This window comes from Bacteroidota bacterium, from assembly GCA_008933805.1.
Lineage (GTDB): Bacteria > Bacteroidota > Bacteroidia > UBA8524 > UBA8524 > SB11.
On record WBUH01000010.1, the window covers coordinates 1 to 175990 of the forward strand.

Consider the following 175990-nt stretch of genomic DNA (forward strand, 5'->3'; position numbering starts at 1 on the left):
GTCTATAGGTTATTTAGTAAAAAATCAAATATAAATAAATTGTTAACTTAACCAAGAAAAGGTCGTTGACGAGGGTTTAAAAAATTAGTAACTTCGCACGCTCACTGCGGTCATGGTGAAATTGGTAGACACGCCATCTTGAGGGGGTGGTGCCTTCGGGTGTGGGGGTTCAAATCCCCCTGACCGCACTCTTCTTATTTTGTCTATGTCAACTGAAACATCCCCCGATTTTATCGCTTCAATAAATTATTTAACTGCCGATAAAGGTGGATTAAAAACTCCGTTATCCTCAGGATTTAGGTGCAGGATTGCATTTGATTACATTGATAAGCAAGGCATTTGTGAGCAGGTTTTTGAACACCAAGAATGGATATTTCCGGGCGACACTGTGGAGGCAACCGTTAAATTATCCGACACTGATTTATTCGCTAATAAACTTGGAGCAGGCACTTCGTTTGAATTACAATTAAATGAAAACACCGTGGGAACGGGTGTTATATTGCAATTACTAAATGACGAATTAGTGAAAAAATAACAAAAATTTATCGTCATTGCGAGGTCTCCCGAAGCAATCCCTCCGAACTGTACAAACGGATTGCTTCGTCAGCCGAGGACGGCTTTCTCGCAATGACGAGCATCCGTATACATTTTTTGTTAAAAAGATATAAATAGAACGGGCATTGCCTAATAACAATGCCCGTTCTATAAACAAACTAAAAATCAATTATTTAACTAATAAGGTTAAGTTTTTATTAAAATCAATCCCTGTTATTTTAACTATATAAGTTCCTTGCGCCATGTTAATACCTGAAATATTAATTGGCAAACGATTGTCGCCGCTGCTAAGATGTTGCATACCGCTGTAGTATTGCTTGCCCAACATATCATAAATGGCCACCTCAACATCCACAGGCACTTCGGTGTTCACTTCTAACAACAATGCCGATGCACCTTGTGGTACAGGGTTTGGACTCATTTTGGCCTCACGGTCGGCTTTCTCCTCTAAAGGTGCTACTTTGGCGTTGCTTCCCCCAGGAATGCTTGTATTGAAGCACATTGGTACTACTGTTGGGAATGGTGTTGGTGTTACATTTAAGCTTCCGCCAACTGCAATAACATTTGGTATGGGGTTAGTCGGAACAGGAATAAAAAGCGGAGGAGGTATCAACTGTAGTATGGGTAACTGTAAATCTTCATTACAGCCTGATTGACCATTAAAATACGACTTAACATGATGAAAGTCCATATTTGTTGACATGGCAGTGGGGGTCAAATTTGCAAAGGTGCTCAATCCATCGCTACCTGTTCCATCGTAGCCATCCAAATCCACCCCTACACCCGGAAATGGGTTTCCGTATGTAAACTGTCCTACAGGGTTTAAGTTAACATCTAACTTATAAACCATGGCATCCGTTCTGAGCATATTACCATCTGTGGCAGTTCCTGCTACATAAAATTCAGCCATGCCGGGGGGCGTTACGGAAGTTCGTGTGTATATATCTGAAGGTTCAACATTTGTGGGATTTCCCAAAGTATTATTATACTGCATTACCGTACCCCAAACAGGTGGAGCAGGAGGCGGTATAATTAACATTGTTAGCACATCCCTTTGACCAAAAAAATCGAAATTACCACAGGTAGCAAATAAGCCCGTAGCTGTTGAAAAGTGAATTGCTTTTAAGTCTTCGTTAAATCCCCAATCATATATCAAGCTTGGCCCCAACCATCCGCCTGTGGTTATATCAAGCAACATATAAAAGCCATCATCGCCAATAGTAAATCCTGGCGCTGTTGATTTCCCAACCACACCCAGCCATCCCGAAGCCGGCAACAATGCACAATCGTGTGCCCGAACATTAATGGCAGGAGTAAATCCTGTTGCATGGTCATAATAGGTTGACCAATTAATAGTGCCGGTGGCTATATCAAAACTATAAGCGAATGGGTATTCTTGAGCGATAGTAAAGTTATTATCAATAATGGTACCCACAACAATAGCATCCATATTGGTTAAATCATTAACTACCACATGGGCTATCAGAGCCGTTTGACCCGCAGTAGTTGGAGCGTGCAATGCAATAAAGGTTGGATTACCCATAGGATCTAAATTAAGATAGGCTAATCCGTTGGTGTTACCGCTCACTTCAACAACAATACCAAAGCCTGTTGCCCCGGGGATTTCGAAAGAACGTGCCCTTCCTGCCAGCAGGTTAAAACTGCCGTCGTCAATTAAGTAATTGTTTGCAAAGTTTGGAGCAAAAAAGGGTGCCCCGTTTACATCGGTTCTTACTGCTGTTAGCGGCATCGTTCCCGAGCTTGTCAACGAATTTCCCACCATAAAATGGCCAAAACCCAGCACATTGGTATTAAACCCGTGCGTAAGCTGATCATGGTCGTTAGGAATACCGTAGTTACGCTGGAAGAATTGAGCGTTAGTGCTTACATACAGTAGCACTGCTGCAATTAGTAGAAGTTTTTTCATAAAAACGCAATTTGGTTAGTACAATAAAGATACTAATTGATTGATAAAAAACAAGATACCAACCAAAACGTTTATCGAAAAAAAATTAAACAATCATTGTATCTAACCCCTCTTACGATTATTATAGAAGTATGAAAGTACCAGCCTTGTTTTTTGCCCTTTTTCTTTCCACCACGGCTTTGTTGGCACAGCAATCAACCATTAAGACAAGTATTTATTTTGAGGTTGATACGTTTACCCTCAGCAAGGAGCATCAAAAGCGCCTCGACAAAGTTACCGATACACTAAAAAAACTGAACATACAGGAAATTGTATTGCGGGGTAATACTGATGCTGATGCAGACAGTATATACAACATTCGTCTTTCGGTTAAAAGGGTAACCTCAGTCAAAAACTATTTGGTAGCAAAAGGAATTGACATATCAAAAATTAAGGCGGACTACTATGGTGAAAACAAACCTATATCGGATAATGAAACTGAGACCGGTAAACAGAAAAACAGACGAGTAGATATAATTGCCAGTACACTAAATAATAAAGTAATAGAAATCACTACAATTGTTCAAGATTCAATTTCGGCAATCACAGAAATAAGGGATACCTGCGGTTTTGATACTACCTTCACGCTTCCGAACGGAACCATTGTGATAATGAATCGTTGTGAACTGTTAGAACAATTGCAATGTGGAGGGATTAAAATAACTGAATTTATACAGCCTCAAACTCTTCGTGATTCAGCAATATACACCATGGATGTTAATGGTAATACTCTTATCTCTGGAGGAATGCTTGAATTTAAAACATGTAATGGTTTATGCTTACAACACCCTATAACATTTCTCATTAAAGTTAAGGAAGATTGTGAACCTCCTTGCACAATGAGCCTTTGGGAAGAAACTACAGCTTGGAAACCCTTAAAGAACACTTCCGTCAAAACAGTATTTCATAATGGAAAAAAATATCTTGAATTCAAAATTACTTGTCCAGGCTTTTTCAACCTAGATTGTAGCTACAGTATGCAGAACTTAACAATAAAGATACCAAGGAAATATCAGCTATTAGAGGTAAGAGTTACCAATGATTGTCCAATGTGGTCATATAAAACAACAATAAACACCAACGAGAAAACACATAAAGTAAAAATCTGCATTATTTGTCAACCAACGGACAGTATAAAAAATAATTATATTTATGTAAAAGCAATTTCTCCTAAAGGAGACACAGTAATAGTAAATCATAAAAGAGTACACAACCTCTCTTTCAGATATAAACTGTTTCCTGGACATAAATGTCGAGGACCAAAACAAAAAGAACCTTGTCCCAACATCTTATATTATTTTGGAAGAGGAAAATCAAAGATTAAAATCCGAGAAAAGGATTTTGACATTATCATACCCAGAAAAAAACAAAACTAAAGCCCCATAGAGCTACAACGTAACAAAACCAAACTCTCTGATAAAGGTATCCCCCTCGATACTTTGGTTTTTAATAGCGTTTTGCGGGGCATCTTTATCGGTAATGGATAATGTACCCAACCCATCAAAAGTGCCCGTGTAAGTTCCAAAATCAGTAGTTGCAAAGCTATCAGCCAATGTGGTGTTTGATTTTTTTTCTCTTCCAACAGCCGGTTGTTTAATAAATATTGTATCGTACACTTTTACTTCTTTGGCAGGCAGTTGATTTTCGATATACACGGTATCACGTTGCAACACCGTTTGTGTACCTTTGTTTGTGGGTGGGTTATTAACCAATAAAAATCCCATATAACCTACAGCTAACAATAAAATTGCCGCAGCAGCTTGCCACAGGCGTAGTGGTAAAAGTATCGGCATATTCTTTTTTCCGTATTTTTCATCAAACCTATCCGTTAGAGCCACAAAAACATTGGTAATTTTTGCTTCAGGCTGGGTCGCAAAAAACTGTCTCGCTTCCGCAGCCGCCAAATGCAACTGTGTATATTCAACCTTATCTAAATGCTGCAATACTTCCTGCTTTTGTTCAGCAGTGAGAACTTCATAAGGAATATGCTCTATCCAATCATATATATGAGCGGGAATATTTTCCATAATTTTAACTATTAGGGTTAAAGTGGGGTATTTTTTTAGCTATTCGCTTTAGGAGATAATAAATGCCTGATTTAACAGTTCCCTCAGGGCAATCCATTATTTCAGCTATTTCTTTTATTGATAACTCTTGTTGAAACCGTAACGTAATTATCAATTGTTCTTTCTCACTAAGCTCGGTATATATTTTATTTAATTCTGTTGCAAAAAGCGAAGCATCCATTTTTGCAACGTAGGCAGGGTTGTACATTGTTTCCTGTTGTTTACCTGCATCTGTTGCCAAACGAGCTCTGTTAGCACTGTTTCGCAATTCGTTTAAACACATATTTTTAGCCAATGTATACACCCAAGTGCTAAACTTTTTGGTGGTATCAAACCGTTCGGGTTTTTCAATTATCTGTACAAAAATATCGTGTAAAAAATCGCTGGCTTTCTCGGCATCGTACTGCAATATTTTAAGCATAAAATAGTGCAGCTTTTTATCATACCTGTTGTATAACTCATTAAAAGCCGCTTTAACGCCTTTACCGACAAGGCCCATAAGTTCCTCATCGGTAAAATTGTTGTATGTTTTATTAAATAAACCCAAGGCTTATTTCTTAAAATATTTTTTCACCTCATTTTCTTCGTCAGTGCCTTCAACAATTTTCAGCACTCTTTGTTTCACTCCATCAGCCAGTTGCACCTGTCCTGCAAGCATATAATGGTCGTAAAGTTTCACCATCGGCACCACATAATTGGTATTTATATGCTTTACAAAATCTATAGAAATATCGGCTACAAAGTATCTATCAAGGTAATCAAGTGCATAGTTTTGCTCAAAGTTTTTCTTTAGTAAGGCTGTATTATCAAGTGCTGTTTTACTATACTCGTAAGCAAGTCCTGTAAGATAAAGGTTGGCCGCATTTGTCTCCAGCATTTTACCTTCACACTCATTGCTGGCAGTTAATGCCAAATACACGGGGCGGTTTGTTTCGTTAGCTGTCAGTATTTCCAATAATTCATTTCTGAATTTTGCTCCCAATTCGCCCGACGCAGAAGGATCGTATGTTAGCGGCGCAACTCCCAACTCTTTAAATAACTTATCCCTGTATTCTTTAATCATTATCAGGCTGGTATTAATTACTGCAATATCTTTTCTAAAACCTTTCTCTGCCTGCAAAATCCATATCGGGTAAGTATCATTATCTCCGGTAGTTATTAAAATTGCATTTTCTTTTAAACCGGCCATCACATTGTAATTATAATTAAGCATACCTGCCGATGTTTCACCTGATGTAAACCAAAGCTTTGCATACTTGTCCCGCTTTGCAATATCGCGGCTTATCTCGCCCCAATTTATCATATCAGAACATAACATAGGGTTATCAGGTTGTAGCTCCGCTGCTTTTTGCAAGTAGTTAACTTTACTCATATCTCCTAAGCCTACTGATATCCAGCGCGCCAAATTATATTCAAAGCTACTGGGCACAGCCTTTTCCATATCATTTACGATACCGTGTAAATAGCTGCCCTTTTCTTCATTCGTACGTTTGTCTGTAGTATCAAGTCGTACCAGCACCCTACAAACTCTAAAGTAGTTAAGCCACGCATTTGCATTGGTTTGGCTTTTATCTATTTCACCCTTCCATAGTTTCTGTTGTTGCCTGTACCAATCAATTGATTTACGCACCTTTGCATAGCTATGTATAGTTTCAGGGGTTTGTGCAATAACTGTGCTATGCAGCACTGCTAATAAAAAAATTACTTTTAATACTGTTTTCATTTGTTACGGTTTTGTAGATTATACCCGCAAGTGCTATCACAGGTTCAAAAAAAATTTACGCTGGTTTTAAATATATTTGGAGAAAACAACCCTTTTTATGCACGCAGGTCGCCATTATAGCATCAAAGAAGTTTTATACTGGACCCGTAGGGATATTATTGTAATAATAATATTATCGGCCATACCCGCTACATTGTACGATGTGTTCGACATTAAATGGCTGAATATACCGTGGCTGCCTATTGCACTTATTGGTACCGCCGTGGCCTTTATCATCGGTTTTAAAAACAATGCTACGTATGGCCGCACCTGGGAGGCACGACAAATATGGGGAGCTATTGTAAATAGCAGCCGCACTTGGGGTATTATGGCTAAGGATTTTGTCACAAATAATCATGCAAAATCACCGGTAAGCGGAGAGGAACTAAAGCAAATACAACAATGGTTAATATACAGACACATTGCCTGGCTTACAGCCCTGAGATTTCAATTGAGACAACCCAGAAAGTGGGAAAACCTGAATGTAAACTACAATGCTGAATACCGCAGTAATTACAGCATCCCTGAGCTTGAGAACAACTTGGAAGACGAGCTGGCTAAAGTATTACCGCCGGAAGAGATTCAACTGATTCTTAGCAAACAAAATCCAGCAGCGCAACTAATTACACTACAATCGGAAGTATTGGGCAAATTAAATACAGCAGGACTAGTAGATGATTTGCGCCATGTGGAAATGCAGAACATGCTGAAAGACTTTTTTGACCAACAAGGTAAGTGCGAGCGCATAAAAAACTTCCCTTATCCACGCCAGTTTGCTACACTCAACTTATACTTTGTTCGTTTGTTCATCATTCTTGTTCCGTTTGGAATGCTAAAAGAGTTTGAGAAAATAGGCGAGAACTATATCTGGCTTACTGTTCCATTCAGCGCGTTGGTTTGCTGGGTGTTTAATACCATGGAGAAGATAGGAGAAGTAACCGAAAATCCTTTTGAGGGAACACCCAACGATGTTCCCATATCAGCACTTAGCCGCACCATAGAAATTGACCTTAGGGAAATGCTTGGAGAGACGGATTTGCCTCCAAAAATTGAGCCTATGCACAATATCTTGATGTAATGAAGTGCGGGGTAACAGCATTATTTCTTTTACTGGTTTTTACGGCCTGCAAAAACAACACTGAAGTAAAAACCTTAGGTAACGACAGCTTTTTAGCCGCCTTATCCGATTCGTTGACTGAACTCCCCCTTTTGACTGAAACAGACACGGCAGATGAACTTGAAGAATCTATTACAAGTCCATTATTAACCGACGACGCTTTTACATTGTTTGAGAAACAACTTACAAAAGCTTACGGGGACACAATTTACAAGGCATTTATACCCTACGAAAGAGCCCTCGACAGTTGCGGATGGCTGGCTGATACTAGTGGCAAAGCATATCTGGCTTTGCTTGAAAGCATAATTAAAACCAATAATCTTAGATTAACTGACAGTTGCAGCAATTACATGACGGATGAAGAGATTTTTGCTTTTAGTAACTTGGTTTCAGCCTTTGTGAATACTGTAAATGATGTTTCATCAGAACGAGATAAGCACTCGGTAGGATTTGCTTTAGGAAACAGTATTAAACGGGTAGTGAGGAATAAAAACTTTAGCACAAAGCTGTTGATTGACGAAATCACCGACACGCTGGGCAAACCCCATTTCAACAAAAAGATTTGCAGGATAGCAGCTGTTTGTTATTTGGTGAGCATGGTCATATAAATTGATTATTCATCCTCATTACATTTAATACCTTTAAAAAATAATTCAAGAATAAAACAGCTTAAAGGGCTCATTACTAAACTTAAACCATTGTTTATTCGAAATCAAATAATCCCTATTTTCATTACCCTAATTTTTCGACAAACAAATAATTAATATTTGTATTAACGCCATTAATATTCAATCTTTGTACATATCATATATTCAATTTCTTAATACATGAAAATAAAACTACTTTTAGCTTTACTTTTTACTTCTGCTTCAATTTTTTTAACGGCTCAAGTAAACCTAACCAATGGTTTGGTTGCATTTTATCCTCTAAACGGAGATGCATCAGACTCTAGTTCGAATGGATTAGACGGCACTCTAATCGGAACCTCATCAACTTCTAATCGATTCGGAAACTCAAACTCTGCTATATCATTTAATGGCTCAAGCGATGCCATTACAGTTGCCCACAATTCATTACTAAATCTTACTAGCGACAAAACCATTTCAGTATGGTATAAAATCATTGACAGCAGTAGCTTTAACCCATACCCTACTCTTATCTACAAAAAGGGTTCTACTGATTACCCAACTTTTGGTTTATATTTTCGTGAGGAGATCGCCTATGGATCATCACGTTTTAGGCCATGTTTTATTCAGGGCTCTACTATCAACAAAGAAGTATACACTAAAGAACGATACAGAGACTATATAAACCAATGGGTTCATCTTTTGGTTTCATATTCTTCATCTGATGGGTATATGCGCATATATTTCAACGGAGTTCTTTCAGATTCTTTGTCGACACCTTCTTTTGTATCAAATACTTCAACTGAAAGCCTTCAAATTGGTCGTGGTAATTCAATTAATTTCTCTGCCAATTACTTTAAAGGGTCACTAGATGACATTAGGATTTACAATAGGGTGCTTAATAATGCTGAAATCAATGCTGTTTTTACGGAAACATTTTCAACAAGCATAGGTGATGTATACTCTGATGCAAAGACCTTTATAGTTTACCCCAACTCATTTTCTACAACCGTAACGATATATTCACCTAATGCTGCGGATAATGAAGTAGTAGTTAAAATATTTGATTTACAAGGAAAACTTGTAGGAGAGACGATGTTTGTTAACGGCGATGTTGTAGACTTAACACATCTTAAACAAGGTAACTACATCTTCCAGATTGAAAACAACAATATTATTGAAAGACATAGGGTTGTTAAACAATAAACCCATCTAAGTCAACATAAAAAAAGCCCCAAATCAAATGATTTGGGGCTTTTTTTTATTTTATCGCTGCTTCAACCTTTGCGATAAGATCATCTGCTTTAGCATGGTTCACCGCCAATAGTTGTTGAGCTCGGTCTTTTATATCATCGGCAAAAGCACGGTCTTTTAAACCCTGTGCATTCACAAGCACATTAAAGTATGCCCCGCGAACGGCTGTTTTCACGCATAGTACTCCCACACCTGCATCAGTGATACTATTGGGGTTACCCTTTTCAATCATTTGTCCTAGCAATACCAATCCGCTGTAAGCAGTTTCCATTACTTTATACGGAACTTGGCAAGCATATTTCGTGGCTTCTTCAATAGCCAATGAACGGGCTTTTTTCTCCTCGTCGTTAGACTTAGGCAACCCAAATGCTTCCATAATGCGATTAAATGCGCGGGTGTCTTCATCCACATCAGCAATCAATGCCTTTTTAAGTTCTTGGCCGTTTTTAGCCCATTCTGAAAAGAACTCGCGTTTGTCTTCCCATCCGCGTTTATCTGCGCTTAAATTGGCTACCATTGCGCCTAATGACACGCCCAATGCTCCAACATAGGCAGCTATTGAACCACCACCCGGTGCCGGGCTATCGCTGGCCGTTTCATTGGCAAACTCTTTTAAAGTCATGTTTACCAATCTTTCATCGGCTATGCTGCGCAGTTTGTATTCAATAATTTTCTCGTTAGGATTAAACGGACCTAACTCGTCCAGTCCCATTGATTTAATCGCAATAAAGATTAGTTCTTCTTCGCTCACCCCTTCACTGCGGCCTTGCTTGTTCAAAAAGTAGCGTCCGGCCTCTAACATTGCTTGTAAGGGTATCAATCCTACCAATTCTGAACCTGTAACTCTCACTCCCCTTGCAGTAGCTTTGTTGCACACCTCATCAAAAGCCATGTGCACCGAGGTTACATTCATATTGGTAAGGTTCATGCTTATTTGCGCCACACCGTATTCTTCAATGTACCAACCAATGGCTTTTACCGCCTTTAATGTACCCGGAATACGGACAGGCTCGCCGTTTTCATCCAACACCAATTCGCCTAATACAGGGTGGCCGATGCGTTTGTTACGACCTGCTTCGCGCACATCAAACGCTATTGCGTTGGCTATACGGGTTGATTTTGTATTTAGGTTAACATTATAGGCAATTAGAAAATCGCGTGCCCCAATTACTGTAGCACCGCGTTTTGCATCAAACACCGCAGGCCCGAAATCAGGCTTCCATTCAGGTAATTTGATTTTATCAAAGAAGCCTTCGTATTCACCGGCACGTATTACCGAAAGATTGCTGCGGTTTTTGTCTGCTTGAGCCTCTTCGTATAAATAGATGGGCAGGTTCAGTTCTTCTCCTACCCTTTTTGCCAATTTTTGAGCATACTTGGCAGTTTCTTCCATACTGATGCCTGCAACGGGTATCAACGGGCACACATCTGTAGCACCCATACGTGGATGCTCACCGGTGTGTTTGCTCATATCTATTACTTCACCGGCCTTTTTTATTGCTTGGTAAGCCGCTTCTATCACAGCATCAGGTTCACCCACAAAAGTTACTACGGTGCGGTTAGTAGCTTTGCCGGGGTCTACATCTAACAACCTTACCCCCTCAACGGCTTCAATTACATCTGTAATCTGCTTTATTACCGCCATATCGCGGCCTTCACTAAAATTAGGCACACACTCTATAATTCTTTGCATAACACGTTCAGTTTGCGGCAAAAATAGTGGGTATTACCACAATATGAAAGCAGACGGTGCCTAATAATATATCGTTAAATGCGGATTAGTTTATTTGGTTCCCTTCGCAATCTTCATTGCTTATTTCAATGGGCAGCTCTACCCCATCTAATATTCTCGCACGGTGTTGTGAGCCCCATTCGTGCAAAGCACGTATTACTTTCCCAAGTGTTTTTCCGTACTCCGTCATTTCATATTCAACAGTAACGGGGGTTGTTGCGTAAACTTTGCGTGCAACTAATTGGTTCACCTCCAAATCCTTCAACTCTTTAGAGAGCATTTTTGCAGTCACACTTCCAATTTGTCGTTGCAACTCCATAAAGCGCAAAGGTGTTCCTTGGTGCAGCAACTCAAACAATATAGGCAGTTTCCACTTACCACCTACAATTTCAAGCGTATCAGTTATTGGCCTCATGTGGGCCTTACATTCTACCTTGGTTCTCACCTGTCCATCCATAACTACTGTCGTTTCCATAAATATACTCTTGTAAACTACTATACAAAAGTAAACCAATATATTTTATATACCAACATCATCCATCTTTGTTCCAACATTAATTTTTTTAACAATGAAAAAAGCAACAACGATAGCCCGCATTCTGTTGGGCGCAATCTTTACATTATTCTCTCTGATGTACTTCTTTAATATGATGCCTGCACAAGAAATGCACGGTGCAACAGCAACCTTCATGACGGGCCTGTTCAGCTCTGGCTATATGATGACTCTGGTAAAAGCGATTGAACTTATTTGCGGAATTGCATTAATCACGGGGCAATTTGTACCACTAACCACTGTTGTAATCTTCCCGATTACCCTTAACATTTTCTTATTTCACGCTTTTCTTGAGCCTGCTTCAGTAGCCATGTCGATAGTGTTGCTGGCATTAAACCTGTTTCTCGCCTACACACAAAAAGAGCGTTACCAACTAATACTTGCGCGTAAATAAGCCCTGTACAAGAATTCAATAAAGCAAAAAAGGAGCAACCAAGGTTGCTCCTTTTTTATTATCAGCTTCGCAAAATCTATCTAACCGTGTAAGAAATATCAGGCATTGTATTAGCACCCAAAGGGCCTGTTCCCTTTATCTCGCTAAATATGATAACATCGCCCTTTTTAAGCGTGTTAATTTGGTCTTTAATATTTTGAGGAACAGCACTGCCTATTATGGATATAGGCCCTATAAAATCATTCTTACGGCGGATAAGACAACTGTAGGAGGTTACCTTATAAGAGACCCCTGCAAAACCTATATCGTAAGCAGGCACAGCAAACAAGTTGTTTTGTGCTAAAATAACCCCTTTTGATTCAGTAGATGGTTTTAAACCGCCCAATTGCGCACTTGGGGGAGGCGGAGTTTTAGCTCTAAACACATATTGCCCGAAACTTTTAATTGAGCCGTCATCATTACGTACAGAAATATTTATCGTAACATTTCCTTTGGCGTTTACCCTCGCGATGTATTGATTGTCGCGGACTTTTGCCAAAGACCCGTTACTGATAGTGGCGATAACCCTATCGGTTGGCACACCGGGCACTGAAATTGAAATAGGGTTTTCTAATCCCATATACAGTACTTTCATTGCATCGGCAGATACTGCTGCAAACCCGCTAAAAACATTGTAGGTAGTGCTAAACGGATATTCTTTCAAACCGTCGCGTCCTTTCACCTTTATCACCCCTTTTACGGTTTGTTCCCCTTGAGTTGTTGCCTGTTTTGAATAGTTAAACATCCCATTTGGAGCAGCATAAGTTTGCCCGTCAAGCACTATCTCTGCTGCCTGCTTACTATCCGATGCAGCAAGAAAAATATCGGCTTCAAACTTATCACCGGCCATCACAAAAGGTTTTTTCGGAACAATATGAGCCTCAAGCACATCAATGGTAACAGGCCCAACGCCGGTTTTACTGTAAAGCACATTCAAAACATCGGCATAGGTATTTTTGCAATCGTTCTGAAGCTTTGTCATAGTTGCCATTACCGCGGCAATGGGAACCCCCTCAAAGTTTATCACCTCCCATGTTTTACCGTTTTCATCAAGGGTATATAAATCAGTACGGATATTCTTGCGGTCTTCTTGGGGCACTAAGGCAATCATGCGGTCGCGTGCTTCATTAATTCGTCGTTTCAATTCGGCTGCTTTACCTTTATTCAGTAAAATATTGGCATGTTTCTCTGTATTGTCACTGTTTTTTAATTCAGCTTCTTTACCTGAGTCATCAACAACTCTGCCGCCGCTTTCATCTGCCAATTCTTTCTTTAATTGCTCAATGTACTTTACAAAGTCTTCAGAAATCACTCTCCCCTGCTGTGCTTTCGCTTCCCATTCTTTGGTACGTTCGGGCTGGTTTTTCATCAAATCGGCAAAACTTTGTAACACGAAGTTGTTTTTTGCATCGATATTCTCACCCGTTTTGCGCATGCTTACCTCCATCATATAAAAGGCTTTCAGCACTTCCGCACTCACATTTAAGGCCAAAATGGCCAATAGCACCAGATACATCATGTTGATCATCTTTTGGCGCAAGCTTAGTTTTCCTGTTGCCATAGGTTTAGTTATTAGTTAAGGTTATTGGTTTGTATATGAAATAAGGGAGCCGTTCGGGCTGCTTACACAACCCGTTACCAGCATTTATATGAAAAAAGTTATTTGATTAGTATTCCCACAAATCGTGTTCGGTTTCCATCAGCTTTAATCTGATTTGCTCCGATTGATAAAGGGCGGCCAGTGAATTATCCGCAAACTCTTCCATTTGGCTTATTGGTAAATCAAATGCATTGGGGTATTTGGTTACATAACTGCTAAACAGCCGACCTTGAAAGAAATGGTCGAAGGAAACGCTAGCACGTTCATTGTGTACATTCAACATCTTATTTTGCACCAGTTGCGGGCGCAAATCATCATACTTCACCCAAAACAAAGGCATCTCAGGCAATTCAACACCGGCTACAATAGGTTTATACATTAGTGCCATGCCCACAATGCGGGGTATCATTCTACTTTGCTCGCTGTCAAAAATCCATTCTTCAACAATCTTCCATTTGGTCATTTTCTCCAAATCAGGCTCTTCACAAATCGTTTGTTCACATAAATCCTCAGGGTCAACAGCGTCGGGACAAAGAGTATATACAATGTGGCAATAGCGTCCTAATGTAGGAATTGTTGTATCTACATAAATTTCTGTAAACTCATTGTTTTTATAGGCGGGAACCTGTCCCGTTAAAACAGCTTGATAAACCAACGCACTTAAACTGTTTTGCGGCCAGTTAAGGGCAATATTCTGCTTCTCACGTGTATCAATAATACGTTCAAGCGTCCATTGGAATGCTGCATCTGCTTCGCGTAAAGGCTCATAAGGGACGGCAGTAGCAGTAATATCTCGGGTAGGTTCTGGCAGGGGTTGAGCATTGCCAAAAGTACATAGCATTGTCACCACACCCCATAAGGTGTATTTCAAAAATTCAGGCATAACAAATTGGTTTAAAGTGGAGTAGCTATATTTTCATAGCGGCGATTTAATGTATAACGCCCTCCTTAAACACCTTATTGTTATACTAAAGAATTTGTTCAGGCTTTTCGATGAATGGAAACCAAACTACCAGAATCAAATAAAACAAAAAAGCCATCCCGTTTGGGATGGCTTTAAATATTATGTGGGGTATTAATACTCCCAAAGGTCATGCTCCATTTCGAAAAGCTTTTGTTTCATACGCTCACCTTCAAGCAAGGCAGCCATACTATTGTCTTTAAACTCTTCGTAATCACGGATCATGTAATCGTATGCGTTGCTCCACTTAATGATGTAGCTGCTAAACATTCTTTTTTCAAAGAAATGAGCCATTGAAATACGGGCAGCATCATTAAAGGGGTTAAACATCTCTTGGTTTGTAAGTACTTTCTCACGAGTTTCATCCCAACGAACCCAAAACAAAGGAGTTTCCGGTAATTCTAAACCGGCAGCGATAGGCTTAAACAAAGGAGCAATTGCAATAATACGTACAATCATTACGCTATGTTTAGTATCGAAAATCCAGTCTTCCATTACCCTCCACTTTTGAATTTTTTCAGCATCAAACTCAGTGGTAATAACAGTATCAATCAAATCGTAGATATCGTCTGGGTTATTGGGGTTTGGTATTTGCTTTTGCTCTTTAATCGCACCGCGGTCAATAACTTCCTCAGCAGTAAATACTGATGAAAGAGAATCATTACGGTAGGCAACCAAAGTACCATCCAACACCTTGCCGAAAACTATTTTACCCATGTGATTCCTTGGCCATGTAAGGCAAAGGTTTTGTTTCTCGCGGGTGTCAATTACCCTTTCAACCCTTTTTTGGTAAGCCACATCGGCTTCACGCAAACCTGGGTAAGGGATTGCTTTGCGTTCTTTTACAGCATCGTGAGAAAACGTGAAGTCTTCAAAATTTTGCTGAGCATTGGCAAACCCTGCAACAAAAAGCAGGATAAAAATTCCGAAATATTTTTTAATACTGTTCATAATACTTTTTATCGGGCTGTAATAACCACAGGGGCCAAACCACGTGTACCATCAGGACCTGTAGCTCTAATCTGGTCGATGATAATCCTATCGCCTGATTTCAAGCTGCTGATTAATGATGAAGCAGCGTTAAGTGTAGCACCTGTACCTTGTACCTGACGTATTTCACCACGTTTTGGTACTAAAAGGAAGGTATAGCTAATGATATTGTAACTAACACCTTCGTATGCAAAACCTTCTCCAAGAGAACCAATCATACGTACAGCGTTAGCTTTAATAGTACCTGTTGTTTCAGTAGCACCGTTTTGCAAGGTACCCAATTGGGCAACCGGCATAGGGATTTTACGAACACGGAACTTAGCTGAACCCATTGGGCGTGAACCACCTTTATCGTCTTTAACAGTTACGCTAATGGTAACTTCTCCCCTGGTAGTAACATTAGCTATATAGCTTGTGCTACCGGTTTTCTTAAGAGTACCGCCACCACTTAGGCTAGCAGTAACACTTTCAGGAGGGAAACCAGGAACTGAAATCGAAATAGGGTTATCCAAACCTATGTACAACACATTCATTTTGTCTGCAGAAATTGTAGCAGCACCTTTAAATACTGTGTACTGGGTTTCAAACTCAAGTTTTTGAGCACCATCTTTACCTTGGAAATCGATATAACCTTTAACTGTCTGTGTACCTTCGGCACTAGTAGGAGTTTCGTACTTAGCAACACCGTCAACAGGCTTGATAGTACTTCCGTTGATGATTACATCATTGCTTTGTTTTGAATCGTAAGCAACTAGTAAAACATCAGCTTCAAACTTACCGCCTGAAATAACAAAACCAGATTTTGGGATAATTTTAGCAACTACCTTGTCAAAAGTTTGGCTTGATTTATCAATAGCTTTAGCTAGAGTTTCCAAAACTTGAGCTTCAGTATTTTTAGCGTCGTTTTTGATTTTTTCGAACAAGGTAACAACCGCAGCAGCAGGAGAGTGTTCAAACAACTCCGATTCCCATGTTTGGGGGGCTTTCTTGGGGTCATCAATTGCCATCAAATCAGATTTGATACGCTTTTGGTCTTCTTTGTCTAGCAGTCCTAAAAGCTTATCACGGGTTTCGTTAATTTTAGCTTTTAGTTTCTTGCCTTCACCTTCATTGATAAGCATGTTAGCATGCATTTCAATGTTATCGTTCATTGCAAGTTCTGCTTCGGGGCTGTTATTTTCTTTACGGCCGCCGGCACCAGTTTCAACCTTTTTCTTTAACTCGTCAACGTATTTAATAAAGTCAGAAGCGATTTTATCGGCTTCTTGAGCTTTCTTATAGTAAGGACCTACTTTTTCAGGTCTCTTAGCATTATCAGCAGCAAAAGCAGCTAATATGTCTTTGTTTTTTCCGTCAATATTTACACCTGACTTACTCATGGATAACTCCACCAGGTGAAATGCATGCAGGATGTCTTTTGATACGTTTAGCGCCAACAAAGCTGTTAACACCAAATACATCATGTTGATCATCTTCTGCCTTACTGTGGTTTTACCTCCAGCCATTTTACTCCTTAGTTTTAAATGTTAAACTTCAAATTACAAAAAGGCTTAGGCACCTTGTTTACCCATAGCTGAAAGCATGCTACCATAAATAGTATTAAGGCTAGAAAGGTTTTGAGTAAGCCTGTTCATTTCGGTAGTAATATGCTCAACTTGGCTTTGGTATTCTTTAGTACCTTGTGAAATTGCAGCCAAAGTATTCATGGCGTCAGCAGCACGGTGGTATGAAGAGTTAACTTCTTCCAAAGATTTTGAAGCTTTTTGAACGTTATCAGTATATTCTGAAGTAGCCACAGAAGCATTTGTAAGATTGCTCATGCTTGAAACGTTATCGCTCAATGATTTCAAACCTGAACCTAGGCTGTTAATCAAATCAGGAGTAACTTTTGCTTCTTCTAGCATTTTATCCAACTGCTGTGAAATAGTACCTTTATTGGTCTCAACCTTTTTGGTGTTCTCGCTGGGTTCCATACCTGCTAATTCAGGATAAACAAGAGTCCAATCTGGTTCTTGGTGAGGAGGTTCAAATGCAGATACAAAGAAGATAAGAGCTTCAGTGCCCAAACCTACAATCAACATCACGTCGGCACCCGGCCAGTGCATGATCTTAAAAAGTGCGCCTATGATTACCACGGCGGCTCCAATACCATACATCTTAGCCATTATGTTCTTGCCGGCTTTGCTTTCGAAGAAATTTTTGCTCATTTTTTGGTGTTTGTTAAAGGTTAAAACTTGGTTTTTTAAGGTGTTTTTTGGTTTAACGCTGTCACGCAAAACCTTAGTATAAAGTTAAGTTAATTTTTGCTTAATTATATTATTCTTTATCCCTGTTTGAACGGCCTATGTAGCTCATCACACAACGGAAACCGATGTATGATTTTGCAGTATCCTGGAACTCGAATGCACGGCTACCGGTTTGTATGAAGAATGACACATCCTTCCATGAGCCACCACGGATAACTTTACGTTTAAGCGAAGCAGGCTCATCATTTTTGGCATCGTATTGCAAATCTGAGTTCAAATCGTGAGTAACAATATGTGATTCATCAGCATATGCGCTCACAGTCCATTCTGATACGTTACCAGACATACCGTATAATCCATAATCATTGGGGAAGTATGAGTAACCCCTTACCGGATATACACCACCATCGGCTTGGTAATCACCACGACCGGGTTTAAAGTTGGCTAAGAAACAGCCTTTTGAGTTACGAGTGTAAGGACCACCCCAAGGATACATGCTACCATCACGTCCACCGCGTGCTGCAAATTCCCATTCGTATTCTGTTGGAAGACGGAAAGGAGTTACAATAGGCTCACCCAAAGACACATAATAGTCATTTAGGTAACCGGTACGCCAGTGGCTGAATGCACGAGCTTGGTGCCAATCAACGCCTACTACAGGATAGTCATCGTATTTTGGATGCCAGTAGTACATCTGGGTCATTGGTTCGTTAAACGAGTATGTGAAATCACGTACCCAAACCAATGTATCAGGATAAATTCCAACGGTTTCTTTACGAATAAACTCGTTACGTTTGGCACCCTCAGCAGCATGTGCAGCAGCTCTTAGGTCAATCCATTCGTAGTAGTAAAGAAGTTTACGAGAATCTACACCTGCTTGTCCGTAGTATCTCTCGCTTTCAGGCACGTACATATCGGCTTCTAATTGCTCCACTATTTCCTGGTCGTTCCAATCAATAACCTCATCGCGGTTAATACGTTGGTTGCCATTATCATCTTCTGAAACATAAGGGTCTCCTAAGATGTAGCGAGCCATAGAGTCGATAACGTACTCTACAAATTGCCTGTACTCGTTGTTGGTAATTTCGGTGTCATCCATGTAAAAAGCAGTTACAGTAATCTGCTTGTTAGGTGCCCTATGGGTAAAGAAAACGTCCATATCGGCCTGACCCGCATGAAATGTACCTGTGGGCACGTAGATGGTTCCGTACGGTTGAGGATGGAACCAAGGCTTACGGCCCTGAACGCCAATCAGTTCCCCTTCCATATTATTGGCACAGCCAGATAATACAAGGGTTGCTACGATCAGCAGTTGAGTGAGGTTTTTCATCACAAAGTTTTTTTTCAATTTGGCAATATTAAAAATTTCCACAATATGTTCCAACATCTTCTTCATATTTCACCTATAATCCTTCTAACGGTAGTGGTTTTTATTTTATTGTACAGTATGTGAATAAATTGTTGATTAGCGGTAACCTCCCAGTCGGCGTTGGTCTATCAGCCATTTTGGTACTGGGGCTGGGGTTGTAATATTAAAGCAATAGCTTGCAAAAATTTCATGGGTACCTCCTCCTGCTAATCCGCGGGTAATGGGTACATCGTAAGCATAGCCTAGGTAAAATTGAGGCTTAACATAGTATCCCAATTGCAAGCTAAACGCATCTAAGTATGAACTTTTACCACCATCACGGTATGATAAACCGGCAACGTATTGTTGGTTAAACAAAGCGCGGCAGTTTAAATCAACCTGTGTGGTTGCAAAAATTGTTTTTACCCAAATGTTTGGCTGTAATATTATTCCATTTGCTAATGGGTGTGTTGTACTTGCTACAACGTATATGTTACGTGCAATAGCAACATTTTGTGTTTGACCTAGAACGTCGTAAGAAACCGAACCACCTAATAAGTGGGTAGCAGAAACACCAACCTCTAAATTTTCAAGAGCTTCATTATTATAGAACAAGCCGGCACCTAAATCCATTTTGCGGCCTGAAGTAACTCCATTAGGAATCAAGGGGTCGTTAGGGTCGCGAGGGTTGTAATAGCTACCGTCAAATTCTTTTTGAAGCATGCCTACATCCAAGCCCATTTGAAGACGTTGTCCTCTGCTAAGTTTTAGATGGTATGCATAGCTGAATTTAACGTTAATGGTACGCTCATAACCAACAGCGTCACTCATAAACACTAAGCCTACACCGCTGTTGATTTTTTTGATTGGCATGGTAACGTTACCAAAATAGGTTTGCGGACCTACGGCACGTCTTTCTAAAGACTGTCCCGTCGGAGCTTTGTACTCCAAACTACCGTCTTTATATCCAACCCATTGCCTGTGGGCAAGTACGTTGGCACAAATAGCATCTTTAAAACCTGCTGCACCGGGATTATACGCAATCCGGTTTAGCATAAAATGGCTATAATAAGGATCTTGCTGGGCTTTTGCCGCGTATGCTACCACTACAAGAAATAATACAATGGTAAATCTTTTAATCATCTGTTATAGGTTAGTGTGTTATAGCGCAATATGCAAATATTAGTGATTGCAAGCAATAATACAAGCGTCACGTATAATTAAAACGACAAACGCAGTTAAAAAATTTTACGAGTGTTGAAAATTTTTATTTATTCACCTCAATAACATACTTTTCAATAGCCATAACCATTGACGGAGTTTCGGGTGTAGGGGCAGGAATATTAACAACCAGGCCTGCATCTTCGATAGCTTTTTGGGTTGCTGCACCAAAGCCTGCAATGCGTGTATTGTTTTGTTTAAAGTTGGGGAAATTTTCGAATAACGACTTTATATCCGATGGGCTAAAGAATACAATTACGTCGTAGTTTACGTGCGTAAGGTCTGATAAATCACTTGCCACAGTGCGGTATAATATGGTTTCCCTGAACTTTATCTTGCTCTTTTTTAGAAAATCAGGGATTTGAGGTGCCCTAACGTCAGAACAAGGATATAGATAGTTTTCGTTTGAATGTGACTTTATAAGGTCTAACAGTTCTTTTGTGCTGCCTTTGCCATAAAATACCTTGCGCTTGCGCAGCACAATGTATTTTTGAAGGTAATAGGCCATGCCTTCATTTACACAAAAGTATTTCATCTCCGGCGGCATCTCAACCTTCAATTCGGTGGCCACCCTAAAGAAATTATCGACTGCGTTGCGAGAGTTAAAGATAACTGCAGTGTAGTTAAGCTCGTTAATCTTCTCCTTACGCAATTCCTTTACAGGTATCGGCTCAACTTGAATAAACGGGCGGAAATCAATCTTAAGGTGATGTTTATCAGCCAAATCAAAAAATGGCGAACGTTCACCCTCAGGGCGTGGTTGTGAAACCAATATGCTCTTTACTTTCAAAGTTTTATAAGCCGGTTTGTTTTAGTACTACCTTAAAAATAGCAAGATATGGAGCTATTTCAAGGGCGCAAAGATATAAAATTAAATAAATAATTGAGTGCGGAAATGACGGTGCCGCTTGTATAATAACTCTTACCTGCTTCACTATCAGAAAAATAAGCAGCATTGCAGCTAAGTATAACTGTGGCGATGTGGCATTGAAATGAATGAAGGCGGCATTAAGCAACCCCATCAAAGGCATTAGTATTATTGCCAGCCACATATTGCCCGATACCGTTACCTGCACCAAAACGCCATAGGTGTATTCTGCTTCTAATATTGCTGCTGCAAACATTATAAAGGTGTAGCGCAACAGATAAAACACCGAAATGGCTACAAACACCAATAAAAACGATACGGTTAAGTTGTTGTGTAAAGTTATCCAGCCGGTTTTGATTACAGTAAACCAAATAAACAGGGCATAGATGAGGGCACAAATAAGCGTGGCGGCAAGGTTATAGATGTTTACAGGGGTATCGTGTTCTCGAAGGGCTTCCTCGCAATACCGAGGACTGGCAAACGACAAGAATAGCAAGTTAAACAGCCGAAGGTTGGCATACTTTAAGAATACTAAACCTAACAACACCAACAATACTATCCAGAAAACCCACTGGGGTATGGGCTTCTTCATTAAAACACCTGCATCAGCAGGGGGGTAATTTGAGTACGGTTGTAATACGACTGTAGTATCAAATCGACCAAAAAACATTCGGTCTTTCAACATACTGTCGCCCATTACAGAATCAAGAAACCGCTGATTGTCTAACACATAAAACAACGAGTCTTTGGTCCAACGCTCAGGATATAAGGCCTGATACTCAAGCACCAGCGAATCGGATAACGACTCCCAATCGTAGTAGGGTTTATACCCTTCGGGTAGGCGCAACGTATCCTGTCCCGAGGAAAACGCGGGAAAAAAGACAAGTAGTAAAAAGAGGATTCGAAGACGTTTCAAATGTTGGTGCAACATTACAAAAATAGCCAATACGCCTTTACTTACATTTGCAAAAAAAATGCAAGGGCTGTACATCCATATTCCGTTTTGTAAAAAGGCATGCCATTACTGTGATTTTCATTTCAGTACTTCGCTGGCACACAAAGCCCCATTAGTAGAGGCCCTTGCCGCTGAAATAAGGCTTCAAAAAAGCTACCTGCCCTCCCCTACGCTTGATACCATTTACTTTGGCGGCGGTACCCCATCATTACTTGAGCAGGAGGATTTAAAAAAGATATTGGAGGCTGTTTATCAAAACTTTGAATTAAGCAAGACGGCTGAAATTACGTTGGAGGCAAACCCCGACGATGTAAACAAAGAAACTGTTTCGATGTGGAAAGGTTCGGGCATTAACCGTTTGAGTATAGGGATTCAAAGTTTTTTTGAGGAAGACCTTGCTTGGATGAATCGTGCCCATAATGCTGAACAAGCTGCAAACTGCATTGATATTGCCCTGCAAAGCGGCATTGAAAACATAACTGCCGATCTTATTTATGGCTACCCCCAACTAAGTGATACTAAATGGACAAAAAACATTGAAACGATGCTGAGCACGGGCATAAACCACCTATCGGCATACAGCCTAACTGTTGAGCCCAAAACGGCTTTGGCACATAAAATAAAAAAGGGTGAGCCTGCCCCGCAAAGCAACCAAGCTGCACGTCATTTTGAAATGTTAATGGATGCTATTGCCGCAGCCGGCTGGGAGCATTATGAAATATCAAACTATTGCAAGCCGGGCAACTATGCCAAACACAACACCAACTACTGGAAAAACCAACCCTATTTAGGTATCGGTCCCTCAGCCCATTCTTATGACACCCGTAAACGTACTTGGAATGTGAGTAATAACGCATCATACATTACAAGTATTAATGCTGGCACTATACCCAATGAAGAAGAGCTGCTAAGCACTGATGACTTATTTAACGAATATGTGATGACAGGCTTGAGAACCCAATGGGGAATAAACACCCAATATGTTGAAGAAAAATGGGGCGGCAGCTATGTAAAGCACATTGTAAGCGAAGCCGAATCTTACATTAAAAACGGCCAATTGATTTACAGCTCCAACAATCTGACTTTGAGCCGGGAAGGAAAATTACTTGCCGATTATATAGCTTCCGAACTGTTTATTTAAAAACCCATTACCCCCTAATTTCAAATCATTTTTTATCCCTAACTTGCTTAGCAAACAATACACTGTTGTTACTACACTCTTTATAAAAAAGGGCAAAATCTTTTAGTTTTTTAACAGTTTGTTTATATTGCGCTAGAAGGTATCCCTGTAAACTAACTTTCACACACACGGGTAAATAAATGGAATACAAACTCTGGGGAATAAGTAGGTTAAACATTAGTTCCATTACAACTGGGCACAATTACTTCTTGTTGCCGCAAATTCTTAATGCCCGCAGATTTTCTTTCTTCACTTTGTTTAGTAATACACTTTTCTTGCTTAAATAATGCTGAACAAACTACTGCAACGTCAAATAAACCGCTACTTAGCCAACGGGAAAGAACTTCCGGAAGGGTTTAACGAGTTGCTTGCAAGTATCAGCGCACAATACGATTCTTACGATGAAGAAAAGCGGATGCTTGAACGTATTGTTGATGTTAGCTCCGAAGAAATGCAACGGCTGCACAAAAGACTGCAAGCCGATATTGAGGTCAGAAAAAAGACAGAAGATGAACTACTATTAAGCCAGCAACGCTATCAATCGTTTATAAATAATAGCCACGAAGGAATTTGGAGGGTTGAGTTTTTACAACCTATCCCCATTAACCTGCCGATTGAAAAACAAGTGGATATGTTTTATGATAGTACCCTTGCTGAATGCAATACTGAATGGGCCATGATGTATGGCCTTGACAGTATCGAAAACCTGATAGGGTCACACGTAACCAGTTTTTTTCCAAAATCACCTATTAACAACGAATACATTGCCAACTTTATAAAAAGTAATTACCAGCTACAGCGTCAAGAAACGGATGAAGTAGATTTGAAAGGCAACAGTAAAACATTCATTAACTCGTTATCAGGAATTATTGAAAACGGTTTCTTGGTTCGCTGTTGGGGAATAAAAATTGACATTACAGACTGGAGTACATACCGCAAAAAAATTGAAAAAAGCGAGACCCACTTGAAGGCTTCGCAGCAAATTGCAAAAGTGGGTAGTTGGGAAATAAGCATTGATATAAATGCCACACCAAGAGTAACCCATTTTTGGCTCTCAGAAGAAGCCTACAGTATTTATGAAATTGTACCTAACGAAGGGATACTTACCTCTGAATTCTTAACAACGTTCGTTCATCCTGCCGATAAAGAAAAACTTCTACAAGCATTTAAGCACACCATAGACACTGGCGAAATGCTTAATATAGAGCACCGTGTTGTACTTAAAAGCGGGGTTGAAAAAATAGTATTGCAAAAGGGCCAAATGGATTACCATCCAACAACAGGTCTCCCTTCAAAACTTGTAGGGGTATTGCAAGACATCAGCGAAGAAAGAATGGCTGATGCGGCATTAAAAACAGCGGAAGCCAACCTTAGAAACCTGCTTGAACATAGTGACACCGCCTACACTTTGCTGGATACTGATGGCAGGATTGTATCGTATAACGGGCTGGCCGATGAAATAGCAAAAACATACGCAAACAGAAGTTTTGTAATTGGTGAACGATACATTGACTTTATGCCTGAAAACAGGCGGGCTGATGTAGACAAATCGCTTAAAAACATAATTAAGACTAAAACAGGGGTTGAGTATGAGGTAAACTACAAAATGCCGAATGCCCCTGAAAGTTGGTTGCTGGTTAAGATAAACCCCATCATTAATGCCGACGACACTCTTATAGGGATTAACGTAGGAGCATCAAACATTACTAAACGCAAGAAAACTGAGCAGTTGCTTGAGGAAAGCAATGAGCGCTACATAATGGCCACTAAGGCTACCAATGATATTGTGTGGGACTGGGACATTGTGAACAAGAGGTTTTACCGCTCTGCCAACTACGGAAGTGTATTTGGCTTCCCCACAACCGATAACAACATTTATTACGACAATTGGGTATCGAACATACACCCTGACGATAGAGAGAGAGTTGAGAAAAGTGTTGCTGAAAAAATTAACGATCCAAAGGCTACTAAGTGGGAAGATGAATATCGGTATTACAGGCAAAACGGCGAAATAGCTTATATATCAGACAAAGGATATATACTGCACGATGACAATAAAAAAGCGGTGCGGATGGTAGGTGCCATGCAGGACATTACTGAAAAGTATCTGGCCGAAATGGAACGCAAAAAACTAACCGACGAATTGCTGCAGCGTAATAAAGACCTTGAGCAGTTTGCTTATATCGTATCGCACAACTTGCGGGCACCGGTTGCCAATATTTTAGGCTTTGTAAATATGCTTAAAGTGGGGGCTTTGGAAGAACAGGACCAAAAGGAATACATTAATGCTTTATCACTATCTATATCAAAGTTAGACGAAGTAATACTTGACCTTAACACCATTTTGCAGGTGAAGCGGGAACTGAATGAAATGAAGAAGCCCGTAACATTCTCAGAATTGGTAAGTGACATTACAAACAGTATCAGCAACTCAATTAAAAATGAAAATGTGCTGATAAAAACCGACTTTAGTCAAATAAACCAGTTCACCACTTTAAAGACCTACTTGTACAGTATTTTTTACAATTTAATATCTAACAGTATCAAGTATCGCAGGCAAAACGAACGACCTGTAATCGAAATAAAAAGTGCTAAAGAAGGTAATGTATTAAAACTTACTTTTAAAGATAACGGAATGGGGATAGATTTGCACAAAAAAGGGAAACACGTTTTCGGACTATATAAAAGATTTCACTCACAAATTGAAGGTAAAGGAATGGGGTTATACATGGTAAAAACACAGGTTGAGACACTTGGCGGGAAGATAGAGATACGAAGCGAAGTAAATGTGGGCACTGAATTTGTTATTGAGTTTGCCCTATGACGAACGAACTTGACTTTATTGTTATTGACGACGACCCCTTTAACAATAAAATATGCACTCTTTTCTTGCGCAAGTACTTTGGCGATATTGCGGTTAAAACATTTACTGAACCCGAAGCAGCCCTTAGTTTCCTTGCAGGTCATACACCGGGTACCAAGCAATCGATAGTGCTGTTGGATATAAATATGCCTACTATGTCGGGTTGGGAGTTCTTGGATGAATACGAACACGTTGATTCTACCATTAAAAACTCACTTAAAATTTACATCTTATCATCATCTGTAGATGAAAGGGATAAAGAACGTGCCGAACAAAACAAAAATGTGGTTGACTATCTAATAAAACCACTGACAACAGATGCTGTAGCCAAGTTGCTAAAAAACTGATTACGTTCAAAATCTGTCATATTTTTCTTTACACTTTTATCATACAATATGTATGAGCCTAAGGCGTTTATAATGCAACCTATAACCATTTATGAAAAAAGTTGCGTTTGCTGCACTATGTGCCGCTTTTGGGATTCTTCATACCCTGTTGTTTTATAAGCAACAGTGGGGTATTAACCTCTTACTTTTTGAAACTCCGCTTTTTTTGTTGTTGTATGCATACAACAAACCTTTGTTTAGCAACCGCACTCCCCTATTGTTATTAGCAGGCTGTTTTTTATCCATGCTTGCCGTGTTGGTAACCCACAGCTCCCTATCCTGCTTTGTTCACACCCTGTTTTTTGTTCTGCTTAGCGGAGCCACATTGCAGCCTATCAGTAATCCTGCTGCCTACTTTGTAAGCGCTTTAGAAAAAATCCCGGAAATTTTGCTCCTCCCCTTTAGCAAACAAAAAACAACAACTGTTGCTGATAAAAGCTACCGAACAACTTTTGTACTTAGGGCTACCATTGTCCCGCTGCTAATCATCGTTGTGTTTGTTTACTTTTACTCGCTGGCTGTACCCCGTTTTGACAGGCTGTTGGGCGATTTCTTTCAGCTGTTTCCCCAACTGAATTTTACCACCGTTTGGTTGTTCATTTCAGGCACAGTGCTCACTGTTTTTGTTCTTCGTGTCTCAAAATCAAATACCGTTTCAAATTTTGATGCCGTTCAACCTGACACTTTGCAGCGCACAAAAGGTTTCAACAAGTTTAGAACCCTAACATTGGGATTAAAGAAAGAACACCTTTCTATGCTGATACTACTTGTTGGGCTAAACCTGCTTATAGCAATTATAAACGGCCTTGACATAGCCTCGTATTGGTTTTCATACTCCCCTGTTTCTTATGAAGACATGAAGATATTGGTACACGAAGGAACCTACCTGCTTATTTTCTGCATCATGCTTTCGGTGGGTGTTGTACTGTATGCGTTTAGAAAGAACCTTAACTTTTATCCCAACAACAAAACAATAAGGTATTTGGGTATAGCTTGGATGGTACAAAACGGCATTATGGTGTTATCAGTTGCCTGGCGCAACTACTGGTATATACAAAGTTATAATCTTGCCTACAAACGCATTGCCGTGTTGGTATTTTTAGCAGCCACCTTGTTTGGTATAGCTACGGTTATTTTTAAGATACAGCAGCGCAAAACCGGCTACCACTTACTTAAACTCAACAGTTTTTTTGTGCTGGTATTGCTTGCCGCTCTTGCCTTTGTTAACTGGGATTTACTTATAACCCGCTATAATCTTACCCATAAAGACACCGCTTACATACACAAAAATTACCTTGCCGATATGAGCAATGCCGCCCTACCCGTGTTGTTGGAGTATCAGGATGTTTTTGATTCGCCGATTGAAAAACAAATGAGCTACAACCATTTATACAGGCAGTATGGGGATAGCGGCACTTATAAACGAATTATAGACGCAAAGGCTCAGAAATTTATGGAGCAGTATGAAAACAGGCATTGGCTGAGTTATAACATAAGCGATGCGCGAACCGCTGAATATTTAAAACAGCAGGGATACTGATGCAACAATTGCTGAATAAGCAATATATTGGCAATAGTATAAGCCACCTTATATGCGAACAAAAATTGCCGAAAGCAGCCGAAAAAATAAAGAACTGATTGTTTGGCGGGGAAAAGAAACCCAGCGAATTGAAGCGTTTAGCGACTCAGTATTTGCGTTTGCCCTTACGCTGTTAATTGTATCATTAGAGGTACCCAAAAGTTTTAGCCAACTTAGCGATGTGCTAAGCGGCTTCTTCATATTCGGGCTTTGCTTTATTCTGCTGTTTCAGGTTTGGTACTGCCAAAACCTATTTTTCAGACGATACGGACTGCACGACATTAAAACCATTGTACTAAACGGGGCTTTACTGTTTACGGTGTTGTTTTACGTATATCCCCTAAAGTTTTTGTTTTCACTGTTCGCAGTGGGCACAAAGTTGTCAGTCTCAATATTGCCGCAAGAAGTACCTACTTTAATGCTCGTTTACGGATTGGGCTTTTGCGCCATTTTTTTGCTGTTTGCTTACATGTATGCCCACGCTGCAAAATGTGCCGATGAGCTAAACCTTACAGAACTTGAAGTGTTTGAAACTAACACCCACAAGTTCATATTTTTAACGTTTGTGGTAGTGGGAATCATTGCAATAATAGTTGCCTTTATTGTGCCCCCGCAATGGGCAGGGCCAACAGGAGCATTGTACAGCCTAACGGGTTTAGGGGTTAGTATGGTAACTTCGCGAAGGGAAAAAATCAGGAAAAAGAGATTTCCTTCATAGGCTACAATGTTAACAAAACCATTTCCCACAGCGGATTGAATTTCAGTTTTTTACAAGTTTCATTTGCTATACAAAATATATTTGTTAACTTTGCGTTAACATTAAGATAACATTTGAATAACAATGAAACAAGAAACTAAACAAAGGCTTGATTATAAGCTGGATAGAGTGGTAATCATCATAATGATTGCAACTGTTATCGGGTTTGCGGCTATCCGCATATCAGCCACTCTGTTTGGTATCAGTGCATTATGGTCGTTACTGGCCCTGGTTGTTGGGCTAAGCGCTTTAATAGCAGCAATGTTGCTAAAAGGCGCGTTGACAGGAAAAAGATATATGCAAGGTGCCAAACACAGGCGCGAAAAATGGTTTCCGTTCTTCTTCAGGAAAAACGAAAGCCTTGCTGACGAAGCTTTTAAAAGCTGGGAAGGCAAAAATTAATCAAATTCTCATCTAATTAAATACACCCCGCTTTAGTAATACGCCCCAGTGGCGATTGCCAAAGCGGGGTTTTTGTTTGTATAAACTACTGATTGTTGTTGTTTCCACTTATCTAAAAATACATCCCACTTATGGGTATAATCGGTCACTTGTAAAGCGGCCCTATGTAAATACAAATAACAATTGCTACTTGTATGAATACTAACAACATCAATGAAAAAAAATACCCAACTGGTAATTGCATTAGCTTTACTATGGACAACCGGTAAAAGCCAAAATGCAAACACGCAACTACTACAGCAAGCTGAATTACTAACTGCAAGTGCCCAAGAAAATCACTGGGCAGCTTATGAAGTTTATAATACACTAAGCAATAATGGAGTGCAACGCAAAAGCACACGCTACCGCATAACAGGTTCAAGCGCCACCGAACTAAATGCCATTACAGATACGGCACGTATTAAATATACGGGCAACCGCGAATCGGTAGGACTTGTAAATAATTCGTACTTGGCATACCAAGTCGCTTATCCCTACGAAAGCAGCCCGTATGACGAACTGATTAACTATAAAAAGGTGGGAAGCAATTTCAGCCCCAATACAAAGTACATAAGGAAATACAATGCTGATGGCACCGTATCGCAAACTTCCGACTCACTTTTTGGCCAAGTTACACGCTATTCATACACCTATAACTCAAATAAGAAAGTTGAAACTGCCCTTGGGGAAGTGAATTATGGCAGCGGTTATCAAAACTTAGCCAAACATGAATACACCTACGCAACCGGGTTACAAACAAAAAAGGTGTTTAGCTGGTCTTCCGGAGCATGGAATTTAACGGCTACCGAATATACTTATGGCACAACAAAAGCCGACTCTATCATTTATGGTTCATCAAAAAAGTACTACACGTATGATGGAAGCGGAAACATTTTAACCTACACTGAACATAATATTAACGGTCCTCTTAAGAGAGAAGAATGGACTTATAACTCATCAGGCAAAGTAACTGAAGTTTTAACGCTTACTTGGAGCCAATCGACATGGGTGAACCAATCTAAGAAAAGATACACTTATAACTCAGGCGGCCACCTTGACAGCTTTATGAATTTATCATGGAACACCTCGGTGTTTACTAACGTTTTGCTAACCGTTTATAGTTACCAAAGCGGAAAATTGAGTGAGTACACCAACTACAACTGGGGCGGCACATGGCAAACTACCAACAGGTTTGAGTTTAAACTTAATGCCCAGCAAAACCTAAGTCAAGTACATCTTTATACCAACCAAGGTGGTAACCTTACATTTACACGCCGCTACCGCTACTATTACGAGTCGTACAACAATACTACCGGTATTGAGACTGATGTGCAACAATCCAATAAAATGGTGGTTTACCCCAACCCTGCTTCGTTTGAATTAACTTTTGAAGCAGAAATACCTCAAGAAGATGCGGTTACGCTTCGCATTTATGATTTGGCAGGGAAACAGATTACGGAAAAACTTACTTTGCCTGAAATGGGTTTAGTAAAAACCACTTTGAACTTACGTGAGTTTAACTTACAAAACGGTGTGTATTTATATACACTGGGCACTGCAAAAGGCACGCAAACAGGCAAATTTATGATAGCTCGCTAAGCCAACCGAGAGCACCAACATACACCTGCATTTAATTAAAAAAGGCTCCCGCAAGCGGGAGCCTTTTTAGGATATGCAAACTGATAGCTAAACTCTACTTACCGAGACGTTGACAAGAACCACTATGTTGCGCCGCATTTGAGGAAAATTTATTCCCACACCTTCAATTAAGTCCAAAAATCAAGAAATTATTTTGCTATAAACTAAGAATTAACCACTTAGAAAAACTGTCAAATTCTAACATTATCTAATCATTAAAAATTTTGTTGTTTATACCCCACCAATAGCATTTGAGTATGATTGCGCTGCCAAGTGGCAACGGTTTTAGCAGCCCGGGCACTATCAAACTGCATTTTATGAACTATTTTGTTGGCATTGTAAGAACCCTAAAGGGGAAACAAAAACTATTGTTACTTAAACGGATAAGAAGCCAGCCGCTAAAACTCAAACTGTTTAATTATGTGGTTGAAAATGATGAAACCGATAACGAGTCATTAAACAGTTTTTTGGGGCAGGGCAAAAACTTCAGCAGCCTGTACACACTTAAAAACCGCTTACTGGATGATATAATAGCAGTGAAGCAAGAGTTTATCACTCACGAGGTGGTGAAGGTGAAAGAACAAGTACAGCACTTAACCTTGCTGCTTGCAAGCGGAGAAAACGAGATACTGCAACGCGAACTAAAGAAGCTTGAAAGAAGTGCGCTGAGATATGAATTAACCACAGAGTTAACAACGATATATTACTGCTACTATCTTATCAGCGATGCAAAAAAGCGTGATAAGTACCTAAAGCAGCTTGAAAACCTGAACAAAAAGACGGAGGTGGCTTTTGAGCTTGATAAACTTTTTTACACCAGAATCTTACATGCACAGGAGCTTTTTTATTTTTCAAACAAACGACTACTTGATGAGTTAAGAACCATTCGCGAAAAGGTAAATTACTACCACAGCCAACTGCAAAGCCAAACATCACGGTTTTACCTGTTGTTTACTGATGTTGTACTCTCCCTATCCGGCAATGAGCTGTTCACTGAACAAGCTGCGCAAGCCTTTAAGCAGTTGCAACAGTTAAGCAAGTTGTATTTGTACTCGTTTTTAAAGCGTACCATGCCTATGGGGCAAATGGCCATAGATTGCCTTTACTTGCGCTTTTACTACCTCACCAATAACAATACACAATTTAACATATTGCAACGCGGCCTGTATCCCGACATTATGAAGCTTCAAAAACACTATTTGTTTGATTGTTGCTTCACAGTTTTTGCAATGCACATTGTTTACGACAGCGCCAAACAAGGTAAAGCACACAGCATTATTGCACAGCTAAGTAAGATTATCAAAGAAGAGAGTATAACCCAGCTGCCCAATAACTACAATGCACACGCCTACTACCTGCTGGCGCTAAAAGAGTATCACCTTGAAAATTATGCGGGTTGCAGCAGTTTATTAATTAAGGGTAGAAGTTGTCCCATAAACCCCGCCTCTGCATGGATATTGTTTGAAATTACATTGCTAAGCCTGCTAACCATGCTACACAGGCACGAATACCTGTACATTGAACATGAAATCAACCTTTTGCGCAGGTATTTTGTAAAATATAAAATCGAAGCGGCACATATTAAAGCACTTAATCCCTTGTTTAAAACATTAAGGGAATTTGAAAAAACACAGGATATGTGCCGAGTTAAAAATGCTGTAAACAGGGTGTGTGAAGAAACGGGATTAATGAAACTGATTGCAACGGCAACAGTACCGGAATCAATATCACACTGATTATTAAACACCTACACCTTACTTAATGTAAGCCAAGGGTAGTTCATCAACGCTTAACTCTACACTGAAACGAACTAATCATTTGATTTCCAACACAAACCGAATTTCTCATTCCACAAAGCCGGTTTGTAAACTCCCGTTTTTTCCCAAATTAACTATTTATTGAGGGTGTTTCATGCAAACCCAAACTTAGTATATGGATGATAGTTTACAGCAAAAACCAGTGTTCTGTTTGTTTTTGGTTCAAACAGAAACCCAGAAAGAAGTAACGCTCCATTAATGTAAACCCAGCAGGGGGTTAACTGTAGGATAACGGTTTTGCTACACAGCGCATGTTTAAGCACCTCTACCTTTGTCGCTGCCTAGGCCTTGCATTTAACTATCAAAAACCAAAAACAATGAAAAAACTTATCTTACAAACTAAGATGCTGTTTTTAACAGCCATTTCGTTATTCTCCCTAGCCGCCACGGCTCAAGCTGAAAAAGGTGTACTTTTATTGAATGAATTCTCAAACGGTGCCAACGGAAACAAAGAATGGGCGGAGCTTGTTGTAGCCAACAACTCAACCGGTTTAACTGTAAACGTTGACATTACCGGCTGGTTGTTTGATGATAACAACGGCGTATTTAACGGTTCAACCGTTTCAGGTGCAGGTATCTCTCCCGGACACTTGCGTTTTGCTGACAGCAGCATTTGGAAAAACGTTGAGATTGGTACTTACATCGTACTTTTTAACGGTGCCGATACTTCTGAGTTTGACCAAACAAACCCTGCTTTTGTAAATGCATTTACCGACCCTAACGGTGTTTATGCGTATGATAACGGTACTGACAGCGTATTTATATTTGTTGCAGTAGGTGTTAGCCCATACATCGTTTACAAAACAACTACTCCAATTGTAGGTACAGTTAACAAAAGCGGCTATTGCAGCCAAGATGCTTACACGTTGAACAACAACGCTTGGAACGGTGTTTCGCTACGTAACGGCGACTCAGTTTTGGGTGATGGTTTCCAAGTGAGGTGCCCCGGTTGTATTGACAACCCTAATTTTTCTGACGACCCTGCGTTTTACCACGGTGTATCATACAGCGCACAAAACAGCCACGTGTCTATCACTGTAGGTGAGCAAGGCCCACACATTGTTGTTGACTCTAACGGTGGTACCGGAAGGGCATTTGAGTTTTTCCAAGGTACTGCTACCAGCTCTATAGGTGCTGATGCTAACTGGCGTGCTATCAGCTACTCTGCTGCAACCCCGGGTACTGCTAACTCTACAGACAACCTTGATTTTAGAAACTACATTATCGACCTTGTAAACACCTACCCTATTTGCTATGAATTTGAACCTGACACTACCCCTGTAAGAGGTGTATTGGTTGTTACAGAATGGTCTAACGGCCCCAGCGGTAACTGTGAGTACATTGAACTTTTAGTAGCTACTTGCGGTGCTGATGCAGTAACAACAGAAGTAGATATCCGCGGCTGGGTTGTTGATGACAACAACGGCGTATTCGGTTCAGGAACCGGTAAAGGTATCACCAACGGACACGTTAAATTTGCCAACCTTGATACCTTGAAAAAAGTTCCCGTAGGTACTGTTATTGTATTGTACAACGGTGCTGACAATTGCTACAACTTTACTGTTGACCAAGACTATTCTGACAGTACATTGGTATTGCAAATAGGCGGAACAGGTCCTACTTCATTTATTGTTAGCAATAAATCAGCTTCAGGTGTTAGTGTAAAACCAACTACAACTGATAGCACCTATTGTTTAGCTGCTTACGAAACTACAGCCACTGATTGGAACGGAAGAATCAGCTTTGGAAATACTGCTGACGGTGTACAAGTACGTTGCCCAGAGTGTGAACCTGTATTCTACCACGGTGCTAGCTACGGAACAGCTTTAGTAGCCCGTGCACAAACACCAAGCGATTTGGGAGGCCCTAAACTTGCTACAGGTAGCCAAGGTGGCAAAACCTTTATACTAAGCCAAGGAGGTTGCAACGTTGGTACAGCAGGTAACTGGACTATTGCTACTGCTGCTACTGCGGGTTCTGCTCCTGCAACTGCCGGTGTTGTTGATACTGCTGTTTACAACCCTATCATCACTAACAGGTCTTGTAACTTCCCATGCTGCGAGGCTCCCGGCGGAAGCAAAACAGGTAGCTTTGAAAGCGGAGAAATTAACGCTGAAGAACTAGGCTTTGTAGTAGGTGATGCTTACCCTAACCCTGCTTCAACTGCATTGAGCATCGATGTAAACTCTACCGAAGACTTCACTCTTACTTTTGTTGACATTACCGGTCGTGTTGTTTACACAAACAACTACAGTGCTACTAAAGACCTTTCAACAATAACTGTAAACCTTTCTGATTTCGCTGCCGGCACATACTTCTTCAACGTGGTTAGCAACTCAAACAACCACACAGGCCGTGTAGTAATCAGCCGCTAATTAAAATTTAGCTTACATTCTTCCATAGCCTTCCAAGCCACCCCAAAAGGGTGGCTTTTTTGTTTTATACCGCTGCTATTTAAACCTGCGTAATGTGAGAACTGCATATATATACACTGAAAAAACAAAGGAAAATACAGCAAAACAAAGCCCTACTTAACCAAAATTTAAAAGATAGAGGCATTAGAAAAGCTGCATTTTTCGCCATTGGGTTTTACTATTCAATAATGCTACTGCTACTTATTGCTGATGGAAATTTCTAAACCACTATCATCATGAAAAAAATCCGCATTTTATTTTTACTGTTCAATTTGCTTTGGGTACACATTGCCCTTATTGCACAAACCAATCCAACGGCAGTATCACTGCCCTTCTCACTCACCGGCCAAAGCTCTGCCACCTTACCAACGGGGGTTGCCGTGCATAGGTTTACCAGCATCCCTACTACCCGCACCCTTTCAGCCGCTACGGGCGATTTGCCCAATCAAGGCAGTTCACCAACATTGGCCACAGGCGGCTGGTATCATTTAGGTACAGATGGAATAGGCATACTTTCATCGGGCACCAATCCTGCGGGGGCTGTTGTTGTTGCTATTAACACCACAGGTCTTACCAACATACAAGTTTCATGGTTGTGTAAAACCATTAAGAATCAAAGCTCACGCGACAACAGCATTGCATTGCAATACCGTGTAGGTACCTCGGGCAGCTTTATTAATGTGGGAACCACCACTACTTACAGCAGTACGGGTATGATCGACGGACACAGTTCATCGACCTTAACAGAAACATTGCCCGTAGGTGCCGAAAATCAATCAGTAGTTCAAGTACGCTGGATTTACTGGGAATCAGTAAGTACCAGCGGCTCACGTGATAAAATCTCTGTAGATGACATCTCTATCACAGGCTCAAGCTCTTCATCGTGTGCTACACCAACAGGTATTTCAGCATCAGGTATCACTACAACATCTGCTACTATTAGCTGGAATACAGTATCAGGTGCTTCATCGTATGAATATGCCGTTACTACTTCGTCAACAGCACCTTCATCGGGCACTAACACTACATCCACATCGGCAGCGGTAGGTAGTTTAACACCTAACACCCTTTATTATGCGCACGTTCGCGCCAATTGCGGCGGAAGTACATTTTCAAGCTGGGGCACTAACACGTTTACCACCAACGACTCAACCGGAGGCGATACCGGCAACTTTGTAATAATGACGTATAACCTGCTTAACTACCCCGGCAGCACTGGCTCGTCTCGCGAGCCAAGTTACCGCACTATTATTGATGCTGTGAACCCCGATATTGTGGTTTGCCAAGAGGTATTACAATCTACAGGAGCTACTAATTTTTTGAGTAACGTGCTAAACTACAGTGCCAGCAACTACAACATGGCCACGTTTATTGACGGCTATGACACTGACAATTCATTGTACTACAAAAGTGCTAAATTCCAATTCATCAGTAACACAGCCATTTCAACATCGTTAAGGGATATTAACCAATTCCTGCTTAAGCACATTGCTTCGGGCGACTCACTATACATATACTCTGTGCATTTAAAAGCCGGCAATACCAGTAGCGATGAAACCCAACGCGAAGGTGAAGTAGATGACCTTAGAGCTGTAACTGACGCTTTCCCCGCAGGAAAGTATTTCTTAGTATGCGGTGATTTTAACATTTATAGCGGTAGCGAAACTGCGTATCAAAAAATGGTAACCAACGGCAGCAATGCTAATGGTAAATTTAACGACTTATTAAGCCTGTCAGGTAGTTGGAATAACTCATCGTATGCCATCCACCATACACAATCGCCCCGCACAACTTCATTCGGTGGCGGAGCCACGGGAGGGCTTGACGACCGTTTTGATATGTTGCTGTTTTCAACCGCTATTACCCAAACAGGGGGTTTTGACATTGTGCCTAACACTTACAAAGCATTTGGTAACGACGGACAACACTATAACCAGGCCCTTAACACACCTCCTTATACCATGTATTCGTCAACCATTGCTTCTGCCCTGCACGATGCCTCTGATCACCTTCCTGTAGTGGTAACATTTACACATACATCAGGGTCGCCTATGTTGGCACCAGTGCAAAGCTCGGCGTCAAATACATCGGCAACCGATAATACTGTGTTTACTTACTCATCTGTAACTACAGGTGCAACCACTCCTTCTGTAACCATTTACCCAAACCCTGCAACACAAAGCTTTACGTTACAAGTAAATGTAGGTGACGCTTTAAATACCCCGCTAAAGCTATACGATGCCACAGGAAAACTAGTATATCAAGTTGAGTTAGCTGCCGCAAACAGTGAAACTGTGAAAGTAGACGTAAGTCACTTAAACCTTGCCAAAGGAATATACTTTATCCATACACAAGTTTCATCGCCTGTGAAATTGATTATTGAGTAATTGAATGCGTTGCGCATGGGGTTTTAACCCGTTTTAATGCAATCCCCAAAGGACTTAGCTCTTTTGGGGATTTTTCATTAACACCAAAACCGACGGGCATAAAGCCCGCCTTTCTTATATAATTTCGTATCGAATGGTTTAAAACCATTAGATACGCTACTCGCAAAAGCCCTGAATTTTATATTCAGGGTAACGAGAGGAAATTTCTCATACAGATACTAAGCCGCAATAATTCTATGAAAAGCCAACTTAGCGCCTTAGTGGCACCAATTTACTTCATAACAAATAAAAAAGCCGGCATTGCTGCCGGCTTCACAAAAGAAAACCTATTAAAAATGCATTATGCTATTCTAAGAAACGGGGAGTAAGAATTATCTTATTCAAAACAGGTTTGGGTTTACGAGTGGTTTTCAACACAAAATTCAATACCAACTCGTGTGTACCGCTACTCACATTGCTAATATCAGTAAGCGTATAATCATAGCTATATCCCAAATGCCATTGCGGGGTGATGTAATACCCTAACAATACCGACATAGCGTCGCCTGAGCGGTAAGCAAAACCGCCACGTAATTTTTGCTTGTACAACAAGTCAGCATTCACATCAAACTGGGTGGTTGCACCATCGTTTTTCATCAACACATTAGGGCGTAATGCTAATACAGGTGAAAGCTCAAATTGCATGCCTGCTGTTAAGTAATAGTGCCTGCGGCCGTTGTATTTAACCATTGCTCCGGCAGCGGCATCGTAGTTAAAATCTTCCTCTGAAAGGTGGGTGGCCGAAAGCCCTACGTACAAATTGTTTACGCTTTCGTTTTGATAGAAAAATCCAAACCCGTAATCAGGTTTCAAACTCGATACGTTTGTAGTAGGGATTTTAAGGTCGTTGGCTTGCTCAGGGCTAAGTTTGCTGCCGTTTAACGATTTCTGCAAAAACCCGATAGAAGGCCCTACGCCCAAAGTTCCACTACCGATATTGAAACGGTAGTTATAAGACAATGAAAGGTTTACCGATTTTTCATAGCCCAATTTATCGTTTACCAATTGCAAGCCAAAACCGTGGCTACGGAAGGGAAGATTAATACCTAATGACTGGGTACTGGGAGCCAACCCCTCTTTGTAGCCAGCCCATTGGCTGTGGTGCAGCAAAGTAGCCTCTAAACCACCTTGTGAGCCTGAATAAGCAGGGTTGTATGCCTGCCTGTTAAACATAAAATGAGTATAGTAAGGGTCTTGCTGGCCAAAAACGGCTGCACAAATAAGCAACAAGCCCAACACTGCTATTATCTTTTTCATTGTTTTAATTTTTTCTTCTTTTACAACTTACTTTGATACAATCCTGAAGGTTGTACGACGGTTTAACTGATGTTCCTCTTCGCTGCAATTGCGTTTCACTTCCGTGCCCTCGCAAGCACAATCGTTTACCAGTTTGGTTTCACCATAGCCTTTTGCTTCCAAACGGGCAGAAGCAATGCCTTTGCTTATCAGGTAATCTACCACTGATTGTGCCCTGCGTTGAGACAATTGCTCGTTATATTCTTTTGAAGAGCGGCAATCGGTGTGTGAACCTATTTCGATACGGATTTTAGGATATTTGTTCAAAAGGGTGATTAATGAATCTATCACGGGTAGTGATTCTGGACGCAAATCAGCCTTGTCTAAATCGTAGTAAATACCTTTCAGGGTAAACTCGTCTTCAACGTTCATTTGATTCAAAAGCAGCTCTTGCACAAAGTTTTCGGACAGTTCTTTACCAACGGTAGATACCTGTTTGGCCTCACTGTCAAAGTAGTAATCTTCGGCTTTTGAAGCGAAGAAACCGTATGAGGTGTTCATCATCAAAGGAGACTCAAGCACACCTTCACCGTTTGCAGTAAACGATGCGGCACTGTCTTTATTAATTGTAAACTTAACAGTAGCATTAGGAATGGTTTTGCCTGTTTTGGCATCTCTCACCACAATTTTCAGCTTAAACTCAAGCGGTTTAAGGTAAAAACCGTAAATATCATCCTTGCCCCTGCCGCCTTCGCGGTTTGATGACAAGTATCCGTTTTGCTTATCATCAGAAACAGTGAACGAAAAATCATCTGCACCTGAGTTAATAGGCCACTTCATGTTCACGGGTTCTTCCCACGTGCCGCCGTTATTTTTGGCTGAGAAAACATCTAAACCGCCCATACCTACGTGACCGTTTGACGAGAAGTACAAAGTACCGTCGGCATGGATAAAGGGAAACATATCGTCTTTGTTGGTATTAATCACTGAACCTGCATTTACAGGAGCACTCCAGCTTTTACCACGCTTATCAAAAGTAGTAGCGTAAATATCCTTACCACCAAAACCACCGGGCAAATCGGCAGAGAAATACAAGGTTAAACCGTCTTGAGACACCGAAGGATGGCCGTAGTTAGTTAACGAATCATCGCAAAACGAAAGAGCCGAAACATCTTTAAACGCTTTGCCCGAAAGTGTAGCCTCGTATATTTTACAAGAATTTTCTGTACCCTCTACCCCGTTGCAAAGGGTAAAGTATATTTTAGAACCTGAGAACGCGCCTGTGGCTTCGTTGTAATCAAACACCAACCCTTCGGCGGGGTTTACTTTACCTATCGAGGGCAGTTGTTCCCCACGTTTAGCCCTTTTAAGTTCGGCACGGTAAATATCAACAAACTTATCTCCGGTACGGCCGTACACTCTTCTATTATCAGGGTTTTCACGGTCCGAAGAGAAAAACAAAGCATCGCCCCTATAGGCCACCACACCAAAATCAGAATTTTTAGTGTTTAAGCCCTTCATGTTTTCAACTACGTAGCGGGTTTGCTCCTTTTTCCATTCCATGCCTTTTACACAGCCCTCAATCTCGTGGTCGGCTTGGTCGCCAATACCTCCTTTTGCTTTGTACTCCTCAAATTTGGCTTTGGCTTCTTCGTAACGCTCGGCATTCTTCATTTCCATCGCCACAAACCAAAGCGCCTCTTTATTATCGGGGTCGTTTTTCAAGGTTTGGTTATACCAATATTCGGCATTTTTGTAGTCGTTTATCTTACGAAAACTCTCGGCAGCACCAAAAGCAGCTTCGGCTTTCAGCTCTTTATCTGTCAAACCAGCATACGCCTGCTTATACATGGATGAGCTAAGAAAGTACTCGCGGCTTTCAAAGGCTTTGTTAGCATCAGTAATGGTGGCTTTTCTGCTACAGCCGGCCATAACAGCCGCGCTCAGCGCAAAAACCAATAAAGGTTTTGTAATTAGTCTTATATTTTTCATAACCGTTTTTATCTAATCAGTGTAATGTTGCCTCTGGCAGTAACAATCTGGCCTGATGGCTTGTGGGCAAAAAACATATATACATACACGCCGTCAGGCAAGGGTTTGCCTTTGAAACTACCGTCCCATAAGGTGTTTTGGTCTTTGGCTTCAAACACCAACTCGCCCCAGCGGTCGTAAATCATAAAGTGTACTTCAGCCAGCTCATAAGGAGCAAAGTATTTGTACCAATCGTTCAAGAAATCACCACTTGGAGTAAATGCCGTGGGGAAATAGATGAAATCGGGCACTACAATTACTGTGCGGGCAGTGCTGTCTAGACAACCGGTAGCTGATTGTGCTGTGAGGCGTAGTTGGTACTCTCCCTCGTTACGGTATGTAATTTTGGGTAACGAATCGGTATAAGTGCGTCCGTCGGTGTTCCAAGAATATTTTACAGCACCGAAACTATTATTGGTAATGCCGATAAGTTCACCTGCATAAAAAGTATCTTTTTGCAGCGTAAAATCAGCATCAAACACTGAGTTATCTACCTCAACATCAATAGTATCTTCCCCACCCGGGCAACCCAACAAAGTAGATTTCACCCAAAACGATTCGTTTTTAGTCATTACCACATTAATGCTTGCGGTAGTTGCACCTGTGTTCCATAAAAAAGCATCTCCGCCGTTAGCGGTTAACGTAGTTTGCGAACCGAAACAAACCTTTGCAGGGCCTGCAATCTGTGGGTCGGGCGCAATTACTGATTCTACTTGCACACTATCGTAAAAAGTGCAGCCGTTTGCATCTGTACCGTACACCTTAAAGTATGCTGTAGCAGGCGGATAAGCGAGTGTTGAAGCCGACGAGGTATCGCTTAAAAAGGGCGAATATTCCCAAGTGTAGTTAATAGCTCCCGTGGCGGTTAGTGCAGTAGTATCTCCCTCGCAAATGGTTTTCTTCACTCCCGCATCAACAGAAGGCAAAGGCAGTATCGTAACCGTAACATTTTTAGTTACATCTGGGCATCCTGCACCTGCTTTTGCCACTACACTATACATAGTAGTGTTGATGGGCTGTGCAGTGGGTGATGCCAAGGTATCGTTATTAAGGCTGCCGGATGGCGACCATTTGTAGCTTTCACCACCGCTTACATTTAACTGCGTGCTGTTACCAAAACAAATGGATGTATCAGGGCTGATGGTAATAACAGGCTGTGCTTTCACCGCCACCACTACACTACTGTCTGTTTGGCAACCCAAAGTATCGTTTACAACCAGTTTTACATTGAATTTACCCGTATCAACAAATTGACGTTGGAAGTTACCACCCGAACCTTTAAGAGTATCGTTTATATGCCAGTTGCGTTGGGTAATAGCCCCTGCGGGCGAGCTGTTATCAGTAAAGGTTACCGTTCCGCCGGCACAAATTGTAAGGTTACTGGTGGTAAAGACTACTGCGGCACCGTTGATAATAGTAATGGAATCATCGGTAAAATAGGTAAGCGAGCAATTATTGCTATCGGTCAATATCAGCTTGGGTCTGAAAATACCGTTCACTTTATACACGTGCGTGGCAGTGTCTGTATTCAGGTAATCCAATTGTCCGTCGCCGTAATCCCAAGTGTATAGTACCGCATCGGTGCTACCGTTGGCTTTCAAATTAACCTTCAAAGGCTTGCAACCATCATTTGGTGTAAAACTAAATGTCCCGGTAGGTCCGCCTACAGTAATAAAATCTTGTTTAATAATGCTGTCGTAGCAACCGCCTATACTCTTCACCCGCACCGATACAGTGTATTTACCGGGCTTGTTATAGGTATGTGTCGGATTTTTTACTGCTGAGTAACTACTATCGCCAAAATCCCAATAGTATTCATTTACATCGTCGGTTTGGCTGATGGTAAACACCACGGCAAACGGAGGACAAAGTCCCTTGCTTTGATTTACGGAGAAATCAACCTGTGGTTTTACCACATTGATTGCTTTTTTAACTGTGATAGAATCCTCACAGCCGTCGTTCCTCCTCACTCGCAAAAACACATCGTATTTACCAGTATCGTTGTACACGTGCGAAGGATTGATAACATTAGAGGTATCTCCGTCGCCAAAACGCCAGTGATAACGGTTGTTCAACCCGCCAACGGTATAGTTTTGAAAACTTGCCGTAGTGCCCGCACACAACACATCGGGAACTACCATAAATACCGGTTTAGGAGGGGCGTACTCAATAACACGGGTAAGGCTGTGCGAACAACCTATTTTGTCTGACACGGTAAGAGTTACTAAGTAAGTACCCAATGCTGAAAATTTGTATTTTGGGTGACGAAGATTGCTGGTATCAGCGGGAGCTTTGCCTTTATCACCAAATTTCCACGTCCACTTTGAAAGACTATCGGTTTTGGTGGAAATATCAAAAAACGCCACCGAATCGGGAGGACATATCCTACCTACGGTTTTAAAATTAGCCCGAGGCCCTTTCACGTATATTTTCCGCGTTGCCGAAGCTGTACAACCGTCTTTATCGGTAGCGGTCAGTTTAGCATCGTACACCGCCGGAATGGTGTATTTATAAGAAGGTTTTTGAATGATGGCCGTGTCGCCGTCAAGGGCAGGGTCGCCAAAATCCCAAAACCATTTGCGGCTGCGGGTGGTGGTATCGTCAAAGTTTACGGTAAGAGGGGCACATCCTGTAGTATCAGAGAGTTTAAAGTTTGCTCTGAATTTTGGCCGCACCCGCACATCGTAAATCATTGAGTCTCTGCAACCCGTACGTACACTAAACAACCACAACTTCACAGGGTAATCACCGATTGCCGTGTAGGTATGTGTAGGTAATGAATCTACCGAGTAGTTACAATTTTTACCCACGTTCAACCCGTTTTTGGTATCGGTGGTACACTGCTGGTTACTGATTTTAAAAGCTTTGGGGTCGTTAAAAAACCACACCCTAACCACGGTATCACGAGGGTTTTTGTAGCGCGAAACATCAAAAAACCGAACTTGAGCAGGTGTATCACAATACAGCCCTTCCATATTGTCGGTTTGTATCCACGCCAACGGCGGGTCGATGTTGATGTATTGGGTAATGGTGGTGTCTTTTTGGCAAGTGCCGTTCCACAGGGTAAGTTTAATATCAAACGAATCGGGCAATTCAAGAATTTTAGCCCAATTGCTGTACAGATGTTGAGGGTTTACCTGCAATGTATCTTTAATACCGTCACCAAAATCCCACTCAAACTTGGTATAGTTTTGCGATTTATTGGTAAAGGTGATGCGCTTCTTCACGCACTCGTCCTGCTTATCAGCCTTAAAATCAGGAATGGGTTTGGTAAAAATACTTACCGTGTCCTGCCCTGTAGCTTTGCAACCATCGGGATAGGTAACCGTAAGCTTCACGATGTACTCTCCCTGATTAAAGAATTGCGAAGGTTTAGACTGTGTTGATGTATTACCGTCGGCAAAATCCCACGAAAAAGCCGTTGCCCCTGCGGGGTCGGTGGTATAATCAAATTTCACCGTTGCCGAATCGGCACATACCTGCCTTGGAGTAGGCTTTACCAATACTTCGGGTTTAAAATCAATGGTATCTGTTTGCGTAGCCCTGCAACCACCGGGAGTAATGGTGGTAAACTTGATTATAAAAGGGCCGTGTGAAGTATAGGCATGAATAATATTGCGTTGCGATGAAGTATCGCCGTCGCCAAACTCCCAAAACGAACCGTAACCCGCTGTATTGTTAGTAAACGTAACGTTAAACGGAGTTTTACAGTTCCGGCGGGGATTCATGGTGTAGTCCGTAACGGGCACATCATCAATCATTAGTTGCTTTTTAACTGTGTCGGCACAGCCGCCTGCAAAAGTTACTATCAGTTTCACAGTGCGCATTCCCGCGCTTGTGTAAGTATTTTGTGCGGGGCTACTGTTTGACGCGTTGCCATCACCAAAATCCCACAACACACTTTGCGGAGTGCCGCTGCCTGTAATAGTAAACGTTAGCGGAATATCTTTACACCCTTGCGCCGTTGAAGGGCTAAAATCAACCACATTATTACCGGCAGTAACAAAATTGCTTTTGGTTAGTGAGTCTTTACACCCTGTTACAGTATTAACAGCCACCAGCTTTACTGTATAATTGCCTGCGGCGGTATAACTTGCCGAAGGATCTGTTGCTGTAGAGGTGGTGTTATTGCCCAAATCCCAGCTATAGGCAAGGTTACTGCCTGTGGTTTGGTTGGTAAAGTTTACTTGTGCTGGTGTGATACACGAAGCGGGTTTATCCGCCGTGAAAGCCACCACAGGAGTCGGGTCTACCTGTATCGCTTTCTGAATTTCTTTGAATGACTCGCAGCCGTTGGCATCTTTAATGCGCAGGCTCACAGTCATTGCCCCTGCTACATGATAGGCATGCGAAGGGTCTTTTGTGGTACTTGTATTACCATCTCCTAAATCCCAAAAGTAATTGGTAATTGCAGCTCCATTACCACTCAAAGTGGATGTATTGGTTAGCGAAAACTGAGAATGCTGGCATCCAACGGCAGTATTCACCGTAAAATCGGCTTTGGGATTATCAAAAACAGTAATGTAAGCTGTTTTTGTAAGTGTGTTTGTACCACCGGGACCACTTACCGTAAGGCTCACGGTGTAAGTTCCGGGTGATGTATAGATAATAACGGGGTTTTGAAGTGTAGATGTGGCACTGTTGCCAAAGCTCCATTGCCAAGATGTGATATTACCCGTTGAGTTATCGGTAAATTTTATCAGTTTTGGAGAACAACCCGATGTAGCATCGGCAGTAAAAGCAGCAGTTACCTGCCCTTGCAGCTTTGTAGCTGCAAGGGTAAGCAATCCGCTTATCAGAACAATATATCTTAAAATTCCTATTTTCATTACGCGCTCAAAATCTCCCTCACTGTTGTTTTTTATTGTTTATCAATTTTCACCGTTTGGTTATAGCCATTGGTGCTAATGTTTACAAAGTAGATTCCGGCAGCCCAACCGCTCACATTTACAGCAGTTTCGCGGGCGTTTGTTTCACCTTTCCAAACCAATCTTCCTGTTGCATCGGTTACACTGATTACCGCTTGCTCTTCAGCAGGCAAGCTGATATTCAGTTCTCCTTGGCTAATAGGGTTAGGATACACTACTATCTGCGCACCGTTTACACTTTCGATACCTAAACCGGGGCCAACGGCTACGGTTTTTTGTACCTCAGTAGAGCAGGCCACGGCAGTATTACCGTTCCATACCTTCATGGTGATGGTTTTGGTACCTTGGCTTGCCCATTTAACATTGTGAGGACCAACACCTGATGCAGTTTGAGGTGTTGCATCGGTTCCAAAATCCCAGGTGTAATACTGAGCGGTTGTAGCGGTTTGTATCACAGTGGGCTGATTGGTCGCAACATACGATGCCGCTGTAAACGCAGCATTAACAGGAATTGTATAAACTGTTACCACCGCTGAAGCCTTAGGACTGTAGCACTTACCGTCGAACACGTTTGCATAGTAAGTACGGCTGGTGTTAAGTGCGGGTGTAGTGAATACTACACCGCTATCGGCTGATATGGTGGCAGTATTATCGTTGAACCAATATACTTTACCACTGCCGGTAGCATTTACCTGTGCCGAAGAACCTTCGCAAACGGCAGGTTGGGTAAGCGTTGGGGCAGCAGGCAAGGCAAGCACATCAACGGTAACGGGTACACGCTGGCTTTTGCAAGCTCCTTCAAAAGCTTCTAAGAAGTATGTAGTGGTAGCAAACAGGTTGGCGGTATTAAATCGCTCACCGGTAAAGAAAGGTATCGTTGTAGTACCGTCGATAAACCAACGGATGTCTTCGTTAGCTGTAGCTTTTACAACCGCAGGAGTGCCTGCACATACCTCAGCACCTACGCTGAAAGGATTTTGTATTTGTGCTCTTACAGCCACATCAACACGGGTGCGGGTACTTGGGCAACCGATTACTACTTTTTCTACATAGAAAGAAGTGTCTTTAGTAAGCGAGCTGCTTGTTAATACATCGCCGGTGAATAGTGCGGTGGTTGCATTTACATCGTTATACCAATTGTGTGTTCCGTTAGTATCGGCTGCTAATTGCACCGATTGGTTGTAGCACAATTGGGTAGTACCGCTTACAAAAGGAGCAACCGGTATTGCATTTATTTTAACCGGATAAGCCACGCGGTTGCTTATACAACCGATGTTTTTCACCTCAGCATAAAACACAGTATCAATAAAAATTACACCCGCATTAACGGTATTGCCAATGGCAAAAGGCTTTTCATCGTTCATAGCTGCAAACCATCGGATAGAACCGTTTCCGGTGGCAGTAAGGTTTGCGGTATTGCCATTACATACGTTTAACGTAGTAAATGCAGGAGCAGCAGGAATGGTACAAGCAGAATCCACACCAATGGTAAATACGATATAGTTATTCAACACGTCGGATTGAACACCGTTGGTATTTGCAGTCCTGCGCACAGGGCCTTCACTTACCCAACGGGTGCCGTTCCAGCTTACTACACGAATGTTCAACGCATCAACACCTGTAATGGCCGAGTTTGTTGTGAAAGGCACTTCAACACGACCTTCAACTGTATTTGAAGTGCTTATTTTCCAGTATTCGTTGGCTTTCACCGCAGCTAGGCCTTCGCCACGCTTAGCCGTATCAAAACCGTTGTTGTTTGGTGTATTGCCTACATACTCCAGCGTTACCCAAGTATTTGCATTATCAGCAGTATAATTTACAGGAGCATAAATTGCTTTACCTACGGGCAATTGCACTGTTTCAGCGCTATCCACCCAAACTTTCACAGGGCCGTTAATGTAGCTTGCGGCTGAATAACCATCAATCACACCATTGCCGTTAATAGTAAGTAAGTTGCTTGGGCTTGTGGTAATATTACCTGCCCCAATAAATAATGTATCGGCAATAGTTAGGTTATCGGTCAACACCAAGCCACTGTTGTTGCTCACTTTTACTGTGCGGGCAACGTTGCCGTTAAGGCTACCGCTGTTTTGCACAGCAGTACCATTAAATACATAATTGGCAGGCTGAATGGTTTTAGCACCTGTATTGGCAAACAAACCACTTACACCTTGCGAGTGTGCAGTGATAATTGTTGCGTTACTTTCAATAATAGTAGCGGCATTGCCTGTGAAACCGTTAGCGAAACCGTTTAATTGGCCGGCCACACGAATACCATTATTAGCAGTAGTTGTGATGGCTTTGTTATTTAACAATTCGGTTTGACTTGAAGCAGCTATTTGGAATATAGCTGCGGCACTGTTCACCTGTATCGAACCTGTACCGCTCAGTTGAGCCACATCCGTAATACGAGTTTTAGCAGAATTAACTATAACAAGGTCTCCTGCGCCGGTAATACCGTTACGCAAACCTCTCTCGCCGTTACCACCAATGGTTAATGTTGTATTGTTATCTATTGCAAGCAAGCCGTTTATTACCAACGGGCTGTTTGCATTCATGGCTGAACCGGGGAATGTGTTGTTTTGTGCTATCCTAAAAATGGCTACTTCGTTAGCAGCCGAATTAGGGAACATCACAGCAGGACTGATGGTGTTTGCAATAGTGGTATTGTGTACATATAATGCGCTGTCTTCAAACCTGATATTGGTGTTTCCTGCCCAATCGGCAGCATCACCAAATGAGGCAAGCTCAATTACACCGCCCTTTTTCACTGCAATGCTTGCAGGCGCAGCAATATCTATACCGCCAATTGATTGGCCGTTGTTGTGCAACAAGGTTCCTTCAACAGTTATATCATCACCAAAAGCATCATTAACAGCAAGTTTGAACGGCGCTACCGATGGGGTTACCAATACAGCACCCTTTTCAATAGTAAGTTCATCCACCGTATTTGCAGCGGCCGAAATGCCGTTCATTTTCACGGTATCGCCGTTGCTGATGGTTACAAAACCGTGTTCGCTGCAGTTGGGAGTATCCGTAGCGGCAACCCAATTAGTACCGAAGTCGGTGGTTTGTTCCCATACCGAAATATCCGACCAGTTACCTGATTTTACTGAACGGAACCACACAGGCAACAACACATTAAAAGGATTACTGATGACACTGTCTAAACCTGCCGAGCGGGCAATAAGTGTAGCACCCGTGGTGGGTACGTCAAATATCAGTTTGGTAAACTCTGCTACCGCTTTGGTAGGTATCACACCCACCGCATTCAGGGCAGAAAAATTAAAGGCCGTACCGTTTGCTTCCAGTGTTATACCACGTCCTGCATTATCTATATTACCTTCCGCATCAAGGGTTTGCACAGTTACAAAAGGATACATAATGCTACCACGCGCAACGTTTACAGGTTGTTTCACAAACGCCAAACGGCTGGCAGTAATATCAATTTTGTTATCGTTATACAGCGTTGAGCTGGTAGCACCGCCAGCATTTGTAGCCGCAAGCAATGAACCAGTAGCACCTACAGTGGCCGAAGTAATAGTAAATGTTACACGATGTCCGTCGGTTACTGTACCTTTAAACGTTACGTGCAATGAAAAACGAACCGAATCATTATCATTGGCAACCAGGTTTATATTGGTAAACTGTATGATTGAACCTACTGTGGTTACCTCGGCAATTTTGACACCGTTGGCTACCAACGCAGCTTTTCCAATGGCGTATGAGTTGCCCACGCTAAAGGTAAGTGCTGAAAGTGTAGTAGGCTCAAAATCGTTATCAGGGCTTCCGCCGCCATCACGTAAACGAAGGCTGAATACCTCTAGTGAATTTGTAGCAGTAATAACACCGGTATCTTTATACGTAAGGTGCTGAATATTTTGCGGGTAAATGAATGAACCGTCAACAGCTATATCTGAGCGTTTAGAGTTTTCAACCACATACCTGCTGCTTTTACCATTTATCATGCCGGAAGCCATTGCTATAAGGGTATCGGTTGGCATAGCCTTAAAGAACCTTACGGTATCAAAAGCAGCCAAACCGCTCACAGCATTTACAACGCGTGGCGAAGCAATAAGTGCATTACCGATAGATGAAACTGAAATAGCACCGGTATAATCAATATCACGGCTACCGAAAGTATCTAAAGCTACTACCTGCTGCTGAGTAATGAATGCACCCGCCTCAATTGGTGTAGGCATGGTGGTTAAGAAACTTAGCTTGGTAGCAAGTACTTCAATGCTGTTTTTAAGCGTATCCGAAAGAGTGCTGAAATTATAGGTTTGTGAACTTTCTATCACCCCTTTTACAACCACATCGGCAGAATCTATTTTGAAATGGAAACGGCTGTTATCAGTCAATACGGTTTTACGTAGCGATAACCTTACCGACATTGGCCTGTAGTTGTTGTCTTGAGCAACCACATTTATCGAGTTGAAAGTAATCGTGTTAGTACCTATTAAACCTTGCCTGATAAGAGCACCTGTGCTGTCATCAAATAATCCTACCGATTGTATTGCGGTAGACCAGCTTGCAACGGTATTTTTTGCACCGGGTCTTACCACTAATGAGGTAATCTGGGTAGGCAAATCATCCATATCATTAAGGGTTGAGCCCCCGTCTTTCAATTGTATTCTCCATGCCAAAACACCTTTGGTAGTATCGCTTACCGTGGCATCATTCATCAAACTTGATATAGTTACCACACCCGTGCCTGCAACACCCTCAACAGCTGAACTGTACGACGGTGGATATCCCCATGTACTATCCGTAGCAGTAGGCACAGGAGTCGCAGTTTTGTAATTGCGGGTTTCGTTATTGGTAAGATTATAGTTGTAAGGAAATAATGTGTAATAGTAACGGGTACCTTGCACCAACCCTGTAATGGTAGTAGTGATAGTGGCGTTGCTTGTAAACACCCCTACTACTTGCCCATCACCAATAAATTGTCCGTTGGTATAAGCAGTAGCATCGTTGGGAATTCCCGTAGGAGCCAAACGGGCACGTTGCAAAATTATGTAGCCTTTAGCATCGGGCACTTGTGTCCAATCTAACTTAATGCTGTTCTTAGATTGAGTTGTAGCCGTAAATGTTAAAGGATAGGCTGAAGGTTCAGCTGAGAGGGTAAAAAAAGAAGTCTCGGTAGTGTAAACCGTTTTGCTGGCATCAGTAACAAACCCCTTGTAATAAATCCTTGTGCCTGTAGGCAAACCTGTAACTGTGGTATCAAACACACCGTCGGTTCCCGATACGTTTACTTGGGTTACACCTGAACCGCCTTTAAGCGGGTTAGCGGTTAACGACCAAACAATGCCACGTTCAAGAACAGTTGCTGGGCCGGCCAATACTACCTCGGCACCTAAATCGGCTTTGGCAGTATCAATATTTTTAACAGTAGGATTGGTAATGTATATGCTTTTTGTACCCTTTACCGACATGCTGTAGATAGCATACAAAGCCGCTTGACCTGTACCGTTTCCTGTAGAGGTATATTGAAAAGCGATATATCCTTTTCCGGTTTGGCTACCAATATTTATGGTATAATTAGAACCGGCTGTGTAGCTGGCCAAAGTTGACCAAGTGGCTGAATAGGGGCTTCCTGAACCTGAATAGTTGGTTGAAAGTCTAACGTTTAATGAACCACCGCTATAGTTTGAGCCCATTGATAATGAGATATACTCATTTAAGAACTCATCAAAATTCAATTCGGGGGTTATCAACCAATCATCGGCTGCACCGCTGCAACTTTGCGATGAGTGGTTATTTTGCAAAATACCACCACCGCAACGCCAAGTACAACCACCGTCAACGTTTTGGATAGACCATCCCGCAGGAGGTGCAGCACAACTTGTATTGAAGTCGTACGAAATCATTACATCGTTTTGTGCTTTTACCAATGCAGGCAGCAACAATACTATTGCAGCTACACAAAGGTTAAAGGCACTTTGAAACAATTTATTTTTCATTTTTAATCCGTTGTTACTACTTATTGAACTATTACTTTATGTACCGAAACTCCGTTTTCGGTAGCCACCTTCAGCATATACAAGCCTTTAGCAAAGCCTGTCACATCCAATTGTTTATTTATGCCTGATACATTTTCAAAAGCAGTTTGATAAACTGTTTTTCCGGTAGCATCTGTAATCAACACACTGCCCGATTGTGCAGCTTCAAACACCACATCAAGGGTCAAAGCTGATGAAGCAGGGTTAGGATATACAGCTATGCTTGCACCTGCAATCTCTTGCACGCCAACCCCTGCACCTACTTGTACAAAGTTTTGCACCTCGGTAGAGCAGGCTACGGCACTGTTTCCGTTCCACAGTTTCAACTTCACTGTTTTAGAACCTTGGGTTGACCATTTTACATTGTGAGGGCCTGCACCTGTAGCTGTTTGAGGAGTAGCATCCGTACCGAAATCCCACACATAATTTTGGGCAACGGCTGTAGTTTGTATTGCTACTGTTTGATTTGTTGGCGCATTGGCGGGTGCATTTATGGTAGCACTGCCGGGTATTGCAAACGCCTCAGCAAGTGCGGCCACTTTTGGACTGAAACACTTACCGTCAAATATGGCTGCATAATAAGTGCGGGTAGCTGTAAGCGGAGCGGTAGTAAAACTGTTTCCGCTGCTGATAGCTGCCGATGTGGTATCGTTGTACCAATACACCGTACCGGGGCCGTTAGCCGCAATCTGTGCTGTATTACCTACGCAAACCGCACCGGGAGTAATTGCAGGAGCGGCAGGTAAAGCAAGTACTTTAGCTAATACGGGTATGCGCGGGCTGGCGCAAGCACCGTCAAAAGCTTCTACATAAAAAGTAGAATCTGCGGTTAAAACACCGGTTGTATAACGTGTTCCGCTATAAAACGGGGTGCTTGCAGTTGTATTCTCATACCAACGGATTGTATAGTTTGCAGCAGCATTTACTACTGCTTTTGCACCTGAACAAACTTCCGCACCATTGCTAACGGGTGAAAGTATTCCGGGCTTCACGCTCACATCTATCCTTGTACGGGTAGTGCTTGCGCAGCCATTTTGTATTTTTTCTACGTAGAAAGAAGTATCGTTAGTTAGGTTTCCGGTTGCAAACGCATCGCCGGTAAATATTGGCAGCGTAGCATTTACATCGGCATACCAGTTGTTAGTACCTAATGTATCAGCATTTAGTACGGTTGCCGTTGCGTTACACAATTGTGTTGTGCCGCTTAACGAAGGGGCCGCGGGAGGGGTGTTAATAGTGACTGAATAAGCAACACGATTGCTATAGCAACCAATGTTTTTCACTTCAGCATAAAAAACACTGTCGGTAAACAATGTGCCAACATTTACGGATGTACCTTGTGCAAACGGCTGAACGTCGTTGGCATTGATAAACCAACGTACAACTCCGTTTCCGCTGGCGGCAAGTGTTACCACATTGCCTGCACCGCAAACATTGTTGGCAGCAAAGACAGGAACCGCAGGGATAGCACACGTTGAATCAACACCTACTGTAAATACTGTATAATTGGTTAATCCATCGGCAACCACACGGGTAGAAGTTGCAGTGCGTGCCACAGGACCTTCGCTTACCCAACGGGTTCCGTTCCAGCTTACTACGCGGATGTTAAGAATATCAACACCGGTTATTGCTGAGTTTGAAGTATAAGGTAATTCAATGTTTCCTGTTGTTTTGGCCGATGAGTGGATTTTCCAGTATTCGTTAGCTTTTATTGCGGCAAGCCCTGCCCCTCTTTTAGCTGTATCAAACCCGTTTGCATTGGGGTTGTTGTTAACGTACTCTAGGGTAATCCAAGAAGGCGTGCCTGTTGATGTATAGGTTACAGGTCCATAAGTGGTTTTACCCACAGGATAGTACACTGCTGCATTATCTACCCACAAATTCAATGGTCCGTTTATAAAGCTGGTAGCTGAATAACCGTCAATCACACCGCTTACGGCAATAGTCAATACCGCGTTGGTTGATGAAGTAACATTGCTTTGGCCGATATACAGGGTATCAGTAACAGTTACTGAATCACCCAAAGTCAACCCGAAAGCATTGTTTACTTTTATTGTACGTGCAGTTAAACCTATGGTGTTACCAGTGTTTTGCGCAACTGTACCGTTGAATATGTAATCAGTAGCAGGGTGATAGGTTTTAGCCCCCGAAGTATTGAACAAACCACCCAAACCTTGAGTATTTGCAGTAATTACGGTTGCCCCTGCTTCGGTTTTGGCAGTAGCATTACCGCTAAAGCCGTTGGTAAACCCGTTCAGCGTACCGCTTACTGAAATCCCATTAGCGGCAGTTGTAGTAAGTTCTTTGTTGTTTTTAAGTTCGGTATAGCTGGCCGTTCCAATCTGGAACAGTGCTTTAGCATGGTTAACGCTTATTTTACCGCTACCGCTCAATTGAGCATCGGCAGTAATGCGCACTTTTGATGAATCGGCTATTACAAGGTTACCCGCACCTATAATACCGTTGCGCAGTAAACGCTCACCACCACCGTTTATAGTAAGTGTTTTTGCAGTATCAATGTTTAACAATCCATTGATGGCAAGGGTTGCCATTGGGTTTATAAATGAACCGGGGTAAGTATAGTTTTGTGCAATCCTGAAAACAGGTTTCTCAGTAGCAGTTGCATTGGGGAACATGGTAACCGCCCCAATGGTATTGGTAATTGGCGTATTGTGAATATAGAATGAACTGTCTTCAAAAGTAATGTTGGTATTTCCAGCCCAATGTGCGGCATCACCAAAGGCAGCCAATTCAACAGCACCGCCTTTTTTAACCAACATTGTTGCAGGTGCAGCAATACTGATACCGTTTCCGGCCACAGGGTTGTTGTGCAACAACTTACCTTCCACTACCACATCGGTGGCCAAACCGTCAACTACTGTCAATTTATTATAGGCACCTTGTGGGGTTATCAATACCGCATTGCTTTCTACAATAAGTTCATCAACAGTATTTGCATCTGCGGTTAAACCATCCATTTGAACAGTGTGAGCAGCACGAATAGTTATGCGGCCGTGCCTGCTGTAATCAGGAGTTTCGTTGGCAGCCTGCCAGTTTACACCGTAATTTTTAGAGAATTCCCAAACAAGAGTATCAGACCAGTTTCCTGATTTTACTGAACGGAACCAAGTAGGCTTCATTACCTCAAACGTATCGCTCACGGTACTGTCAATTCCTGTAGTTTTTACAGAAATTTTAACTCCTGTAGCGGGTACACCGTAAATCAAGCGGCTAAAAGTAGCCACACCATTACTGCTTGAATTGGCTGATATAATGGCGCGAAAATCGAATATTGAGCCGCCCAATACTTTCAGCGTATAATTATGAGCCGCTAAATCGTAGTTACCTAAACTATCAGTCGCAACTACCGAAGGTGGGGGTAATTGAGCACTACCTTCTGATACGTCGGTAGGTTGTTGTACAAACCTAACCATACGACCAATAACATCTATCTTGTTATTAGCACCGCCGGTTAAGCTGGCCGCTCCACCTGCATTAGTAGCAGTAAATTGGCTTGCTGCTGCATCAGCAGTTGCAATAACTACGGCAAAACCAAAGTTATCACCATCAATTGCTGAATCTTTAAAGGTTACACGTAAAGAAAAACGAAGCGAATCATTATCAGGGGCAGTCATTGCAAAACCTGTAAACACAAGCTGCTTGTTAGCACCAACTGTTACAACGCTATCCACCTCAGCAACTTTTGTACTGCCTACAAATAAGGCGGCTTTGCGTATAAGGTATGATTTGCTAACATTAAATGTTAACCCTTTTAGAATAGTAGATTCGAAGTCGTTATCATCATTATTACCACCATCGCGAAGTAGTAAAGACATTACTTCTAATGAATTGGTAAGCGATACCGCATCGGTATCGTTATAATCAGTATGAATAATATTTTGCGGGTAAACAAAGCCTCCATCGGCAATAATATCAGAACCTTTAGAAGCTTCAACCACAAACCTGTTGCTCTTTGCAAGCGTTAACGCACCTGCTGTAGCAACCAGGGTATCGTTGGCTGAAATCCTGTTAAAGCGCACAGTATCAAATATTGCCAACCCCTTCACGGCAGTAATGCTACGTGAGGTTGCTATCAGGTTTCCGTCGGTTGCGGTTAGGCTAATGTTCCCGTTAAAATCAATATCGCGGGTATTAAATGCATCAACCGCTTCAACCTGTATGGTATTAGTTAAAAAAGCACCGGCTTCAACCGTTGTTTGGGGCTGAGTGATGAAACGCAACTTAGTAGCCACTACATCAATGGTGTTTTTACTTGAATCAGAGTAAGAAATGAAGTTTTGGGTTTGTGAGCTTTCTAACACCGATTTGGTGAGCGTACCTATAGAGTCAACATAAAAATGAAAAGTATCCCTGTCTCTGTGGGCAATGGCTTTCAAACTCAACCTAACCGAAAGTGGTCGGTAGTTATTATCGGCGGCTGTTACGGTAAGTCCGTTAAAGGTGATTGTGTTTGCGGTAATAGTACCGTTAGCAATCACAGCACCCGTGCTATCATCTACCAATCCTACTGATTGTAACGTATTCAACCAGCTTGAAACTGTATTTTTTGCTGCTTTGTTAAGTGTAATACGGGTAACAATGGTAGGCAAATCATCGGCATCGTTCAGGGTGGCACCACCGTCTTTTACTTGTAGTTTCCAAACTTGTGTACCGTTGGCAGCAGTAGTGATATTATCATTTATCAGAGATGAAAGACCTACAGCTTCAGAACCTGAAACACCTTCTATAGTTGATTTAAACGATGGCGGGAATCCCCAAGTACTGTCGTTAGCCAACGGTATAGTGGGCACTGTTCGGTAATTGTATGTTTCGGTATTGGTACCATTATATCCAAAAGGAAACAGTGTATAGTAATACCTTGTTCCTTGTATCAAGCCGGTTATTGTAGTTGTTACCGTAGCTCCTGATGTTACAAACCCTACAATAGTTCCGTCACCTAACACCTGATTTAGCGTATATGCAGTCTTATCAGTAGGTGTTCCGGTTGGAGCCACACCCTTGCGTTGGATAATCAAATATCCGTTAGCTCCGGCAACCTGTGTCCAATCAAGCTTTATGCTGTTTTTTGAGATGGCCGTGGCTGTAAATGAACCGGGGTAAGCCGTAGGTTCTGCTGATTGGGTAATGAAACTCACCTCAGAAGTATAAAATGAGCCAGTTGAGTTACGGGCAAACCCTTTAAAATATACACGCGTACCGGCAGGCAAACCTGTAATTGAAGATGTAAATGTTCCGGTTGAGGTACCTGAAGCAGTAACTTTGGTAACACCGCCGCCACCCACTAAAGGGTTGGTAGTGGTAGACCATACAAATCCACGCTCTAAAATAGTTGTACCGCCGTTTGAAGCTAAGTTGGCTGAAAAGTCGGCAGTAGACTCACCTATATTGGTTACAGCAGGTGTATTAACATCAATACCTGCATTCCAGCTAATTGACACGTTATCTAAAGCAACCCCGTCGCGCGAACCGCTTCCCGAAGAAGCATAGTACCAACGTATATATACAGGACCCGATTTATTGTCTAGGGCTGATATATCAATGTTCGCAAAATTGGTGGTGGTACCTTGTGCAATACTGCCCGAGTTATAAGCTCCTGCACTAATGGCACTAAAACCCGAGGTTGCCGATGTGGTACTTACTTCAAGATTGAAGGTACACAAACGGGTTTGCTCACGGATTTTAAGCACATCATAACTGATTTTCAATCCGTTTTTTCCGGTTGTATTAGAAATTACCAGTATAATGTACGAAGGGTCGTAGTTACTTCCGCTACCCAACAACCCAATGTTTGAACCATAATTATAGTTATCACCGGTGGTGCTGCCTGAAGTACCCACGCCCATGGTTGGATCCCAAGCACCGTTGTTGTTTGCACCCCAACCTGAAGGGTATCCAGTTCCCGAAGCACCGGGAGCAGTATTAAAGTTTTCGCTATAGGGGGATGATGACGGAAGAGACACCCCGCTTGGTTGCGCCACTGCCACTATACTGATAAACAGTAAGGCTACAGCGGCGGTTATTTTATATATTCCTTTTGTTTTCATTTCTTAAAAACTTTCAACCGGATTAATCGATAATTACTTTTTGCATTACCGTTTGGCTATTGTTTAATCTGATTTGTAACAAATACACTCCTTTGGCAAAGCCCTTCACATCAACTGTTTTATAAGAAGCATCAACAGTTTCTGTGTAAACTGTTTTGCCTGTTACATCGGCAAGTGTGATATGTGCAATGGTTGTTCCTTCTGTAGCAATGATATTTAGTACAGATGATGCCGGATTTGGATAAACACTTAGCAATGAAGCGTTATCAACTGTTTGGGTTGATAGCAATTCGCTAAGGTTATATACTTTTACCGTTTTGGTGATTACCGTATCGCAGGTAACTGCACCTACCTTTTTGGTGATGGTTAAGCGTACATTTTTCAATCCTTTAGTGCTCCACTCAAGATTGTGGGGACCTGTTCCCGTAGCACTTGATAAGCTTGCACCTGAACCGAAGTTCCAGCCGTACAGGTTATCAAAATTACCGGTAGCACTAAGAGTAACTTGGGTTTTAATGTTTGCCGAATCGGGAATTGAAACGGAGAAGCCATCCATGTATCGGATTACGCCTACGTTATAAGTTACTTTACTGCTGGTGCAGAAACCGTCGTAGCTTTCTATGTAATAGGTTGTATCTTTAAACAGCTTACCTACAAACAAGGTACTATCAGCAACAAAAGGCACAGTATCGGCAGCATCTTTGTACCAACGTACGATGCTGTTTGAACCTGCTTCAATGGTTACGTTATCTCCCCAACAGAAAGGATTGACTGTTTTAATTACAGGTGCGGCAGGTGCATTACGAAGTGTTACTGCAACAGGGCGTTTTTCGCTGCGGCAATAACCATCGTACGATTGCACATAAAATGTAGTGTTTACATTCAGGTTAGCAGTAGTGTAAGTATTTCCTATAGATGAAGGAGTAGTTGCAAACAGAGAGTTAAACCACTCAGCCGTTGCAGGTGTTACTGCTTTTAGTATGGCTGCGTTTCCTCTACAAACAGGTTGAACAGAATCAACCAATGGGGGTTGAGGCAATGCACGAACGTTTACGTTCACTGTTTCAAAGTCGCTTTCGCAACCTGCATATACTGCCTTGGCAAAGTATTTTTTATTACCTGTAACTGCGGGTAATACAAAGTCGTTACCTGAATATACAGGGGCTGATGTTTTATTCTCGTACCAGTTAATTACAGCACCGGCAGCAGCAGCCACAAGTGTATCCGACAAACCGTAGCAAACAGAATCAACGGGAGTAATTACAGGCTTGATTGCAAAAGGTATTACCGCTATTTGAACTGAATCACGAACGGTTGTACACAATCCGTCAAACAGCTCATAGTAATAGGTTTTATCAGCAGCAAGTGTAGCTGTGTTTAATGTATCACCGGTAGCTATGGTTGTAGTTGCATTGTATTGGTCGAACCACTTAATAGTACCGTTTCCGTTTTTGCTCAACACAATTTGCGAGTTGGTATTAAAGCAAATCGGGCTTGCAGCACTTACAAAGTTTACCGAAGCCGGGGTTTGAACTTTTATAGTAGTTTTAACCCTTGCGCTGGTGCAGCCTGCTTGTGAATTATCAACAAACAAAGTAGTATCGGCAACCAGAGTATTAAAGATTAATGCGCCTGTGTTTAGGGGAGTTGTAGAAACTGCATCAGCGTACCAAGTAGCTGTACCGCTAACAACAGGAGCAAGATTAATGCTGCCGTTATAGCACACCACAAACTGACTGTCAATAAACGGAGCGGCTGGAATTGGGTTTACAGTAACGCTAACGGTATTACGGTTGCCTAAACAACGGCCGTTAAATACTTCGTACCAATAGGTGGTATCGTTGTATAAGTTACCTGCATCAAAAATGGTATCCTCAACCATTGGCAGGGTTTCAGTTTCACTGTTATACCAACGGATAATATCGGGGCCGTTAGTAGTCCACGTAACATTGCTGCCTTCGCAAACTGTTTGGCTGCTTATCGCAGGTACACCTACAATGGTGTCGCTTACCAACACTTCAAAAGGCACTTTGGCAGAAACACAACCGTTGCTAACTGTACTGATATAATAGATGGTATCACTTGTTAAAACAGGTGTAGTATAAGAACGGCCTATATGAAACGGTGTCACCGCGTTCAGGCTATCGTACCAGCTAATTACAGCACCTGAGGTTGAATCAGCAATCAATGTCCAAGATGTACCGTTACATACTGAATCAACAGGAAGGTTTGCAATCCAAGGTGTAGCAACGGGTATTACATTTACCGGCACCTCAACACGGTAACTGCGTACAAGACTGTCTGAAACCTGCGCGTAAAATGCACTGTTGACTGTGATAGTATCAGTAACTAATGTATCACCTATGTGTATCGTATCACCGCCGTAGGGTTTATTAAACCAGTATATTTTACCACCTGCATTGGGGTTTTGGGCAATAAGTGTGCGGGTATTGCCTGCACACAAAGTATCGTTACCACCTACAAAAACCGGTGTGGCAAACATGGGTGCTCCAAACTCGTCGGCACCAATATCGGGTTGGTTGTTGTGGCGGGTTTCGCCTTCGTAATCTTTTCCAAACGTAGTGGCTCTGCCCGCAGCATTTAATTTCCAGTTAATGGTATCAAGGGTTAGCAACAAGTTGGCCACCAACGTATCCCTAAATACAGGTATGGTATTAAAGATTGTATTTTTCTCAAGTCCGGTTAGTGCATTCCAACTTTGGGGGGTATAAGCAGTTGCATTGCTCACATTGTAGAATGCATTGCTTTCAATCGGAGTGTACACCACGTTGAAATCGCTGGAGAAAACAGAACTTGGAGCGGCATGAATACCAACGGCCCTGAAAGTAGCACCGCCGGTCATGTTATTTTTATTGATAACGATGTTGTTATACATCTCAACCCTTGCAGAAGTGCTACCGTGTACCAATCCGTATGAGTTGGTGCTGCGTGTTTGTCCGCCCAATACAATTGTATTGTTATGTACTTTACCGGCAACGGCTGCAGTTGAATAGTAGCGAATACCTTGCAACGACACGGGCATGTTTGCAAATGCCTCGTTGGCAAACAAAATTTGGTTTTTGTAAACATTCCAAGTACCCGCGTTAACGTGAATACCCATTAAGGTTCCTGCACTTGCCGAGGTAGTTTGGTGGCTTACTTTGTATAGTTTGTTGTTGCGTATATCACCGTTACCGCCGTTAGTACCTATACAGGTAATAAATCCGGTAGCGGTTGAGCTGTTATTCAACAACGAGTACATCTCGTTGTTTTCAATAATGTTATTACTAAAGTTGTTAGCCAAATAAACACCCATAAATGCAGCATCTTGCGCACCGGTAATACGGCTACTAAAGCCTTGTATATCGTGCAACACGTTACGGGCTATATACGCAGGGGCGGCTGCCTGATAATCAATTACCCTAAAGGCTTTTGCAGTGCTGACAACCCCCGAATGACGGATGTATGAAAACTCGTTATCAGTAATTTCTGCACTCGCAGTAACACTTGAAGGAAGGTAAAGAATTGACAACGCATTGCCGTTGTTTAGAACAAGTGCATCGTTGTAGTTAGATAAGTTACCACCTATTTTATTACCTGAGAAGATGAACTTACCAGCGTTAAGGCTTATCACCCTAACAATGAATGAAGATGTTTGTGATTGTGTATATAACCTGATTACGTTACCCTTAATAATTGTGGGGGTATTGTTGCCAACGGTTATGTTCATCAGCGAAAGTGCAGCAGTACCTCCGTATGACCACATAGCACCGCTTGCAAATTTTTGTGTACCGCCAATGTAATTGTATGAAATTTCATACCCGTGCGCAGTAGCGTTAGCTACCACATCAATTGCACGTACCGCACTGGTTAGAGCGCGTGTATCGTTTTGAAAGAAGTGGTTGCCCGATATTTTCCAGTTTGGCCCTGAATACGTTGAAGCTGCAATATGCGCAACGGTGAAGTTTGAAAATTCGTTGTTTAGTATCTGAATATTGTCGTTAGTAGCAGTAGCGGAAAGACCCACTGAAACTATACCGTACGAGGAAACTCTGTCGGCTCCGATGACAAACGAGTTGTTTTTTATAATAGTACCATCATTACCCTCACCACCGGTAAAGGTGTTGCTAATAAAGATACCGCCTTGGGTACCTGAGGCATTGGCTACTATAGTAAGGTTGTTAAAAATGTTGTTGTGCGCATCTTGCTGCAACATAAACACCGAAGCATTGGCGGCATTGGTTTCTGTTCTGAAAGTCCACTCGCGGGTATTGGTCGGGTTGCCTAAAATATCATATCCGGCGCCGTCAAACTCAATACTATCTGCACCATACATGGCAATCATACCGTACGAAGCATTTGTAGTTTTTGTTTTGCTACCGGTAACAATCCCAAAAGCGTTAGAGTCCAAGCGGATTAATACTTTACCGCCATTGCCTGCATAACGCATTTGGCTGAAAAAGACAGGATATTCTTCGTTTACGTCGTCGTAAGTTGAGGTAATAAGAAACTTAGGGTTACCGGCTATGTAGCTTGAAGCCAGTTTTTTTGAAACAGCAGTAAGGTTTTCAAAATCATATCCCCTACCTACCCTATATATATTGTTGTAAATAGTATCGCCTGAATAATCTGCCGGAGCAATAAACAACACGGTATTAGCCGAAGTATCAAAGCCCATTTTTGAGGCCGCAAGCACCACGCTAACAGGACTAACTCTTGTTCCTGCCGAATCAAAAGCAGGCGCGGCGGCTAGTGAGTTGGTTTTACCACTTGCCACACGAACAAAGCCGTCAGTAATTTTGTAGTTTACATTAACGCCAAACGAGCTGATGCCTTTAGCGTTGCTGTCAGCAACCACTACCCAATGTCCAAAAGCAGTATCAACAGTAGTTATCCCTTTTCCTATGCTAAAAGCCAAAGGCTCTTTGCGGAAACTGGCTGTTATCTCTGAAAAACTGCTATCGGTAACCAGTGTATTTAATGAAAGCGGGCTATACGCTTGGTTTCCAACAGGGAATGTATAAGCACCGGCAGTTAGTTTTTTATCCAAACGCCTTGCTACAGCACCGCGTATATACGTTGTAGCACTACCACCCACAATTGCAGCGGCGGCAGGATTGGCTATGCGTATTTTATTAGGAGCATCAACTACAAACACACCTTTGGTAAGTGTTAGTACTTGCGCAACGTTTATTGAGCCGTTGGTGATTGCAACGGCCGAATCAGAGTTGATAGTAAGGTTAGTAATGTTCCTGTCGGCAGGAATTTCGAAACCTGTTTTATACGCTTTACCAAGGTTGATATAGCTAATGTTATAGGCAGCATTACCCCTCCACAATTCAGGAAAAGTATCTAATGTTCCGCCATAAAAATAGCTACCGCTAACCCTGCTTATTTCAATATTTATTGCGTTAAGACTATCGCCCAAACGCAGGTTTTTGGCATTGATAACGTTACCCGTTGTAAGATTCAGCAGAATTGTGCGAATCATATTAGGAGCAGGAATAACAAGGGTTGATGCAGTATCTGTCTGCAAAACATCAAGCCTTGCCAAATTAGAGTATCCTGTACCGGTAAGTGTTTGGTTTTTACCATTAAACACCATCGCGCCTGATACGTTACCCGAATAGATGTAACCGTTGTTAATAACCGAATCGGCTAAGTATAAGTAAGCATTAAGGTTAAAAGTATCATTTGCCGTATGGATAAAATCACCCATAACGTTGGCAAACGCAGTTAACCTTACTTTTACTGTTTTGGTTGAAGTAGCAGAGCTGTCGGTTAATAGATTAGGGAATACACCGCGTACTAAAAACTCAGGATTTGCAGCAGTTGCTGTAGTGGTGGAATCGGTTAGTTTTACCCATGTACCTGTGTATTCAGAAGCACCTGTACCTTGTACGTAATAGTCTAAACGGCTCGTTACAATACCGGGGTTTACCAAAACAATTTCACCGCCCAGCATTTTAATAACAGCCGTTGTTAAACCCATTGTAGGCTCGTTAGTATTGTTACCAACTACGGCTAAGCGCAGCTTACCCCCCGTTTGAATAAACGATGTAGCACTGGGGCTGTACAACCTTCCGGCAAGGTTCATTGAACCGCCTTCAATAATCAAATCAAAAGAACCGCTGAAATAGTTGTTGTTAGTAGTCCCGAAGGATAAAGAGCCCTTTTGCACTTTAAAAGTGCCGTTAAAAGCAATGTTGCTGTTTTGCCCAACAACCGTAAGACTGTCGTTTGCAAAAACAACCCCTGCATTATCACCAATTACAGGGTTAAATGCTGTAAACAAACGGTTTTCAAGTTTATAGTTACCGCCTATTACAAGCGTACCTACCCAATTGTTAGTTTCCACAAAACCTCCGTTTGATAGCAAGTCAGTATTGTATCCGCGAACAGTGGCTGTAGCAGGTGAAAAATATACCGAGTCAGCAATGTTTGTTCTTTCAACCGAAAGTGAACTGATGTTTGTTGTTGCAGTGGCGTTGGTAATAAATGAAGAAACTTTGCGACCAAAAAAAGTAAGGATCACCCCCTCTTCTTTGGTACCGTTCTTCTTATAAAGGTCTATAACACCATTATTATAAATATCACCGCGAACGGCCAATACCATTGATGTATTAGTATTGGTAGGTACCGAATGAACGGAAATTTTACCGTCTTCGCTCACCCAAATATTGCCGTGTACGTTTAGTTTGCGGGTGGCACTTGTGTTTTCATATACCAGCGCACCGCTATCAATTACTAAATGATACGCATTGGCTGCTGCATCGTCAAGTATTACCTCGTAGCCTTTGCTTACTACAACGCTATCGTAGCGGCTGGGAACCGAATTGGTTGACCAAGTTGCAGGGTTTGACCATGCACCGCCGGCTACGGCCTCTATTAATTGCGCAGGAGGTATTGATACCGTGCAGATGTTGCTATATGCCGAATATTGACCTTGATTATAAGTCCTTACCCTGAAAACGTGTTCTTCGCCGGGATAGAAACCTTCGGCCAAATAAAAGTTGATGTTCTGGGTAGTACTGTCAAAGTAGTTAAAGTTACCGTACTTGTCTTTCTTCTCAATTTCAAACCTCACCTCGTTGTTACTGTTATCGTCCCAATACAAAACAGCTTGGTCGTAAGTAACATTTATTGATGTCATGTTTGATGGACCGTAAATCACATCAGGCGTAAAAACAAACCTGCGAGCATTGCTGTCGTTATCATACGTAAGCGGAGCAATAACACCTGAATCGGCTTTGTTGTACAAGTTATCTAACGAAGTTGTATAGGCAGTAAGGGTACGGGCAGTATCAAAACTGTCCAAATCAGTTACTACTAAAAAGTTGTAATCTGCTAATGCGCTGTTGCGGGCAATACCAATAGTAGCAGTAACCGGAGTTGCGGTATTGGTAGATGGGATAACCATCTTACCATATACATACTCAATCACACCGCCGTTTTCGTAAATGCGTACTTGGTAATTGCTTTCGCTACCTGCAACGGGTGTTGCTGCTGAGGGTATGTATGTAACCCACTCCACTACTAAAGCACGGTTGGGCGCTGTACCCGTAACCGTATATTTAAGTGAAGCAGCGGTTTGAATGTCCCAAAAAGGGGCTATCACGCCTTGAAAACGATAGTTATTGTTGCCCAACTTAAAGGAGTTTCCGTTGGTTGCAGGAAACAACAACTGTTCAGCGGTATTATCATTATTACCTAATACCAAATACCCTGATGTACCTATTAAGAAGTGCTTATACACCTTGCCCAAAAGCACCACATTAAAAGGCAGGTTATATACCTGTGTGTTTTGGTTAGCAGTATTGGCAGTAATCAAAGAGGTTACTGTAGAGAAGTCAATGGCATTACCATTGGCATCTTTTCGCAAATCCCCTTTTTTGTCGGTTGCAAAATCATACGCTCTTGAATCCTGCGCAGTTGCAGCCACCGTCACAAAAACGGTCATTGCCAGCAGGCAGAGCAATTTGTTTATCGTTTTCATTTATTCCGTTTATTCTTCCTTGTGTAATTCCTATTGCTTATCGTACCAGTGTTACCGTACCTTCCAGTTTAAACTGCTTAAGGTTTTCAGCCACCAGCAAGTAGAAGTATGTACCAGCAGGAGCAGGGTTTCCGTTAAAATCACCGTTCCAACGGTCTTCAGGTCGGCTGCCTTCAAACATCAGTTTGCCCCAACGGTCAAAAATCTTAAAGCTGTATTGGGTAAATGTTCCCTTAGTAATGGCTCCGAAATTGTCGTTAACACCGTCCCCTTCGGGTGAGAATACATTAGGGATGGTTATCCCTTCGTACACGGTTACTATTTTTTCGATAGTGTCCACACAGCCTTTATCGTTCACCACAATAAGGGTAACTTTAAACTGGCCTGGGGTTTCAAATGTGTGTTTAAGGGGATTATCAACAGATTCTTTGCCCTCAACAATCCATTTAAACGAGCTGATGTTTAGTGTTTTGTTGGTGGCGATAATATCCAAGGGCACAAAACCTTGCTGGGGAGTGAAGTCAAAATCAGCATTGGGGTTATTGTTCACCAATATTTGCACGGTATCAGCGTAGTTGGCGCAATCGGTTACTTTAAACCAATACGAGGCATTTGTTGAAGGTTGTACAGTGATTGTCGGCGTAGTTTCGTTGGTACTCCACATACCGGGTAGCGAACCGCTTACATTAAGGGTAACTTTTTCGCCCCTGCATATATTAATAACCGGACCGGGGAAAATTGTATCTCCGGGATTGGTAATAACATCCACCAGTTGGTCTATCTCATTGTAGCATCCGTTAGCATCCGTATAGCTGTACTTAACAGAGTGCGAACCTGCTCCCAATGTTTTGGGATTGAATGAGTTGGTATTGGTTCCGTTTACCGTAAACTGCCCGCCCATTGGCGTACCTGATAGCTGAATTAAATCATCTGAGCTACAGTACTGAGTGTTAAGACCGTTAATGGCTACGGGAGGAGGTGTACCCACAAATACGGAGTCTTTTACTTTGTTTACGCAACCGTACACAAAATCAACAAAAGTGTATTCAATTACGTGATGCTTTCCGGCTGTATAAATGGATGGGTCGAATGTATTACCTGATACGGGCAAACCATCAATGGTTATTGCACCGCCGGTAGGGTTGGTTGTAATAGAAATAGGATTGCTGTTGAAGCACAGGTTTTTAGTAAGACCAACAATTTGAGGGTTTGGCAAACCCACCACAACAAAGTCTTGAGTGTCTTTTGTACTGCAATTGTTTGCATTAGTATAGGTGTATATCACCCTGTGGTTACCCAAACCTGCTGTAGCAGGGGTAAACTGTGTAGCTGCTGTATTATCTAATGTAAAGTTACCACCCGCAGGAGCTCCTGTAAGCGTTACTTGCGCGGCATCAATACAGTAGTTTGCATTTAGCCCTGTGATATTGGCCGTTGGCTTATCAATAGTGAAAGTACCTACTGCTGAATCAATACAGCTGTACGTAGGATCTTGGTAGGTATATACCAACCTGTGCGCACCCGTTGCAATTGTTTTGGGGTTTATACTAAATACAGGGTTACCGTCAAGAGTAAATATACCGCCTGTAGGGTTTGCAGTAAGGCTTACGGTAGCAGCATCGTAGCAATACACCGCGCTTAGCCCTGTAATATTAGGGTTGTTTTTTATTACATCAACCGTAGCTGTATCGGCATTAGCACATGCACCGTCACTATAATAATATACAACGGTATCTATACCTGCACGGGCAGCCAAAGCAGCAGGGTCATATTTAGTATCGGCAACACCGTTTACGTAGAAAATACCGCCTGTAGGTGTTCCGGTTAATACTACTTCAGGCTCGCCTGCGCAATAAAAACTGTTCATCCCGCCAAGGGTAACCACCAAGGTATTGTTTACATCACTCTTTTTGGTATCGCTTGCAGGACAACCGATTGAATCTGTATAAGCATAGATAACGGTATGAGTGCCTAATCCCAAAGTACCGGGATTAAAAACCGAGTCTGGCACACCGTTAATGGTAAATATACCTCCGGCGGGAGTTCCTTTTAGTTTAAAGGATGGTGCCGCGGGGCAATACTGTCCGCCTAAATTATCAATAGCGGCAGTAGGCATATATATAGTAAAATCAACTGTATCAGTTGCCGTGCAACCGCCTACGGTTGTATCGGTATATTTATATACTACGTAGTGACTACCTAATGAGAAGGTGGAAGGGTCAATGGTATTTTGCTGAGTACCGTCAACATAAAAAGTACCACCTGTGGGCGTACCCGTAAGAGTTACCACTGAGCCCGATTGACAAATTTTATTAGAAAGACCTGTAATGGTGGTAGGAGGTGCAGGCAAAATGGTTATTTGCTTAAACACTGTATCAACCTTACCGCAAAGGCCGTCAACCATAAAGGTTACTTTATAAGTACCCGCGCTCCTAAAAGCATGGGCAGCCACCATTGTTTTTAAAATAGGTGAACCGTCACCAAAATCCCAACGCGGGTTTTTGTAGCAGCTTGATAATGAAGTATTGAAAAACGCTGGAGCGTTTTGGCAAATAGTATCAGGGGCAGTAACGCTTAAAGGATTAAGAGCAGGAGCTTCACCTATAACTAATGAATCCAGTGCAAAACCTTCAGCTGTACATTGCGAACCTGTTGAGGTAAATGCCCAACGGAACATTACGCTTGGCTGACCTGCCAGCATATTAAGACAGCGTTTTGCCTCAGCCCATCCACCGCAATATCCTCTGCCGCCGCAACCGCTTCCCCAGCTACCACATGGGTAACTGCGTGCGTTACCGCTCCAACCGCCAAGGTTATACCAGTTTTTAGTTTCGCAGTTATCAGCATCAGCATTAGAACCTAAGTTGTTCCAAGTACCTCCACCGTTTGTAGAGTATTGCATGGTAACTACCTCCCAGCTATATTCTACCTCAACTACAAACTGAAAGGCTATGTAGGGTGTTTTAAGATTAGTGAAATCGTAGCAAGGCGATGTTAAATAAGAAACGTCGCTATTGGCGTATAGTCCGGTAAGACCACCGTTTGTCCAGCTATTAACACCGTGGGCTGATTGGCCTGTGTTGGGTTTATTCCTTGCACCCCAAATCCAAGTTGAGTTAGTTCCACCGGCAGTAAAACCGCCGTTGTTGCTTTCAAAACTTTCAAAGTAAGGAAACGATGATACTTTAGGTACATAAACAAATACCGAAGTATCATTTGCCCTTGTTGGGTCGCCCGGCAAACTGGTATATACCTTTAAGGTATTTACTCCACCTGTTAAGGTGTTTAGTTTGGTTGCAAAGGTGTAGTTTATAGAACCCGCAGTTGCAATACTAGCTCCTGTGTAGGTTTCGGTAACTACAGAACCTCCGTTAAGGCTATACGAAATATCAAAGTTGGTAATAGCTGCACCTGAGATGTTTGCCACCCTAACAACCACACTATCGGTGCGGGGTGCATTGGTACAGTTTAGGGCTGTAGTAGGATATATTACATTAGTAACAGCCAGGTTATTCTGGCCGTTTACCAGAATAGCCGAGAACAATATCAGAACAACAAACAACGATTTGTAAAAACCTTTATACATGATTTCAAAAAAATTTGCCCGACAAAAGTATAGAGGTCGTATAGCGTAAAAGTTATGCAATGGTTACGGTGTAAGAACACCACCTCTTTTTTAGAAAGCACCCCAAAACCAAAACCGAATACAGACTATTTTTGGTAGTATAAAATCTATATATCAACACATTAAAAAAAAAATAATTTAGATTTTAAAACTAGAAAACGGATAGCACAGTGGATTATTTTTAGGCTTTAACACCCGCATTAAATACAGTAAAGGTTCTCTTAATATTAGCCATGAAAGAAACGGCCTAAAATGAGAGAAACCCCGCTGCCCTAATGCATCCGGGGTTTCTAAAGTGAGTTAGTAGTAAATACAGGTATTATATCCGCAGTTACTTAAAACCTAATCAGTTTATACAGCTGTTGGTTATTGATGTTCTTAATCCGTTCCAACTCGGCGTTGTAGCCGGAAAAATCCTTGGCGGCAAGGTGTTGCTTGGTGATTTTTATAATCTCTTTAATAGGCTTAACGTAAGTATCTTCAAAGTTAAAACGAGAGATGACCCTTGTAAGCAAGCCCAGTTCAGAGTTGATTAATGCATAATCACCTGTTTGGGTATAGTTGTAGATATTAAGAATCACGTTTTCTACAGCAATCCAGCAGGTATTATTGTTAAGACTGTTGAAATACTTGCGCGACTTAAGCAGCATTGCCGAGCTTTTGTTATAATCACTGATGTAAAACTCTTTCACTGCCATCAGGTAGTAAAAGTAATTCTTCATTGTGTTGCTAAAGTATTCCAGCTTCTCTTGTGAAAGCAACTGGGTAATTTGCGACGATAATGCCGAACGGTTCCAAATATCAACTTTGCTAAGCACCGACATGAAGATAAAATAGAAGATGGTACACTCAAACATCTTAAATCCGGTAACCGTATTAATCTGCTCCATAATGTACTTCTGCGTATGCTCAAATTGCTCTTGCGCACCTGTTAGGTAATAATACTTACTAAAAAGGCACTGTATAGCAATGTTGCAATTGGGGTAACGGTTTAGCAAAAACGAGTTATGGTAGAGCTTGTGCAACAATACCAACTCTTTTAATATCTCTTTACTGTCGGCAGTTTCTTTACTTACAGGATATGTAAGACGCAGGGTAAGTTTTGCACTCAGGTATAAAAACGACGATGATTTACAATGTAAGAATTCATCCACTTGTTTCACTTGCTCAAGCGCATCCTTTGCCTCGTTATAAAAGTAAGAGTTGTTAAAATAGAAGAGGTCTTGCGTATCCAACAACTTAGTGTAGAAAAGCTCTTCCAGCTTCATCATGGTTTTCTGCTTGAAATCAGCATCCGTCATCAGGCTTTTATACTGCTGCATCTTTTTCTTATCATGCCTGTACAGCATCATAAAACAGAAGTAAATCTCCTTCAACTCAGCAAACAACTCCAGCTCAAAGCATTTCTTTTCTATCCGTTGCAGTTCCCGCACCAACGTTGTAGCATCGTGTGAGTACACCAACCCGCGAAGGTTTTGCACCTTCTCTTTAGTGATGATAACCTCGTTCTTCTCAATCTCAATCTTTACGCTTATCACATCTTCGTACAAACGGTTCTTAAGGGTATAAAAACCGGCCGGTTTATCCGCATAGCCCAGTTTCTCAATTATCTCTTTCAAATCCGTTTCATCGCTCTCATACACGTAATTAAGCAAACGCGATTTTTGGGCTTGCTTGCCAATACGTTTTTTAAGCAAAATCATCTCTTTTGCGGTCATGTTTTTAACCGCATTAAATAGGTAATCCATCGTAGTTTTTCAGTGCAACCCGCAATCATACTTATTAAAGATAATGAGCGTGTTACATCCGAGAAACGTAACAAAATGATAACCCCTTCTTAATGTAAAGAAAGCCCGTTTTATAACGAAAGAAGAAATGTATTAGAGTTATTAATAGAGAGGATTTTAAGCAACTGAGATAATAATAAGTAATACTCCAAGGGCTAAGTAAACCCAAGGCATAATATCAAACTTTGTTCTAGCAAATGTGATATCAGAATAATCTTGCGGGTTACAATAAATCAAGCATTCTGAACTGCTTTTAAGACCTGACTTGTTAACTGTATAATTAAATGGCGCGTAAAAATAAAACAACCCCTCTCTGTATTTAACTCTTTGCGCATAGCTCTTTCCGTCAACACGATATGAAATATCTACAACTTCAATCCAACCCATATCACCTGAACCATATTCAACACATTCAATTGCTATTGAGTGAACAATCGCTTTAGCCTCCAACCAACCTGACAATCTTTTTGATTGAAAAAAAAGTCTAACCGACATAAATACTGTATAACATCCCAAAAAGGATAAAAAGTACATCATGTATAAATATTCTTTAACCGACTATATAATGCACTTTTACCCCGCCCAATTCTCTCTATCCAAACTGCGGAACTGGATGGCTTCAGCAAGGTGTTCGGGGCGTATTTCTTCGCTGGCGGCAAGGTCGGCAATAGTTCGGCTTACTTTTAAGATACGATCGTAAGCACGCGCCGAAAGCTGCAAACGTTCCATGGCTGTTTTCAGTAGTTTCTGCCCCACAGCACTTATCTGGCAAATCTCCTGTACTTTACTACTGCTCATCATGGCATTGCTATACACAGCAGGATTTCCCTTAAACCGCTCGGTTTGGATATCGCGGGCTTTCAGCACCCGTTCCCTAACCTCTAAACTATTCTCAGCTTTGCGCTGCTCCGATAACTGGTCGAAACTAACGGGGGTAACCTCAATATGTATGTCAATCCTGTCCAACAACGGCCCACTCACTTTGCTCAAATACTTTTGTACAACACCGGGGGCACATACGCAATCCTTATCGGGGTGGTTATAATATCCGCACGGACACGGGTTCATAGCAGCAACCAACATAAAGCTGGCAGGGTAATCCACTGAAAATTTTGCCCGACTGATGGTTACTCTGCGTTCCTCCAAAGGCTGGCGCATTACTTCAAGCACGGTACGCTTAAACTCAGGCAATTCATCCAAAAACAATACTCCGTTATGGGCCAATGAAATTTCGCCCGGTTGGGGTACTGCCCCCCCGCCTACCAGTGCCACATCACTAATAGTGTGGTGCGGCGACCGAAACGGACGTATGGGCGTTAACCCCACGTTTTGCGCAAGCTTACCAGCCACCGAGTGTATTTTGGTAGTTTCAAGAGCTTCGTGAAGTGTAAGCGGAGGCAATATGCTGGGCAAACGTTTGGCAAGCATTGTTTTGCCGCTACCCGGCGGGCCTATCATTATTACGTTGTGTCCGCCTGCGGCAGCAATTTCAAGCGCACGTTTAATGTTTTCCTGCCCTTTTACATCGGCAAAATCAAACTCTACATTGGCTTGCTGCTCGGCAAACTCGCGGCGGGTATCTACTTCAAAACGCTCAATGGCACCTTCATCCCCGTTAAAAAAACTCACCACTTCGCCCAAGTGATTAGCTCCGTACACCTTAAAATCAGCTACAATAGCAGCTTCGCGTGCATTTTGCACAGGTAATATAAACCCTTCAAAACCCTCTTTGCGGGCTTGTATAGCTATGGGTAGTGCACCCTTAATGGGCTTCAAACTGCCGTCCAACGATAGTTCACCCATTATCAGGTATTTACCCAGCTTTTCAATTTCAGTTACTTGGTCTGATACGGCCAACATAGCCGCAGCTATGGTTAAATCATACGCTGAACCTTCTTTGCGTATATCGGCAGGCGCCATGTTTATCACCACCTTTTTGCGAGGCAATTTTAATCCCGCATTTTTAAATGCAGTTTCTATGCGCCATTGACTTTCCTTTACGGCATTATCAGGCAAGCCTATTAAAAAATAGCCCGCTCCCTCCCCTGCATTCACCTCTACAGTAATGGTTTGTGCATTTACTCCATATACGGCACTTCCGTAAGTTTTTACCAGCATTGCTACCCTTGAAATTTTTGGTAAATGTATTTATTTCTCTGTATAAAGGGTATAAAAACATCATAGAAGGCTTGTACTTAATTCAATACTATAGTGCTTATATAAAAAATTACACTATCTTTGGTGTGATTAGCTTGCGGCTAGTAATGTCGACTCCTCAAAAAGCCGCCTATCATTCTACCCCCTCTCTGCTCCGGCAAATTATCACCGCACTGCACAACCAATTCGCAAACAAACGAGTAAATGCTGCCTTAGGTGTCCCTTTCAACACAGTTTATGGTTATACATATAAAATACATGGTGAGTTTACGCTGCAAAATGGTAGTGAAAAACGAGCTGAAACTTCTTGGCTTGCATTACATTTTTGTGGATCTTGGAATGGTTGAAGTATTAGAAGAAATTACTCCCGACCAATTACAGTTACTCAAAATAAGTCTTAAAAAATCAGGACTGGAACTATTGGATGACAAAAAAAGCATTCTAATAGAAAAGATAAAAAATGTGGTTACTGAGATGATACATTACTCTGACGAATTGCCCAAAGCAAATTACTCAGACTACATCAGCGAGAAACTAAATTTGGATTATACCTACTTGTCTAACATTTTTTCGGAAGTGAAGGGAATAACCCTACAGCAGTATATCATCATCCACAAGATTGAACGGGTGAAAGAATTACTGTTGTATGACGAGCTTAACCTAACCGAAATATCATACAAACTGCACTACAGCAGTGTGGCGCATCTATCCAACCAGTTTAAAAAAATTACAGGGCTTTCGCCTACTTATTACAAGAAATTAGGCCAAAAAAGAAAAAGCAATTTAGAAAACATGTGATTTGTGTAACAGATTACAAATGTTGTGTAACAAGTTGTTATTAAAACGCCTGCATCTTTGTAGTGTAGTTAAATTATTAACCACACTAAATAAAAATAATTATGGATACCCAAAAAAAACCAGCAGAAGCATTTAAAGTGTCAGGAGACTGGGGAATGCAAACAAGGCTACTGAAGGAGAAATACCCTCAACTAACGGATGCCGATTTGAAATTTGAAATGGGTAAAGAAACCGACCTATTGGGAAGGATTGAAAAAAGGCTGAATAAAAATCGCGAAGAGGTTATTAATATCCTAAAAAAAGGATTTCCTGAAAAAGCTTAAATTCATCTTTATTAATTGATAACGCGATATTTTATAGCTATTGCAAGCCTTTAAAAAAGAGAATTTAATAGACAAAGGGCGGAGCCTTAAAACTCTGCCCTTTTAAAAAACAACACCCGTTATTGTGGAAAATGCAGATTTTGAAAGCGCTAGAGTTTTTATCATTGTAGAAATTCTTGAATACATACCCAACTCGGTAGTAATTAAAACAATTATCAGAAAAACAACCGGCAATATTAGTGCTGTTTCATTTGACACCGGAGAAGCATTAACTGAAAAAATTTCACCGTTTGATACTTTCATACAGGTAATTGATGGAAAGGCTGAAGTGGTTATTAATGATGTTTCGCACCTTCTAAACACAGGACAATCAATCATTATACCTGCCCACTCACGCAATACCATTAAAGCAAATGTGAGGTTCAAAATGATCTCTACAATAATAAAAAGCGGGTACGAATAGTAAACACAGTTTAAAACAAAAAATTATGAACTCAGGAAAAATAGTATTAGGGGTTTTGGGCGGCTTAGCTGCCGGTGCATTATTGGGCATTTTACTTGCACCTGAAAAAGGGTCGGTAACAAGGAAAAATATAATGAATAAAGGCGAAGACTACCTTGACGGGCTTAAAGGCAAATTTGACGAGCTAATGGCTGCAATTACGGATAAGTATGAGAGTGTGAAAGACGAACTAAAAGACGTGGCTGCTGATGAACAAGCAGGCAACAAAGCCGGAAAACAGTTGTAACCAATTTTTCACCTAAACTATTAAGCATGCCGGAAACCACTACAGCTGAAGCAACACCCATTGAAATACTTTTTGAAGAAGCCGCTGCCTATAGCAAAACCACAATAGAGCTAATACGGCTGGTGGCCATAAGCAAAACAGCCGATTTACTATCGCTGATAACAGCGGGTTTGGTAATAACACTTATTACAGCAGTATTTGCAGTATTTATGAATATAGGTGTTGCCATGTGGTTAGGTGAGGTATTGGGTAAACTATATTATGGGTATTTTATTGTAGGAGGATTTTATGGATTATTAGCATTATTACTTGTAGGCCTTCGCAAGCAATTAATTATACGTCCTATAAATAATGCCATTATAACATTGTTACAAAAAGATGTATGAAAAGCAAAAGTGATGTGTTGAATGAGAAAATACTTCTTTTAAAAAACACACAAGCAACGCAACTAAAACTGCTTACACAGCAACTGGATGCCACTTACCAAAGCCTTAGACCAATTAATCTTTTAAAAACCACGCTACACGAAGTAGCAACAGCACCCGAATTAAAAACCACATTGATAAATAATGCAATAGGTTTAGCAATGGGTTATCTTTCAAAGAAAATAATAACGGGCTCATCGCACAATCCCATGATAAAAATGGGAGGACTCTTGTTACAATTCACCATTGCCAATATCGCCTCAAAACATCCGGAAGCTATAAAAGCAGCCGGAAAAAATATCTTTAAGATATTTTTTGGCCGAGAGGATGTAGAAGTATAATCACACCTTTTTTAAACATTAATTATATCCTAAGGGATAAAACAAGTGATTAATGTAACTTATCACCAAACAAGTGTAACACATACAATTTAAAACAGTTGCAACTTTGTACTCTTAATGTGAACTATCAACGTCTTAAATTTTTTAAAAAATCATGAAAATAAATAAATTAATAGTAATGGCATCAATAATACTAATGATAATTATGATCATTACAGGCTGTAGCTCTCCGGCAAAGAAGGTTGAAAACGCCCAAAGCGACGTAGAAAAAGCCAACAGAGAACTTGAGCAAGCCAACAAAGACTATATAGCTGATATAGAAGCCTATAAAAAAGAAACGAATGAAAAAATACTTGCGAATGACCGCACACTTTCTGAGTTTAATACGCGAATAGAAGCTGAAAAAATTGCAGTGAAAAAAGATTATACAAAAAAAATCGCTGAGCTGGATCAAAAAAACAGCGACATGAAAAAAAGGTTAGACGAATATACCTTAGAAGGTAAAGACAAATGGGAGATTTTTAAAGCGCAATATGCCCGTGATATGGAGGAGCTAAACAAAGCCTTTGCAGATTTAACCGCTAAAAACACTAAATAATTTACACGCCATTAAACACAAAAAATCATGAAAAAATCACTTATTATAATATGCGTGTTACTACTTTCTTTTAGTAACACATTACTTGCCCAAGGCGAGAATGATGACAATATTGACATGCGCGAAAAACTTACCTTCGGGATAAAAGCCGGCATCAATTATTCTAATGTTTGGGACGAACAAGGACAGGATTTTGAGGCCGACCCAAGGGTAGGGTTTGCGGGGGGAGTATTCTTAGGAATACCAATAGGTAAATACCTTGGTGTGCAGCCTGAGCTTTTGCTTTCGCAAAAAGGATTTCAAGGCGGCGGAACATTACTGGGCAATCCCTACTCGTTCTCTAAAACAACAACATATATTGATGTGCCTATAATGCTGCAAATAAAACCTATTGAGTATTTAAGCATTGTTTTCGGACCCCAATATTCATACCTGATAAACGAAAAAAACAAATACACGTTTGGGGCAAACAGCACTGAGCAGGAAAGAGAATTTGAAAACGATAATGTGCGCAAAAACGTGCTTGGTTTTGTAGTGGGCGGCGATATTAACGTCTCACACATTGTACTTTCAGGCAGGATGGCATGGGATTTTCAAACAAACAATGGCGATGGCTCATCATCAACACCACGCTACAAAAACCAATGGCTACAAATAACTATTGGTTTTAGATTGTAAGTAATACCGATTGGTATTACTTAGTACATAAAATAAAAATATGAAAAAATTAATTTTAATAACACTCTTACTATTCTCAACAGTATTTACTGCACTTTACGCTCAAACTACTACTACCACAACCACTACGGTTACAACCACAAAAAGCGGTTACAGCACAAAGTATGGCAAAACATTAAATGCGGGTATAGGAATAGGTTATTATGGATATGTAAACCGCTCTTTGCCCGTATTCCATCTTAACTACGAGCTGGATGTTGCAAAAAACTTCACCTTAGCCCCTTTCATAAGTTTTTACAGCTATACCAATGAGTATTATTGGGGAAGTAATAACCACCCCTACAGAAACTACCGCTACCGCGAAACGGTGATACCTATCGGCTTAAAAGGTTCTTACTATTTTGATGATATACTTGCTGCAAACTCTAGTTGGGATTTTTACCTAGCCGGTTCATTAGGCTTTGCCATTGTGAACAGAAGCTGGGACAGCGATTACAACGGTGATAAAGATTATTACAAAGGGGCTCGTCCCTTGTACTTAGATATTCACGTAGGTACTGAGTATCACTTTAACAACAGGGTTGGCGCATTCCTTGATTTATCAAGCGGGGTATCTACTATCGGTTTAGCCTTTCACCATTAACAGTTAAAAAATAAATTATGGGAAATTTACTATATGCAATCGCCATTGTACTAGTAGTTGTTTGGGCAGTGGGGTTTTTAGGTTACAATGCAGGGGCCCTTATACACATTCTGCTGGTAATAGCCATAGTTGCTATCTTATTGCGCCTAATAAAAGGAAAAAATACTCTTTAAGCAGGTACTGAGCAGCTTGGGAAAGTATGTCTTTACCACTTGAAAGTGTGTGTAAAACAGGGAGGGTTTGGAAACAGACCCTCCTTTACTTTTTGTACGATACTGCCAATTCCATTATCTCTTCAATAATTTCAATCTGAATATCAGTATTAGGGTCTACAGGTAGTATTTTCATCCGCGCACGGTTGCCGGTTTGCAAGGCATGGTGGCTTATCTTATCTCCGTCAACTATCAAAATATACGGCCATTGCGTTTTCTTATCTACCCACAAATAACACAAGCGTTTCCCTTTGTAAGTAAACAAAGGCATTCCGTAATTCAGGGTTTCCTCAATGCTATTGTGGCAGTTTAGTATAATATCACGCAAAGCCAGTAAGCAACTTTGTTGCGGCTCAGTTTTTTGAAAGTAAAAGCCGGTAAGTGCTTCGTTCATTTATCTAATACTTGAAATTATTAACCCATACAAGATGGTATGGTTTGTGTAATCTTTTATTTTACGGTAAAAGTACTTAATTTGCCCCGAAAGCAGTATTGCACACACTGCTTTCACTTAAGGAGTATTGAATTTTATTAAACCTCACGCGATGAAAAAAACCATACTGTTACTTTTAATTATAGCCGTAGGATTGCCGGCGGCTATTGCACAAAAATTTAGCTTTGATTTTGACGCAAAGGCTACTGATTATGCAAGCATAGGCAAACGTAAGCTAGCTGTTGAACTGCTTGAGGAAGACGGCAGGGCTATAGCAAAGTTTACCAGAAACAAAGAAGATTACCCAAAGGGCGTTGAGAATTATCAGAAGTATGTGAAATCATACAATGAGAACATGAAGAACTTGATGCCCAAGTTTTGGAAACTGAATGCCACCATTGAGTTTAAAACGCCTAAAGAAATAAAAAAACTGATTGAGGCACGTGATAAGGATTATGTGATTTTGCAAGCAAAAGAAGTTGGTGGCGGCGAAGAATACATTACCCGTTTTGACGGTACTGCTATCTCGTTGATTTTGTTTAGAGCTGAAAAAAGCGGAACGATAGATTACAAAACAATGTTGCCTTATTCATCATCTCGCAACGACCAATGTAATACTACCCCTGATTTTACTTTTACCATCCAATCTGCTGCTGCAAATATTGAATACATGATGGAAAAGAAAACCACAGCTACTTTTCCTGATTTTATGGAGACTAAAGCCATTGCTAATTGCAAAGATTTGAAGGATAAAACATTGCTTCTTGAGCCTGATGTGTTATCGCCCAAAGCGGATAAGAAAACCATTAAGGAGTATTATGAAAAGAAGTTTGAGGTTTTGAAAAAAGACCTTAGCCTTGTAAACAATGCTGTTGAAACACAAGACCCTGCTATGTGCTACGTTGTTTTGATACCTTACAGCACCTACCAAAACCCATTTGCCAGCGAACCAAGAACCTATGTACTTTGCTACAAGCTTATTGTGAATGCTGCCGACGGCAAAATAATGAACTACATGGAAGGCAAAGCTAAAAACGGTGATGATGTATCGCTGTTGCAAGAAAAAGACTTTAAACAACTAAACAGCTGCGATAAGTAATACCGTAGCCGTTATATATGCAAAAGCCCTTTGTTTGTGAAACAAAGGGCTTTTTTATTGCCTTATAAAACAAAAAAATCCCCTGTTGGTGAACAGGGGATTTACAGTTATTTGTTATTAAAAGATAAATATTACAAGTGTATGCACTCACCGTAGGCTTGTGCAGTAGCTTCCATAATGGCTTCGCTCATTGTGGGGTGAGGGTGAACTGATTTTATGATTTCGTGGCCGGTAGTTTCCAGTTTACGTGCAGCAACAACCTCAGCAATCATTTCGGTTACGTTAGCACCAATAAAGTGCGCACCCAACCATTCGCCGTATTTGGCATCAAAAATCACTTTTACAAAGCCTTCTTTAGCTCCGGCAGCACTTGCCTTACCTGAAGCTGAAAATGGGAATTTACCCACTTTAATTTCGTATCCGGCTTCTTTAGCTGCTTTTTCGGTATAACCCACTGAAGCAACTTCGGGCCAGCAATAGGTACAACCGGGTATGTTGTTATAATCCAAAGGCTCAACGTGTACACCTGCAATTTTCTCAACACAGATAATACCTTCTGCGCTGGCTACGTGTGCCAAAGCGGGGCCTTTTACAATATCACCGATAGCATATACGCCATCAATGTTGGTTTTATAAAAATCATCTACCAATACTTTGCCTTTATCGGTTTTTACACCAACAGTTTCAAGGCCGATGTTTTCAAGGTTGGTTTGGATTCCTACAGCACTTAGTACCACATCGCATTCCAATTGCACATTACCGGTTTTAGTTTTTACGGTTACTTTGCAACCTGCGCCGCTGGTATCAACACCTTCAACACTGCTTTCGGTCATTATTTCAATGCCTTTTTTCTTGTATTCTTTAGCAAGTGTTTTAGATACCTCTTCGTCTTCAATTGGTAAAATGTTAGGCATAAACTCAACGATGGTAACTTTAGTACCCATAGCGTTGTAGAAGTATGCAAACTCACAACCAATAGCACCGCTACCTATTACTACCATGCTTTTTGGTAGTTGGGGCAATACCATTGCATCGTGGTAACCAACAATCTTTTTACCGTCAATTTTCACATTAGGCAACTCGCGGCTGCGGGCACCTGTAGCAAGTATAATATGCTTTGCTGTGTGAAGTTCTTTTTTGCCATCAGCAGCAGTTACTTCAACACTGCCTTTTGAAGCTAATTTTCCAAAACCTGCCAAAACGGTGATTTTGTTTTTCTTCATTAAGAAAGAAATACCCTTGCTCATACCGTTTGCAACATCGCGAGAGCGTTGGATAATATTGCCAAACTCAGGTTTTGAGTCTGAAACGGTAATACCATAATCAGATGCGTGTTTAATGTATTCAAACACTTGTGCTGATTTCAACAGGGCTTTGGTAGGGATACAACCCCAGTTAAGACATACACCGCCAATTTCAGATTTCTCAACAATGGCAACGTTCATACCCAACTGTGCTGCACGAATGGCTGCAACGTACCCACCGGGGCCGCTTCCTATTACTATTACGTCAAAATTCATATTCAAAAGTTGTTTAAAAGCGGTGCAAAATAACGCATTTTAATTGATATGGCATTGATGTATATCAATGCCCCATGTTTGATATAAAAACAGCCCAAGCATGAAACTGTTTCATGCTTGGGCTGCACTATTATTATTAAATAAATACTATTAGCCTATACGTACCGCATCAGGCACAAAGCGCTTGTAATCACCGCCGTATAATATCACATCACGCACCATTTTTGAACTTATGGCTGTGTTTTCAGGCATCGAAAGCAAAAACACAGTCTCCAACTCAGGCCAAAGGCTTTTGTTTATCTGGGCAATCTGGTATTCGTAATCGTAATCCGTTACTGAGCGCAATCCGCGCAAAATGTATTTAGCTTCTTTAAACTTACAAAAGTCAACCGTCAACCCATTATAGTGGTCGGCAGTAACTTTAGGCTCATCCTTAAAAATTTCTTTTATCCAACCAATCCTTTTATCCATATCAAAAAGGTGCTTCTTATCCGTATTACGGCCAATAGCAATAATAATTTCATCAAAAAGAGGCAAGGCACGGTTAATAATTTCTACGTGGCCTATGGTAATGGGGTCAAAAGTACCGGGGAATATTGCTCGTTTCATAATCGGTATAATTATATCGGGGGGTTCAAAGAAAACACTTTTTACGTATAAATAACACTAATGCGGCTGATTGGCATAAAAGCTAAACGCCGATTGCCCATATTTCCGGGTTTCAACCAAACAGTCATGCGGAAGTCTCACATTACTATTGTGCTCTATAATCAATAACCCGTCTTGGTGTAGCAGTTGCCGCTCAAACACCAATTGAGGGATTGTATTGATGTTTTGCATGGCATAAGGAGGGTCGGCAAAAATCACATCGTACTTTGCAGCTGCATTTTGCAAGTATTTGTAGGCATCACCTTTTAAGGGTAACAAACAATCCAGCGAAAGCTCTTTTTTCACCTGCTTTAAAAATGAGAGAGTAACCGTGCTGCTATCAACAGCAACCACCTCTTGCGCCCCGCGAGATGAAAACTCAAGGCTTATATTGCCTGCACCTGCAAACAAATCAAGCACTTTTGCACCTTCAAAATCAAGGCGGTTGTTTAAAATATTAAAAAGGGCTTCTTTGGCAATATCGGTTGTGGGCCTTGCCTGTATGTTTTTGGGTGGCCTGATAATGTAGCCTGCGTGTTGTCCGCCTATTATCCTCAATGGCAAAAATCAATCAGAAAGTCAAACTCAAAATCTTCGGGTATATCTATGCTTTTACCTTTTGTTGGTAAAACCTCTGCCCTACCTGCATACGTTGCCAGCACATCAGCTAATTGCTGGGGCGCATTGCCGTGCAACAATAAAGGCAAACTTTGGTGGCTAATACCAAACGTTTGGTAATAGTTAAGAATAAAGTAAGTAGCCTCGTCAATTCCCGTGTTAGGGAAACTGTTAAAGAAAACCGGCTGGGTATTGTTGGCATGTACCAAATAAATACGGTCTTTCTCAACAAACACATTCAGCCTGTTTGGGTAATAACGTACCGATTTACGCAAATAATGAGCGGCTCTGGGCTCAACTATGGCTTCATAGTACTTTGAGCGTGCAGGATAAAACAAATACTCTTTTACCCCAAAAACCAGCTTCACGCTTTCATCAAGCAGTGATACTGCTTTTGCTACTTCATCCTTATCAAGGGTGTGCATGTGGCGCAGGTACGAATCGGTATAAAGCTCATCGTACATGGGTGCAGGCACCAAACTGCACTTGTGCCCTTGCAACACCACGGTGGTGGTTTTATATTTTTGCTTCAGGCTTTCTTGTGAACGAACAAAATCAAAAAAAGCACTTTCATCTTCCTTAAGCGGCACATAAAAACCGAAATGCCCCAACAGCTGCAAAGCTCCGGCAGCATTATGCACTGCAAAAGCACAGGCATTATCGTTTAGTGCCACTACCAAATGGTTTTGGGCTGATAACTGGCTGTTGTAATCCTCGGATGTATGAAATACCTGCATAGGTTGTTTATATGGCAATATACTAAAAAAGCCCTTTTCAGGGCTTTATATCGTTACCGCCTTTGTATAGACGTTCTTAGTTTTCTTGTTTCTCCCAGTTACCTGTGTAAATAGCATCGCTTAAAGAACCTACTTTAAGAGCACGCTTTTTATTTACCGGTTTAGGGTCAATCACTTCAAATACTTGAAGGGTAACACCGTTACGGTTTACTGTACCTGATCCGATTTTAAATTCAACTTTATCTGAGCAAGGCACAAAACGCAATGAGTCGAAATTAGCTATTTTGTCTTTCAGCTTATCAGCAATAGTTACAAACATTGTATCTATCACAACGGTTTGGTTCGCTTCGGTCAATTCACCCACCTGTTTCAACTCAACAATTTTTCCGTTTTTAAGACCGTACTCAAGACTATCAAAGCTGTTAGCAAATACTCCGTAAGCATCTTTATAAGCAAACTGAGCCTCTTTAATTTCAGTTAAACGTTGAATAATTTTACCCTCAACATACGCTATTTGATTTTGCATGCGCAGTGTTGATGCAATAGAGTCATAACACAAATAACCCACTATAACACAAAGAATAGCTAATACTGCTTTAACTATGTTGTTAGTCATACTTTCTTGATTTGGTGCAATAATACTACTTTTACTTGTATGGCGTGTAAAATGCATCTTAAAACTGCACTTATACGCACACTTTTTTTACTGAACGATTTTTCTGCCTTACAGGTTTGAATTAATCATTAATAAAAAACCCGCATAGCATACGCCATGCGGGTTATATATACAAAGTATCTGGTCTGTTGTAATTACTTTTTAGCTACAAGATTGATATTGATACCAATTATGTTGCTAAGGAAGTTTTCTTTCAAAAAGGCACGGGCTTTAGTGTCTTTTTCGTTACCCCACATTACGTTCCACTCCAAACGGTTGATTTCAGTTTTTGCAGTAGCAGTTACTGAACCGTCGGCAGTTGTAATTTTAGCAGGGAAAGTAATTTCACGGGTGTTATTTTTGATTGAAAGGTTACCGCTTACGCTGTGGGTATTACCGTTTGCATCAGCAGCAGCCAATTTCTCAACTTTAGTGATTTCGAATGTAGCAGTAGGAAAACTATCAACGTTGAAGAAATCAGGGCTTGCAAGGTGACCTACCAATTTAGCGTTCTCAGCTGCATCAGTAATGTCGGTGTTTTTGATAGTTTTCATATCAACAGTAAAGTTACCTGATTTTAGTTCGCCGTTTTCAAACGAAAGAATACCGGTTTGGATATTGATAGTTCCGGTGTGTGAACCTGAAACAACTTTTGAACCGCTCCAACCCAATGTGCTGGCAGTTGCATCAACGGTATAAGTGGCTGCTGAATCAGATGCTTGAGCTACTTGTCCGGCTTCGTTTGAGGTTTTAGTGTTTTGCTTGCAAGCCGCCAAAGACGCTGCTGCAAATAGTACTACAAATACTTTTTTCATATTGTTTTTAGTGTAATTATTAGTACAAAGCTATAAATCAATGTTTAAACATCAAAGTGATTTCTTTAACATTTGTATAAACAACTGTTTAACAGGACTTTAAATTTAGACTCATTCTTAATAACGAAAAAAGGGCAGCTAAAAACTGCCCTTTTTCCGTTATTTATCGCCTAAACAACTATTTACACTCGTAAGTATAAGTGGTGTTGGTTGTTTCTGTGGGGCTGATTTCTTTTGAAGTAGCTGGGCTATTACGTGTATTAAACGTATAAGTGGTAGTAATTGTTTCATTACCTGTATCGGTTACATCGGTGTGACTGGTTTTCAAATTCACATCAATGTCTTTAGAGTCAATGTTGGGGTCACTCCACTCATCAGGTACCAGCTTAGTAATCAGCTTGTAAGCAGCATCGGCATCACCCGCAGTTTTGCTCAAATCAAACACCGCAGTAAACGAAACTTTAAACGGCTCAGAAACATCTGATTTTGAAGATTCTTTAGTACGGTTACCGTTACCATCGTACTCGTAGCTATACTCATCTTGTAATGAGTAGGGTTGAGTACCCATTGAGGTTTCAGAAGACCTGTAAGTAATCAATCCGGCAGGGCGTCCTTTTGAATTATAATTTAAGAATATACCGCTGTCTTTTGAAACTACTTTACCTACACCGGGAAAGTTATCAATAGTTGTGGTGCGCACCGTATATGAAACCCTTCCGTTTGCATCGTAAAAATACTTTTGGTTAATATCCACCAAACCGAAAGGAGAGTTGATACTATAATCACGTTGAGTTATCTTATTTGCTGAATTGAAGGCATTGCTAAAATTGATGGTCAAAGCCCCTTTTTGGTAAAGCTTTACATCAGTAAGGTTACGGCCATTATAAGATAATAAAGCATAGCTGGTTGTATCTTCATTACCGGTAACAGAATCTATAAAGTTGGCCTTTACAATTTTATCATCGTTGTAATACAATACAAACCCACCATAGCTAAGAGGGCTGCCGGTAACTGCAATCTCTTCTTTGATAGACTTTAGCTTACAGTTTTGACTTGAACCGCCGTTGTTGTTTCCGTTGTTCTCATCTTTCTTACAAGATGCCGCAGCTAAAAGAAGCCCGGCAAAAGCAAACATGATAATTTTTTTCATAATTCAGTTTATGTACTTAACCTAAGTAGACGGCTATTTATGCAAAACGGTTCCCCACCCAAACAAAACGTTTGTTAATATATTCAGGGTTGGTGAAACTGGCATTACCCGCGGGGTTACCGCCCGTAACGTGAAAATCAGAAAATGCAGCATGCTGGTTTACAAATATTGCACCTGTGAAGTTGAATGAAACCGGGGTAAACACGCTGTTCATTTCATCTTCAATAGTAGCTTGTGCAGCAGCATCGGTTGTATAAGCCAAGCAGGTAATGGCACCGTGAGCTTCTGCTGACTCTTTTACCAACTGCAACGAGTGTGCTGAGCTATCGGTTTTAATAACAAACACAACCGGCCCAAAGCATTCTGTTAGGTAAAGGTCTTTTTGCTCCACTCCTACCTCAATCAAACTTGGGCTGGCAGTACGGGCATTCTCAAACTCAGGGTTGGCAACCTGCACGCTGGCAAGCACCATGCGACCACCGGCACCGGCAGCTGCTTGCACACGTTGTATGGTAGCATCGGCTTGGATACCACCCAAGGTAAAGGCACCCATTTTAGGATGGTTTACAATGCCTTTGATTGCTTCTGCAAGCATATTCACAGCATCGTCATACGCCACAACTCCATCGGGGGTTTTAATACCGTCTTTTGATATAAAGATATTTTGTGGTGCAGTACACATTTGTTTTGAATACAGCGATACTGAAAACGCAATGTTTTGCATCACCGCATTAATATCAGCCGCAGAATCAAGTATTACCGAGTTTACTCCTGCTTTTTCAGTAAATACATCTTTACCGCTAAGGTTTTCTACATAGTTACCAAAGCTTGAGCTTCCGGTAAAATCAACCAGTTTCACATCCTTATCCTCGGCCAATTGCTTAGTAATAGGTTGTGTAACGGTATCTACCGCCAACTGAACTATATTAGGGTCAAAACCGTTAGCCTTCAATACTTTTTGAATTTCTCCCACCACAATGGCAATAGGTAATATTGCTTTAGGGTGAGGTTTCACTATCACAGTATTACCGGTAATTAAACTGGCATACAAACCGGGTACGGTGTTCCAAGTAGGGAAAGTAGAACAGCCTATTACCAAGCTGATACCTTTTGGTACGGCTTTCCAGTTTTTACGAATATTGATATCAAACTTGCCCATGTTTTTAACCCACATCACTTCTTGTGGAAAACGGGTAAGTTCCATATAGCCCATGGTAATAGCTTCAAGTGCCCTGTCGTTTGCATGTGGACCGCTGGCCTGAAACGACATCACAAAACCTTGTCCGGTGGTGTGCATGGTGGCATAAGCAATATCAAAAAAGCGAGGGATTATTTGTTCAAGAGTTTCTATCAAAACACCGGTACGTTCCTCAACACTGGTTTTGCTCCATTGCTTTTGAGCAGTTTTAGCATTGCTCATCAATTGCTCTGGCGAAAACGCAGGATAGGTAATTCCTAAGCCCAATTGCAAAAACGGAGAAACTTCTTCACCTATGTGAGCTACTTCACCGGTTTGCAGCAATTCATTAAATCCGGTATTCAACAGTTTCTGAAAATAGCTCTTGCCGTTTGCATCACCATCCTCAGCATAGGCTTTGGGGTTCTCGGGGTAAGGGGTATAATAATTACGTTCGCTAATGGCTTTTATGGCTGCATCAAGCGTAGGCTTGTGCTTTTCAAACAATGAAGCTGCTTGGTTCATATTCTTTTAAAAATTTGTGCAAAGATAACGCCTTTTGTGCATTGTTATAAATGTGTTTCATTACGCTTTGCAATAGGCTTTTACACAATTTGGCCACCACCATTTGGTATTTTTTTTTAAAATTTTTACGTTTTATTGTAAAATTTTGAGTTAACTTGTAAACACGGTAATTTTTAGCTAACTCCCTGAAGTCAAAATGACGCATGAATTTGTAAATACCGCGAGGTCGTTGAGAAACAAGTACCTCGTATTTTTAGGTATAATAATAATTATCCTGATAACTAATCTTCCCATCATCCATTATAGTTACCAAGTCAATAATGAGTCGGCTACTATGATTAATATATCAGGAAGACAACGGATGCTTAGCCAGCGAATCTCTAAACTTACTTATAATATTGCCACCCAAATACGTGAAGACGGAAAAGCACAAGAACACTTCCTTGATTCTACTATTAAGTTCTGCGACCAGTTTGTAAGAGCACACGATGCCTTGCTGCTTGGAAACGGGGATTATGGGATAACCGTAAAACCAAGCCCGGCAGTTAAACAGAAAATTGAAAGCACTACAACTGAACTCTGGGGAATTGTTAATGCGGCAAAACTGCTTGCCGTAAATCAAGATACCGCAACAGCAAATTCTTCAATAGACACAATGCGTAAATACGACATCCCGTATTTACTGAAAATGGAAGACGTTGTGGCTACGCAGGAATCGGAATATATAACCACACGGCGCACCACCCGAAACCTTCTCATTATACTATCTACAGCATCACTTATCATCATCATATTAAGTTTTATTGTTATAGTATTACCTACCATACGAAAACTAAATATCGCTAATGATTTACTTACCCAAACCACCGACAGGCTTTTTATGGCCACCGGTGCAGCGAAAATTGGAGTTTGGGAGTATGATGTAAAAAATGACGCCTTGATATGGGACGATGAAATGTACAAGATGTACAACATTCACACTGAAGATTTAAAGGGTCTATTAAAAGCCTGGTTTAGAACCATACATCCTGAAGACTTATCGATGGTGGTAAGGGAATTGCGACAAACTTTGCATGGAAAATCTGAAATAAACAATGAATTCAGAATACTTTGGCCTGATGGCACAGTGAGGTTTATAAGAGCCCGTGCTGTATCGCAGAGAAATAAAAACGGTAAGGTGGTAAAGCTTACAGGGATTAATTTTGATGTAACCGACCAAAGAGTATCTGATAAGATTATCCAAGAAGGCAAACAAAGCTTATTGAAGGCGCAGGAAATTGCCAAATTAGGAAGCTGGGACTGGGATATAATAACCGGAAAAGAGTTTTGGAGCGATGAGCAGTACAGGATTTTTGGCTATGAACCCGGTGAAGTTGTTGCCAACTATAGTTTATTCTTAAGCGCATTACACCCTGATGACGAGGAGCGGGTTTTGAAAGCGGTGGCTGATGCACTTGATGGAACTAAACCATACAATATAAATTTCAGGATAATTAAGAAAAACGGTGACATTGTATATATAGATGCGTTGGGTGAGGTGTATCGTGATGCAAACGGTGCTCCACAACGTATGATAGGCACAATTCATGATGTTACTGAAAAAACACTTGCCCAAAAAGAACTGCGATTAAGCGACGAACAATTTAAAGGTGCCTTTGAATATTCTGCTATTGGTATGGCATTGGTGTCGCTGGAGGGAAAATGGCTGCGTATAAACAGGCAGCTATGCACCATTTTAGGATATACTGAGGATGAACTACTGAAATTAACTTTTCAAGATATCACCCACCCCGATGACCTTGACAGTGATCTTGAAAAATTAAACCGACTGCTAAAAGGCGAGATAGACCATTATAACATGGAAAAACGCTACCTGCACAAAAACGGCGGCATTGTGTGGGTGATGTTAATTGTGTCGTTGGTTAAGGATATTGAAGGAAATCCCGCTCATTTTGTATCACAGATTGATGATATCACCCAGCGGAAAAAGGATGAAGAAGAGCTTTTACGCGTTAACCAACAGCTTACGGCACTTTTTGATTCAGGAAGTCAGGTATCAACCATAAGCACCGACCTGAAAGGCACCATTACCTATTTCAGTAAAGGTGCCGAAACCCTGCTAGGCTACAAAGCTGAAGAGATGGTGAATGTAAATTCTCCTGCCATTATTCATGTAAGAGAAGAAGTTGAAAAGCGGGGGGATGAACTTACTGAGCTTTTCGGACGTGAAATAAGAGGCTTCGATGTGTTTGTTGAGTATGCCAAACAAGGCAAGCATGAATCGAGGGAATGGACGTATGTGCGAAAAGACGGCGGCACATTCCCTGTACAATTAGTTGTAACCGGATTAAGAAACCGTCAAGGCCAATTGGTAGGCTTTTTAGGTATTGCTACAGATATCACTAAGCAAAAAGAAAAAGAAGAGGCACTAAACTCTTCGCTAGATATAATTGGCGAACAAAATAAACGCCTGTTGAACTTTGCCCACATTGTATCACACAATTTAAGATCTCACACGGGCAACATGCAAATGGTGCTAGGGTTGTATGACGACTCTGAAACACCCGAAGAAAAAGAAGAGATGGTAGACCATCTTAAAAGCATTACTCTGACTCTTGCCGAAGCTATTAAAAACCTGAACGAAGTAGTAAGCATACAAACCAACATTAATAAGCAACGGGAAAAATTAAACCTTAAACACTATATTGATAAAACTATTGAGGTGCTTAGTGGTGAGATTGAATTAAAAGGAGCTAAAATTGTAAACAACGTTCCTGCCGATGTTGAAGTTGATTTTAATGCTGCTTATATGGAAAGTGTTTTACTGAATTTTCTGACAAACGGTATAAAGTACCGTCACCCTGACAGGCCAGCTATAGTAACACTTGACATTATTGTTGCAGATGGCAAAAAAGTTTTGCAAATTGCTGATAATGGCTTAGGTATTGATATGAAAAAACACGGAGAGAAACTATTTGGCATGTATAAAACTTTTCATGGAAACAGCGATGCTAAGGGGATTGGATTATTTATAACCAAAAACCAAGTAGAGGCGATGGGCGGAAAAATTGAAGTGGAAAGTGAAGTTAATATTGGAACAACCTTTAAAATATCCCTGCAATGAATACTTTAACAACTTGTATTGTTGACGACGATGAAGTATTTGTAATGGGTGTCAAGCGAATTCTCACCCGTAATAATCTCTGTACTGATATACTTGTATTTGAAAACGGCTTAAAAGCTTTAAACCATCTTTCTTCATCAGGCAATGTGATACCCGATACTATATTATTGGATATCAATATGCCCGTAATGGACGGCTGGCAATTTTTAGAGGGGTTTTCAAAAGTAAAACCTACGTTAGGAAAACCTGTTACCATTTACATGATTAGCTCTTCTATTGACCCTAACGATATGGAAAAAGCTAAAACTTACAGTGATGTTAAAGACTACATCGTAAAACCGATAACCACTACTGATTTACAACGAATAATCGTTCATTAATCAATCGACCTTTATAGCATAAGCTAAACGCTAACAATATTCCTTAAAACAAAAAAAAATGGCCGCAATAGCGGCCATTTTTTATTAACTAACACGCGGGAATGACCCCACAATTCTTTTTAATAATTAAAGAAGAAACCACCGGGTACTATACCCACTTTAAAATTGCTTTCAGTTCCGTCTGTTTTCAAGCGGTAAACAATTCCTTTTTGGTTAAAATCAAGCGCATCAGTAACATATACTGAACCGTCTTTAGGGTCAACACCTAAACCGTAAAAATAACCGGCTTTTTTAGCTGTAGCAGGCAAAGTGCTTGCAGTAATATCCATTTCGTACACACCGGTGCTGCTGGTATAATACAGCTTATCGCCGCTGCCGTTAATTGCCAATTTGCTGGCCGATTGACCTGCGGGGAATAACACGGTAGCTTCAACGCTGTTATTAGAAGGATTAACACGAATAAAACGTGCTTGGGTAGTACCAACTGAATCAACAAGTACCCAAAGTTTGCCGTTTTTATCTTTCACCAAACCGTTTGGTGCACCGGTCAAGGTAATGCTATCAGCAACAGTGTTGTTGGTTGAATTAATTTCATACACCATTTTGTTGCTCCAGTTGTTTACATAAACATCTGTTCCAACTTCAACCATGTGTTCGCTCCAACCGGGCAATGTAATGCTGCCGGTTTTAGTAGCTGCGTCAAGGTCAACAATGTGTATCACACCGCCAAACAAATCGGTTACGTAAGCCTTTTTGTTGCCTGATGATGATAAAGGCAGCAAAAAGCGGGGTGATCCCATGTTGTTGATAGTAGCTGTAGAGGCAAAAGTTTCAGCATTTACTACTTCAATTTTTTGTGAGTTATTTACAATCAGGTAGAATTTGTTACCCACTTTAGTCATTGATTGCAAAATATCGCCCAAGGGACGGCTGTTTTTCTTTGCAAACAAATCGTCGCTTAGTTCACCGCTAGTAGGGTTATAAAAATCAACGCTTGAATTGCCTTTTAAGAAACCACCTTCGTTTATTACAAAAACACCTTGGTAGCTTGCGGGGGTTGATGTACCGGGTTTGGTATCATCATCTTCTTTACAAGAATTTAAAAACAACACCATTGCAGCCATTGCTATTACAAGGCTCAGGTTTGTGATTTTTTTCAGATTTTTCATTTTTATTGTTTGGATTAAAAGTTTAATTGAACAGTTAGTAAATAATTGCGACCGGGCATTGGCACCCATTGCACCACAGCATATTCTTTATTAAGCAGGTTGCGTGCCTGCAATAGCACTTCCATATCAAGTGCTTTTATCTTGTGCGCCCAGCTTACCATTATATTTAAAGTGTAAAATGCGGGCAACCATGCAGTGTTATCAGAGGTTACAAATTGCCTGCCCGTGTATTGCCCGTTAATGTTTATATACCAGCGTTTATACCCGCCGGCCACATTGCATACTGCCATGTGATAGGGCACATATTGCAATTGCTTTTTATAACTATCATCAAACTGGCTTTTCTTTTTCTCGTTGGTGCTAATGGTGTACGAATAGCGAGCATCAGCCCTCACATAGCTTTTATCATTCAGCCGAATGCTAACTTCTGCTTGTGTTTCAATCCCACGCGATTTTACCCGTTGGATATTTTGCGGCGTCCATATCCCCCCTACTCCCTGCAACCATATTATCCAATCGGTAATGTCATTATAGTATCCGCCAGCAGAGGCATTTGTCTGCACTTTTCCCCAACGGTTTTTATAAGCCACTCTACTTTCAATACTATATCCGTTTTCAGGATTCAGATTAGGATTACCACCGGGATTCCAATACAAATCATTAAAATTAGGATAGCGGTACAAACGTGAAGCTTTAGCCTGCCAATACAGTGGCCCGAACACATTCCACTCGGCGCCGATAGAGGGCACAAAAGGCAACACCTTTAGTTTTTGTGCAGATTGAAGCGATACCATAGGCAATTCCTGTGTGTTGCGTAAACTCACCCACTCTTGCCTCAAAGTAAGTGAAGTGATTAGTTTGTTCCCCAAACTGCGGTAACGGTGTGATACGAATAAAGCTCCTTTGTATTGTACAGGCGATGGTTTACCATAATCAACTGCCGATGATTTAGAGTTGCTATTATTAAGCCCTACGCTCACATCGTGGCGATTGCTAATCTTATACCTGAATTCTCCCTCAAGCACCACCCCCACAGCGCGGTTATCGCTTGCAAGTATCGGGGTTATCGCAGAATCGGTATAGCGTATGCGCTCATCAAACCACATAAAGCGTAAAATGGCTTCGGCTCTCAGTTTGCTGTATTTCACATCGCCCATCAACCTCCACACATCATCTTTCTGAAATGCCCTGCTTTGGTTTTGAATCATGGTGCGCCCAACTCCTCTATACGCTTGGGTGTGCCATAGGTGTAACCCCGCTTTTATATGCTTGCTAATTGCAAAATAGTTTTCAAACACCTGCCCGTTATTCCACCACTGCGCGTTGCGCATGGTATCAGTGGGTTTTCCAATTTTTGTAGGGTTTGTATAGGTATATGTGTTTTGTGCCGTTTGATTGAAATAACGCACACGACCTGTGTACCACTTATTTTTATAACTGAACTTTATACCTTGTTGAAAGTTTTCGAAACTACCGACACCCAGCATTACTTTGCCGTGCAACCCATTTTTCTCCATCGGTGTTTGTCCAAAACTTACCGTGCCGCCAATAGCACCACTGCCATATAAGGCGCTTTGACTACCGTACCCAACCTCAAGCGCATCAATAAAAAAAGCCGGTATCAGGTTCATATCGGCCAGTTGGTTCATGGGGCTTTGTATGTTAAAGCCATTCCAAACAATGGCCGTTTGCACGCCATAAGTGCCCCTCATAATAGGAGTTGCTAGAGTTCCGGGTGAGTATGTGCGGACAAACATCCCTGTTTGCCCCATTACATCGGCAAGCGTATTAGGCGTGTATTGCTTTAGCAGGGTTGTATCAGGCTTCCAACTGTATGTACCCGCACTAAATACCTTTTCGCGGTAGGCCACCACTTCGGCAGCTCCCACTTCATACAAAGTATCTTTTTGCGCCTGCACATTATAGGCGGCAACCAAACACGCTACCGAAACAATCAGTTTTTTTAGGTCCAATGTAAAGCACATTATACCTGCGGGATATGCAGAATACAGCCAGCACGGGTAACCGAACGTTTTTTATGTGTTTGGAAACTATTGTACTACTGAACCCCTGCCCTTATTCCCGAAGGCGTGAATCCTTTTAAAGCATTTCAGGCAGGTCTTCTGACTCATTTCTCGCTTTTTGCAGCCTTCCCGTTGGCATTAGCCAACAGTGGCAAAAGGGGGCAAAAAGGTGACAACAGGGTTGTCTTTGAAATTTACAGCAGCGGGTACTGTCCACGATTTACACGTGGTTCCCTTTTCATCTTGGCACATATAGATGTGCTAGAACCTGTAATACGCGGCAAATATAGTTATTTTTTGAAATGTGCAAGCAACACACTAATAATGCTGCTAATAGCCGCAAATGCTGTATTATTGAAGCATGTTACTACCCGAAAGTTACCTGAAGCCTAACCCGCTGCACGACCCTAAAAAGGCAAGGGGGTTTCTTATCACATTGGGTATTATGTACCCTATATATGTGTTCTTTTTATACTGGTTATGGTATAGCGAGGGAACAAATACAGGGTTCCATTTCTTTGATGATATGGGCGAGTGGCTGCAAATGGATAAAGTGGGTCATTTTGTAGTACATTTTCAATGGGCACTAATGCCGGCCTATATTTTTTGCTGGGCGGGATATGATGTAAAGCAATCTGCACTGTATAGCTTTTGGGTGAGCGTGTTTATTTTAATGCCCGTTGAGGTGATGGACGGCTTCTCAGCTGCATGGGGCTTCTCTTGGGGTGATGTGATTGCCAATGTACTGGGCAGTTTGTTTGCCTATGTGCAGTTAAGCGGTTTTGGCAAAGCTGTTGCAATTGCCAAATACAGCTACCACACTACCGCATTGGCTCTTATACGACCTGATATGTTTGGAACAGGCTACGTGCAAAACTCATTAAAAGATTACAACGGGCAAACGTATTGGCTAACAATTGATGTGAATGCCATTGCAGGCCGAAAAATATTACCCAATTGGCTATTATTAAGTATTGGTTATAGTGGAGAAGATATGTATGGCGGGCACGATAATGTGTGGACAGATAAACAAGGCGTAACGCATGATTACAGCAACATTGCCCGCTACAGGCAATGGTATTTATCGTTTGATATTAATTTTACTCCGTTAATAAAAAACAAGGTATTGCAGCGGGTATTTTACGGCCTCAATATTTTTAAAATGCCCTTTCCTGCACTAGAGTTTAGCGAGCGTGGAATTAAATTTTACTGGTTGTACTGGTAAATTAGTCTATCACAAATTTTTGCCCTTCGATGGCAAGAAAAGAATTTTCAAAAACTGCCCGCGCCTCTTCTAACAAAGGAGTTAAGTCTTTGTACCTCGCTGAAAAATGGCCTAATAACAGCTTACCCACCTGTGCCTTTTGAGCGATGGTGGCCGCCTCAAAAGCAGTACTGTGAAGGGTTTCTTTGGCCCTTTCTACCAAATCGTGCATAAAAGTACTTTCGTGGTACAGCATATCAGCACCGGCTATATGTTCAAGCACCGGCTCATAATAGCGGGTATCAGAGCAATACGCATACTTACGGGGAGCTTTGGGTTCAAAGGTCAACAACCTGTTTTCAATAACATTTCCCAAGTCGTCTCTGTAATCCAATCCGCGTTTTAAGTCTTCGTAATATGCATAAGGCACTTCGTGCAGTTCGCAGGCTGCATTATTTATTTTACGGTAAGGATTTATCTCTTCAAACAAAAAACCTGTAGTGGGCAGCCTGTGCTGCAACACTATTGATTTCACCCTAAAAGTACTATTTTCTTCCAGCACACGGCTTTCATCGTCATGCACCGTATGAAAATACAATGGAAACCTTAATACAGTGTGCGAGTACTTAAAATGGTCGTTGATAATGGCCTCCAATGGTTCGGGGCCGTATATGTGCAGTTCGTTTTCCCTGCCCTGAAAATTAATAGTTGCCAGCAACCCCACTAAGCCCAAATAATGGTCGCCATGTAGGTGACTAATAAATATATGATTGATTTTGCTGTGCCTAAGCCTGTATTTGAGTAACTGGTTTTGGGTTGCCTCGCCACAATCAATCAAAACGTATTTTCCTTTTATATTTAACAGCTGAGCAGACGGGTGCCTGTCGGCGGTTGGAGTAGCACTACTGCACCCTAATATTGTAACTTCAAACGACAATGGCGGTATCTATTTTTGTAAAGTTACTTACGAAGTAACGACATTGCAAACGAAGTTTTATATTTAATAGACTCAAGTATATAAAGTATTGTATCTATTTTAATGTCCGCTAATTATAATAGCATGAAACTGAAACTACTAATGTTACTTTTTATGATGGCCTTTTGTAGTGTTACTTTCGGTCAAACTGAAAAAGACACCCCTGCACTAGTCATTACAAGAAAAGGCAAAAAAACATATTTATACAAACATGCCTACTTGCGTTTTCACCTAACCCCAAAATCGGCTAAAGACTGCCTGCCTTGTTGCCCCGAAAAGCTTGACGGAACTTATTTAAAACGTAATAATGATAGCATTTGGATGGAAGTTTATGACCGAGAACTGATTTATACGGATAGTAACGGCACACAGTATGTAAATTATATGCACTACGGCATTTTTAGTGATAAGCCGCTACCGGTTATTGAATCATTTTCTTATGCTGATGTCAGAGCTATTTATTACAATTCTCCGGTCAGAAGCTTTCTAAACAAAGCATCTGCAATTGTTATGGGAGTTAGCGGAGCATCGGCATTGCTGGCGGCCCCTTTGCTAAGCATTAAAAAAGACGGAGGCTTTAACGGAAATCGCTATTTTAGAGTAGCCGGCTGGAGTTTAGCGGCATTTGGAGTAGGGCTTTCGGTTAATCTTCTAACCCTCGAAAGGGAATATAAAGTAACCTTAAATTAATCAGCCTTTATTTTCTCTATTACCTTATCAATATTTTTCTCTAACAAGTTAAAGAATTTCACTCGTTGCTTTTCGGCAGTACCACTGATAAGAGTTGACTTCTGCATGTGTTTCTCAAGCCACTCTTCGGTTTCATCGCAAAAACGCACATCGGTGGTATTAATGTTATTAAACGTGTGGTGACTTAAAAATACTGCCTTTAGTGAGTCTAAATAGGCCATAATTGTATTATTGCCTATCAGCAGTTCGCTAAAATATAACTTATAGTTTTGCGGACGTTCTTCTTTTGGCTCGTTCAACAACTTGCTACCTTGGGCTGCCCAATCGCGGGTAGAAAATATCATTTCACGCAGGTTATCACATACTGCAAGTGCCGATTCTCTGTTCTCAAACCAACCGCTTTCCCAACTGTATTCTATCTGCTTCAATGTAGGGAAAAGCATATCATCGCTCCATATCTCAGTTGAGGGCACTTTTAGGTATTTCTTATGGATTGAGCTTGCCACCTTCTGCATCTCAGCACTGATAAGGCTGGGGTCAAACTTTTTATCCTGCATACGTTTTACCCCCATCAATGCACGCATCCAGTAATACATCTTAAAATTGCCAATCTCTCTAAAACCCAAATGCTGTAAAATAGATATATCTACAGCACCGTAAACAATGCGTTTATCATTTGCCATCAACAGTTTATCCAATATTTGATCAAGGCTTTGCAAGTACTGGAAAAAACTTTCTTCGTTCTCATCCAAATGGCGGTAACGAAAAGTAACCAAACCCGCTAAGGTTTCGGTAAACGCACTAAACGGAATTTTGAAGTGATTGCACAGTGCTACTGCTTCATCTAACGATATGGCAGTTTCGCCCCTTAATCTGCGGTATGCGCTATCAGCACTCACATTTAGCAACTCTGCTATTTCTTCGGCTAAAGAGGTGTTTGCCGGGGCAAGTTCTTTTAATTTCTGGACAAAGGCTTTTTGAACGGCGTACTGGCTATTGGGCATCGGCGTTGATTTGAACGTAATAAAACGCAAGATAACAATTTGATAGTATTAACTGCCATATTGCCCTGCACAACATTTAGGCACTTTATTTGTTAATTTTACAAACTGATATGGAAACCGAGATAGTGAACCGTGTGGCGCAAAGTGCGCTTATAACTATAAACCTTGAGGATTTTTACCACCCCGGGGAGCGCGTGGTGTTTGATATGAAGGAGTGCCTGTATATGGGTCTGATTTTGCGTGAAAAAGATTTTAGAGAATGGGTAAAAACCCACGATTGGGAACAATACAACGGCAAAAATGTATCGATAATATGTTCTGCGGACGCAGTAGTCCCCACTTGGGCTTATATGCTGGTGGCTGAGCGTTTACAGCAACACGCCCATTTCTTTGTATTTGGCAATAGTGAGATGCTTGAAAATGCTTTGTTTTTAAAGGCATTGCAAAACCTTTCGCCCCAAGAGTATGAAGATAAAATGGTGGTGATTAAAGGTTGTTTTGATAAACCTGTGCCTACAGGTGCATATACTGAAATTACCCGCATGCTTGCCCCTTACGTAAAAAGCCTTATGTATGGCGAACCATGCAGTACTGTGCCCATATTTAAACGTAAGAAAGCCTAAAACGGCCTTTACCTTTCTTTTCTATACCCTTTAAATGAAAAGAGGCCAGGCATAACGCCCGGCCCCCATCCGTAATCCATATATAGTTAGTTAGCTTTACGGCGTATAAATATTATTGGTATTTCGGTATCCCGATTTATTTTCATACCAATCGTTGTTTAGCAACCCATTGCTTTGCACCCATGCTCCAAACTTGGTGTGGGCTGTAACCACATCCGACCTTTCTGAAGGGTAATTAAACTTGGTGGGTATATGTATAGCCCAAGGCAAGTTGTTTACAGTTTTATAGTAACGGTTGCTAGAAGGAATTGAGTTATCATTTGCAGTTCCAAACAATGATGTGTTTGCAAGTACTGTATTTGCTTTGTTTGGCAAATGCACTTCGCGGCTACGAACATTGGAGAACAAGAATGGGTTGAACGGGTAGGTACCCAAATTTGTAAACGACAGCGTTGAGCTGAAAGTCATACGGATATTAATCGTATCAGGGTAAGCTATTGGCGCAAACCTGCGGGTATTGTACATAGAGCCGCCGGGCTGGCTTAATTGGTCGGCTGCTTCATCAAACAATATCACTACGGCTTTTGTATGACCGGCTTCAAGTCCTTTGTTAGTAAGTGTAACACGACTACGGGTAATATCATATCCTGTAACTTGATTAACCAGTGAAGCATTGAATGGGAACTCAACCCCGAAGCCACCGGGTAATGAACCACCTTTAGCATCAACAAATGATTTACAGTTCAGTTCCATTACATTGTTTTGTGGGCTCACCACAACGTGGAATCTCCAACGAACAACTAAATCGTTAAAGTCATAATCCCCTTTGCTGGGCCACAAATCTTCGTAGGCCAGTGTACCAAATTCAGTTTTTGAAGGGAAATAACGGTCATACGCTTTGGTTGAATCACAAGGATAATCATCAAACAAATCAGGCACACCGTCGTTGTCGCAATCCGCTGTAGGGTTCACAGGAGGAATTGTTGGGTTACCTATACCCGTTGGTGGGTTTGCTGATGCGTAAAATACTGCATCGTTAAAATCGTTATCGCTGGTTCCGTTATCACGGCGTACATCTTCAAAGCAAATCAAATAACGTTGCGTTGCAGAATCGTACAACATCAACGCATGGTCTTTGTAGAAAGAAGACTCGCTGTTAAAATCTTTATGGCTATACCAAATGGCCAAACCCGCTGTTATTTGTGCTGAGTTGTTGAAACCGTTGGCAGCTAATGCAAAGCCAATCATGGTGTCTTTTCCGAAACGGCCCAAAAGAACCCTGTTACCTGCTGTAAGACCACCGCCGCTTCCGCTAAAGCTTGAGTTAGGGAATACAGTGTATAACGAGTCGATGTCAGTTGCTACAGTGGGAGGGCTGTTTTTGTGGTATTTGTAGTAGAATAATGAGTTTTTGTAGGTTGCACCTTCATGCACAAAAGTTATCCAAATATCAGCTGTTTGGGTAACCTCAATAACAGGCAGAATATTATTCAAATACTGTGGCTTGTATGTAGGCACCGACTTTGTTTCAGGCAAGGCCGACATTAAACGTGTTAAAAATCCTGATGAAACTGTATCTGAAGTGGTAAGGTAATTAGGAACCCCACTGCTATTCCAAGTACCTAAACGGTACGAGAATGTGCTGGTTACACCGGCCTTGCGGGTGAAACCGCTGCTAAGATTTTCAAAACCATTAGTGGCTTGGCTTGAAGGTGCCACCATTGATTGAATTTTACCATTGATGTAATGGTACTTAACTGTATTGCCTGCAATAGGAACCTCAACGTTGTTAGGCACCCCCATTATGTATGGGAATATTGTTACTTGTTTCACGTAGGTAGGTACACTCATAGGCACCAACAACACACCGTTTTTATCAGTAACACCGGTTGCATAAACTTCGCGGCTTTTTATTCCATCGGTTGGAGCATCAAATACATCAACACGAACACCTCTTAAAGGATTTCCCTGAGCATCTGTTAATACAACATCCAAAGTAAGGTCTTGGGTAGTAGCAAAATCAAAATTATTGGGAACTACAAGATCGTTCATGCTCGAAACGTTGTTATCAACAGCATTTTCGCTGCCTGTATTCAAGCCATCACGCTTACAACTTGCCAGTGCAAGCACCAGAGCCAAAGAAGTAAGTGTTATTTTAAGTTTCATTATAGTTAGTTGGTTTTATTCCTAAATAGCAAACAAATGTATTACGGATAATTATTTCCACCGCGTAAACTGTGTTGTTTTGGGCTGTTTTTTATATGAGTAGCGGTTTTTTTATACGAGCAGCAATGGGCCAAAAAAACATAAAACTTATTACTAAAAATTAAAAAAGCCCCGACTCCCGTCGAGGCTTTAACCAAACTATCAACTATGAAAAAAACTATCTCGTAAACAACTTTGAGGCGTTTATATTACCCTGCTCATTCAGGTACCAGTTCTTATTGGTATTTCCTCCGCTTTGAGCCCAATTAGCAAAATTCAGGTACGCTTGAATAATGCTTGTCTTTTCTGAAGGGTATGCAAACTGCATAGGCATGTGTATTGCCCATGGAAGGTTGCCGCTTGTTTTGTAATAACGGTTAGCATTAGGTATGCTGTTATCTTTTCCTGTGCCAAGTAAACTAAGTGTTGCCAGCGCGGTATTGGGTTGGTCGGGCAGGTGTATCTCAGTACCTCTGTTTAAGGTAAATACAAAGGGATTGAAGGGATATGTACCCAAGTCGCCAAAAGTAATCGGGTTGGTAAAAGTCATCTTGGTCTTAATAGTATCAGGATATGATATGGGTGAATTATTTACTGTGTTGTAGAACGATTGACCTGTGCCCGAAAGTTGGTCGGCAACTTCATCAAACAATATCATCACGGCCTTTGTATGCCCTTGTTCTAGCCCTTTGCTGTTCAACGTAACGCGGTTGCGGGTAATTTGTGAGCCGGTAACCTGCGAAACAGCCGAGGCATTAAAAGGGAACTGAACACCAAATCCTACGGGGAATGAACCTCCTTTAGCTGCTGCATACGCTTTGCAGTTAAACTCAATCACTTTATTAGTAGCATTAGCTATGGCTTCAAACTGCCAGCGCAATACCAAGTCGTTCATGTCATAATCGCCGGTGTGTGGCCACAAATCTTCAAAAACAAGGGTGGCATATTCACCTTCGGCAGGATAAACCCGGCGGTATGCTTTTGTTGCATCACAAGGAAAATCATCATACACATCGGTTACACCGTCATTATCGCAATCGCCGGGTTTGTCAATCGGAGGAACACCGGTTTCATCAATTGCATCTACCGGATTTGATGTTATATATACAATTACATCGTTAAAGTCTTCATCGCTTGAGCTGTTATCACGTTTCAAATCTTCAAAACCCATTACAAATCGTTTTGATACATCATCATATACCAATGCTGTGTGTTGTTTCCAGCTACCCGACTCATTATTAAACTCTTTGTTTGTGTACCAAACATTATAACCTGCAGTTAATGTGGCATTACCACTGTTAAAACCGTTTGAAGCAATTGCAAAACCAATTACATAACCGGGCTTAAAACGTCCGATTTTAACTTTATTACCTGATGAAAGTGCGCCACCGCTGCCGCTAAATGAACAGTTAGGAAATACAGCGTACAATGAATCTATATCGTTGGCCGAAGTAGGCACCGTATCTTTATGATATACGTAATAGAACAATGAGTTTAAGTAGCCGGCTCCTTCGTGAACAAAGGTTACAAACACATCTGATAACGAGTCGATTTTAAGGTTACGCTGGTTGTTTTCAAGCAAATAATCGGGGTGATAATTGGGCACTGAACGGCTCTCGGGAAATGAGGCAGTAATTTTATTTAAAAATGTCTGAGTTAAATTATCACCGGGGCTTTCTAAATAATTAGGCACACCGCTGCTGTTCCAAGTTCCTAAACGTTTCGAGAATTTATCGGCCACACCTGCTTTGCGAACAAACATAGCATTGGCTGGGTTACCAATATCGTGGTAGTTTTTAGCCTGTGCAATGCGTGATTGTATTTTACCGTTTGAATATTTAAACGTGATTTTTTTACCATCTACGGGTAACGCAACGTTATTAGGAATACCTACACTAAAAGGGTAAATAATTACCGTTTGCAAATAGGTTGGTAAACTAACTGCGCCTGTTAACCGACCATCAGCATCAGTTACACCTGTGTACAACAACCTTGGCTTTTTTAAAGTAGGGTCTAAAACATCGTCATAAATATTCACTTTTACACCCCTAAAAGCATCGCCAACACCGTCCGCTAAAAAAACATCGATATTTACCTCATGCGTTGTTGAATAATCAAAATTATTAGGCACCACCATCTTATCGATACTGGTTACAGGGTTATTAGCACCCTGTTGTCCTGTAGGGTTATCAATATTATCCCTTTTACAGCTTTGCAATAATGCTATCAAACCGATGGTAGCAATTATTATGTAATTTTTAGTTTTCATATAGCGTAGGTGTTTGGCTAATGCTGTGATTTGATGTGATGTAATAATACTTGCAGTAGTTCTGTTTAAAATTCTAAAACAAAGGTAGCCGCGCTACCATCTAATAACATTGCACAATTACAGGATTATAACTAAGTTTTATTTAAACAGCGGTATCCATTATACAAATCGTAAAACGTTTTCTAAAACAATGCTAAAGAAATGGAAATAAAACATAAAATACTGAAAAACAACTAATTAAAACAATCACCACTTACATAATCCCTGCCCAAATAAAACTCAACTCCATTCACCACCATTTCCCCTCAATTTATTGTACAAATCCTCCCGACCACATTTATAAAAATATTCAACCGGTACATTTTTCACCTTTCACTCCTAAAAAACTACACTTCATCGGTACTAGTTTTAAATAGCCGTCAGCATACCTCAACTTTGCCTCACTATATAAAACAACTATGAAAAGACTGTTAAGTATTACAGCGTTAATTATCTGCTTTTCTTTTACTGCCAACGCCCAACTTACCCAAACAGTAAGGGGCACGGTTACTGACAAAGAAACCAACACTGAGCTGATAGGTGCTACTATCATCTTACTAAACTCTGAACCGGTTTTGGGTGCCACTACTGATGTGGATGGCAAATTCAGGATTAGCAATGTTCCGGTAGGTCGTCATACCATCAAAATCACCTATACAGGCTATAAAGAAGTGGTAGTGCCCGATGTGATTGTAAACTCTGCCAAAGAAGTGGTAATGAATATTACTATGGAAGAAGATGTGGTAGAAGCCAGCGAGGTTGTAGTTACGGCTAAAAGCGACCCCGGAAAAACCAATAATGAATTGGTAACGGTGAGCGGACGCTCATTTACTATTGACCAAACACAACGCTACGCAGGCGGCTTGGGTGACCCCAGCCGTATGGCTAACAACTTTGCGGGAGTAGCGGGTGGCGGTAACGACCAACGTAATGACATTGTGATACGTGGAAACTCTCCGCTGGGCTTATTATGGAGACTTGAAGGGGTAGACATTCCCAACCCTAACCACTTTGGCAACCAAGGTGCTAATGGCGGGCCTGTGAGTATTTTAAACAACAACACACTATCAAACTCGGATTTTATCACAGGGGCCTTCCCTACCGAATACGGTAACTCTCTATCGGGTGTGTTTGATTTGAAAATGCGCGACGGAAACAATGAGAAATATGAACATACCGCCCAGATTGGTTTTAGCGGGGTTGAGTTTATGGCCGAGGGACCTATTAAAAAATCAAAATCATCATTTCTAGTAAACTACCGCTACAGCACCCTCGATTTTTTAAGCAAGTTGGGATTTAGCTTTGGCAGCAGTGGCGCACCCCGCTGGCAGGATTTAACTATGAAATTGAATTTTGGTAAAACCCGTTTTGGAAACTTTAGTCTGTTTGCCATTGGCGGTATCAGCGGTACACTGATACAAGACAGCAAAAAAGAAGCATCTGAAATTGCCAAACTTGCCAACCCACAAGATATTGACTTTAACAGCGGCATGTTTGCCACGGGTTTAATACACACCATATCATTGAGCAAAAACAGCTACATGAAAACGGTTATCAGTACTTCGGGTGAACGCAACCGTACATTAATAGACTCGTTAAACCCCTCAACACAAAAAATACGCAACCTCGCTCGCGAGACTTATATAGTACGTAACTCGATACACAGTTTTGTAAACCAAAAACTAAATGCAAAACACAGCCTGAAATTCGGTGTAATCGGAACCCGAATCTCAGCAGGTGCAAACGACAGCTTTTACAGGTTTGACAGTACATCAGGCGGACAGAACTATTCATCATGGGTACGTCAATATGACTATGATAACAAAGAAATGTTTTTGGGACAAGCCTACGGAAACTGGAACTGGAAGATAAATGAAAAGGCTACGTTGAATGCAGGCTTGCACTACAACCATCTTTTTTATAACAACAGTAATTCTATTGAGCCACGTGCTTCGCTCAAATACAAACTAGCTACCCGACACTCGCTGAGTTTTGGGTACGGTATGCACAGCCAAATGCAACCCATCCCTGTGTATTTTGAGCTAACCCACCTTGACCCTATGCGTACCCAAAGCATAGAAACCAACCGCAATATTAAGTTTACGAAGAGCAACCACTTTATAGCAGGATATGAAATGCTGGTAAACCAAAACGTGCGCTTTAAAACAGAAGCATACTATCAATACTTAAACAATGTAGCGGTTACTCAAAACCCAAGTACTTATAGTACCATAAACTTTGGTGCCGATTTTGGTTTCCCCAACGTAGATAGTCTGGTAAACAAAGGACTGGGGCGCAACTACGGAGTTGAGTTTACAGTAGAACGTTTCTTTAACAAAGGTTTTTACTACTTGGGCACCCTATCGTTGTACGAAAGCGAATACTTAGCCAGCGATAATAAATGGCGTAATACTGCCTTTAACGGAAACTTTGTAGCAAATGCTTTGGTTGGGCGTGAGTTTAAAACCAAAAATAACGGCATATTAAGCCTTAATTTGCGTGTGACGTATGCAGGCGGCCGTCGTTACTTGGCTGTTGACCTTGACGAAAGTCGCAAAAAAGGATATCAGGTGTTTGATGATTCAAAAGCGTATGCCGAACGTGAGAAGGATTTTTTCCGCACCGATTTCCGCATCGGGTTTAAGAAAAACGGCAAGCGCGTAACCCATGAGTGGGCTATTGATATTCAAAACATCTTTAACATTCAAAACGTTTTGACCCGCCAATACAACCCCAAAACAGGAAACATTGAAGCTTTTAACCAAATAGGTATATTTCCGGTACCGTTTTACAGGGCACAATTTTAATACTACCATCCCTGCACTTTGTGTAAAGGTGCAGGGATGAATAAACAAAAGGCATGAAATACAAAGCGAAAATTAAACAACAAAACAGTACCAAAGCATCGCTATTGGTAATACTAATTATCGCTATAGTAGTGCCCTTGTATTATACATTAGATACCTATTTCACAAAAGGTGAAAGCCCCTCGCTTGGGTGGTTGAACAGCATTTTTAAAACGTTTGTATTTACGGCCATTATATCCACCGTACTTTATACTGCCAGCATCGGCACTACCAAACTGTTAGAAAAGGTGTTGCCGTGGCAAAAATACGGGCGCAAACGCTTTTTTACCGAATTGGTAGTAGTGGCCTTAGTAACCATTTTGCTATCAAGTGCCGTGGGGCAAATATGGTATAACTATGTAGAGGCTTGTGAGAACCCTACCCCTATTGTCTTTAAGGTGGTAATAATATCTTTAATAGTTACTACCATTGTTACTGCCATTTATGAGGCGGTATATTTATTAAGCCAATGGAATGCTGCACTTATCAATACCGAGAAACTGAAAAAAGAAAACCTGCAATCACAGTTTGACTCGCTAAAAAACCAGGTAAACCCGCACTTTCTTTTTAACAGCCTGAATACGCTTGCCACTATTATCCCTGAAGATTCTGACCAAGCAGTGCAGTTTGTGCAAAAGCTAAGCAGTGTGTACCGTTATCTATTGCAATACAAGGATAATGAAACGGTGGACTTAAAAACGGAGCTGGACTGTATAGATGCCTACTTCTTTTTACAGCAAATACGGTTTGGAGATAACTTGCACGTGCATGTAAACATCCCTCCCTCCTACTATACTAAGCAAATACCGCCGCTAACCTTGCAAATACTGGTTGAAAACGCCATTAAACACAATATTATATCGTTGCAAAAGCCTCTAACGGTAGAAATTTATGTGGATGACGCCCAAATGCTGGTAACCCGCAACAACCTGCAAAAGAAAAAATCAGTAGAAAGCAGCACAAAAATTGGCTTGCAAAACCTGATGAACCGCTTTGAATACATTTACGGACAAGGTATTGACATTTTTGAAACCGAAACTGATTTTATTGTGAAGGTACCTTTGGGGTAATGACTTGATTTGATAACGATATATTTGATTACAGCGTAATGAAAATTGTAGTAATAGAAGACGAAGCTCCTGCAGCCCGCAGACTAATGGGGTTGATACAGGAACACAGGCCGCTGGCTGAAATTGTTGCGCATTTTGACAGTGTTGAAACCGCTGTTGACTGGTTGCAAAACAACCCGCCGCCTGATTTGGCTTTTATGGATATACAACTGGCCGACGGACTTAGCTTTGATATTTTTGAGGCAGTACCAGTAAAATGTCCGGTGATATTTACTACCGCTTACGACGAGTATGCAATAAAGGCCTTCAAAGTAAACAGCATCGATTATTTACTAAAACCTATTGACAAGGGCGAACTTGCTACCGCGTTTGCTAAATACGACACACTGGCACAGAAACCACAAAACGGAACCATTGATGTAGGTGAGTTGATAAAGGTATTTAGACCTGACACTTATAAATCGAGGTTTTTGGTTAAGCAAGGGCAACGCCTGATACCCGTGGGAGTTGAGGACATTGCCTATTTTTATGCAGAAGACAAGCTGGTTTTTATGCTTACCAATATGGGCAACAAGTATATTGTGGATTACACCATTGAACAGCTTGAGGGCAAACTGAATCCTGAGAAGTTTTTCAGAGCCAACCGCAAGGTAATCACCTCACTTGAAGCAGTGAAAGACGTGCATATTTCATTTAACGGCAAACTAAAAGTGTACCTCAAACCCGATTTGAGCGAGGAGTTATTTGTAAGTCGCGAACGTGCACCCGAGTTTAAAAACTGGCTGGGTAATTAATGCTTACGGATGAATAAAAAGGGCTTTTAGCTCAGTAGCATCGTCGGGCTTCATGCGGCCTGCAAGAATAAGGCGCAACTGGCGACGGCGCAATGCACCATCGTAGCGTTTCACCTCATCTTCGGTTTCGGGTTTCAACTCAGGCACGTGTATCGGCCTTCCGTTTCCATCCACCGCCACAAACGTATAGTATGCCTCGTTGCACTTCACACGGCGGCCTTTGGGTATGTTTTCGCACCATACCTCAATAAACACTTCCATGCTTGTTTTAAAAGAGCGGCTCACCTTTGCAGTAAGGGTAACCACATCACCCAAAGCAATCCCTTCGTTAAAAGAAACACTATCTACACTGGCAGTAACCACAATACGGTTGCTGTGTTTTTGTGCTGTAATGGCAGATACAATATCCATCCAATGCAGCAAACGTCCGCCCATAAGGTTGTTCAGCGTATTGGTATCGTTGGGCAATACCAATTCATTCATCACCGTGTATGATTCAGAAGGGGTTTTATGTGACATTTTATAAAAAGTTTAAACAGAAAAGGTACTGTGCAAAGCACTCTCTTATTCGTAAATCAGCTTCACCTTAGGCGTAGTTGGATGACTTTGACAGGTAAGTATATAGCCTTGCGAAATTTCGCTATCGCTAAGCCCCTCACGCTCATCCATCTCAACTTGTCCTTCCAGCAGTTTAGCACGGCAGGTAGTACACACACCAATTTGGCAAGCATACGGAGGATCAAGGTTTTCGTCTTTGGCAGCCTCCAAAATGGTAGTACCCCTAGGCACTGTTATTTCATGCTCGCGACCGTTAAGCAAAATCACTGCTTTTTGGCCGCCGGCAGTATCTTCATCATCGTATGAAACCGCCGCAGGAGCAGCAGTTTTCACAGGTTCTTTGCTGGTGGGTGCGCTAAAATACTCGTTGTGTACTTTACCGCCGGGTATTCCAAGCATTTGCAAACCATTCTTCACTTCATCCATCATCCCCGTAGGGCCGCATATGTAGTACTCGGTATTGTAACCGTCTACACGGGTTTGCTTCACCATATCAATGTACTGTGCAGCAGTGGGGCGTCCGCTCAACCCTGTCCATCCGGCCGGAGCAATATCATAGCAATACACCACTTTAAGTATCGATGGGTATTTAGCAACCATATCTTCCAGTTGCTGCTTAAATATTACCGATTCAATATCCCTGTTACAGTATATCAAACTAAGCTTGCTGTTGGGTTCTTTATCAATCACTGATTTTATGATTGACATTATAGGGGTGATACCGCTACCGCCCGCAAACAACACATAATGGTTTTTGTTGGCAGCATCCAAATTCACTACAAACTTGCCCATCGGCGGCATTATTTGCATCACCTGTCCTTCAAAGGCATCATCATTCATAAACGATGAAAACACACCGCCGTCTACCTTTTTAATGGTAACCGCAGGGTCGGCATCGGTGATGGGGCTGCTGCTGAAGGAGTATGCCCTGCGTACTTCTTTACCATTTATGGTAGTAGAAATAGTAAGGTATTGACCCGGCAGATAAGTAAACTTCTCTTTCAGGTTTTCGGGTATATCAAAAACAAAAGAAGCCGCATCTTTTGTTTCACGTACAATGCGCTTTATTTTTATGGGATAAAACAGTTCTGACATGCTTATGGGTAACAACTAACAACCGTTAATGGTTTTAGCGGCGCAAAGTTATCCCTTTGCGAGATAAGAAACAAACAGCCTGTTTTTGTTGCACAAAGTGCCGCTGCAATAACATAAAAAAAGCGACCTCACACACAGGCCGCTTTATGAAAGAAAAAAGTTAAAAACTGTGCTTAAAATACTATTGGGGGTCAATTATTTTACGCATACTACCAGAACTACCTTGATAATTATGACGTGCAGCAGTTTCGTAGTACAATATTATACAGCACTTAGTATTACTTTACAGCCGGTTAGTGAAGAGTATTTTTCAGTTAGTTAACAACTGTTTTACAGCTTTCACTATCCCAAACCCACTTCCTACTAACGCATACTCTTAAAATTGAAAAAAATAGCAGTATTTGCAACGTTTATAACCCTCGTGAGGTGGTATATTTGATAGGGATATGATAAAAACACATCGTTTATTGGTTTTGGTTGTTGCTATGGTGCAAGCTGTTTTGCTATACGCCCAAGACCCCTATTACACTACAATATCGCTTAGTAACGGCCTGCCTTCTAATACTGTGTACGATGTTATGCAAGACAGTAAAGGATTTATATGGCTGGCTACTGCCGACGGGCTTTGCCGTTACGACGGGTTTGAATGCATTACGTATAACGGCCCCGACCAAACTTCCAAATCGGGAGGCTCACTAAAAGAGGATAAGTATGGCCGTATTTGGTACGAAAACTTTGACGGCTATTTGTATTACTTGAAAAACGACACCCTGCATGGGCTGGCAAACCAAAAGAAACCTACGGGCTATGTAGGGTTTGCCATTTTGGGTGACCGAATAATAGCCACACACAGAAACTCAATTGATTATTACAATCTTACTACACTTGAGCACATTGCATCCGAAAAGCTGGATAGCGGGTTTATATCAAACGCCATTAGCACTACTAAAGATTATTATGTAGCTACTTCAAATTTGTACAATGTAAGGTATAACCCTGCCAACGAAACCTACAAGCTAATAGCTACACCGCTAAAAACCGATTTTGCAATAGGACGTATTTGTATTACTGACAGAGGGGTGTTGTGTTATAACCAAGTAAAAGAACAACGGGTTGCTTTTGAAATGACAACAGATGGGGTTGTTTCAAAGTTTAATATGCCCAGTATAAACTTCATACACATTATTAAATATGTTGGCGGTTACTACTGGATTTGTACACCCGCAGGCGTGTACGGCATTGACGACAGGGGTAATTTTATAAACAACGGCAAACCATTTTTTTCTGACAAAAATATTTTAGGGGTATACAAAGACCGCGAGGGCAACTTCTGGTTTCAAACAAGTGCCGACGGTATTTTGCTGGTGCCCGACATTAATACGCGTATGTGGGAGCTTGGCGGTTTGCACCCGGGCTCAATATTTGTTCAGGGAAACACCGCTTATGTAGGTACCCAAGCGGGACAGATACTACAAACCTACCTGCCCGATTTTTCACACAAAACGCTTTTCCTATATGCAGGCGGCCATGATATTAGCAACCTTTATGTTGATACCATCGCCCAAAGAATATTTGCCAGTTCATCAATGTTTAAAGAACTTGATTATGCCGGCAAGCCCATGTCTGAATCTGTAACCTCGGTAAAAGATATTGAACGGATTGACGACAAATATTACGCCTATGCCGCCTCGGGAGTATTGGGATTACTCACCACTTCCAACAGTAAAATGTCGGAAAAAAGCGTCTGGGACAAGGTACACTTCAGCAAAATCAACCACACCTCATGGAAGACCTCATCAATGCTCAAAGAAGGTCTCCGCGCAAAATCGGTAGCCCACATCCAGGGAAGCAACAAGATATTTTTTGCCACTAATTTAGGTTTACAGCTTCTTACCCCTAATGGCATCAGCGAGGCAAAGTACCAAAACAAAAGCCTTTTTATACTGTCGCTGCATCGTTACAAAAACAAGATTTTCGGCTTAAATACAAACGGCATTATATACACAATCAATGCACAGGGCGAAATCTCTACACTTAACATTGCAGGAAATGCCCCTGTTGGGATAAACCGCATTAAAGTTGTAAAGAATTTTCTATTCCTGTTTGCAGGTAAACAGCTGTTTTATATTGATTTGAATGATAACAGCTACACTGCCAATAAAATATACAATAGTATATGGGCCAACGAAATAAACGACATTGAGGTATGGAATGACAAACTGGTGTTTGCCCTGCAACGTGGCTTGATTATGGTTGATTTTGGAGCAAAACCAAATGCATTAAGCACCAACTTTGTTGTTAACCGATTTAACATTAACAACAACTCTTTTGACATTGCAAAACCCATCAGTGTTTCGCACACTCAAAACGATATCGAAATTAATTACTCACTATTATCCTTCAACCCGGGTCACACGGCCACTTTATATTACAACATTAACGAAGAGGGTTGGAAAGCCGCACCGGCAAACAGTAGAACACTTAAACTAGCCTCATTGTCTCCCGACAATTATACTATCCAATTTAAACTGGGCGAAACCCTTTTACCCCAAACCATACAGTTTACTATTAAAAAGCCCCTGTGGCAACAATGGTGGTTTTGGACATCGGTTTTTGTTGCTTGCCTGCTTACTGCCTTTATTTATTACCGCTGGAAACTAAGCGTGCAACGTAAAGAAAACCAACAGGCCGTAGAAAAAATTGAACTCGAAAAAAACTTGCGACAATCCATGCTCACTTCCATCAAGTCGCAAATGAACCCGCATTTCTTTTACAACGCACTTAACACTATACAGTCTTTCATCTTTACCGATGATAAACGAAGTGCTTCAAGCTACTTGGCTAAGTTTTCAAAGCTTACCCGCATGATATTAGAAATGTCGGAAAAAGACACTGTAAGCCTTACTGAAGAGGTGGATGCACTAATCCTGTATTTAGAGTTAGAAAAGGCTCGCTTTAACGAAGATGATTTTAACTTCAGCATTGTAGTTGACAGCAGTTTAGACCTTGACATTGTTAAAATACCATCGATGATTGTGCAACCCTATGTAGAAAACGCGATTAAACACGGATTACTGCACAAAAAAGGCAAAAAGAAGCTTACTGTTGACTTCTATATTGAAGGGAACAATTTGTGCATCAGTGTGGATGATAACGGAATTGGCCGTAAAAAATCAGGCGAATTGGCCAAAATAAAATCTGATAAGCATAAGCCTTTTGCTACAAGGGCTAATCTTAAACGTATTGAAATACTAAACAAAGGAAACAATAAAATTGGGGTTGAGTACAACGATAAAGCCGATTTTTCAGGCATAGCCACCGGAACTACAGTACACATAACCATCCCCGTAAACCCAGAGAACACTTTATACAATGAACCCACCTATCAAAGCCATAATAATTGACGACGAACCAAGGGCAAGAGTGCTGCTGAAAGGGCTACTGAACGAGTATTGCCCCGAGGTTCAAGTAATGGCAGACTGCGAAGACTTACCCAATGGAGTAAAGGCGATACGCAAACACAAACCCGAATTAATATTCTTAGATATTGAAATGCCGGGACATAGCGGGCTTGAACTGCTTGACTTTTTTGACGATGAGGAAATAGATTTTTCCATCATTTTCACTACGGCCTATAATCAGTATGCCATACAGGCGTTTAAGCTATCTGCAATTGATTACTTATTGAAACCCATTGAACCTGATGAATTGGAAGAAGCACTAAAACGTTATCGCAAACATCAGAAAAACGAGATTGGTTTTTTGCGCGATGTATTGGGCGGAACATACGTTACCAAAATAGCAGTGCCGGTGGGTAATATGGTTAAGTTTATTGAGCTTGACACCATCATGTATCTTAAAGCGGATAATACCTATACTGAAATTGTAACAGCCGACGAAACTAAACTGGTAGTAAGCCGCACGCTTAAAAACTTTGAAGAGGCTCTTGCAGGCTCGCAAACCTTTTTCCGTTGCCACAAATCATTTATGGTGAACATAAACTTTGTGGCCAGTTACGTAAAAAGCGACGGCGGATATTTGCAACTCAAAAACGGCTTTCAATTACCTGTTACACCTGATAGGGTAAGCGAGTTTCTTAAATTCAGCACGTTTATCAAGCGATAAACACTCCTTCGCCCCATAAAATATCCGATTGCTTATAAGTGCTGTTGGTTACTATTTTTGTATCTTTATAGTAACTTATGAAAGCACTTTACACACTTTGCTTTTTACTTGTATCAATCGTTGCAAGCACGCAAGCTAACATGCCTGCCGATCTTGATTTTACTTCAAGCCGTAAATACTTTACACTTAAATACCCCAACGACTGGAATATGTTTGAAAATCCTGACGGCACCTATCATTTTGAAAAACCGGTGTACGGTACAGGCACGTTTGAGATTAAAGAAAGTCGTAACTTTAGCGATAGCAGCGAGATAATGCACTACCTTGACAATGAAAGTTTCAGTCACCCTAACGCTAAATACCAATATAACGAAAACAAAACCATCCTGCACTACAACAGTATTCTACTGATTGAAGGTAAAGAAACAATGGTGTTTGTGTGGCTGGTGGCAAATAAAAACACCGTGCTTACCTGCCGCTATTTGGTGGATAACAAGCAAAAAGCGGATGCAAAAGCACAAACAGAACTGCAATCAGTGAACTTGATGATACAATCAATTACGTTTTTATAAACCGCGTAAAACCTTATATTTGCACTTGTACACACAGGGCTGATTAACGGGGTGCATACTTTATTGCACAATTTGCAAAAATTTTGTGCAATTGTGAATTAAATACGTAACTTTGCAGTCCTTTTTAAAAACCACAGAGATGGACTTGATTAAACTGGTTGAAGCCGAATACTTAAAAACCAATAATTTCCCCCAATTTAGGGCGGGTGATACTGTTACCGTACACTATAAAATTAAAGAAGGTAACAAAGAGCGTATACAACAATTCCAAGGTGTGGTGTTGCAACGCCGCAATGCAGGAATGAGCGAAACTTTTACCGTTCGTAAAATATCAAACGGTATAGGTGTTGAGCGTATTTTCCCCGCAAATAGCCCATTTATTGACAAAATTGAAGTGAACAAGCACGGTAAAGTTCGTCGTGCCCGTATATTCTATCTTCGCGATGCTAAAGGCAAGAAAGCCCGTATCAAAGAAAGAAGGATTGCAAAATAAGACACTACATTTTCAAAAGGTAGCCCCAAGGTTTAAACACTTTGGGGCTTTTTTATTTTATGGCAGTACGGGATGCTATTAAAACAATTAAGCTACTCTAAACTATAGACAGACCTATCTCAACACAATAAAGAAGCCGTACAACACACTAGAAGGCCAGAGAATGCTCTTTGAAATGCTCATCACTATCAGAGCAACTAAAACTGTTTAGCACAAAGCTTTTGCTTCCGCTAAATTGATTTCGGATAATTTAAAACTAATTATGAAGCAGGCTCTTAAAGACCTAAGTTACTCCACCACAGTTAACCTGCGGGGTTTTAGCGTATAAACAAAGCTGATGCCGCCACCCACTTCGGTAGCACTTTGAAGAGGAATAGAAGACACACGAGAAATATTAAGGGTAACTTCTCCCGATAAAGGTTGCAATACATTGGCAGGCACAATAAGTTTACCTTTCGTAGGAATATTTTCAACCACAAACTCTTCGGTACGCACGGTATCGCTAAGGGTAATACGCAAGCTTTCGCCATGTTGCAAAGGCTGTGTAAACAAAGGCAGCTCAAGAGGCATTCCTTTTTTCACTTCGGCAGGAGGTGTGCCCATCAATACAGGGTTGAATTTTAATTTATTAACGTGTTTCTTCCCTTCGGTATCTATATACACAAACTCACATTCTCGCCCGTTCTCAATCGGTTTTTTGTAGGCTAAATTATACCCTGCACCACTAACAACATTGGTTGATAAACGCATACTATCCCCGTTAAAAGTGACTTCGGCGGGTTTTGTTAATACTAGGGTAGTGCCATTGCTGCCTCCAAACCGATATGTTGCATACGCCCATGTAACATTTTCACTCTCATCGTACGAAATAGAATACTGCTGGTGAATAGTGCTTTGTTTCACATCCCCTGAATTTGCCACCTCGTTAGAAGCACATGAACTTAAAATAACTGCGGTAATAAAAAATAGTAATATCCTTTTCATAAATAATTTATCATTAATAGGCTCCGTTGCGACGGCGCAAGAACCACTCAGTAGCCAGTAGTGCCAGCAATATAAAAAATACCCATCTAAGGTTGATAATATCTTTAAACGCTGTTTGCATATAGCTTACTGGTTTAATGTCTTCACGTTTTTTAATCAGCTGGGTAAGCTTTTCTATTTCGTTGGCATATACCATGCTACCCCCGTTTTTCTCGGCCAGTGAGCGCATTAATTGGTGGTCGGCAACGGTCTCCAGCAACTCTACTTGCAACGGTATCACAGTAAACCTGCCGTTAAGGGTTTCCTCGCGATTACCAACTTTCACAGTCGCCTTATATGTATAGTTTCCTGCGGCAAAATAACCGGCATTCAGGGTATATGCTGTAGTTGCTTTGCTAAAGGTATAGGTAAACGATTTCCCGTCCTGACTTTTGATATCCATCTTCACATCGGGTTCAGTAATGGCTTCATAACTTTCGTTATATACCTGCGCATCAAATACCACCTTCTCGTTTTCGTTAAACGTGTTTTTCTGAGCATTCACCCTGAATTTACGGGTATCGTTTTTGGCAGCCAAGTACTGGATGGTTTTGGTCATTACCTCATTCGTAGCGTCGTGATTTTTATTGCGTTCAAAATCTTGTAACCTCCAACGCCAGTAGCCTTCACCTAATATCACACCCATACGTCTGTCGGTGCTTTGGTTAAAGTAGATTAGCGGCTGTTGGGTTTTTATCGCACCTATTTGCTGCTGCAACAAAGTGTTTGCCGATGCAGCCTGCGAATAAGTTCCGAAAGGAGTTTTCAGCGGTGGCCAAAAACGCAAACGGGCCTTGGTTTCTTCACTAAGGGTAAACAGCGAAAACCCGTCGTTTAGCAAGGGTAGAGCGTCGTTAATTTGATTGCGGTAATTACTGATAGCTATCCCCGTTCCTAAATCGTTAAACATCGGGATGAGGGTTTGTGTGCCAATAATGTGTAACACCGGCAACTTGCTGTTCTCAACAGCGGCAAGCAGGTTTTCAGCAGGGTTTTCAATATTAGGAAGCTGATGCAGTATTACCAGGTTGTATTTTTTAAGGTCATTATAGTTAGTGAAACCTGAAGCAAATGTGATTACTACCTCGTAGTTCTGATTGCTTTCCACCGCTTGTTTAATCCCTGCCAAATCAGGGTGCGGTGCAGGTGCCAGCAATAGGATTTTATTCCGTCCGTCAAGTACTTCAATAAAAAAGTCTTTGCGGTTATTTATGTAGCTGATTTCATCGCTCACGGTAGTAAGCTGTACGATATAGTGTTGCGTACCGGGTTCATCTGCGGCTAATTGCAGGTTCTCGGTTAGTGATAAATTATCGTTTGTAATAGCTAGTTCTTTACTGAATAATATTTTACCATTTTTGCTAACGGTTAAGGTTGTTTTAGCCCCATTGAGCTTGCTGGCAGCAACCGTTATTTCAGCAGGGAAAGTATTGCCCAAATACGCAATTTTGTTGTTTCGGATGCTTTTTACCAAAACATCGCGGGGCACGGTAGTATCGCCCAAAGCAACGGTAAACACAGGTACTTTGCTGTTTTCTGCTGCATACACAGGGTTTGAACCGCTGTTGAACAACCCATCGGAAGCAATGATTACTGCGCCAAGGTTTTGGTTTTCGTACTGACTGGTAATCTCGGTAAATAAGCTGCTGAGGTTGGTTTGCTTGCCGCTGTAATTAAATGAAGTTCCCTCACTCACTTTGTCCTCTAACCCAAACAGTTTCACATCAAAGTCTTTACGCAGCTCTTCGGCAAGGGCTTGTAGTTTTTTGGGGTATTCGTTTTTGTAAAAGGCAGAATCTTTATTGGCTGTAATCGACTGGCTATTGTCTTGTGCCAATACAATTACAGGCTTTTGTATTTTTTTGGTTGACGATTTTATAAAGGGTGCTAATAGTAAAAAGCACAACAGAAAAACACTTAAAAATCGAATAGCTATAAGTGAGATATATAACGGCGAACGGCGTTTTACCTCGTCATCACCAAAGGGATTACGGGTATATAGCAGCCATGCCGCTCCTGCTGCACCCAGCAGGCAGGGTATAATCCACCAAAGCGGATAGGTTGTTTGTATTTGCAATATCATGCGTTTGAGCAAAAATAAAGGTTAACAGGCATAAAGCCACAGGCTGTATCTATTTATACCTTTCTTTATCGAAAAGTAAGTGATATGCCTTGAGGTAACGTTGGTAACTGCTGAATTAGTGCAGGGAAAATCATAGTTATACTTTTAAAATACTTGCTCTTTACTTTTTGTTTGGGCAAAAAGTAAACAAAAAGCCCACCACGAAAACCAAATTCAAGTTTTGCCTTTCAAACTACTCGCTACCCTGAACGAAAACTTGAATTTCGCACTTTTCGTGGACAACAGCCGCACAAAGAGCCAATACTCCAAGCATCATTGATTTTACTTGGGCAGATAAAAGAAAACGGTGAACAAGCAAATGCTGTCCACCGTTTCTATAAGTTATTATATTACTATTATTATCCGTTGATAAACCCAAGGAGGCTGGATGCTCCGATGGCAAAACAACCGAAAAACTCTTTCATACGGCCGAAAAAGCTTTTATCAGTATGAGCAGGATTGGGCTTAAAGTTCTCAGCATCGCGAAGTTTTTCAAGCAGGGCTTTTTCTTCGTTGCTAAGTTTTGTGGGAGTATAAATTTTTATCTGCACCAATTGGTCTCCGCGTCCGTAACCGTTCACTGTAGGCAAGCCTTTACCTTTCAGGCGCAATACTTTACCCGATTGTGTACCGGCATCAATTTTAATTTTTGCACGGCCTTCAACCGTTGGCACTTCGATACTGGTACCCAACGCTGCGTCAGAAAAACTGATGTCGTGTACATACAGCACGTTCTGTCCGTCGCGTTTCAGGTTTTCGTCTTCAATCTCCTCAATCTGAACTATCAAATCACCGTTAGGACCTGTGCCACCGGGCGCTGAGTTTCCTTTGCCGCTTACCGATAGTTGCATTCCTTCTTCAACACCTGCAGGGATTTTTAGCTCCACAAATTCTTCCTGTGCGATTAAGCCGTCGGGACCAACACCCGCGGGACGTTCAGACACAATTTTACCACTACCGCTACAAGTATTACAAGTGGTAGTAGTTTGCATCTGACCTAAAATTGTATTGGTAACTCGGCGCACAGCACCAGCTCCGTTACAAGTTGGGCAAGTTTTGAAGTTAACACCCTTGGCCACCGTCATGCGGTTGTACTTCACCTTCTTTTCGGCGCCTTTGGCTATTTCTTGCAGGGTAAGTTTAATTTTTATACGGATGTTTGAGCCTACGGCTCCCCTACTGCCTCTTCCTCCTCCGCCAAAGAAGCTCTCAAACGGGCTTCCTTGACCGAAAATATCCCCAAACTGGCTGAAAATATCATCCATACTCATACCACCGCCACCTCCGTAGCCGCCACGGTTGCCCATGCCTGCATGCCCGAATTGGTCGTATTGGCTGCGTTTGTTTTGGTCGCTTAGCACCTCGTAGGCTTCGGCAGCTTCTTTAAACTTCTCCTCAGCCTCTGGGTTGTTGGGGTTTTTATCGGGGTGGTACTTTATCGCCATTTGGCGGTAGGCTTTTTTAATTTCCTCCGCGGTGGCGTTTTTCCCCACGCCCAATATTTCGTAATAATCTCTTTTAGCCATTATTCGCCTATTACAACTTTTGCAAAACGTATCACTTTATCTTTAAGGGTGTAGCCCTTTTCAACCTCGTCAACCACTTTGCCTTTAAGGTCATCGGTAGGTGCGGGTATTTTGGTAATCGCTTCGTGGTAATCCACATCAAAAGGCTGCCCTTTTGACTCAATGGCTTTTACCCCTTTTTGCGAAAGTATATTTAAAAACTTGGTGTGTATTAATGTTACACCTTCTTTTACAGCTTCAATATCGGTTGAGTTTTCAAAGGCTTTTTGGGCACGTTCAAAATCATCCACCACAGGAATAAACGACAATAAAATGTCTTTTCCCGCAGTATCCATCAACTCAATGCGTTCTTTAGCATTGCGGCGTTTCATATTATCAAACTCGCTGTACAGGCGCAGGTATTTATCATTCAGCTCAGCAATTTCGGCTTTCAGTTTTCCTTCAATGCTGGCTTGTGTTTGTGCTTCTTCATCTGCCGTTGTGCTATCGTTTTCAGCCACAGGCCCATTTCCTGCCTTTTCGTCTCCCTTTGCATCAACGTTCACTTCGTTTTCAGCAGTAGTTTCTTTGTCGTTCAATTCTTCCCTGTTCTCAGTTTCGTGGTTTGTCATACGTTTGTTACCAAAAATTTTTCGGGTTAATTTATTTAATCCTGATGTTTTCAATATTTTATAGCTACCCGCCAGCTTGCAATATTACTGCCAAAGGGTTTTGTTGTCAAAATGGCAGTTATTTCCGCTCCACATTTCCGCTTCCTATCCGTTCCACTTTTAGCGGCTCTTCAACAGGTTCGGCGTAATAAAAGATATTACCGCTGTTGCCTACAAGGGCATGCAGCACTTTAAACGGCTTCACGTGCAACTCGTTTATCCCGTAATGGTAGGCAAATGTGTAATCGCCTTGCATGTTGCGGGCGTCCAATTTTCCTGCATCAAACATCACAGGCACAAACACTGCCGCATACCCGTTGATATCTACCACCCCCGTTGATTCGTGATTTACTTCAAACTTCCCTGCTTTTACGGTTAGGTTAACTTTACCCGCACTGCGCTGGTAAACCACCAATGAATCTGACTGAAGCGTATCTGTAAATTCAATTTCAGCGGCATCGTTCAGTGTGATACCATGCAAGATTTTGCAATTAATTTCTACAATTATTTTTTTGCTGAAATCCCGGGTCCAGTTGCAAACATTACGGTCGTCAATAATTAGTTGACCGTTATCTACTGCCACCGATACATTCTTTATCACATTTCCGCCGCCCCTTAGCACTACTTTTTGAGGTTGTGCTGTGTCTTGCGTAATACGCAACACCAATCGGTCGCTGGCAATAATCGATTGAAAGTTACTCACTGTTACCTCACGGCTACCGTTTTTACCCGCTGCCATAAAGCATTCTTCCGGTCCTATTTTGTCTTTACAGGCCGAAAAGAAAAACCCTATAATGAGTAATATGTATACGTGTTTTTTCAACGGTTATTTATTCGGTAATTAACACCCCATTCAAAATAATCAGCACGGGCAAAATGCACTTTTAATGCTGTATATATTCCTACTTGTTTTGTAATCTGCCCTCTAAGTCCAATTCGTTGGTAAATAGGGCCTTTTACTTTGTTGGTATTGTATAAATACGCCGCTATGTCTGTAATTAACGCCAGCCTGCCAAACTGTAACTCGTGTCCTACTTTTACCGCAACTTCTATCGCTTTGTCCGCGTTCCCTTTTGAGGCGATACCCTTTCGGTTTTCTACGTAAAAATTCCCTTCGTCATAAAACAAATCCAACCCACCGCCAAACTTACTTTTTGCAGCAAGTGTGCGCAGGTATTTAAACTGCAAACTACCTACTAAAACGCGTTTAGGGAAAATGTAGTCGGTGTATTTACTGGCAAAGGCCGCAGTTAACAGGTATGAGTTGCGCAGGGTATCCATATCATTGGGTAACTCTTCTTCTACCTTTTTGATTCTTAAATAACGGGTATAACCAATTTTTATTTCGGGTGAATTAATCCCCAAATTGGGCATTTTAAAATTACCGTTTGAAAAATGGGTGAGGCCGCCAACAAGATTCAACTCGCTTTTGGGTGAGAGCGGAATATTGATAATACCGTGTACGCACAAACTGCCGTTGAGGTGCGAACCAACAGCATTATTGCTAGTATTTGTGGCCACATCAAACGGTTGGGTAACGTACCCCAACCCCCAATTAACTTTTAAATTGAAATTGGCTCCGAATTTTTTAAAAAACGGAAACTCAACATAAGGCAGCAACCCGTAGACCGAACCTACAATATTGGGATTGCCGTAGTACAGATACAATACATCAACGCCCCATGCAGGCTTGTTATAAATGCGGTGCCACTGCTTGCGGTTGGCTGTTTGAAATTTAAACCCCAACATACCGCCGTACACGTGTGCCTTAAGATTAGCCACTGAGCCTTTATGCGCCCAAACATACCCACCCAATGCTGAAGCAGTAAAGCCCCACTTTTCTTGGGGTTGTTGGGCAAACGCGCTAAAAGGGAGCAGCATAGCAAAGGCTATAAGAAGCCTTTGTGCGCAAGTGGTTGCCCATATCCCTTTTAACATACTATGGTAAGACGGTATTACAGGTTAAATTGTATGCCTTGTGCCAACGGTAATTCAGTACCGTAGTTGATGGTATTGGTTTGACGGCGCATATACACCTTCCAAGCATCTGAACCGCTTTCGCGACCGCCGCCTGTTTCTTTTTCACCACCGAAAGCCCCGCCGATTTCAGCACCCGAAGTGCCTATGTTTACGTTGGCAATACCGCAATCGCTGCCGGCTGCTGCCAAAAAGCGTTCGGTTTCTAAGATATTGTTTGAGAATATTGATGAACTCAACCCTTGTGGTACATCGTTTTGCATAGCAATGGCTTCATCTATATTGCTGTATTTAAGCAAGTATAAGATGGGGGCAAAAGTTTCGTGCTGCACAATAGGGTAATGGTTTTGTGCTTCGGCAATGGTGGGTTTTACGTAACAACCCGATTCATAGCCTTCGCCTGAAAGTACTTCACCGCCTACTAACACAGTACCGCCTTGTTGTTTCAGTTGCTCAAGGGCGGTTTGGTAATTTTTCACTGCGTCTTTATCAATCAACGGACCTACCAATGTGCCGTTGCTTAATGGGTGACCGATGTTTAGCTGTGGGTAAGCCGACACCAGCATATTTTTAAATTTGTCGTAAATACTGTCTTGGACAATGATACGGCGGGTGGTGGTACAACGCTGTCCGCAAGTACCCGCAGCACCGAATATTACGGCGCGCAAAGCCATATCAAGGTTGGCATTTTCGCTGATAATGATGGCGTTGTTTCCGCCCAGCTCCAACAAGGCACGACCTAAACGTGCACCTACGGCTGCACCCACCAGTTTACCCATGCGGGTAGAACCTGTGGCCGAAACAAGGGGCATCCGCTTATCGTTGCTCATTAGCTCACCAATGCGGTAATCACCAATTATCAAGTTAAATATACCTTCGGGAAGGCTGTTTTCTTTCAATACTTCTGCCATCAGGTTGGTACAGGCAATGGCAGTAAGGGGTGTTTTTTCAGAAGGTTTCCAAACGGTTACATCTCCGCAAACAGCAGCCAACATGGCATTCCAGCTCCACACCGCTACGGGGAAGTTGAAGGCCGAAATAACGCCCACAATTCCTAAAGGATGGTATTGCTCGTACATACGGTGGTTGGGGCGCTCGCTGTGCATGGTTAACCCGTGCAACTGGCGTGAAAGACCCACTGCAAAATCGCAGATGTCTATCATCTCTTGTACTTCGCCCAAACCTTCCTGTAAAATTTTACCCATCTCGTAGCTTACCAACTCGCCCAGCGGTTGCTTGTATTCGCGCAACTTGTTACCGTACTGACGGATGATTTCACCGCGTTTTGGTGCGGGTACGGTACGCCAGTAGGCAAATGCCTCTTGGGCTTTTTCCATCATGGCGTTGTATTCGGCTTCGGTAGCCATTTTTACTTTGGCAATCAGTTGCCCGTCGGCGGGTGAGTATATTTCACGCACTTCGGCAGCGGCGGGACTTGCCCACACCTGTCCGGTGCTTGAAGCTTCGTTAAGGTCGTTTATTCCTAATTTTGATAGGGTTTCTTTAGCACTGTATGTTTGAGAAGAAGTAGTCATTGCAAAAATTTTTGCAAAGGTACAATTTTATAGCGGTTTGTTGGATGGGAGTGGAAGTCATGCTGAACTCGTTTCAGCATCGAACTCACAATTTACGATTGATACCAATGAGATCCCGAAACTAGTTCGGGAAGTCTGGCAACCGCACCCTTCGGCAGGCTCAGGAAACCATCCGCACTAACCCCACTGTCAAATTGATCGCAGCGAAATTTCCTATCGCAACTTTGCGAACACGACGCTACAACACATTTGTTATAAGATGCTTCCTTCGTCAGCATGACAGATTGGGCTTGCAATGCTTGCACCCCGTCATGTTGAACTTGTTTCAACATCGCAATACCAATTCACGCTAACTACCAATGAGATCCCGAAGCGAGTTCGGGAGGACGGCGGCCTATAAACAACAAAAGCCGCACAAGGCGGCTTTTGAGTAGTGTATTTGCTTAGGGTATTATTTCTTTTTACCCTTTGTTTTCATAGCAAGTTGCACAGCGTTGTAGGCGTTTACCACACCACCGCTAATGCACAGTTCTTTAAAATCAACCAAAGTTTCAGTACCGGGGGTTTTCACTTTAATAGTGATGGGGGTTACTGATTTCATAATGATTGATTTCACTTGTTCAGCAGTCAGTTCAGGGAAGTATGAACGGATTAGCGCGCACACACCTGCAGTTACAGGCGAAGCCATACTGGTTCCGCTAAACGAAGCATATTTATTATCAGGGGTGGTTGAGTTAATCTCTACACCGGGAGCAAATACGTCCACATTCTTTTTACCGTAGTTAGAAAACTCAGCAGGAATGTTTTCGCCGTATTCGTGAGCACAAGCACCTACTTCAATCCAGTTTTTAGCAGATCCTTTGCCTTCAAATTTATCGGTAGGGAAGTTATCTTCAAGATCAGTGTTTTTTGCATCGTTACCGGCAGCGTGCACCAGCAATACGTCTTTGCTTTCAGCGTATTTAACTGCTTCGTCAACCACTTGCTTGTTATAGCTGAAAGATTTACCAAAGCTCATGTTAATTACCGTAGCACCGTTATCCACTGCATAGCGGATACCGTTGGCAACGTCTTTATCACGCTCGTCGCCATCAGGCACAACGCGCACAATCATAATCTTAACGTTGTTGGCAACGCCATTAATACCTACGTTGTTAGAACGTATCGCACCGATAATACCTGCTACGTGGCTACCGTGGTCGCCTTGCGGGCCGCGGTAATCGTTGTTACCGTACACACGCTCGTTTTGGTCTTTGTAGTTATCACCCACAATGCTGCGGGGGTCAAAATCAACGTTGTAGCGGTGTTCAACTTCATTTTTGTAGTAGTTCAAAATACCGTCAAACTGCTCCTTAATACCGTCCATATCCATACCGTATCCAAAGAAGGTAGTGATGTATTTTGCAGCCAGCTCTTGGTAGGTACCTTTTGCTTTGTATTTTTTAATTTTATCAAGGGTTATTTTGCTGCCTATCTCTTTTTCAATTTCATCTACTGCCTGAATTATGTTTGAGAAACGGAAGTAGTTGTGGCTGGCTTCGTAATGACTTTCGAAGAAAGCAGGCTTTACTTTTTTGATATAGTAATCGTATTGTTTTTTCTCTTCTTTGGTCAGTTTCTTAACATCAACTGTAGCAAATTTCTTGCTGTATTCGGCATACACACGCGTTAACTCTAAGGCTTCAACATCAATGTTTCCGTCTTTACCGCCTATAAAATTCCAGCCGTGTACATCGTCAATATAACCGTTACCGTCATCGTCTTTACCGTTGCCGGGCACTTCTTTGTCATTTGTCCAGATAATATCGGCAAGGTCTTCGTGTTTAAAGTCAGTACCATCGTCAATTACAGCCACAATCACTGTTTTAGATTCTTTCCCTTGCAACAACTCATTGTAAGCCCTTTCAGCACTTACACCCAGTATTGAGTCTTTTTGCAAGTCAAGGTTAAACCAGTTTTCGGGCGCGCCGCCGCCTTGAGCCTGCACGGCAACAAAAGCCAACAGCAGCAACAGCGATAAGAAATAGTTTTTAATCTTCATCATAAATGTACTTTTTCAGTTATAGTTAAACAAAAGTAAGGGTAGGATACTATAAACGGTTACTTTTTGGATAAAACGCCTTTTTTGCGGGACAATGTTAACCGCGCAGTTAAATGGCTTGATAAATTACAATGCGCGAAGGGCTGGCATCACTATCAAAAGCACCCGCAGCTATGGTAAGCAGGTATTGGCCGTTGGCAACAGCATCGGGCACGTATATCAATTCAGTAATGGTGCAATTCATTCGGGTTGCCTGCGGGTAATTCCAAAACGCATGATGGGCAGCCAGTGCTCCACCATCCTCTTCCCTATCCACCGATGGCATATCCACCAGCAAATGTTCAATACCGCGTTCTCTAATCCAATCGGCAGCTTCTTTGCTTAAGTAAATAGGATTAGTTCCGCTGTACCTTTTTACTTTTTTATCCGTTCCATTAGGCAATGTGCGGATAATAAGGGCTTTGGCATCGTGTTTCACAGCCGCTGCCAATAGTTCAGCAGTAATGATAAAATCGCCGTCGGGCAACCTATCGGGGGTAATTGATACCAACTCGGCATCAAACAAAAACTCTTTTAAACACTCGTGCAAAGCAACGCGCTCTTTACTGATATGCCCTACACACTCAGTGTGAGTACCATTTCCGTGTGCGTTGAAGGTGATGTTCTCACAATTACATGCACCACCCATAGCGGTTGACCCTACAAATCCTCCTGCAACCAGTGGTGTTATCACTGCATCGGGGATATAAAAAGCATTTACGGTATCAGGCCCTTGCAACACAGCCAAAGTAAGCTCTATACCCTTTTGGGTATCAAAAGAAACTTCTGCGCCACCAACAACAGTTTTTAGTATCATAATACGGGAGCAAAGTAATGGCAATACATCAAAAACCCAAGCAAAAACCTTTATGCAATAACAGCCTGCCCTGCGAGCGTTTAAAAATGGTTAATATTGTGTAGAGTTTTGTATGGAATATAAAGTAAAACGTGTGTGGAAACTGCTGTTATTGCTGTTTGCCATTTGTATAGCCCTTTTCTCGTTGTTGTACACACAAACCCTTGCCAGTAAACTGGCCGAACAGGAAAAGCGTAATATGGAAATTTGGGCCCATGCTACTAACCTGCTTGTGAACTCGGTGAGTTATGAGGGCGAGGACGAAGCCATTGATAAATTTATCAGTGATGCAAATACGTTTTGTATTAATGTAGTGAAGAAGAACACCACTATCCCGGCTATCATGCTTGACCAAGAGGAAAACATTATGACGTTTGTGAACCTCGACTCGAATAAGCTGGCTACCGACTCGAAATACCAATACAAAAAGCTGGAAGAGATGAAGCTTGAGAACAATGACACTATCATCATCAACATTTCTGACCAAGCTAAAAACTATATTTATTACGAAAACTCTACGCTGCTTAGTCAGTTGCAATACTTTCCCATCTACCAAATGACGCTTATAAGCTTGTTTTTGCTGGTATCGTATTTTGCTTTCAACGCATCACGCCGAAGCGAGCAAAACCGCGTATGGGTGGGGCTGGCAAAAGAAACCGCACACCAATTGGGCACGCCGATATCCTCGTTGCTGGCTTGGATTGACCTTTTTAGAGCATCGGAAGGCAATATTGACAGTGAGCTGATTACTGAAATGGAGCACGATGTAAAACGATTGGAATTGGTAACCGAACGTTTCTCGAAAATTGGCTCAGAACCGGAACTAAAACCCGAAAATATTGAGCAGGTACTTGAAAAAGCTGTGGGCTACTTAAAAAACCGTGTGTCAAGCAAAGTAGCCTTTACCATTGACGCCTCACGACTAACGCATCCTACGGCACAGGTAAATATTCCGTTGTTTGAGTGGGTGGTTGAAAACCTATGTAAAAATGCTATTGATGCGATGGAAGGACAAGGAAAAATAGATTTTATGATTACAGAAACCCGCAAAAAAATAATTATCGATGTGCGGGATACGGGCAAAGGCATCCCTTCCTCGCAATTTAAAACGGTTTTTAAACCCGGCTTCACAACCAAAAAGCGCGGCTGGGGTTTGGGGCTATCGCTGGTGAAACGTATCATTCAAGATTACCACAAAGGCAATATCTTTGTAAAAGCCAGTGTAGTAGGCGTTGGTACTGTTTTTAGAATTGTTTTGAATAAATAAAATGAACCCACTGATAATTATACTTATAGCCTGTATAGTGGCAGCAGGCTGTGCTTCGTCTGCTGTTGTAAAAAAAGAAACTCTGGAAACAACAAAAAGTACCCCGCAACAATATACATATATCGATACTACCTCTGATGAGATTCCTACGCATTATCCAGGTGGAGATGCCGCAAGAATTGAGTTTATCAATAACAACCTTGTATATCCTGAAAATGCCAAAAAAAACAGCTTGATGGGGACTGTATATGTTACATTTATAGTGGAAACCGATAGCTCAACAAGTAATATTGTTGTTACAAAAACTTTTGATGAAGAATGCGGTAAGGAAGCTGCAAGAGTAGTTTCATTAATGAAATGGGTTCCCGGAAAACAAAAGGGGAATAAAGTGCGAGTGAGAATTTCTATGCCAATTAAATTTAGATTATGATAAAGCCTTATAAAATTATAGTATTATTTGCCATTATTGGTCTTTGCGCTTGCAAAACAACAAAAACAGAAGAACCTGTTTTTGAGATAGTTGAAGTAATGCCTGAATATCCGGGTGGAGATGAAGCGAGACAAAAGTTCATCGCCCAAAATATTGTTTATCCTCCGCTTGCTATTGAAAATAATAAGCAAGGCACTGTAATTATTCAGTTTGTCGTTGAGAAGGACGGCAACGTTAGTAATGTGACAGCTTATAAAAGTTTTGACGAAGATTGCTCAAAAGAGGCTATCAGAGTAGTAAAGCTGATGAAATGGAAACCGGGGGAACAAAGGGGCAAGAAAGTGCGAGTTAAGATGTTATTACCAATTAAATTTAAATTGAAATAATTTGCCACGCATTATAGCCATAGATTACGGCACCAAGCGGGTGGGACTGGCGGTTACCGACGAGTTGAAAATTATTGCTACCTCGCTGGGTACTGTGCACGCGAAGGATGTGATTAACTACCTGAAAGAATATTGCACGCAAAACAACGTGGAAACTTTTGTGGTGGGCCTACCCAAGCAAATGGACGGCAGTGCTTCTGAATCAGAAAGGCATATACAGGCATTTTTAAATGCCGTAAAGAAGAATTTTCCTACGATGCCCGTGGTTCGCTACGATGAACGGTTTACTTCTAAAATTGCCTCCCGCTCTTTAATAGATAGCGGAGTGAAGAAAAAAGACCGCCAAAACAAAGAATTGTTGGATACTGTGAGTGCTGTATTAATTTTGCAGGATTATTTAGAGACTGTACGATGATTTTACCAGTAATTGCCTACGGCGACCCCGTATTGAGGAAGGAAGCCGAGGACATAACCCCTGATTACCCTAATTTGAAGGAACTGATTGCCAACATGTACGAAACCATGTATGCAAGCAGCGGTGTAGGCTTGGCCGCCCCCCAAATAGGATTGCCCATTCGCCTGTTTGTGGTGGATGCGGCTCCTATGTTTGAAGATGAAGAAGGGGACGCTAAAAAAGAATTTAAACGCACCTTTATTAATGCCTACATATTGGATGAAGAAGGCAAAAAATGGGATTTTGAAGAAGGTTGCCTAAGCATCCCTACCATCCGCGAGAAGGTTAACCGCCACTCGAAAATAAAAATCGAGTACAGGGATGAAGATTTTAACCTTCACGAAGAGGAGTTTGACGGCATTATTGCCCGTATTATCCAACACGAGCACGACCATACTGACGGCAAACTATTTATCGACCACATTAGCCCCTTGCGCCGCCGTTTGCTGAAAGGCAAACTGAACGACATTAGCGCGGGTCGCGTTCATACCGACTACCGCATGAAGTATCCCATCAAAAAGTAATTTGATTATCTCTAAAGGATTAAAAATCCTTTTCAATTTATATAAACACGAAGCGGGACTGACGTCCCGCTTCGTGTTTAATTATAGCAGTAATTGGGTGTCAACCCTTTTGTTTCCCTTAAAACTTCATAGCAAGCGTTACAAAAAAGTTGGTAGTTGCCGCAGGGTAATATGCTGCGGGCGTGGTAACCGTGCGATTGCCGTTGGCATCCTGCACCATACTGTTGCCCCAACCGCCCAAAGCACCCGATGGACTGTATAACGTATTGCTAAAGTTGTTTACACGTACGCTAAGGGTTTGCTCACCCATACCTGTCCATTGGTCAAGTTTTATACCAAGCACTGCATCACCTACAAAAAACGAAGGCAACGAAAGGCTTTCGGTCTCGGTATTATCCAAGTATTGCTTGCCTACATAGCGACCATTCAGCTCAATACTTAAAAACGGTAGCGGGCTGTATTTTACCCCTTGGTTAATAATCACCGCAGGACTAAACGCAGGGTTGATATTTTTGAAGGTAACCCCATCATTGCCGCTACCTACTGGGTTGCCGTTTTCATCGGTAATGCTGTAATACTGGGTAAAGCTATTGATGCTGTTGCTGCTAAAGCTTGAAGCATGGGTAATAGCCCAACGCTTATCAATAACAAGCATACCATCAATCTCAATACCGGCACGGGTGCCGCTACCTGTGTTTTGGGTAATGGGCGAGCCAAATTGGTTTAGTAACCCTGTATTGGCAATTTGGTTGTTAAACGCCATGTAATACACGTTAGCGTTCACCCACAGGTTTTTGGTTGAAATCTTGGTACCCAACTCAATATCGGTAACGGTTTCAGGCTTCAAATCGTCCTGTTTAATATCGCGCCAGGCAAGGTCGTCGCGCAAGTAATCGCTGCGGGTGGGTTCACGCCCGGTCATCCCTGCATTCAAATAAAAACCTATGTTTTTATCCAGTTGGTAGCTCACTCCTACTTTAGGGTTGATAAACAACCACTCCATTGGCTCTACATTATACTCGGTAAACAGGTATTCCATTTTGTCAACCTTGTACTTCCAGCTTGCTCGGCGTGCTTGCACATCGGCAAAAAAAGTAAGCTTCTCCCCTACTGTATAAGCCGCCTTTACAAAAGCGCTCATTTCTTGCTTAGTGCCCGTGTTTGAGTACCACACATGGCCGGGGGTTACGCCCGCAGGCAAGGTTTGCGCCCAAGCTACTTGGTTAAAGTGCCTGCTCACAAACTTATTGGCGTGAACACCCACACTCACATTCAGTTTTTTAGCTGTGTAATTAAGCGAGGCGAAACCACCTGTAAACTCTTGGTCTAATCGGTAGCGGGCTACAAAATCGGTAGTAGTCACCGTATCGCCGTTGCGAACAATAGTGTCTGAAGGGGCGTTGAGGTATGAAAGCGGAGCACCGTACCACAAATAATCAAAATACGGAGCATCGCCCTTCACATAATACGCCGATGCAGATGCATTCAACTTCGACGAAATATGATAAGTGTATTGCAACTGGTAAAACCGTTGGCGAAACTCATCCCTTTCTTCGGGAGTTAGAGGGTTAGCCCTGCGGTTTTTCTCAAGCGTGGCCTTATCTATCGCGGCATATGACAGTTGAGATTGCGAAATACCGCCCCACGCATTGAATTTTAACAACGAGCGTTTGCCAAACAACCCGCCGCTCAAAAAATAGGACTGATTGTGGCTTTGCGAATGCTCGCGGTAACCGTCTGAACGTAAATCCGACAAGCGACCGTAAAACGCCACCTTACCATTGGCTAAACGTCCTGTTTGGTATTCCACCGTATTCCTCATAGAGTTGAACGATCCGAAACCGCTGTGCAATGAAAACGAAGGACTTTCGTCAAGGTTTTTGGTAACCACATTAAGCGAGCCGCCCAATGCCGCAGTACCGTTGCTGCTGGTACCTACCCCGCGCTGAATTTGAATTTCAGATGCGCTGCTGGCCAAATCACTAAAGTTGTTGGTGTAAAATCCTTGCGTTTCAGCATCGTTCACAGGCACCCCGTTAATGGTCATATTAATACGAGTTTGGTCGATACCGCGCAACCTGAAACCCGAATACCCCATGCCGTTTCCGGCATCAGAATATGAATTAACAGAGGGCGTGGCGATAATCAAAGCGGGGATGTCATGCCCTACATACCTCGCCTCAATATCAGCCGTTTTTAGCGAACTGAGGGTAATGGGCGTTTTAGCCGAAGCCCTAAAAGCCTCTACTACTACCGCCTCACTTTCTACCACCTGTTCTTCTAAGTTAAAAACAAGGGGTTGCGAAGGGTCGGCAGCCGATACAGTAAGCAGCATTTGCTGTGTTTGGTAGCCGGTAAGACTAGCCACAAGGGTGTAAGTTCCGGGTTTAACGCCGGCAATGGTAAATTGTCCGATTTTGTTGGTGGTTGCCGATTGGCGGGCCACATCGTCTACCTTCAACTGCAAATACACGTTGGCTAGCGGTTGGCCGTCGTTTGCTTGGTAAACATAACCGGTAAGTGTTGTTTGGGCAATAAGCCCTGTGGTGAGAACAAAGGCCCCGAAAAAGGCCAGAATGAAACGAAACATTTGTTTGATGAATATTTTGGTTAAACAACAGCACATGGCAGGGGCAGCCCTGCGCCTTAAAATTGTTAAACCCATCTTATTCCCTTCGCAGGCATTATCCCGTTCAGGTTCAAAGGGTATGATCTCAGCCGTAGAAGTTTTTGGTTTTAAGTTTTATGTTTTAAGAAGGACTTTAAACATACAACCTGAAACTTGGAACTGCCTTCGGCACCCCTAAAGACTCATCGTCGGTGCAAAGCAACACAAAAAATCCCAGAGTGCTTACACAATTTTAACATAGTGCCCATACCCCACTGTAAATGTGTTTCTTCAAGTTACGGTGTTACTTAGTTACACGGTTACCGTGTTATTTTTGTTACGCACTGCCCAAGGGTTTGCGGGTTTGGGTTGTATAAAGGGTGGTTACAGCTTTCAAAGAACTATGTCCGATGAAGAGTAATTGGCAGAAAATTATAAATGAACCTGCCCCCAATAAATCAATTGAAATTATACTGATTTTACTTGTTATACCGACGGGCATAAAGCCCGCCTCTTGTAAAATGGTTCGTCCCGAATGGTTTTAAACCATTCGGGACGTTATACTCAAAAGAACTGAATTTTATATTCAGGCAAATGTAAAAGAGAAGCTTACTCTATCACCTCTTCCTCCCCTTTTACATCAAGGTTGTAGAAGAAACCAACATTTACCCCTACTGAAAGTAAACGGTATTTTAAATCGCCCGAAGTAGTATTAAACAAGGGCACGGTAAGCATAGGCTGAGTGATAAAGCCCAACTTGTTTGAATAATTATAGTTACCCCTAAAACCCAGCATTCCGCTAATATTGGCAAAATTGGGTCGCAGGTAAGTGTTTTTAAGATTAAACGAGCGGTCGTTATCAATTGTAAAACCCTTTAGTCGCACAGCAACACGGTCTTGCAGCAGAAAATTCAACGATGCCCCGTAGCTCACAAAAAACTCCCAGTGCTTTGATTTCTTTTGGTTGAAGTACACACGACGGTTTAATAACGCAGGGATATCCAAGTAATCAAACACGTAATTCAACTCAGCCGTTGGCGAAGGAATGGTTAAAATGGTTTGATCCAGCGGTTCTAAATCAGGATGAATAACCGTTTTGGGCAGCAAGTTGCCCACTACCTTCACAAACCCTGTATTGGTGTATTGAAGCCCGATTTGCAACGTAGTGTTTTTGCCCAACTCTTTTTGGTATTGCAAGAACACAGAATACCCTAAACGGTTTTTCTCTGAAGTTGACAATGAATCGTTGCGCTTCACCGACTTACTATTCGAAAACCGAAACGTGTATTGCGGCTGAAAGGTAGCTGCTATGTAATTGTATTTGTGCTGGGTTTGCGCAAAGGCAGCCACAACAGCAAAAAGCGATACAGCAAGCAGGATACATTTTCTCATAGGTTCGTTTTTAGTTAAGAGCCGCTAAGTTGTCATTTAGCAGCCTCAGTTTTGCTTCGGCATCTGCTTTTTTCTGGCGTTCGCGTTCCACAATATCCCCTTTGGCATTTGCTACAAACTTTTCGTTACTCAGTTTGGCATCTACCGATTTAAGGAAACCTTGCAGGTAGCTTATTTCTTCTGCAATTTTAGCACGCTCTGCAACAGGGTCAATACTCTCTTCTAAAAATACGTACAACGCATCGTTTTTAACCAACAGTTGCAACGCTCCTTGGGGTTTTTCGGTTAAAAACTCCAACTGCGAAACATTGGCCAGCTTGCGGATAATGTATTCAAAACTGCGGTAAGCGGCAGCGGTGGTATCGTTTTCACATACTAAAGCCGTTTTCAGTTCGTCTTTATGCGACATTCCCTTGCTGCTGCGCAGGTTGCGCATTTCGGTAATAAAGTCTATTGCAAGCGATGAAATGGCTTCAACGCCTTCTTTCACAGTAGGGTAATCTTCAACAATGATGGGTTTGGCCGGATTACCGTCGTTCAAATCGTGGTAAAGCTCCTCAGTGATAAAGGGCATAAACGGATGAACGATTTTCAGTAATTCTGAGAAATGGGCAATAGTAGCATCAAAAGCACCGCGGTTAATGGGTTTGCCGTATTCAGGCTTCACCATTTCAAGATACCAGGCACAGTAGTCGTCCCACACCAGCTTGTAAACAGCCATTAGAGCCTCGCTAAGGCGATATTCTTTAAACTTGTCCTCTATATCCTTTAAGCCTTCGTTAAGCTTGTAGGTAAGCCATTTCGATGCTAATTGGTTAGCTGCTACAATCTCTGCATCCACCGCACTGTCTTCTACCACTTCCCAACCTTTTACCAAACGGTAAGCATTCCATATTTTGTTACAAAAATTACGGCCTTGCTCCACTTGGCTAATATCGAACATTACATCATTGCCCGCCGACGATGAAAGCAGCATGCCCATACGCACACCATCGGCACCGTATTGGGCAATTAAATCAAGCGGGTCGGGTGAGTTGCCCAATTGCTTGCTCATTTTGCGGCCTTGCTTGTCGCGAACAATCCCTGTAAAATATACGTTCTTAAACGGTTTTTCGCTCCTGTATTCGTAGCCCGCCATTATCATACGCAACACCCAGAAGAAAATAATCTCGGGCGCGGTAACTAAATCGTCAGTTGGATAAAAAGCTTTTATATCATCGTTATTAGGGTCTTCAAACCCGTCAAACACGCTGATAGGCCACAACCATGATGAGAACCAAGTATCCACAACGTCTTCGTCTTGTTTCAGATGTTGGATGTCAGATGTTGGATATTGGGATTTATATTTATCGAGGGCTTCATCGTGGGTGGCGGCAACCACATAGTTGCCTGCCTCATCATACCATGCAGGTATACGCTGACCCCACCACAACTGGCGCGATATGCACCACTCACGGATATTCTCTACCCAGTGGCGGTAGGTATTTTTAAATTTGGCAGGGTGAAACTTAATTTCATCGTCCATTACCGCCTGCAATACTTTTGGGTTCTTTTCAATGAATTTCTTCATATCCACAAACCACTGCTTGCTTAGGCGGGGTTCAATCACAGCATCGGTACGCTCGCTGTAACCTACGCTGTTTTTAATGTCTTCAATCTTATTTATCTGTCCGGCTTCTTCAAGGTCTTTCACAATCTGCTTGCGCACTGCAAACCTATCCATGCCTACATAATATCCTGCTATCGAAGCTATAGTACCGTCTTCGTTAAAAATATCAATGGTATCAAGCTTGTGCTTTTTGCCCAGTTCAAAGTCATTAATATCGTGGGCAGGGGTTACCTTTAAGCAACCGGTACCAAACTCAATATCAACGTACTCATCAAAAATTACAGGTACTTCGCGGTTCACCACGGGCACAATTACCTTTTTGCCTTTCAAATGAGCATATCGTTCGTCGTTAGGGTTCACGCAAACAGCAGTGTCACCCAACAAGGTTTCGGGACGGGTGGTAGCAATGGTTAAGTAACCATCTTCACCCGCAATTTTATAATTGATGTAAAATAATTTCGATTGAACGTCTTTGTGGATTACCTCTTCATCACTTACCGAGGTTTTTGCCGAAGGGTCCCAGTTTACCATCCGCTCACCGCGGTAGATAAGTCCCTTCTCATACAAATCAACAAATACATTAATTACGGCATCGCTCATCACGGGCTCCATCGTAAATCGGGTACGGTCCCAATCACAACTGGCGCCTAGTTTCTTTAGCTGTTCAAGTATTATTCCGCCGTATTTTTCTTTCCACTCCCAAGCGTGTTCCAAAAACTTCTCACGGCCTATTTCAGCTTTGTTAATGCCTTGCTCTTTCAGCATTTTTACCACCTTAGCTTCCGTAGCAATACTGGCATGGTCGGTACCGGGCACCCACACAGCTTCTTTGCCCATCATGCGCGCACGGCGGGTAAGAATATCCTGTATGGTATTGTTTAGCATGTGCCCCATGTGCAACACACCCGTTACGTTGGGCGGGGGAATGACCACACTGTACTTAGGTTTTGGTGAACGGGCATCGGCTTTAAAATAGCCTTTGTCCATCCAGTATTTATACCATTTGTCTTCTACTTCTGCGGGGTTATATGTTTTTGAAAGTTGCATACGAACCGCGAAAATACGGATTTTTAGCGACGGGTGTTAAACCCGTTGTTCTCACAATGGAGTTTTCTCAATAGCGGCAGGTTTTATACCTGCCGAAGCTAGATAAACATTTCGGCGCGCATAAAGCCGCTTCTTGCGCAAGGGTTCTTTTTAGATGGGGTTGAAACCCCATCTTGTTACAATTACCTTCCGGCAAGGGACTTAAGTCCCTTGCCGGAAGGTAATTACAAAAGCGACAGGTTTTAACCTGTCATACAAAACAAAAAAGCCGCCTGTAAACAGGCGGCTTTGTATAAATTAGTCGGTTAATCTTTATTAAGTAAGTACTATCACTTTGTTTTCAAGTACCTCAATAATCCCACCGTTAATATCAAAGCTGTGGGTACCTTCAGCATCCACCACACGCACTTTACCTGCATTTAAACTGCTGATAATGGCGGCGTGGTTATTAAGCACCTCAAACGAGCCTTTGCTTCCGGGTACTTTCACACGGCTCACTGTGCCGCTGTATAATACCTTATCGGGGGTGATGATTTCTAATTGCATGGTTTAACTATTTATCGGTACAACTTTTACAATTAAGCGCGGGCGTCAGCCAATAGTTTTTCACCTTTAGCTATCGCTTGCTCAATAGTACCCACCAAGTTAAAGGCAGCTTCAGGATATTGGTCAACTTCACCATCCATAATCATGTTAAAGCCTTTAATGGTATCGTTAATATCAACCAACACACCTTCTAAACCTGTAAACTGAGCAGCTACGAAGAAAGGTTGAGACAAGAAACGTTGTACACGACGAGCGCGGTGTACTACTAGTTTATCGTCTTCGCTCAATTCGTCCATACCCAAAATTGCGATAATATCTTGCAATTCTTTGTAGCGTTGCAACAACATTTTCACACGTTGAGCGCAACCGTAGTGTGCTTCGCCCAAAATATCAGGAGAAAGAATACGTGAAGTAGAATCTAGAGGGTCAACCGCTGGGTAAATACCCAACTCGGCAATTTTACGGCTCAATACCGTTGTAGCATCCAAGTGGGCAAATGTTGTTGCAGGAGCAGGGTCAGTCAAGTCATCCGCAGGTACATATACCGCTTGCACAGAGGTAATAGAACCGCGTTTGGTTGAAGTAATACGCTCTTGCATCGCACCCATCTCAGAAGCAAGTGTAGGTTGGTAACCCACCGCTGATGGCATACGACCCAAAAGAGCCGATACCTCAGAACCTGCCTGAGTAAAACGGAAAATGTTATCTACGAAGAAAAGGATATCACGACCTCCTGATTTTTCATCACCATCGCGGAAATATTCTGCGATTGACAAACCGGTTAGTGCCACACGGGCACGTGCCCCAGGAGGTTCGTTCATCTGTCCGAAAACGAAGGTTGCTTTTGATTCTTCCAAATCTTTAGCACCCACTTTATCTACAGACCATCCGCCTTCTTCCATATCGTGCATAAAAGCTTCACCGTATTTCACAATACCTGCTTCAATCATCTCACGCAACAAGTCGTTACCTTCACGGGTACGCTCACCTACGCCAGCAAATACTGAGAAACCGTCGTGTGCTTTCGCAATGTTGTTAATCAATTCCTGAATCAATACGGTTTTACCTACACCCGCACCACCAAACAAACCGATTTTACCACCCTTTGCGTAAGGCTCTAAAAGGTCGATAACCTTAATACCTGTAAACAAAGGCTCGGTAGCGGTTGAAAGATCCTCAAAACGGGGAGCTTTTTGGTGAATTGAGCGTTCGCCTGTTTTTTGGATAGGCAACAAACCGTCAATACTTTCACCCACCACATTCAACAAACGACCGCGTACGGCTTCGCCTGTAGGAACGCTGATAGGGTTGCCGGTATGCACAGCATCCATACCACGGGTCAAACCATCGGTACTATCCATCGCAATGGTACGTACCATGTTTTCGCCAAGGTGCTGTTGCACTTCTAATACCAATGTGTTTCCATTGCCACGGCTAATGTGCAAGGCATCATAAATTTTGGGGAGTTGTGCGTTATCGCCGGTAAAACTTACGTCCACTACCGGACCGATAACCTGTGCTACTTTACCTATATTTGACATATTTGAGGAACTTAATCTCTTGTTTTTTTCGGGCGCAAAGGTATCATTTTATTACTTAAAAAAAACTTCGTAACGATATTTGTTTAAACTTCTTATAGACGATTGAAAAAACTTACCCCTGATTTTTACCTGCGCGAAGATGTATTGCAAATTGCCCGCGATTTGATAGGTAAAGAGCTTATAACCAATATAAACAGTACGATAACCAGCGGAATTATTACTGAAACCGAAGCCTATGCGGGGGTGGTTGACCGTGCCAGCCATGCTTACGGTGGCCGCCGTACCAACCGCACAGAAACGATGTATGCCGCAGGAGGCATTAGCTATGTGTATTTGTGCTATGGCATACACCATTTGTTTAATGTGGTAACTAACGTAAAGGAGGTGCCGCACGCGGTTTTAATCCGCAACATACAACCTTTAAAGGGACTTGAAACAATACTGGAACGCCGCAGAAAAAAGAAGATTGATAAAACCTTGAGTACAGGCCCCGGCACTATGAGCGAGGCGCTGGGTATAAAAACCCTGCACAACGGTTTTGATTTGACTGGAGATACCGTTTGGATTGAAGACGCAGGCATTACCATTGCAAACGAGACTGTAAAAATTACCCCACGCATAGGGGTTGATTATGCCGGCGAAGATGCTAAATTACCCTACAGGTTTTTGGCTGAAAAGATTATCATATAAATAATACTTTGCTAAGTAAATTACCGTTGTACTATTAAAATATGAAACGATACACAATTGCTACGCTCGTTCTCGTGCTTCTTACATCAGGGGTATGGCTGATTGGCAGAACAAAGCCCTCAAACACTAAAACCCCGCCAAACAAAATTGTTTTGGTAGAAGGAGATATCCTCTTTCAAAGCAGCGAGGGAGGACAGGGTAAGGCCATCCAATTAGCTACAGGTTCAAAATATAACCATTGCGGAGTTTTATACATAAAAGGAACAGACTTGTATGTACTGGAGGCAAACGGTCCTGTGGGACTAACCCCGTATGCAGACTTTATTAACCGCACCGGTGGGGAGTATCGTGTTAAGCGACTTAAAAACAGGAACTCATATTTTAACGATAGCACTCTAAAGCTTTTTAAAGCAGAGGGGAATAAATACAAGACAACACCGTATGACCCTTACTTCGGCTGGAACGATAGTTTAATTTATTGCAGCGAGCTGGTATGGAAGATATATAACCGTGCGTTGGGGCTTGAAGTTGGTAAACTGCAAAAGCTAAAAGAGTTTAATCTAACCCACCCCATTGTAAAAGCCAAACTTGAAGAACGTTTTGGAAAAAATATCCCTTACGATGAAAAGGTAATTTCTCCCGCGGCAATTTTTGAAAGCGAATTGCTGGAGACAGTGAGATAAATAAAGTACCTTCTTCTAACCCTGAAACTATTTAGGCAGGAAGCCTTATGCCCGTAGGCAAGATTCCCATCAGTGCCACAGGTTGAAAATCTAACTCTCGCCTTCTGTTTTTGCAGCTTCACCAATTTCGGTAACACCGCCCGTAACAATAAACTTCATTACTTCGGAAGAGTTGGCATCAATCGATTTTACTTTATCGGCATTTACAATAAATACATTGCCCGAAAAATTATAGCTGTGCGGAAAATACACCGATACAAAACCTTCAAACCCAATGATGCTTAAATCTTTGTGCGTTACAAAACCCATTTTATAAATACCGTCGCCCATTTGCACAGCCACAGGCTCTTTAAACTTGCGTTTATCCCCCACAAAGGCTTCTAAAAAGTCTTTTATCGAGGTATAAATTACCTTTACACCGGGTACTTTTTCAAGCAGGTCATCAATAATATCAAGAATTGGTCGCAGTAACAGTCCTGAACCCACAAACCCAATCAACGTTACGCCCACCAATATTACGGCAATACCTACACCGGGCACGTTAAAATCAAGCAAATGATCCAACCAGCGCACCATTTGTATCACCAGCCATACCGTACCCCCCACGGGAAGGATAATCAATATCCCCCGCAAAAAGTACTTCAGCACTTTGCTGGCTGCCAGTTTCAAAAAGTTTTTTGAGTATTTAAATTCCATTTATGGGCTTAATTATGCCTGCCCTTGCAACAAATCTTTGCCTATATCGCGGCGGTAAAATTTATTCTCAAATTGTATCACCTCAGCGGCCGCCAATGATTTTGAAACAGCTTCGTTAATATCACTACCAAAAGCTGTTAACGCAATCACACGTCCGCCGTTGCTCACCACTTGTCCGTTATCGGTTTTAGTACCCGCCTGCAATACCAATACATCCTCAACATTTTCGATACCGGTAATGATTTTACCTTTTTCGTAACTATTCGGGTAACCTGCTGAAACCAGCATTACCGCCGTAGCCGTTTGGGGATTAATTTGCGGGGTAATGGTATTTAGCGTACCGGTTGCCACGGCATTCATCACCTGTACCAAATCAGTTTGCAAACGTGGGAAAACCACTTCGGTTTCAGGGTCGCCCATTCGGCAATTGTATTCAATCACATAAGGCTCACCTGCCACACTCATCAGCCCTATAAAAATAATTCCTTTATAATCTATCCCCTCAGCCTTCAATCCTTTTACGGTAGGCTCCACAATACGTTCGCGCACCTTATTCATAAACACATTATCCGCAAACGGCACCGGAGAAACTGCTCCCATACCACCCGTGTTAGGCCCTGTATCACCCTCCCCAATGCGTTTATAATCTTTAGCTTCGGGTAGTAAAATATAATTCTCACCATCCGTTACCACAAACACCGATAATTCAATTCCTTTCAAAAACTCCTCAATCACCACTCGCGAGCTGGCATCGCCAAACTTTGCATTTTGCAGCATTTCTGTCAGTTCAGCTTCTGCATCGGCCAAATTGTCGGGTATCACAACCCCTTTGCCTGCTGCCAAGCCGTCAGCCTTCAAAACAAAAGGAGGTTGCAATGTCTTTAAAAAGTCAAATGCATCATTCAACGTATCTTTTGTAAACGTTTTATAAGCCGCCGTAGGAATTAAATGACGCGCCATAAATTGTTTAGAAAAATCTTTGCTTCCCTCTAGCTGGGCTCCTTCTTTTGATGGACCAAAAACAGGTATATGCCTCAACTCAGGGTTGTTAGAAAAATAATCCGAAACGCCTTTCACCAGGGGGTCTTCGCCACCGGGCACCAAAAGCGTTATATTATTATCAACACAAAACTTCCCAATTTTATCAAAATCATCAACCGCAATATTCACATTGGTTCCGTATTGCTCAGTGCCCGCATTACCGGGGGCTATAAATAACTTAGCACACAACGGGCTTTGTGCCATTTTCCAAGCATACGCACTTTCGCGTCCGCCATTGCCCAGTAACAAAATTCTATGCTTAGTACTATCCATTCTTACGTATAAAAATCCGTGTGCAAAGTTGGCTAAAAATTAATATCCGCCAAAAGTATGTTGCAACCCAACAGTATAAAAACCGTTTAAAATTGTTTGGCACTATAAGTGCAAACACATAAACCATTCCGCCCCAAGCGGAAATGTATTATTTTTGCCCACTTGATTTGAAAAAACAACTTTATAAATGATAAACTCGATAATAAAAGGCATCTCAAAAATTTTCGGAGACAAGTCTGAAAAAGACATCAAAGAGATGAAACCTTTAGTGGATGAGATCAACCGCTATTTTGAACAGTATAAAGGCCTTAGCAACGATGAACTAAGGGGCAAAACCATAGAATTTAAAAACCGCATTGCCGATTTTCTGAAAGAGGTTGATGCTGAAATTGCCGAATTGAGACTACGTGCTGAAGGCGGCGAATTGAACATTGAAGATACCGAAGGTATTTTTAATGAGATTGATAAACTTAAAAAGAAACGCGACGAGGAACTTGAAAAGATTTTGAAGCAAATATTGCCCGAAGCCTTTGCAGTAGTAAAAGAAACCGCCCGCCGCTATACCGATAACACCGAACTTGAAGTAACCGCTACTGATAACGACCGCGACCTTGCTGCCCGCAAAGGCAATGTGCGTATTGACGGTAACAAAGCTTATTACAGCAACACTTGGGAAGCTGCCGGAAATACCGTTACATGGAACATGGTGCACTACGATGTGCAGCTGATAGGCGGTATGGTATTACACAGCGGTAAAATTGCCGAGATGGCTACCGGTGAAGGTAAAACGCTGGTATCAACGTTGCCTGCTTACCTAAACGGACTTTCAGGACAAGGGGTACACATTGTAACGGTGAACGATTACCTTGCCCGTCGTGACTGTGAGTGGAATGCTCCATTGTTTGAGTTTCACGGATTAAGGGTAGATTGTATTGATTACTACCAACCCAACTCGCCACAACGCCGCAATGCGTATATGGCGGATATTACCTACGGCACCAACAACGAATTTGGTTTTGACTACCTGCGCGATAACATGGCGCATGATATTGAAGACCTTGTGCAACGCAAACACCATTATGCAATGGTGGATGAGGTGGATAGCGTGTTGATTGATGATGCGCGTACTCCGTTGATTATATCAGGCCCGGTGCCAAAAGGCGACCAACAAGAGTTTTTATTCCTTAAACCACGTATTGAAAAACTGGTAGAAACTCAACGCCGATACCTGAATACTGCCCTTGCAGATGCAAAAAAACTGATTGCCGAAAACAACGAAAAAGAAGGTGGTTTGCTATTGTTGCGTTGCCAACGCGGTTTGCCTAAAAACAAAGCCTTGATTAAGTTTTTGGGTGAGCAGGGAATGAAGCAATTGCTTCAAAAAACCGAAAACTACTACCTGCAAGACCAGCAAAAAGAAATGCCCAAGGTAGATGCAGAGTTGTATTTTGTAATTGACGAAAAAACCAACAGCATCGACCTTACTGAAAAAGGTATTGAATTGATTACCGGTGCAGGTGAAGACAAAGAATTTTTCATTATGCCTGATGTGGGCAGTGAGATTGCCGAAATTGAACGCACCGTTACCGATGCTGATGAAAAAATACGCCGCAAAGAATCGTTGATGCGCGATTACTCAATCAAGTCTGAGCGCATCCACTCAATCAATCAGTTGCTTAAAGCATACTGTATGTTTGAGCGCGACGTAGAATACATTATTGATGGCGGTAAAATTAAAATTGTAGATGAGCAAACAGGCCGTGTACTTGACGGACGCCGCTACAGCGATGGTTTGCACCAAGCAATAGAAGCCAAAGAGAACGTAAAAGTTGAGGCTGCTACACAAACCTTTGCTACCGTTACCCTGCAAAATTACTTCCGTATGTACCACAAATTAGCGGGTATGACCGGTACGGCTGAGACCGAAGCAGGTGAGTTCTGGGAAATTTACAAACTGGATGTAGTGGTAGTGCCTACCAACCGCACCGCAATCCGTAAGGACGACAACGACCTTATCTATAAAACCAAACGCGAGAAATACAACGCCGTTATTGATGAAATTGTACAGCTAACCCAAGCTGGTCGCCCCGTATTGGTGGGTACCACTTCGGTGGATGTTTCAGAGCTTTTATCAAAAATGCTTACCCTGCGCAAAATCAAGCACAACGTGCTAAACGCTAAACAACACCAGCGTGAAGCGGATATTGTACAAGAAGCAGGACGTGCAGGTACTGTTACCATTGCTACCAACATGGCGGGTCGTGGTACGGATATAAAACTGGGCGAAGGTGTGAAAGAAGCAGGCGGTTTGGCCATTGTGGGTACCGAAAGGCACGAATCACGCAGGGTTGACCGTCAGTTACGCGGTCGTGCAGGTCGTCAGGGTGACCCCGGTTCATCACAATTCTTTATCTCACTAGAAGACGATTTGATGCGTCTGTTTGCCTCACACCGTATTGCCAGTGTAATGGACAGGTTTGGGCACAAAGAAGGCGACAATATCCAACACTCGATGATTTCAAAATCAATCGAGTCGGCACAGAAAAAAGTAGAACAAAACAACTTTGGTATCCGTAAGCGTTTGCTTGAATATGATGATGTGATGAACAGTCAGCGCGAGGTAATTTATACCCGCCGCCGCAACGCACTATTTGGCGATAAAGTGAAGCTGGACATCAACAACATGATATACGATTCTGCTGAGGACATCATAGGCACCTACCAAGCAGAGTCGGATTTTGAAGGTATGCAAATGGAACTTATCCGTTTGTTTGCCCACGAAACTGCTATCACCCGCCAAGAGTTGTTAGAGCAAAAAGCCCAAAAACTAACCGAGCGTTTGTTTATGGAGCTTACCGAGCATTACGAGCGCAAATCAAAATTCTTTATTGATGTGGCAATGCCCGTAATTAAAGAAGTGTACGAAACCCGCGGCCAAAGCGTGGGCAATATTGCAGTGCCAATTACCGATGGTGTAAAAGCCTTGCAAATATTGGTGAACCTGAAACGCGCCTACGAAACACAAGGCCGTGAAATGGTTACCGCTTTTGAAAAAATGGCCACCCTTGCTTTGATAGACGAAGAGTGGAAAGAACATTTGCGTGAAATGGACGATTTGAAACAAGCCGCCCAAAACGCTGTATTTGAACAAAAAGACCCCTTGTTGGTATATAAATTAGAGTCGTTTAATCTGTTCAGAAACATGATTACACGTCTTTCTAAAGACATATTATCAATACTATTTAAAGGACAAATAGCTACCCAAGAAGCTGAAAACGTACGCGAGGCACAAGCCCCAAAACGTACTGATATGAGCCGCTTGCAAACCCGCCGTCCGCAAGAAGTGGCCGCGGCAGCAACAAGCGATGGCTCACCCGTTCCTCCTCCACAAGAAGAGCGTGTGCCCCAAACTCCCATCAAAGCTGAGTTGAAAGTAGGTCGTAACGACCCTTGCCCTTGCGGTAGCGGCAAGAAGTTTAAAAACTGTCATGGCATTAACGAATAACAGACTAAAAAAGGAGCAAGCGTAGCGCAGGACATTATGGATTTATCGGCATGTATTGAATACACGCGACTGAAACCCGATACCAGTCGTGATGAAGTGATTAAGATTTGCACACAGGCTATACAACACAATATGTTTGGCGTGTGTATCCCCCCGTTTTTTGTAAGCACTGCACGGAAAGTAATAAACGAGGCCAAAGCCCCTGTAAAAGTAATTACGGTTGTAGGGTTTCCTTTTGGCTACGGACGTACATCGGCAAAGGTTGAAGAAGTGAAACAGGCATTGCGCGATGGTGCCGATGAGATAGATGCAGTGGTAAACATTGCTGCTGTTAAATCGGGCGACTATAATGCTGTTGAAAACGACATTAGCAGTATGGTAACTGCTTGCCATCTGCAAAACAAAAAAGCTAAGCTGATTTTTGAAACCGGCTTGCTAACTACCGAAGAAATTGTAAAACTTTGTGAAATAGCCGTTGCCAATAGTGCCGATTTTGTGAAAACATCAAGCGGTATGTTGCCCGGTGGTATCACTCCTGAAACCGTAGCAATGCTTCGCAGCTTGCTACCTGATAAAACCTTGATTAAAGCCTCGGGCGGAATACGCAACCGCGAGCAAGCCGTCAAGATTATAGAAGCAGGAGCTGCCCGTATAGGTTCATCACACGGTTTAAAATTATTAGACGTAAAATGAAAAAACTTGCCTGCACCCTTTTTGCCATTTTAGCCACAGGCCTTATTGCCACCTTTGCTCAAGACACTACAAAGGGCAAAGTAACCATTAATGTGGACGAAAAGGTAAATGAATACATTGAGCAACGCAGGCAAGAAAACGTAAACGACAGTTTAAGCAAAGGGTTTCGCATACAAATTATCGTTTCGCAAAAACGCAACGATGCCAAGCTGGCTAAAGAAAAGTTCAGCAATATGTATCCCAACTGCCCCGTGTACCTTACGTTTGATTCGCCCTACTTCAAAGTACGTGTGGGCGATTACAAAACCAAGCTGGATGCCCAGGCGTTGCTGTTTAAACTCACCCATGATTTTCCAACTCTTATTTTAATCGAGGATAAAATCAACCCGCCACCGGTTGAGCCTTGCTACTAAAACGCGAAACTTCGTTTAAAAATAATAAAAGCCTGCCGTATTAAGTACAGCAGGCTTTTGTTTTAAAAATCTTCCGCCTTTACTTATCACTATACTTCTGTGATAAACTAAACCAATTACCTGAGTCGTCACAAAAAACAGCCTCAAGTGCATAGGGTTGCTCTTTAGGTGCCTGTAAAAACTTCACCCCTTTTGCCTTTAGTTCTTCATAAGTTGCATGGCAATCGTGCGTATTAAACACCCCGAATCCCAATTTTCCATCAGCAATCAGCATTCTTAGTTTAGCAGCTGTATCGGCATCAAACATCATCCCGGGTTCTACGGCAGCCAAAATCAACTCAACATCGGGCTGGTCTTTTGGCCCCACAGTCAGCCAACGGAAACTGTCGCCAAGACGGGCATCAGTTCTCACTTCAAATCCAAGCTTGTTTACGTAAAAATCATAGGCGCTGTCTTGATTCAGCACATAAATAGTAGCATGTGATAATTTAGTAATCATAGTATTATTAGTTGTTATGCGACAAAAGTACTCCGCCGGTAAATACCCGTTTTATTCAAAATTGCTATATCTCATCCAAAATACCTTCCGGCCCCAGTTTACTTAAAAAACAAAAAGGTATCACCCGTGCGGGGGCAGTTTTCACAACATTTTGCAGTACAATACACATTCGCCTGTACTGGGTTGGGGTATGCCCTGTATGTTGTTTAAATTTCTGGGCAAAGGTTTGCTGGCTTTCAAAACCAACGCGTTGGCATACAGTATTTATTGAGTATTTAGGCTTACAAAGCAATTCTTTTGCTTTATCAATACGCTTTTGTGTAAGGTATTGGTGCGGGGTACGGTTATACGATTTTTTAAACGTACGAATAAAATGGAATTTAGATACGCAAGCCTCTGCCGATAGGGTATCCAAATCAACAGGCAATGCAAAATGCTTGTCGATAAACAGCTTGGTGTTTACAATACGCTTGTTCAATTCCACACGGTAAAAATACAAACACCTGTGCAGTGACCCAAAAGCTATTTGCTTATAAACCCGTTTGAAAACTGTTACCTTTGCACCCCAATGGACAGTGAGTGGTTTAAAGACTGGTTTAATACGCCTTATTATCACATTTTGTATAAAAACAGAGATGATAATGAGGCGCAATATTTTATCGACCGTTTGGTAGATTTTCTTCAGCCTTCAGAAGGAGCTAAATTCTTGGATGTGGCTTGCGGCAAAGGCAGGCACAGCATTTATTTAAACAATAAAGGGTACGATGTTACCGGTATTGATATAAGCCCCCAAAGCATTGCCGAAGCCAACCTGCACCAAAACCCTACCCTGCACTTTTTTGTGGCCGATATGCGTGAGCATTGCGCCCTTGAAGAATACGACATTGCGCTTAATCTGTTTACCAGTTTCGGGTATTTTGAAGACCGTAGTGATAATCTGAAAGCCCTACATACTGTGTTTGAGGCATTAAAGCCGGGCGGACGTTTGGTGCTGGATTATTTTAACGCCGATAAAATACTTCCCACATTAAAACCACAAGAAACCAAAACCGTTGAGGGGATTGAGTTTACCATCACCAAAAAAATTGAAAACGGCAGAATAATTAAAACCATCACCTTTTTTGCCGATGGCGAAGAGCACAGGTATAAAGAAAAGGTGGATGCCAGCAACAAAGCTGATTTTGAAAAGCTGTTTGCCAAAACTGATTTTAATGTGTTGAATATTTTTGGCGATTACCGTTTAGGTGATTTTGACAACCAACAGTCAGACAGGCTTATATTCGCAGTACAAAAACCTGCCTAAACGCGTGCTTGAACAACTGATACAGTGGGACACCCAATTGTTTTTGCTGATAAACAAAACCGGCAGCAATGCCTTTTTTGATTTTTTGATGCCGTTGTTGCGCGAAAAATGGATTTGGCTACCCCTGTACATTCTTCTGATAGCTTACTTTTACAAAACCTACCGCCTAAAAAACACCCTTTACATTTTAGCAATTACCGTTGTCATGATTGTGGTAGGTAACAGCGTTTTGGCCGATACGGTTAAACAGACTACTAAACGGCCACGCCCCTGCCACGAAATTACCTTAAAAGGCAAAATGACTGAACGGGTAGGCTGTGGCGGTCAATATGGCTACTTTTCGGCCCATGCAACCAACCACTTTGCCATGGCTGTGTTTTTTTTGTTACTGTTAAAAAAACGTTTCCGTTGGGCTACCTTCGCACTGCTATTGTGGGCAGCTTCAGTGGCTTATGCCCAAGTATATGTTGGCAAACACTACCCGCTTGATGTTCTCACAGGAGCATTGGTGGGCAGCTTGCTGGGCTGGTTGGCCTACCGTTTGCTAACAAAAACCCTGAAAGATATACAAGCATGAGTTTCTACTGGTACGCAGCACTTTTTGCAGCCCCTTTTACAGGCGGTATAATGGGTTTTTTCCTTAACAGGGGAAAAGAATCATTTACCAAATTGTTGCTGGCATTTAGCGGCTCGTTTCTGTTATCGTTGAGTATACTGGTGCTGATGCCCCACGTTTTTAGCGGGCACGACAGCGAGTTTGCCGGAATGTTTGTATTGGCAGGCTTCTTACTACAAGTGTTTCTTGACTTTTTTACCAAAGGAGCCGACCACGGCCACTACCACCCCGACGAGAAAAAACACAGCCACCGCATACCCGTTTCGTTGATTGCTGCTCTCAGCATCCATAGTTTTATAGAGGGTATACCCATTGGCACAGGTGCCTACCACAATGCCGGGTTCGGTACTGCTATGATAACTGGTATTGCCCTGCACGAAGTTCCCGCTGCGTTTGTATTGGTAAGCGTACTCCGCGCCAATCACCTCAACAATAAAATAGTATTTCCGTTAATGGTACTGTATGCTTCTATGTCGCTTATCGGTGCATTAGTAGGCAGCCAGTTCGACGGACTGAACGAAGAATCTTTGCACTACATACTTGCATTGGTAATCGGTTCATTCTTACACATCTCAACCACCATCTTGTTTGAAAGCAGCGAAAACCACCGCTTCAACCGTATGAAACTAACCGCTATACTTATCGGTATTGTGGTAGGCTTGCTAAACCTGCTGGTACACCATTAAAAATCAGTTTTCAGTCTTCCGATTTAAGTTTTAAGTTACGATAATTGCAGAGTTGCCATCCTGAGCTTGTCGAAGGGCGGGCAGGCATACAAATAACCCAATAACAAATAACCGATAACCAAACCATGACTGAATTTATAATAGTTGAACCCCGCTACGACCAACACATTGCCCTTATTCGCCTGAACAGGCCAAAAGAACTGAATGCACTTAACCTTCAACTGATGGGCGAAGTGCGCGATGCTTTGAAAGAACTGGACAACGACGATGAGGTGCGGGTGATTATCATCACAGGCAACGAGCGTGCTTTTGCCGCAGGTGCCGATATTAAGCAAATGAGCGACAAAACCGCTGTCGATATGCTTAAAATTGACCAGTTTAGCACTTGGGACCAGATAAAACGCACCAAAAAGCCCATTATTGCTGCCGTATCAGGGTTTGCATTGGGTGGCGGCTGCGAGTTGGTAATGCACTGCGATATGGTAGTGGCATCAGAAACGGCGCAGTTTGGCCAACCCGAAATTAAAATAGGGGTAATGCCCGGCGCAGGTGGTACACAACGTTTACCGCGCGCTGTTGGTAAAGCCCTTGCCATGGAAATGGTACTTACCGGTAATTTTATCAGTGCCGAACGTGCTTTGCAAGCCGGTTTAATCAATAAAATAGTACCTGTGGAAGTATATTTGGAAGAAGCCGTGAAACTGGCTAAAGACATTGCCGATAAATCGCCTATTGCAGTACAAATGGCAAAAGAAAGCGTGCTTAAATCATACGAGAGCAACCTTACCGAAGGCTTGTATTTTGAGCGTAAAAACTTTTATATGCTGTTTGCTACCGAAGACCAAAAAGAAGGCATGGCTGCCTTTGTTGAAAAACGCAAACCTGATTTTAAAGGCAGATAACCCAAGATTTTATAGTATAAAGGCGTTAAAACACTACGGGTGCTTTAGCGCCTTTTTTACTTTGTAGCAGGAATACATTAAAAATAACCTGCACAATTTGCAAAGGGCACTTAAATTAGCGCATCATAACACCATCACCATATAAAACCAAAGGAAAAGTGCACGATGCCTATGGCGTGAAGCTGGTGCACGGCGGTGAGGATTATTTTGCTCGACTTGAAAAGCTGATTGCTCACGCCGAACACGAAATACACTTCCAAACCTACATTTTTGATAACGACGAAACGGGCAAACGAATCACCGCCGCACTAATAAAGGCCGCCCAAAAAGGTGTTTCGATATACCTTGTGGTAGATGCTTACGGCTCTAAACACATAGGTGGACTTGCCAACCAATTAACAGCAGCAGGAGTAAAACTCCGCATTTTCGGCACAGTATATACAGGTCGGAAATGGGCTTGGGGACGTCGCCTGCATCACAAAATTGTAGTGATTGACCGCTGTATGGCCTTGGTAGGCGGGATAAATATCTCTAACCACTATTCGGGCATGGACGGAAAAACCCCGTGGCTGGATTATGCTCTGCTGGTAGAAGGGCCTGTTTGCAAGGATATTTTTAAAGTGTGCAGGCAAATCTTCACACAATGGTATATACCAAAAACTCGCCGTTTCAGGCTGTTTGAAAGACATACCCCACCCGACCACAAACAACACATCCAACTGCTGCAAAACGATTGGTTGCGCGGCAAAAACCAAATAGCCCGTGCCTATATAAAAGCCATTAATGCTGCAAAAAAAGAGGTGATTATAGCCAACAGCTATTTTTTGCCCGGCAGCCGTTTTAGAAAAGCACTTAAAAATGCAGCCAAACGGGGTGTAAAAGTAAAGATACTGCTGGCAGGCACATCCGATGTGCCTTTTGCTAAAAAGGCGATTGAATACCTGTATGGCTATTTGTTGCGCAACAAGATTGAAATATACGAGTGGCAGCCCAGCGTATTGCACGCAAAAATTGCCTGTATAGACGGCAAATGGTGTGCGATAGGCTCTTATAACCTTAACTTTTTAAGTGCCTATGCAAGTATTGAGTTTGATATCAGCGTGATAGACGATGCCTTTTGCACCCGTTTCAGCAACCACCTTAATACGATGCTTAAACAACAGTGTGTGAAGGTAGTGAGCCCTGCACTACATACCCTGAACCCGCTTAAGAAGTTTTCTCTGTGGGCATCGTATGTATTAATACGCCTTTCCGAAGGACTGCTTACAACATTCCCCGGTCAACGTTTATTTAACAAAAACAGGTACGCTTAAATTACCGCCCTATTAGTCAATGGTAGCAATCACCTTCAACTCAATAGCTATCGGCGTAGGCAGGCAGTTAATCTCAATGGTAGTGCGGCAAGGAGGGTTTTCTGCAAAATATTCTGCCCATAGCTTATTGTAAATCGGGAAATCATCTTTCATGTTGGTAAGAAACACCGTAACATCTACAATTTTATCCCAGCTACTGCCGGCATCTTCAAGCACATAACGCACATTTTGGAAAACACTGCGGCATTGGGTCGCTATGTCATAGCTAACAATGTTGCCGTTTTCATCTAAATCAACACCGGGTATTTTTTTGGTTCCGCGCTCGCGGGGACCAACGCCTGAAAGAAACAACAAGTTGCCCACACGGCGGGCATGAGGGTACAAACCTACGGGTTCTGGAGCTTTGCTTGAATGTACTGGGTTCTCTTGCATAACAGGTGCAATATTACATTTATTTTGTGAAGCTAACCTTTGTATGAGAACGATGCGGTTATTTTTCGCTCAACAAAAACAGGTTTGAAATTACCTTAAATGAAATCCATGTACCTGACAAACTCCGTAACACAAGCCCTTCTCGGTTTGTTTGCGGATTAAGTGCTGACTTCCCATCGGCAAACTGCAACAGCATATCTATTGTTTCCGGTAATTTCATGGATGTTTCAATCAGCGGAACAGTATCTATTGACAATTCTTTTGTTAAGGCAGTAAACTCTTCAAACTTATAATATCGTCCATTATCTATATCAAATACTGAAAACACCTTTATCGTGCGCTCTTTTAATTGGTATGGGTTACCTTGTATACTTGGTCCGATTAGTTCACCTTGTAGGGCAATATTTTTATTCAGTTGCATCAACTTTTCTTTGATACCGAGTCTTGCAACTGTTTCCCAATACATATTATTTGCTTCTTCTAACTCGTAGTTTCGCTGGCAAACACCAAAACTACCTTCATAAGTGTAGCAAGTTATTGAAGTGCCATCTAGTTTCTCGGTTGCATAAAACTCAGTATTTTTATAAGAACCGTATTCGTCTGCCAAATTCTGTATCCGTTCTTCATCGGTTTTACTGATAAAAGATGGAAAGCCGCCTTTTATAGTACCCTCTGTACCTGCCGGAATCGGAGGCTCATATTTTGTTATACCTAATAAATCTGTTACCTCATAGCCAACAGGATATTGCTGTCCATTATCTATAATTGATAATTGTAAAAGCAAGCCCTGCGATACTTGTCCACGCAACTTTAGTGTCCGTAATCTAAAGCCTTCTTTATCCTCCATTTTCTTAAAGGAGCTTTTGCGTAAAAACTCAAACTCCTCCCTCACCGGCAAAAAAGAATCAATCTCACAATACACACATAAATCACCTTCTTTAAACTCACCTTTCTTTATCACCACATTCCAACTTTGTACAGTTGCTACTTCTATAGAATCTGCATCGGGAATTGGTGATACTTTTGCCACTCTTTCTATTCTCGCTAATTTTCTCATAGTTAAATTCCAAACCACTGCAATATATTTATTTTGCCTGTCACGCTAAATTTTGTTCGACTAAATCTTATTTGCTATACAAGCATTGCACACCTAATTTTGAAGCAAGAACTTTATACCCATGAAACAGTTTTTAGCATTTGCCCTATTATCAGTTTTATTGATTACTGCTTGCAAACACAAGGACGAAAAACGCGATGCCATTAGAGCAGAGATGAGTGCTATTGAAAAAGACTGGGCCGCAACCGCCGATATGGTGAACAACTGGGGTTTGCAATTAAAAGAGGGGCTTAAAGATGTTAAGATTGACAGCGCAACTGCTGATAGTGCTGCTATAAAATGCCTTACGCTGAAAACGGATTATGAGGCAGCCACTCTGAAATGGGAGCAGCACACAAGGGCTTATGATGCTTGGAAAAAAATGTTTGAAGACGGGATTGTGAAAACCGACGATGCCCTGAAATCTTTACGTGAGTTTAAAGAAGTAGTGGAAACATTTAACACGATGCTGGAAGAGTGGAAAATCCGTTTGGATGGCTGCAATACATCGGCACAGGCAAGCCGTTTGCAAGGTATGTTTGGAGAAATAGTCTACGCTTAATGCTATTGAACCGCCCGCTTTTCTTTTATATCGTTCACTAAATCTTCAACCTCAACCGCGTCTTTCAATAGATACTCACCGATACGGGTGCGGCACAAACTGGCCAAATAAGCTCCGCTGTTCAGTGCGCGACCAAAATCATAGGCAAGGGTACGTATGTAAGTACCTTTACTGCACACCACCCTAAAATGTATATTGGGTAGTTCTACCCCAGTAATTTCAAACTCTTTAACCTCAACACTACGGGGTTTAATTTCAACCTCCTTGCCTGCGCGGGCATTCTCGTAGGCACGCTGACCGTTAATCTTAATCGCCGAATACGAAGGTGGTATTTGCTCAATAACCCCTGTAAATTGTTGGGTAGCCTCTTGCACCATTTGCGGGGTAATATGCTCCCACGCAAAGGTTTGGTCAATCTCAGTTTCCATATCAAACGACGGACGGGTTGCGCCCACAGTGATAGTACCTGTATATTCCTTCTCTTGCGCCTGCACCTCATCAATGCGTTTGGTAAACTTACCTGTACACAAAATCAGTAGTCCTGTGGCAAGTGGGTCTAAAGTACCCGCATGGCCTACTTTTTTAGCACGGCTCACATTGCGGATTTTTTGCACCACATCAAACGAAGTCCACCCTGAAGGTTTGTTCACCAACAGTACTTTACCCTCGTTATACTCAATAGTAAGAGGGTGTTGAGGTATAAAAGATTTATTATCCAAGAAAAACAGATTAAACGATGCTTAATTCAATCCCTAAAAAGTACAGGATTAATATAGTAGCACCCACAAAAATACGGTAATAGCCAAATACTTTAAAACCGTGTTTGGTTAGATAGCTGATAAACGTTCGGATGGCCAACGCAGCCACAATAAAAGCCACCACATTGCCAAAAGCAAACATAGAGACATGGTGTGTATCAAGCACCAAAGTGCCTTCTTTGTAATGGTCGTATAGGGTTTTGGCAGTAGCAGCAAACATGGTAGGCACTGCTAAAAAGAAGGAAAACTCTGCCGCCTGTTTTTTATTAAACTTTTGTGCCAAGCCCCCGATAATAGTCGCCGCTGAACGCGAAACCCCGGGTATCATCGCTATCACCTGAAAGAAGCCAACAATAAACCCTTCTTTATAAGTCATTTCCCTGTCGGGTTGCTCAAGGCTTTCTTTAAAAATTTTATCTAGAAACAGGAATAAGATACCGCCAAGAAGCAGAGTAACTGCCACAACTATTACATCTTCAAGCAATTGGTCGATATAATCACTGAAAGCAAGTCCGAAAACGGCCGCGGGTAAAAAAGCGATAAACAGTCTCAGGTAAAATTTCCACGATTGAAAAAACCGCTTGTAATACAGGGCAACTACTGATAAAATAGCACCAAACTGTATGCCCACGGTAAACAACTTCACAAAATCGTTTTTGGCAATCCCCATCACCGATGAGGCAATAATCATGTGACCCGTAGAGGATACGGGCAAAAACTCGGTTATACCTTCAATTACTGCAAGTATAAACGCCTGGATATAATCCATTAATTAGTGTTTTTAGGTTTTCTGAAAATCGCAAAAATTTCGATAACAAAACCTGCAATCACAATAACGGGAGCAACAGTAATACGGCGTGCTTCAAAAATATCACCATCGGCAGGTCCTGCCATCAAAGCAAAACCAATGGTTAGCACCACTATACCGGCCAACATAAGGATATAATTTTCTTTGCCAAACACAAAACTGCGTGGTCCGTTCACACTTTTGGTTTCTTTAGTAGTGGTGGTTTTAGTTTCTTTTGACATTGTGATAATTATTTCAAGTTCAATATTAATACAATCGTTCCACTTGCATGCGCAAATATTTGCGGGTTACAAAGGTACTGCTTATAAGGGTAAGCAAAAAGGCAAAAAGAGCCAACGCCCCTCCTACCATTGCATACTCAAGCCAGTTAAGATAAGTTACCAGCTCTTGTTCATACATATAAAAGCCATACACCACAACGCCCAACAGCAATAATGCTATAAGAGTGCCGTATAGGCCGTGTACAATGGCTTTCGCCACAAAAGGCTTCATAATAAAACCATCGGTGGCACCCACCAGTTGCATGGTTTTTATTGAAAAACGCTGAGAAAACAATCCCAAGCGTATTGTGCCGTTAATCAGTGTTACTGAAACCAACAAAAAGATGATGCAGAGAGCCAGCAAAATGCCGCCAATTTTGCTCACGTTTTCGTTAATCTTATCCAGCAAGTTGGCTTTGTAAACAATATCGCGTACAGAGGTATATTCAAGCAACGAGGTTTTTACCTCAATCAAATTAGTTTCAGAAGCAAACTCCGATTTAAAATACACCCTCAACTCGCTACCTAACGGATAATACCCGATAGTACTCACAAAATCCTTCCCTATTTCATCAGAAAATGCTTTGTTCACAGCCACCTTATCAAGGTACTGCACACTTTTCACCTTCTGGTTTCCTTCAATAGCCGTTTTTATTTTCTGCACTTCGGCTTCGTCGGCATCAGGCTTAAACATCACGGTCATCTCTACATTCTCAAGCAGCGCTATCGACTGCTTGCGTGCTGTAAACAGCACCACCAGCAGCAACCCAAGCATAAAAAGTACCATTGCAATACTGATTACCGTAGGGATGGCCGATGAACCCGATGTTTTGTTTTTACCCATTATATATTATAAACGCAGATAGTGCGAAAATAATACTAAATGTAACGTATGCAAAAGCACAAAGACAGTTGTGGGTTATTTGTGGTTAAGTTACCTCGTTTACTCTTACCGCAACAGGCGTATAAAGCATACCGGATAAACCGCCGGACCCGTATATGGAGAACAGAATTATTTATACCCCCATTAAACAATGGGCACAAGAAGACCGCCCCAGAGAAAAATTAATGTTGCACGGAAAAGGCACCTTATCACAGGCTGAACTGCTGGCAATACTGATAAGTACAGGTACTAAATCCAAGTCGGCGATTGATTTGGCCAGAGAAATTTTAAAAAAATGTGGCGACGACATCAACCATTTGGCAAAAATGTCCGTTAAAGAGTTGGTAAAGATTGACGGAATTGGCGAAGCAAAGGCAATTAGCATTGTTGCAGCCATTGAATTGGGAGGAAGAAGGCAAATAGCCGAGGTGAAGCAGAAAAAATCAATTGGGCACAGCAAGGACATATACGACCTGTTTAAACCCAAACTGGCCGATTTGATGCACGAGGAGTTTTGGATATTGTTGCTAAACCAAGGACTGAAAATAATTGGTGAACGACAGGTGAGCGAGGGAGGAATGACAAGCACGGCAGTTGATGCCCGTAAAATATTCAGGCTGGCAATTGACGAAGGGGCGGCCAGTATTGCACTGGCGCATAACCACCCTTCGGGCAGTTTAAAACCCAGCAACGAGGATATTTTGCTAACCAACCGTCTGAAAGAAGCAGGCAAGCTATTGGATGTGAAAGTTATCGACCATGTAATAGTTGCCGAAACAGGTTTTTATAGCTTTGCTGATGAGGGAATGTTATAACTACAATGTTTAACGAATAAAACACCGTGCCTGCCGAAAGGTTAGGTATATTTGGAAAATGGTATATCATTAATTATTTTGCGCCACTTAATATTTTTGTGTGATGAAAAGAGCTACTACTAAAGTTTTACTTGCTTTTGCCTTACTTTTCGGAGGTGCTGCCTATGCACAACCGGGAGCCCCAACTCCGGCTTTCCCTGCCGACGGTGCTGTGAAAGTAGGCCTAAACGAAAACTTGATTTGGAACAACACATTTACAGTTGATAGTTTCAGGCTACAAATTTCTACAGATACGTCTTTTAATACCCTTGTATTGGATACAACACAAGGAGCAAACATTTTATACAAACTGCGCAAGGGTTTACTTTCAAACTACGTAAACTACTACTGGCGCGTACAAGGTATTGATATGATTGGTGCCGGCCCATGGTCAGCAAGAAGCACTTTCAGAACCATCGATAACTTGCCGTTGGCTCCAGCGTTGCTAAAACCAACCAACAACTTTAAAAACACTCCCGTATTCCCTGATTTTATATGGGCCAACGTTCCCCGTGCCATAAACTTCCAAATACAACTGTCGGCCACACAAGGCTTCACTGATACATTGCGTATCGACAGTGTACTAAACAGCGGTAAAAACGTTTTGGAATTCTCATACGATACCTTGAAAATAGGCACTACCTATTTCTGGCGCATGAGGTCAGAAAACGAAGCAGGATGGGGCGCATGGTCAAACGTGTTCAGCTTTGAAAGCTCGTTTTTCCCGCCAACAAAACCAAAATTACTTGCACCTGCTGATGGTTCGGTTAACCAATACCTTACCCCAACTTTTGATTGGACAACTTCAGACCAAACAACCCGCTACCGTATCATAGTTGCTACCGACCACAATCTTACTTCGATTGTTTACAGCGACTCTTCTGATAAAAACTCGGTATTGTGGTTCCAAGATAATAACAGGTTGCTAAACCCAAGCACTACTTACCACTGGACTGTAGCTGCCGGTAACGATGACAACTTCTACAGCCGTAACTCTGATACTTTCAGCTTTACCACAAGTGCTATTAACCCTCCTCAAAGGCCAGTTAACCTAACTCCAAAAACTGCCAGCGTACAACACTCACGCAGGCCAACGTTTACTTGGACTGAAACCGGCCCATACCCTGCTGATAGCTTCTATCTGCATATTTCTACATTCAACTCATTTACTGATACTGCCCGTTTAGTAGGTACCACTACCCCCACTTATACTATCCCAAACAACAGCCCAATAATGTTTGATAAAGTACATTACTGGCGTGTAGTTGCTAAAAACGACGGTGGTTTCTCTCCTTGGTCATACTACTGGAATTTGACAACTTCAATCAACAACCCTGATGTGAACGCTTTTACAGCTAAACTATATCCAAACCCTGCTACCACTTCAACTTCGTTTGAATTTGAATTGAAACAAGCACAAACCGTGCGCATAGCAGTAACAGATATCAGTGGCCGTGAAGTACTAGAAGTTTACTCAGGTAAACTTGACGCATCAAAACACAATATTGCCATTAACGTAGCTGAGCTACCTGCCGGTAACTATTACACAGTTATTTCAGGAGCTGACGCCATGCAGGCAATACCTTTCATCAAGCAATAAGTATTCGAATTTTAGCCATTAATAAAAAAGAGGGGGCATTAGCCCCCTTTTTTATTTATTCGGCATCATAATGGCATATACAAATACAGGTAGTGTAGCCTGCCATAAAAGCATTTTGCGACAATATGACTGTTTTAACTAACGCACAATTGTTTGCATACTATTTGCTACAGGTAATTACGTTACTATTATGAGGTGTTGATTAAGGGTAAATAACTTAATATATCCCTAAACCAATAAGCACACATTATTAGTTAGATTTGTTATACCACTAATTTGTATTAAGACGATGATGGAAGGTGATGATTTCTTAGGAGAAGATATCCAGTCAAATGCTGAACGATATGAGAGGATGTTGCAAAATAATGAGCCTGCCTTTTTTGACCCTGATGAGTTAGAGGAACTGGTAGATTATTATTTTAACGAAAACAAACTGAAGAAGGCCTTGCAAGTGATTGAATTTGCAATGGAACAATACCCTGCCTACGTTATTTTTTATTTAAAGCAATCGCAAATAAGTTGTGTACTGGGCGATTTTGAAGAAGCCCTGACTGCCATTGAGAAAGCCGAAACACTTGAGCCTTATAACTATGAAGTATTTATAGTGAAAGGGGAAGTGTTTGACCAAATGGAAAACTTTGAAGAGGCGATAGATAACTATAACAAGGCACTTGAACTTACTGAAGAGAAGGCAGAAATTTACCTTAACATGGCGTATGCCTATCAAAACTGGGGTAAATATGATGAAGCCTTAAACCTGTTATTAGCCATTTTAGAACTTGAGCCTGAAAACGAACAGGTGCTGTACGAGGTAGCTTACTGCTATGAGGTAATGGACCGCTTGGAAGACAGTGTGGTTTTTTACGAGCAGTACATCGACCAACAACCCTATTCGTATGCTGCTTGGTACAACTTAGGCACTATACTTTACAAACTTGAGAAATACGAAAAAGCCATTTGGGCATACGATTTCTCGATAGCCATTAACGAAAACTTCAGTTCGGCCTATTTTAACAAAGGCAATTGCCTTGTTGAGATGGAGAAATACAAAGAAGCTGTTGACAGCTACAAACAAACCATTGAGCTTGAAGGCCCCGATGCCATTATATACTGTAATATTGGCAGCTGCTACGAAAAAATGGAGCAGATGGTTGAAGCCCGCAGCTTTTATAAAAAGGCTACCAAGCTAAACCCAAAACTGGCCGAAGCATGGTTTGGTATAGGTATTACTTTTGAAGCCGAAGAGCGCTATTTTGATGCCCTTAGCTTTATGAAACGTGCCATTAGTCTTGAAGAAGACGATGCCGAATACTGGTTTTCATTAGGCGGAGTATATTACCACCTGAACTATTTTGAAGACGCTGAGAAAGCTTATAAAAAATCAACCTCGCTAGACCCATACAGCTACGAAACGTGGCTGGATTGGTCGTTTGTATTGATTAAACAAGGTAATACCCAAGAAGCAATTGACTTGCTTGAAAACTCGCTGAAGTATTTTGACGAGTACCACCAAGCATACTACCGTTTGGCGGCCTATTACTTTAACGCCGGCAACTCAGTAAAAGGTCTTGAAAACCTGCAAACGGCATTAGAAGCCAATGCAGCAGAGCATCACCTGTTTTTTGAGTACGCTCCGTCATTCAAAGATTCAATAGCTATTCAAACCACCATTAATTCATACCTGTAATCGGTGGTTTCATCACCCTTTACACTATTTATTTAGGCAAAACCAATACATTTGCCCTGTATGCCAAACATGTATAATTTTCCACTTAGCCAACTACCAGCACGAAGTGAAAAACCCCGCAACAGCGGCCTAACCATGGTAATGGATAAAGGCCTTAGTTTGCGCGAAGCCGAGGATTTTATAGAGATGACCGCCGGCTACGTTGATTTGATTAAACTTGGGTTCGGTACTTCTATCATCTCACCCAACCTTGATAAAAAAATTGCATTCTATCAAGAAGCAGGCATACCCGTTTACTTTGGCGGCACTTTATTTGAGGCCTTTGTGGCACGCAACCAACTGAACGATTATGTTGATTTGCTGAAAAAGTATAACCTTAAACACCTTGAAATATCCGACGGTTCGCTGGATATGACACAGGAAGATAAATGCAACTACATTCGCCGTTTTGCACAAGACTTTATTGTGATATCAGAAGTAGGCTCAAAAGATGCCGAAAAAATCATCCCTCCGTACAAGTGGATTGATATGATGACCAAAGAGATTGAGGCCGGTGTTTGGAAAGTAATAGCTGAAGCACGCGAAAGCGGAAACGTAGGTATTTTTAGAGGAACAGGTGAGATACGCTCAGGCTTGATAGAAGAGATACTAACCCGCATACCACAAGATAAAATTATTTGGGAAGCCCCGCAAAAAGGCCAGCAGCTTTGGTTCATAAAACAATACGGAGCCAATGTGAGCCTTGGAAACATAGCCCCCAACGAAGTAATACCCTTAGAAACCATGCGAATTGGACTTAGGGGAGATACATTTCATTTTTACTTAGAAAAATAAGAGGAGAAACAAGATGTCGCTATTTGATAAAATAAGTACCGATTTAATGGCATCGATGAAAGCACGCGATGCCGCACGTACGCGCACACTGCAAGGCATGAAAGCCGCTTTGCTGATACTGAACACCCAAGAAGGAAGGCAAACCCCTCCTACGGATGATGAATACATGAAAGCCTTGCAAAAGCTGGCCAAACAACGCAAAGATTCGATTGACATATTTGCGGCACAAAACCGCAACGATTTAGTGCAAAAAGAAAGCGAAGAATTGGCCGTGCTTGAAGAATACATTCCGAAGCAAATGGGCGAAGAAGAAATTACGGTTATTCTTAAACGAATTGTAGCAGAAACAGGTGCTAAAAGCCCCGCCGATACTGGCAAAGTAATGCCCGTAGCAATGAAAGAAATGGGAGGTAAAGCCGACGGTAAAATAATTTCTGCTATATTGAAAACCATTTTGCAATAGCCCAATATGAAAAAAGGTATAGCAAAAGCAGTGGCATCACTGCTTTTTTTATTTATAGCTCACTATGTATCAGGCCAAAGGGTGAAACTGCAACCTGTAGACGACCTTACTAAAGCCGACATTACGGCTTATAAAATACAAGGCATTAAGGGCACCACACTCTACAAATTAAAAGACACCCTGAGCAGAGAAGACTTTGCCGCTTACGATTCTATCATGGTAAGTGCTTACGGGTATTACGATGAATGGCTAAAGGGTGTAACCATCCCTAACATCCAAATACCTGTACTGGTAATGAAAGTAAAACTGCTGTCTAAACCTGTTGAGGTAGAAGAAGTAGTAGTTTCAGCATCAAAATTTGTAGAAAAAAAGAAAGACGTTGCACAAAGCATTGTTATACTGCAACAGCGCGATATAGCCTTTGCAGGCCAACCCAACACCGCTGATTTATTGCAAGACAACGGTAACGTATTGGTACAGCGCAGCCAGTTAGGCGGCGGCAGTCCCATAATGCGTGGTTTTGAGGCCAACAAAGTACTGATTGTGGTTGATGGCGTGCGGATGAACAATGCCATATACCGGGGCGGACACTTACAAAACGTACTGCGCATTGATAACAACATATTAGAACGTGTAGAGATTGTTCAAGGCCCGGGCAGTGTTGTTTACGGAAGCGATGCATTAGGCGGGGTGATGCACTTTATGACATCGGAGCCTATATACAGAAGCTCTACAGATACAGTGAGTGCAAGACTGCATGCGGGTGCCATGGCACGCTACGCATCGGCAGCCAATCAGCTTTCGGGCAATTTTAACTTTAATTTAGGTTGGGATAAAGTAGCTTGGTTTTCAAGTTTCTCATACAGTCAATACGGAGCTTTAAGGCAAGGCTCTGTGGGGCTTTCAGGAGACCGTGAAGCTTGGAAAAACTCTTACTTCTATCAACGTATTAACGACCGCGACACCATGCTGGCCAACCACAATCCCTTGGTGCAAACAGCATCAGGGTATGAACAGTTAGATGTTATTCAAAAATTGAAATTTAAAACGGGTGATGTTTCACACCTTGTAAACTTCCAATATTCAACCACCGGAAACGTACCCCGCTACGACAGGATGAGTTTAACCGACTCAGCCGGAAACGCCAAGGTAGCCGCCAACCGCTTTTTAAACGAAAACCCAACCACCAACCGATACACCAATGCGGAATGGTTTTATGGACCTGAAGAGCGGATTATGCTGGCTTATACCGCCAAACTATCAAGAAATGTGGTAACTAAACCAAAACCATACGAAACAATGAAGGTGTATCGGGAATATGGTCGTATAACCGCTTCATGGCAAAGTGTTAAAGAAAGTCGCCACAACAGGGGTTGGCAAAAACCTACACGCACCGACCGTTATGAGAAGGTACAGGTAATATCTGTTAACGCTGATTTTCAAGAGTCAATCGGTAAAAACGAATTACGTTACGGTGCCGAAGTAAACTATAACGATGTAACCTCAACCGCTAAAACCGTAAACATAATTACCGGAACCGAAGGCAAAGCCACCACCCGTTACCCCGGTGGCGGCAGCAATATGCTATACAGTGCCTTATATGCCACCCTAAACCGTGAGATGGGCAAACATTGGGTATTGAACGCCGGACTTCGTGGTAACTTCATTACGCTTAACGCTGATTTTTCAGATACTGTATTCACAAAACTTCCTTTCCCTTCGGCAGCGCAACGCAATGGTTCTGTTAATGGTCAGTTAGGGATTGTTTATAACGGCAATTACGGATGGCGTTTTGCGGCATTGGTTGCAACCGGCTTTCGCGCACCTAATGTAGACGACATGGGTAAGGTGTTTGACTCAGACCCTAAGCAAAAATTATTAATTGTTCCTAATGAGGATTTAAAGCCTGAATATACTTACAATGCAGAACTAAAAGCCTCGAAACAGTTTGGTAAACGCACTATCATTGAAGCAACAGGCTGGTACACTTTATACAGCGGCGCTATTGTTACCCTGCCCTACCAACTAAACGGCAGCGACAGTATAAGCTACGATGGAACGATGAGCCGTGTGTATGCTGCACAAAATGCAAACAAGGCTTATTTGTATGGCGGCGCATTGGTAGCGCGCTGGGCATTTGCCAAAGATTTTGAACTGAACGGAGCTGTAAACTATACTTACGGCAGAATAAAAACCGACAGCACCGGCTACCCCTTAGACCACATTGCACCCGTTTTTGGCCGTGCAGGTGTAAAGTGGTTGCACAATAAAATTAACTTGGAGTTTTTCACTTTGTTCAACGGAGCTAAAAAACTGGCCGATTACAACTTAGTAGGTGAAGACAACTACTACGATGCTACCCCCGAAGGTATGCCTGCATGGTATACACTAAACTTGCGCGGAGCCTATGCTGTAAACCAGTTTACTACCTTCCAGCTAGGGATTGAAAACCTTTTAGACCAAAATTACAGGGTATTTGCCTCGGGTATTAGTGCACCGGGCATAAATGTAACAGCTACGTTGCGCGTGCAGCTATAGTTATCAGCTGTTTTGTGCTATGGCCTGTTCAAGTATGTGACCGGGCATAGCTCCTGATTGCCTCCATTTTACCTCGCCGTTTTTAAACAAGATAAACGTGGGTACACCCTGCACATTAAAGGCTTGTGCAGCTTGTGGATTCTTGTCTACATCCACTTTGATAATTTTGGCTTTATCGCCAATCTTCCCTGCTACATCTTTTAAAATGGGAGCCATTGTTTTACAAGGACCGCACCACTCGGCTGAAAAATCAACCAATACGGGGGTTTCTGAGTTTATTAATTCTTGAAACGTTTTCATCTTACTTCTTAAAGGTTGAGAACAACAAGCCGCCCATCATAGCTCCGTAGGCAGAACTGTTAAACGGTTTTGAGGTAATGGCGCAAGTACCGCTGTCACAGCCTACAAAATTCCAATACAAAAAGCCTGCTACAGCACCTACCGCAATCCCGATAATGGTTAGCTTATGCTTACTCAAAAAATTCATACTTGAATAAAATCAAAAAATGTGCCGCGAAAAACTATAAATGGTTGTTATTCACCAAAAACTCAACAATCTGTTTCAATGCCTTATCGGGCACCATTCCTGTGCGCACTATCTCTTTCTTCGCAACCCCTTTTATGGCAATTTCCCACGTCATAGACCCTAAACCACCGTTGGTGGCAGTGGCTACTTCTTTCCAATCAGGCGATTTAAAGGTATATAGCGATTTGCTATCATCTCCTTTTGATGTTTTATCGTATCTGCCTACCAAAACACCGTCTTGCATTATCTTATAATTCTCAACAATGAGCTTGGCCTTCTTGTTTCGCACTACAGGAGCATATTTTCCCGTATCAGTTTGAGTAGGCTTTACGGCTATTTCAGCCTTCTTTACACTATCTCCTGCGGCCATCACTACATCCAAACTATCCTTGTTCACATTAGCAGTAAAACCCTGCGGATTTTTATCGCTATGCATTGCCAGTAGTTTTTTAACTGCAGCCATGTTACCCGCACCGTTAGCCACCAAATTATGCTCAACAATAAAATCAGGCAATGTGGTTATTGATTTTTTTGGCACGTCCAGTTTTTGACGTTCCTTGATAAACGAGAATTCAACATTAACATCACCGGTTAGCTTCCCTACCAGTTTCGTCACATCACCCGGCTCAGTTATGTATATCACCTCTTGGCTTGCAAGATTCTTCACCACGTATTCGTTCCCTTCATCCGATATCCTACGGCTTTTCAACAAGCAATAGGCATCGCCCTGCCTGTAAACGGTATCATACATCCACAATACAGTATTGGTAAGTTTGGCCGCAGCCTTTTTGTCTGCCAGTTTCTTTTGACTTTCAGCATCTAATTGGGCATTAGCAGATACTACCGCTGATAAAACAGTTAACAATAGTACTAAGTTCTTTTTCATAGTTTTTTGTTCAGTTAATCCCTTAAAAACAACATCCGTTGTCCTAAACGGCTTTCATCAAACGTGCCGTTATCATACACCAAATGTCCGTTTACAAAGGTTTTTGAAATTGAACTGCCAAAAGTGTGCCCCAAAAACGGACTCCATCCGCATTTATAAAAAATGTTCTCTTTTGTTACCGTGGTGTTTTTGTTTAAATCCGCCAGCACAAAATCGGCGTAATACCCCTCGCGTATAAAACCACGCCTGTCTATAGCAAACATATCGGCCACGTTGTGGCTCATTTTTTCTACTATTTTCTCAAGACTGATTTTCCCTCTTTTGTAAAAATCCAGCATTGCCAACACCGAATGTTGCACCAACGGCCCGCCCGAAGGAGCTTTGGTATAAGCCTGTTCTTTTTCTTCAATGGTGTGCGGCGCGTGGTCGGTAGCAATTACGTCAATACGACCGTCAAGTATCGCGTTGAAAATCGCTTCGCTATCTGCAGCAGTCTTCACCGCAGGGTTCCATTTTATGTAATTGCCCCATTTTTCGTAATCGGCATCATTAAACCACAAATGGTGTATGCAGGCTTCAGCAGTTATTTGCTTTTCTTTCAAAGGTTTGGTGTTATCAAACAACGCCAGTTCCTCAGCTGTTGAAATGTGTAAAATATGTAACCTTGTACCGTGCTTTTTAGCCAACTCAATGGCATACGACGATGACTTATAACAAGCCTCACGACTGCGTATCAACGGATGATATTTAGCAGGAATATCATCCCCGTATTGTTGTTTGTAACGCTCAAGGTTTTCTTTAATCATCGGGTCGTCTTCGCAGTGAGTGGCAATCAGCATACCCGCTTCGGCAAACAAGGTTTCAAGTGTGCCGTTGTCCACCAGCATATCCCCTGTTGATGAACCCATAAATATCTTTACCCCGCATACGTTTTTGGGGTTCACTTTGCGTACTTCATCAATATTATTGCTGTTGGCAGTACCCATATAAAACGAGTAATTGCCCAATGAACACTGGGCTGCACGACTGTATTTCTGTTCTAATAAATCTATAGTTACTGCTCCGGGCACGGTATTGGGCATTTCCATAAACGAGGTAACCCCTCCCGCAACTGCCGCCCTTGCTTCGGTGTATATTTCTCCTTTGTGAGTAAGACCAGGCTCGCGAAAATGCACTTGGTCGTCAATGGCCCCCGGCAACAGGTGTAAACCCTCAGCCTCAATCACGGTTGCTGTTTCGTGGCTCAAACCCACCCCTATTTTATCGATAAAACCGTCTTTAACAAGTACATCCCCTTCGGCTGTTTTGCCCTCGTTTACAATCAGGGCATTTTTAATTAAATAAGTTTTCATGTGGCGTTACTACAAGGTTCGAAGTTAGTTTTATCTTTGGTTTGAAAAAAACCGACAATGGAAAACCTTTTAAATATGCTGGCCGATGTGGGTTTCCGCACTACGGTAATTTACTTGCTTTTAGTGGCCGGTATGATTGTTTTGGGTAAGCGGGAATTATCGCAGCTTTCTATTATTGATTTGGTTTTTATTTTGCTGATTAGTAACTCCGTTCAAAACTCAATGGTGGGCGAAAACACCAGCCTTGAGGGTGGAATTATATCAGGTGGAGTATTGTTTTTATTAAACTACATACTGAAACTTTTAAAGTTCAGATTTCCCATGTTAAACAAGTTGATACAAGGCGAACCTGTGATGCTGATTTATGAAGGGAAATTGCAGAAGAACAACTTGGATAAAGTGAAAATGACAGAGGATGAATTAATGACGGCCATCCGCGAACACGGTTTACACGGCTTTTACGAGGTGGAACTGGCTGTTTTTGAAACGGACGGCAATGTGAGCGTGATTGCCGTTGACCCTAATGTGCCTGCAAGGGTGAAAAAGAAAAAATTGCGACATACGAGTAAGGTTTAATTTTTTAACTCATAAACTGAATATTATGCAACCGATTACCCGATTTAATATACGCGTGTACGGCATTTTGATTGAAGACGGAAACATTTTGCTGGCCGACGAAGTGTATATGGAACGTGAAATGACAAAATACCCCGGCGGGGGGCTAAATCCCGGCGAAGGACCGATAGAATGTTTGAAGCGTGAGATTAAAGAAGAACTGAATATGGATGTTGATGTATTAGGACATTTATACACCACCGATTTTTTCCAACGAAGCGTTTTTATTGAAACCGACCAGGTTTTTTCTATCTATTATTTTATTGAACGATTGCACAAGGAACAACCTATAAATACAAACTGGATTGAGGTAGCTAACGAACACCGCATCCGTTTTCATTGGGTGTCGTTAAACGAGCTATCGCCCGACATACTCACCTTCCCTATTGATAAGAAGGTATGCGAAATGATTTTACGAAGTCATAACAACTGATTGTGAACGGACTTAGTAGCCCACAAAAACTGCTGGTTGTCTTATTGTTGCTTGCAGCAGCTTTTTTGCGGTTGTACAAACCTTTGCAGTATCCGTTGGCTATTAATCAGGATGAACTGAGTAATATTTATGACGGCCGAAGTATTGCCGAAACCGGGAAAGACCGTTGGGACACCCCCAACCCATGTATTGCACGCGGTTTGGGCGACGGTGATAACCGCCCCGCGCTACAAGCATGGATTTTTGCAGGGGTTTATAAACTCACAGGATTTTCAGTAGGTGCTGCAAGAATTACCAATGCGTTGCTCAGTCTTATTGCACTATGGCTTTTGTTTTTATTTTTAAGAAACAGTTTTTCAATCCCTACCGCCATTGCAGGGTTAGCTGTTGCTGGTTTATCAGGCTGGCACATACTTTTCTCACGCATGGCGCACGAAGGGGCTGTATTGCCCTTCTTGTTCATCGCCTTAGTATTGTACCTGTGGCAAAAATACCGAGTGCTTACTTATACTAATTTGTGGGGATTGCTGCTATTAGGGTTTGTAACGGGGTTTAGTTCCAACGCTTACCAAGCATCAAAAATCACAGCGTTGGTATTGGCAGTTGTAATTGCGGTTGATGTTTTTATCACCACTAAAAATAAAGTCAAGCCACTGCTGTTTTTGGGTATTGGCGGCTTGCTGGGTGCTTTTCCGCAACTGTACACCTTACTGCAAAACCCCGAATTATTTTTTGCCCGCGCCAAAACACAAAGCCTGCCCCTTAACTCATTGGAAAGTTGGGGAGCGGTACTTAAAAACTTTGCCCTCAATCTAAGTCCTGAGTTTTTGTTCTTTTCATCCGGCACACATAACAACCTTAGTATTTACAGGCTATACCCCATTGAAATTGTATTCTTTTACGTAGGCATTATTTTACTGTTGATTAACTATAAAAAGTTCGCCGGCAAATTTCCGGCTGTACTTATTGCCCTTACTTTGCTTGCTGCGCTATTACCTGCGGCACTTACGTATGCAAACCCTCATGCGTTAAGGGCTTCGGGATTGGCAATTTTAGCCCCTGTTTGTACTGCTATTGGATGGGTATTTTTTACCCGATTGATTAAAAATGAAAAACTTACAACGTGGGTTCATAGTTCAGGGCTGGTTGTATTGTTCATCGTTTGTTTAAGTACTGCATACAGCTATCACAACTCTGTGGATTTACGCAGCCGAAACCAACAGCACCAACTGGTGCTGATGTATCAAAAGCTAAACAACTATAAAGACAAGTTTTCTAATATTTATATTGAGAATACTACAGGCGAAAGCTACCTATACCTGATAACGTTTTGCGACATCGCTCCAAAAGATTTTAAAGAGCTTGAAAAGGAGTATTACAAAGCCGATTTTGATGATTTTAATCGACTTGGTAAGTACCGCTTTGTGAATGCTGAGAATTGGAGTAGTGTGTTAGATACAACAAAAACAACTGGGCCTTTAGTAGTATCAAGCAGTAAGATTACAGATAAAAATCCGATGGATAGTGTGGTGTTTGGAGCAACCACTTTTTACTTTACAGAGTTTACGTCCCACTCTAACTGGAATGCCGAATAGCTTAGTTTAGCATTTTTTATCGGTGGGTTTTTCTTTTTTATTTTCAGGGTAAGCTTTTCAACATTGCCAAATGCAGCAGTAATGGCAACCTGCATCTTGTGCGCAACCGTCTCAAGCAGGGCTTCAGGCTCGGCCATCACGGCCTCAACAAGGGCATACACCTTTTCATAATCAATAGTGGCTACAAGACTGTGTAATTCATTGCTTTCGTATTGGCGTTGCATAAAAACATCCACGATAAAGGTGTTGCCCTTTTCGCGCTCAAAATCATACAAACCGTGGTACGAAAAAAATTCGATTCCCTCTAATGAAACAGTGCCTTTAATTGCCATCGAAACCGTTTACAGCGTGTGGTTTAATATCTTTTATGTTGAATTGCAGAGTGGTTTTACCGTTAAACGTGTTTTCCTCGATAGTATAACACAAATCAAACGGCCCGTCTAACAGCGTTTTGCAAAAGTGGCCAAAGTCAAATGCAATGGCTTCAAAACTGATAATCTCATCCGTATCGGTTACTGTCAGCTTAAGGTGGTTATTACCCACCACGCGCGCCATTCCGTCTTTTACCTTTAAGTCGCGGGTTAAAAACACAGGGTTCATGTTGCCCGGCCCGAAAGGTGAAAACTGTTTCAATATGCGGGTAAACTTACCTGTGATATCTGTTAAATCAATCTCAGCGTCGTAATCAATCGTGGGGTGTAAACTATGCTCGTCGATAGTATTTTTTACAATCCGTTCAAACTCATTCAAAAACGCGGGAAGGTTTTCGGGTAATAACGATAAACCTGCGGCATGGTTATGTCCGCCGTAATGCAGCAAAAGATGTCCGCAAGCATCAATGGCGGCGTGGATATCAAACCCGTTTACCGAACGGGCTGAGCCTGTTACTTTACCTTCCGATTCGGTAAGGATAATAGTAGGCTTATAATATTTTTCGATTAGTCGCGAGGCCACAATACCAATCACCCCTTTGTGCCAGCTTGAATTAAACAGCACATTACTGAAACGTGTACCGAATGCGCTATCCGCCTCAATCATACTAAGGGCTTCATCGGTGGTGTTGCTGTCAAACTCTTTACGCTCTGTATTTTGTTGGTTCAATACCTGTGCAAACTCACGAGCCTTTACAATATCGGTTTCAGTAAGCAGTTGCACCGCAGCCTGTGCGTGTGCTACGCGACCCGCCGCATTAATACGAGGGCCTACTGAAAACACTAAATCGCTGATGGAATATTCTTCTTTGGGTTTATAAAACTCCAATAATGCTCTTAACCCTGAATGTGGATTTTCGGCAATTTTTTGAAGCCCGAAATACGCCAACACCCTGTTTTCGTCGGTTATCTTCACCAAATCAGAGGCAATGCTCACTGCTACAAGGTCTAAGTATTCATACAGTTCCTCAATATCGATGTTGTTTTTCTCGCTGTAAGCTTGGCACAACTTAAACCCGATACCACATCCTGACAACTCTTTAAAAGGGTATTCGCAGTCGGGACGTTTAGGATCAAGCACAGCAGAGGCATCGGGCAATATTTCACCGGGCAAGTGGTGATCGCAAATAATAAACTCTACACCTTTTTGCTTGGCATACTCAATTTTATCACACGACTTAATACCGCAATCAAGAGCAATAATCAAGGTGATACCGCTTTCGGCAGCATAGTCAATACCCATTTCCGATATGCCGTATCCCTCTTTGTAGCGGTCGGGGATATAATACTCTATGTTCGAGTAAATTTTCTTAAAAAACGAATACACCACTGCAACCGATGTAGTGCCGTCAACGTCATAATCACCATACACCATAATGCGTTCGTTGGCTGCAATAGCCTTTTCGATGCGCTCAATGGCCTTATCCATATCCTTCATCAGGAATGGGTCGTGTAAATCAGAGTGTTGTGGGCGAAAAAACCGGCGGGCTTCTTCAAAGGTTGCTATACCCCGCATCACCAGCAAAGATGCCAGCGAATCGCCTATGTTTAGCTGCGAACTAAGATGCTCTACCAACTGAGAGTCGGGTTGAGGTTTGGGCATCCATCTAAGTCGCGGCTTCATTGTCAGTATCAAAATAGGGTACGGTCAGGGTATTGTCAAATTCCAAAGTTACGATAAAGAAAAGTAATTGTTTATAGTTTATTACTAAATGTTGCGTACCACATTTGGCAAGCCTTAACACAAATCACTCTTTATCAACAAGCTATAAAACCAATTGTTAGATTAACGTCATGTGAAGTGGTTGGGGTACATTTCGGCGGATTGAAATCCACCCTTTTTGCAATACTTTCCACCCCCTACCCCAGCCTGCGGGGGATATTGAACTGCGAACGAGTATTAATATTCATAAAGATTGTGAAGTAAGTCTGCACCCAAATGTCCTTCTAGAGAGGAGGATTCAGGAGGAGGAATATCGCTGTCATCCCGAGCTTGCCTCGGGATCGCATTGGTATTGAGGATAGTTATGCGATGCTGAAACAAGTTCAGCATGACTTTTGCGTGATTTTCCACCCCCTACCCCCGCAAGCGGGGGACATTGAACTGCGAACGAGTATTAACATTTGTGAAGATTGTAAAGTAAGTCTGCATCCTAATGTCCTCCTGGAGAGGAGGATTTAGGAGGAGGAATATCGCTGTCATCCCGAACTAGCTTCGGGATCTCATTAGTATTGAGAATAGTTATGCGATGCTGAAACAAGTTCAGCATGACTGACACCCCCTTGTATTCCCACCTTGATAGGGGGAAGCTGCGCACGAGGCTCTCAAAAACTGCAAACAGAAAACTTAAAACTTCTCTATACAACCACATTAATAATTCGTCCTTTAACAAGGATGAATTTCTTGATGGGCTTGCCTTCCATCCATTTTTGGACGGTTTCGTTGGCAAGTACACCTGCTTTTATGGTTTCTTCGTCGGCATCCAATGGAAACTCTATTTGCTCGCGGGTTTTACCGTTGATGGAAACAGGGTAGCTAAACACATTCTCTACCAAACATTCAGGGTTAAACGCAGGGAACTCAACATCCAAAATGCTGTTAGTATTACCACAAGCTGCCCATAGTTCTTCGGCTATGTGGGGGGCGTAGGGCGATATACACACCAACAAGGGTTCTAATATTTGGCGTTTGTTGCACTTTAACTGGCTAAGCTCGTTGGCGCAAATCATAAAAGCACTAACGGTGGTGTTAAACGAAAACCCTTCGATATCCTCAGCCGTTTTTTTGATGGTTTTGTGCAACACTTTCAGTTCTTCTTTGGTTGGAGCGTCTTCGCTCAGTTGGGCTTTGCCGTCCTCGCTGATGTTGTACAACCTCCAAAATTTCCCCAAAAAGCGGTACACACCTTCAATGCCGTTGGTGTTCCAAGGTTTGCTTTGCTCCAAGGGACCTAAAAACATTTCGTACAAGCGCAAGGTATCTGCCCCGTATTTGGAAACTACATCATCAGGATTAACAACATTGTGCCAACGTTTCGACATCTTTTCTACTTCATTGCCTACTACATATTTGCCGTTTTTGGTAATAAACTCAGAGTCCTTAAATTCATCACGCCATGCACGCAGCTTCTCTAAGTCAACCACATTCCCTTCCACAATGTTTACATCAATGTGTATGGCTGTGGTTTCATAATCTTGTTTTAGGTTATGAGAGACAAATTTATTTGTGCCGTTTATACGATATACAAAAGCTGAAGTGCCCTGTATCATCCCTTGATTAATCAGTTTTTTGGCGGGTTCAGTAACGGGTATTTTACCTATGTCATATAAAAACTTCGTCCAAAAACGCACGTACAATAAGTGACCGGTGGCGTGTTCGCTACCGCCTAAGTATAAATCCACATTTTGCCAATAGTTAATCGCTTCTTGGCCGGCCAACTCGTTGGGGTTCTTATTATCCATGTAGCGCAAAAAATACCAACTGCTGCCCGCCCAGCCGGGCATGGTGTTGGTTTCGCGTTGTCCGTTGGGGGTGTTTACCCAATGTTCCAATGCCGCCAGCGGTGAGTTTCCATCGCCAGTTGGTTTATACGATTCTACTTCGGGCAGGGTAACGGGTAATTCGCTTTCATCCACCAAATAAGGCAAGCCGTTGCGGTACACAATCGGGAAAGGTTCACCCCAGTAACGTTGGCGACTAAACCCTGCATCGCGTAAGCGGTAGTTTACTTTACCTTTACCAATGCCCATTGCTTCTAACTTGGCTATGATGGTTTTTTTAGCCTCGGTAACGCTAAGACCGTTTAAAATATCAGAGTTTATCAGAACTCCGTCTTTGGCATCAAAACTTTCGGTTTCAATGCTCACTGTGTTGTTTTTATCGGTTACTACCTGCACAATGGGCAAGACGAATTGCTTGGCAAACGCATAATCGCGGCTATCGTGGCCGGGTACAGCCATTACAGCCCCCGTGCCGTAACCCGCCAATACATAATCGGCAATCCAAATGGGTATGGGTAGGCCTGTCATTGGGTTGGTAGCATACGCCCCCGTAAAGCAACCGGTAACGGTTTTTACCTCGCTCATACGGTCGCGCTCGCTGCGCTTGCCTGCGTAGTCAATGTATTTTTCTACCTCTGCTTTTTGGGCTTCGGTAGTAATCATGGGCACTAACTCGTGTTCAGGAGCCAATACCATAAAGGTAGCCCCGTAAATAGTATCAGGACGGGTAGAGAAAACTTCTATCTTATCGTTATGACCTTGAACGTCAAACACAATGCTTGCACCCTCACTGCGGCCAATCCAGTTGCGTTGTTGTTCTTTCAGGGCTTCAGTCCAGTCTATGCCCTCCAAATCGTTTAGCAAACGGTCGGCATAAGCGGTAATACGCAAAAACCATTGGCGCATATTCACCCTAAATACGGGGTAGCCGCCGCGCTCGCTAAGACCGTCTTTTACTTCTTCGTTTGCCAGCACTGTGCCCAACTCGGGACACCAGTTCACCATGCTGTTGGCAAGGTAGGCAAGGCGATAGTTTAGTAATGTTTGTTGCTGTTCTTCTTCGCTTTTTGCATTCCACTCAGCAGCCGTAAATGCTGGTGTTTCGTCGCCGTGTGCATTTACAGTAGTGTTTCCTTCTTTGCTGAAAATATCCGTCAATTCATTAATCGAACGGGCTTTATCGGCGGTTTTATCGTACCAACTGTTAAATAGTTGGCAAAAAATCCATTGCGTCCATTTGTAATATTCGGGGTCGCAGGTTTGCACCTCGCGGTCCCAATCGTACCCAAAACCTATGTTATCTAATTGCTCTTTGTAACGTGCAATGTTTTGCGCAGTAGTTACGGCAGGATGTTGGCCGGTTTGTATGGCATATTGCTCAGCAGGCAAACCAAACGCATCAAAACCCATAGGGTGCAGCACATTGAAGCCTTTATGACGTTTGTAACGCGCAACGATATCGCTGGCTATATATCCCAATGGATGCCCCACGTGCAACCCTGCACCAGATGGGTAAGGAAACATATCGAGCACATAGTATTTGGGCTTTGTGCTGCTGTTTGCCACCTTATAGGCTTGGGTGTCTTTCCAATGTTTTTGCCACTTTTTCTCAATCTCTTGCGGGTTATAGTTGCTCATTTCGCGCGTATTGTTTCGTAATAAACCGCGAAAATAAGCAAAAAGGTTGACCCCTAAATCCCCTAAAAGGGGACTTTTGCCCAATGACAAACCCAATATGATAAAAGGTATGACGTTTTGCAATTCCCTCGCCTTTAGGAGAGGGCGGGGATGGGGAAGTCGGTGCTTATCTGCAATTTGGGTGAGGTCGAGCCCCTAAATCCCCTAAAAGGGGACTTTTGCCCAATGATGAACCCAATATTATAAAAGGTATGACGTTTTGCAATCCCTTCGCCTTTAGATGAGGGCGGGGTTGGGGAAGTCGTGCTTTTCTGCAATTCGGGTGAGGTCGAACCCCTAAATCCCCTAAAAGGGGACTTTTGCCCAACGACAAACCCAATACGATAAAAGGTATGACGTTTTGCAATTCCCTCGCCTTTAGGAG

General features: G+C 42.0%; 137 protein-coding genes, 1 tRNA gene and 2 riboswitches. Of the genes, 65 read left to right on the forward strand and 73 right to left on the reverse strand.

What is annotated here, in order from left to right:
- The first annotated feature begins 106 nt into the window (after nt 1-106).
- Nucleotides 107-188 (forward strand) — tRNA-Leu (locus F9K23_10785).
- A 17-nt stretch (nt 189-205) separates the two neighbouring features.
- Complete coding sequence (locus F9K23_10790) at nt 206-535, forward strand: hypothetical protein (protein KAB2915330.1); 330 nt, start codon at nt 206-208, stop codon at nt 533-535.
- A 189-nt stretch (nt 536-724) separates the two neighbouring features.
- Here the strand turns inward: F9K23_10790 and F9K23_10795 are convergent, their stop codons facing one another.
- The gene (locus tag F9K23_10795) at nt 725-2482 is read right to left on the reverse strand and encodes a T9SS type A sorting domain-containing protein (protein ID KAB2915331.1); all 1758 of its coding nucleotides are present in this window, start codon (nt 2480-2482) and stop codon (nt 725-727) included.
- A gap of 131 nt (nt 2483-2613) precedes the next feature.
- Between F9K23_10795 and F9K23_10800 the strand changes: the two genes are divergently transcribed.
- A complete protein-coding gene (locus F9K23_10800; GenBank protein ID KAB2915332.1) occupies nt 2614-3897 on the forward strand; it encodes an OmpA family protein in 1284 nt (427 codons plus the stop codon).
- 12 nt (nt 3898-3909) lie between these two features.
- Here the strand turns inward: F9K23_10800 and F9K23_10805 are convergent, their stop codons facing one another.
- From F9K23_10805 to F9K23_10815, 3 genes are read right to left on the reverse strand one after another with little or no spacing between them, the layout of a single operon-like run.
- Nucleotides 3910-4548, reverse strand: coding sequence for a hypothetical protein (locus F9K23_10805; protein KAB2915333.1), 639 nt, complete (start codon nt 4546-4548; stop codon nt 3910-3912).
- A gap of 4 nt (nt 4549-4552) precedes the next feature.
- A complete protein-coding gene (locus F9K23_10810; GenBank protein ID KAB2915334.1) occupies nt 4553-5134 on the reverse strand; it encodes a sigma-70 family RNA polymerase sigma factor in 582 nt (193 codons plus the stop codon).
- Between the two features lie 3 nt (nt 5135-5137).
- Entirely contained in the window at nt 5138-6310 is a 1173-nt protein-coding gene (locus tag F9K23_10815; protein ID KAB2915335.1) for a hypothetical protein, read from the reverse strand.
- A 97-nt stretch (nt 6311-6407) separates the two neighbouring features.
- Between F9K23_10815 and F9K23_10820 the strand changes: the two genes are divergently transcribed.
- The 3 genes from F9K23_10820 (at nt 6408) to F9K23_10830 (ending at nt 9298) form a co-directional block, all read left to right on the forward strand.
- Nucleotides 6408-7427, forward strand: a complete 1020-nt coding sequence (locus tag F9K23_10820; GenBank protein KAB2915457.1) for a multidrug transporter — start codon at nt 6408-6410, stop codon at nt 7425-7427.
- Nucleotides 7427-8074, forward strand: a complete 648-nt coding sequence (locus tag F9K23_10825) for a hypothetical protein (protein ID KAB2915336.1) — start codon at nt 7427-7429, stop codon at nt 8072-8074. Before F9K23_10820 ends, F9K23_10825 begins: the two co-directional genes overlap by 1 nt.
- 219 nt (nt 8075-8293) lie before the next feature.
- Nucleotides 8294-9298: a T9SS type A sorting domain-containing protein gene (locus F9K23_10830; protein KAB2915337.1), complete on the forward strand. Its 1005-nt coding sequence runs from the start codon at nt 8294-8296 to the stop codon at nt 9296-9298.
- A gap of 55 nt (nt 9299-9353) precedes the next feature.
- Here the strand turns inward: F9K23_10830 and ftcD are convergent, their stop codons facing one another.
- Nucleotides 9354-11039, reverse strand: coding sequence for a glutamate formimidoyltransferase (gene ftcD, locus F9K23_10835; GenBank protein ID KAB2915338.1), 1686 nt, complete (start codon nt 11037-11039; stop codon nt 9354-9356).
- 85 nt (nt 11040-11124) lie between these two features.
- Nucleotides 11125-11535 (reverse strand): helix-turn-helix transcriptional regulator, encoded by a 411-nt coding sequence (locus tag F9K23_10840; GenBank protein ID KAB2915458.1) that lies wholly within the window; start codon nt 11533-11535, stop codon nt 11125-11127.
- Between the two features lie 112 nt (nt 11536-11647).
- On the opposite strand from F9K23_10840, the gene F9K23_10845 reads away from it, so the two are divergent.
- Entirely contained in the window at nt 11648-12025 is a 378-nt protein-coding gene (locus F9K23_10845; protein ID KAB2915339.1) for a DoxX family protein, read from the forward strand.
- A 76-nt stretch (nt 12026-12101) separates the two neighbouring features.
- Here F9K23_10845 and gldM (F9K23_10850) read toward each other — a convergent pair whose 3' ends face one another.
- The 9 genes from gldM (F9K23_10850) to F9K23_10890 form a co-directional block, all read right to left on the reverse strand.
- Nucleotides 12102-13625: a gliding motility protein GldM gene (gldM, locus tag F9K23_10850; protein ID KAB2915340.1), complete on the reverse strand. Its 1524-nt coding sequence runs from the start codon at nt 13623-13625 to the stop codon at nt 12102-12104.
- A 106-nt stretch (nt 13626-13731) separates the two neighbouring features.
- Entirely contained in the window at nt 13732-14547 is an 816-nt protein-coding gene (gldN, locus tag F9K23_10855; protein KAB2915341.1) for a gliding motility protein GldN, read from the reverse strand.
- 192 nt (nt 14548-14739) lie between these two features.
- Nucleotides 14740-15576 carry a gliding motility protein GldN gene (gene gldN / locus F9K23_10860; protein ID KAB2915342.1) on the reverse strand — a complete coding sequence of 279 codons (837 nt, stop codon included), beginning with the start codon at nt 15574-15576 and terminating at the stop codon, nt 14740-14742.
- A gap of 8 nt (nt 15577-15584) precedes the next feature.
- A complete protein-coding gene (gldM, locus tag F9K23_10865; protein ID KAB2915343.1) occupies nt 15585-17120 on the reverse strand; it encodes a gliding motility protein GldM in 1536 nt (511 codons plus the stop codon).
- A gap of 45 nt (nt 17121-17165) precedes the next feature.
- Complete coding sequence (gene gldL, locus F9K23_10870) at nt 17166-17780, reverse strand: gliding motility protein GldL (protein KAB2915459.1); 615 nt, start codon at nt 17778-17780, stop codon at nt 17166-17168.
- Between the two features lie 151 nt (nt 17781-17931).
- Nucleotides 17932-19191 carry an SUMF1/EgtB/PvdO family nonheme iron enzyme gene (locus F9K23_10875; GenBank protein ID KAB2915460.1) on the reverse strand — a complete coding sequence of 420 codons (1260 nt, stop codon included), beginning with the start codon at nt 19189-19191 and terminating at the stop codon, nt 17932-17934.
- Nucleotides 19192-19326: 135 nt separating this feature from the next.
- Nucleotides 19327-20352, reverse strand: coding sequence for a type IX secretion system membrane protein PorP/SprF (locus tag F9K23_10880; protein KAB2915344.1), 1026 nt, complete (start codon nt 20350-20352; stop codon nt 19327-19329).
- Between the two features lie 124 nt (nt 20353-20476).
- Nucleotides 20477-21220, reverse strand: a complete 744-nt coding sequence (locus F9K23_10885) for a uroporphyrinogen-III synthase (GenBank protein KAB2915345.1) — start codon at nt 21218-21220, stop codon at nt 20477-20479.
- Between the two features lie 4 nt (nt 21221-21224).
- A complete protein-coding gene (locus F9K23_10890) occupies nt 21225-22289 on the reverse strand; it encodes a DUF4271 domain-containing protein (GenBank protein KAB2915346.1) in 1065 nt (354 codons plus the stop codon).
- Here F9K23_10890 and hemW point away from each other — a divergent pair.
- The 10 genes from hemW (at nt 22273) to F9K23_10940 (ending at nt 37715) form a co-directional block, all read left to right on the forward strand.
- Nucleotides 22273-23394: a radical SAM family heme chaperone HemW gene (gene hemW, locus F9K23_10895; protein ID KAB2915347.1), complete on the forward strand. Its 1122-nt coding sequence runs from the start codon at nt 22273-22275 to the stop codon at nt 23392-23394. The two genes, F9K23_10890 and hemW, sit on opposite strands and share 17 nt — an antisense overlap.
- A gap of 325 nt (nt 23395-23719) precedes the next feature.
- Complete coding sequence (locus F9K23_10900; GenBank protein ID KAB2915348.1) at nt 23720-26257, forward strand: PAS domain-containing protein; 2538 nt, start codon at nt 23720-23722, stop codon at nt 26255-26257.
- A complete protein-coding gene (locus tag F9K23_10905) occupies nt 26254-26643 on the forward strand; it encodes a response regulator (protein ID KAB2915349.1) in 390 nt (129 codons plus the stop codon). Before F9K23_10900 ends, F9K23_10905 begins: the two co-directional genes overlap by 4 nt.
- Before the next feature lie 91 nt (nt 26644-26734).
- Nucleotides 26735-28222 (forward strand): DUF4173 domain-containing protein, encoded by a 1488-nt coding sequence (locus F9K23_10910; protein KAB2915350.1) that lies wholly within the window; start codon nt 26735-26737, stop codon nt 28220-28222.
- Nucleotides 28223-28274: 52 nt separating this feature from the next.
- Nucleotides 28275-28979, forward strand: a complete 705-nt coding sequence (locus F9K23_10915; protein ID KAB2915351.1) for a DUF1211 domain-containing protein — start codon at nt 28275-28277, stop codon at nt 28977-28979.
- A 123-nt stretch (nt 28980-29102) separates the two neighbouring features.
- Complete coding sequence (locus F9K23_10920; GenBank protein KAB2915352.1) at nt 29103-29420, forward strand: hypothetical protein; 318 nt, start codon at nt 29103-29105, stop codon at nt 29418-29420.
- Nucleotides 29421-29633: 213 nt separating this feature from the next.
- Nucleotides 29634-31058 carry a T9SS type A sorting domain-containing protein gene (locus F9K23_10925; GenBank protein ID KAB2915353.1) on the forward strand — a complete coding sequence of 475 codons (1425 nt, stop codon included), beginning with the start codon at nt 29634-29636 and terminating at the stop codon, nt 31056-31058.
- Between the two features lie 356 nt (nt 31059-31414).
- Nucleotides 31415-32833, forward strand: coding sequence for a hypothetical protein (locus tag F9K23_10930; GenBank protein KAB2915354.1), 1419 nt, complete (start codon nt 31415-31417; stop codon nt 32831-32833).
- 332 nt (nt 32834-33165) lie between these two features.
- Nucleotides 33166-35289 (forward strand): T9SS type A sorting domain-containing protein, encoded by a 2124-nt coding sequence (locus tag F9K23_10935; protein ID KAB2915355.1) that lies wholly within the window; start codon nt 33166-33168, stop codon nt 35287-35289.
- A 275-nt stretch (nt 35290-35564) separates the two neighbouring features.
- A complete protein-coding gene (locus F9K23_10940) occupies nt 35565-37715 on the forward strand; it encodes a T9SS type A sorting domain-containing protein (protein ID KAB2915356.1) in 2151 nt (716 codons plus the stop codon).
- Between the two features lie 345 nt (nt 37716-38060).
- On the opposite strand, the gene F9K23_10945 is transcribed toward F9K23_10940, so the two are convergent.
- The 10 genes from F9K23_10945 to F9K23_10990 all read right to left on the reverse strand — a co-directional run bounded on the left by F9K23_10945 (nt 38061) and on the right by F9K23_10990 (nt 73485).
- Nucleotides 38061-39011 carry a type IX secretion system membrane protein PorP/SprF gene (locus tag F9K23_10945; protein ID KAB2915357.1) on the reverse strand — a complete coding sequence of 317 codons (951 nt, stop codon included), beginning with the start codon at nt 39009-39011 and terminating at the stop codon, nt 38061-38063.
- A gap of 27 nt (nt 39012-39038) precedes the next feature.
- Nucleotides 39039-40982, reverse strand: a complete 1944-nt coding sequence (locus F9K23_10950; protein ID KAB2915358.1) for an OmpA family protein — start codon at nt 40980-40982, stop codon at nt 39039-39041.
- Between the two features lie 8 nt (nt 40983-40990).
- Nucleotides 40991-45850 carry a PKD domain-containing protein gene (locus tag F9K23_10955; protein ID KAB2915359.1) on the reverse strand — a complete coding sequence of 1620 codons (4860 nt, stop codon included), beginning with the start codon at nt 45848-45850 and terminating at the stop codon, nt 40991-40993.
- A gap of 32 nt (nt 45851-45882) precedes the next feature.
- On the reverse strand, nt 45883-51855 hold the full coding sequence (locus tag F9K23_10960) for a T9SS type A sorting domain-containing protein (GenBank protein KAB2915360.1): 5973 nt from the start codon (nt 51853-51855) through the stop codon (nt 45883-45885).
- 20 nt (nt 51856-51875) lie between these two features.
- Nucleotides 51876-57959, reverse strand: a complete 6084-nt coding sequence (locus tag F9K23_10965; GenBank protein KAB2915361.1) for a T9SS type A sorting domain-containing protein — start codon at nt 57957-57959, stop codon at nt 51876-51878.
- Nucleotides 57960-57981: 22 nt separating this feature from the next.
- Nucleotides 57982-65955 carry a T9SS type A sorting domain-containing protein gene (locus tag F9K23_10970; GenBank protein ID KAB2915362.1) on the reverse strand — a complete coding sequence of 2658 codons (7974 nt, stop codon included), beginning with the start codon at nt 65953-65955 and terminating at the stop codon, nt 57982-57984.
- A gap of 37 nt (nt 65956-65992) precedes the next feature.
- Entirely contained in the window at nt 65993-69541 is a 3549-nt protein-coding gene (locus F9K23_10975) for a T9SS type B sorting domain-containing protein (protein KAB2915363.1), read from the reverse strand.
- A gap of 374 nt (nt 69542-69915) precedes the next feature.
- Nucleotides 69916-71328 carry a hypothetical protein gene (locus F9K23_10980; GenBank protein KAB2915364.1) on the reverse strand — a complete coding sequence of 471 codons (1413 nt, stop codon included), beginning with the start codon at nt 71326-71328 and terminating at the stop codon, nt 69916-69918.
- Nucleotides 71329-71484: 156 nt separating this feature from the next.
- On the reverse strand, nt 71485-71904 hold the full coding sequence (locus tag F9K23_10985; protein ID KAB2915365.1) for a hypothetical protein: 420 nt from the start codon (nt 71902-71904) through the stop codon (nt 71485-71487).
- Between the two features lie 36 nt (nt 71905-71940).
- Nucleotides 71941-73485, reverse strand: coding sequence for a YifB family Mg chelatase-like AAA ATPase (locus F9K23_10990; protein ID KAB2915366.1), 1545 nt, complete (start codon nt 73483-73485; stop codon nt 71941-71943).
- A gap of 297 nt (nt 73486-73782) precedes the next feature.
- Here F9K23_10990 and F9K23_10995 point away from each other — a divergent pair, with 297 nt between their 5' ends.
- The 10 genes from F9K23_10995 to F9K23_11040 all read left to right on the forward strand — a co-directional run bounded on the left by F9K23_10995 (nt 73783) and on the right by F9K23_11040 (nt 78252).
- A complete protein-coding gene (locus F9K23_10995) occupies nt 73783-74322 on the forward strand; it encodes a helix-turn-helix transcriptional regulator (protein KAB2915461.1) in 540 nt (179 codons plus the stop codon).
- Between the two features lie 101 nt (nt 74323-74423).
- Nucleotides 74424-74645, forward strand: coding sequence for a hypothetical protein (locus F9K23_11000; GenBank protein KAB2915367.1), 222 nt, complete (start codon nt 74424-74426; stop codon nt 74643-74645).
- A 124-nt stretch (nt 74646-74769) separates the two neighbouring features.
- Nucleotides 74770-75108: a cupin domain-containing protein gene (locus F9K23_11005; protein ID KAB2915368.1), complete on the forward strand. Its 339-nt coding sequence runs from the start codon at nt 74770-74772 to the stop codon at nt 75106-75108.
- A 25-nt stretch (nt 75109-75133) separates the two neighbouring features.
- Nucleotides 75134-75394 carry a YtxH domain-containing protein gene (locus F9K23_11010; protein KAB2915369.1) on the forward strand — a complete coding sequence of 87 codons (261 nt, stop codon included), beginning with the start codon at nt 75134-75136 and terminating at the stop codon, nt 75392-75394.
- Between the two features lie 26 nt (nt 75395-75420).
- Nucleotides 75421-75780, forward strand: a complete 360-nt coding sequence (locus tag F9K23_11015; protein KAB2915370.1) for a hypothetical protein — start codon at nt 75421-75423, stop codon at nt 75778-75780.
- Nucleotides 75777-76160 (forward strand): hypothetical protein, encoded by a 384-nt coding sequence (locus F9K23_11020; protein KAB2915371.1) that lies wholly within the window; start codon nt 75777-75779, stop codon nt 76158-76160. The genes F9K23_11015 and F9K23_11020 overlap by 4 nt, the downstream gene beginning before the upstream one ends.
- 154 nt (nt 76161-76314) lie before the next feature.
- Nucleotides 76315-76758, forward strand: a complete 444-nt coding sequence (locus F9K23_11025; protein KAB2915372.1) for a hypothetical protein — start codon at nt 76315-76317, stop codon at nt 76756-76758.
- Nucleotides 76759-76785: 27 nt separating this feature from the next.
- Complete coding sequence (locus F9K23_11030; protein KAB2915373.1) at nt 76786-77436, forward strand: PorT family protein; 651 nt, start codon at nt 76786-76788, stop codon at nt 77434-77436.
- A 40-nt stretch (nt 77437-77476) separates the two neighbouring features.
- A complete protein-coding gene (locus F9K23_11035; GenBank protein KAB2915374.1) occupies nt 77477-78079 on the forward strand; it encodes a hypothetical protein in 603 nt (200 codons plus the stop codon).
- A 17-nt stretch (nt 78080-78096) separates the two neighbouring features.
- A complete protein-coding gene (locus F9K23_11040; protein KAB2915375.1) occupies nt 78097-78252 on the forward strand; it encodes a lmo0937 family membrane protein in 156 nt (51 codons plus the stop codon).
- An 85-nt stretch (nt 78253-78337) separates the two neighbouring features.
- Here F9K23_11040 and F9K23_11045 read toward each other — a convergent pair whose 3' ends face one another.
- Nucleotides 78338-78685 (reverse strand): DUF1801 domain-containing protein, encoded by a 348-nt coding sequence (locus tag F9K23_11045; protein ID KAB2915376.1) that lies wholly within the window; start codon nt 78683-78685, stop codon nt 78338-78340.
- A 151-nt stretch (nt 78686-78836) separates the two neighbouring features.
- Between F9K23_11045 and F9K23_11050 the strand changes: the two genes are divergently transcribed.
- On the forward strand, nt 78837-79823 hold the full coding sequence (locus tag F9K23_11050; GenBank protein KAB2915377.1) for a hypothetical protein: 987 nt from the start codon (nt 78837-78839) through the stop codon (nt 79821-79823).
- Between the two features lie 131 nt (nt 79824-79954).
- Here the strand turns inward: F9K23_11050 and lpdA are convergent, their stop codons facing one another.
- The 8 genes from lpdA to paaN all read right to left on the reverse strand — a co-directional run bounded on the left by lpdA (nt 79955) and on the right by paaN (nt 87668).
- The gene (gene lpdA / locus F9K23_11055) at nt 79955-81343 is read right to left on the reverse strand and encodes a dihydrolipoyl dehydrogenase (GenBank protein KAB2915378.1); all 1389 of its coding nucleotides are present in this window, start codon (nt 81341-81343) and stop codon (nt 79955-79957) included.
- A 150-nt stretch (nt 81344-81493) separates the two neighbouring features.
- Nucleotides 81494-81952 (reverse strand): pantetheine-phosphate adenylyltransferase, encoded by a 459-nt coding sequence (gene coaD, locus F9K23_11060; GenBank protein ID KAB2915379.1) that lies wholly within the window; start codon nt 81950-81952, stop codon nt 81494-81496.
- Between the two features lie 57 nt (nt 81953-82009).
- Nucleotides 82010-82549 carry a methyltransferase gene (locus F9K23_11065; GenBank protein ID KAB2915462.1) on the reverse strand — a complete coding sequence of 180 codons (540 nt, stop codon included), beginning with the start codon at nt 82547-82549 and terminating at the stop codon, nt 82010-82012.
- A complete protein-coding gene (locus tag F9K23_11070; GenBank protein ID KAB2915380.1) occupies nt 82546-83346 on the reverse strand; it encodes a DUF3822 family protein in 801 nt (266 codons plus the stop codon). The genes F9K23_11065 and F9K23_11070 overlap by 4 nt, the downstream gene beginning before the upstream one ends.
- Before the next feature lie 76 nt (nt 83347-83422).
- Nucleotides 83423-83962 (reverse strand): hypothetical protein, encoded by a 540-nt coding sequence (locus F9K23_11075; GenBank protein ID KAB2915381.1) that lies wholly within the window; start codon nt 83960-83962, stop codon nt 83423-83425.
- Nucleotides 83963-84156: 194 nt separating this feature from the next.
- The gene (locus F9K23_11080) at nt 84157-84816 is read right to left on the reverse strand and encodes a YceI family protein (protein KAB2915382.1); all 660 of its coding nucleotides are present in this window, start codon (nt 84814-84816) and stop codon (nt 84157-84159) included.
- A gap of 178 nt (nt 84817-84994) precedes the next feature.
- Nucleotides 84995-85966, reverse strand: coding sequence for a hypothetical protein (locus tag F9K23_11085; protein KAB2915383.1), 972 nt, complete (start codon nt 85964-85966; stop codon nt 84995-84997).
- Nucleotides 85967-86003: 37 nt separating this feature from the next.
- Nucleotides 86004-87668 carry a phenylacetic acid degradation protein PaaN gene (gene paaN, locus F9K23_11090; protein KAB2915384.1) on the reverse strand — a complete coding sequence of 555 codons (1665 nt, stop codon included), beginning with the start codon at nt 87666-87668 and terminating at the stop codon, nt 86004-86006.
- Nucleotides 87669-87864: 196 nt separating this feature from the next.
- Between paaN and F9K23_11095 the strand changes: the two genes are divergently transcribed.
- Nucleotides 87865-90792 (forward strand): PAS domain-containing protein, encoded by a 2928-nt coding sequence (locus tag F9K23_11095; protein KAB2915385.1) that lies wholly within the window; start codon nt 87865-87867, stop codon nt 90790-90792.
- Nucleotides 90789-91172, forward strand: coding sequence for a response regulator (locus F9K23_11100; protein ID KAB2915386.1), 384 nt, complete (start codon nt 90789-90791; stop codon nt 91170-91172). The genes F9K23_11095 and F9K23_11100 overlap by 4 nt, the downstream gene beginning before the upstream one ends.
- 119 nt (nt 91173-91291) lie before the next feature.
- On the opposite strand, the gene F9K23_11105 is transcribed toward F9K23_11100, so the two are convergent.
- Both F9K23_11105 and F9K23_11110 read right to left on the reverse strand, forming a co-directional pair.
- The gene (locus tag F9K23_11105; GenBank protein KAB2915387.1) at nt 91292-92341 is read right to left on the reverse strand and encodes a hypothetical protein; all 1050 of its coding nucleotides are present in this window, start codon (nt 92339-92341) and stop codon (nt 91292-91294) included.
- Nucleotides 92342-92355: 14 nt separating this feature from the next.
- Nucleotides 92356-94326 (reverse strand): TonB-dependent receptor plug domain-containing protein, encoded by a 1971-nt coding sequence (locus tag F9K23_11110; GenBank protein ID KAB2915388.1) that lies wholly within the window; start codon nt 94324-94326, stop codon nt 92356-92358.
- A gap of 110 nt (nt 94327-94436) precedes the next feature.
- Nucleotides 94437-94652, reverse strand: a riboswitch (cobalamin riboswitch).
- Nucleotides 94653-94726: 74 nt separating this feature from the next.
- Here F9K23_11110 and F9K23_11115 point away from each other — a divergent pair.
- Nucleotides 94727-95590, forward strand: coding sequence for a DUF2279 domain-containing protein (locus F9K23_11115; GenBank protein KAB2915389.1), 864 nt, complete (start codon nt 94727-94729; stop codon nt 95588-95590).
- 1 nt (nt 95591) lies between these two features.
- Here F9K23_11115 and F9K23_11120 read toward each other — a convergent pair whose 3' ends face one another.
- The gene (locus F9K23_11120) at nt 95592-96506 is read right to left on the reverse strand and encodes a ribonuclease Z (protein ID KAB2915390.1); all 915 of its coding nucleotides are present in this window, start codon (nt 96504-96506) and stop codon (nt 95592-95594) included.
- A gap of 123 nt (nt 96507-96629) precedes the next feature.
- Here F9K23_11120 and F9K23_11125 point away from each other — a divergent pair, with 123 nt between their 5' ends.
- Entirely contained in the window at nt 96630-97235 is a 606-nt protein-coding gene (locus F9K23_11125) for a hypothetical protein (GenBank protein KAB2915391.1), read from the forward strand.
- On the opposite strand, the gene F9K23_11130 is transcribed toward F9K23_11125, so the two are convergent.
- On the reverse strand, nt 97232-98239 hold the full coding sequence (locus tag F9K23_11130; GenBank protein ID KAB2915392.1) for a hypothetical protein: 1008 nt from the start codon (nt 98237-98239) through the stop codon (nt 97232-97234). The genes F9K23_11125 and F9K23_11130 overlap by 4 nt on opposite strands.
- A gap of 110 nt (nt 98240-98349) precedes the next feature.
- Here F9K23_11130 and F9K23_11135 point away from each other — a divergent pair, with 110 nt between their 5' ends.
- Complete coding sequence (locus tag F9K23_11135) at nt 98350-98862, forward strand: DUF2480 family protein (protein ID KAB2915393.1); 513 nt, start codon at nt 98350-98352, stop codon at nt 98860-98862.
- Nucleotides 98863-98958: 96 nt separating this feature from the next.
- Here F9K23_11135 and F9K23_11140 read toward each other — a convergent pair whose 3' ends face one another.
- The gene (locus tag F9K23_11140) at nt 98959-101028 is read right to left on the reverse strand and encodes an LruC domain-containing protein (GenBank protein KAB2915394.1); all 2070 of its coding nucleotides are present in this window, start codon (nt 101026-101028) and stop codon (nt 98959-98961) included.
- A 217-nt stretch (nt 101029-101245) separates the two neighbouring features.
- Nucleotides 101246-103336, reverse strand: coding sequence for an LruC domain-containing protein (locus F9K23_11145; protein ID KAB2915395.1), 2091 nt, complete (start codon nt 103334-103336; stop codon nt 101246-101248).
- Nucleotides 103337-103794: 458 nt separating this feature from the next.
- On the opposite strand from F9K23_11145, the gene F9K23_11150 reads away from it, so the two are divergent.
- From F9K23_11150 to F9K23_11160, 3 genes are read left to right on the forward strand one after another with little or no spacing between them, the layout of a single operon-like run.
- Nucleotides 103795-106182, forward strand: coding sequence for a TonB-dependent receptor (locus F9K23_11150; GenBank protein ID KAB2915396.1), 2388 nt, complete (start codon nt 103795-103797; stop codon nt 106180-106182).
- A gap of 53 nt (nt 106183-106235) precedes the next feature.
- Complete coding sequence (locus F9K23_11155) at nt 106236-107291, forward strand: hypothetical protein (protein KAB2915397.1); 1056 nt, start codon at nt 106236-106238, stop codon at nt 107289-107291.
- Nucleotides 107292-107329: 38 nt separating this feature from the next.
- The gene (locus tag F9K23_11160) at nt 107330-108085 is read left to right on the forward strand and encodes a response regulator transcription factor (GenBank protein ID KAB2915398.1); all 756 of its coding nucleotides are present in this window, start codon (nt 107330-107332) and stop codon (nt 108083-108085) included.
- A gap of 3 nt (nt 108086-108088) precedes the next feature.
- On the opposite strand, the gene F9K23_11165 is transcribed toward F9K23_11160, so the two are convergent.
- On the reverse strand, nt 108089-108604 hold the full coding sequence (locus F9K23_11165; GenBank protein ID KAB2915399.1) for an acyl-CoA thioesterase: 516 nt from the start codon (nt 108602-108604) through the stop codon (nt 108089-108091).
- A gap of 45 nt (nt 108605-108649) precedes the next feature.
- Nucleotides 108650-109738, reverse strand: a complete 1089-nt coding sequence (locus tag F9K23_11170) for a ferredoxin--NADP reductase (protein ID KAB2915400.1) — start codon at nt 109736-109738, stop codon at nt 108650-108652.
- A gap of 446 nt (nt 109739-110184) precedes the next feature.
- On the opposite strand from F9K23_11170, the gene F9K23_11175 reads away from it, so the two are divergent.
- The 4 genes from F9K23_11175 (at nt 110185) to F9K23_11190 (ending at nt 114928) form a co-directional block, all read left to right on the forward strand.
- Nucleotides 110185-113142 (forward strand): hypothetical protein, encoded by a 2958-nt coding sequence (locus F9K23_11175; GenBank protein KAB2915401.1) that lies wholly within the window; start codon nt 110185-110187, stop codon nt 113140-113142.
- Nucleotides 113111-113863, forward strand: a complete 753-nt coding sequence (locus F9K23_11180) for a response regulator (protein ID KAB2915402.1) — start codon at nt 113111-113113, stop codon at nt 113861-113863. Before F9K23_11175 ends, F9K23_11180 begins: the two co-directional genes overlap by 32 nt.
- A 77-nt stretch (nt 113864-113940) precedes the next feature.
- Nucleotides 113941-114435, forward strand: a complete 495-nt coding sequence (locus F9K23_11185; protein KAB2915403.1) for a DUF3805 domain-containing protein — start codon at nt 113941-113943, stop codon at nt 114433-114435.
- Nucleotides 114436-114574: 139 nt separating this feature from the next.
- Nucleotides 114575-114928, forward strand: a complete 354-nt coding sequence (locus F9K23_11190; protein ID KAB2915404.1) for a 50S ribosomal protein L19 — start codon at nt 114575-114577, stop codon at nt 114926-114928.
- 288 nt (nt 114929-115216) lie between these two features.
- On the opposite strand, the gene F9K23_11195 is transcribed toward F9K23_11190, so the two are convergent.
- The 9 genes from F9K23_11195 to F9K23_11235 form a co-directional block, all read right to left on the reverse strand.
- Complete coding sequence (locus F9K23_11195) at nt 115217-115912, reverse strand: hypothetical protein (protein ID KAB2915405.1); 696 nt, start codon at nt 115910-115912, stop codon at nt 115217-115219.
- Nucleotides 115913-115925: 13 nt separating this feature from the next.
- A complete protein-coding gene (locus tag F9K23_11200) occupies nt 115926-118034 on the reverse strand; it encodes a hypothetical protein (protein ID KAB2915406.1) in 2109 nt (702 codons plus the stop codon).
- A gap of 398 nt (nt 118035-118432) precedes the next feature.
- Nucleotides 118433-119599 (reverse strand): molecular chaperone DnaJ, encoded by a 1167-nt coding sequence (gene dnaJ, locus F9K23_11205; protein KAB2915407.1) that lies wholly within the window; start codon nt 119597-119599, stop codon nt 118433-118435.
- Nucleotides 119599-120210: a nucleotide exchange factor GrpE gene (locus F9K23_11210; protein ID KAB2915408.1), complete on the reverse strand. Its 612-nt coding sequence runs from the start codon at nt 120208-120210 to the stop codon at nt 119599-119601. The genes dnaJ and F9K23_11210 overlap by 1 nt, the downstream gene beginning before the upstream one ends.
- 118 nt (nt 120211-120328) lie before the next feature.
- Nucleotides 120329-121072, reverse strand: coding sequence for a hypothetical protein (locus F9K23_11215; GenBank protein ID KAB2915409.1), 744 nt, complete (start codon nt 121070-121072; stop codon nt 120329-120331).
- Complete coding sequence (locus tag F9K23_11220) at nt 121069-122187, reverse strand: acyloxyacyl hydrolase (GenBank protein KAB2915410.1); 1119 nt, start codon at nt 122185-122187, stop codon at nt 121069-121071. Before F9K23_11220 ends, F9K23_11215 begins: the two co-directional genes overlap by 4 nt.
- 17 nt (nt 122188-122204) lie before the next feature.
- Nucleotides 122205-123761: an aldehyde dehydrogenase family protein gene (locus F9K23_11225; GenBank protein ID KAB2915411.1), complete on the reverse strand. Its 1557-nt coding sequence runs from the start codon at nt 123759-123761 to the stop codon at nt 122205-122207.
- Nucleotides 123762-124212: 451 nt separating this feature from the next.
- The gene (locus F9K23_11230; protein ID KAB2915463.1) at nt 124213-125802 is read right to left on the reverse strand and encodes a S8 family serine peptidase; all 1590 of its coding nucleotides are present in this window, start codon (nt 125800-125802) and stop codon (nt 124213-124215) included.
- A gap of 109 nt (nt 125803-125911) precedes the next feature.
- The gene (locus F9K23_11235; GenBank protein ID KAB2915412.1) at nt 125912-126658 is read right to left on the reverse strand and encodes a cyclase family protein; all 747 of its coding nucleotides are present in this window, start codon (nt 126656-126658) and stop codon (nt 125912-125914) included.
- 112 nt (nt 126659-126770) lie between these two features.
- On the opposite strand from F9K23_11235, the gene F9K23_11240 reads away from it, so the two are divergent.
- Genes F9K23_11240 through F9K23_11260 form a run of 5 tightly spaced genes read left to right on the forward strand, consistent with a single transcriptional unit; the run spans nt 126771 to nt 129758 of the window.
- The gene (locus F9K23_11240) at nt 126771-127964 is read left to right on the forward strand and encodes a GHKL domain-containing protein (protein KAB2915413.1); all 1194 of its coding nucleotides are present in this window, start codon (nt 126771-126773) and stop codon (nt 127962-127964) included.
- 1 nt (nt 127965) lies between these two features.
- Nucleotides 127966-128394, forward strand: a complete 429-nt coding sequence (locus tag F9K23_11245) for an energy transducer TonB (protein KAB2915414.1) — start codon at nt 127966-127968, stop codon at nt 128392-128394.
- On the forward strand, nt 128391-128780 hold the full coding sequence (locus F9K23_11250) for an energy transducer TonB (GenBank protein ID KAB2915415.1): 390 nt from the start codon (nt 128391-128393) through the stop codon (nt 128778-128780). Before F9K23_11245 ends, F9K23_11250 begins: the two co-directional genes overlap by 4 nt.
- A gap of 1 nt (nt 128781) precedes the next feature.
- Nucleotides 128782-129195 (forward strand): Holliday junction resolvase RuvX, encoded by a 414-nt coding sequence (gene ruvX / locus F9K23_11255; GenBank protein KAB2915416.1) that lies wholly within the window; start codon nt 128782-128784, stop codon nt 129193-129195.
- A complete protein-coding gene (locus tag F9K23_11260; GenBank protein ID KAB2915417.1) occupies nt 129192-129758 on the forward strand; it encodes a peptide deformylase in 567 nt (188 codons plus the stop codon). Before ruvX ends, F9K23_11260 begins: the two co-directional genes overlap by 4 nt.
- A gap of 118 nt (nt 129759-129876) precedes the next feature.
- Here F9K23_11260 and F9K23_11265 read toward each other — a convergent pair whose 3' ends face one another.
- The 5 genes from F9K23_11265 to F9K23_11285 form a co-directional block, all read right to left on the reverse strand.
- Nucleotides 129877-132423, reverse strand: coding sequence for a TonB-dependent receptor (locus tag F9K23_11265; protein KAB2915418.1), 2547 nt, complete (start codon nt 132421-132423; stop codon nt 129877-129879).
- A riboswitch (TPP riboswitch) is annotated at nt 132411-132573 on the reverse strand. It overlaps the preceding gene by 13 nt.
- 402 nt (nt 132574-132975) lie before the next feature.
- Nucleotides 132976-133758 (reverse strand): outer membrane beta-barrel protein, encoded by a 783-nt coding sequence (locus F9K23_11270; protein ID KAB2915419.1) that lies wholly within the window; start codon nt 133756-133758, stop codon nt 132976-132978.
- A gap of 10 nt (nt 133759-133768) precedes the next feature.
- On the reverse strand, nt 133769-136414 hold the full coding sequence (locus F9K23_11275) for a valine--tRNA ligase (GenBank protein ID KAB2915420.1): 2646 nt from the start codon (nt 136412-136414) through the stop codon (nt 133769-133771).
- 315 nt (nt 136415-136729) lie between these two features.
- A complete protein-coding gene (gene atpC / locus F9K23_11280) occupies nt 136730-136960 on the reverse strand; it encodes an ATP synthase F1 subunit epsilon (GenBank protein ID KAB2915421.1) in 231 nt (76 codons plus the stop codon).
- 32 nt (nt 136961-136992) lie between these two features.
- Nucleotides 136993-138501, reverse strand: a complete 1509-nt coding sequence (locus F9K23_11285) for a F0F1 ATP synthase subunit beta (GenBank protein KAB2915422.1) — start codon at nt 138499-138501, stop codon at nt 136993-136995.
- Between the two features lie 102 nt (nt 138502-138603).
- Between F9K23_11285 and F9K23_11290 the strand changes: the two genes are divergently transcribed.
- Nucleotides 138604-139191, forward strand: coding sequence for a DNA-3-methyladenine glycosylase (locus tag F9K23_11290; protein KAB2915423.1), 588 nt, complete (start codon nt 138604-138606; stop codon nt 139189-139191).
- Between the two features lie 41 nt (nt 139192-139232).
- Entirely contained in the window at nt 139233-139874 is a 642-nt protein-coding gene (locus F9K23_11295; GenBank protein ID KAB2915424.1) for a YiiX family permuted papain-like enzyme, read from the forward strand.
- 90 nt (nt 139875-139964) lie between these two features.
- Here F9K23_11295 and F9K23_11300 read toward each other — a convergent pair whose 3' ends face one another.
- Together F9K23_11300 and purD are read right to left on the reverse strand one after the other, a co-directional pair.
- A complete protein-coding gene (locus F9K23_11300; GenBank protein ID KAB2915425.1) occupies nt 139965-140570 on the reverse strand; it encodes a DUF502 domain-containing protein in 606 nt (201 codons plus the stop codon).
- Nucleotides 140571-140582: 12 nt separating this feature from the next.
- Nucleotides 140583-141884, reverse strand: a complete 1302-nt coding sequence (purD, locus tag F9K23_11305) for a phosphoribosylamine--glycine ligase (GenBank protein ID KAB2915426.1) — start codon at nt 141882-141884, stop codon at nt 140583-140585.
- A 187-nt stretch (nt 141885-142071) separates the two neighbouring features.
- Between purD and secA the strand changes: the two genes are divergently transcribed.
- Genes secA through F9K23_11320 form a run of 3 tightly spaced genes read left to right on the forward strand, consistent with a single transcriptional unit; the run spans nt 142072 to nt 146495 of the window.
- A complete protein-coding gene (secA, locus tag F9K23_11310) occupies nt 142072-145389 on the forward strand; it encodes a preprotein translocase subunit SecA (GenBank protein ID KAB2915427.1) in 3318 nt (1105 codons plus the stop codon).
- Between the two features lie 36 nt (nt 145390-145425).
- On the forward strand, nt 145426-146082 hold the full coding sequence (gene deoC / locus F9K23_11315; GenBank protein KAB2915428.1) for a deoxyribose-phosphate aldolase: 657 nt from the start codon (nt 145426-145428) through the stop codon (nt 146080-146082).
- On the forward strand, nt 146079-146495 hold the full coding sequence (locus F9K23_11320) for an SPOR domain-containing protein (protein KAB2915429.1): 417 nt from the start codon (nt 146079-146081) through the stop codon (nt 146493-146495). The genes deoC and F9K23_11320 overlap by 4 nt, the downstream gene beginning before the upstream one ends.
- A gap of 79 nt (nt 146496-146574) precedes the next feature.
- Here the strand turns inward: F9K23_11320 and F9K23_11325 are convergent, their stop codons facing one another.
- Together F9K23_11325 and F9K23_11330 are read right to left on the reverse strand one after the other, a co-directional pair.
- Nucleotides 146575-146994, reverse strand: coding sequence for a VOC family protein (locus tag F9K23_11325; GenBank protein KAB2915430.1), 420 nt, complete (start codon nt 146992-146994; stop codon nt 146575-146577).
- 64 nt (nt 146995-147058) lie between these two features.
- Nucleotides 147059-147679, reverse strand: a complete 621-nt coding sequence (locus F9K23_11330; protein KAB2915431.1) for a helix-turn-helix transcriptional regulator — start codon at nt 147677-147679, stop codon at nt 147059-147061.
- Between F9K23_11330 and F9K23_11335 the strand changes: the two genes are divergently transcribed.
- The 5 genes from F9K23_11335 (at nt 147563) to clsB (ending at nt 151814) form a co-directional block, all read left to right on the forward strand.
- The gene (locus tag F9K23_11335; protein KAB2915432.1) at nt 147563-148297 is read left to right on the forward strand and encodes a class I SAM-dependent methyltransferase; all 735 of its coding nucleotides are present in this window, start codon (nt 147563-147565) and stop codon (nt 148295-148297) included. The two genes, F9K23_11330 and F9K23_11335, sit on opposite strands and share 117 nt — an antisense overlap.
- A gap of 4 nt (nt 148298-148301) precedes the next feature.
- The gene (locus F9K23_11340) at nt 148302-148874 is read left to right on the forward strand and encodes a phosphatase PAP2 family protein (GenBank protein ID KAB2915433.1); all 573 of its coding nucleotides are present in this window, start codon (nt 148302-148304) and stop codon (nt 148872-148874) included.
- Nucleotides 148871-149599, forward strand: a complete 729-nt coding sequence (locus tag F9K23_11345) for a ZIP family metal transporter (GenBank protein ID KAB2915434.1) — start codon at nt 148871-148873, stop codon at nt 149597-149599. Before F9K23_11340 ends, F9K23_11345 begins: the two co-directional genes overlap by 4 nt.
- Before the next feature lie 125 nt (nt 149600-149724).
- Nucleotides 149725-150501: an enoyl-CoA hydratase gene (locus tag F9K23_11350; GenBank protein ID KAB2915435.1), complete on the forward strand. Its 777-nt coding sequence runs from the start codon at nt 149725-149727 to the stop codon at nt 150499-150501.
- 122 nt (nt 150502-150623) lie between these two features.
- Nucleotides 150624-151814: a cardiolipin synthase ClsB gene (gene clsB, locus F9K23_11355; protein KAB2915436.1), complete on the forward strand. Its 1191-nt coding sequence runs from the start codon at nt 150624-150626 to the stop codon at nt 151812-151814.
- 12 nt (nt 151815-151826) lie between these two features.
- On the opposite strand, the gene F9K23_11360 is transcribed toward clsB, so the two are convergent.
- A complete protein-coding gene (locus F9K23_11360) occupies nt 151827-152246 on the reverse strand; it encodes a RidA family protein (protein ID KAB2915437.1) in 420 nt (139 codons plus the stop codon).
- Between the two features lie 58 nt (nt 152247-152304).
- Nucleotides 152305-153303, reverse strand: a complete 999-nt coding sequence (locus tag F9K23_11365; GenBank protein ID KAB2915438.1) for an RNA ligase (ATP) — start codon at nt 153301-153303, stop codon at nt 152305-152307.
- 121 nt (nt 153304-153424) lie between these two features.
- On the opposite strand from F9K23_11365, the gene F9K23_11370 reads away from it, so the two are divergent.
- Nucleotides 153425-153904, forward strand: a complete 480-nt coding sequence (locus F9K23_11370) for a hypothetical protein (GenBank protein ID KAB2915439.1) — start codon at nt 153425-153427, stop codon at nt 153902-153904.
- A gap of 2 nt (nt 153905-153906) precedes the next feature.
- Here the strand turns inward: F9K23_11370 and truB are convergent, their stop codons facing one another.
- Genes truB through F9K23_11390 form a run of 4 tightly spaced genes read right to left on the reverse strand, consistent with a single transcriptional unit; the run spans nt 153907 to nt 156574 of the window.
- Nucleotides 153907-154605, reverse strand: coding sequence for a tRNA pseudouridine(55) synthase TruB (truB, locus tag F9K23_11375; protein KAB2915464.1), 699 nt, complete (start codon nt 154603-154605; stop codon nt 153907-153909).
- Nucleotides 154606-154633: 28 nt separating this feature from the next.
- Complete coding sequence (locus F9K23_11380) at nt 154634-155431, reverse strand: undecaprenyl-diphosphate phosphatase (GenBank protein KAB2915440.1); 798 nt, start codon at nt 155429-155431, stop codon at nt 154634-154636.
- Nucleotides 155431-155691 carry a DUF3098 domain-containing protein gene (locus F9K23_11385; GenBank protein KAB2915441.1) on the reverse strand — a complete coding sequence of 87 codons (261 nt, stop codon included), beginning with the start codon at nt 155689-155691 and terminating at the stop codon, nt 155431-155433. The genes F9K23_11380 and F9K23_11385 overlap by 1 nt, the downstream gene beginning before the upstream one ends.
- Before the next feature lie 25 nt (nt 155692-155716).
- On the reverse strand, nt 155717-156574 hold the full coding sequence (locus F9K23_11390) for an FtsX-like permease family protein (protein KAB2915442.1): 858 nt from the start codon (nt 156572-156574) through the stop codon (nt 155717-155719).
- A 155-nt stretch (nt 156575-156729) separates the two neighbouring features.
- On the opposite strand from F9K23_11390, the gene F9K23_11395 reads away from it, so the two are divergent.
- From F9K23_11395 to F9K23_11420, 6 genes are all read left to right on the forward strand, one after another.
- On the forward strand, nt 156730-157428 hold the full coding sequence (locus F9K23_11395; protein KAB2915443.1) for a JAB domain-containing protein: 699 nt from the start codon (nt 156730-156732) through the stop codon (nt 157426-157428).
- Between the two features lie 103 nt (nt 157429-157531).
- Entirely contained in the window at nt 157532-159067 is a 1536-nt protein-coding gene (locus F9K23_11400; protein ID KAB2915444.1) for a T9SS type A sorting domain-containing protein, read from the forward strand.
- Between the two features lie 289 nt (nt 159068-159356).
- The gene (locus F9K23_11405; GenBank protein ID KAB2915445.1) at nt 159357-160754 is read left to right on the forward strand and encodes a tetratricopeptide repeat protein; all 1398 of its coding nucleotides are present in this window, start codon (nt 159357-159359) and stop codon (nt 160752-160754) included.
- A 60-nt stretch (nt 160755-160814) separates the two neighbouring features.
- A complete protein-coding gene (locus F9K23_11410; GenBank protein ID KAB2915446.1) occupies nt 160815-161588 on the forward strand; it encodes a phosphosulfolactate synthase in 774 nt (257 codons plus the stop codon).
- Between the two features lie 13 nt (nt 161589-161601).
- Entirely contained in the window at nt 161602-162051 is a 450-nt protein-coding gene (locus tag F9K23_11415) for a GatB/YqeY domain-containing protein (protein ID KAB2915447.1), read from the forward strand.
- Nucleotides 162052-162057: 6 nt separating this feature from the next.
- Nucleotides 162058-164589, forward strand: coding sequence for a TonB-dependent receptor plug domain-containing protein (locus F9K23_11420; protein KAB2915448.1), 2532 nt, complete (start codon nt 162058-162060; stop codon nt 164587-164589).
- A 3-nt stretch (nt 164590-164592) separates the two neighbouring features.
- On the opposite strand, the gene trxA is transcribed toward F9K23_11420, so the two are convergent.
- From trxA to F9K23_11440, 4 genes are read right to left on the reverse strand one after another with little or no spacing between them, the layout of a single operon-like run.
- Nucleotides 164593-164889, reverse strand: coding sequence for a thioredoxin (trxA, locus tag F9K23_11425; GenBank protein KAB2915449.1), 297 nt, complete (start codon nt 164887-164889; stop codon nt 164593-164595).
- 1 nt (nt 164890) lies between these two features.
- Nucleotides 164891-165076, reverse strand: a complete 186-nt coding sequence (locus F9K23_11430; GenBank protein ID KAB2915450.1) for a hypothetical protein — start codon at nt 165074-165076, stop codon at nt 164891-164893.
- A gap of 34 nt (nt 165077-165110) precedes the next feature.
- Entirely contained in the window at nt 165111-166001 is an 891-nt protein-coding gene (locus tag F9K23_11435) for a hypothetical protein (protein KAB2915451.1), read from the reverse strand.
- A gap of 14 nt (nt 166002-166015) precedes the next feature.
- Nucleotides 166016-167353 (reverse strand): dihydroorotase, encoded by a 1338-nt coding sequence (locus F9K23_11440; GenBank protein KAB2915452.1) that lies wholly within the window; start codon nt 167351-167353, stop codon nt 166016-166018.
- Nucleotides 167354-167428: 75 nt separating this feature from the next.
- On the opposite strand from F9K23_11440, the gene F9K23_11445 reads away from it, so the two are divergent.
- From F9K23_11445 to F9K23_11455, 3 genes are read left to right on the forward strand one after another with little or no spacing between them, the layout of a single operon-like run.
- Nucleotides 167429-167929, forward strand: coding sequence for a DUF421 domain-containing protein (locus tag F9K23_11445; GenBank protein ID KAB2915465.1), 501 nt, complete (start codon nt 167429-167431; stop codon nt 167927-167929).
- A 25-nt stretch (nt 167930-167954) separates the two neighbouring features.
- Nucleotides 167955-168401, forward strand: coding sequence for an NUDIX hydrolase (locus tag F9K23_11450; protein ID KAB2915453.1), 447 nt, complete (start codon nt 167955-167957; stop codon nt 168399-168401).
- On the forward strand, nt 168398-169996 hold the full coding sequence (locus F9K23_11455; protein ID KAB2915454.1) for a glycosyltransferase family 39 protein: 1599 nt from the start codon (nt 168398-168400) through the stop codon (nt 169994-169996). Before F9K23_11450 ends, F9K23_11455 begins: the two co-directional genes overlap by 4 nt.
- Here F9K23_11455 and folB read toward each other — a convergent pair.
- The 3 genes from folB to F9K23_11470 form a co-directional block, all read right to left on the reverse strand.
- Nucleotides 169951-170328, reverse strand: a complete 378-nt coding sequence (gene folB, locus F9K23_11460; protein ID KAB2915455.1) for a dihydroneopterin aldolase — start codon at nt 170326-170328, stop codon at nt 169951-169953. The genes F9K23_11455 and folB overlap by 46 nt on opposite strands.
- Nucleotides 170318-172030 carry a single-stranded-DNA-specific exonuclease RecJ gene (gene recJ, locus F9K23_11465; protein KAB2915466.1) on the reverse strand — a complete coding sequence of 571 codons (1713 nt, stop codon included), beginning with the start codon at nt 172028-172030 and terminating at the stop codon, nt 170318-170320. Before recJ ends, folB begins: the two co-directional genes overlap by 11 nt.
- 755 nt (nt 172031-172785) lie before the next feature.
- On the reverse strand, nt 172786-175566 hold the full coding sequence (locus F9K23_11470; GenBank protein KAB2915456.1) for a leucine--tRNA ligase: 2781 nt from the start codon (nt 175564-175566) through the stop codon (nt 172786-172788).
- Nucleotides 175567-175990: the final 424 nt, after the last annotated feature.

Coding starts and splice junctions, on each gene's coding strand:
- F9K23_10980 (KAB2915364.1), bottom strand. CDS start 71,328: ATGGATTACCTATTTAATGCGGTTAAAAACATGACCGCAAAAGAGATG.
- dnaJ (KAB2915407.1), bottom strand. CDS start 119,599: ATGGCTAAAAGAGATTATTACGAAATATTGGGCGTGGGGAAAAACGCC.
- purD (KAB2915426.1), bottom strand. CDS start 141,884: ATGGATAGTACTAAGCATAGAATTTTGTTACTGGGCAATGGCGGACGC.
- F9K23_11410 (KAB2915446.1), top strand. CDS start 160,815: ATGCCAAACATGTATAATTTTCCACTTAGCCAACTACCAGCACGAAGT.
- F9K23_11245 (KAB2915414.1), top strand. CDS start 127,966: ATGAACCCACTGATAATTATACTTATAGCCTGTATAGTGGCAGCAGGC.
- F9K23_11155 (KAB2915397.1), top strand. CDS start 106,236: ATGAAATACAAAGCGAAAATTAAACAACAAAACAGTACCAAAGCATCG.
- gldM (KAB2915340.1), bottom strand. CDS start 13,625: ATGGCAACAGGAAAACTAAGCTTGCGCCAAAAGATGATCAACATGATG.
- F9K23_10995 (KAB2915461.1), top strand. CDS start 73,783: ATGGTGAGTTTACGCTGCAAAATGGTAGTGAAAAACGAGCTGAAACTT.
- F9K23_11085 (KAB2915383.1), bottom strand. CDS start 85,966: ATGAAAAAAATTATCATGTTTGCTTTTGCCGGGCTTCTTTTAGCTGCG.
- F9K23_11160 (KAB2915398.1), top strand. CDS start 107,330: ATGAAAATTGTAGTAATAGAAGACGAAGCTCCTGCAGCCCGCAGACTA.
- F9K23_11135 (KAB2915393.1), top strand. CDS start 98,350: ATGGAAACCGAGATAGTGAACCGTGTGGCGCAAAGTGCGCTTATAACT.
- F9K23_11180 (KAB2915402.1), top strand. CDS start 113,111: ATGAACCCACCTATCAAAGCCATAATAATTGACGACGAACCAAGGGCA.
- F9K23_10945 (KAB2915357.1), bottom strand. CDS start 39,011: ATGAAAAAGATAATAGCAGTGTTGGGCTTGTTGCTTATTTGTGCAGCC.
- F9K23_11420 (KAB2915448.1), top strand. CDS start 162,058: ATGAAAAAAGGTATAGCAAAAGCAGTGGCATCACTGCTTTTTTTATTT.
- F9K23_11020 (KAB2915371.1), top strand. CDS start 75,777: ATGAAAAGCAAAAGTGATGTGTTGAATGAGAAAATACTTCTTTTAAAA.
- F9K23_10825 (KAB2915336.1), top strand. CDS start 7,427: ATGAAGTGCGGGGTAACAGCATTATTTCTTTTACTGGTTTTTACGGCC.
- F9K23_11235 (KAB2915412.1), bottom strand. CDS start 126,658: ATGATACTAAAAACTGTTGTTGGTGGCGCAGAAGTTTCTTTTGATACC.
- F9K23_11030 (KAB2915373.1), top strand. CDS start 76,786: ATGAAAAAATCACTTATTATAATATGCGTGTTACTACTTTCTTTTAGT.
- F9K23_11185 (KAB2915403.1), top strand. CDS start 113,941: ATGAAAGCACTTTACACACTTTGCTTTTTACTTGTATCAATCGTTGCA.
- F9K23_11115 (KAB2915389.1), top strand. CDS start 94,727: ATGTTACTACCCGAAAGTTACCTGAAGCCTAACCCGCTGCACGACCCT.
- F9K23_11380 (KAB2915440.1), bottom strand. CDS start 155,431: ATGGATTATATCCAGGCGTTTATACTTGCAGTAATTGAAGGTATAACC.
- lpdA (KAB2915378.1), bottom strand. CDS start 81,343: ATGAATTTTGACGTAATAGTAATAGGAAGCGGCCCCGGTGGGTACGTT.
- F9K23_11015 (KAB2915370.1), top strand. CDS start 75,421: ATGCCGGAAACCACTACAGCTGAAGCAACACCCATTGAAATACTTTTT.
- hemW (KAB2915347.1), top strand. CDS start 22,273: ATGCAAGGGCTGTACATCCATATTCCGTTTTGTAAAAAGGCATGCCAT.
- F9K23_10930 (KAB2915354.1), top strand. CDS start 31,415: ATGAACTATTTTGTTGGCATTGTAAGAACCCTAAAGGGGAAACAAAAA.
- F9K23_11450 (KAB2915453.1), top strand. CDS start 167,955: ATGCAACCGATTACCCGATTTAATATACGCGTGTACGGCATTTTGATT.
- F9K23_11400 (KAB2915444.1), top strand. CDS start 157,532: ATGAAAAGAGCTACTACTAAAGTTTTACTTGCTTTTGCCTTACTTTTC.
- F9K23_10920 (KAB2915352.1), top strand. CDS start 29,103: ATGAAACAAGAAACTAAACAAAGGCTTGATTATAAGCTGGATAGAGTG.
- F9K23_11415 (KAB2915447.1), top strand. CDS start 161,602: ATGTCGCTATTTGATAAAATAAGTACCGATTTAATGGCATCGATGAAA.
- F9K23_10905 (KAB2915349.1), top strand. CDS start 26,254: ATGACGAACGAACTTGACTTTATTGTTATTGACGACGACCCCTTTAAC.
- F9K23_10800 (KAB2915332.1), top strand. CDS start 2,614: ATGAAAGTACCAGCCTTGTTTTTTGCCCTTTTTCTTTCCACCACGGCT.
- F9K23_10910 (KAB2915350.1), top strand. CDS start 26,735: ATGAAAAAAGTTGCGTTTGCTGCACTATGTGCCGCTTTTGGGATTCTT.
- F9K23_11335 (KAB2915432.1), top strand. CDS start 147,563: ATGGACAGTGAGTGGTTTAAAGACTGGTTTAATACGCCTTATTATCAC.
- F9K23_11285 (KAB2915422.1), bottom strand. CDS start 138,501: ATGTCAAATATAGGTAAAGTAGCACAGGTTATCGGTCCGGTAGTGGAC.
- F9K23_10900 (KAB2915348.1), top strand. CDS start 23,720: ATGCTGAACAAACTACTGCAACGTCAAATAAACCGCTACTTAGCCAAC.
- F9K23_11260 (KAB2915417.1), top strand. CDS start 129,192: ATGATTTTACCAGTAATTGCCTACGGCGACCCCGTATTGAGGAAGGAA.
- F9K23_11095 (KAB2915385.1), top strand. CDS start 87,865: ATGACGCATGAATTTGTAAATACCGCGAGGTCGTTGAGAAACAAGTAC.
- F9K23_11365 (KAB2915438.1), bottom strand. CDS start 153,303: ATGAGAAAATTAGCGAGAATAGAAAGAGTGGCAAAAGTATCACCAATT.
- gldN (KAB2915341.1), bottom strand. CDS start 14,547: ATGCCTGAATTTTTGAAATACACCTTATGGGGTGTGGTGACAATGCTA.
- ftcD (KAB2915338.1), bottom strand. CDS start 11,039: ATGCAAAGAATTATAGAGTGTGTGCCTAATTTTAGTGAAGGCCGCGAT.
- F9K23_11045 (KAB2915376.1), bottom strand. CDS start 78,685: ATGAACGAAGCACTTACCGGCTTTTACTTTCAAAAAACTGAGCCGCAA.
- F9K23_11320 (KAB2915429.1), top strand. CDS start 146,079: ATGAAAAAACTTGCCTGCACCCTTTTTGCCATTTTAGCCACAGGCCTT.
- F9K23_11210 (KAB2915408.1), bottom strand. CDS start 120,210: ATGACAAACCACGAAACTGAGAACAGGGAAGAATTGAACGACAAAGAA.
- folB (KAB2915455.1), bottom strand. CDS start 170,328: ATGGCAATTAAAGGCACTGTTTCATTAGAGGGAATCGAATTTTTTTCG.
- F9K23_10790 (KAB2915330.1), top strand. CDS start 206: ATGTCAACTGAAACATCCCCCGATTTTATCGCTTCAATAAATTATTTA.
- F9K23_10815 (KAB2915335.1), bottom strand. CDS start 6,310: ATGAAAACAGTATTAAAAGTAATTTTTTTATTAGCAGTGCTGCATAGC.
- F9K23_10830 (KAB2915337.1), top strand. CDS start 8,294: ATGAAAATAAAACTACTTTTAGCTTTACTTTTTACTTCTGCTTCAATT.
- F9K23_11240 (KAB2915413.1), top strand. CDS start 126,771: ATGGAATATAAAGTAAAACGTGTGTGGAAACTGCTGTTATTGCTGTTT.
- recJ (KAB2915466.1), bottom strand. CDS start 172,030: ATGCCCAAACCTCAACCCGACTCTCAGTTGGTAGAGCATCTTAGTTCG.
- secA (KAB2915427.1), top strand. CDS start 142,072: ATGATAAACTCGATAATAAAAGGCATCTCAAAAATTTTCGGAGACAAG.
- F9K23_11130 (KAB2915392.1), bottom strand. CDS start 98,239: ATGCCCAATAGCCAGTACGCCGTTCAAAAAGCCTTTGTCCAGAAATTA.
- F9K23_11360 (KAB2915437.1), bottom strand. CDS start 152,246: ATGCAAGAGAACCCAGTACATTCAAGCAAAGCTCCAGAACCCGTAGGT.
- F9K23_11170 (KAB2915400.1), bottom strand. CDS start 109,738: ATGTCAGAACTGTTTTATCCCATAAAAATAAAGCGCATTGTACGTGAA.
- F9K23_11200 (KAB2915406.1), bottom strand. CDS start 118,034: ATGATATTGCAAATACAAACAACCTATCCGCTTTGGTGGATTATACCC.
- F9K23_11270 (KAB2915419.1), bottom strand. CDS start 133,758: ATGAGAAAATGTATCCTGCTTGCTGTATCGCTTTTTGCTGTTGTGGCT.
- F9K23_10990 (KAB2915366.1), bottom strand. CDS start 73,485: ATGCTGGTAAAAACTTACGGAAGTGCCGTATATGGAGTAAATGCACAA.
- F9K23_11050 (KAB2915377.1), top strand. CDS start 78,837: ATGAAAAAAACCATACTGTTACTTTTAATTATAGCCGTAGGATTGCCG.
- F9K23_11190 (KAB2915404.1), top strand. CDS start 114,575: ATGGACTTGATTAAACTGGTTGAAGCCGAATACTTAAAAACCAATAAT.
- F9K23_11435 (KAB2915451.1), bottom strand. CDS start 166,001: ATGAAAAAGAACTTAGTACTATTGTTAACTGTTTTATCAGCGGTAGTA.
- F9K23_11470 (KAB2915456.1), bottom strand. CDS start 175,566: ATGAGCAACTATAACCCGCAAGAGATTGAGAAAAAGTGGCAAAAACAT.
- F9K23_11075 (KAB2915381.1), bottom strand. CDS start 83,962: ATGACTAACAACATAGTTAAAGCAGTATTAGCTATTCTTTGTGTTATA.
- F9K23_11390 (KAB2915442.1), bottom strand. CDS start 156,574: ATGGGTAAAAACAAAACATCGGGTTCATCGGCCATCCCTACGGTAATC.
- F9K23_11350 (KAB2915435.1), top strand. CDS start 149,725: ATGACTGAATTTATAATAGTTGAACCCCGCTACGACCAACACATTGCC.
- F9K23_11325 (KAB2915430.1), bottom strand. CDS start 146,994: ATGATTACTAAATTATCACATGCTACTATTTATGTGCTGAATCAAGAC.
- F9K23_11000 (KAB2915367.1), top strand. CDS start 74,424: ATGGATACCCAAAAAAAACCAGCAGAAGCATTTAAAGTGTCAGGAGAC.
- F9K23_11035 (KAB2915374.1), top strand. CDS start 77,477: ATGAAAAAATTAATTTTAATAACACTCTTACTATTCTCAACAGTATTT.
- F9K23_10970 (KAB2915362.1), bottom strand. CDS start 65,955: ATGAAAACGATAAACAAATTGCTCTGCCTGCTGGCAATGACCGTTTTT.
- F9K23_11165 (KAB2915399.1), bottom strand. CDS start 108,604: ATGTCACATAAAACCCCTTCTGAATCATACACGGTGATGAATGAATTG.
- F9K23_11230 (KAB2915463.1), bottom strand. CDS start 125,802: ATGAAGATTAAAAACTATTTCTTATCGCTGTTGCTGCTGTTGGCTTTT.
- F9K23_10845 (KAB2915339.1), top strand. CDS start 11,648: ATGAAAAAAGCAACAACGATAGCCCGCATTCTGTTGGGCGCAATCTTT.
- gldL (KAB2915459.1), bottom strand. CDS start 17,780: ATGGCTAAGATGTATGGTATTGGAGCCGCCGTGGTAATCATAGGCGCA.
- F9K23_10975 (KAB2915363.1), bottom strand. CDS start 69,541: ATGTATAAAGGTTTTTACAAATCGTTGTTTGTTGTTCTGATATTGTTC.
- trxA (KAB2915449.1), bottom strand. CDS start 164,889: ATGAAAACGTTTCAAGAATTAATAAACTCAGAAACCCCCGTATTGGTT.
- F9K23_11225 (KAB2915411.1), bottom strand. CDS start 123,761: ATGACTACTTCTTCTCAAACATACAGTGCTAAAGAAACCCTATCAAAA.
- F9K23_10875 (KAB2915460.1), bottom strand. CDS start 19,191: ATGAAAAACCTCACTCAACTGCTGATCGTAGCAACCCTTGTATTATCT.
- F9K23_11385 (KAB2915441.1), bottom strand. CDS start 155,691: ATGTCAAAAGAAACTAAAACCACCACTACTAAAGAAACCAAAAGTGTG.
- F9K23_11395 (KAB2915443.1), top strand. CDS start 156,730: ATGGAGAACAGAATTATTTATACCCCCATTAAACAATGGGCACAAGAA.
- F9K23_10805 (KAB2915333.1), bottom strand. CDS start 4,548: ATGGAAAATATTCCCGCTCATATATATGATTGGATAGAGCATATTCCT.
- F9K23_11445 (KAB2915465.1), top strand. CDS start 167,429: ATGCTGGCCGATGTGGGTTTCCGCACTACGGTAATTTACTTGCTTTTA.
- F9K23_10955 (KAB2915359.1), bottom strand. CDS start 45,850: ATGAAAATAGGAATTTTAAGATATATTGTTCTGATAAGCGGATTGCTT.
- deoC (KAB2915428.1), top strand. CDS start 145,426: ATGGATTTATCGGCATGTATTGAATACACGCGACTGAAACCCGATACC.
- F9K23_10935 (KAB2915355.1), top strand. CDS start 33,166: ATGTTTAAGCACCTCTACCTTTGTCGCTGCCTAGGCCTTGCATTTAAC.
- F9K23_10985 (KAB2915365.1), bottom strand. CDS start 71,904: ATGATGTACTTTTTATCCTTTTTGGGATGTTATACAGTATTTATGTCG.
- F9K23_11430 (KAB2915450.1), bottom strand. CDS start 165,076: ATGAATTTTTTGAGTAAGCATAAGCTAACCATTATCGGGATTGCGGTA.
- F9K23_10795 (KAB2915331.1), bottom strand. CDS start 2,482: ATGAAAAAACTTCTACTAATTGCAGCAGTGCTACTGTATGTAAGCACT.
- F9K23_11040 (KAB2915375.1), top strand. CDS start 78,097: ATGGGAAATTTACTATATGCAATCGCCATTGTACTAGTAGTTGTTTGG.
- F9K23_11195 (KAB2915405.1), bottom strand. CDS start 115,912: ATGAAAAGGATATTACTATTTTTTATTACCGCAGTTATTTTAAGTTCA.
- F9K23_10950 (KAB2915358.1), bottom strand. CDS start 40,982: ATGAAAAATATAAGACTAATTACAAAACCTTTATTGGTTTTTGCGCTG.
- F9K23_11300 (KAB2915425.1), bottom strand. CDS start 140,570: ATGGAATTTAAATACTCAAAAAACTTTTTGAAACTGGCAGCCAGCAAA.
- F9K23_11220 (KAB2915410.1), bottom strand. CDS start 122,187: ATGTTAAAAGGGATATGGGCAACCACTTGCGCACAAAGGCTTCTTATA.
- F9K23_10820 (KAB2915457.1), top strand. CDS start 6,408: ATGCACGCAGGTCGCCATTATAGCATCAAAGAAGTTTTATACTGGACC.
- F9K23_11140 (KAB2915394.1), bottom strand. CDS start 101,028: ATGAAACTTAAAATAACACTTACTTCTTTGGCTCTGGTGCTTGCACTG.
- F9K23_11295 (KAB2915424.1), top strand. CDS start 139,233: ATGAAACGATACACAATTGCTACGCTCGTTCTCGTGCTTCTTACATCA.
- coaD (KAB2915379.1), bottom strand. CDS start 81,952: ATGAAACGAGCAATATTCCCCGGTACTTTTGACCCCATTACCATAGGC.
- F9K23_11145 (KAB2915395.1), bottom strand. CDS start 103,336: ATGAAAACTAAAAATTACATAATAATTGCTACCATCGGTTTGATAGCA.
- F9K23_10840 (KAB2915458.1), bottom strand. CDS start 11,535: ATGGATGGACAGGTGAGAACCAAGGTAGAATGTAAGGCCCACATGAGG.
- atpC (KAB2915421.1), bottom strand. CDS start 136,960: ATGCAATTAGAAATCATCACCCCCGATAAGGTATTATACAGCGGCACA.
- gldM (KAB2915343.1), bottom strand. CDS start 17,120: ATGGCTGGAGGTAAAACCACAGTAAGGCAGAAGATGATCAACATGATG.
- F9K23_10915 (KAB2915351.1), top strand. CDS start 28,275: ATGCGAACAAAAATTGCCGAAAGCAGCCGAAAAAATAAAGAACTGATT.
- F9K23_11070 (KAB2915380.1), bottom strand. CDS start 83,346: ATGCAGGTATTTCATACATCCGAGGATTACAACAGCCAGTTATCAGCC.
- F9K23_11370 (KAB2915439.1), top strand. CDS start 153,425: ATGAAACAGTTTTTAGCATTTGCCCTATTATCAGTTTTATTGATTACT.
- F9K23_11010 (KAB2915369.1), top strand. CDS start 75,134: ATGAACTCAGGAAAAATAGTATTAGGGGTTTTGGGCGGCTTAGCTGCC.
- F9K23_10960 (KAB2915360.1), bottom strand. CDS start 51,855: ATGAAAAATAAATTGTTTCAAAGTGCCTTTAACCTTTGTGTAGCTGCA.
- F9K23_11150 (KAB2915396.1), top strand. CDS start 103,795: ATGAAAAGACTGTTAAGTATTACAGCGTTAATTATCTGCTTTTCTTTT.
- F9K23_11025 (KAB2915372.1), top strand. CDS start 76,315: ATGAAAATAAATAAATTAATAGTAATGGCATCAATAATACTAATGATA.
- F9K23_11100 (KAB2915386.1), top strand. CDS start 90,789: ATGAATACTTTAACAACTTGTATTGTTGACGACGATGAAGTATTTGTA.
- paaN (KAB2915384.1), bottom strand. CDS start 87,668: ATGAACCAAGCAGCTTCATTGTTTGAAAAGCACAAGCCTACGCTTGAT.
- F9K23_11105 (KAB2915387.1), bottom strand. CDS start 92,341: ATGAAAAATCTGAAAAAAATCACAAACCTGAGCCTTGTAATAGCAATG.
- F9K23_10925 (KAB2915353.1), top strand. CDS start 29,634: ATGAAAAAAAATACCCAACTGGTAATTGCATTAGCTTTACTATGGACA.
- F9K23_11440 (KAB2915452.1), bottom strand. CDS start 167,353: ATGAAAACTTATTTAATTAAAAATGCCCTGATTGTAAACGAGGGCAAA.
- F9K23_11080 (KAB2915382.1), bottom strand. CDS start 84,816: ATGAAAAAAGTATTTGTAGTACTATTTGCAGCAGCGTCTTTGGCGGCT.
- F9K23_10965 (KAB2915361.1), bottom strand. CDS start 57,959: ATGAAAACAAAAGGAATATATAAAATAACCGCCGCTGTAGCCTTACTG.
- F9K23_11110 (KAB2915388.1), bottom strand. CDS start 94,326: ATGTGCTTTACATTGGACCTAAAAAAACTGATTGTTTCGGTAGCGTGT.
- F9K23_11175 (KAB2915401.1), top strand. CDS start 110,185: ATGATAAAAACACATCGTTTATTGGTTTTGGTTGTTGCTATGGTGCAA.
- F9K23_10940 (KAB2915356.1), top strand. CDS start 35,565: ATGAAAAAAATCCGCATTTTATTTTTACTGTTCAATTTGCTTTGGGTA.
- F9K23_11405 (KAB2915445.1), top strand. CDS start 159,357: ATGATGGAAGGTGATGATTTCTTAGGAGAAGATATCCAGTCAAATGCT.
- F9K23_10880 (KAB2915344.1), bottom strand. CDS start 20,352: ATGATTAAAAGATTTACCATTGTATTATTTCTTGTAGTGGTAGCATAC.
- F9K23_11125 (KAB2915391.1), top strand. CDS start 96,630: ATGAAACTGAAACTACTAATGTTACTTTTTATGATGGCCTTTTGTAGT.
- F9K23_11345 (KAB2915434.1), top strand. CDS start 148,871: ATGAGTTTCTACTGGTACGCAGCACTTTTTGCAGCCCCTTTTACAGGC.
- gldN (KAB2915342.1), bottom strand. CDS start 15,576: ATGAACAGTATTAAAAAATATTTCGGAATTTTTATCCTGCTTTTTGTT.
- F9K23_11265 (KAB2915418.1), bottom strand. CDS start 132,423: ATGGGTTTAACAATTTTAAGGCGCAGGGCTGCCCCTGCCATGTGCTGT.
- F9K23_11275 (KAB2915420.1), bottom strand. CDS start 136,414: ATGCAACTTTCAAAAACATATAACCCCGCAGAAGTAGAAGACAAATGG.
- F9K23_10890 (KAB2915346.1), bottom strand. CDS start 22,289: ATGTACAGCCCTTGCATTTTTTTTGCAAATGTAAGTAAAGGCGTATTG.
- F9K23_11250 (KAB2915415.1), top strand. CDS start 128,391: ATGATAAAGCCTTATAAAATTATAGTATTATTTGCCATTATTGGTCTT.